This is a genomic window from Streptosporangium sp. NPDC000509 (genome assembly GCF_042898365.1).
GTDB lineage: Bacteria > Actinomycetota > Actinomycetes > Streptosporangiales > Streptosporangiaceae > Streptosporangium.
On sequence record NZ_JBIAYX010000009.1, the window covers coordinates 17,194 to 187,622 of the forward strand.

Genomic DNA, 170,429 nt, shown 5'->3' on the forward strand with positions numbered 1-170,429 from the left:
TGCCGGACTGGCAGCCCAGGACCGTGAGGGTGCTGCCGCCACCGCCGCCGCCGTGGCCGCCGCCGGGGGTCTCCAGGGACTGCAGGTCGAGAAGGATCATCGAAGTTGCTCCGTTTCTACGGGTTCTACGGGTTGTGTGGAACGGGGGATGCCTAGTGGCAGAGCAGGAGGCTCAGGTTGCTGGGCTTGCCGGACTGGCAGCCCAGGACCGTGAGGGTGCTGCCGCCACCGCCGCCGCCGTGGCCGCCGCCGGGGGTCTCCAGGGACTGCAGGTCGAGAAGGACCATGGGATTGCCTCACTTCTGCTGGGAACCGAACCGATATCGGGAAAACCGGGATGCCTAGTGGCAGAGGGCGACGCTCAGGTTGCTGGGCTTGCCGGACTGGCAGCCCAGGACCGTGAGGGTGCTGCCGCCGCCACCGCCACCACCGCCGGTGGGGGCTTCCAGGGACTGCAGGTCGAGAAGGACCATGTCGTTACACCTCCTTCGATGTCGATGTGTCGTGGGGGCCAAACCGTCCGGCGGGTCCGTGCGCGGACACCCCTGACGGGGTGCTCGTGTCGCCGGGCGGCTCGATGAAGGGGAGGAACACCGGCCGGTCGTGCAGCACGGCGCTCATCGCGAACAGGACTCCGGCCGTGCCGGTCGCGAAGTCCATGGAGAGCCTGAGCAGTTGGTTACCGGGGAAGGCGAGTCCGCCGCCGTGGGGCAGCGCGTGCCAGGCCAGCCCGCGAAGCTGCTCGGCCATGTCGGTGTGGTCGGTGAGGGAGGCGTTCGGCTCGGAGCACAGACCCCAGCCGAGGGCGCCGAGCATGCCGCTCCGGCCGGTGAACAGGCCGGACTGCACGAAGTAGCGTCCCCGGGTGACACGCCGGCAGCCGTCGAGCGCGGCGCGCAGGTCCTCGTCCTCCCGGTGGGCGAGGTAACGGGCGAGGACGATGCCGATGCCCACCGACCCCTCGTCCAGGTAGGGCAGCGTGCGCCAGCCCTGGTCGACCTGGAGGGTTCCGTCCTCACCGGTGACGCAGCGCCGCAGGTCCTGCCGGAGCGCCACGGCGGCCCTGTCGAGCAGCGACGCGTCGCCGGTGTGCTCGTAGGCGTGCAGGAAGAGAAGAGCGGGCCCGGAGGAGCCGTACATCAGCCCGGCCCGGGGGTGGACGCCGCCGCTGACCTGGGGTACGTCCTCGGGCCCGCCCAGCCTGTCGGAGCAGATGCCGGTGATCTGCAGGGCCACCTCGGTGAAGGTCCGCTCGCCGGTGGTCCGGCCCAGGTGGAGAAGGTTCAGGCCCATGCCGGCCAGGCCGCTGAACAGCCCGAGCTCCAGCGCCTCCCATTTCTGGCGCAGGCACAGGTCGGCGGTGTCGATCGCGTCCTGGCGGTGCCCGAGCAGGTCGAGGACGTAGGCCACACCGTGCAGGCCGTCGTAGAACCCGATCCCCGTCCCCGGGGCCGGGGCGAGCGCCTTCGCGCGCAGCCAGTCCTCGTGCTCGGGACGGCGCTCGGCTCCGGTGCTCGCCAGCGCGTAGAGCACGCCGGCCGCGCCGTACGCGAGGTTGACGCCGCCGCCGGGCTGGAACTGGGCGACGTCACCGGGGAAGAGCCGGTCCTCGCGCTCGGGGGTGGCGCTCGCCAGGATGGCCCGGGTCATCGCCTCCTTGAGCCGGGGCCAGCTGTCGCGTCCCGGTTTCGGGTAGGGCGTGGCCGCAGCGGGTTCGGGGCCCGCGACGGTGAGGACCGCCTCGTCGAGCATCTCGCGCGGCACGGGGAAGGTCTCGCCGATGAGCCTGGCCAGCTCGGTCACCTTGGCGCGGTCGAGCGGCAGCATGATCGTGAGCTGGGGGGCGAAGAGCCCGAGGCAGAGGCAGGAGAGGGCGTACAGGTCGACGTCGACGCCCTGCCGGTCGGCCGGGGCGCCGTACGCGGGGTGGGCGAGCGCCGCGCGGCCGCGGTCCTCGGTGAGGGTCGCCACCTCGTAGTCGATCAGGGTCAGGCGGCCGTCCTCGGTCACGAGGATGTTGTTCGGGTGCAGGTCGCCGAAGACCACCCCGCGCTCGTGCAGGGACTCGACCGCCCGGCGCACCTTGGGAAGTATGTCGAGCACCCAGGCGGTGTACTCGGCGATGGCCGCCTCGTCGCAGGTCGCCCTGGTGAGCGGGTATTTGTGCACGAGCTGGCGCTGGAGCGGGTTGCCGTCGACGAACTCCTCGACCAGGAAGTGGTGCCCGCCCAGGGTGAAGTAGTCGATCAGTGTGGGCACCGCGTCCAGTCCGGACAGGCGCTCCAGCATGTCGCGCTCGTGCGCCAGCCGCGCCACCGCGTCCCGGCCGGCGGCGTCCAGGCCGGCGTGCGGGCGGGCCTCCTTCAGTACGACCCGCTCCCCGGTGCGCAGGTCCTCTCCCAGGTAGACACCGCCACCGTTGGAGAACTGCATCACGCTCTCGACCCGGTACGGCAGCCCTTCGGTGGTGACCGCGTTGCGGGCCGCCAGGTGGGGTTCGAGGAAGGCGGGCAGCGTCACCCAGGACGGCACGCCGAAGGAGGGCTCCCGCACGTCGGGGACGAGCCGGCCCTCGCCGTCCTCGATGGCCAGCACCAGCTCGCCGTTGTCGGCCAGGCAGCGCCGTCCGGCGAAGCCGCCGTACCGTACGAAGAGCGGGCCCTGGCCGTAGCGGAGGTCGCTGAGGATGTAGGGCCCCTCGACGCCCGTGAGCAGCTCGTCGAGCTCCTTGAGGGTGAGCTCCAGCTGCGCCTCGTCCACCGGGTAGATCGTCACGAGCTTCCCGCTGGAGCCACGGGGGGCGGCCTTGGAGTTCAACATGGTCATGACCGGCAGGCTGCGGAGGAACTTGAACGCGATGCCGCGGGGGACGCAGTAGTCCCAGACCGCCTCTATGGCGCGGTCGGCGTCCTCGGCGCGAGCGGAGACGTGGATCTTCCAGCCCTGGGCGGGTGTGCGACCGTCGAGCGGCGCGTAGTGCATCCAGGTGTCGGTCGCCTGGTGCTGCCAGCCGTCCGGGACATCCCGGGTAGCGAGCGCGAAATCGGGGTGATCACCCCGGCGGCCGTCAAGCGTGTCGTAAAAAAGCGGGTCGGCCAGGCAATAAAGCTCATACTGGTCATCCACCACATTCTCCCCTGCTGTCTTCCAGAAGAGAGAATTACGGATAACCCGAGGAACCACTAGTTACAAACTAAACCAGTCGTATATGCGAAACTCACAGTGTCAACCATGACGATGTGCGCTACCTGCGCTTTCGTGGTAAACGTGAATATCATTCGGGAAAATTGGTGGGAACCTCGGCCATCAGAGTGAACCACCCGTCCGTGCCGCCGACCGCCCGAACCGTGCCGCCCAGCTCGCCCACGCGGTGACCCAGGTTGTCCACGCCGTTGCCGGTGGAGGCGGTCCCGAAGGCGCCTCCGGAGGGGGTCTCCTGCCGGGGAGCCCCGTCGTTGACGACGGTGAGGCGCAGCCGGCCGTCGTACTCGACCAGCTCGATCGCGCACCGCTTCACCCGGCTGTGCCGCAGCATGTTCGTCACGCCCTCGCGGACCACGGCGCCCAGCGCGGTGCTCATCACCTCGGGAAGCTCGTCCACGTCGACCCGGACCGAGCAGTAGGCCCCGAAGCCCTCCATCAGGGTCCTGGCCCGCGTGACCTCGCCGGAGAACGACAGCCGGCGGGCGGCCTCCGACACGTTCCGTACGGCGTGCGCGGCCTGCCGCACCGCCTGCAACACCTCTTCCAGCTCCTCGCGCAGGCGCGCGTCGCCGTTCGCCTTCCTGTGGGCCAGCTCTCCCTTGATGGACGCCAGCCAGAGCCAGTGCCCCACGATGTCGTGCATGTCGCGGGCGAATCTCTCGTACGCCCTGCTGAGTACCCGCTCCCGCTCGGCGTGGAGCCGTCTGATCCGCAGGGCGAGGACGAGTGTCACGCCCAGTGAGACCAGCAGGATGCCCGTTCCGACCGCTCCGACGAGGTAAGCGGGGTGGGGCATGGAACGCCTCTCGCAGGAGAAATGATATTCCCGCTAATAAACTCAAAAAAGTCGTTAAATGTCAATCAAGAGGCGTGGTTCCGCGACGTGAGGCGGCAGGCGAGGGCCACCAGGAAATCAGCATGAAATGCGGCGATATAGCCTGTCTAATGTTTCGTCGGCGAATCGTGATCGCCTTGCTTCCCGCGTGGGGACGGCGGGCGGGAGTATCGGGCGGGATCTCTCAGATGAGCCCGAGCGCCGAGGGCAGCAACAGGTACGCTCCGGCCACCAGGCACGCGCCCGCCACCACGAGGAACAGAAAGACCCAGAATCCGCCGGGCAGGAAGGTGAGCCTGGCGAGCTGGTCGGCGTCGGAGTCGGGCGCCTGGTGGCGACGCCGCTTGCGCTGGAGCTCCACGATCGGCCGGATGCCGCCCAGCAGCAGGAACCACACGGCCAGATAGGCCAGGACCGCGTCCATGTCGGGCGCCGCGTACCAGGTGAAGGCGAAGATCGCGCCTCCGGTGGCGAGCAGGCTCACCACGCCGAACAGGTTGCGGATCAGCAGCAGCATGCAGAACAGCAACCCGATCACTATCGTGATCAGCACCGCCACATAGCCCGAGGAGGTGAGCCACGCCCCGCCCAGTCCCAGCAGGGACGGGGTGACGTATCCGGCGGCGGCGGTCAGGATCATGCCGAACCCTCGGGGCTTTCCCCTGGTCAGGGTGACACCCGAAGTGTCGGAGTGCAGCCGGATGCCCTCCAGTTTGCGCCGGGTGAGCAGCGCCACCAGCGCGTGCCCGCCCTCGTGGGCGATGGTGATCAGCCCTCGCGACAGCTGCCACGAGGTGGACCACGACACCACGCCCAGCGCGGCCAGAGCGGACAGCAGCACAACCCACAGGGGCGGCCCGGAACGGGACGTGGTCAGGGTCACCCAGAGGTCGGACAACGCTCGTTTCTCCTTCGCGGCGTGAGAGTAAAGCGTCCCACGACTGCCGGTGTGCTGGGGATAAAGTCGGAACCGTGCCGAATATGATGCCGGAATTCGCGGCCGCGGGCGGTTGCGCCCGTCGGCGAGGACCGGGCCGGACCGGAGAGATCCCGCTCGGCGGCGGCCCCATCCGTACGCCCGTCGGCCTCACACGCCCGGCAGGCCTGGCGACGACCGGATCCGTGCGCTGTACTGGCAAAACGCGGACAATCTCCTTGGCTCCTCCGCGCACTACACTTCGGTCGGCAGGACATTGATGGTCGGGAGAAACTCGTGAACGATCGGAACGCCGAGCTCATCAAGACGTTCTACGAGGCATTCGCGCGCCGCGACGCCGACGCGATGGAGCTCTGCTACCACCCTGACGTCACCTTCGGTGACCCCGTCTTCCAGGACCTCGAAGGACGCGACAAGGTCATGGGCATGTGGCGGATGCTGCTGAGCCGCAGCCCCGACCTCGCCGTGACCGTACGCGACATCACCGCGCGCCCGTACGAGGGCACGGCGCACTGGACCGGTCGTTACACCTTCGGCGAGAGGGGCAGGAGGGTCGTCAACGAGGTCGACGCCCTCTTCCGCTTCGAGGACGGACTGATCGTCCGCCACCACGACGACTTCGACCTCAGGCGCTGGTCCAAGATGGCGATGGGCCGGCCGGTCGGAATCGTCCTCGGCTGGACCCCGATGCTGAGGGCGAAGATCCGTGCCACCGCGATGCGGTCGCTGCAGGAGTTCATGAGCGTCCGATGAGGAGAGACGTGTGACCGACCGGCGAATGCGAGGCCTGCGGAGCCTGATGCGCGGGCGTTCCGGCACCGGTCGGGAGTCTCCCGAGCGATCGATGGACCCCAGGTCCGCCGGCGAGGAGCGGCCGGCCCCGCCCCGTTCGCGCGTCATCGACAACGCGATCTACGTCAACGGTCATCGGGCGGCGACCCCCGAGTCGCTGCCCGAGGCGTTCGACCGCCTGAAGAACACCCCGGACAGCATGGCCTGGATCGGCTTCTACCGGCCGGAGGACGGCGTCATCCTCAACGTCGCCGAGGAGTTCGACCTGCACGAGCTGGCGGTCGAGGACGCCATCGTCGCCCACCAACGCCCCAAGGCCGACCGCTACGGCGACACCCTGTTCGTGGTGCTGCGCCCGGCCCGCTACCTCGACGAGGCCGAGGAGGTCGACTTCGGCGAGCTGCACGTCTTCGTCGGCAAGAACTTCGTGATCACCGTACGGCACAGTGAGGCTCCCGACCTGTCCCAGGTCCGCCGCCGCATGCAGCACGACCCCGAACTGCTCGGCCAGGGGCCGCAGGCGGTGCTCTACGCCATCCTCGACGCGGTCGTGGACGGCTACGCCCCCGTGGTCGCCGGCCTGCAGAACGACATCGACGAGATCGAGGTCCAGGTCTTCGGCAACGAACCCGGGGTCTCCCGCCGCATCTACGAGCTGTCGCGCGAGGTGATCGAGTTCCAGCGGGCCACCCAGCCGCTCCTGGGCATGATCGAGGGTTTCATCGCGGGCGCGGACAAGTACGGGGTGGACCAGGAACTGCAGAGATACCTGCGGGACGTGGCCGACCACGCGATCACCGTCGCCGAGCGGGTGAGCGGCTTCCGCCAGATGCTCCACGACATCCTCGTGGTCAACTCGACCATGGTGGCCCAGGCCCAGAACGAGCACATGACCAACCTCACCGAGGCGAGCAACGCCCAGAACGAGGAGGTCAAGCGGATCTCCGCGTGGGCCGCGATCCTGTTCGCCCCCACCCTCGTCGGCACCATCTACGGCATGAACTTCGACGTGATGCCCGAGATCCACTGGGCGTGGGGCTATCCCTTCGCGGTCATGCTCATGGCGGGCGTCTGCCTCACCCTCTATCTGGTGTTCAAACGCCGAGATTGGCTGTGAACCCGTCGTGAGCCCCGGGCCACCGGCCCGAGGCCCATCGGCGAGGCTCAGCCGAGCTTGGTCAGAATCAGGTCCAGCTTGCCGTCCATGGAGTCCATCCGGACCTCGAAGGCGTCCATCCGGCCTTCCATGGACTTCATCCGGCTTTCGAAGGACTCCATCCAGGCGTCCATCTTCACCTCAAGGTTGTCGACGATTTCGAAAAGCGAGGGCGGTCAGCCGAGCAGCTTGCGGGCGGCCGCCTCGATCTCGGCCTCCGACAGCAGCACGTGTCTCGCCGCCTCACCCAGGGGGATGAAGCTGTCCGAGGAGGTCACCCGGGCGATCCTGCCGGTGAAACCCGCGTCGAGCAGCTCGGCGACGATGCTCTCCGAGACGCCCCCGGTGCGGCGGGTCTCGTCGGCGATCAGCACCCGGCCGGTCAGCTCCGCGGCTCGCATCAGGTCCTCGACCGGGAGGGGGGAGAGCCAGCGCAGGTCCAGGACCCGGCAGCTGTGCCCCTCCGCGGTGAGCCTCACCGCGGCGCGCAGGCTCATCCGCAGCCCGTTGCCGAAGGTCACGATGGTCAGGTCGCGGCCGTCGCCGTAGCTGCGGGCGCGTCCGATCGGGATGTGCGTCTCCGCCCATCGCACCGGGGGGGCGTACGGGGCGAGCCAGCCGTTGTCACCCTCCTCGAACATGTCGCGGGTGTTGTACAGGGCGATGGGCTCAAGGAAGACGCAGACGCTGCCGTCGACGCGGGCGGCGGCGAGGCAGGTGCGCAGCATCGAGGCGGCGTCGTCGGGCCGGGCGGGGGAGGCCACGACCAGGCCGGGTATGTCGCGCAGGGCGGCGATGGAGTTGTCGTTGTGGAAGTGGCCGCCGAAGCCCTTCTGGTAGGCGTAGGAGGCGACGCGCACCACCATCGGGTTGCGAAAGGCTCCCTGGGAGAAGAACTGGAGCGTCGCGGCCTCGCCCCGGATCTGGTCCAGGGCGTTGTGCAGGTAGGCCAGATACTGGATCTCGGGCACCGGCAGCAGGCCGGAGACTCCCGAGCCGAGCGCGAGGCCGAGCACGGACTGCTCGTCGAGGAGGGTGTCGAACACCCGGCCGGGGCCGAAGCGCTTCTGCAGGCCGCGCGTGACGCCGTAGACGCCGCCCTTGCGTGCCACGTCCTCGCCGAAGACGAGCACGTCGGGGTGGGCGGCCAGGGAGTCGGCGAGGGTGCGGTTGACGGCCTGGGAGAAGGTCAGCGGGCCCTCCCGCTCGGGGAGCCTGCCGGCGAAGGCCCTCGACCTGACGTCGGTGGCCGCCACTTCGGTGCAGGCCGCGGCGACGGCCGCGGGGGTGCGCGGGGCGAGCGGCTCCACGATGTCGAAGGCGGAGATCAGCCGAGGGCGCCGAGAGCTCTCCATCGCCATCTTGAACAGGTGCTCGCGCGTCGTCTCGTACCGGAGCAGCAGTTCGTCGGGGGTGGTCAGGCCGGCCTCGACGAGCAGCCTGGCGGTCGCCACCAGCGGGTCGCGCGCCAGGTCGGCGTCGATCTCCCGCTTGGTCCGATACGACAGCTCCACGTCCGAGCCCGCGTGGCCCATCAGCCGGACGGTGCTCACGCGCAGCAGGGCGGGCGCGCGGTGCGTGCGGACGTGGTCGGTGGCGGCCAGCGCCATGTCGTGGACGTCGGCCAGGTCACAGCCGTCGGCCTCGAAATACCTCATCAACGGGTGGCGGGCGGCCTTGACCCAGCCGTCGGGGGTGCGCACGCTGATGCCCAGGCCGTTGTCCTCACAGACGAAGAGGATCGGCAGCGGCAGCTTCTGGTATGAGCCGTAGGCGGCCGTGTTGAGGCCCGACAGGGCGCTGGCGTGGTTCGTCGAGGCGTCGCCGAAACTGCAGATCACGATCGCGTCGCTCGGCCACGGCCCCGGCACGCCGAGCTGGCGGGCGCGCTCGATGGCGAAGGCCACACCCACCGCGCGGGGCAGGTGGCTGGCGATCGTGGAGGTCTGGGGGATCACCGCGAGGTCCGGGTGGCCGAAGACCTTGTGCCGCCCGCCCGCGATCGGCTCCTCGACCGAGGCGGTCAGGCCGAGCAGCACGTCGCGCAGCCCTTCCTCGGGCAGCCGTCCCGCCATCGCCGACCTGGTCAGGTAGAAGGCGCCCGACCGGTAGTGCAGGAGGGCCGGATCGGTGACGCGCGACGCGGCGGCGACCGCGGCGTTGCCCTCGTGCCCGGCCGAGCCGATCGTGTAGAACCCCTCGCCCTGCTCGCGCAGCCAGCGGGCGGTGACGTCCAGCAGCCTGCTGCCGAGCTGGAACTGAAACAGCTCGCGGCACCTGGCCCCGGTCAGGGTGGTGTCCTCCCGCACGGGCAGGCCGGGGTCGCGCGGTGTGCCGGGGGAAAGGGCACTCACGGCGTCGGTGAAATGGGTCTCAACAGTGTCGCGCGCCACAGCCCGATTATGTCCCCCATCGACGGACGCCGTCCCCAACCTTGACATCTTTGATGGCGACGAGATGGCGGACCGATCATGTTTAACCAGTATTCATGACGCATTGTCAGACGTGATTTTACGGCCCGTTCGACGAATGAACGGGAACGTCGGAGCCGGATACTTCACGCCGGTCCCCAGGGTGAGGCCTTGACGCCGGAACTCCGGCGCGACACTGCCGGCGCAGGGCCCTGACACGGGAATCCGACACCGGGCCTGCCGGGCAGGATGAGTCGGGTCAGAAGGGCGGAAGCCCCGAACAGGGTGAGCGCATTCGTTTCCGGCCTTGTGTTCCGATCCATGGGTATCTCGCGCCCCTGTTGCCACAAGCCGTTCCTCCTGCGGACTTCTCGCGGAGGGTCTCTTTGCCATCGGCGGATACTGCGGCTGCCAGCATCTTCGGAGTTCACGTCCATCGCATCAGTCACATGAGTGGAGACGCGCATGCTTGGAAAATTGATTCTCACCGGGGCGGTGGGGGCGGTCGTCATGCTGCCGGCCGCCGCCCACGCCGCCGGACCGTCTCCGGATACGGCGAGGTCCGTCACGGCGCTTTCCGGTGACACGCCGGTTTCCGGGATGCCGGCCGTTGGGAGCGCACCGGCGTACGGAAACCCGTCGGCGCCGCTGTCCGCACCGGTGTCCGCGCCGGCGCCCTCGGTCGCGACGCCGCCTCCGCCCGCGCCGGGAACCGCTCCGGTGCCCGCGGCCGCGGTGCCCGGGACTCCGCCTCCGCCCGACGCGTCGCTCACGCCCGGCACGACCCCGCCCGGCGTCGTCCCGCCCGGTTCCACTCCGCCTGGCACCACTCCGCCCGGTACGACCCCGCCTGGCACCACTCCGCCCGGTACGACCCCGCCCGGTTCCACTCCGCCTGGCACGACCCCGCCCGACACGACTCCGCCCGGCACCACCCCGCCGGTCGGCGTCGCGCCGCCCGTGACCGTCCCGCCGGTCCAGGTCGTATCGACGCCGGTGATCTTCGCCGCGCCGGGCACGCCGCTCGCGGTCACGTCGGCCGTCGCCGCATGGGCGGGAACGTTCTGTGCGCCGACCGGCGTCGTGGCCGTGACCGGCTCGTGTCTGTAACCGGCTCACGCCGGTGCTCGTGACCGTCCCGTGCCCGCACCTGTGATCGGCTCGCGCCGGTGACGGTCCCATGCCCGTGACCGTCCCGCGCGAGGGAGACGCGGGTGAGATGCGGACAAGACACGGCGACGTTACGGATGACCGTGCCGGTGACCGGCCGCCGTGCCACTCCGGCAGATTCGCGCGGCCGTGCGGCCCGCGCGAAACCCCTCCCGGCCCCGGCCGGTCTTCGATCGCCCTCCCGCCCCCGGGCGGGAGAAGGCATCTTTGCCGATGTGCGCCGCAAAACAGGAAGAGTCTTGTGGAAGGGTGCCCTTCTCGGCGGGCGGACTCGGAGAAGGATGGGAAGGAGTGACGCGGGAGAGGAGCCGCCATGCCGGTACGGGACGAGGGGCGACCGGTGGTCGTCGGATACGACGGTTCGGCGGAGAGCCGCCTGGCCCTGCGATGGGCCGTCGAGGACGCCCGCCTGAGATTTCTCCCGCTGCTCGTCTGCCACGCCTGGCAGTGGCCCTACCCCAGGCTCTCCCTCGCCCCCGAGACCACCGAGGTCGTACGGCGGATGGGCGGGCGCGTCCTGGAGAACGGGCTGATGACCGCGCGTGAGATGGCACCCAGGGCGTCCATACACGGGCGACTGGTGGAGGGGACCCCGGCCGCGGCCCTGGTGGGCCTGTCGAACGCCGCGGAGCTGATCGTGATCGGCCCGCGTGGCGTGCGGGATCCGGAGGAGCTGCGGATCGGCTCGACCGTCGAGGTCGCCGCGCACGCCCGCTGCCCGGTGGCCGTCGTCAGGAGACCGGGCCACCAGCGCGTCGGCCGTGTGGCGATCGCGGTGGAGGACGCGGCCGTCGACTCGCAGGAGCTGGCCGTCGCCTTCGAGGAGGCGAGGCTGCGCAGGGCGTCGCTGCTCATCATCTGCCTCTGTTCCGAGGACACCGGCGACCTCAGGTCGGCGGCCGTCCACTTCAACACCAGCGTCGCGGTGTGGGAGGAGAGATATCCCACGGTCGTGGTGGAGACGATGATCGAGACACGACCTCACGTCGAGGTGCTCCGCCACGCGGCCGACCGTTCGGACCTGCTGGTCGTCCCCGACCGGGAGCACCACGATCCGCTGGATCCCGCGATCGGCCCGGTCTGCCAGGTGATGCTGCGCGAGGCGCCGTGCACGGTCGTGGTGACCCCCTCGCAGGCGTGGAGTCCGTCCACCTGGGCGGAGCTGTCCGCCAGGGGTTAGCGGTCCTTAACCTTGGGAGGCGGCCAGCGCCGCGCGTGCCATACCGCGCAGCAACTCGGCCATCGCCGCGGGCGGCAGCTCGCCCGCGCTGTGCGGGGTGGAGTTGAGCAGTCCGAAGACGGCGTGGGTCGCGGCGCGCAGCCCGGCCTGGGAACGCGCGGGGTAGAGCTCGCTCAGCACGGTGACCCACTCCTCGACGTACAGCCGTTGCAGCCGACGGATCCGGCGGCGCGCGGGCTCGGGCACGTTACCGAGTTCCCTGTCGTGCACGGTGATCAGTGCGGGGTGGCTGAGCGCGAACTCGATCTGACAGCTGAGCAGGGCGTCCAGTGCCTGCTCCGCGTCGGCGGCCTCGGTCACGCGGCGCGCGCCCGAGGTGTGCAGGCGCTCGCTGACATCCAGCAGCATCTCCGCGAGCAGGGCGTCCTTGCCGCTGAAGTGGCGGTACAGGGCCGGGCCCGAGGTGCCGACCGCGCCGCCGATCTCCTCGATCGAGACGCCGTGGAAGCCGCGGGCGGCGAACAGCTCCGCCGCGGCGTCCAGGATCTCCGTGCGCCGGGAGCCACGGGTGCGTGCAGGGGACTGAGCAGTCGTCACCTCTCGCATGGTAGACGGTAACGTTAATAATGACTAACATCTGCGATGAAGTCGGGCATCGGTGCCCCGGCGATGGCAGCGCCGGGGAGGATCGGATGATCCGGGCGGAGCGGACGGGGAGGCTCGTATGAGTGGCTGGCCGGTGCTGCGGAGCGCCTGTGATCCGGGCGGTGAGGGCTTCAAACGCAACGCCGAGGTGAACGAGCGTCTGGTCGCCGACCTCAGGGAGCGCCTCGCCGTGGCGGGGCTGGGCGGCCCCGAGAAGTCGCGCGCCCGGCACGTCTCCCGGGGCAAGCTGCTGCCCCGCGACCGCGTCGACTCGCTGCTCGACCCCGGTTCACGCTTCCTGGAGCTCTCCCAGCTGGCCGCGGGAGGGATGTACGACGACGTGGCCCCCGCCGCCGGGATCATCACCGGGGTGGGCCGTGTCTCGGGGCGCGAGTGCGTGGTCGTCGCCAACGACGCCACCGTCAAGGGCGGCACCTACTATCCGATCACCGTCAAGAAGCATCTGCGGGCCCAGGAGGTCGCCCTCCACAACAACCTGCCGTGCGTCTATCTCGTCGACTCGGGAGGCGCGTTCCTCCCCGAACAGGACGAGGTCTTCCCCGACCGCGAGCACTTCGGCCGGATCTTCTACAACCAGGCGACCATGTCCGCGCGCGGCATCCCGCAGATCGCCGCGGTCCTCGGCTCCTGCACCGCGGGCGGCGCGTACGTCCCGGCGATGAGCGACGAGGCGGTGATCGTCCGCAACCAGGGCACGATCTTCCTCGGCGGCCCGCCGCTGGTGAAGGCCGCCACCGGCGAGGAGGTCACCGCGGAGGAGCTGGGCGGCGGCGACCTGCACGCCCGCGTCAGCGGCGTCACCGACCACCTCGCCGACGACGACCGCCACGCGCTGCGGATCGTCCGCGACATCGTCTCCACCCTCGCGCCGCGCACGCCCTCCCCCTGGGAGCGCGTGCCCTCCGAGGAGCCCGCGCACGACCCCCGCGACCTGTACGGCATCGTCCCCGCCGACACCCGCACCCCGTACGACGTCCGCGAGATCATCGCCAGGATCGTGGACGGCAGCAGGTTCGGCGAGTTCAAGGCCGAGTACGGCGCCACGCTCGTCACCGGGTTCGCCCGCATCCACGGCCACCCCGTCGGGATCGTCGCCAACAACGGCATCCTGTTCGGTGAGTCGGCGCTCAAGGGCGCCCACTTCATCGAGCTGTGCGACCGGCGCAACACCCCGCTGGTGTTCCTGCAGAACATCAGCGGCTTCATGGTCGGCAGGGCGTACGAGGCGGGGGGCATCGCCAAGCACGGCGCGAAGATGGTCACCGCCGTCGCCTGCGCCCGGGTGCCCAAGTTCACCGTGGTCGTCGGCGGCTCGTTCGGGGCCGGCAACTACGCGATGGCCGGGCGCGCCTACTCGCCCCGGTTCCTGTGGATGTGGCCGGGGGCGCGCATCTCGGTGATGGGCGGCGAGCAGGCCGCCAACGTCCTGTCCACCGTGGGCGACGCCGACCCCGACGCCATCCGCGCGCAGTACGAGGAGCAGGGCAACCCCTACTACTCCACCGCCCGCCTCTGGGACGACGGGGTCATCGATCCCCTCGACACCCGTACCGTCCTGGGCCTGGCCCTGTCGGCCTCGGCCAACGCCCCCCTCGAACCCGTCGGCTACGGCGTCTTCCGGATGTGACCGCCCCATGACCCACTCAGCCCACTCGACTCACCCGGGCCACCAGGCCTCCTCGGCGTACGCGTCGCCGTCGCGCGGGGGCCGGATGTTCGACACCGTCCTCGTCGCCAACCGCGGCGAGATCGCTCTGCGGATCACCCGCACCCTCCGGAGGCTGGGCATCCGCTCGGTCGCCGTCCACAGCGACGCCGACGCCGGGGCGCGGCACGTCCGCGAGGCCGACGTCGCGGTGCGGCTCGCCGGCGGTTACCTCGACACCGACGGCATCCTCGCCGCCGCCGCCGCGACCGGCGCCCAGGCGGTGCATCCCGGATACGGCTTCCTCGCCGAGAACGCGGACTTCGCCCGGCGCTGCGCGGAGGCCGGGCTCGTCTTCGTCGGCCCGCCGCCGGAGGCCGTGGAGGCGATGGGCGACAAGATCCGCGCCAAGGCCACCGTCTCGGCGGCCGGGGTGCCGGTCGTCCCCGGCGGCGCCGAGCCCGGCGACGACCTGGCCGAAGCGGCCGGGCGGGTCGGCTTCCCCGCGCTGATCAAGCCGTCGGCGGGCGGCGGAGGCAAGGGCATGGTGCTCGTGCGCTCCGCGGCGGAGCTGCCGGAGGCGCTGGCGTCCGCCCGCCGCACGGCCGCCGCCGCGTTCGGCGACGCGACCCTGCTGATCGAGCGGTTCGTGGAGAACCCCCGGCACATCGAGATCCAGGTGATGGCCGACGCCCACGGCGGCGTCATCCACCTGGGCGAACGTGAGTGCAGCCTTCAGCGCCGCCACCAGAAGATCGTCGAGGAGGCGCCGTCGCCACTCCTCGACGCCGAGACCAGGGCCGCGATGGGCGCGGCGGCGGTCGAGGCCGCCAGGTCCGTCGGCTACACCGGCGCGGGGACGGTCGAGTTCATCGTCCAGGGCGCCACCGGCGACTACTACTTCATGGAGATGAACACCCGCCTGCAGGTCGAGCACCCCGTCACCGAGCTGGTCACCGGCCTGGACCTCGTCGAACTCCAGCTCAGGGTCGCCGCCGGTGAGCCCCTCCCGCTCACCCAGGACGAGGTGCGCCTCGTCGGCCACGCCGTCGAGGCCCGCGTCTACGCCGAGGACCCCTCCCGGGGCTTCCTGCCGACCGGCGGCCGGGTCCTCGCGCTGCGCGAGCCACCGGGGGTGCGGGTCGACTCGGGACTGATGGCCGGGGGCCTGGTCGGCAGCGACTACGACCCGATGCTGTCGAAGGTCATCGCCTGGGGCAAGGACAGGACGGCCGCCCTGCGGCGGCTCGACGGCGCGCTCGCGGCGACGGCCGTACTCGGGGTGCCCACCAACATCGCCTTCCTGAGGGCCCTGCTCAGTCACCCCGCCGTCCTCGCCGGAGACCTCGACACCGGTCTGGTGGAGCGCCACCTCGACGAGCTCGTCTCCCGCGAGGACGTCCCCGCCGACGTCCTCGCCGCCGCCGCCCTGGTGCTGCACCGCGAGCACGCGCCCGCGGGCACGCCCGCCGACCCGTGGGACGTCCCCGACGGCTGGCGGCTGGGCGAGGCGGCCTGGACCGTCCACCGGCTGGAGAGCCGCGACGGGGTCTACGAGATCAGGGTCCGCGGCCTGCCCGCCTCGGGGGCCGAGGTCCGCATGCCCGGCGCGGAGGCCGTGCGGGCACGGCTCACCGAGGAGAGCGGCGGCGAGGACGGCGACCTGCTCGTCACTCTCGGCGAGACCGCGAGACGCTACGCCGTCGCCAGGGACGGCGACGTCGTCTGGCTCGGCCGCGACGGCGACGCCTGGGCGCTCACCCGCCACCACCTGGGAGACCCCGGCGACCGGGCCGGCGCGGGAGGCGCGGGTGACGGGCTGGTCCGCAGCCCGATGCCGGGCACCGTCCTGGTGGTGAAGGCGGGCGAGGGGGAGCGGGTCGCCGAGGGGCAGCCGCTGCTCATCGTGGAGGCGATGAAGATGGAGCACACCGTGACCGCGCCGATCGGCGGGGTCGTCGCCGAGCTGCGGGTCCGCGCGGGCCAGGCGGTCGCGATGGACGCCGTGCTCGCCGTGGTCCGCGAGGAGGAGTCGTGACGGTCTCCGCTCAGGTCGCGGAGGCCGTACGGGAACGCGGGAAGGTCGCGACGCGGACGACCAGATGGGCCGTGACCCACGACGACGGCGGAGTCACGGCCGGATGGGTCGCCGAGGCCGGGATTCCGGCCACGGGGACCGCGAGGCACGAACCGGTGAGGGGGGAATGATGCGCGAGCCACAGAGGGTCGAGGCCGCGGGGCTGCCGGAACGGGTCACGATCTACGAGGTCGGGCCGCGCGACGGGCTGCAGAACGAGGCCGCGGTGATTCCCGTCGAGGTCAAGGCCGAGTTCATCGCCCGGCTCGCCGCCGCCGGGCACCGCGTGATCGAGGCCACCAGCTTCGTCCATCCCAAGTGGGTGCCCCAGCTCGCCGACGCCTCGGAGCTGCTGGCGGGCATGAAACGGGTTCCCGGCGTGCGCTACCCGGTGCTCGTCCCCAACGAGCGCGGCCTCGACCGCGCGCTCGAACACGGCGTCGAGGAAATCGCGATCTTCGCCAGCGCCACCGAGACGTTCGCGGGCAGGAACCTCAACCGGACGCTGGAGTCGCAGTTCGCGATGTTCGAGCCGGTCGTCGCGCGGGCGCTGGGGCACGGCCTGAAGGTGAGGGCGTACGTCTCGATGTGCTTCGGCGACCCGTGGGAGGGGCCGACGCCCGTCGCCCAGGTCGTCTCCGTCGGGCGCAGGCTCCTCGACCTGGGCTGCTTCGAGCTGTCGCTCGGCGACACCATCGGTGTCGGCACCCCCGGCCACGTCGCCGCGCTGATCGAGGCGTTCGGCGGCCCGGACCGGCTCGCGGTGCACTTCCACGACACCTACGGTCAGGCCCTCGCCAACACCCTCACCGCACTGCGTGAGGGCGTGACCGTCGTCGACGCCTCCACCGGAGGCATCGGCGGCTGCCCGTACGCCGAGAGCGCCACCGGCAACCTCGCCACCGAGGACCTGGTCTGGATGCTGCACGGTCTCGGCGTCGAGACCGGGCTCGACCTCGCCGCGCTGGTGGAGACCAGCACCTGGCTCGCCGCGAGGCTCGGCCGCCCCAGCCCGTCGCGGGTCGTCCAGGCCCTGGGCGAGCACCCGTCCCGCACCACCGCAGAGAACGTCGAGGAGTGACCATGCCCAAGCTGACCGAGGAGTACGAGGAGCTTCGCAAGACCGTCGAGGCGTTCGCCCGCGACGTGGTGGCCCCGGTGATCGGGGACCTCTACGAGCGTGAGCAGTTCCCCTACGACATCGTGCGGCAGATGGGCGCGATGGGCCTGTTCGGGCTGCCGATCCCCGAGGAGCACGGCGGCATGGGCGGCGACTACTTCGCGCTCTGCCTGGCCCTGGAGGAACTGGCCAGGGTGGACTCCAGCGTGTCGATCACCGTCGAGGCCGCGGTGTCGCTGGGCGCGATGCCGATCTACCGGTTCGGCACGCCCGAGCAGCGCGCCCGGTGGCTGCCCCGGCTGGCCTCGGGCGAGATGCTCGGCGCCTTCGGCCTCACCGAGCCCGGCGGCGGCTCCGACGTGCCCGGCGGCATGCGGACCACCGCGGTGCTCGACGGCGACGAGTGGGTGATCAACGGTACGAAGGCGTTCATCACCAACTCCGGCACCGACATCACCGGCGTGATCGGCGTGGCCGCGATCACCGGCGAGCGGGCCGGAGGGAAGAAGGAGATCTCCACGATCCTGGTGCCGTCCGGCACACCGGGCCTCACCGTCTCGAAGAAGTACTCCAAGGTGGGCTGGAACTGCTCCGACACCCGTGAGCTCTCCTTCGAAAACTGCCGGGTCCCCGCGGGCAACCTGCTCGGCGAGCGCGGACGCGGCTACGCGCAGTTCCTGCAGACGCTCGACGAGGGCCGCGTCGCGATCGCCGCCCTGTCCACCGGCCTGGCCCAGGGCTGCGTGGACGAGTCGCTGCGCTACGTCCGCGAACGCGAGGCGTTCGGTCACCCCATCGGCCACTACCAGGCGATCCAGTTCAAGATCGCCGACATGGAGGTCCGCACCCACACCGCCCGCCTCGCCTACCACCACGCGGCCGAGAAGATGCTCGCGGGCGAGCCGTTCAAGAAGGAGGCCGCGATCGCCAAGCTCGTCGCCGGCGACGCCGCCATGGACAACGCCCGCGACGCCACCCAGATCTTCGGCGGCTACGGGTTCATGAACGAGTACCCGGTCGGTCGTTTCTACCGCGACGCCAAGATCCTGGAGATCGGCGAGGGCACCAGCGAGGTCCAGCGGATGCTGATCGCACGGGAGATGGGGCTCTCTGGCCTCTGACCCCGTCGGCGCCGCACGGGCCCACGGGGGAGACCGCGATCGCACCCGGCGACGTGACGCGGGGTGGCCGGGGCGCGGACGCCGGGGCCCGTACCGGACGCGGGTCTTGTGGCCCCGCACCGAACGTCGACCGGAAGAGCCTCGGCGGGGAACGGCCCTCGCCGGGGAAAGCCCGGCCGGAAGAGCAGGAGGCACCCCGTTGCCGGGTCCACCGGTTTCACCGATGCGGGGGACCGGGCCGGCGCCTCGCGGATTTCGCCGGTGCGGGGGACCGGCCGGCGCGCTTTACGGAAGTTTGACGAGGCGGCCCGGCGTGGCTCGGGACCCCGTCGGGCACGCTGCGGGTACAGCGGTTGCGAAGTGCCGGTGAACATCACTGCGAAGTGATGGGAGAACCACATGCTGACAGGGTTGCCCGCACTGGGATCAGGGCTGGGACATCGCGTGGAGCTGGCCGAGGAGATCGAGGCGCACGCCGATCGGATCGACTGGCTGGAAGTGATCACCGAGCGCTTTCTGTTCGCCCCGGCCGACGAGCGTGAGTGGTTGAAAGGGCTGACCGGCCGGTTCCCGGTCGTGCCGCACGGGCTGGAGCTGTCCATCGGCTCGGAGCGGGAGCCGGACGCGGCGTACGTGGAGGAGCTGGCCGCGCTGGTGGCCGACGTCGACGCGCCGTGGTTCAGCGACCACCTGTCCTTCACCCGCACCGGCAGCGTCGACGTGGGGCTGCTGGTGCCGCTGCCGAGGACGAGGGAGGTCGCCCGGCGGCTGGGACGCAGGGCGGGGCGGGTGCAGGAGGCGGTGGGCCGGCCGTTCCTGCTGGAGAACATCACCTACTACGTGGACATGGCGACCCCGTTGACCGAGGCGCAGTTCATCACCGAGGTGATGGAGCACTGCGAGTGCGGCCTGCTGCTGGATCTGGCCAACCTCGACATCAACGCGCGCAACCACGGCTTCGACCCGCTGGAGTTCCTCGACGCCATCCCGGTCGAACGGGTCGTCCAGGTGCATCTGGCCGGAGGCGTCGACGGGGACGTCGACGAGGACGGGGAGCGGCTGTCCCTCGACAGCCACGGTGCCGCGATCCCGGCCCGGGTGTGGGGGCTGCTGGCGGAGCTGGTGTCCCGTACGCACCTCAACGCCACCCTGGTCGAACGCGACCAGAACTTCCCCGACGACTTCGGTGACCTGCTCGCCGAGATCGACCGCGCGCGAACCGTCCTGCGCTCCCGCTCCGCCGACGGTCCGTCGGCCGGACGGATCGCCGACGAACCGTCCGGCCGACGGATCGCCGGCGGGGCGGCACAACCGGCGGGAGGCACCTGATGGGCGTGCAGGACGCGCTCGCGGCGATGCTGACCCGCGAGGGTGAGTCCGCGCTGCTGCGCGAGGACCCCGAGAGGCTGCGGCTCCGGTACGGGCTGAGCGAGGCCGAGCTGGCCATGCTGGCCGGTGCCGCGGCTGGCGGTTACCGGGTGACGCGCGCCGGCGTGCTGGGCAAGCTGCGGTCGGCGATCGCCACCTGCCTGCCCGAGACGGTCGCCGAACTCACCGGCGGTCACCGCGCCCTGTGGGAGGAGTTCGCCCGAGGTGTCGTACGCCGCCCGCAGCCGGCGGAGCGGCCGTTCGGTATCTGGGAGTCCGAACGGCTCACGGCCTGGCTCGCGGTCCACGCGACACCGCGGCTGGCCGCCTACGCCCGTTACGAGCTGGCGCGCGCCACGCTGGTCCACGACCGCGACGCGGCGCTGGCCGCCCGCGAGGCCGCCACCATGGCGGAACCCGGCGGCCGGACCGTGACCGGGGCGCTGCGGCTGTCGGCCGCCGTCCGGATCGGGACGTACACCCATGACGTCACCGCCGGGCCGCCGATCGGTGAGCTGCCCGCCGCGACGACGCGGGTGCTGTTGCAGCGCCGATGGCGGGCGCCCCTCCTGCGGGCCTACCGGATCGGAGACGGCACCGCCACGCTGCTCGCCCGCTGCGACGGCACCCGCGACGCCGTCCAGGTGATCGCCGCGGTGGGCGGCGACCGCGCCCGAGCCGCGGAAACGCTCACCCAGCTGGTAGTGGCCGGTCTGGTGTGGCCGCGACCCTGACTCCACACGCGTCGCCCGGCGGGAGGATCCTTGTCGACTCTCGCGAGATCGCGACGGGGCGTCACCGCGAGGTGGAAGGCGGTGCCGGTCGTGACCGGCAGGGCTGGACGAGACGCGCGTGCGGACCCCGTTCCGCCGATACCGGCCCCCGCCCCGGCATCCGGGGCGCGACCTCCCACGGGCGGTCGCCATCGATCCTCCGCGTCCGGCCACCCGGTGTGCCGGATCGCGGAGAAGCCGGCCCGGCATCGGGCCGTCATCCCGCCCTGCCCCGGCAGGCGTCGGCGAACGGAGGAACATCGTGAACGATGACACCACTCGCGAGAACAGGGGACCCGAGTTCGTGTTCGAGGCCGTCACCGGTCCCGACGGCCCGGAGACCACGGGCCGCTCATGCTGCGGCGGTGGTCGCTGCGGCCACGACGACCCCGATGTGTGAGCCGGCCGTCTGAGACGGCCGGACGGGAGGCAAGGGGTGGGTATGGGCCTCTCGTGGCCTTTTTCTCCCTTGCCTCCCGTCGCATGGTTACCGGTTACGGAGGTCTCGCCGATGGGTGTCCCGGCCGCGCGAGCATCGGCTACGGCGATCCCGAGGAAAGACGTCCCGGTCTCATGAGGGTCCTGGGCCAGAAAAGGGGGTCAGTGCGAGGGGATCGTCGCGGTGAAGCCGTGCCCCGCGAAGGTGCCGGAGACGGCGGTGTCGTCCTCGGCGCGGAAGGGCTTCCATGACAGGTCCAGCGCGCGGGATCCGCCGCCGCCACCGGTGACGGTGAGCCGGGCCGTGGCGTCGCCGCCGCTCAGGCGGACCTCGCCGTTCACGGTGAGGTCGCCGACGAAGCGGACGTCTCGCAGATCGACGGTGGCGGCCTTGTCGTCGAACGTCAGCGCGCCGCCGCGCAGGCCCGCCTGCGTGGCCGGCGCCCAGGGCGGGGTCCTGAGCGGGTCGCGCCTGGCGGTGGCGTCGGCGACGGTGGCGAAGGCGGCGGCGAGGACCCGGCGGTCCCGCGCGGGCAGGTCGGTGCCGCGTGCCTGGGGCACCCGCGCCACGGTCTCGGGGAAGGAGCCGACGGCGCGGTAGTTCGCGTCGTCACAGCGAGGTTTGTCGTCGAAGGCGTCCGGATCGGTGAGGAAGGCGCGCATCGCGTCGCGGACACACTCGTTCACCAGGGCGCCGGTGGTGAGGTTGTGGCCGGCGAAGCGTACCCGGGAGAAGGTGGAGCCGGGGAAGCGCCGGGTCACCGCGGCGGCCTCCGCCGGGGTGGTGGAGTCGAAGTCACCTCCCAGGGCGAGGGTCGGTACCCGAGGGTGTTTCGCGCCCGGCGGCACGGGCGGGCTGACGCGAGGGGCCGGCCGGTCGGCGCAGACGTCCTGCATGCCGAGGATCGAACTCGCCGGAGGCGGTGCGGCCAGGTCGGTGACGGCGAACGGCCGGAACGGGCGCTCCCTGTCGTAGTAGCGGTTCAGCCGGCGTCGCCGCTCGTCGGCCGGGGCGGTGCGCTCGAACGGGAAGGCGGTGTCGGCGCACACGTAGGAGAGCAGGCCCGCCAGTTCCGGCGCGCGCAGCGGCTGGCGCGGTGCCTCGTCGATCATTCGTGTGAGGCGGCGCAGCGGGAGCCGGTCGCCGTTCAGGTAGGCGGCGACGGCCGCGCTCGCCTCGCGGCCGACCATCGGCAGGTAGAGACTGTGCGTCAGGTTCATGAGGGACGAGAGCCGCAGCTGCGGATCGGGGTGGGCGCGCAGGTGCCGTACCAGCCCGGAGAGGAGGCCGGAGGGATCACCCGGCAGGCGGCGGCAGGCGCGTGAGGGGTCACAGGCCACGTCGAGCAGGTCGGCGCGGGAGCGGATCGGCGTGGTCACGTAACCGTCCTCGCCCGTGAGCACGATGCTGTCGAGCAGCACCCCGGAGAGGCCGTCCGGATGGCGGGTGGCGTAGGCCTGGGCGAACACGGTGCCGTACGAGATGCCGTAGAACGTCACCTTCGGCACCCCCAGGGCTTCGCGGACGGCGTTCATGTCGGTGACGGCCTGGTCGGCGGTGAAGAACCGGGCGCGAGGACCCAGGTGCGCGACGCAGGCGCTCACGGTCTCCCGGCGCTCCAGGTCCAGCCCCGGGCAGAGCAGCGGGCTGGACTTCCCCAGCCCACGCGGCTCCACCACCAGGAGGTCGTGCCGGTCGAGCACCGGTCCCAGCGCCTCGGTCAGGGACGGCACCGCGGGGAGCGCCGGCAACGGCCCGCCCGGATTGGCCAGTACGGTCCCGGCCGAGGGACGGCCGGCGTTCTTCCTGGGCAGCCAGGCGAACGCCACCGTGATCCGCTCCGACGCGGGATCATTCCAGTCGAGGGGCACCGTCATCTCTCCGTCGCAGCGGGTCTTCGCGGCGGCACACGGATGTCGGAACCCGCCCGCGTCCTTCGTCTCTCCTGCCGCCTCCGCGGTCCCGGTCCGCGTGATCGTCTGGGATGTGTCGTGGTCGCGGGCGGCGGCGCTCCGGGTGGTGAGCGGCGAGACGAGAAGCGCCCCGCAGGTTGCCGCGCCGACGAGCACCGCCGCGACCCGGCGTGTGATGGATCGTTGGTCCGCGTTCATGCTTTCCAGACTCGTCCGCGATCGGCCCCCTTTCCTCGGCACGGGGAACGGTTTCCCGCCTGGGAGCCGGGCACCGGCCGCTCTCCTCTTTTGGGAGTACGGTCCCGGAAGGGAGAACGGCAGGAAGGGCTCAGCCGGTGGTGCCCGGGGTGACGAACCCCGCCTCGTAGGCGACGACCACGGCCTGGGCGCGGTCGCGGACGCCGAGTTTGGCGAACAGGCTGGTCACATGGTTCTTCACGGTGGAGGTCGCGACGTCGAGGGTTTCGGCGATCTCCAGGTTCGATCGCCCGCGCGCGATGAGGACGAGCACCTCCCGCTCGCGGTCGGTCAGCCCGGCGAGCTCGGGCGGCATCGTCGCGGGCCGGGGCCGTACGGCCCTGACGAAGGTGCCGATCAGCCGGGTCAGCAGCCGTGGCGCGACGACCGAGTCGCCGCGGTGCACCACCCGCACGCCCTCCAGGAGCTCCTCGGGGGAGATGTCCTTGGGCAGGAAGCCCGAGGCTCCGGCGCGCAGAGCCTCGACGACGTACTCGTCCAGGTCGAAGGTGCTCAGCGCGAGCACGCGCACGCCGGGCAGCTCGGCGGTGATCCGTCCGGTGGCGGTGACGCCGTCGGCCTCCGGCATGTGCAGGTCCATCAGCACCACGTCGGGGAGCAGGTCGCGGGCGAGGGCGAGCGCCTCCTCGCCGTCGCCGGCCTCACCCACCACGGAGAGGTCGTCCTGGGCGTTCAGGATCATCTGAAAGCCGGAGCGCACCAGCGCGTGGTCGTCGACGACCAGCACTCTGATCATGTCCCTTCCTCCCGCGCGGCCGGTTCGTGGCCCGGCTCCGGTCGTCCGGTGGTTCCCAGAACCGGGAGGGGCAGCCGGGCGTGGACCCGAAAGCCCCCGCCCGGCAGGGGACCCGTCTCCAGCCGCCCACCGCAGAGTGCCACACGCTCGGCCATGCCGCCCAACCCGAAACCCTCGCCGGGGTGGTTTTCGTGCCTCTTTCCGGCAGGGGGCACCCCGGGCCCGTCGTCGACGACCTCCACCTCGACCGCGGTGGGCCCGTACTCGACCCTCACCCTCACCGGGACGTTTCCCGCGTGCTTGCGCGCGTTGGTCAGGGACTCCTGGACGATCCGGTAGACGGCGTGGTCGACCGCCGCGGGCAGCCGCCCCGGGGTGCCGGTCACCTCCAGAAAGGCGGGCTGATCCGCCTCGCGGGCCCGGCCGACCAGCGAGGAAACCCTCCCCGAGAGGCCGGTTTCCTCGCCGGTGAAGGACGGGCTCTCGACGGGGGCCGGGTCGTCCGCCCGGTCGGCGCGCAGCACGTGCAGCAACTGCCGCATCTCCGCCATCGCCTCTCGCCCGGCGCGCTCGGCGCTGAGCAGGGCGGCCTCGGCCCCGGCGGGATCGCGGGCCATGGTCGTGCGCGCCGCCCCCATGAGGACCTGCATCGCGCTGATGTTGTGGGCGACCACGTCGTGCAGCTCGCGGGAGATGTGACGGCGCTCCGCCCGCACGATCTCCTCGGCGAGTTCGGCCTGCCTCCTGCGGATGGCCTCCGCGCGCAGCCGCGCCAGCCTGCCCAACCCGACGAGCAGCAGCGGGACGAAGATCCCTATGGAACCGGAGTCCTGACGTTCGGCTCCGGTGGCGAGCTGGACGGCCGTCGACACCGACGGGTAGAACAGCCCCACCGCGACGGCCGCGACCCAGGCGCGCCGGGCCTCGCCGTACCTGCCCGCCGTGTACAGGGCCAGCATCGCCTGCAGGCCGTACCCCTTCCAGCCCGTCGACACGACGATCACGCAGTCACAGGCCACGGCGACGGCGACGGCGGTGACCGGCCTGCTGCGCCGCCACAGCAGCGCCGCCGACGAGACCGTGAAGAACGCGAACGCCAGGATGGAGAACTCCCGCGTGGTGAACCTGTCCTGCAGGACGGCGAGGGTGACGTACACCGCCCACACGCCCAGCGCGAGGAGCACGTCGGCGACCCGCGAACGGCTCGTTCCCGGCCATCGTGTTCGGAGCCAGGAAAGCCCGCGCACGAACCACGCCCTCGCCTGCGTTCGCGCCCCCGTGAGAGTGCCTCGCGCGTTGTCGAGGGCGCCCCGCATTCCGGAGGAAACCTTCATCGTCGAGGTCGTTCGCGGCACCGCCGGGCGCGGATCCCGCCCGCGGGGCTCATCCGGCCGGTGAGGCTCACCGGGGGGCCTGCGGGGGAGGGGCGAATCCGGTGCGCGACCGATCGGGGGCGTTGTAAGGGAGGGTCTCGGGTGCTCGGGGCATAGGAGACCAGGGTTCCAGACCACAGGCCTGCAGACCACGTCGTTTGGTGTGGCTCATCCCTTTCGAAGGATTCCGTGAAGATCGTGCGGCGGCGGAACGCGCGCTCGGCGCCTGCGGCGCCGTCGATCGTCGCTGTCTCGCCGATCAGCCGGGCGGTGCCGGGTGGTGAAACTTTCAACGGATGTCAGGAGTGTTCGCACAGGTCAGCGCGCAAGGAAGTGAGGCGCCGACGGCGGGGACTACAGCGGAAGAGGCGTGCCACCTATGGTGGGAGCGCTCCCATGCCTCCTTCGAAGGAGCCGATCCATGCCAAGAAGATCAATCCTGGCCACGCTCTGCGCGGCCTTGGTGATCGCGTCAGGTGCGGCGATCGCCGGCGCCTCCGGCGCGTCCGCCGCCGATTCCCCGTTCTACGTCGATCCGGACACCGGTGCCGCCAAGTGGGTCGCGGCCAATCCCGGCGACTCCAAGGCGCAGGTGATCCGGACCCGGATCGCCTCCGTGCCGCAGGCCCGGTGGTTCACCACCACCAACACCTCCACCGTGCGCGGCCAGGTGTCGTCGTTCGTCGGAGCGGCGGCGTCGGCGGGCAAGATCCCCATCCTCGTCGTCTACAACATCCCCAACCGGGACTGCAGCGGCGCCAGCACGGGTGGCGCGCCCAACCACACGGCCTACCGTCAGTGGGTCGACGAGGTGGCCGCGGGTCTGCAGGGACGCCCGGCGACGATCATCCTGGAGCCGGACGTGCTCCCGATCATGACCAGCTGCATGAACTCCTCCCAGCAGCAGGAGACGAACGCCTCCATGGCGTACGCGGGCAAGAAGCTGAAGGCGGGCTCGTCCTCGGCGAAGGTCTACTTCGACATCGGGCACTCGGGGTGGCTGTCAGCGTCGGAGGCCGCCAACCGTCTGAGGGCCGCGGACGTGGCGAACAGCGCGGACGGCATCTCCCTGAACGTCTCCAACTACCGGTGGACCTCCACCGAGGTCTCCTACGCCAAGAACATCATCTCCGCCACCGGGATCTCCAGGCTCCGCGCGGTGATCGACACCAGCCGCAACGGCAACGGCCCGCAGGGCAGCGAGTGGTGTGACCCGCCGGGGCGGGCGATCGGCACGCCGAGCACCAACGCCACCGGCGACTCGATGATCGACGCCTTCCTGTGGATCAAGCTGCCGGGTGAGGCCGACGGCTGCATCGCCGCGGCCGGGCAGTTCGTCCCGCAGCGCGCCTACGACCTGGCCATGGCCGCTCCGCCCGGCCCGGATCCCACACCGACCCCCACGGTGACGCCGACGCCCACGCCGACCCCCACTCCGGGTGGCGGCAAGGCCTGCACGGCCAGCTACCAGCTGATCGGTTCCTGGCAGGGCGGGTTCCAGGCCGAGGTGATCGTGCGGAACTCGGGCGGCACGGCCCTCACGGGCTGGACGGTGAACTGGTCCTTCCCCAACAACCAGAGCATCACCCAGCTCTGGAACGGACAGCACACCCAGAGCGGCGCGAGCGTCTCGGTGCGGAACGTGTCCCACAACGGCAACCTCTCCGCGGGTGCCACGGCGAACTTCGGGTTCACCGGCAACTGGTCAGGAAGTAACGGCACGCCCTCCTCGGTCAGCTGCACCGCCGCCTGACCCGGTGGTGCGGCCGTGATCCGGACGGCTCGCGCGGTATGCCCCCCGCGCGAGCCGTACCGGATTCTTCCGCCTTCCCTCCGACCGCGTAGCCGAAAGGGAGAACCGGTCTCATGGGTCCGTTCCGCGCCTTACCCTGGGATTTTGCCCGGCCGGAGCGGGCCCGCAGGGGCCGCCCGCATGGCCGCGGCGGCCTTCGTCATGATCTGTCGCATGCTCTCGACCTCCTCGGGAGTGAGCTGGTCGATCAGGAAGGCGCGCACGACGGCCACGTGCCCCGGCGCGGTCCGCTTGAGGCAACGCTTGCCCTCCTCGGTGAGCACGGCGAGCACGCCCCGCTCGTCGGAGGGGCAGGCCTCCCTGGTGACGAGCCCTCTCCGCTCCAGCTGGCCGATCTGATAGGTGAGGCCGCTCTTCGAAACGATCAACCGGTTGGCCAGCTCGGTCATCCGCATCCGCCCGCCGGGGTCCTGGGAGAGTTTCGCCAGGATCTCGTACTGGGCGTGGGTCAGATCGGCATCGACTTTCAACTGATCCTCGACGCGTCGCTCCAGGAGGTGTGTCGCGGCCACATAAGCCATCCATGCGGCCATCTCGCTCTCATTGAGCCATTTCACGTCGCTCACCGGAACATTCTACTGCTTGTTCAAATTTGAACTAACCGCTATGGTTTGTACAAATTCGAATGACAGGAGGAGTCAGAATGCTTGACCAGCTAAGACCGTATGTCCTGTTGCTGGCGAGGATCGCTCTCGGCGTAATCTTCGTATTCCACGGCTCACAGAAGTTCCTGAGCTCGGGGCTGGCCCAGACCACCGCGGCCTTCGACGCCATGGGGATCCCCCTCGCGGTCGTCTCCGCACCGGCGGTCGCCATCATCGAGGTCGTGGGCGGTATCGCGCTCATCCTGGGCGCGGCCCTGCCCGTGTTCGGCTTCCTGCTCACGCTCGTCATGCTCGGTGCCCTCGTCTTCGTTCACCTCTCCAACGGCTTCTCGGTGAGCGAGGGCGGCTACGAGTACGTGCTGGCCCTCGCCGCGGGCACCATGGTCATCGCCCTCAGCGGCGGCGGAGCCCTCGCCGTCGACGCCCTCTGGCAGCGCCGCCGCCAGCCGGCCACCGTCTGACCCTGTAAGAACCTGTAGGACCCTGTAGGACACCGTCGGACCCTGTCCGACACCGCCGTCACCATCCGACCGGCCGTCGTACGGAGCCGGCTCCTGGAGTGGTCACCGCTCCGGGTGGTTCGGCCGGTCGCCGGAATTACGGATGCCGGGTCTTTCCCCAGCGGGAGGGCCCGGCCGACCGGAACCAACGACATCGAACATCGCGAGGTCCCGATCCCGGACAATGGGCATAGCTGTTCTCGACAGCGCTCAAGAGTTGGGGGTCGGTGTGCGTCTGATCCAGAGAATCGGCAGGGATTTCAAGGCCCGGCAGCATATCGACGCGTACGCTCTCACCGTCGTCCTCTTCGGTTTCGCCTTTCTCTCGATATTCGCCGACAAGCTGGAAGATGACCTCAGATGGGCGGCCCTGTTCTCCGGGGTCGGGCTGCTCCTCTACCGGCTCACCCTCACCGACGAGCCCGCGGAATCGCGCACCGACCTTCTGCACGACCGTTCCGTGTACGACAGGGTGCCGCTCTCCGCGCTGCTCGCCCAGGCCCGTGACGTGCGCGTGTTCGCGCCCTCCGCGGTCAACCTGCTGTCGGCGCAGAGCTGTGAGCTGATACGCAACACGGTCCTCGCCAGGGAGCGGGGAAGCGCCAGGATCGTCATTCTCGACCCCACGGAGAAGGCGGCGGTCCGGCAGACCGCGAAACAGCTGGACGATTCGGTCGAGTTTCCCGTCCAGCGGCTTCCCGCCGCGCTGGAGAGCACGATGGAACGCCTACGGTTGATGAGCGGCTGGAAAACGGCGGGCCGGTTCGAATACCGCCTTCTTTCCTACAACCCGGGATTCAGTCTCGTCCTTGTCGACCCGGAAACCCCCGGGGGGCGTGTCATCGTGGAGATTCACGGTTTCCACAACGCGTCCATCTCCTCGCGCATGCACCTCGAGCTGACCCGTGGCCGCGACGAACGCTGGTACACCTACTGGGTGAGCCAGTTCGACCACATGTGGGAGGCGGCGAGAGCGGACGACGTCACGCCGTCCTCCGCAGAAGCTCCTCGGCCTGCGCCCGCAGATGCCCGGGAAGCCCGGGAGTGACCGCGCCGAGCGCCCGCGAGGCGAACTCCTCCGACAGGGTGGGCCGCCCCAGCAGGGCGTGGACACGTGCGGCCCGCACCAGCAGGGGGCCGCTGTCGGAGTCGTCGGCGAGGGCGTCGAGGATCTCCTGCTGGGCGGCGTCGAACCGCTGCTCCAGGGCGAGGGCGAGCGCCCTGGCGGCGATCGTGCCGGGCCGCTGGTGCCTGCGTACCCGATCCAGGTCGCGCAGGGCCTCCACCGGCTTTCCGAGGTCGGCCAGGATCTCACCGCGCAGCGCGAGTGCCTCGGCGGGGGGCTCGTCCGCGAGCGCCACGGCCCCGTTGAGCAGGGCGAGGGCGGCGCGCGGCTGTCCCAGATGCCACAGGGCCTGCCCGAGCGCCAGATGCGCCGGCAGGTCGTTGGGAACCCAGGAGAGGGCGGCGCGCAGCCGCTCGACGGCGCTGTCGTAGTGTCCCAGCGCCAGCCAGAGCCGCCCTTCCCCGGTCAGCGCGGAGGCCACGCCGTTGAATCGCTGCAGCGTCGCGAACAGGTCGGCCGCCTCCTCGAACCGGCTGCGTGCGCTCTCCGTCTCACCTTCCGCCGACGCCACCTCTCCCAGGATCAGCAGGGCCTCGGCACGCACCCACGTCTCGCCGCTTCCCGAGGCGCGGACCGCCTCCTCCGCGAGCCCGCGGGCCGTCTCCCAGCTCTCCCTGGCCAGTGCGAGCCGCGCGTCGCCGAGATAGGACGCCGGGGGCCGCGACTGGCGCACCGACCCGATCAGACGGTCGTGCTGCAGCTCGTACCAGCGGATCCCCAGCCGGTGCTCGCCGCGCAGGATGTGGGAGTCCTCCAGGGCCTTGGCGACGGCGTTCGGCATGCCGGCCGTCTCGTGGAGTCCTTCGTAGACGGTGTTGCGCGTCCCGTGCTCGGTGACGAAGGTCCTGCGCAGCCAGGAGCGGATCTCGCTCGACGTGACACCGGATCCGGCCGAGACACGCGCGAGCATCCGATCGCAGAATCCGGTGAGGAACCGGTCGACGTTCACGTGCAGGTTCACGTGGTCCACGCTGATCTCCCTGAGCCCGGAGGGCAGCGACTCCCACAGCGCGGAGCAGACGACCTGCAACTGGACCGGTTCGATCGTGTTCAGTGTCAGCGTGGTCGTCTGCCCCTCGTCGTTGGAGATCGGGACGGTGCGCAGGTCGTCGACGAGCCGTTCCGCGGCCCCGGGGGCGAAGAACCTGCCGGTGCGCTCAACCGGCCTCGTGGTGGCGTCGAGCGCCGCGGCGCGCGTGAGCGGCGGCAGCTGGAACCGCGCCCGCGAACCTCGGCCCAGCGGGCGCTCGTGCGGCAGGACGGAGGCCAGATACTCCTCGCGCAGGGAAAGCAGCAGGTGGAGGCCGTCGTGATCCTCCACCGCCCGCGCCAGCTGGCGCAGGAGCTCGTTGCGGTCCTCCTCGCGGTCGAGCGGGCCGCCGAACAGCTCCTCGGCCTGGTCGAGGGCGACCAGGACGGGCACCGGGTCGCCGTATCTGTCGGTGCGTTCCGGGCGTTCGGCCAGGAAGTCCGAGATCGTGAGCCCCGCCAGCGCGGGCAGTGGCCGGTCGGGGGCCCAGGCCGACAGAAGCGCCAGCACATAGGGATTGCCGGGCATCTTCGGACGCAGCGAGGCGATGCCGTGGGGTGACACGCGGGCGATGGGCAGCACGTCGGCGCGCTCGGGCTCCACGCGGGGCAGGACACCCGCCTGCAGAAGGGACGTCTTGCCGACCCCGGAGGCCCCGAACAGCACGGTGAGGCCGGTGGCCTGCCAGATGGTGGCGATGTCGCGGGCCTCGCGTTCCCGTCCGAAGAACAGGGCGTGCTCGCTCCGGTCGTAGGGACGCAGCCCCACGTAGGGCCGGATGGTTCCGTCGCCGGCGCGTGTCGCGGTCGTCATGACGTCCGTCCCATTCTCCGCCGGAGCTCCGCGCAGAACTCCGAGGCGGTCCCCAGGAAGATCGAGATGTTCCAGCGGTCGAGATAGTGGGTGATGTAGCGCCTGGCCTTGCTTTCCGCGCTCTCGGTGCTCTTCGCGCTCCCGGCGCTCCCGGCGCTCCCGGCGCTCCCGGTGCCGCCAGTGGGGCGGCTCACCTCGGGCATGAGCTGCACGCTCACGTGCCGCCGCTTGTTGCTGCGAGGTGTGTTGCGCACCAGGCCGTGGAACAGCACCCGAAACGTCCAGTCCTGCAGGCTGTAGCCCACGAAGAGCAGCGGCCGGGTGGTCATCGCCCGCAGTATCGGGATCGGCAGCGGATGCCGCCCGTCGGTCGCGACGGCGTCCACCATGTTGACGAGGTACGTCAGGTAGTCGGCCTCGGTCAGCACCAGCGACGCGGGCTCCGCCCAGCTCCCGTGGAGGTGGTAGACGATGGGCCGCTCCACCGTCGGCTCCGGCAGGAGAGGGGCCGCGCCGGGGTCGGTGTCCCACCAGGGGGAGACGGCGACATGGGGATCCTTGCCCTCCGCCCGCAACGCCTCGGCCAGGAAGTCGTCGTAGTTCGTGGTGAGGAACGTCGTGAGCGGGAAACCGGCGAGCAGCCGGTGAGGCTCGCCGGGATCAGTCACCGGAGGCCGGCCGTGCGAGCGCAGGTGGCCGCAGACCGTCTCCTTGAGGTCGACCGGATCGCGCACCACGGCCTCGCCGTACTGCATCACACGGGCCAGGTCGCCCGCGTCGGAGAACGGATAGCCGTAGCGGAGGGCGTACTGGTTGCTGAGAGCGGCGCCGGTGGGCAGGGTGCCTGCACAGGCCCCCGCTCCGAGAAAAGGGGCACAGTCACCCCTGCCGAGCTGGTCGATCAAACGTTCCCAGTCGGTGTCGTCCACGGCTCCACCATGTTTGTCGACAAAGAGCGTGAGTATCGCACTCCAATGTCGCACATCGCCGGGGTGTCACAAAGGTTTTGATATGAACGAATCAAATCCGGCCACCGGGCCGGTGTCCTCGTCTTCGACTATTTCCCGCAGCGCGAGTCCAAGAGCGGAATCGTCGATCCCATCAAGATCGGCCAGGTTCATCCCTGTGAGGTCGATCAGGCCTTTGTGGTAATCGGTGTCGGCTATGACGGTTTCGTCGCTCATGCGGTCTCCCTCGCACCCCCGCGTTTCCGGCTCTTCGTGTGTCCCCGCCCTGGCCCATCGTTACACTCTTCCGGTGGTCGGACGAGTGCCTCCGAAGATAATTTGGAAGACGGGCCGGTATGGTTTACGGATAACAATCCTTTTTAAGGTGTGACAGTTATCTCCTTTTGGGACATAGCCATAAGACTCTGACCTCTTTGTTTATGCGCGTGTGAGGGGCGGGCGTCTAGGCTGATCCCAAATCGGGTGAGTGGAGGCGGTCGCGTGCCCATTTCACAGTCGTCGGGGTCTTCCCGGACAACGGGACGCCAGCCCCAGATCTGGGGCAAGGTCCCCCAGCAGAACAAGAACTTCACCGGCAGGGAAGATCTTCTCGACAAGCTGCACACCGGGGTCACCGCCGAGGTCACCGCGGTGGTTCCGCACGCCCTCCACGGGTTCGGCGGCGTCGGCAAGACCCACGTCGCGATCGAGTACGCCTACCGCTTCCGGCACGAGTACGACCTGGTCTGGTGGATTCCCGCGGACCAGCCGATGCTGGTGCGCTCCTCGCTGGCCGCGCTCGCCCCGCACCTGGGAGTCCCCTCCTCCTCCTCGATGGGCGTGGAGGACGCCTCGGCGGCCGTGCTGGACGCGCTGCGCCGCGGTGAGCCCTACTCCCGCTGGCTGCTCGTCTTCGACAACGCCGAGCAGCCGGAGGACATCAACGAGATCATCCCGCGCGGTCCAGGGCATGTCCTGATCACCTCACGCAACCACGCCTGGCAGAGCGTGGTCGACACCCTGCCCGTCGACGTCTTCACCCGGGCCGAGAGCATCGAGTTCCTCAGCAAGCGGGTGCCCAGCTCGACCAGCCTCGACGACAGGAACCGGCTGGCCGAGGAGCTCGGCGACCTGCCGCTCGCCCTGGAGCAGGCCGGGGCCCTGCAGACGGAGACCGGGATGTCCGTCGAGCAGTATCTCCGGCTGCTGCGGGAGCAGACGGCCCAGCTGCTCGGGGCCAACAAGGCGCCCGATTACCCGCTGTCCATGACCGCGGCGTGGTCGCTGTCGGTGTCGCAGCTCAAGGCGAAACTGCCCGAGGCCGTGCAACTCCTGCGCTGCTGCGCCTTCTTCGGACCGGATCCGATCCCTCGCGACGTCTTCGGAGTGCTCACCGAGGAGTTCGCTCCGGGGTCGCGTCTCGGCGCGATCCTCGCCGACCCGATCCTGCTGAGCAAGGCCATCAGGGAGCTGGGGCGTTACGCCCTCGTCCGGATCGACTCCGAGAACCGGACCATCCAGGTGCACCGGCTGATCCAGGCACTCCTGCGCAACGAGCTGAGCGACGAGGAGCAGGCGTCCTTCCTCCATGAGGTGCACCTGCTGCTGGCGGCGGCGGTGCCGGGCCTCCCCGACAACAACGTCCTGTGGCCACGCTACGCCGAGCTGCTCACCCACGTGACCCCCGCGGCGGTCGAGGTCAGCCAGGATCCCCGCGTTCGCGCCTTCGCCCTGGACGTCGTGCGCTACCTCTACTCGTCGGGGGGCTACCAGTCGGCGAGAAACCTTGTCGGGCGCCTGATCGAGAGGTGGCGGGCCGACAGCGGGGACGAGGACCAGCACGTGCTCTCCGCGCAGCGGCACTTCGGGATCATCCTGCGCGAGCTCGGCGACTACCGGGCCTCCTTCGAGCTCAACCGCGAGACCCTGGCGCACATGCGGGAGGTCCTCGGACCCGACCACGAGGAGACCCTGCTGATCACCAACAGCCACGGCGGCGACCTGAGGATGCGGGGTGACTTCGCGGCCGCCCTGGCGCACGACGAGGAGTCACTGCGTCAGCACCGGACGCTGTTCGGCCAGAAACACCGCCGGACGCTGCGGACCATGAACAACCTCGCGCTCGACTACATGCTGCTCGGCGACTACCAGAAGGCGAGCGAGCTGCAGCAGACCGCCTACACGTTGCAGCGCTCCGGCGATTCCAAGTCGAGCCAGCAGTCCATCCTCACCTCATGGAACGGCCTGGCCCGCATCGTGCGGCTCAGGGGCGAATACTCGGAGGCCTGCGACATCGGCGAGGACGCCTACGACTTCAGCGTCCAGGAGCTCGGGGCCGACCACCCCAGGACCCTGCGCGCGGCCAAGGACCTGTCCATCGCCAAGCGCAGGGCGGGGCTGATCGACGAGGCGTTCGAGATCGCCCAGCGGACGTTCGAGCTGGAGGAGCGCATCTTCGGCCGCGACCACCCCGACACGCTCGCGGCCGCCCTGTGCCTGGCCAACGCGCAGCGCACCAGGGGTGAGGTCGACGAGGCGCTGGGACTGCTGCGCGATACGGCGGCCCGTTATCCCAGGCGCTACGGGGACGAGCACCCCTTCACCTTCGGCTGCAACATGAACCTCGCGCTACTGCTGCGGGTCAACGGAGACATCGAGGAGGCGACCGAGCTCGACCTGAGATCTCTGGAGGGCTTCGACCGCACGCTGGGACGTGAGCACCACTACTCGCTCACCTGCGCGATCAACCTCGCCAGTGACCTCGCCGCCGGTGGAGAGGTCTCCCCGGCCGGGCGACTGGGTGAAGAGACCCTGGCCCAGTTGCGGGAGCTTTTGGGCATCGACCACCCGCTCACCCTCGCCTGTGCGAACAACCTGGTCATCGACCTGCGGACGCGGGGGGCCTCGGCGGAGGCGGAGACACTGCGGGCCGACACCTTCGAGCGCTATCGGCGGGTGCTGGGTGAGGAGCACCCCGACACGACGGTGGCGCTGCGGGGGGAGCGGCTCGACTTCGACTTCGATCCGCCCGCGCTGTGACCGGCATGCCCGCGCTGTGACCGGCGCGTCCGGGCGGCCGCGCCGCATTTCCCGTGCGCCGGACGTCATATCGTGGCCGATCCGCTCCGGCCGCTAGCCGTTGCGTTCGAGCCAGCGCGCGTAGTGGTCGTCGGAGCGTTCACGGCTCATGGCTCGTGCGCGGGCCGGCACGCTCTCCCTCGACCAGTCGTCGAGGCGCCGCGCCATCCCGGCCGTGAAGTTCTCACCGGCGGGGGTGAGCCGCCCGCTGCCGAGGAGGGTGGCGGTGACGAGGTGCGAGGCCTCGCGCCACTGGAAGAACTCCGCGTTCGCGCGCAGGGCCGCCGTCCCCGACTCCCATTCGCGCTGGCGCATCCAGAAGCCCGCCACCCCCAGGAAGGCGTACGCGCCCTGGAGAAGTCCCGGCACGGGGCGGGGATCCTCGCGCCAGGGAGCGTAGTAGCGGGAGCCGTCGTCGGGCAGGGTGAGGGGAACGAGGTCGAGCAGGGCCGAGAGCTTCGCGTGCTGCGTCTCGTGCGTCAACGTGACCGCGAGCCAGGACGCGTCCGGCGGCGTCGACAGGGCCACGCACCCGAAGGTCTCCCGTGAGGACGAGCTCGACTGGCCCCTGGCGGGCGCGACGAGCGGCGTGAGGACCGTGATCGCCGTGGCCACCTCCTCGGCCACGGTCCGGTGGTGACGCACCAGCAGATCCCATGCCTCGTGCAGCGTCGACTGCCACCGCTCGGTCTCGGCCTCGGTGAGACGCCCGCCGATGTTGCCCGTCCCCGGCATCCGGTAAGGGTCGAGGTCGTCGATGACCAGGCGGAGGGAGATGCCGTCCGCCTCGCTGAACAGCGAACGCAGCCCTCGCCAGCCCGGGGCGTCCTGGCGGGGGTCGCCGGGAATCCTGACGATGATCCCGTCCGCGGTGATCTCGGTGTCGTCCGGGCCGCACTCGACCGTGGCCACCGAGACGGTCGGCGACAGGATCGCCTGCCCCAGTGACGGCAGCGTGACCACCCCCTCCACCGCCGGTACGTCGATCTCGCAGGCGGTGCCGGAACGGATCGCCGCCGCGGCGGCGAGGGCCGCGAGTTGTCCCGGAGCCGCGTCGCGGTCGCCGGCGTCGAGCAACTTGACCGTACGGCGCGCCCAGGCGCCCACCGACGGGTGGCGCAGGACCGCATTGACGACGGCGGGGTAGCGGCGCTGGACGGTGGCGAGCAGGTCGTAGGCGCGGCGGGTGGCGGCGGCGTCGGGATGGCCGCTCGCCCGCGCGGTTTCCAGCACCCCGCGTACGAGCAGGATGTGCTTGCTGTGCTGTGCGGCGGACAGTTCGGCGACCGCGGTGGTGCCCCCACCGCCGGTGGCGAGTTCTGAGAACGTGCCGGCCGCGATCCGGTGCTCACGCAGGTTCATCGTGCCCTTTCTCTGCCGTTTCGATCGGGCCGGCAGATCGGCTTCGACCGTTCCCTTGATGTGCCCGATGAGGCGGAGGAGGTCGGGGGAGTAAACGGAGGGGTTGGCGAAACCGTGGCCGGAGCGGTAGCGGTGGGCGTAGTGGCCTCCTCCGCAGACGCGGGAGACCGGGCACGCCCGGCAGGTCGGGGAGAGGGCCAGTTCGCCGATCTGGCGGGCGGCGATCGAGGGCAGGAGCAGGACGTCGTCGAAGGAGTCGCGCGCCACGTGCAGACCGGTTTCCGGTGCTCCCCGGTAGGCCGACTTCAGGGCGTCCGACTGCTCGATGCCGCCGTCGGTCTCCACGACGACCATCGCGACGGGGGACAGGCCCATCTGCTCGCTCGACGACGAGCGGCCGAGCAGTCCGCGAATGATCTCGTTGAACGTCCTGACCCAGGTGGGGCGCCGCGGCGCGGCGTACCAGCGGTCGAAGATCGGGATCAGCCAGTCGGCGTACGGTGTCGCCTCGGTGTCCGGGGTCCGGCCGGGAGGTGGCGCGGACCAGTTGCCGTGCGGGAGCAGGAAGTCGACGGCCGGTGGGTCGAAGGCGAGGAGCGCCTCGTAGGCCCCGATCGGGTCGTTCCTGAGGTCGACGGTGCACAGCAGGCCGCTGAAGAGGTGCCTGAAGGCGGGCGAGCCCAGCAGTCCGAGGGCGCGCAGCACGTCGGCGTGGCTTCCCCGGCCGTCGGCGCGGCGGCGGCCCCGGTCGTGCATGGTCTCGTCGCCGTCGAGGCTGACCCCGACCCGGACGCCCAACTCGTCGAAGAGGCGGAGGTGGCGGAGGTCGAGCAGGGTGCCGTTGGTCTGCAGGCCGACGGTGGTCCTGGTGGCGGGGCCGACCGCGGAGCGGACCAGCGTGACGAACTCGCGGATCGCCTCACGGCCGGCGAGCAGGGGCTCGCCCCCGTGCAGGATGAGCTCAATGTGGGCCAGGTTGTGGCGGTGGGCGTGCTGGGCGATTCTCTCGGCCGTGGCGGTGAAGATCTCCCGTGACATTTGTTTCGGTCGCGTCTGCCAGGAGGAGTCGGCCATTTCGTACATGTAGCAATATTTGCAGGCGAGATCGCACCTGCTGTGGATCTTCAGGATGAACTGCCGGAACGGAGTCGGCCGCCAGCCATCGGCCATCAGCCCTCCGATATCGAGAGTCGACGGCCACTCGCGCATCGCTGATCAGCCCCCTGCCGAGACCACGTTATGTGACGCCCGAAAGATGTTTCCACGATAGATGATGCTCGGCCGCCGTTCCAGATTGAAGGAAAAACCAGTGATCATGTCGATGAAGGGGTAGGAATGCGCGGGGCTGAAAACTTGACTATTGGGGCAAAGTCATGCCAGATAGGGAATGGCGCAAGAGAGGTGTGCCACGTTTGCCGGAGAAACCCGACCCCATAATCCCCCTGCCTCGAAGCGTGTTCCCCGCGACGCTCGATGTCGGGGGATTGCTGGACTCGGGGTGGCGGCCGGCGGCTTTCCGGCAGTTCATCCTGAAGATCCACAGCAGGTGCGACCTCGCCTGCCGCCATTGCTACATCTACGAGATGGCCGACCAGTCGTGGAAGGCCCAGCCGCGGCGCATGTCGAAGGCGATCGTCGACTGTACGGCGAGACGCGTCGCCGAGCACGCGCTCGCCCACGAATTGGCCGAGGTCGAGGTCATCCTGCACGGGGGAGAGCCCTTGCTGGCCGGGCCCGATCTCATCTCCTACGCCGTGCGCACCATCAGGGGGGCCGCCGCCGACGTCGGGACCCGCGTCCGCGTCGGCGTGCAGACCAACGGGCTGCGCCTGGACGAGGCCTACCTGAGGCTCTTCGAGAGCCTGGAGATCCGCGTCGGGGTGAGCATGGACGGCTACGCCGAGGGCCACGACCGGCACAGGCGCTACGCGGACGGCCGGGGCAGCCACGCGATCGTCGCGGACGCGCTCCGCAGGCTGACCGAGGGTCCGTTCCACCACCTGTTCAGCGGCCTGCTGTGCACCGTCGACGTCCGTAACGACCCGCTGGCGACCTACGAGGCGCTCCTCGCCTTCGACCCACCGGCCGTCGACTTCCTGCTCCCGCACGGCAACTGGTCCGCCCCGCCGCCGTACCGCCTCCCGGACGACGAGGTGACACCGTACGCCGACTGGCTGATCCCGATCTTCGACCGCTGGTACGGCTCGGCCGCCGACCAGACGGAGATCCGGCTGTTCCGCGAGATCCTGCGCCTGCTGACGGGAGGCGCCTCGCGCAGCGAGACGGTGGGGCTCTCACCCGCCAGGATGGCCGTGGTGGAGACCGACGGCAGCATCGAGCAGTCGGACATCCTGAAGTCCAGCTACCACGGAGCGGCCGCGACCCGGCTGCATCTGCTCCGCGACTCCTTCGACGACGCGCTCAGGCATCCGGCCATGGCCGCCCGGCAGATCGGCGAGCTCGCGCTCGCCCCCGCCTGCCTGGCCTGCGACCTGCGTTCGGTCTGCGGCGGAGGGCTGTACGCGCACAGATACAGCGAGTCCACCGGTTTCAAGGGCCCCTCGGTCTACTGTCCCGACCTCTACCGGTTGATCACCCACATCCGTACAGGTTTCGCGAGAGACGTCGCCCGGCTGAAGGGAAGTCGATGAGGCTCGGTGCGCAGGGAGTGTCCGACACGACGGTTCTCGCGCTGGCGGCCGGTGAGGGCGGAGCCGACGCCGTGGCCGAGCTGAGCGCGTTCCAGCGCCTCAAGAACAGGATGTTGATTCGCGGGGTCGTGACAGAGGCGCGCTCGGCGAGCCACCCCGGCGCCGCCCTGGCGGCACGCGCCTACGGCCTCCTGGCGGATCTGGAGGTGGAGGCGGGCGAGGAGGTCGAGCGCGTGCTGCGCTACCCGGCGGTGGGGGCGTGGGCGTGGCGGACCTACCGGTCCTTGCGGAGCGGGAACGGCACGTCCGACGATCCCGCGCAGCTGGGCGCGCCGGCCGTGGTGGCCGCGGTGCGGGCCCGGATCGCCTGCCGGGTCCGGCTGCCCGTCCGTGACGGCGCGATCATGCTGCCGTCACTGGGGCGTCTCACCCTCCCCGAGGGGGCGGAGGAGACGGTCGACATCACGGTGAGACCGGACGCCGACGGCGCCGAACTCGAGGCCGCAGGCCTGACGGTCCGCGTCCGTCCCCGCGGCGACCGGCCCGGCTGGCAGGCGCTTCGCGGGCTGCGGGTGACCCCGGGATTCGAGCCGGTCGTCGACGACCTCGACCCGTACCGGTGGTCCGCGAAGGAGGTCGCGGAGCCGCGGCTGGATCCCGGGCGGCTTCGCGCGTGGGGGACGCACCTGGACGACGCCTGGCGGGTCCTCGCCGCGCACCACGCGACCGTGGCCGAGGAGGTGAGGCTCACCGTGTCGGTGCTCACCCCCGTCAAGGCCCCGAAACGGGGGCAGAACAGCGCCACCTCGCGCGAGACGTTCGGGACCGTCGCCATGTCCGACCCGTGGCACGGCGTGGGGCTCGCGGCCACGTTCGCCCACGAGATCCAGCACGCGAAGCTCACCGCGCTGACCGAGGCGATCCCGCTCACCCTGCCGGACGACGGCTCCCGCCACTACGCGCCCTGGCGGGACGATCCGCGCCCCGTCTACGGCCTGCTGCAGGGCTCGTACGCCTATCTCGGGGTGGCGGAGTTCTGGCGCAGGCAGCACCGTTTCGAGCGGGACGCCGAGGCGTTCCGGGCACGCGTGGAACTCGCCCGCTGGAGGCGGGCCGCCTACGCGGTCACCGGCACGCTGCTGGCGAGCGGGGGCCTGAACGAGCGCGGGGAGGAGTTCGTGGCGCGCATGAGGAAGACGCTGGAGGAGTGCGCCGCGGAACCGGTCGACTCCGCCGCGGAGAGCCAGGCCCGGCGCGAGGCGGAGCGGCACCTCGACGCCTGGAGGAGGCGCAACCCCGGGTTCCGGGCGAACGGGTGGCCCCACACCGGCCCCTGACCGGGAGACCGCGGCGGAAAACAGGCGTTCCGGCCAAAGTGCGGGGTCAAAGGCGTTCCACCGGAGCGGGACGGATCGGCGGTCAGATCGGCGGGGGGTCGAAGTCGCAGTCGATGCGACGGCCCTCGCTCGCGAGGAGGGCGTCGGGATGGCCGGTCTCCAGCGGGCGTTCGTAGCGTCGCATCGTGTCGTCGTACAGGATCTCGGCCCGCTCCTTCTCGCCCGCGGCCCTCAGGTCGAGGGCGAGGTTGTTGGCGCAGGACAGGCTCAGGAAGTGGTTCTCGCCGAAGAGCCCTCGCAGCCGGGCGAGCGTCTCCTCGCCGAGCTCGCACGCCCGGGTGGTCTCCCCCAGGGCCGCGAGATCGGTCTGGAGGCTGATGGCGCACGTCAGCGGATAGTGGTGCTCCCGGCCGACCTTGGCGATCAGGCCCTCCCTCACCCTCTCGTTCAGACGCCTCGCCGTCGCGACGTCACCGCGCAACCGATGCAGGATCGCCAGGTTGCCGGCGCAGGCGAGGCTGTAGGGGTGCTCCTCGCCGAACACCCTGGGATAGAGGGCGACCGTCCTTTCCGCCGTCGCGAACGCCTCGTCGAGGTCGCCGGTCGTCCGCAGCGCGTTGGAGAGGTTGATCGCCGCGGCCATCGTGTCGGGATGCTCGTCCCCGAAGAGCCGCTGAAGGCGGGTGTGCGTGTCACGCGCGAGCTCCAGCGCCTCGGTCACCTCTCCCGAGCGTCGCTTGGCGATGGACAGGTCCTTCGCCGTCAGCAGCGTGGCGTGATGGTCGAGCGTCAGCTCCTGGACGCCGTAGGCGTAGGCCTCCTCGCCCAGGTCGCACGCCTCGGTGTAGTCGCCGCAGAGCCGCACGGCCCTGGCCAGGCCGTTCCACGACAGCAGCAGGACGGTCCTGCCGATGCCCTCCCCCGCGTCGCTCATCTCCAGATAGGTCTCCTGGTGCAGACGCCGCGCCTCGGTGTAGTCACTGGTGAGGGCGTAGTCGAGGGCCAGGTTGTTGAGCACGCGCAGGGTGGACGGATGGCCGGGGCCACGGCCGGCGGAGTGCGCGGCCAGGGACTCCTCGTCCAGCTTCCTGGCGGCGATGAAGTCGCCGCGCGCCCGCAGGGACGCCCCGTAGCCGTTGGTCGTCAGGAGCGTCTCGTTGTGGTCGTGGCCGAGGACCTCGCGCATGTCGTCGAGGGTCCGGCGGTCGATCTCGTACGCCGCGGAGTACTGGCCGAGCCCGCGCAGCACGTTGCCCAGGTGCTTGTACGCGACGAGCACGTCCGGGTGCCTCGCCCCGCTGACCTCGGTCCACCTCTTGACGAAGCTCTCCAGGAAGGAACGGGCCGACTGGTAGTTGCCCGACACGAAGAGGTAACGGGTGATGTTGAGGGCGAACCGTCTGACGGCCGGATCGGTGCACTCCTCCAGGCCTGAGGGGGTGACGTGGGCGACCAGCTCCTCGAAGCGGCGCCACCTGGCGCTCTCGTCGGGATCGTTGGGGGCGCTGCCGGCCAGCAGCACGTGCACCTCGTGCCGGATGTCGGCCTGGTCCTTCTCCGACAGGTCGTCGCGCAGGAGCGCCTGGATCAGCCGGTGCACCTGGATGGTGCGGGTGGTGGGCTCGATCCTGGCCAGTGCGAAGCGTCTCAGCTCGCTCAGCGCCGTGGCGAGCAGGATCGGGTCGGACAGGATTCCGCCGAGCCGGGGTGCGACGGCCTTGTTTCCCCTGCGGAAGACGTCGCGGGGGATGGGCTCGGGGCCGAAGAAGGCGCAGGACCGCAGGAGCGTGATCGCCTCGGGGAGGCGGTCCTCCAGCAGCGACACCGACACCTTCCACGCCGCCGTCATCGAGAGCGGATATCCCGGTGCCCTGTTGGCCCCCAGCAGCCTTCTCGCCTGCTCGTTGAGCTGCTCCAGGTATTCGTCGACCGACATGCCGGTCTCGTACTGCAGCGCGCCGGCCTGCTCCAGGGCGAGGGGAAGGTCGCCGAGCTGCTCGGCGAGCCGCGAGGCGTCGTCGTCGGGGACCTCCCGGCGCAGGCGCTTCCTCAGGAACGCCATGCTCTCCTCGCGGGTGAAGACATCGACCTGGAGGGTCTCGAAGTGGTCCTCCCACTTGGGGTTGCGTGAGGTGATCAGGACATGTCCCGGCCCGCGCGGGATGAACTCCTGAACCTGCCCCGGCTCCTCGGCGTTGTCGAAGATCAGCAGCCAGCGGCGGTAGGGGGTGCCGCTCTGCAGCGTCCTGCGCACCGCCTCGGCGGCCTCCTCGACGCCGGTGGCCGACGCCGGCGGCAGGCCCAGGTAGGGCGCCATCGCCGCCAGTGCGGACGGCACCAGCACGCGCTGGTCGGAGGGGATCCACCAGACGAGGTCGTAGTGCGAGCGGTAGCGGTGGGCGTACTCGATGGCCAGGTGGGTCTTGCCGACACCACCCCACCCCTGCAGCGCCTGGGGTTGGGGGACGACGGCGGTGACGGTGCTGATGCCCTGGCGGAGCTTGAGGAGCATGTCGTCGCGCCCGGTGAAGTTTCTGTTGCGGGGTGGGACCTTCTCCCAGATCTCGGGCTGCCGCTCGGGCACCGTGTTCGCCGCGTGTGAAAGCTCCACCACCTCGGGCCACCGCCTTTTTCTAGCCAAAGGGATCGTACGGTCATCCTAAAGGTTGATTCGAAGAGTGGGGTATTACAGAATCACATTGAGAAAAAACCCGGCCCCGGAAATTTTCGGGAGTGGTATCGCACCCCCTTTTGGGGCGTCCTGAAAACCGGTGCCGGGTCGGTCCGGAGGCGACGCGACGTCATAGGGAGCACGCATGCGCGATGACGATTCAAGGCCGGGAGGTCTCATCGACCTTGAGGGCCTCTCCCTGGAGAAGCTCACGGAGGTCGACGAGGCCTGGCTGCGCAGGATGCTGGAGCCGTTGCTGCTGGAGAAGGCGGAGCCCGCGGCGGGATTCACGAGTTCGATCTGAGGAATCACCTTGCCGTTTCATGCGGGTTGCGGCAGAAAGGTGATCGTGAATCATTCGCCCACTCCGGCCGCCTCGGTGACACAGGGGGTGCCTTACCGTGCGGGGGGGATTGACCATGCCAATAGAGTCGTACGGCATCGAGTCCATGACCTGATTGGACCTGCCGTCCGTGAGGTGGTGCCCTGCGTGCACGACATGGGGGAGGCCGAGTGGGAGCGCCTGCTCGACCAGCTGAACAGCGGAGACTGCACGCCCTTCCTGGGGTCGGGGGCGTGCGTGGGCACCCTGCCGACGGGGACGGCGCTGAGCCGCGACATGGCGCGCCGATGGGACTATCCCTTCGCCGACGACCACGATCTCCCCAGGGTGACGCAGTTCGCGGTGATGAGATATGGGGATTCGGTATATGTGAAGAGGCGGATCTGCGACGAACTCGATGCCGGGGGAGCTCCCGACTTCCTCGACCCGCTTGAGCCGCACGCCCTGCTGGCGAGTTTCCCTCTTCCGGTGTACTTGACGACGAACTACGACGACTTCATCCTGCGCTCGCTCGAAGCGGTGGGAAAAAGGCCGAATGTGGCAATTTGCCCATGGAACAAAGGGCTTGCCTACGCGGAAGATCTGTTCAGCAGCGAGGCAGGCTGGAACCCCAGGCCTGAGGCTCCGCTCATCTATCATCTGCACGGCAACCTGCAGGATCCGGCGTCGATCGTGCTGGCCGAGGACGACTATCTGGAGTTTCTCACCAACCTCGCGGTGGACGGCGTCGCGGGTGGGCAGCGAATGCTGCCCACCTCCATTCTCGCGGCGCTGACCAGGAGACCTCTGCTGTTCATCGGTTACAGCCTGCAGGACTGGACGTTTCGCGTGCTTTTCCACGGGCTGTTGAAAGCCGTTCCCGGCATCAACCGCCGCAGGCACGTGAGCGTCCAGCTCGCCCCCTCGCTCGCCAGCACGAAGGCGGACGTGCTGGAGGTCCAGCGCCAGCTGGCCAGATACTACGAAGACTGGCGGATCTCCATCTTCTGGGGGACGGCGGAGGAGTTCTGCCGTGAGCTGCGCCGGCGGATGGGACCGGTGCCGTGACCTCCGAGGTGACCCCCGATCGCGACCGGTCCGACGCGACCGGCCAGCCGTACGTCGGCCTGCGGGCCTTCCGCCGAGAGGACCGCTCCAAGTTCTTCGGCCGAGACAGGGAGGCTCGCGAGGTCTCCGACCTGTGGCAGGCCGGGCGCCTGACCGTGCTGTACGGGCCGTCCGGCGTGGGTAAGACCTCGCTGATCCAGGCCGGAGTGCTCCCGCTGCTGGACGCGGGCAGGACCGACGTCCTGCCGATAGGACGGGTCTCGCACGGCTCGCCCTTCCCCTCCGCCGCGCTCTCACGCCACAACCCGCACGTGTTCGCGCTGCTGTCGTCGTGGTCCCCGTTGGAGACGCCCACCCGGCTGGCGGGGCTGACGATCCGCGAGTTCCTGGGCCGGCGCCCGCCCCGTCAGGATCCGTACGGCGATCCGGTGCTCACCCTGGCCGCGATCGACCAGGCCGAGGAGCTCTTCGGCGGCTTCGCCCACCGCCAGCCGTACCGGGAGTGGTTCATCGGCCAGCTCGTCGAGGCGTTGGACGACGACCCGAACCTGCGCCTGCTCGTCTCGATCCGGGAGGACCACCTCGCCGCGATCCTGCCCCACGAGCCGAAACTGGCGGGCATGGCCAGAAGCCGCTTCTCACTGACCGCCCTCGACACGGCCGCCGCGGTCCGGGCGACCGAGGGGCCGCTCGAGGGGACGGGCCGCTCGTTCGCCCCCGGCGCGGCGCGGGGGCTGGTGGACGACCTGCGCATGATCAGGGTCGGCAGGGCGCTCGGCGAGGAGGTCGTCGCCGACGCCAAGGTGGTCGAGCCCGTCCAGCTGCAGGTCGTGTGCTCGGCCATGTGGCGCTCCCTGCCCGAGGAGGTGCGGGTCATCTCCTCCGACCACGTCCGCAGGTTCGCCAACGCCGACCGCTCGCTCACCGACTTCTCCGAGCGGATGATCTCCGAGGTGGCCCGTGACCACTTCGGGGGCGACGTCGCGGAGCTCAGGAGCTGGCTGCGCCGCTGTTTCATCACCGAGCTCGGCACCCGCGAGGTCGTCTACCAGGGGGAGACCGTCACCGCCGGCATGCCGAACGCGCTGGTCAGGGCGCTGGTCGACCGCCACATCCTGCGTGAGGACATCAAGGCCGGCACGCGGTGGTGCGAGCTCTCGCACGAGCGTCTCATCCAGCCCATCCTCCAGAACGACCATCTCGTCGTGCGGGCCGAGAGCGGGTCGTTCCCCGACGACTACCTGCGCGCCGCCGAACTCTCGTTCCGCGACGGGGAGTTCGCGCTGGCCGCGAAGCAGGCGGAGGAGGCCCTGGAGCGCTGCGGTGACAACACCAGGTCGCGGGCGGAGATCGAGTCCTTCCTCGGTAACGTCGCGCACCGGCGCGAGGACTTCGAGAAGGCCGTCTCCCACTACCGCACCGCCGCGGTCCTCTTCGAGTCGCTGGGGGCGACCTCGGCGGTCGGCGGCCTTCTCGCCGGGATCGGCAGGCTGCGACTGGCCCAGGGACGCCCTTCGGCCGCGGTGCGGGAGCTGTACTCGGCGATACGCCGCCTGCCCGATGACATGAACATCCAGACCGAGCTCGCCTGGGCGCTCTGGTACGACGGTCATCCCGACGCGGCGCGTGACGTCCTCGACGACGTGCTGGGCAGGGAGGGGAACCTCGCCGAGGCGTTGCGCGCCCGCGGTGAGATCCTCGTCGGCCTCGGCCGGCCCGAGGCCGCGCTACGCGATCTCGACAGGGTCCGGCCGCTGCAGTGGCCCTCCACCCGGGCCGCCCACGCTCTCGCGCTGGCCGTCCTGGGACGTTTTTCCGAGGCGGAACGGGAGGTCAGGGCGGTGCCGGCCGAGGCGGGAGATCATGGTCCGGCGCTGTTGTACGCCGCCCGCGTCTACGCCCTGACCGGTGACGCCGCGTCGGCGGCCGATCTGGCCCGGCGGGCGAGGGAGGCGAGAGCGCCCAGTCTGCCTGCGCATCTCGCGGCCGAAGCGGATCGGCTGCTCGCCACGTCGTGAGCGCCCGGGCGGCCACGTGGGCACCGGTCGCCCTCACCTTCCTGGTCGTCCCCGCGAGACCGAGCCGGGCGTGGAGGCGCAGCAGTGACGTGAACGTCACCCCCATGGCGACGGCGAACATCAGGACGGTCAGGATGACGGCCGCCCTGCGGACGCCGAACCCGGCGACCAGGATCCCACCGAGGGGGGCGGCGACGCACACGGCACCGTGCGCGACGAGCCGATGCACGCTCATCACCCGCCCCAGCTTGCCCTTGTCGACGGTGCCGACCTCGAAGGTTCTGATGGCCACGTTGCTGAGCGCCCCGGTGCAGCCGGTCAGCAGTATCGCGAGCCCGAAGAAGAGCGGCCTCTCCCCGTACGCCGCGACGAAGAGCGCCAGCACCCATATCCACAGCTGGGCGAAGAGCGTGAAGTTCCTCGGTTCGAGCCTGAGATAGGGGGCGAGGGTCGATCCCGCCACACCGCCCAGGCCTCCGGCGGCGAGGACCAGGCCGACCTGGTGCGAGGGCAGGTTCGCCGACCCCGCGATGAAGATCATGATGAGCGCGTTCACCATCAGGTTGGTGACCGTGGTCACGGCCATCGCCCTGCGGAGGAAGCGGTGCCTGGACAGTTCCCGGAAACCATCGGATATCTCCCTCAGCAGGTGCCGTCCCGCCAGGCTTCGCACCCCGTCGGCTATCTCGCGGAGCACCCGCAGCCGGGGCCGACCTGTCCTGTGCTCCGTCCTGCCGCCGGCCACGCTCAGGGGAGAGAGGAGGGCGAGGAAGAACAGCGCCGCGTTCACCGCGAAGGACATCGCGTACATGACCCCGAAGAGCCACCCCCCGAGCGGCCTGCCCGCCAGCACCGCGATATGCGAGATCGTCTCGCTCCTCGCCATCACGAGGGAGACCTGGTCCTTCGGGACGAGGGACGAGATCAGCGCCGTCTCCGCCAGCGAGTAGAGCACCCACAGCGTGCCCTCGAGGAAGGCGGCCGCCAGGAGGTGTGTCAGGGAGGGGCGGTCCAGGACGAGCGCGAGGAACACGGTGAAGACGATCAGTCCTCGCAGGGTCTCGGTGAGGAGCATGAGCGAGCGCGGGTTCACCCGGTCCGCCAGGACGCCCGCCGGAATGTAGAAGACCAGAATCGGGAAGGTCAGCGCGAAACTGGTCCAGCCCGCCTGCACCGGGGAACCGGTCAGGGTCAATGCCAGGAGGGGATAGGCGACACTCACGGCTCGTGACCCCACGGTCGAGAATGTCATCCCCAGCCAGACGCGGGCGAATTTTCTCATCGGCTAGTTCGAAGTCGCTCTCTGATCCCGGGCGCCCCAGCACGACCTGGTCGCCCGCCGTCCCCGTCCGCGTTCTAGGGAACACCTCACAAGGCAATGGAGGGAGAGAGCTATACGGACTCCCGCTGTTAGAGAAACGATGACAATTTCTTGACAAAAAGTCATAGAAAACAACACCAATGAGAGCCCGTTCGTCAAAACGGGTCACAGTGGTGTTGCCAAGTCACTTGAGTCCCAAAAGCATAGCGCCGAAGAAGAGCGGCCGGGAAAGACCGTCAGGTTCCGCGCCCTGACGATGATGTCTGGGAGTGGCCTGTTCGGGAGTGGTCGAGGAAAGCCTGACCCACCTCCCCAGGGCCCTTTTCCTCAAGTCCGGGGCAGGGGAGGCGCGGGATTCAGGCGGGCAGCTGGGCGTCCAGGCGGTAGCCGTCGACGGTGACGTAGACCTGGTCGCCGGGACGGGCGTTCAGACGCATCAGGACGGGCTGCAGCGAGTCGAAGACGGGGTGGTCCCGCCAGACCAGGACCACCGCGTTGTCGCCGGGGCCGGTGACCGACAGCAGCGTGCCGGGACGCATGCCCAGCCGGGTGGCGTATCCCTCGGGCACGGCCACCGGGCCGCCCCGCAGGTGGTCGCTGGTCACCTCGATGCGCTGCCAGCGGCCCGGGTCGGACGACGGGCTCGCGGGCGAGTGCAGCGGGGCCCGCTGGCTGGTGATCAGGTGCGGTCTGGAGTTTCCGCCCGCCAGGGCCGACAGGGTGGCCAGGGCCGCGCGGGGGTCGATGGCGCCGGCGTTCACCTGCGGGATCGGCTGCCCGCCGCGGTGGTGGTGGCCGTTGGCCCCCGGGGTGCGGCGTGGCAGCTGCCTGACCTCCTCGGAGGAACCCTCCTGAAGGGCCGCCTCCTGCGCGGTGCTCGCGGCGGCGAGGGCGTCCAGCCAGGGCTGGGCCGAGTGGGCGCGGATGCCGAGCTGGTGCTCCATGAGCCTGAGCGAGTCGCTGTCGATCGGCTTGTTCGACAGGAGCTGGCGGGTCCGCTCGCGCAGGCCGCCCAGATCGCCCACGACGAGCCAGTCGTCCTGGAGCCGCCGGTCCGGCATGAGCGTGACGAGCACCCTCCACAGCGGGGTCCGCAGGGTCGGAACCTCGATCGGGTGCGCGGGGTCGGCGCCGATGAGCTGGTCCTTGGTGGCGGCGGCGCCGAGCCACTCGGTCAGCCCGAACATGTGCCCGGTGAGCGGGGCGGACTCCGGGGAGCGCAGCCAGAGCAGGATGCGTTCCTCGGCGGCGCGCTGGGCCGCCGAGAGCGCGTCACGGTCGGCGTTCAGCTTGTGCGCGAGCGCGCGCAGGCTGATCGGCTCGACCGCGAAGAGCCGTTCCACGGCGACCGCGCGCTCCAGCGGGCTCCAGTCGCGGAACATGTTGTCGACCAGGCGCACCAGCGGATAGTCGTTGAGGTTGACCGGGGGCGCGGGGGCGGCCGGTTCGGGGACCGCCGGTTCTGTGGCCGCGGGCTCGGGGACCGGCACCTGGGGTGCCGACGGCGCCGACGGCTGAGCCGGAATCCGCGGCGCGGGTGTCTGCGCCGGGTCCTGGTCGTGCTCCTGGAGCGGAACCTGGGCGTGGACGGCGGCCGGCGCGGACGGCGCGGTCTGCTCGGCGAGCCCGGGGACGTGGCTGAGCACCTCGCGGAAGACGGCGGTGACCACGATCTCCGGGGAAGGCGTCGCGGGCGCGCTCAGGTCTCCCGCGGTCAGGCGGCGCAGGCGGCTCCAGCCGCCCAGGCCGGCGATGGCCGAGCGCGCGGGCTCCGGCCAGTCGGGCAGGGTGGGATCGACCGTGTGCACGTGCAGCGCGGGCAGCACGTCGCTCAACGGCAGATGATCCCAGCGTGACAGCGAGAGCCGGGCCAGCCTGTCGCAAACCCAGTCGAGCCCCGCGGCGCCGAGGGCCTTTGGCAGGGTGACCGACGACCACCAGCCGGCGGGCAGCCGGGGGTCGGCGAGGGCTTCGGCGACCTGCTGGGGACGGCTCCAGCGCAGGGCCGGGACCAGATCACTCAGGCAGATCGATGACTCGGCATCCATCGGCGGACCGTAACCTCCCCAAAGTGACGCGTGTGGCTAATGGTGCAGCTTACGCCGCAAGCTATCAATTGGCATTAAGAGGGTAAAGCTCCCTGGTACCCAAATCAGACGGTAGGACACGTGGACGGCCACCCAGAACCGTCACGGCCTCCGCCCCGGCACGGCGTCCCGCGTCCAGCGCGACCTCGTCGGCGGCCCCGCTCAGCAGGGCCGTCAGCAGTCCGGCGGCGAACGCGTCCCCCGCTCCAATGGAGTCAACCACCTCGGTGGTGAGCGCGGGAACCCGGGCGGCCAACTTTCCTTCCCTGGCCATCAGCGCGCCGCGGGATCCCAGTTTCACCGCCGCGGCCCCGTAGCGCAGGCTCAGACTCTCGGCCGCCCCCTCGGGGGTCGTCTCGCCGGTGAGCAGCAGCGCCTCGTCCAGGTTGGGAATGACCAGCTGGGCCGGGAGGGTCTCCCGGACGAACCGCTCGACGCCGAACGAGCGCAGGAAACCGGTCGAGGCCGGGTCCACGCTGATCGAGACCCCGCGCAGGGACGCCTCGGCCATCGCCAGCCGGGAAAGTTGGAGCCCAGGTTCGGCGAACAGTGTGTATCCGGACAGATGGAGATGACCCACACCGTCGAGCAGGGTCTCGTCCCAGTCGCCCGTGCCGATGTGCCCGCCCGCGCCCCGGTTGGTGAGCATGGAACGCTCCCCGGTCACGTCCACCATGGCGATCACCACCGCGGTGGGCCGGTCGGGGTCGACCCGCAGGTGCGGCCGCACCCCGAACCGCCGCAGCTCGGCGGCGTGCCAGTCGGCGGTGTCGAAGCCGGCCCGGGTCAGGATCCGCGCGTCGGCGCCCAGCCAGGCGGCCCAGGACGCCGTGTTGGCGCCGGAGCCGCCGGGACGCAGCACGATGTCGGCGGCGGTGTCCGTCCCGACGGCCAGACCGCTCCTGGCGGACCCGCCGTGAAGCGCGACGACGTCGGTCACCACGTCGCCGATGATCAGCAGACCCGTTCCGGCCACGGTGCCCTCAGTCTCCCCGGCTCCAGGAGGCCGCGATCTGCCCGGCGACACGCGCGTTGCCCCGTACCGCGGCCAGGTTCGCCTCCAGCGAGGCGCCGTCGGTGCCGCGCACCAGGTAGCCCAAAAGGAACGGGGTGATGGCCTGACCGGTGATCCGCCGCTCCTCCGCCTCGGCGAGGGCGCCGGCGAGGACGCGGTCGTGCAGCTCGGGGTCGAGCTGCTCGGTCAGCGGCACCGGGTTGGCGACGATGAGCGCGGTCTCCGGGCCGCCGAGCGCGTCCTGGGCCCGCATGATGCCCGCCGCCTCGTCGGGGGTCTCGATGCGCCAGTCGATCGGCTCGCCGGAGGAGTGCAGGTAGAAGCCGGGGAACTCGTCGGTGCGGAACCCCGCGATCGTGACGCCGCGCGTCTCCAGCCGCTGCAGGGTGGCCGGAACGTCCAGGATCGACTTCACCCCCGCGCAGACCACGGTGATGCGGGTCCGGCTCAGCATGTCGAGGTCGGCCGACTCGTCCTGGCTCTCGGTCCAGCCGCGGTGCACGCCGCCGAGGCCGCCGGTGGCGAAGACCCGGATACCCGCCCTGGCGGCGAGGAACGAGGTGGCGGAGACCGTCGTCGCCCCGCTCGCCCCGAGCGCGACGGCGGTGGGCAGGTCGCGAAAGCCCAGCTTGCGAAGCCCCGGTTCGCCGGCGACGCGCTCCAGCTCGCTCTTGTCGAGGCCGATGCGCGCCACGCCGTCCAGCACCGCGATCGTCGCGGGCACCGCCCCGGTCTCCCGGACGATCCGCTCCAGCTCCACCGCGACCTCGAGGTTGCGGGGCTGGGGCAGGCCGTGAGAGATGATCGTGGACTCCAGTGCCACGATCGGGGCACCCCGCTCCAGCGCTTCGGCCACCTCGTCCGAGGGGCGGAGCACACCGGAGAGGGACTGTCGGGTGGTACGCATGAGCTGGTTCTGTCTCCTTGTCCGAGGTCGTAATCATTGCTTGCTTTTGGAACGGTGTAAACGACACCGTCTTCCCCAAAAAGAGCACGTTACGGCGGTTGCGGGGAGACGTCCACTTAAAGATCAGCCAATGACCAGCACCCCGAACAGTGAGATCCCGCCGATGATGACCGTGGCGATCCCGCCCAGGAGCAGCGATCGCCCGCCCCGCGCGAGCTTTCTCAGATCCACACCGGTACCCAGGGCGAAGAGCGCGGCGGCGAGCAGCACCGCCGTGAGGCCGGGAACCACCTCGATGATCTCGGGCGGCACCGCGCCCAGGCTCCGCGCCGCCACGGCCGCGACGAACCCGGCGACGAACAGCGGAACCACCGGCGGGCGCCGCAGCGTGCCGTCGGTGCTCCCGGCACTCCCGGTGCTCCTGGAGTTCTCGTCGTCTGCGGCGCTCTCCGCGTTCCAAGGGCCCCCGGTCTTGGAGCGGTCCGTCGCGCCACCGCGCGTCGCGGCACGGCGCAGGGAGACGGAGGTCAGCCCGACGATCGGGGCGAGCAGGACGACCCGGGCCAGCTTGACGGCGACCGCGCTCACCAGGACACCCGCTCCGGCCGCCGCGCCGATGGCCACCACCTGCGCGACCTCGTGCACCGAGGCCCCCGCCCACAGTCCCAGCTGCCGCGACGTCAGTCCCAGCGCCCCCGCGAGCAGGGGCAGCACGACGATCGAGGCGCTGCCGTACAGGACGGCCACGCCGACCGCGGCCGCCACGTCGTCGTCGTCACTGTCGGCGACCTCGTGCATCGCGGCCACCGCCGCCGCCCCGCAGACGGACACGCCGGTCGCGATCAGCAGGGACCTGCGCGGGCTGACCCCGAGGCGGCCGCCGATCCACCGCGTCGCGGCGAACGTGACGCCCGTCGCCGCGGCGACCACCGCGAGCGCCCGCCAGCCGAGCGCCAGCAGCTCCGGCAACGCGATCTGCAGGCCGAGCAGCACGATCGCCAGGCGGAGCACCCGGCGGGAGACGAACGCGAGCCCGGGGACGAGCGACCGGCGCAGGCCGCCGAGGTTGGTGAGCGCGACCCCGAGGAACACCGCGATCACGGCGGCGCTCATCCCGGGAACGACCCCGGTCGCGGCCGTCGCCAGGACCACCGCGACGATCGTGGCCCCGAGCCCCGGCGCGAGCCTCCCGAACGCCCCGAGGGTTCCGGGCCGCGCGCCCGGCGTCGATGTCGGTGCCACGGCCGAGCCCGGTGCCGGGCGTACGGGCGTCGGCGGGGACTGCGTGGCGGAGCCGACAGGACCGGGGGAGTGCGAGACGGGCATGCCCCGAGTGTCGGTGTGACGCCGGGAGGCCGGTAGCCGTCACCTCTGTGGCAGGTCATAGCCTGGCGCTATGAGTGAGCTGCCCGACCTCGAATCCCTGCGCCTGCTCGTCGACGTGGAACGCCTGGGCAGTCTCGGCCAGGCCGCCCGGGCCGCGGGCATCGCGCAGCCGTCGGTGAGCAAGCGCATCTCCCTGCTGGAACGCCGTCTCGGGCTGCCCCTGCTGGAACGCACCCCGCGCGGATCCACCCTCACCCCGCAGGGCGTGATGGTCTCGGCCTGGGCCGCGCAGGTGCTGGCCGCGGCGGAGGAGCTCATGCGGGGGGCGGAGGCGGTACGGCACGGCCGGGCCGCGCACCTGCACATCGCCGCCAGCATGACGGTGGCCGAATACCTGCTGCCGCGCTGGCTGGGCGAGCTCCAGGATCGCGAGCCCCGGGTCCAGGTCGGCCTGGACGTGCAGAACTCGGCCGAGGTGGCGAGGCTGATCGGAGGGGAGATCGAGCTCGGGTTCGTGGAGGGGCCATCGGTCCCGGCAGGGCTGGTGTCGCGGGTGGTGGCCACCGACAGGCTCGTGGTGGTGGTCGCGCCGGGGCATCCGTGGGCGCGTCGTCGCACCCCGCTGCTCGCCGCGGAGCTGGCCGCCACCCCGCTCGTCGTCCGCGAGCGGGGGTCGGGCACCCGCGAGACGCTGGACCTCGCGCTCACCGGCCACACGGTCGCCCCCCCGAGGCTGGAACTCGGCTCCAACACCGCGGTCAAGGGCGCCGCCCGTGAGGGCGCCGCCCCGGCCGTGCTCAGCGGCTACGCGGTGGAGGCCGAACTGGCCACCGGCCGCCTGGTCGAGGTGCCCACGAAGGACATCGACCTCACGCGCCGCCTGCGGGCGGTGTGGCGCCACGGCCGCGTCCTCACCGGCCCCGCCGCCACCCTTCTCGACATCACCCTCTCCGCCGCCCGCGAGCGGCGATGACCCCGGACCGACTCCCTCACCTCATCCCATCCACCTCATCCATCACCGATCGGGAGGTCTCGTGCTCCGCTCTCGCTACGAAGCCGTGATCGTCGGAGGCGGCCACAACGGCCTGGTCGCCGCCACCTACCTCGCCCGCGCCGGACGACGCGTCCTCGTCCTGGAACGCCTCGGTCACGTCGGCGGCCTCGCCGTCTCGGCGCAGGCGTTCCCCGGGGTCGACGCGAGGCTCTCGCGCTACTCCTACCTGGTCAGCCTGCTGCCCTCGAAGATCGTCACCGACCTGGGGCTCAAGATCGAGTTGCGTCGGCGCAGGTACGCCTCGTACACGCCGGTGGGCGACACCGGGCTGCTCGTCGACAACGGCGACGCCGCGCGGACGGCCGCCTCCTTCGCCCGGGTCACCGGAGGCACCGGTGAGCTGGAGGCGTGGCGGCGCTTCTACGGGATGACCGCCGAGGTGGCCCGGCGGATCGCGCCGACGCTGCTGGAACCCCTCGCCGACCGTGCGGCGACGCGGAACCTCGTCGGTGAGGAGGCCTGGCGCGACCTGTTCGAACGCCCGATCGGCGAGGTGGTGGACGAGCGGTTCGCCGACGACACCGTACGCGGCGTGGTCCTCACCGACGCCCTCATCGGCACCTTCGCCGACCCCGTGGGCCCGGACCTGCTCGCCAACCGCTGCCTCCTCTACCACGTGATCGGCGACGGCACCGGCGACTGGAACGTCCCCGTCGGCGGCATGGGCGCGGTCTCCGGCGCGCTCGCCGACGCCGCCCGCGCCGCGGGGGCGGAGATCCTGACCGGCGCCGAGGTCCTCGCGGTCGACCCCTCCGGTGAGGTCTCCTTCCGCGACGCCCTCGGGGAGCACACGGTGACGGGCGAGCGGATCCTGGCCAACGTGCCGCCCGCCGTGCTCGCCCGGCTGCTCGGGGACGCCGAGCCCGCCACCCCCGAGGGGGCACAGCTCAAGGTCAACATGGTGCTCTCGCGGCTGCCGCGGCTGAGGGACACCGGCGTGGATCCCGCGGCCGCGTTCAGCGGCACGTTCCACATCAACGAGGGCCGCGACCGGCTCGCCCGCGCCTACCAGGAGGCGTCGGCGGGACGGATCCCCTCGCTGCCCCCGGCCGAGGTCTACTGCCACTCGCTGACCGACCCCTCCATCCTCGGCCCGGAGCTGCGCCGGACCGGAGCCCACACGATGACGCTGTTCGGCCTGCACATGCCGGCCAGGCTGTTCCGGGAGGACCCGGCGGGGGCGCGCGAGGCGGCGCTGCGCGCCACGCTCGCCTCGATGAACGAGGTGCTCGCCGAACCCGTCGAGGACTGCCTGCTGCGCGCCCCCGACGGCAGCCCCTGCCTGGAGGCCAAGACCCCGGTCGACCTGGAGAACGAGGCGGGCCTGCCCGGCGGTCACATCTTCCACCGCGACCTGTCCTGGCCGTACGGGGAACCGGGGCGCTGGGGCGTGGAGACCGCCTTCGAGCGCGTCCTGCTCTGCGGCGCGGGCGCCAGGCGCGGCGGCGGCGTCAGCGGCATCCCCGGCCACAACGCCGCGATGGCGGCGATGGCGCCGCTCACCTGAGGCGTTCATCCCGCTCTCATGGTGTGCGTCTACCGTGGAGGTCATGGCTGAGGGGGAGGCGGCGCGGGTGCTGGTCGTGGACGACGAGCCCGCGCTCAGGGAGGCGCTGCAGAGCAGCCTGGAGTTCGAGGGCTACCGGGTCGGCGTCGCCCCGGACGGCCAGGCGGCGCTGGAGGCGATCGACCGGGAGCCGTACGAGCTGGTCCTGCTCGACGTCATGATGCCCAGGATGGACGGGCTGACCGCCTGCCGCAGGCTCAGGGCGGCGGGCAACCACCTGCCGGTGCTCATGCTCACCGCCCGCGACGCCGTGGGCGACCGGGTGTCCGGCCTGGACGCGGGGGCCGACGACTACCTGGTCAAGCCGTTCGAGCTGGACGAGCTGCTGGCCCGCGTCCGTGCGCTGCTGCGGCGCGGCGCCCTGAGCACCCCCACGGCCCGGGACGACGGGGTCCTCACCTTCGGCGACCTGCGGATGGACACCGCGGGGCGCGAGGTCACCCGCGCGGGCGAGCCGCTGGAGCTGACCCGCACCGAGTACCTGCTGCTGGAACTGTTCATGATCCACCCCCGCCAGGTGCTCACCCGGGAGCAGATCCTCGGCGAGGTGTGGGGCTTCGACTTCGAGCCGTCCTCCAACTCCCTCGACGTCTACGTCATGTACCTGCGCCGCAAGACCGAGATCGGCGGGCGCCTCCGGCTGATCCACACCGTCCGGGGCGTCGGATACGTGCTGCGGACCTCCGCGTGAACGGGCGCCGCTCCCTGCGCTCCCGGCTCACCCTGCTGGTGGCGGCGGCCGTGGCGCTCGCGATCGCGGTGTGCGCGGTGCTGTGCTGGTTCGTGGTGAAGGCCGAGCTGCTGCGGCAGGTGGAGCGCTCGCTGGAGGGACGGCCGCAGGGCATCGAGTGGATCGCTCCCTACTGCCACGAAGGGCCGCGAGGGGCGGGCGTTCCGGGAGGCCCCGACCATCCCGGAAAGGTCCCCGGTGGCCCCGATCACCCCGGAGAGGCCCCCGGTCGCAGGCCGCTGCCCCGCCTCGCGCCCATCCAGCTCCTCTACGCCGACGGCGAGAGGTGCGTGGCCGGTTCCACCCCCGTCAAGGTCACCCCGGCGGACCTGGCCCTGACCCACGGCCCCCCGGGCCGGCAGGTGTTCAGGAACGGCGTCACCGACGACGGCGAGGAGGTCCGGGTGCTGACGAGGAACGTCCGCCCGGGGGTCGCGGTCATGGAGTCCCGATCCCTGGAGGAGGTCCGCACCACCCTCGCCACGCTCGCCGGGATCCTCGCGGGAGTCACCGCGCTCGGCGTGCTCGGCGCGGCCTCCGCAGGGCTGCTCGTCTCCCGTACGGCGCTGCGCCCCGTCGGCCGCCTCACCGAGGCCGTCGAGTACGTCGCCAGGACCGAGGACCTCGACACCAGGATCCCGGTCGAGGGCAACGACGAGATCGCCAGACTGGGGGTCTCCTTCAACGCGATGACCACCGCGCTGGCCGGGTCCCGCGAGCGCCAGCGGCGGCTGATCGCCGACGCGGGCCACGAGCTGCGCACCCCGCTCACCAGCCTGCGCACCAACATCGACCTGCTGCTGCGCAGCGAGAACGCCGGACGCCCCCTCGACGCCGCTCCCAAACGCAGGCTGCTGACCAATCTCAAGGCCCAGTTCGAGGAGATGTCCACGCTCGTCGGGGACCTGCTGCAGCTCTCACGGTCGGAGGACGAGCACGAACCGCACGTCGAGGTCGCCTTCCACGACGCCGTCGAGGCGGCCGTACGCAGGGCGCGGCTGCGCGCCCCCGACACCTCGATCGAGGTGGAGCTGAGCCCCTGGTACCTGCTGGGCGACCAGGCGGCCCTGGAGCGGGCCGTGGTGAACCTGCTGGACAACGCGGTGAAGTTCTCCGCCGACCGGGCCGAACCCGTGCAGGTGCGGCTCGGCGACGGCGAGCTGACCGTGCGGGATCACGGCCCCGGCATCCCGGAGGAGGAGCTGCCGTACGTGTTCGACCGGTTCTGGCGGTCCTCCTCGGCCCGCAGCATGCCCGGCTCGGGGCTCGGGCTGGCCATCGTGGCCAAGGCCGTGCGCGACGCCGGGGGAGAGGTGGACCTGGAGAACGCCGCCGGGGGCGGCATCCTCGCCCGCGTCCGCCTGCCCGGCTCTCCCACCCGCTCTCCCGCCTCGGGAGCGTGAGCGGCCGTCTCCCGCGGTACCCGTGGACGTCTCCGGCGGTCCGTCATCTGTGTGAGCGGCCGTTTCCGCTGGAACCCGTGGTGCTCCGAGGTTCCGTCACCGTGGGCGGGTGAGCGGTCGTCTCCGGTCGATCCCGCCGGGTGTCCCGGCTCGGGTACGTGGGCCGCCCGCCCGCCGGTGGAACCGGTCGCGGGGTTTCTCACCAGGTGTTAATGGTCGCCCCAGGGGCGCTCAAGATCACAACATGACCCTGAGGGCATGAGAAACCCGACGCCGACCCGGCCATGACCGTGGACCGGCTCAAGGAACTCGTCTCCTCGGGGCAGCTCAGGTACGTGATGACCGGGGGCGGCGACAGGGGCGGGCCGGACAGGGGCGACTCCCGGGTGACCGAGTGGGTGCGGGCCAACTGCGCCGCCGTCGAGGCGTCGGAGTACGGAGGCTCCACCGGCCGATCCCTCTACCGCTGTGACTGAGTCCGGCGGTGACGTTTCCGGGCTTCATCGGGCCTCTCTTTCGGCACGGCTGAGAGTCGGTGGTGACGTTCCAGGACTCCACCGGGCACCTCTGCCGCTGCGGCCGAGTCCGGCGGTGACGTTCCGGGAGTCCGCCGAGCGGTTTCTCCACCGCTGAGGCCGAGCTCACCGCGACGGCGACGACCACCGGGGACGTCCCACCCCTCCGGCGGTCGTCGCTGTATTCGGTCACCGTCTTCTTCGCCCGTACGGTGACCGAATACAGCCGATGAGACAGGCGTGCAGGTATTGACTGATCCGCTGATCAGGAGTAGTGAGCGGTGGTCCGAGCTGCTGTAGTCTTGCGCCGTGCATAGCGGAGGAGGGGCGCGCAGCAGCCGCGCCGACCAGGCCGACCAGCGTCGAGCGGAGCTCCTTGAAGCCGCCAGGCGAGTCGTGCTGGAGCGCGGGCTGGCCAGCACCCGTGTCGCCGACATCGCCAAGGCGACGAACGTGAGCGGCGGGCTGATCCACTACCACTTCGCCACCAAGGACGATCTCATCACCGAGATGCTCCGCAGCACCAGCGACTCCGAGGTCCAGCGGCTGAAGGAGATCGTCGCCGGTTCCGGCACCGCGCTCCAGCGTCTCGACCGCGTCCTGCGCTTCTACATCCCCGCCTCCCGTTCCGACCAGAGCTGGATCCTCTGGGTCGACGCCTGGGCCGTCGGGGTGCGCGAGGAGCACGTCCGCGCGATCCTGCTGGAGCTTGAGGGCGCCTGGATCGAGATCCTCGGCCAGGTGATCTCCGACGGCGTCGCCTCGGGCGAGTTCACCTGCGACGATCCGCTGGGCTCGGCCGAGCGGATCGACGGCATGCTCGACGGCCTCGTGGTCCGATACACCCTGCACGCCGGCAACATGTCGCGGAGCCGGATGCTGCACCACGCCCGGGTCGCCGCCGCCCGCGAGGTCGGCCGCGACCTCGCCGACTTCCCCGACGTGCCGGCCGAGAGCTGACGGCCGCAGGCGCCCCTTCCGTGAGCCGGCGGGCCCGGAGGTTCGGCCGGTCCTGGTGAGCATGACTTCGACACGCACCTGGGCGACGGCGCGGACCGCCTGTTCCTCAGCCCTCGATCAGGGTGGGAAGGTGAGCCGGAGCGCGGCCGGCGCGAGCGGGTCTCAGATCCGTTTGGCGCCGATCTTCTTCAGCCACTGGTCGCAGTTCCCGCACGCGGAGCGTGCCTGCCACTTCCCGCCGGTCGCGTTCCAGGTCTGGGCGTGGAAGTAGAGCATGTCCTTGGGAATCTTGGCCATCTCGGTGATACCGGTGCTGTTGAGGTACGCGTTCATCGCGGCGACCTCTCCGCATGCGGTGATCGGCCAATCCTCGACCTGGCTCACGCCGGTCAGGACCTTCGCCATGAGCGGATGCTTCGTGGAGAGGGAGTATTCTCCGCTCGTCCCCGACCAGGTCTTGCCCGTCCCGGCATGGCTGACGACGGCGATCACCGTGCCCGCCTTTCTGCCCGCGCCCGCACCGTACTTCCTGGTCAGGCGCTGCGCCTCTTCCAGCGCTTTGGAGGCGAGTGAGTCCTTGTCCTTCCTCTCCTTCTCCTGAGCCTTCAGCGTCTCCATCCGGGTCGTATGGGCGACGAAGGTCCCCCAAGCGCCCGTGTCGTTCTCCTCCAGCCACGCGATGAACTCCTCGCGAGCCGTGCTCTCGGCCTTGTCGTAGTAGGCGATGGCGTACGTCAGGCTTGACAGCTTTTTGTCGATGGCCTCGAAAGGGGCTTGTTTGCTGGCCAAGTCGGGCACGTGGGTCTTGATGTAGGTCTGCAGGTCGGTTCGAACGGCACTGGCCCACTCCGAGAAGTCCGTCTCCGGCACCTGGTCGGCGAAGGTGGGTGTGCTCGTCTGCTCGGACATCGGAGTCCTCTCCGTCGGTGTGAGCTGGATGACGGACCGCCTCGATCGCCCCCGACAGGCGTCACGCGCCGGCAGGGCCGCCGGGATCGGCGGCCTGCTTCCCCACGAGTGTCCGAGCAGGCGATGAACGACCGATTGCCGTCCGATTGGCGGCACCGGGATTCGCGGTCGGACGGGTCGAGGCGGCATGGACAGGCATGGACAGGACTGAGTGGCGGACCCGCGTGCGCCCACGCGCGAGGGCGGTTTCGCGGCACCCGGCGTACGGGAAACCGGCCCGGTGCCGGGGCGCTCAGATCCGGGGGGTGGGCATGGCGGCGAGGAGGAAGGCGAGCCGGGCCGCGGCGTCGTCGATGTCGTCGCTGGTGCCGAGCCGATATCCCCACGAGGTGATGAAGCCGCCGTCCTGGGCGCAGGTCACGGTCTCTGCCAGGGTGTTGCTGAAACGGTTGCGGACGTAGACGTACGCGGGGTCGCCGAACGAGATCCGCTGCACGGAAAGGTCGCCGTGCAGCCGTATGGCGGCAATGAATCTCTCAAGACAAGACAGCGTGTCCAGCATCGTGAGTCACCTCCGTCTGGACAGAGAATTGCACGATCTTGGGATGCTAATCAAGCAATTGCAGGGTTTAGTCCTTTAATTGTCCGGATAAATCGCTGAGTACTCGGACGATCACCGACCTGGCGCCCTCGCCAAAGGCCGCGACCTCGCGGAGTTCCTCGAAAGCCCGCGTGTAGAAGGCGACGTCCTCCGGGTCGCGCAGAAGCAGGTCTCTCGTCCTGGTCGGCACCGTCACATGGTCCTCGTCGTACACCCAGAAACCGTTGAGCGGCGCCGAGGGCAGGGGCGTCTCGAAGGGGATCACCCCGAACTCCACGTTCGGCAGCGCGGTCACCGCGAGTAATCGGTCGAGCTGCCCGCGCATCACGTTCAGCGGGGCCAGTCGGTAGCGCAGCGCCGCCTCCGGGATGACGAACCTGAAGCGTTTGCTCTGGTCGTAGAGGACGTCCTGACGCTGCATGCGCACCCGGATGGCCGCGTCGATCTCCTCGGGCTCCCGGTAGAGGCGCTTGATCCGCGTGAAGATGCTCCGGGCGTACTCGGTGGTCTGCAGCAGCCCGATGATCACGCCGGGCTCGAAGGCCCGCAGCAGGGTCGTCCGCGCCTCCACGTCGCGGATGTCCTCCTGGAGCGTGACCAGCGCGCCGCGGTGCCGCTGCCGCCAGGAGTCCTGACGGTCCAGCAGGCCCGCGGCCTGCTCCAACAGCGCCTGGACGACCTCGGGGGAGGCGTCCACCGCCCGCGCCCACCGGGTGACGTCGTCCTCGGTGACGGTCTGGCGGGCGTTCTCGATCCTGGAGACCTTGGACGCCTGCCACCTCAGCCGCTCGGCCAGGTCCTTGCCCGACAGATGTGCGGTCTCTCGCAGGTGCCGCAGTCGCATGCCGAGCTCGGTCCTGGCCTGCTGGAACCCGCTCACCCGATCTCCTCGGCCGTTCCTGCGGGCCGTGTGCCGCGGCTGTGGTCCGCCCGTCGTTCCCGCGTGCTCACGTCGCCTCCCCATGGTGCGGAACGACGCTAGCCCCGAGCATGTGGATCAAACCATAGAGCACTCCTAATCGTGACCAATATTTACAGAAAGTACTCGGCGGGCGATCTCTACGAGAAGCTCACGGGGTACCTCGACGGCGGTTTCGCCGTCCAGGACGTGGCGCAGGTCGGCCATCGCCTCGGCGTCGGTCACCCGGAGACCCTGCACCACGATGGTCCCGCGATCGGTTTCGTAGAGGGAGGGACAGGCCCCCGCCTCAGAGGTGGAGCCAAGAAACCGGAGGCGCATGTTTGAGTCCTTCCCCGAATCACACTCGTGGAGCAATTGCGTGCAATCCTAGATTTCGGAAGGTTGCATGAAGGTTTCAAAGCCGGACGGCGCGTATTCCGCCTATTTCGGCGCACGGCAGCTGAACATCTCCCCGTATGTGACATGAATCTGCGGACGCGGGCGAACCGGTTCAACGGGGTGGCGTGGAGCACGACCCCGGCTGCCGGACCCCTGCCCGCGCGGGCGCCCTCAGGACGATGCCGAGCCTGCGGCAGGCCGTCACCGCGTACTCCCCGGCCCGGCGTGATGGAAGGCCGCCGTGGCGGGGTGAGCGGATCAGAGAAGGCGCCGGGGGATGTCGGCGAACCCGGCGCGGAGTTCTTCCCCGAGGGCCTTGGCCTGGGCGTCGAGACGAGGACTCGCGGCCACACCCCGGCCGAGCAGGCCGTGCACGACGAAGTTGAGGGCGAGCAGGTTGGGCAGCTCGAAGCGCTCGACCCGCAGGCCGGCGGTGAACGGCAGGAGCTCCGCCAGGCGGTCGACCGTGAGGTGGGCCTCCAGCCACTCGAACCGCTCCGGCGTGGCGACCCAGACCCCCAGGTTGGCGTTGCCGCCCTTGTCACCCGAGCGGGCGCCCACGATCGTTCCCAGCGCGACCCGGGCGGTCTCACCGTCGCAGGATTCGGCGTCGACGCGCTCGCCTCCGTGCCGTCCGAGGTCGGCGTCGTCCAACGAGCCCGCCGCCTCACCTCCACCGCCGCTCGCGGCCGGCGAGGCCGTCACCTCCGAGGATCCGGGCACACCGGGCTTCTCGTCCGTGCCGGGTACGTACGTGCCGGACGCCTCGCCCGCGCCTGACGCGTCGTCCGTACCGGGCACGGCCGGAAGCTCGCGGCCGTCGAGCCAGACGCGGGCCCGCACCGTCTCCGCCGGGACGAGCGTGGGCCAGTAGACCCCGTACGGCGAGGCGTCACCGGGAGGGGTGAGGCCGTAGAAGCCCGGATAGCTCGCCAGGCCGGTCTCGACCACGGCCGAGGAGAAGGCACGCCCGGCCTTCCGCCGGTCGGCGTCCATCACGGTGACGCGCAGCAGGGCGGTCCCGGCGAGCGGGGTGAGCTCCACGTGGACCTGGTCGAACGACTCCCTCGGCACCCGCGACCAGATGGCCTCCTCGGCCAGCCGGGCCTTGGCCTCGATGTCCAGGCCGGTCAGCACGAGCGTCATGGTGTTGCGGTAGCCCGCCAGGTAGTTGACGGCGACCTTGAGCGAGTCGGGAGGCGCCTCGCCGCGCACCCCGAAGACGCGGACCCGGTCGGGGCCCTCCTGCTCCAGCCGGATCGTGTCGAAGCGCGCGACCACGTCGGGACCGAGGTAGCGGGGTGAGGCGATCTCGTACAGCAGTTGCGCGGTGACCGTGCCCACCGAGACCAGCCCGCCGGTCCCCGGGTGCTTGGTGACCACGCTGGAGCCGTCGGCCTCCAGCTCCACCAGCGGGAACCCGCAGTGCGCCAGGTCGGGCACCTCGCCGAAGAACGCGTAGTTGCCGCCGGTCGCCTGGCAGCCGCACTCGATGACGTGCCCGGCGACCACCGAACCGGCGAGCGCGTCGAAGTCGTCCGGACCCCACCCGTACCGCCAGATCCCCGGCCCGGTGACCAGGGCGGCGTCCGTGACGCGGCCGGTCACCACCACGTCCGCCCCGGCCGACAGGGCCGCGGCGATCGGGCGACCCCCCAGGTAGGCGTTGGCGGTCAGGGCGGGGGCGGGCAGCGGCTCACCGGTGTCGGCGTTGGGCGCGCCGCCCAGGTCACGGCCGGTCAGGTCGTCGCCGGTGACGTGGGCGACCCGCACCGGCAGCCCGAGGCGTCCGGCCAGCTCGCCCACGGCCTCGGCGCACCCGGCCGGATCCAGCCCGCCCGCGTTGGAGACGATTTTGACGCCCCGCTCCAGACACGTCCCGAGCACCTCCTCCAGCTGCCGCAGGAAGGTCGACGCGTAGCCGGGACGGCCCTTCGACCGGTTCCCCGCGAGGATCAGCATGGTCAGCTCGGCGAGCCAGTCGCCGGTGAGCACGTCGATCGGGCCGCCCTCCACCATCTCCCTGGCGGCGGAAAGCCGGTCACCGTAGAAGCCGGAGCAGTTGGCGACGCGCAACATCAGCTCGACTCCGGCGCGGGAATCCACGACGCGGGCCGCTTCTCCATGAAGGCGGCGATCCCCTCCTGCCCCTCCGCAGAGGTGAAACGCTTCGCGGACAGCTCGGCCATCTGGCGCATGCCCTCCTCGACGCTCAGCTCGGGCACGGTCCGCACCAGCTGCTTGGTGAGGGCGAGCGCCTCGGGGCCGCCACGCAGCAGCATGCCGGTGTAGTGGGCGACCGTCGCGTCCAGCTCCTCCTCGGGCACGGCGCGGGTGAGCAGCCCGATCTCCGCGGCGCGGGTGGCGTCGAACGTCTCGCCGGTGAGCAGGTACTCGGCGGCGGCGCGCGGGTCGAGCCGCCGCAGCACGGTCACCGAGATCATCGCGGGCACCACGCCGAGCCGCACCTCGCTGAACGCGAACGACGCCGAGTCGGGGGCGATCGCGAAGTCGCAGGCCGCCACCAGGCCGAGCCCTCCGGCCCGAGCCGTACCGTTCAGCCGGCAGACGACCGGCTTCGGGCTCTCCCAGATCAGGCTCATGATCTCCGGGAACGATGCGGTCACCGGCGCCTCGTGCGCGTCCCCCGGCGCGACCCGCTGCTCCTTCAGGTCGGCGCCCGCGCAGAACACGGGACCGGTCCCGGTGAGCACGATCACCCGGACACTCTCTTCGGCGAGCGCCCAGTTGAGCCGGTCCTCCAGGTCGCCGAGCAGCCGCACCGACAACGCGTTGCGGTTGCGGGGGGAGTCGAGGGTGATCGTCGCCACCCCGCCGGACACCTCTTTGTGCACCAGGCGTTCCACCGGCCAGCCGCCGTCGGTCCTCATTTCGGTCCTTTCCTCCAAGACCTTCTCCCGTTCCCCGGGACTCCACGGAGCCTGCCGGAGAGCCGGAAGGTCACGTCCGCTCCTCGATGACGGCCAGCACCGCCCCCGCCTCGACCTGGCGGCCGGGCGCCACGTTCACCGCCGCCACCGTACCCGGCGCGGGCGCGGCGATCCGATGCTCCATCTTCATCGCCTCGAGCACCACGACCACCCGCCCCGCCCCGACGGTCTCGCCGACCTCGACGTCGACCCGCAGCACCGTACCCGGCATGGGCGCCACCAGGGAGCCGGGCAGCACGTGTTCCACCGGTTCCGGCAGGCGGGCCAGCGGGGTGAGCCGTACGGAACCGAGGGGGGAGTCCACGTGCGTCACGTCGTCGTAGCGGGCGACGGCGAATCGGTGCCGCACGCCCGAGGTCTCCAGCACCACGAGCGAGGGCGTCGCGCCGATCAGGACCGTATCGGGAAACCCGTCGGCGCGCAGGCCGTCCCTGGTGATCCGGTAGGAGATCTCCGCCTCCGCGAAGGAGGTGCGCTGCGGCTGCGACACCACGTTGCGCCACCCGCTCGGCAGCCCGGCCTGCACGGTCGCCGTCGCCCGGTTCGCCGCCGCCCCCGCGAGCGCGGCGGCGAGGGCGGACGGGCGCACGACCCCGTGGGCGTCTCGGCCGGACCCGGTGAGCCCGTGCTCCTCCAGGAATCCGGTGTGGGTCTCTCCGGCGAGAAAGGCCGGATGACGCAGGACCTCGACCAGCAGGTCCCGGTTGGTGACCGGACCGTGGATCCTCGCGCCCGCCAGCGCGGTGGCGAGCCTGCGCACGGCGTCGGTGCGGCTCGCACCGTAGGAGACGATTTTGGCGAGCATCGGGTCATAGTGGACGCCGATCTCCGAGCCGTCCTCGACCCCGGAGTCCAGTCGCAGGCCGTGGCGCCCACCCGGCGGGGACGCGAAGCGGGAGTCCACTCCGAAGACCTCGAAGCGGTGCAGGACGCCGCTCTGCGGAAGCCAGTCGCGGGCCGGGTCCTCGGCGTAGAGACGCACCTCGACGGCGTGCCCGGACGGCTCGGGCGGCGACGCGGGGAGCCGGGCGCCCTCGGCGATCCGCAACTGCCACTCGACGAGGTCGACGCCGTACACGCACTCGGTCACCGGGTGCTCCACCTGCAGGCGGGTGTTCATCTCCAGGAAGGCGACCGTTTCCTCCCTGACGAGGAACTCGACGGTCCCGGCGCCGACGTACCCGATGGCCCGCGCGGCGGTGACCGCCGCGTCGAGGAGCCGCGCCCGCATCGCGGGGGAGAGTGCCGGGGACGGAGTCTCCTCGACCACCTTCTGATGCCGCCGCTGGATCGAGCACTCCCGCTCGCCCAGCGCCCACACCGTCCCGTGCCCGTCGGCCAGGATCTGCACCTCGATGTGCCGGGCGCCCTCCAGCAGGGGCTCGACGAACACCGTGCCGTCCCCGAACGCCGACGCGGCCTCCCCGCGCGCCGACTCGACCGCCTCCGGCAGGTCCTCGGCGCGTCGCACGACGCGCATCCCGCGCCCGCCGCCACCGGCCGACGCCTTCACCAGCAGGGGGAAGGCCCCTTCGGAGATCGGTCCACCCATCCGGGAGAACATGGCCTCCACGTCGTCTGTGGAGTGACCGGGTCCCGCGACGAAGCCCGTCAGCACCGGGACCCCCGCCTGGGCCATCAGCGCCTTGGCCTCGATCTTGGAGCCCATCGCGGCGACGGCCTCGGCCGGAGGACCGACCCAGGTGAGCCCGGCCTCGGTCACGGCCCGCGCGAAGGCGGCGTTCTCCGACAGGAAGCCGTAGCCGGGGTGGACCGCGTCGGCCCCCGCCAGGCGGGCCGCCTCGACGATCCTCTCCACCGCGAGGTAGGTGTCGGCGGGCCTGACACCGGCGAGCCGTACGGCATGGTCGGCCTCGGCCACGTGCGGCGCGTCCGCGTCGGCGTCGGAGAAGACCGCGACGGTCTCGACACCGAGGTCGCGGCAGGTGCGGAAGACGCGGCGGGCGATCTCACCGCGGTTGGCGACGAGCAGGCGGCGGATCGGCGCGGCGCCGGTCATGGGCGTGGTCACGGTCACATCCGGAACATGGGCGTGGTCATGGGCGTGGTCACGGTCACATCCGGAACATGGGCGTGGTCATGGGCGTGGTCACGGTCACATCCGGAACATGGGCGTGGTCATGGGCATGGGCGTGGTCACGATCACATCCGGAAGACGCCGAAGCCCGAGGGCCGCGGGGCGGTGGTGTTGCCGGCCGCCGCGCCGTGGAAGGCGGCGTCGCCGGTGTCGCCGACGGCGGCGTTGCCGATGGCGGACAGGCACAGGCCGAGGACCGTCCGGGTGTCGCGGGGGTCGATCACGCCGTCGTCGTAGAGGCGGCCCGACAGGAAGAACGGCAGTGACTCGGCCTCGATCTGCGCCTCGACCAGCTGTCGCATCGCCGCGTCGCCCTCCTCGTCGTAGACCTGCCCTCGCGCCTGCGCGGCGGCCCGGCCGACGATGGACAGCACCCCGGCGAGCTGGGCGGGACCCATCACGGCCGACTTGGCACTGGGCCAGGCGAACAGGAAGCGGGGATCGTAGGCCCTGCCGCACATCCCGTAGTTGCCCGCGCCGTAGGAGGCGCCCATCACGATCGTGATGTGCGGGACGGACGAGTTGGACACCGCGTTGATCATCATCGCGCCGTGCTTGATGATGCCGCCCTGCTCGTAGTCCTTGCCGACCATGTAGCCGGTGGTGTTCTGCAGGAAGACCAGCGGGACGCGGACCTGGTTGGCGAGCTGGATGAACTGCGCCGCCTTCTGCGCCTCCTCGCTGAACAGCACGCCGCGGGCGTTGGCCAGGATCCCGATCGGATGGCCGTGCAGGCGGGCCCACCCGGTCACCAGGCTCCCGCCGTACAGGGGCTTGAACTCGTCGAACTCGCTGCCGTCCACCACCCGCGCGATCACCTCGCGCGGGTCGAACGGGATCTTCAGGTCCTCCGGCACGATGCCCAGCAGTTCGTCCTCGTCGTACAGCGGGTCACGCACGACGCCGGGGGAGCGGCCGGGCCGACGCCGGTTCAGGCTTCTGACGATTCGCCGTCCGATCCGCAACGCGTCGTGCTCGTCGGCGGCGAGGTAGTCGGCCAGGCCGCTGACGCGGGCGTGCATCTCGGCGCCGCCCAGCGACTCGTCGTCGGACTCCTCCCCGGTGGCCATCTTGACCAGCGGCGGCCCGCCGAGGAAGACCTTCGCGCCCTCCTTGACCATGACCACGTGGTCGCTCATCCCCGGCACGTACGCCCCACCGGCCGTGGAGTTGCCGAAGACCAGGGCGATCGTGGGAATCCCGGCCGCCGATAGGCGGGTCAGGTCGCGGAAGATCCGGCCACCGGGGATGAAGATCTCCTTCTGGGTCGGCAGGTCGGCGCCGCCGGACTCCACCAGGTTGATCAGCGGCAGCCGGTTCTCGAAGGCGATGTCGGCCGCCCTGAGCGTCTTGCGCAGCGTCCACGGGTTGGACGAGCCGCCCCGCACGGTCGGGTCGTTGGCGACGATCACGCACTCGACGCCCTCGACCACCCCGATCCCGGTGACCACACTCGCCCCCACCGGGAAGTCGCTGCCCCAGGCCGCGAGCGGTGAGAGCTCCAGGAACGCCGAGTCGGGGTCGACGAGCAGCTCGATCCGCTCCCTGGCGAGGAGCTTGCCTCGCGCGCGGTGCCGGTCGACGTACTTTCCGCCGCCGCCCGCCACGGCCTTGGCATGCTCGGCGTCGAGTTCCGCCAGCTTGGCGAGCATCGCCTCGCGCCGCGCCCGGTAGTCGTCACCCGTGGTGTCCAGGCGGCTCATGACTCCGCTCCCTCGCTTGACACGGACGTCATATCCGCGCCCCTGATCACGCCAAGTAAGGTAGCCCACAACCGGTGCCCCCGCCAGGGACGGTGTTCACGCCCGAAGGGCGTTACGCCCGGTAGTTCTTGCCCGGGGGCATACCGGGGATCGGCTTGGCGATGAGGGCGACGGGGATGAAGAAGCAGATCTGGCCGATCGCGAGGATGAGCGTCCAGAGCGCCTTGTCGTCGTAGTGGGCCGACGCTCTGGCGTACAACTCGTCGGGGACGCGCTCCCCGGACGGGTTCGGGGTGAGGACGGCCTCCACGAGTTCCAGCGCGACCCGTTCGGCGTCGGTGAAGTAGAGGGCGTCCCGCCATGACGCCACGGCGGTGATGCGCTCCTCCGTTTCACCGGCCTTGCGGAGATTGTCGGTTTGCCGGATCGCGTGGTAGGTGCTGCCGACGATCTGCCCGGCGCGGAGCTGTACCAGGCCGACGGTGATCTGCGGAATCGCGCCGTTCTGGACGGCCTTGATCATGGCTCCGGCGATCGACATCACCTCGGGGAAGAACTGGGAGGGATCGGGCAGACGCGACCTGAGGTCGTCCTGCTCGGTACTCCTGGGGGTGGACGTCACGATGTCTTCCTCTCGATGTCAGCGGTGTTTCCGAAGCTCACGCCCCGGCGGTGGGCCGTCCTCGACCCCGTGGAGGACGGCCCGCCTTCCGAGGTGAGACTTCCGACGGTGACCCGCGTCCCGGGTTGGGATGCGGAGTTCTTCAGCGTTCTTCAGCGTTCTTCAGCGTTCTTCAGCGGTCTCCCGCGTGCTGGACGGTGTCCGGGAACTCCGACGACACAACCGCCGAGAATGTGAGGCGACGCGACCGGCCTCACAGTTCGGCGCGCTGTCTCGTCGATCCGGTGAGCGCAGCCACACCAGCAACCACACCGAGGGAGCCGACGACGCCATGACCGTCCCGCCCGAGCCAGGAGACGACCGGACCGACCCGAGCCTGAGCGCGGTCACGAGCGAGCGGCGTCAGCTGATCAATCTCGCCTACCGGCTCCTCGGTTCCCTGGCCGACGCCGAGGACGTCGTGCAGGAGACCTACGCCCGCTGGTACGCCATGTCGCGGCGACAGCGGGAGGCCATCGAGTCGCCCGGCGCCTGGCTGACGACGGTCGCCGGCCGCGTCTGCCTCGACCTGCTCGGTTCGGCACGTGCCCGGCGGGAGCGCTACGTGGGCGAATGGATCCCCGAGCCGCTGCCGGACCGTACGGAGCTGCTCGGCGGGCGACCGGGCGGCACCGTGACTGATCTGACCGACCCCGCCGATCGGGTCACTCTCGACGAGTCGGTCAACATGGCCTTCCTCGTCGTGCTCGAATCGATGACCCCGGCCGAGCGCGTCGCGTTCGTCCTGCACGACGTCTTCCGCTACTCCTTCGCCGAGGTGGCCGAGATCGTCGGCCGTACCCCGGCGGCCTGCCGCCAGCTGGCATCCTCGGCCCGCCGCCGTATCCGCGCCTCACAGGTCCCCGCGACCCCGGCGGCCCGGCGCGCCGACGTCGTCAGGGACTTCAAGCGGGCGTGGGAGGCCAAGGACATCGACGCTCTCATCGGACTTCTCGACCCCAAGGTGACGATGGTCTCCGACGGGGGCGGCGTCGTCAGCGCCCTGCTCCGCCCGATCGAGGGCGGCGAGCAGATCGCGCGCTACGCGATGGCGATCGCCGACCTGGCGCCCGGGATGACGATCCTGGAGCGAACGGTCAACGGTCAGCCCGGTCTGGTCGCTCAGCGGGACGGCGTCACCGAGGCGGTGATGGCGTTCGAGGTCGCGGGTGATCGGGTCACCCGGATCTGGGCCGTACGCAACCCCGAGAAGCTCCGGCCCTGGACGACGGCATAGAAGGCACGCCGTCGTCGCCGTCTTCCTCCGCCCCGCAGCCGTCAAGGAGTCATCCGTGTTCTTGCGTGTCGTGATCGCTCTGCAAACCCTGGTCGTCTTCACCGCGCCGATCACCGCGGGCCTGTTGCTGTCCTCGCCCGGCGGACGGGCGCTGCACAGCGCTTCGGCGTACAGCGTGTTCACCGTGGCGGTGGTGCACCTGGCCACCGCGATCCTGCTGTGGCGTCCGGGCGGCGGCTCACCCAAGCCCATCCTGTACGCGGCCGTGTTCCTGGGACTCACGCTGGCGCAGGTGGCGCTGGGCATCGCGGGGATGACGACCCTGCACCTCCCGTTGGGGGTGCTGCTGTTCGGGATGAGCGTCCTTCACCTCAGCCGCATCCTGACCGGCCAACGCACTCCGGTATAGCTGATTCGGCCACTCTCCAATGCCCCCAGCTGGAGAAATGGCAAATCACGACAATTCGCACGGTGTTGTGAAGTTTCCTTCCCTCTTGTCCGGTTTGCTGCTTTCTAATACTGTTCGCCGTGAATTCATCCTTTCCTGGCCGGGGCTCTCCCCAGAGTCACCCCCCGTCCCCTGTCTGGAGTTGAAATGCGGTTTCGCACGACGACGTGCAGAAAATCCCCCTATGGGAAGGTGCTAGGTGTAGCGGTCCTCGTATCGGCCGTGCTCGCCCTGACACCGACCTCCTCGGCGCAAGCCGGTCCAGTCGGCGACAAGTGCAGCACCGACCCCACCGCCCACGCGGCCGACGTGCCGAGTCCCGAGCAGTTCTTCGGCTTTCCGCTGGGCCAGGGACAACCCAGGATCCTCACGACAGAAGAGATCAACAATTACCTGAAGGCCGTGGGAAGCGCCTCCAAGCGCGTGGTCACGGGAACGATGGCGCACAGCGTCTCCGGCCAGGAACTGCCCTATGCCATCGTGTCGGACCAGCACCACATGGTTCCCGGCCAGCTGAAGAAGATCGCCGATCAGGTCGGTTCGCTGCGTGACCCGCGCTCGCTGAAGGCCGACAAGGCGGCGCGGATCGCCAAGGACTCTCCCGCCATCGTCTGGATCGCGGGCAACGTGCACGGCGGCGAGAAGAGCGGCGCGGACGCCGCGCTCAGGACCCTGTACGAACTCGCGAGCGGCCTGTCCTGCGACGTCGCCAAGCGCAACGACAACCTCGTCACCATCATCGTGCCGACCCAGAACCCGGACGGCCGCGACGCGAACCGCCGCCAGAACGAGTACGGCTTCGACCTGAACCGGGACTGGTTCGCCCGCACCCAGCCGGAGACCGACGGCAAGATCGAAATGCTGCGGAAATATCCGCCGCAGGTCTTCGTCGACGCGCACGAGATGGGTGGCAGGCAGTACTTCTTCCCGCCCAACGCCGACCCGATCCACCACGAGATCGCCGACCAGCCGGTGAACTGGATCAACCGCATCGGAGCGGCGAACGGCGAGGGCTTCGGCTACAACGGCGCCTGCCGCCCCGGCGTCACCACCGAGTGCTACTTCAACTACTCGACGTACGACCTGTTCTACATGGGCTACGGCGACACCGTGCCGGCCGCGGGCTTCGGCGCCGCCGGCATGACGTACGAGAAGGGCAGCGCCTCGGCCGTGCAGGACCGGGTGCAGCAGCAGTTCAACACCCAGTGGGCGACGATCGGCTGGGCCTCCGACAACAAGCGCGAGGTCCTCGACGGCTACTACTCGATATGGCGGACCGCGATCGCCGAAGGGGCCGCCGGCACCCTTCAGCCGAACGAGGTCGTCCAGCCGACCAACACGGTCCAGTTCCCGGTGCCCGACATCAAGATCCGTTCGTACTTCCTGCTGCCCGACCGGCAGATCGGCGACGTGCGTCGGCTGGTCGAGCGGCTGCGCGACATGGACGTCGAGGTCTACCGGCTGAAGAACCCGGTCAAGGTACCCAGCGCCCAGATCCTCGGCGGCCGGAGTGCCGCCAACCTCACGGTTCCCAAGGGCGCCTACTGGATCCCGATGAACCAGCCGCAGAAGCACTGGATCCAGGCGCTCATCGGCGAGAACCCCTACGCCCCGTTCCCGTACTTCTACGACGTCTCCTCGTGGAGCAACCCGCTGCTGATGGGGGTCGACACGATCTACACCGGGGACGAGCTGTCACCCAAGGCGGACCTGGTCAAGGACATCGAGGGCGGGATCGCGTCCTCGGCTCCGCCGAAGGGCTCCTACTCCTACCCGCTGGACTCGGCCGCGGCCTCCGAGCTCACCTTCAAGCTGCTCGCCTCGGGCGTGCCGCTCTCGCGTGACCTGACGAGCGGTGTGGTCAGCCTGCCCGCGGGCGCGCTCACCCCGAACACGCTGGACAAGCTCGCCAAGTCGCTCGGCGTCACCGTCACGGGCGGTTCGGCGGCGCCCTCCGGCAGCCCGCTGCGCACTCCGGACGTCGGCCTGTTCGCCGGAACCGGCATCAGCACGACCTCCGGGTCGTACGGCGAGGCCCGCTACGTGCTCGGCAACCGCTGGGGCCTGGACCTCAAGCCGGTGACCACGGCCGACATCAACGACAACACCCCGGCCTTCACCGAGCGGACCGTCGTGCTCGTTCCCGACGGGAGCAACTCCACGGGCGGTCTGACCGCCACGGGCCAGGCCAACCTCAAGCAGTGGGTGGCCGCGGGCGGCACCTACATCGGACTGCGCAACGAGGGCACCCGGGTCGCCCGTGCCGCAGGTCTGACCTCCACGACCGAGAAGCCCAAGCCGACCGGCTACCAGGTCATCGGATCGCACTTCCGGGTGGACGTGGCGAACGACAACCCGGTGGCGCTCGGCCGTCCCCTGGAGGATTTCCAGTTCAACAACGGTGACCCCATCCTGAACCCGAGCACCACCGGCAGGAACGTCCTCACCTACCCGTCCGACGGCAGGTTCTGGTCCAACGGCTACACGGTGGGGGCCGACGCGCTCAAGGGCACGGCCGCCATCGTCGACGAGCCGACCGGCGCCGGACGCGCCGTCCTCTTCGCCTACAACCCGCTGTTCAGGGCGTACAACGAGAACGGTATCCACCTCGTCGCGAACGCCCTGCTGTACCAGGGGGGAACGCCCGCCGCCCAGCAGCGGACCCTGAGTGCGGAGCCCTCGCGCAGCGCCGCGGAGCAGGCGGAGGAACTGCCCAACCTGGGCGGGGAGTGGCGGCCGATCACCATCGAGGTGGCCGACGCCGACCTCGCGCGGGCACAGGCGGTCATCGAGAAGTACACCGACACGGCACAGACGGCGTCCGCCGCGGGCTCGACGTACATCACGATCCCCAACCCCGACGGTCTGACGGCCGACGAGCACCCGTACGTCCGCGACCTGATCCGTGATCTGGACGGCGCGGGCATTCCGCTCCGCTCCGTCGTCGCCTGATCCCGGTATCCGTCTCATAGAGCACAGCGGGCCCGGCCGGATTCGTCCGGCCGGGCCCGCCGTCGTGCGTCCGTGTAAGTAAGGAAGGCCGACGCGCCAAGATGTCTGCCCGATGGGGCGCATGTTCCACCGGAGCAGGGGAAGCGGCAGACGCATGGATGAGAAAGACGAAGCGTCGAAGGCCGCCACCGGACTCTCCATGGGCATCGCCGTCGGCGTCGCCATCGGCGCCGCCCTGGGAGTCGCGCTCGGCAACCTGGCCATGGGCATGGGTATCGGTATCGCCGTCGGCGCCGGTTTGGGAGTGGCCTTCACGACCGGCAAGAAGAACAACAACAAGGGATGAACGACCAGCGCGTACGCCACGTGAGGGAAACCACGGCCCCTCGGACTGGCTGACGCCTGAGATGACAGGTCGCGCGGCGGCCCGGTCTTGGCAGAGAGACGGCGCCGCCGACGCGGGTCGGCTGTAGCGGCCTCTCGCCGTGGCCGACGCCAAGTACAAGGCCGAGAAACCCAAGGACTCCCCGGGAGGCCGACCTCTACCAGATGCTCGCCTACTGCACGGCGCTCAACCTCCCGGAAGGCCACCTCATCTACGCCAAGGGCAATGCCCCGCACGTGGCCCACTGTGTCCGGCACGCCCGCATCACCATCCACCAGCACGCCCTCGACCTCGACCAGCCACCGGCCGGGCTACTCACCGAAGTGAAAGCCCTGGCCCGGCGACTGGTCACGGTCATGCCCGTATAGCCGGTGCCCGTCAGCCGAACTCGCCGTTCCTGATTCCGCTGATGAAGGCGGTCCACTCCGAGGTGGTGAAGATCAGGCTCGGTTTGTCGGGGGTCTTCGAATCACGTACCGCGACGATGCCGGGAAGGTTGCGGGCGACTTCCACGCAGTTGTTGTTGTCGCCTTGGCTGAGGGTGCTCTTGTGCCATTCGGCGCCAGATAGATCCATCGGTGCCTCACAACCGGTCGATTAGGCTGATTGTCGCTATGCCGGTACAGCGGGCCTGTTAGGCGAAGTCGCCGTTCCTGACACCGCTGATGAACGCAGACCACTCGCCCGAGGTGAACTTCAGGACGGGGCCGCTAGGGTCTTTGGAGTCCCGTACGGCCTGGCCCCCGCCCGGGAGCGCCGCGACCTCGATACAGTTCTGCCCCTCTGCCGAGCTGAGGGAAGATTTGCGCCAGGTGAGATCGGACTGGGTAAGCTCCATGAGTTTCATCCCTACTTGAGGTTTTTGGCCAGATTTTCAATGTATGTCACCGATGCGTCCGCGCTTAGTGCTGACGCGCGGAGGTAGCCGTAGCTTTTCCGATAGTGGGACACATCCTCCGGCTTCTCCAGAAAGAGATCACCGGCCGCGCCGACCTCCACGTAGATGATGCTCGGGTCCTCGGATGCTTGGTAGTCAAGGATCGTGAAACCACCGGTCATCGAGGTATGCGCACCAACCGCGTCCTGGAGCACTTGGATACCGACATTCCGACGTTCGGCCATCCGGCACAGTTTGTGGAGCTGGTCGCGCATCACAGCGATACCGCCGACCTGTTTGCGGAGCGCGGCCTCGTCGATCACCGCCCAGAAGGTTGGCGGGTCTTCACGATCTAGGATTCGCTGACGGGCCAGGCGCGCCTCGGTCAGGCGCTCGGTGTCGCAAGTCTTCATCACCTGCCCGCCCTTGAAGATCGCTGTAGCGTAATCCGCGGTCTGGAGCAGGCCGGGGATCAGCATCGCCTCGAAGGTTTGGATCTCCGTGGCTTCCCATTCCAGGCCGACAAGTGCCCCACCGAGGATGTCCTTGAACTCCTCCTCCCACCAGCCACGTCGACGGCTCTCCCGCGCGAGAGAGATCATGGCTTGCCGTTTTGCTTCGTCCGTAACGCCATAGATGTCGAGTAGATCCATAACGTCGTTGATGGTTGGGCGGCGCCACTCGTCCCGTTCGATTCGGGTCACTTTGCTGGGTTGCCAACCAAGCTTCCGTGCGGCCTCTTTGGAATCGAGCCCAGCTGCCTCGCGGAATTGGCGTAAAGCGTTGGATAGACGCCTTCGCCTAACTGTTGGACTGTATGCCACGTTTCGTCTTCTCCTTTGTGTGTTTCGCGGCAATTCGTACATAGCGCGCACATGGGTATTGCTGTTTTTGGGTATTGCCACGCTAGGGTATTCAAGGCCATCATGATGGTAGTCGCTGCCGCTACGGAGAGTTGATGTTATGGCACTAAAAGTTAGCTAGATGGGCCGACTTGGGAGCTTTTGGGTTAGCCCAGCAGGTGAGTGAGTGGCCGGAGCCAGGCGTCAAAGGGTTTGCTTTCGCTGCATATGTCGCAGATTGGCGTGCTCGCATCTGCTCAATGAGTGATCGGTAAGCAGCAATACCGATACGAGTATTGGCGTCCTCGGGCGTGGTGACGCAACCACCAGCCCGAGGACTGGATCAAGAAATCGGAGTCCCCTGATCTATGAAGAACCCTAACGCTGTTCCTCCGCGTCCCATAAGGGGCGACAACAAAACGCGGGAGGCATGCTGGGATCTGCCCGCCGATCCCGAAGCGGTCGGTAAGGCGCGTGGCCTCGTGCGGGAGGTCCTCGCCGCCTGGGAGATGTCCTCCGTGGAGGAGAACGTGACCATGGTGGTGTCCGAGCTGGTGAGCAACGCGATCCTGCACGGCAAGGCGCCGATCACCCTCGCCCTGTACCGGTACGGGCGGGTCGTGCGTGGGGAGGTCACCGACCACAGCGCTGTGTGGCCGAACCCGGTCCCGGCCGGTCCGGAGGAGGAGCACGGTCGCGGGCTGGCGATCGTCACGGCCTACGCCGACCGGTGGGGCGTCGTACCGGCGTCGGGGGGCAGGCCGGCGGACGGCAAGACCGTCTGGTTCGTCTGCGCGGAGTGGAGGTCTCGGTGAGTGGTCCGCTGCCCATCGTGGATCTGTCGGACGGGGTGCGCCTGTGTGCGGGGTGCGGCACCCACATCGTCACGCTGGCCGCCGCGGTACGCCTGATCTGGGCCGACGTCACCGACGACGTGATCCCGGCCGAGGCCGTCGAGCAGATCACCGCGCCGGTCGCCGACATCTGGGTCGACGTGCTGTGCAACCCGTCCTGCCCGCCGGGCGAACCCCGAGCTGCACCGTGACTGACCTGTCGTCCCTGTAACGGCAACACCACCCAATGGCGTTCTGTCACCGCGACCTCAGCGGCCCACACCGCGGCTACAAGGCGGCGTGGGCCGGTCCCCTCTGGCAAACGTCGATATCGGCGAACGGCTACGCCCAACGGCGAAGGGCGTCGACCGTCGTTTCCGGTGAGGTGTTGAAGCAGAACCGGATCCCGGGTGTCGTCTCCACCAGCACGTTGATCAGCCGTTCGAACAGAGGGGTGTGCTCGGGTGCCATCCGTACACCTGCTCCGATCATGACCAGATCGAAGGCGCCCTCGGACAGCCGTTCACGGACCGTCCTCTCCGCCGCGTCCGGATCGGTGCCGATCAGGCACGGCACCGCATCGAAACCCGCCGCCCGCAGAGCCGCGTCCCCCTGTTCGATGCGTGCGGTGAGCGTCGCCTCGTCGAGTCCGGGATACCGGGTGTAGTCGATCACGTTCGGATGTAGCCCGATCGTCAGGATCGTCGCCATCTCGCTCCTACCAGGGGACGGGGCCGTTGCGGTCGAAGAAGCCTCCGGTGGGCCCGTCAGGGGCCAACGTGGCCAACTTGATGATCGCATCGGCCCCCTCCTCGACGGTGTGGACACCGGTGTGATGGTTCATGTCGGTGGCGGGGTTGCCCGGATCGGCGGCGTTGACCTTGAACTCGGGCAGCGCTCGGGCGTACTGGGACACGATCATGTTGAGCGCCGCCTTCGACGAGGCGTAGTCCAGGGCGAGGAAGCCGGACTCGGGGCGGGTGGGATCGCCGGCGTGTGTCAGCGAGGCGAGACCGCTGGACACCATGACGACCCGAGGTCGTTCCGACCTGCGCAGCAACGGCAGGAACGCGTGGGTGACCCGTACCTGGCCGAACACGTTGACCTCGTACAACTCCCGTAGCGCGTCGGCGCGCATCTCGGCCGGGTCCAGCAACGGGCCACCGACCCCGGCGTTGTTGACCAGCACATCCAGATGACCCACGCGCCCTGCGACGGTTTTCACGGCCGTCGCCACGGACTCGTCCGAGGTCACGTCGAGTTCGACGAACTCGACGTCGAGCCCTTCGGCCGCCAGCGTGTCCGCGGCGCGCATGCCGCGTTCCCGGTCCCGGGCACTCAGCAGGACCAGCCATCCGCTCCCGGCGAGGCGGCGCGCGATCTCCCGGCCCAGCCCCTTGTTCGCTCCGGTGACCAACGCCACCGTCTTCATGTCTGTCATGAGGGCGATCGTCGAGGCACGCGTCCGGGCACGCCAGGGCCGCCGGGGCATGGGACCGGCGGTACCACCCGGCCCTCGCGGTCCGTGCGGCATCATCGAGGAGTGGACCGCGCCGAACTCGCCGAAGTACTCCGCACAGCCCGAGCCCGTGTGCGACCGCAGGACGTCGGGCTGCCGTCGGGAACGCGCCGTCAGGTGCCGGGCCTGCGCCGGGAGGAAGTGGCCCTGCTCGCGAACCTGAGCGTCGATTACGTGGTCCGCCTTGAGCAGGGGCGCGGGCCACGGCCTTCGAGGCAGGTCGTCACCGCGCTGGCCCAGGCCCTGCGGCTCGACGACGACGACCGCGACCTGGTGTTCCGGCTCGCCGGTCATGAGCCGCCTCAGACCGGACGCGTCGCGACGGTCATACGACCGAGTGTGTTCCGGCTGCTGGACCGCATGGCGGACCTGCCCGTGATGGTGCTGTCGGCCAAGGGAGACGTGCTGGCCTGGAACCCCCTCGCGGCGGCGCTTCAGGGCGACATGTCCGCGTGGCCGCAGCGGCGAAGGAACCTTATCTGGCAACGTTTTCTCGGCAGTAGTCGCTGCCAGGTCGCCGCGGGCCCCGGCGAGGACGACGCGGCCGCCCGTGCCTCGGTCGGCACGCTGCGTGCCGCCCAGGCCCGGTATCCCAATGACCCCGAACTGGCGCGAATGATCGCAGAGCTGCGTCGTGGCAGCCCGCGGTTCGACGAGCTGTGGCGGGAGGGACGGTCCTCCTCCTGGCGTACCGCGACCAAGAGCATCGCCCACCCCTTGCTGGGGACCGTCACGCTCGACTGTGACACTCTCCTGCTTCCTGACAGCGACCAGACCGTGCTCGTGTACTCGGCCGAGCCGGGAACCCCCGAGGCCACGGCGCTCGACCTGCTGCGGGTGACCGGACTGCAGCATTTCTGAGGCGTGGCCCTGTCGTATGTCGGCCGAGGTGCGCGCCGTGGCAGGGGATAGGGCTTCTCCCGAAGCGGGCGACCTACCCGCACACCCCGGGCAGGGTTTGACCTGGCCTTCGGGATCGAAGTCTCCCGGGGACTCCTCGGATGTGGCCCCGGCGCGATCTCGTACCTCGGCGGGGCGCACCGTTACCGCCGTCAGTGCCCCGAGCGTGTCGGCGACCACGAACCGTTTTACCGATGATGCTGATGGAGTGTTACGTGAATTTGCCGAGTTTCCGTCTCGTGATGGCGCTGACCCTGTCCATCTCCATGACCTTTGGCTGTGGCGCTCGGCAATCTCCGGCCGGGGGAAATGGGCAGACAACCGGAACGACATACCGCATAGACACATCGGTGCTTCGGACGATGACTGTCGACTACGACCACAAGAGTTCACCCGAGGAACTGGTTAAGTCCAGGGATCATGAAGCCATCGTCATCGGAAGTGTCGAGGGGTTCGAACAGGGGCGAGACATATATGACATCGATGATGACCCCTATCCGGACAAGCGTGTGGTCATGCACGTTCGCGTCGACTCCACCATAAAGGACAACGGGATTGTCAATGGCGGTCGCGTCTATGTCGATCTGGACCAGGGGGGTCTATATCACGATGGAACACCCAGTAAATCTCTTGATGATTTCCGAAAGGCCGTACCTGCCGGTGTGAGGGTGATGCTCTTCCTCTTCTCGGATCGGCGAACGGCCTTACGGATCGAAGGGGCCGAGAACGGTCTGCCGAGCGGTGCCGTTCTGGTGGCCCCGGACCCCCAGGGGATGGTTTTCGACGACGGCTCGAAGCTCGTGGGTGGACAGGAAGACCTGGAAGGCGAGTGGAAGGCGATGGGGAGCATCGACGAAGTCGCCCTCAGGGTGAAGAAGGCGCTGGGCGTCGAATGACCTGATGACCCACAGGCGGAGTCCGGATTACAGAGGGAGACCACAGTTGCCGCTGAGGGCAACGTGTTCGGCTACGTCACCGGTGGCAAGGGGATGGTGTAGAGGGCTCTCTTCTCGCTCAGCCATTGGTGGTCGATGAACCGGTCGCTCATGCGTCCGGTGAGGAAGAGGTAGGTCTCCAGGCAGACCCGTCCGTGGTGTTCGGGTTCGACGATCCAGGATCCGGAGCGCACGACTTCGGGGGACTCGGGGCAGCCGACTTCCCGGAGGTAGGGCTCGACCATGGAGCCGGGTTCGGCGATGACCTCTCCGTACCAGCGTTGGGTCGCCCAGCCGGTCGTGGTGCCGTCGCCGTAGAGGAGGTCGTAGATGTAGGCGTTCATGGTGCGGATCTGGAGGAAACGCAGGCCCGCGTCCGTCAGACGGGTGGTCACCGGGGGTGGGCCGCTGATGGTGAGGGCGTGGGTCCAGCCGTCGGAGTGGGGGCCGAGCCAGGCGCGTTCGGTGAAGGCCATCGGCCGGTAGCAGGTCATGGCGGTGGCGAGGTCGCAGTCCTGGCGGGAGGTGAGATCCGCGCCGAGCAGGGCGGCCACCGCGTCGGTGTTGCCCGATTCGATCCAGGTGCCGGTGAACCCGCGGGCCATTCCCGCGTCGCGCAGGAGTTCCCATTGGTCATTCACGGGGCCATGCTCCGTCCGGGATGCGGCAGAGCAGGCCCGGTGTGGTGAACCAGGTGTCGTCGATGAATCTGCCGGTCGTGTATGCCAGTGCGGCGAGGTAGAAGTTCATCTCCTGGGCGATGTCGGAGGAACCGACGAGACCTGCTCCCTCCTGCCGTGGGCGGTCCCAGTGATCCGCGGGGATGTCCTCCCACTTACCCCCGTTGACATAGACCGGCTCGCTGACCTCGCCGTCGTCGTGGGACAGATGGTAGGCCCGGCCGCCCGGCTGTGGGAGCGCGTCGAGAGCCCACCACATGGACGATCCGGACACGGTGAACATCTTGATCCAGTTGAGGCTCTGCTCGGACACCCACACGAGGTCCTCTCCCGAGTAGGGGAGATACCACCGGCGCGCCTGGTTCAGGTCGCAGGCGAGTGTCTCCTCCGCTCGCAGCGCGGTGACCGCCGCGAGGTAGTCGGGTGCCTCGACCCACGAGCACTCGAACCTGTCCGCCAGACCTCGCTCCTCGAAATACGACCACTGGTCAAGTTTTTCGCGGCTTGTCATGAGGCTCCCGTGTGATGTATCGGATAACTGAGGTGGCCGCCGCCCGGACCGGGCGGCCACCAACTATGCCAGATATTTACGGAACAATCTCATGCCGAAACCTGTCGCCGGGAAGCATCTGCGCATCGCCGTAGAACGCCTTTTTCCTGTCGCCGTGGGCCTTGTTGTGGTGTCTCGACATGGCCCGGATGGAGACGTGTCCGTTCGCATCCGCAGTGCCCTGCTTCGTCGAGGTGAAGAGGGCTCGTCGTAAGTTTCCGCCGTCACGCAGTAGCGGGAACATCCCCTTGTTCGTTGCCCGATTCTGTGCGTCCTTGATGTGGTCAATGACCTCACCAAAATTAGTGTTCCGGGATTCCTTGTTGGACATGTCGCGGTCGGTCGTGCAGTTTCTGGCGGGGCTGTCACGCGTTGCGGTAGGCAGAGGTGATCTCTCGGTGGTTCGTCAGCAGCAGCCGGTGCTCGCCGCGGCGCCGACCGGCTGGCCCGGGGTCTGTTTCGCGGCCGGGCCGCAGACGCACGGGGCCGTGGGGTCCTGGTCGGTGGTCGCGGACTTGCCCAGGACGTCGGCGTCGGCCTTGACCACGTACACCTCCCATGGCTCGGCGCCGGGGCCGGTCACCCACACCTTGTCCTGCAGGGCGTAGCAGCAGGAGGTGTCGTTCTCTTCGAAGGTGGCGAGTCCGGCGTCCTTCAGTCGCCGGGTGGCCGCCTCCACCTGGGCGGTGTCGGTGACCTCGACGCCCAGGTGGTCCAGGCGGGTGTCGTGGCCTTCCTCGCCTTCCAGGAGCACCAGCTTCAGCGGCGGCTCGGCGATGGCGAAGTTGGCGTAACCGGGGCGGCGCTTGGCGGGCTCCACGCCGAACAGCTTGGAGTAGAAGGCGATCGAGCCCTCCAGGTCGGCGACGCGCAGGGCGAGCTGGACACGGGACATGGTGGTCCTCCAGGAGGTTCCGGCGGGTGGTGGCGGTCACCACCCGCACCGCTGTTTCGATGGATATCTATTCAGCGGACGTCGCCAGCTTGCGATACTGCTTAGAGATCTGTCAACTTAGAGCTATGTCGAAACAAGTGTTGCCGATCGTGGACTTGGCCGGGGCCGACGAGGCCGGGCAGGCGTGCTGCGCGCCGCTGGCGTGCGAGCCGCTGAACGTGGCCGAGGCCGAGGAGTTGGCACCGTTGTTCAAGGCGATCGCCGACCCGGTGCGGCTGCGCCTGCTGTCGCTGATCGCCTGCCACGAGGGCGGCGAGGCGTGCGTATGCGACCTGACCGGTGCCTTCGAGCTGACCGGACCGACCATCAGCCACCACCTGAAGGTGCTACGCCAGGCCGGGCTGATCGACTGTGAGCGGCGCGGCACCTGGGTCTACTACTGGGTCAACCCAGGCGTGCTGGCGCGGCTGTCGGCGATCCTGGGACCGCGTCTGCCGGCGATGGCGTGAGCGGCGCCGCGCAGGCGCCGTCCGCCCCGGCAGGGGCCGAAGCGGTGTCGCCGGGGCGGTTGTCGACGCTGGACCGGTGGTTGCCGGCCTGGATCGCCGCCGCGATGGCCGCCGGGTTGGTGGCGGGCCGAACGGTCCCCGGCCTGGGCGCCGCTCTGGAGGTCGTGCAGGTCGACGGCATCTCGCTGCCGATCGCGCTGGGCCTGCTGGTGATGATGTATCCGGTGCTGGCCAAGGTCCGCTACGACCGACTGGAGACGGTGACCGGCGACCGGCGGCTGCTGGCCACCTCGCTGGTGCTGAACTGGGTGGTCGGCCCCGCGCTGATGTTCGCCCTGGCCTGGCTCTTCCTGCCCGACCTGCCCGCCTACCGCACCGGCCTGATCATCGTCGGGCTGGCCCGGTGTATCGCCATGGTCGTCATCTGGAACGACCTGGCCTGTGGGGACCGGGAGGCCGCCGCCGTTCTGGTCGCGATCAACAGCGCCTTCCAGGTGATCGCTTTCGCAGGGCTCGGCTGGTTCTACCTGGTCGCGCTACCGGGCCGGCTCGGCCTGCCTGCCGCCGCGCTGGACGTGTCCACCTGGGACATCGCCCGCTCCGTGCTCATCTTCCTCGGAATCCCACTGGCGGCCGGATACCTCACCCGCCGTCTGGGGGAGAAGACCAAGGGCCGTACCTGGTACGAGACCCGTTTCCTGCCGAAGATCGGTCCGGTGGCGCTGTGGGGGCTGCTGTTCACCATCGTGATCCTGTTCGCCCTGCAAGGCGACGCGATCACCTCCAAACCGCTCGACGTCGCACGGATCGCGCTGCCGCTGCTGGTCTACTTCGCGCTCATGTGGGTCGGTGCCTTCGCCCTGGGCCACCTGGTCGGTCTGGGATATGCGCGCACCGCGACGCTGGCGTTCACCGCGGCGGGCAACAACTTCGAACTCGCCATCGCGGTCGCGATCGCCACCTTCGGCGTCACCTCCGGCCAGGCCCTGGCCGGGGTGGTCGGCCCGCTGATCGAGGTGCCCGTCCTGCTCGCGCTGGTCTACCTTTCCCTGGCCCTGCGCCACCGCTTCGCCCGTGTCTAAGGAGCCTTCATGTCCACCGTCCCCGAGGTTTTGTTCGTCTGCGTGCACAACGCCGGACGCTCCCAGATGGCCGCCGCCCTGCTGGAGCACCACGCCGCAGGAGGTGTCACCGTCCACTCGGCCGGATCCGCCCCCGCCGACTCCATCAACCCAGCCGTCATCACGGTCATGGAAGAACTCGGCCTGGACCTGACCCGCGCGTTCCCCAAACCGCTCACCGGCGAGGCCGTCCAAGCCGCCGACGTGGTCGTCACCATGGGCTGCGGCGACGCCTGCCCGATCTTTCCTGGCAAACGCTACCTGGACTGGCAGCTGGCCGACCCGGCGGGCCAGGGCATCGAGCAGGTACGCCTCATCCGCGACGAGATCGATGCCAGGGTCCGCGCACTGCTGGCCGAACTGGTCCCCGCCGCAGGCCCGGCATGACCACCACAGCGGGGCCGCGCGTCACGGCCATGACCGCGAGGCATGGTGCGCAGGTGCTGGACATCTACCGGCTTGGCATCGACGAGGGCCAGGCGACCTTCGAAACCACCGTCCCGACCTGGGAACACTTCGTGGCGGCCAAGCTGCCCGCCCACAGTCACGTCGCTGTCGACAGCGACGATGACGGGGACGGTGAACGGGTGCTGGGCTGGGTCGCGGCGACGGCGGTCTCCGATCGGTGCGCCTATGTCGGAGTGGTGGAGCACTCGGTCTACGTCCACCCCGCGGCCCGAGGCCGAGGTGTCGGCTCCGCGCTGCTCGCGGCGCTGATCGCCTCCACCGAGGCCGCCGGAATCTGGACGATCCAATCCGGCGTCTTTCCCGAGAACACCGCGAGCCTCGCCCTGCACGCACGTGCCGGATTCCGGGTTATCGGCACCCGCGAGCGGATCGGACGCCACCACGGCGTTTGGCGTGACGTCGTGCTGATCGAGCGCCGCAGCCCGGTCGTCTCCTGACATCGTCCTCAAGCGAGGTCACCGCGCATGTGCGGGTCGGTGAGCAACCTCTTTTGAACGCGTTCAGCGTGCCGCGCTAGGCTGGCCTCACACGTTCTGGGGAGTCCGAATGAAAATAGTGATACCCGGAGGAAGCGGTCAGGTAGGCGCGATCCTGGATCGCGCGATGACCGCCGCAGGACATGACGTCGTGGTGCTAACCAGGCGGCCGGTGCGGGAGCACGACGTGCACTGGGACGGGGAGACCCTGGGGCCCTGGGTACAGGAGATCGACGGAAGCGACGTCGTGGTCAACCTGGCGGGGCGTAGCGTCGACTGCCGCTACACCGCCGCCAACCTCAGGGCGATGATGGACTCGCGCGTGCACTCCACCCGGGTCGTGGGCGAGGCGATCGCCGCCGCCGCGCGGCCTCCCCGAGTCTGGTTGCAGATGAGCACCGCCACCGTCTACGCGCACCGCTTCGACGTGCCCAACGACGAGGCGACAGGCGTGATCGGCGGCAGCGAACCCGGTGTCCCGGACTACTGGGCCTACAGCGTCGAGATCGCGAAAGCGTGGGAGCGGGAGCAGGAACGGGCAGAAACCCCGCACACGCGCAAGGTCGCCCTGCGTACCGCGATGGTGATGAGTCCCGATCGCGGCGGCGTCCTCGACGTCCTGCTGCGGATGACGCGGCTCGGGCTCGGCGGCCCGATCGCGGGCGGCGCGCAGTACATGTCCTGGATCCACGACCGCGACTTCGTCCGCGCCGTCGAGTTTCTGGCCGAGAGGGACGACCTCACCGGGCCGGTGAACCTCGCCGCTCCTGAGCCGCTGCCGCAGCGCGCGTTCATGCGCGCGTTGCGCGCGGCATGGGGAATCCGGGTCGGTCTGCCCGCGACGAGGTGGATGGCCGGACTCGGCGCGTTCGTGCTGCGCTCGGACACCGAACTCCTGCTGAAGAGCCGCCGGGTCGTCCCCGGCCGTCTGCTCGAAGCGGGTTTCACCTTCGACCACGCCCGGTGGCTGGAGGCGGCCGAAGACCTCGTACGGCGCGTGCGCAAAGGGGCCCGCGTCCCCGTGTGAGCCTTCCGGGGAGGCGGGCGCCCTCGGCGCTCCAAGGGTCAGGCGCGCCGCCAGCGCCAGTACGGGTCGCTGTTCTTGTACAGGCATCGGTACTTGCGGTTGGTGACCTTGGCGTAGCCGTACTTCCCGCGTGCGGCTTTCGGGCAGAAGGCGCCGGGGGTGATGCACCGCCAGACCTGCTTGTCCTGCCGGTACTGGCAGGCGGCGTGAGCGCCCACGGAAACGGCGGGGGCCTGGGCGCCGAGGGTCGCCGCCGAGGCGGGCAGGGCTACGGCGGCCGGTGCGATCAGGGCGCTGCCGACCAGGGCCGCCGACACGAGGAGGTTCTTGAGCAAGGGGAGGCTCCGAGGGGAGGGAATATGTGCTCTTCCTATGACTCCCAGCAGACCCGGCTGGTTTGCCGGGGATGTGGTGAGAATCCGGCTTTTTCCAGCGCGCTCATTCCCAGGCCGCCGCCCTGTTGGCTGGATGCCGAGGCGAGGCGATTCCTGCTAAAAATCAGATAGTCTGATTTCATGAAGGTGATGACTGCCACTGAGGCGTCTCGGAGCTTCGCGGTCGTTCTGGACGAGGCTGAGCGGGGGGAGACGATCGTGGTCACTCGCGGAGGTAAACGGATCGCGGTAATCGGTCCCGCGCCCGCGGCGCCGGGGCGTATGGTCAAAGCCTTCCTGGCCAGGGCCGCGGAGACGCTGGACGCCGACTTCGAGGCCGATGTCGCGATGGCCAGGGAGGCGGTCGACGACGAGATGAGGAGCACGTGGCCCGACGCCTGATCCTGGACACCGGCGTACTGATCGCGGCGGAGCGGGGCAAGGCCGCCGTGGACGCGGTGATCGGGGATGCCGACGATGTGGCGATCGCCGCGATCACCGTGGCCGAGCTGCTCGTCGGTGTGGAGCTGGCGGATGCGGCACGCCGTCCTGGGCGACAGGCATTCGTGGACGAGGTTCTGGCGTTGATACCGGTCGAGGAGTACACGGTGGACGTTGCCAAAGTGCACGCTCGCCTCCTGGCCGATGTGCGCCGCTCAGGGAAGGCGCGGGGAGCGTACGATCTGCTGATCGCCGCGACGGCGGCCGCCACCGCGAGAACCGTGATCACGATGGATTCGTCCGCCGGGTTCGACGACCTGCCCGGAGTCCATGCGCAGGTCGTTCCCCGCTGAACGCCACGATGCCCGGTTTCCATTGCTCCCGGGCGAAGTGTATGTGCGAGGTGACGGAAACGACCGGAGCCGGCCGGATCGGATGAAACGGAAGCCGGGGGAGCATGCGGGATCTCCCGTGCTCAGCCGCAGTGGCTCCAGCCGCTCTTCCAGGACCGTGATCCGTACGAACCGCCCCAGATCACGCACTTCTTCACGGCGGGGAGCCGTACGGGACCCGCGTAGGCGGTGAATTTACCGGGGTCGCTCGCTGCGGAGCCGCCCTTCACCTGGAGGATCGCGTTCATCGTGACCTTGGCGGAGGTGACGTATCGGGCCATCGTGACGACGCAGTTCTTGCCCTGGGCGGTGTTGTAGAGGAGATAGACGGTCGCCGCGTTGCCCAGCGCCCTGGAGTTGATCACCTTGTAGCCGCCGCCGCAGACACCGGTGGCCGTGTGGGGGTTGGGCCTCTGCGGTGGCTCGGTGGTGGGTTTCGCCGTCGGTTTCGCCGTGGGTGTCGGGGACGGCGAGGGCTTGGAGGGGGCGCTCGGCTGCGGCGAGGCCGTCGGTCCCGGAGTCTGTGAGGGGGACCTATCGGGTTTCGCCGTCGGCTTCTCCGCGGCGGGGATCGGATCCTCGTCCGGCCGGGGGGAGGGCCGCGCGGTGCGCCGGGACGGAGAGGACGTGATCGCGGGGACCGTCTCGGTTCTCTCCTCCGCCTCGGAAACCCTTTCCGAGGGCTGGGAGGACTCCTTCGGAACCTCGGGGACGAGCGTCGGATCGGGCTCCGGCTCCGTGACCTCCGACGCGGTGGGGGTCGCCGCCGGCCGCGTCGCCGCGGCCTTCCCGTTGTCCTGGAGGAGCACCGCGGCCCCTGCGGTCGCGCCGAGCGCGGCCACGACCGCCACTCCGGCGAGCAGGAGCCCCGCGGGCCGGGTCCTCTTCCTTTCGCCGGGATCCGGGCTGTTCGGTCCTGCCCCGCCCTGCCCCTGTCCGCTCTGCCATGGTCCGGCCGGTCCGGCCTGCTGGTTCGGTCCGGCCTGGTTCGGCGGGCCGTACCCGCCCCGTACGTCCTGTCGCGGGGACGTCGAGGGCGTGAGACCGGGAGCGGAACCCGGATTGGCCGTGGGGGCGGGAGCGACGCCGGGGTTGGTTGGGGGCGTGGCGCCGGGTGCGGGGCCGAGATGGGGGAGGGCGGCCGGGTGCGGGACGGGGCCGGTGGGGGCCGCGCCCATCAGGTGGCTGACGAGCTGTTCGGCGGTGGGGCGCGAGGCGGGGTCCTTGGACAGGCAGGCCGCGACCAGGTCGCGCAGTGGTCCCTCCAGCGTGCCCAGTTCCGGCTGCGCGTTCAGGATCCGGTTGATCACGATCGCGATGGAGTCCTGGCCGAACGCGGGGCTGCCGGTCGCGGCGAAGACCATCGTGACGCCCCAGGCGAACACGTCGGCCGCGGGTGTCACCTCGCCGGGGCCGAGCTGCTCGGGCGCGAGGTAGGAGGGGGTCCCCATCGCGACCCCGGTCGCCGTCATCCCCGGCGCGTCCAGTGCCCTGGCGATGCCGAAGTCGATCACCACCGGGCCCTCGGGCCCCATCAGCACGTTGGCGGGCTTGAAGTCGCGGTGCAGGATGCCCGCGCGGTGGATCGCCGACAGCGCGGTGGCCGTACTGACGGCGAGACGTTCCAGGGACGCGCCGCGCCGGGGACCCTCCCGGTCGACCAGCAGGCGCAGGGACGGGCCTGGGACGTACTCGCTCACGATGTACGGGCGGCTGCCGGCGAGGTCGGCGTGGAGCACGGCGGCGGTGCAGAACCTGGCGACCCGCTGCGCGACCGACACCTCGCGCAGGAAGCGGGCCCTGGCCTCGGGGTCGCCGACCAGCCCGTGGTGCAGGAGCTTGACGGCGACCTGCTCGCCCTCGGGCCCCCGCCCGAGGTAGACGACTCCCTGGCCGCCCTCGCCGAGCCGTCCGATCAGCTCGAACGGGCCCAGTCGCGGTGGATCCCCCTCGATGAGCGGCGCCGTCACGATGTCCCCCGAACACGATGTCCCCGAACAAAACCCAAAAAAGGTTTAGATGGGGCAGAACGCTACCAGCGTGAACGGTGACGGAGATCCCCTCGGGGGTGGAGGCCCGGGTTGCTCCGGGATCCCATGACGCCGTGCCTCGGAGCTCTCGCGCCGCGACGACCGGGGAGGCGGGGAATCCGGGGCAGGCCCCCTCAAAGGCCCGCTCAGATCGCCTTGCCCGGGTTGAGGATGCCGAGCGGGTCGAAGACCTGCTTGATCCCGTGGTGGATCTCCTCGGTGACCGGGCCGGTCTCCAGCGCGAGCCAGCGCCGCTTGAGCAGTCCGACGCCGTGCTCGCCGGTGAGGGTGCCCCCCATCTCCAGGGTCTCCCTGAAGAGCTCGTCGGCCGCCGCCCACACCTGCGGCGGCGGCTCGGTCAGGGCGTGGTCGAAGATGAAGACCGGGTGCAGGTTGCCGTCGCCCGCGTGCGCGACCGTGGTGATCAGCACGTCGTGCTTGACGGCGATCGCCTCGATCTTCTCGATCATGTACGGCAGCGAGGAACGCGGCACGCACACGTCCTCCACCAGGCACTTGCCCAGCCGTTCCTTCGCCTGGTAGGCCATCCGCCGGACCCCGATCAGCTCCTCGGCCTCCTGCGCCGACGACGACACCGCGACGAAGGCCGCTCCGTTGGCGGTGCAGAGCTCGGCCATCCGCTCGGAGACGACGGGCCCGTCGGCCGCGTCCGACTGCGCGATCAGCATCGCCCTGGTCGACTCCTCAAGCCCGATGTGCCGCCAGTCGTCGATGGCCTTGAGCGTGTTGCGGTCGAGCATCTCCATCAGCGACGGCTGGCATCCGGCCGCGATGATCGCCGAGACGGCGGCGGCGGCGTCCCTGAGCGAGGTGAACTCGGCCGCGATCGTCGCCGGGTAGACCGAAGGTGCCCTGCGCAGCCGTACCGTCGCCGCGGTGATGACCCCGAGGGTGCCCTCGGAGCCGACGAACAGCCCGGTCAGGTCGTACCCGGTCACGCCCTTCACGGTGCGCCTGCCGGTGTTGATCACCCGTCCGTCGGCGAGCACGACCTCCAGGCCCATCGCCGAGTCGCGGGTCACGCCGTACTTCACGCACCGCAGCCCGCCCGCGTTGGTGGCGAGGTTGCCGCCGATGGTGGAGATCTCGTACGAGGAGGGGTCGGGGGCGTACATCAGCCCGTGCTCGCGGGCGGCCCGGTCCAGGTCGGCGGTGATGACGCCCGGCTCGACCACGGCCATCTCGTCGGCGGGGGAGAGCTCCCTGATCGCCGCCATCCTGTGCAGCGCGAGGACGACGCATCCCTCGACGGCGGTCGCCCCGCCCGCCAGCCCGGTCCCGGCGCCCCTGGGGACGACGGGCACCCGGTGCTCGGTGGCCCATCTCATCACGGCGACCACGTCGTCCCTGGTGTGGGCGAGCACCACGGCGAGCGGTTTGCCCGGCTCCAGGAAGGTCCGGTCACGCGCGTAGGAGTCGGTCACGTCGGGATCGGTCAGCACCTTCTCCGGTGCGAGCGCGGCGGCGAGTGCGGAGATAGCAGTCACATATTGGACTTTACGGCCTATGCCAACGTGCCTTCTCCGGACAAAACGCGTTTTATTGCAGTTTCGCAACATCATTTGGTCTCTTGACTCTTCCTTTACTTTCTCGTCTAACGTCCCCGTTCGGCGCGCTCATACGGCGCGCCGGTGGTGGACGCGTCCGGTGAACCCGGGCGGCAGGAAGGGGACACGTTGTCCGGCAGAGTCAGGAGCGGGAGCGCTCGCAGGCGCCTTCTCGCGATAGTCCCCGTGCTCGGCCTGGCCGTCACGGGATTGGCCGTGAGCGGTGCGTCGGCCGAGAGCGACACCTCGGTCGCACGGTACGAGCCGACCGCGGCCGACTACTACATCAACTACGCGCCTCCGCGGGACGAGCCGGAGGTCAAGGACCCCGCCGTTCCTTCGGCCAAGGCGCGCAAGGCCGGTCCCTCCAAGAAGATCGCCGAGAAGTACTCGCAGGGCAACCCGGTGGCCGCGCGGGTGCTGGCCGCCCGCGAGGCGCAGGCGATCAGGACGGGGATCAACCCCGCCGACTTCATCTTCAAGAAGTCGAAGACCGTCAAGACGGCCAAGCTCCTCACGCTGCTGGTGGAGTTCGACGACAAGGCCAACGACGACTTCTCCGGCTTCTCACGCCCGGCCGACGTGAACAGCGAGGACCCGGCCGAGTGCGTCACCGAGCCGCCGGGCACGCTGCTCAACGGCCCGCTGCACAACAAGATCCCCAACCCGGCCACCCTGCCGCACAAGGACAACAACAGTTTCTGGGTGCCCGACTTCAGCTCCGACCACTTCAACAAGATGCTCTACACCAAGCAGGGCATCACCCAGCGCGTCCGCACCGACCTGACCGACCCCCGCGACGGCCGCAAGGGCATCGACATCTCCGGCTACACCATGAAGAACATGTACGAGGAGATGTCCAAGGGCGCCTACACGGTCACCGGCCAGGCCAGCCCGTGGATCAAGGTCCCGCACTCCGAGGCCTACTACGGCGCGCGCGCCTGCGGCCAGCCGGTGCAGGACATGAGCGGCCACCCGGACAACCCGCGCGGGGCCGGCCAGCTCGCCATCGACGCGGTCAACACCCTCGCCGCCTCCGACCCGAACTTCCCCTGGGCCGACTACGACCTCGAGGACGTCGGCGACGCCGACGGCGACGGGAACTTCGCCGAGCCCGACGGCGTGATCGACCACCTGGTCCTCGTCCACGCGGGCAAGGACAAGTCCTCCGACGGCGGCGCCGAGGGCACCTACGCGATCTGGGCGCACTCCAGCGCGGTGGCCGGCGGCTACCAGGTGCCCGGCCAGAACGTGAAGATCTCCAACTACATCGTGCAGCCCGAGGACTCCGGCGTCGGCGTCTTCGCCCACGAGTACGGCCACGACCTGGGTCTTCCCGACCTCTACGACACCAGCGGCCAGGCCTCCTCGGCCGTCGACTTCTGGGACCTGATGTCCAGCGGCTCGCACAGCGGCCCGATCTTCCAGTCGATGCCCACCCACATGAGCCTCTGGGGCAAGTGGGTCCTCGGCTGGGCCAACCCCAAGGTCTTCGACCCGGGCGACCGCGCCGGCCTGGTGACGATCGGCCAGGCCTCGCGCACACCCAAGCTCACCCAGGACGGCGTCAGGGTGAACCTGACCAGCCCTCCGGTCACGATGGTCGAGCCGCACAGCGGCACCAAGACGTTCTGGTCCAACTTCGACCAGGAGTGGGCGAACGTCAAGATCGGCCGTGACGTCCAGGTGCCCGCGGGAAGCGACCTGAAGTTCTGGATGTGGAACAACTACGAGATCGAGGAGGACTGGGACTTCGGCTTCGTCGAGGTCTCCACGGACGGCGGCACGACCTGGGCCCAGCAGAAGGTCTACACCGAGGGCGGCGCCCTGGTCTCCACCGGCGACGACTACCCCGACCCCAACGGCAACCTGGCCGCTTTCGGCAACAAGAAGTACGGCCTCGGCGGCGACACCGGCGGCTGGCGGCACGACTACGTCGACCTCACCCCGTTCGCCGGCACGACCGTCAAGCTGCGCCTGACGTACAACACCGACGCCGCCTACACCCCGCGCGGCTGGCACGTCGACGACTTCGCGCTCACCAACGGCGCCCAGACCGTCTGGAGCGACGACCTGGAGAGCGGCGCCGCCGGCTGGACGGCGAACGGCGGCACCTTCAACGGCACCACCGGCAAGGGCTGGGTCGTCAACGACGGCAAGCGCGAGGTCTCCCGGTTCTACCTGGCCGAGTGGCGCAACCTCGACGGGTTCGACAAGGGCCTGCAGTACACCTACGCCACCAACTACTCCCGTGAGGGCTCCTGGAAGGTGGAGAAGGTCAAGTACAACGCCCCCGGCCTGCTCGTGTGGTTCCGCGACTCCAACTACACCAACAACTCGGTGGCGAACAACCTCGACCTGGCGCCGAGCATCGGCTCCAAGGGCAGCCTGCTCCTCGTCGACTCCCACTTCGACCCGCTGCGGCGGACCGGAGCGGCGGCCGCGAAGGACACCACCACGCTCAAGAACATGAGCGGCCGCGTGCAGAGCTCGAACGCCGCCTTCTCCTTCGCCAAGACCTACCCCTTCACCGAGTGCTTCGAGGGCCCGGGTGAGCCCTTCAGCGAGTACTGCACCAAGGTGGCCGCGCAGAAGGGGGTCTCCGAGTTCACCGACGCGAAGACCTGGTACCCCGGGTTCGAGGCGCGCGGCACCAGCCTGTTCTACCGCGACTTCGACGCCTCCACGGTCGTCCCGTCCAAGGGTGACCAGCCCTACAGCACCCGGATCGTCAACGCCGACGGCACCCCGGCCACCGAGCTGTACGGGACCGACATGGGCAACGGCCACGTCCTCGGCTCGGGCAACCCCGGTGACGAGGGCAGGGCGCTGGGCGTGAAGCTCAAGCTGATCACCCCGCTCCCCGGCGACCTCGGCGCGATCGTGCAGGTCACCCCGCCCAAGGAGTAGGGGGCACCGGCCAGGAAGGTAAACGGGATCCCACAAACGGTAGGGCCCCGCCGTCACCGACGGCGGGGCCCTACCATTTGAACGGGCGACCATCCGATCGGACAGGGGCAGCGTGGGAGAGCTTCGAAGCAAGGCCGAGCACACCGAGGCCATCCGGACCAAGGGCAGGGTCTGCGTGGTCGTCAACACGCGCTCGCGCCGAGGCCGGCGCCACTACGCCGCCGTGGTCCGCGCGCTGCGGGCCGAGGGGTTCGGCTCGATCCGTTTCCTGCCGGTGGTCGACCCCAAGCGCCTGCGCGCCACCCTGGAGGAGGCCCTCGCCTCCGAGCCCGACCTGCTCGTCGTGGGAGGCGGCGACGGCACGCTCAGCGCCGCCGTCAAGCACGTCGCCCACCGCGACGTCGCCCTGGGCGTGCTGCCCCTGGGCACGACCAACAACTTCGTCCGAAGCCTGGGCGTCCCCCTCGACCTCGCCGGAGCGATCCGGGTGCTGCGCACGGGGAAGGTCGCCGACATCGACCTGGGCGTGGCCGGAGACCGCGAGTTCGCCAACCTGGCCAGTTTCGGGGTCTCCGTGGAGGTGGCGGGCAAGGTCAGGCACGGGGTGAAGCGTCTTCTCGGCCGTGCCGCCTACCCGCTCACGGCCCTCACGATCCTGCCGGGCCACCGGCCGTTCCGTGCCTTCCTCACCGTGGACGGGCGCCGCCACGAGCTGCTCACCCACCAGCTCAACATCGCCAACGGCCGCTTCCACGGCGGCTGGCAGGTCGCCAGGGACATCAGCATCGACAACGGGCTCCTGGTCGCGTACCAGCTCGGCTCGGGCAAGCGCCTGCGTCTGCTGCTGGAGACCATGGTCCGCGCCGGCAGCGGCCGCTGGCGCAGCCTGGCGGGAGGCCCCTTCGTCGTGGGGCGCGAGATGCACCTGGAGACCGACCCGCCGATGGCCGCCGACGTCGACGGCGAGGTCCGCCTGATGACCCCGATCACGATCCGCACCATCCCCAACGGCCTGCGGGTGATGGTCCCCGACGACTTCGTCGACTCCTGAGCCCGGTGCGGTCCCGGTGCGGCCCGGTGCCGGCGGCGATTGGAACCGGCGTCACCGGGTAGTCGGAGGTCTCCGACAGATGGAGGGCACCATGGCATCGCTGATCGACCGGGTCCGACGCTACCTGAGCACCCCGCAGGGACGGCGGAACATGGAGAAGGCCAAGACCATGGCCCGCGACCCGCGCAACCAGCAGAGGTTGCGCGGGCTCCTCGACCGGTTCCGCGGCGGCCCCACCCGCCGCCGCTGACCTTCGCTCGCGCCGGGGTCAGGTCTGGATGAAGGTGGGCGGCTGATTCGCTTTCAGGACCTTTTCCCGGTGATGCGCCGTAGTCCCGTCCTGAGCCTGCCGAGCAGGCTCTCCGGTGCGGGCGGGCTCTCGGGGCGCTCGTCCTCGGGCCGCGCGGGAGCCTGAGGGCGGGCCTGGGCAGGGAGGGCTTCCTGTTCGAGCCCTTCCGGTCGCCCGTTGCTCGCCGCGCCGTTGTCCGAAGAGTCCGGGCCTGAGGAGTCCGGGCCTTGAGGTGCCGGGCTCTGCGGGAGGCCGCCGTGCGGGGGCTCGGCGCGCTGCGCCCGGACGTCCTGAGGGCGGGTGTCCTGAGAGGGGGCGTTCTGCGGCGGGACGCCGTGGGGGAGGGCGTCCGATCCGGCGGGATCCGGTGGTACGGCGAGCTGCTGCGGGGAGGGGATCCGGCCGGTGGGCTCCGGCGGGCGGGGTCGTCGGGCCCGCCGCAGGTCGGCGAGGGCCTCGGCGGCGCTGGGACGCTTGTGCGTCGCGTGGTCGCGCATGCGCCGCAGCAGGTCCATCACCTCCACGGACGCCTCGCCGGAGGCGGCGGCGGGCTCGGCGTCGGGGGTGATCGGCGGGAGCCTCCCGGTCAGCAGCTGGAAGGCGATCACCCCGGCCGCGTACACGTCGGAGGCGGCCGTCACCCGCACGGGCATGGCCTGGCACTCGGGAGCGGCGTAGTGGGTGTCGAGGACGTTGGGCAGCTCGTTGGCCACGGTGTGGGCGCGGGGGCCCGGCTTGGCGTAGTCGAACCCGGTGAGCATGGCCCGGCCCTCCTCCGTCACCAGCACGCACGCGGGGCTGAGCGCCCGGTGGATCACGTTGTTGGCGTGGACGTGGGCCAGGCCGCGAAGCATGTCCTCCACCACGTCCAGCCGGGCGGCGGTGGAGAGTGTGGGCGGGGAGGCGGTGAGGTGCAGGTGCAGCGCCTGGCCGTGCACGTCGTCGAGGACGAGCACGAACCGGCTCTCGTCGTCGATGGCGAAGAAGTCGCGGGCGCGCACCACGCACGGGTGCGGCGGAATCCTGGTGAGGGCCTGGTAGGCGTTGGTGATCAGCCGTCGCTCCGCCGCCCTCGGCTCCTCCTGTGCCAGCGGATCCGCCCGGTAGACGCGCAGCAGGACCGTCTCGCTGCCGGGAACCGTCGCGTTGATCGCGCGGTACTCGGTGACCCGGTTGTCGCCGCCCAGCTGCTCCTCCACCTCCCAGCTGCCGAAGCGCGGCGGCGCCGTGGAGCGCCGCACGCTCCCGTTGAGCGCCTCGATGATCGCGGTGCCGTACGGCGCGGTGTCGGTGGTGTGGCCGCGCCTGACGCGGGAGACGTCGCTCAGCGTGTCGATCAGCCCGGCGAGGTCGGTGACGTGCCGCGAGTCGCGGCCCGCGGGGTCGACCAGTTCGGCGTCGGGGCCGGTGAGCACCACGAGGCTGTCGACGTAGACCCGGTCCAGCTCGCGGCGCTCCTGGGTGAGCAGGCCCTTCAGGGCGCGCCCGTTGCCGCGCAGCTTGGCGACGGGGGAGCCGAACGCCTCACGCCGCAGCGGGAACCAGCGGGTCCCGGCGACCTCGATCCGGCCGCGGGTGCCCTTGACGTCGATGACGCAGAGCGAGTGGCCGGTCAGGACGATCGCGTCCACCTCGAAGATGTCGTCTCCGCGGGGCACCTCGATGTTGTGCAGCAGCAGCCAGTCGTCCGGGGCGTTGTCTCGCAGGTGTGCGATGACCCGTCGCTCGGCGTCGTTGACCGGGCTTCCGCCGCCGACGATCTGTGCCATCTCTAGCGTGCCGCCTTCCTGCTCGTGTTCATCGTGCCCCGCACTATCCCAAGAGGCTCATCTTTGCCCGTACCTCTACTTTTCCACCACTCGGACACGCGGGCCTCCCTATGATCATGACGCATCCCGGGGGTGAGAGCGATCGAGGTGTCCACCCGCACCGGACGCGTGGGTGGCGGTGCCGCTCCGCCGGGGCGTCCGGCCTCGCCGGCCGGGGGTGGCCGGGGTTTCCTGGCGGACCGCCGTGCTCCCGGATCCCCGGACCGGGTCGTCATGATCGCCGCCGTGTCCGCCCGGGCCGCGGGTGTCCCGGCTCGACATCAAAAACGGATCAAATGCGGGCCATGGAGTGGTTCGCCATGGGATACGGCACGGTGACGCCCCCGAGCCCTCTGTGATCATCGCAGCCAGACCCATGTTTGCCGGGGGAGAGGAGGGTAGACGTCCCCTTGCTGTGAGGGAGGAGGCAGGCCATGACCAACACCAAGGAGTCACTGCCGACGTCCGAGCTGATCCGGCAGATGTCGGAGCAGGTCTCGCGTCTCGTCAGGGACGAACTGCGCCTGGCCAAAGCGGAGTTGACGGAGAAGGGCAGGCACGCCGGGGTCGGCGTGGGGCTGTTCGGTGGAGCGGGGATCGTCGCCCTCTTCGGGGCCGCGTCCCTGGTCGCCGCGGTGATCCTGCTGCTCGCGCAGGTCATGCCCCCGTGGGCGGCGGCCGCGCTGGTGGGCGGGGTGCTGCTGGTCGTGGCCGGCGCCCTCGGGTTCTTCGGCAAGCGCCAGGTCGCCGAGGCCGCTCCCCCGACCCCCGTACGGACCATCGAGAGCGTCAAGGACGACATCGCCGCGGTGAAAGAGAGGGCGCACCGATGACCGAGACAGACCCGGGCGGGAACCGGTTCGAGCCGGACGCCGGAACCACCGGATCCCGCAGGAAGGGCGTCGACGAGCCGATCACACCGGACGAGAGCGGATCGCTGAACATCCCGCCGAACCAGCCCGAGGGCATGTCGCGCGAGGGTCTCGGCGCTTCGGGGTCCGGGGGCGACGGCACGTCCCGGCTCCGGGAGGGCGCGGCACCCGTCGCCGTCCCGGAGGCGACGACGACCACCCCGTACGCCGACACCGGGGGTGGCGTGGCGGGAGCGACGGGAGCGACGGGAGCGACGGGAGCGACAGAGATCGGCAAGACCGTCGGGGACGACGGGAACGACACGGAAACATTGCGGCGGGACATTGAGGACGCCCGCCGCGAACTGGGCGACACAGTGGAGGCACTGGTGCACAAGACCGACGTCAAGGGCCGTATTCAGGAGACCGCCGCCCAGGTGGGCGACGACCTGCGCAAGGTGGGGGCGGCGACCGCCAGCACGGCCACCGAGATGGTGGAGCGGGTGAAGGTGGCCGCTCCCGAGATGGTCGGCCGGGTGAAGGAGGCGGCCCCCGAGGTCGTCGGCCGGGTGAAGGAGGCGACTCCCGCCGAGATCAAGGACGCGGCGGGCAGGGTCACGACCGAGGCGAGCAAGCGTCCCGTCGTGACGGTCGCGGCCTTCGCCGCGCTCGTCCTGGTCGTCCTGCGTATCCTGCGGCGGGGCAAGAGGAAGTAGATGCCCGGTAGCACGGAAGGGGCCGCCCTCGGCGATTCGCGAGGGCGGCCCGCCCATGTCCCCCGAACCGTCCCCCGAACCCCCGCCGAACTGCCGCGTGGCGCATGGTGGGGGGTCCTCAAACGGACCGTCGGGGAGTTCCGTCGCGACGGTCTGCCCGACTGGGCCGCCGCCCTCACCTACTACGCGGTGCTGTCGATCTTCCCCGGCCTGATCGTGCTGGTGTCCGTGCTCGGGCTGGTCGGCCAGGACGTGATCTCCACGATCCTGTCCCAGGTCGCCGCCCTCGCCCCCGGCGACGTCACGAGGCTGGTGGAGGACCAGGTCGAGCAGGTGCGCGGCAGCGGCAGCGCGAGGGGTTTCCTCGCGGTCGCCGGTCTGCTGGTGGCGCTCTGGTCGGCCTCGGGTTACATCGCGGCCTTCGTCAGGGCCGGAAACGCGATCTACGACATCAGGGAGGGGCGTCCCCTGTGGAAGCTCACCCCGCTGCGGATCGGGCTCACCCTGGTGTTCGTCGTCCTGATGGCCGCCGCGGCGGTGGCCGTCACCTTCACCGGAAGGCTCGCCGAGCTGGCGGGCGATGCCCTGGGAGTCGGGCAGACCGCGGTCACCGTCTGGGGGTACGCCAAGTGGCCGGTCCTGGTGCTGATCGCCGCGGGTCTGGTGATGCTGCTCTACTGGGCCGCGCCCAACGTCCGCCAGCCGGGCTTTCGCTGGATCAGCCCCGGCGGGCTGCTCGCGGTGCTGCTGTGGGTCGTCGTCTCCGCGGGGTTCGCGACCTACGTCGCGAACTTCGGCTCCTATGACAAGACCTACGGCGCGCTCGGTGCCGTCGTGGTGTTCCTGGTCTGGCTGTGGTTGTCCAACATGGCCGTCCTGCTGGGCGCGGAGTTCGACGCCGAACTCATGCGGGAGCGTCGGATCGCCGCGGGTCACCCGCCGGAGAGCGAGCCGTACGCCGAGCCGAGGGACGAGGCGGAGGGGGAGAACGTCACCCTTCCCGGTCCGGGTGAACGCTGACCCCGGCCTCCTGCCACGCCGCGCTCCGGACGCGACGAGGGCCCTTTCGGCCCCCGGGACGCGGCGTGGCCGCCGGGTCCTTCGACCCCCGGGAGGCGGCGTGGCCGCCGGGTCCGCGGAGATCGGACCGATACCTGTGCGCACAAGCGAGCCAAACTCATGTCTGCCGGGGTAATCTGACCGTTTCCGGGTGGGCGGCGGACCCCCTCCTCTCCGCCCACCCGGAGCTTGCCGCCGCCGGACGTCCTGTCAGGTCCAGGATGCCGGGCCGGAAGGCGAACTATTCTGATCTCGGGCACGCGGAGGGCCGCCGCCCTTCCGCGACCACCGTTTCACCACGACCGTCACGACGACGCAGGCCCCTGAGGAGACGAGTTGAACGCCGTACTGACCGGTGTGCACCACCTCAAGATCTGGGTGAGTGACCTGGAGCGGAGCCGTTCCTGGTACGAGAAGGTCCTGGGGCTGGAACACCACACCAGCTTCCAGGACGAGGACGGCGTGATCAGGGGTATGAGCTTCACGGTCCCCGGTGCGGCCTTCCAGATCGCGCTGCGCGAGAATCCCTCCCTGGCCAAGGCGCTCTTCGACGCCGACCCCTTCGCGCTCCAGGTCACCCTTGAGGGGCTTGAGGCCTGGGTCGCCCGTCTGGACGGGCTCGGCGTCCCGCACAGCCCGATCATCAAGGCGTCCGCCGGCCACGCGCTGGGCTTCGTCGACCCCGACGGCGTCCAGATTCGCCTGTACGCCCCCGACGAGCGGGTCCACGCCGCCCAGGTGGGCGCGGAAGGCGTCTACCGGCCGGATCAGGCCGCCGACTTCACCCCCGACCCGGGGCGGGAGCGGGACTGAGAGGCGCCTCACCGCCCGCGCGCCTCACCGCCTGCGAGGACAGGTCTCCGTCCCCGGCGGGCAGAATTTAATCTACATCGTAAAGGCGACGGCCGTGATCTCCATGAACGAGGCGCGGGCGTGACCGGACGTATAAGGTCCGGAGCGTGGAACCCCTCGTCGCCGTGTTGGTGGTCGCCGCGCTGATCGGCGTACCCGCCCTGGTGCTGTGGCGGGTGCTGCGCGGCCGCAGGGAGCTGGGCAGCAGCCCCGCCGAGCGGGCCACGTTCGAGACCCTGCACACCGCGTCCCTGGCCGCGCCGCCGTTGCGGGCGGGGCTGACCGAGGCGGGGGCGCAGAAGGCGTCCCGCTACCTTCGGGAGCTGCTGGGCTCCCCGGCGCTGGCGGTCACCGACGAGGAGCGGCTGCTGGTCTACGACGGCGAGGGCGACCACCACGCCCGCGAGGCGTTCGCCCACGCCGCCAAGACGCTTTCCGGAGGCCGGACCCGCGTCCTGGGCCCCGAGGTCGTCTCGTGCGACCTGCCCGAGTGCCCGATCAGATTCGCCGTGGTGGTGCCGCTCACCACCGACGGCAGGGTGGTGGGCTCGCTCGCCGCGTACGGCGGGCACGCCTCGGCGGGGCTGGTCAGGGCCGCCCACGAGGTCGCGAACTGGGTCGACTCGCAGCTGGAGCTGGCCGAGCTCGACCGGTCGAGAACGCGCCTGATGGAGGCCGAGGTCCGGGCGCTGCGCGCGCAGATCTCCCCGCACTTCATCTACAACTCGCTGACGACGATCGCCAGCTTCGTCCGTACCGACCCCAACCGCTCCCGCGAGCTGCTGCTGGAGTTCGCCGACTTCACCCGCTACTCCTTCCGCAGGCACGGGGAGTTCACCACGCTGGCCGAGGAGCTGCGTTCCATCGACCGCTACCTCACCCTGGAACGGGCCCGCTTCGGCGACCAGCTGCAGGTGACGTTGCGCATCGCCCCCGAGGTGCTCGCGGTCGCGGTGCCGTTCCTGTGCCTGCAGCCCCTGGTGGAGAACGCGGTCCAGCACGGCCTGGAGAGCAAGCCCGGGATCGGGCGCATCTCGATCGTCGCCGAGGACGCCGGGGCCGAGTGCCGGATCAGCGTGGAGGACGACGGCGTGGGCATGGAGCCCGACCGTCTGCGCCGCATCCTCGCCGGTGCCGCCGACGAGCGTTCGGGGGCCGGGGGAGTGGGGCTGGTCAACGTGGACGAGCGGTTGCGCCAGGTCTACGGTGACGAGTACGGCCTGGTGGTGGAGACGGCGAAGGGGGCGGGGACGAAGGTCAGCGTCCGCCTGCCCAAGTACCATCCCGGTGTCTCCGTCCGGTGAGCCCGCCTCCGGTCCGGATCTTCCCCTCATCCCGCGAAGTTGACAGGCGATGTCTGATTCATCACCCTCTAGAAATTCCCTCGCGAACGACCCGGAGGAGTGAGCGTGACCGGCCTGCGTGTCCTTGCGGTGGACGACGAGCTTCCCGCGTTGGAGGACCTGGCCTACCTTCTTCGGGACGATCCCCGTATCGGAGAGGTCTCCCTGGCCAGGGACGGGGCCGCCGCGCTGCGCGTCCTGGACCGGGCGATCGCCGACGGGAGGCCGATCGACGCGGTCTTCCTCGACATCCGGATGCGCGGCCTGGACGGGGTGGTGCTCGGCCGTCTGCTGTCGCAGTTCGCCAACCCGCCCCGGGTGGTCTTCGTGACGGCCTACGAGGAGCACGCGGTCGACGCCTTCGAGATCAAGGCCGAGGACTACCTGCTCAAGCCGGTGCGGCCGGAGCGGCTGGCCGAGGCGATCCGCAGGGTGTTCGTCTCCGCGGAGCTGCCGGAGATCGAGGGCTCCGGCCGTGCCGACCCCGACACCATCCCGGTGGAGCTCGGCGGCGTCACCAGGTTCGTGGCCAGCACCGAGGTCCGCTACGTGGAGGCCCAGGGCGACTACGCCCGGCTGCACACCGCGGGTGGCAGCCATCTCGTGCGGATCTCGCTGGCGACGCTGGAGGAGCGCTGGTCCTCGGCGGGGTTCGTACGGGTGCACCGCAGTCACCTGGTCGCGGTCAAGCACATCGACGAGCTGCACATCGACTCGGGACGCTGCGTGGTCCGCATCGGCGAGACCGAGATTCCGGTCAGCCGCCGCCACACCCGCGAGCTGCGCGACCTGCTGGTCCGCAGGGCGCGCAAGGGCAGGCAGGAGTGAGCGGCGACGCCGGGCCCGAGGAGGCGGAGCCGCGTCGGCGGAACGCCGACCGGTCGCGCGGGGAGGCCGAGCGTCCGCGTAAGGACGAGCGTCCGCGCAGGGACGGCGAGCGCTCCCGCAAGGAGGAGCGTCCGCGGCGCGAGGTGGTGACCAGCCCTCGCACGACGGCTCCCCGCCACCCCAGTTACCCGGTCACCCGCGAGATCGACGAGCAGACCCGTCTGGGCGAGGTCTACATGCGCTCGCTGATCCGTACCCAGTTCCGTCTGGCCCTGTTCGTCTGCACGGTGCTGGGGTGCGTGGTGGTGGGCCTGCCGGTGGTGTTCCTGCTGGTGCCGGAGCTGGGCGCGCTGCGCGTGCTGGGGGTCCCGCTGCCCTGGGCGGTGCTGGGCGGCCTGATCTACCCGGCGTTCGTGATCGGGGCCTGGCTGTATGTCCGGCAGGCGGAGCGGAACGAGCGCCACTTCGCCGAGCTGGTGGACAGGGCCCGTTGAGTACCGCGTACGGGGTGACGGCCGTCGTGCTGGTGGTGCTGGCGGCCGTGCTGATCGGCGCGTTCGGGCTCAGGCTGTCGCGGACCACCTCCGACTTCTACGTCGCCTCCCGCACGGTCTCCCCGCTGTGGAACGCCTCCGCCATCGGCGGGGAGTATCTGTCGGCGGCGAGTTTCCTGGGCATCGCGGGGCTGATCCTCACCTTCGGCGCCGACATGCTGTGGCTGCCGGTCGGCTGGACGGGCGGCTACCTGGTGCTGCTCGTGCTGGTCTCCGCGCCGTTGCGCCGCTCGGGCGCGTACACGCTTCCCGACTTCGCCGAGGCGCGGCTGGAGTCGATGGCGGTGCGGAGGATGGCCGGGGTGCTGGTCGTGCTGATCGGCTGGCTGTATCTGATGCCGCAGTTCCAGAGCGCGGGCCTGGTTCTGCGGGCCATCACCGGAGCGCCCGAGTGGGCGGGGGGCCTGCTGGTGGCGGCCGTGGTCGCGGTGAACGTCATGTCGGGCGGCATGCGGTCGATCACGTTCGTGCAGGCCTTCCAGTACTGGCTGAAGCTCACCGCTCTCGCCGTGCCGCTGGTGTTCCTGCTGCTGGCGTGGCGTGACGGCGGCGCGCCGGGGCTGAGCGCGGCGGACGCGGCCTCGTGGGCGCTGCCGCTGTCGGCGGGCAGGGAGTACGGCCTCTACTCGACCTATTCGCTGATCCTGGCGACCTTTTTGGGCACCATGGGGCTTCCGCACGTGCTGGTCCGCTTCTACACCAACCCCGACGGCCGGGCGGCGCGGCGGACGACGCTGGTGGTCCTGTCGCTGCTCGGCGCCTTCTACATGCTGCCGGCGGTCTACGGCGCGCTGGGCCGGATCTACGTCCCGGAGTTGGAGGGCAGTGACACGGTGGTCCTGTCGTTGCCCGGGCGGCTGGTCGGCGGTGTGGCCGGGGACCTGCTGACGGCGCTGGTGACGGCCGGGGCGTTCGCGGCGTTCCTGTCGACCTCCTCGGGGCTCACGGTCTCGGTCGCCGGGGTGATCGGGCAGGACATCCTCAAGGGAGGGGTGCGGTCGTTCCGGGCGGCGGCGGTGCTGGCCGTGATCGTTCCGCTGGTTCTGGCGGTCTTCGCCCGCTCGCTGCCGGTCGCCGACGTCGTCGGCCTGGCGTTCGCGGTGGCGGCCTCCTCCTTCTGCCCGCTGCTGGTGCTGGGCATCTGGTGGCGGCGGCTGACTCCCGCGGGTGCGATGGCGGGGCTGCTCGCCGGTGGCGGTCTCGCCTGCGGTGCGGTCCTGCTGACGATCGGCGGGGGGCCGTACACCGGCCTGGTCGGTGCCCTGCTGGCGCAGCCCGCCGCGTGGACGGTGCCGATCGCCTTTCTCGTCATGGTGGTGGTCTCGCTGCTGACGCCCGGGCGTATCCCGCCGAACGTGGCCCGCACGATGGTGCGCCTGCACACCCCGGAGATCCTCAACCTGGACCGGGGGGACTGGCGGCCACGGTCCTCTTGACGGCTCCGAGGAGCTGTGACGGAATGACGGTTATGAACCGACATATCGGTCGTTCTAACTAGTTTTGGTATGTGCCGGCTCCGGTGACGAGGCGGTCGCCGAGGTCGGCGACGCCACTGCCGTGCTACCCGGGAACCGGGCCGGACGCCGGTCGGCCACGGGGCTCTCCGTGAGCGGGACGGTGCACCGGTTCACCGCGCGGCACCGGTCCACCGTGCTCTCCGGGAACGGGACGGTCCGCCGGTCAGCGGTGATACCGGAGGTCCTGCGCCGGCCTCGGTTCCGGCTCGTCTATTTCGGGATGGCCGTCAGTCTGCTGGGCGACGCCTCGCTGCTGCTGGTGCCCGCCATCCTGGCCAAGAGTCTCACCGGCTCCGACGCCGCCGCGGGTCTGACCCTGTTCTTCTTCACCGTCCCCCTGTGCTTCTCGCCCTGCTTCGGATACCTCATCGACCGGGTCGACCGCAGGAAACTTCTCGTCGTCACCTGCCTGCTGTCGGGAATCTCGCTCACCCCGCTGATCGCGGTCACCGGGCAGGGCACGGTCTGGCTGGTCTACCCGGTGTCCGCGGCGATGGGCTGCTCGTACGCGGTGATCTTCTCCGCGCTCGGCGGGCTGATCAAGGCCATCCTGCCCGAGCACCTGCTCGCCGAGGCGAACGGCGCCCTGCAGACCACCCGGCAGGGGTTGCGCCTGTTCGGGCCGCTGCTGGGGGTGGGTGTCTACACCGGCTTCGGGATCGGCGCGCTCGTGCTGTTCGACATGATCACTTTCCTCGTCGCCGCGGGGGTCTTCGCGATGCTCCCCGCGCCGAGACCTCTCTCACCCGTCTCGCCGGCACCGCCGGGGCGCTGGCGCGAGGAGTTCTGGGCCGGGGCCCGCCACCTGCGCGCCGACCCGCCGTTGCGTCGCGCGGCCCTGGCGCTCTGCCTGATGTTCGCACTGGCCGGGGCGACCGAGTCGCTGATCTTCGCGGTCATCGAGCACGGCCTGGCCAGGTCGCCGGAGTTCACCGCCTTCACCTCGACCGCGATGGGCCTGGGGGCGGTCGCCGGGGGGCTGCGGAGCTCCACGGTGATCGCGCGCCGGGGCGAGCTGTTCGCGATCGGCGCGGGTATCGGCCTGTACGGCATGGCGGTCATCTGCTGGACGGTGCCCTCGGAGGCGGTCGTGCTGGTGGCCATGATGGTCGCGGGCGCCGGGCTGACCCTGGAGGGGGTGGCCAGGACGACCCTGGTGCAGCGCCGCAGCCCGGGCCACCTCGTCGGCCGGGTCTCCACCGCCTTCGAGTCCCTCATCGGGTTCGCCCAGCTGTCGTCCCTGCTCGCCGGCGCCGTGCTGGTGTCGCTCGTCGACTATCGCGTTCTGCTTGCGGTGGTGGGCCTGACGGTCTGCGGCGCGGGGGCGTACGCCCTGCGGGCGAGACGGTGGTGAGGACGGCCTCCCCGGGGACCGTTCGTCGCGCGATACAGACCTTTCACCGCAAGCCCCACCCAACTGAACGCGACTCGGCGGCGCCTCGGCGAAGAGATCGCATGCGGGTCTCCTCTGGGGGTAGCGTCCAGCCCTACGTTGTCCGTGATCCAGATCACATTTTGGGAGGTCCCGTGACCGCCAGGCAACATGATTCATCGGTCTACGAAGAAATTCAGGCCAACGACCAGTTCCAGGAGTTGAAGAGGCGTTTCCGGGCCTGGGCGTTCCCGATGACCGCGGCGTTCCTCGCGTGGTACCTGCTGTACGTCGTCCTGTCGGGCTGGGCGCGCGACTTCATGGGCGCGAAGGTCTTTGGCAACATCAACGTGGCGCTGATCTTCGGTCTGCTCCAGTTCGTGTCGACGTTCGGCATCGCCTGGGCCTACTCCCGTTTCGCCGAGAAGAAGCTCGATCCGCTGGCCGACGACATCCGCCACGGAGTCGAGGGGAAGACCGAATGAGCCACCAGACCCTCTCCACCATCCTGTTCCTGCTCTTCGTCGCGGGAACGCTGGGCATCACCTTCTGGGCGAGCCGCAACACCAAGGACGCCACCGACTACTACGCCGGTGGCCGCTCCTTCAGTGGCGTGCAGAACGGTCTCGCCATCGGCGGCGACTACATGTCGGCCGCGAGCTTCCTGGGTATCGCCGGAATCATCGCCCTGTCGGGCTACGACGGCTTCCTGTACTCGATCGGCTTCCTGGTCGCCTGGCTGGTGGCGCTGCTGCTCGTCGCCGAGCTGATGCGCAACTCCGGCAAGTTCACCATGGCCGACGTGCTGGCCTTCCGGATGAGCCCTCGCCCGGTCCGCACCGCGGCCGGCGTCTCCACCATCACGGTGTCGATCTTCTACCTGCTCGCCCAGATGGTCGGCGCCGGCGCGCTGGTCGGCCTGCTGCTCGGCGTCACCTCGCCGACGGGCAAGGCGCTCACGATCGTCGGCGTCGGCGTTCTGATGATCGTCTACGTGGTCGTCGGCGGGATGAAGGGCACCACCTGGGTGCAGATCGTCAAGGCCGTGCTGCTCATGGGCGGCGCGACCCTGGTCACCCTGCTGGTGCTCGGCCACTACGGCTTCAACCTCTCGGGCCTGCTCGGCGAGGCCGCCACCCAGAGCGGCAAGGGCGCGGCCTTCCTGGAGCCGGGCCTGAAGTACGGCACCGAGGCGCAGGGGCTCGCCGGCAAGATCGACCTGATCAGCCTGGGCCTCGCGCTGGTCCTCGGCACCGCCGGTCTGCCGCACATCCTGATCCGCTTCTACACGGTTCCCACCGCCAAGGAGGCCCGTAAGTCGGTCCTGTGGGGCATCGGCATCATCGGCACCTTCTACCTCCTCACCCTCGTGCTCGGCTTCGGCGCGGCGGCCCTGGTCGGCGGCGAGGCGATCGTGGCGCAGGACAAGGCGGGTAACACGGCGGCCCCGATGCTCGCCGAGGCGGTGGGCCAGGCGATCTTCGGCGAGGTGGGAGGCACCATCCTGCTGGCCGTCATCGCGGCGGTCGCCTTCGCCACGATCCTCGCGGTCGTCGCCGGCCTGACGCTGGCGTCGAGCTCCTCCTTCGCCCACGACCTGTACGCGCACGTGTTCAAGCGCGGCAACGTCACCGACAAGGAGGAGGTCCTGGTCGCCAGGATCTCGGCCTTCGTCATCGGCGCGGTCTCCATCGGGCTCGGCATCCTCGCGCAGGGGCAGAACGTGGCCTTCCTGGTCGCGCTCGCCTTCGCCGTGGCGGCCTCGGGCAACCTGCCCGCGATCCTCTACAGCCTGTTCTGGAAGCGCTTCAACACCGCGGGCGCGGTCTCGGCCATCTACGGCGGCCTGGCCTCCGCGCTGATCCTGGTGATCTTCTCGCCGGTCGTCTCCGGCAGCGCCACCGCGCTGTTCCCCGACGCGAACTTCGCCTGGTTCCCGCTGAGCAACCCGGGCATCGTCTCGATCCCGATCGGCTTCCTCGCCGGGTTCATCGGCGCTCGCCTCAGCAAGGAGTACAACTCGGACAAGTACGCGGAGATCGAGGTCCGTTCGCTCACCGGCATCGGTGCCGAGAAGGCCAGCTCGCACTAGGACACCCCGTACCGACCCCCCGTACGGCTCGTACGGAAGTGCGGGGAACCCGGGGCCCGGCCGCTTCGCGGCCGGGCCCTTTCTCATGTGTCCCCGGCGGGCCACGGGACGCCCCGTGGCCCGCCGGACGCCCCCACCGGAAGCCCTGCACGCCTTCCGGTGGGACCCCGCCCCTACCGGGACCGTCGTGCTCCTGCCGGGAGGCTCCTCAGCGGGAGGCCTCGTCCAGCAGGGTCAGCTCCTCCTGCGACAGCGTCATGTCGGCGACGGCGAGCAGCGGCCGCAGCTGCTCGATGTTACGAGCGCTGGCGATCGGCGCGGCCACCGTGGGCTGGGCGGCCAGCCAGGCGAGCGCGACGGTGGCCGGGACGGCGTCGTGGGCGGCGGCGATCTTGTCCAGGGCGTCGAGCACCCGCGGGCCGCGCTCGGTCTCCAGATACTTTGCCGCCCCGCCCGCGCGCGGGCTGTCCACCGTGACCCCGGGCCGGTACTTGCCGGTCAGGAAGCCGCGGGCCAGGCCGTAGTAGGGGGTGCTGGTCAGCCCTGCCTCGGCCACCACGTCGCGCAGCGCGCCCTCGTAGTCGCGCTCCAGCAGGTTGTAGTGCTGCTGCAGCACCCCGTACCGGGCCAGACCGGCCTCCTCGGAGATCGCGAGCGCCTGCGCGAGCCGCTCGGCGCTGTAGTTCGAGGCGCCGATGTTGCGCACCTTGCCCTCGGTGACCAGCTCGTCGAACGCGCCGAGGGTCTCCTCCAGAGGAGTGTCCGCGTCGTCGATGTGGGCCCAGTACAGGTCGATGTAGTCCGTACGCAGCCGCCGGAGCGAGTCCTCGGCCGCCGCGCGGATGTTGGCCGCCGACAGCCCCGGACGGCTGCTCTGGGGCCACCCCACCTTGGTCGCCACCACGATCCGGTCGCGGTTGCGGCGAGAGGCCATCCACTCGCCGATCACGGTTTCCGACTCCCCGCCGACGTGCCCGGGGACCCACACGGAGTAGGAGTCCGCGGTGTCGATGAGGTTTCCGCCCGCCTCGGCGTAGGCGTCCAGGACGGCGAAGGAGTCGTCCCGGTCGGCGGTCCAGCCGAAGACGTTGCCGCCGAGGCAGAGAGGAAACAGGTTCAGCTCAGAAAAGCTCATGGGCCAACTCTATTTCTTGACCGATCACGTGGGCACGGGGCCTGGGCACTCGCGCGCCGCGCTCACGCGGGCACCATCTCCCTGACCGGCTCCCCGGCCGGCTCCCCGACCGGCAGGGACCGCTCCGGCCGGTCGATCCGCCCGGCCGGCGCGGGCGGATCGATCTGCGCGATCAGCTCGTCCATCGCCTCCCGCAGGTGGCCCATGAGCCGCCACACGTCGGCCACCCGGTCAGGGCAGGACAGGATGCCGAAGTCGAGCGAGCCGTCGTAGGAGAAGCAGGTGATGTTGACCCCGCCGCTCACGTCGGTCAGCACCGACATGGGGTGGTAGGCGAGCACCCTGGCGCCGCACAGGTACAGCGGAAGCTGCGGGCCCGGCACGTTGGAGACGATCAGGTTGATCGGCGGCAGCACGATCGAGGCCAGCCGGAACACCGCGGAGGTCGCCAGCGCGGTGACGGCCGAGGGCAGCAGCGACGACAGCTCGCCCAGCCAGGCCGTGGGGGCGCCGGCGAAGCGCCGCTTGGCGGCGAGCATGGTGCCCGCCATGACGCGCAGGCGCTCGCGGGGGCAGGCCAGGTCGGTCGGGATCGGGGTGACCATGACGGAGATCTGGTTGCCGACCGCCTGCCGCGCGCTCGCGGTGCGGACCGCGACCGGGACCGCGGCGATCAGCGGCCGGTCGGGCAGCGCGTCGCGCTCGTGCAGCCACGCGCGCAGCGCGGAGGCGCACAGCGTCATGACCACGTCGTTGACGCTGGCTCCCGCGCTCCTGGCCACCCGCTTGACGTCCGCGAGCGGGATCGACCCGTAGGAGAAGCGCCGCTCGGGGCCGATCGGGCCGTTGAACGGGGTGCGCGGCGCGGTCAGCATGGGCGCCTCGGACGGCTCCGACGTCCTCCCCGCGATCCTCCTGGTGGCGGCGGCCACCTGGCGGGCGCCGGGCAGGGCCGAGGTGAGCGGCATCGTGTCGAGCTCGGTCGCCATCCGGCCCAGCGAGTACAGCGCCCTGGCGGGCTGGAGCACCGTCCTGGCCACGGCCCCGGCGAGCATGCCGGCCAGGCCGGGGGCGGTGGTCCGCGGGCCGGGCGCCGGCGGCTCGACGGCACGGGGCTCGGGGGTCAGGTCCAGCAGCGCCGCGAGCAGCTCGGCCCCCGACACCCCGTCGATGGCGCAGTGGTGGACCTTGGCGTACAGGGCGACCCGGCCGCCGGTCAGGCCGTGGATGAGGTGCATCTCCCACAGCGGGCGGGTCCGGTCGAGATGCCGCTCGTGGATCCTGGCCACCGTCTCGGCGAGCTGGGCCTCGTCACCGGGACCCGCGAGGGTCACCTCGTGGATGTGGCCGTCGACGTCGAAGTCGGGGTCTTCCGTCCAGTACGGCCGGTCGAGGCCGAACGGCACGGTGGCCAGGCGCAGCCTCAGCGCCGGCGCCAGGTGCAGCCGCTCGCGGAGCAGCCCGATCAGGCACTCGCGGGTGAGGGCTCCAAGCCTGGAGCAGGCGGGGTCGAGGATGGCCAGTCCTGCGACGTGGGCCGCCGTGGTCGCCGATTCGGCATGAAGGAACTGCGCGTCGAGCGCGGTCAGCTGGCGCATCGGTCGGGCCTCCTGGCGGAAAATGGGAGAACACGCGTTGCCATCATCACCTCGGCACGTTTCCCTCTCGTTTCCTCCGTAGGACCTCCGGCGTCTTTCGGACGTCTCCTCGACGAGGCACGGAGACCCACCGATCGTCGCTCTGTGTAACCTTCCCATTTCACATGGTAGGCACGCCTTCCGGGCGGGGTGGTCTCAGCGATCTTTTCCGAAGGCGATACTCGCTCGTGGGTGTTCGGCGTCGCCCCTTGCCTTTATTTCCTACCGTTGAAATAGGTAATGCGTGAAGGATGACACATTTCGCACACACCGGCCGTCGTCTCAGCGACCGAGGAATGCGAGCAGCCGCTCCAGGGGCCAGGTGTTGATCACGTCGTCGGTGGTGAGCCACCCGCGCTGGGCGACGCCGATGCCGAACCGCTGGTTGCCCAGGTGCGGAACCGCGTGGGCGTCACTGTCGACGGAGAACTTCACGCCGTGGTGGCGCGCCAGCCGCACCAGGTCGGCGGGGAGGTCGGAACGGTCGGGGAAGGAGTCGATCTCCATCGCGGTGCCGGTGCGGGCCGCGGCGCGGAACACCTCGTCCCAGTCGGCGTCCACCGGCGGGCGGATGCCGATCCTGCGGGTGGTCGGGTGGCCGATGATGTTCACCCCCGGGTTCTCGCAGGCGGCGACGAAGCGCCGGGTCATCTCCGCACGCGACTGGTTGAAGTGCGAGTGGACACTGGCCACGCACACGTCGAAGCCCTCCAGCACCTCGGCCGGCCAGTCGACCGAGCCGTCGGGCGCGATGTTCAGCTCGCTGCCGTGCAGCAGCCGCGTCTTCGGATACTTCTTCTGCAGCTCGCGCAGCCGCTCGCGCTGCTGAAGGGCCTTTTCCAGCTTCATCCGGTGCATCGCCAGGTCGGGCGCGTGGTCGGTCACCGCGTAGTAGGAGTAACCGCGGGCCGCGGCGGCGGCGACCATGTCCTCCAGGGAGGCGATCCCGTCGGTCAGGTCGGTGTGGGTGTGCAGGTCGCCCCTGAGATCCTCGACGGTGACCAGCCTGGGCAGCTCATGCCTGAGCGCGGCGGCGATCTCGCCGTTGTCCTCGCGCAGGGTCGGCGGGATCCACTCCATGCCGAGCGCCCCGAAGACCTCCTCCTCGGAGGCGGCCGCGATCACCCGGTCGCCGTCGAACAGGCCGTACTCCGACAGCTTCCAGCCCTTCTTCACGACGATCTCCCGCAGGTGCACGGTGTGCTCCTTGGAACCCGTGAAGTACATCATCGCGGCGCCCCACGACTCGGCGGGGATGAGGCGCAGGTCGACCTGGACGCCCTGGGCGGTGCGGATCGAGGTCTTCTTCTCGCCCGAGGCGACGACCTCCGCGACGTAGGGCTGCGCCTTGAAGTCGTCCATCAGGGACTCGGGGCCGACCGCGAGGATGTCGACGTCGCCGACGGTGTCCTTCATCCGGCGCAGCGACCCGGCGTAGGCGATCCGCTCGGCGCCCGGCAGCGAGGCGATGACCCGCTCGGCCAGGTCCATCGCCGTCCCGGTGTGCATCCTGGCACTGTGCTCGGCGAGGTGCTCGACGCCCTTGAGGAGGTTTTCCACGGTCTTGGCGCCGAAGCCCTTCACGCCGTCGAGGCGCCCCTCCCCGATGGCCTTCACCAGTGCCTCGGGGGAGTCGATGCCCAGCTCCTGGAAGAGGAAGACGGCCTTCTTCGGCCCGAGCGAGGCCACCCGGGTCAGCCGCCTGACCCCCTGGGGGACCTTCTCCCGCAGGTCGTCGAGCTGCCGGAAGCCGCCTCGCTCCAGGTATTCCTCGACCTTCTTCGCGATCGCCTCGCCCACCCCCGGGACGCTCCGCACGGGCACGGCCCTGATGTCGTCGGGAAACCCCGCGATCGCCTTGGCGGCCTTCTGGTAACTGCGGACCCGGAACGCGTCGCCGCCGTTCATCGCGAACAGCTCGGCGTATTCCTCCAGGGCGGCGGCGACGTCATCGTTAGCTCGTGCCATGGGTCCAGCCTAGAAGATCGCACCGACATTTCCCGTCGGGGGCGCCGGGAGAACCGGGCGGCGCGCGCCGCCGCGCCGCCCGGCGGTTCGTGCCTCCCGGTGCCCCCTGGTGTCCCCCGGTGTTTCCCGGGGTGCCGTGATCCCTCAGTCCCGGCCGTGCGGCGATACGAGGCCGTCTCGTCCGTTACGGGGATCGGTGTTCTCCCACGGGCGCGTCACCGCACGACGACGGTGGTCAGGGAGCGCGGGGCGAGGGTGAGGCTCCTGGAAGGCCGCAGCCCTGCCAGCGGGGTGGCGGCGAGAGAGTGCTCACCGTCGGTCAGATAGGCGGTGGCGCGGCCGGGCCGGGTGGTGATCTCGGTGGTGACGGGGGCGGTGGAGGTGTTGAGGATCTCGACGACCTCTGAGCCCTCGGCGCCCCCGGCGTTGCGGAAGGCGGTGACCTTCAGCGCCGGGTCGGTCGCGGCGACGGAGAGCCGGACCGCGCCGGGGCGGACGAAGCGGCTGTAGGCGGCCAGTGCCCACAGGCGCTTGGAGACGCGGTAGGTCGCGGTGGCCTCGTCGATCTGGATCAGTCCCCGGGTGGTGCCGCGCGAGGCGCCGAACCAGAAGACGTAGCCGCTCACCCCGCCCAGGGTGAGCGAGTCGTGGATCTGCCGGGCGACCGCGAAGCCGTCGTAGCCGCTGCCGTCGTCCCACGCCTCGTTCCAGGTGGTCCCGTCGGGCGACCACTCCGACATCCACACGGGCCGGTCGGTGGGCAGCGGGCCGTCCACCGGGCTGACGTAGGGGTGCCCGGCGTGCGTGGCGACCCACCGCCGCGCGACGGGGTCGGCCTCGACGGCGGCGGTGTACTCGCGCTGCCGGGCCCAGCCGGCGGCGTCGCAGCAGACCACCTTGAGCCCGGTGCGGGCCGCGACCGGGCCGAGCACCTTGACGAACTCGGCGGCCTCGGCGGGGGTGAACCGCATCGAGGCGTACGAGACGGTGAGGTCGGGCTCGTTGGTGAACCCGAGGTCGGTGATCCTGATGCCCTCCCTGGCGTAGAACTTCGTGTACTGGACCAGGTAGTTCGCGTACGCCTGCCGCCATTCGGGCAGCAGTTTCCCGCCGTCGCTGTCGGAGCCGTTGTCCTTCATGTAGCCGGGGGCGCTCCAGGCGTCGGCGTAGAAGCGGCTCACGCCGTAGCGCCTCGCCTCCTTGGCCAGCCAGACCTGGCCGCCGTCGTCGCCGTCCCAGACATACCTCGGGGGTGCGGACGGCCCGCCGGGATCCTCGGGCTGGATGGAGGTCATCAGGTCGTACGGGCTGCCCGCCGGGGAGGAGCCGATGCCCAGACGCAGGATGCTGAGCCCCGCGCCCTTCTCGGGACTGAGCCACAGATCGAGGATCTCCCGCTGCTTGGCGACGGGAAGCGCGCGGACCAGCTCGTTGCGCCGGAACGCCTGTGAGAAGCCGAAGCCGTCGATCCGCTGCAGAACGCCGTGGTGGTCCACCCGGACGTGAGAGACGTTTTCCATGGTGGATGGGCTGATTCCGGGGAGGGGGAGGGTGAGGATCGGTGCCAGCAGTGCCCTGTGGCGTCGAGACATGCGGAAACCCGCTTTCCGAAACTTTCCCAAGATTACCGAGATGTTTCGTGGCAAGTAACGTAAATGTTTCAAGGGCGGCCGTCAACAGCCGGTCAGGGCACGGTGGGGGAGGAGAGCGGCGAGGTCCGGCAGGGCCCGCGGCCGGAACGCGGCGCCGTGGGGTGGCGGCGGGGGTGAGGGCGCACCGGGCCGGGCGCGGGCGGGGGAGGCCGATCGCGGCGGAGGTGGGGCGAGGTCAGCCGGCCGGCGGGGCGGTGCTCTCGCGGACGAGAAGGTCGGTGGCCAGCTCCACCCGCCGGGGCTCGTGCCCGCCTCGGTCGAGCGCGAGCACCATCCGGGTGGCGAGCTCCGCCATCTCCTGGAGCGGCTGGCGCACGGTGGTCAGCGGCGGCCACGCGGAACGTGCCAACGGCAGGTCGTCGAAGCCCACCACGGACAGGTTGTCGGGGACCCGCAGGCCACGCTGCCTGGCCGCCTCGAAGACGCCGAACGCCTGCATGTCGCTGCCGGCGAAGATCGCGGTGGGCGGCTCGTCCAGGGCCAGCAGGTCGTGGCCGTGGTCGCGGCCGGAACCGACCAGGAAGTCGCCGTACCTGATCAGCCGCGTGTCCACCGCGATCCCCGCGGTCTCCAGCGCCGCCCGGTAGCCGTCGACGCGGGCCCTGCTGCACAGCATGGTGGCCGGGCCGCCGATCATCCCGATCCTGCGGTGGCCCAGTTCCAGGAGGTGGCGGGTCGCGGCCAGGCCGCCGTTCCAGTTGGTGGCGCCGACCGAGGCGACCCCGGGCGGCGGCTCGCCCTCCGGATCCACCACCACGAACGGGATGGACCTGGCGGCCAGCTGGCCGTGCTGGTCGACGCTGATGCGGGAGCCGACCAGGATGGCCCCATCGGTGCGCCGGGCGGCGATCCGCTCCACCCAGTCCCTGCCCGGTCCGGCGTGGCTGTGCAGGACCGAGACGACCACCCCGGCGTCGACCTCGCGGGCCGCGGTCTCCACACCGCGCACCAGCTCCATCGCCCACGGGCTCTCGATCTCGGTGAAGACCAGGTCGACCAGGCCGACCGGGACGTCACCCTGACCGGTCCTGCGCTGGTAGCCGTGCTTGTGCAGCAGGCGCTCGATCCGCTGCCTGGTCTCGGTCGCGACCTCGGGCCGTCCGTTGATCACTTTCGAGACCGTGGGTGCGGAGACCCCGGCCTCCTCGGCGATGAGGGCGATCGTCACGCGCGGCTTGGTTGGCATGTGGCGAATACTAACTGAAACCTTTCGGAGACCCTCCGGTGGAGGTGGTCGTTGCTGTTCGGGATCACTACCGCCGGGCTATTGACGTGTAACCGCGAATTTACCTATTCTCCGGATCACGAAATATTCGGGGAAAATATGAAATCTTTCACCTTACCTCCCGAAAGGGGATCTCCATGTTGAGTCGGCGAGGCATGGTGGCTCTTGCGGTGTCCGCACTGCTTCTCGGAGCCTGCAGTACGACCGGAGACGGCAACGGAGCCCAATCTGGCGCGAGCGCCGGCTCGGACAAGGTCACCTTCGAGTTCTGGAACTTCGCGACGGCGGAACCCCTCAAGGGTTTCTGGGCCGATCGCATCAAGGAGTACCAGGCGGCCCACCCGAACGTCACGATCAAGAACGTCGCGATCGAGAACGACTCCTACAAGCCCAAGCTCGCCACGCTCACCCAGTCGGGCAAGGCGCCCGACCTCTACTCCACCTGGGGCGGCGGCGTCCTGAAGCAGCACATCGAGGCGGGCCTGGTGAAGGACCTGTCCGCGGAGGCCGGCGACGTCATCGGCGGCTTCACCCCGGCGTCACTGTCCGCCTACCAGTTCGACGGCAAGACCTACGGGCTGCCCGTCGACATCGGCATGGTCGGCTTCTGGTACAACAAGGCGCTGTTCAAGAAGGCCGGCATCACCACCCCGCCCGCCACCTGGACCGAGTTCCTGGACGCGGTCAAGAAGCTGAAGGACTCCGGCACCGCCCCGATCGCGCTCGCGGGCAAGGCCAAGTGGCCGGGCCACTACTACTGGGCCTACCTGGCCATGCGGATAGCCGGACTGGACGCGCTCAAGCAGGCCGGCACCACCAACGACTTCACCGGCCCCGACTTCGTCACCGCCGGGCAGCGGCTCAAGGAACTCGTCGACCTCCAGCCGTTCCAGAAGGGCTTCCTGGGCGCCGACTACTCCACCCCCGACGGCCAGGCCGCCAGCGTGAGCAACGGCAAGGCCGCGATGGAGCTGATGGGCCAGTGGGCCCCGTCCGTGCAGAACGACTCGGGCAAGGGCCTCGGCGACGACCTCGGCTTCTTCACCTTCCCCGCGGTGGAGGGCGGCAAGGGATCGGCGGGCGACGCCTTCGGCGGCGGCGGCGGTATGGCCGTGGGCGTGAACGCCCCGCCCGCCGCGCTGGACTTCCTGAAGTTCTCGCTCACGGCGGAGAACCACAGCAAGGCCGTGAAGGCCGGCGGAGTCCTGCCCGTGCTCAAGGAGGGCGAGGAGGCGGCCGTCACCGACCCCCACATCAAGACGGTCTCCGAGACGCTGGCGGCGGCGAGCGGCTTCCAGCTCTACCTCGACCAGGAGTACCCGCCGGCCGTCGGCCAGGAGGTCAACGACGCCGTGGCCGAGCTGATCGGAGGCACCAAGACGCCTGAGGAGGTCGTCAAGGTCATCACCGAGACGGCCAAGGCGGAGTCGGAGTAACCGCCCGGATGAAGACGATGACAGGGCCGGACGCACGTCCGGCCCCTCACGCGGAAAAACCCGCCGCCCGGCGGGGGGCCGACGGCCCCCGCCGGGGGCGCGGCTGGCTCACCGCGATCCTGTTCGTGCTCCCCGCCCTCGTCCTGTTCGTCCTGCTGGTGCTGACGCCGATCCTGGTGGCCGGCTACACCAGCCTCTACAAGTGGAACGGCATCGGCCCGCCGAGCAACTTCATCGGCCTGGACAACTTCACCCGGCTGTTCCAGAGCGACATCTTCATCGGCGACCTGCGCAACGGCGCCATCCTGATCGTGCTGGGCCTGGGAGTGCAGCTACCGCTCTCGCTGGGCCTGGCGGTGATGCTGAACCAGCGAATCCGCGGGCGCGCCTTCTACCGGCTGCTGTTCTTCGCGCCCTACATGCTCTCCGAGGCGATCACCGGCGTGCTGTTCTCGCTGATCCTGTCACCCGAGGCGGGCCTGGCCAACCAGCTGCTCACCTCCTGGGGGCTGGAGCCGTGGTCCTGGCTGTCCGAACCGGACACCGTGATGTTCTCGCTCTTCCTGGTGATCACCTGGAAGTACTTCGGATTCCACATGATCATCTATCTGGCCGGGCTGCAGGGCATCCCCAAGGAGCTGGGCGAGGCGGCCAGGATCGACGGCGCGGGCGGCTGGCAGGTGTTCCGCCACGTCACCCTGCCGCTGCTCGGCCCCACCGTCCGGGTCAGCGTGTTCCTGTCCGTCATCGGCACGATCCAGCTCTTCGACCTGGTCTGGATCCTCACCGAAGGCGGCCCCTCGCACGCCTCGGAGACCATGGCCGTCACCATGTTCGAGTACGGCTTCAAACGCACCCAGATCGGCTACTCCAGCGCGATCAGCGTCGTCATGTTCCTGATCAGCCTCGTCTTCGCCCTCGGCTACCAGCGGTTCGTCCTGCGCCGAGACCTGGAAGGGGCGAGCACCACCATGGGAGACCGCCGATGATCGCCCGGCTCAGGACGTACCCGACGCACGTGATCATCTGGGTCGCGGCCGTCTTCGTCGTCGTCCCCTTCCTGTACGGTCTGCTCGGCGGCTTCAAGTCCTCCAGCCAGCTCTCCGGCAACCCACTGGGCCTGCCCTCCCCGTGGGTCACCGAGAACTACACCGACGTGATCGGTTCCGGCGTGTTCTGGCGCCAGCTCCTCAACAGCCTGTTCATCGCGGTCACGACCACCGTGCTGGTGGTCGGCCTGTCGGCGATGGCCGCCTTCGCCTTCGCCAGGTTCGCCTTCCGAGGCAGGGAGTTCCTGTTCACGCTGTTCGCCATCGGGCTGATGTTCCCCTTCGCGGTGGCGATCCTGCCGCTGTTCGTCCTGCTGCGCACGTTCGGCCTGCTGGACAACCCTCTCGGGGTGATCCTGCCGCAGGCCGCGTTCGGGCTTCCGCTGACCGTCATCATCCTGCGGACGTTCTTCCGATCCATCCCCAAGGAGGTCGAGGAGGCCGCCGTCATCGACGGCTGCAGTCCTTTCGGCTTCTTCTGGAGAGTGCTGCTGCCGATAGCCAGGCCCGCCCTCGCCACCGTCTCGGTGCTGGCGATCGTGGCGAGCTGGAACAACTTCTTCCTGCCGCTGGTGGTCCTCAACGATCCGAACCTGTGGACCCTCCCGCTCGGTGTCCAGGAGTTCCGAGGACAATACATGTCCGACATCGCGAGGATCCTCGCCTACGTCATGGTCTCCATGGTTCCGGCGCTCGCCTTCTACGCCGTCGCCGAGCGTCAGTTGATCAGCGGCCTCACCGCGGGCGCCACCAAGGGCTGACCCGAATCCCATCGTGTAGAGAGTGAGACACCATGACCCTGAGTGTCGCCGGATCCCGTCTCGTCGATTCGGCCGGCACCCCGGTACGGCTGCGTGGAGTGGGCCTCGGGGGCTGGTTGAACATGGAGAACTTCATCACCGGCTACCCGGCCAACGAGTCCGCGATGCGCGAGGCCGTGCGGGAGGTGCTGGGGGAGGAGCGGGCCGAGTTGTTCTTCGACCGCCTGCTCACCTCGTTCTTCGGCGCGGACGACGCCGCGCTGCTGGCCGGCCTCGGCGTCAACTGCGTCCGCATCCCGATCAACTACCGTCACCTGGAGTCCGACGACCGCCCCTTCGAGATCGTCGAGCACGGCTTCCGCCATCTGGACAGGGTGATCGGCCTGCTCGCCGAGCACGGCATCCGCAGCGTCATCGACCTGCACGCCCTGCCCGGGGCGCAGAACCAGCACTGGCACTCCGACAACCCCACCCACATCGCCGCGTTCTGGCAGCACCGGCACTTCCAGGACCGTGCCGTCCACCTGTGGGAGGTCGTGGCCGACCGCTACCGGGACAACCCCTGGGTGGCCGGATACAACCCGATCAACGAGCCGGGCGACTCCAGCGGGCGGGTCGTCGGACCCTTCTACGACCGCCTGGTCAAGGCCGTCCGCGCCGTCGACCCCAAGCACGTGCTGTTCCTGGACGGCAACACCTACTCCACCGACTTCTCGATCTTCCGCGAGGTGTACGAGAACACGGTCTTCGTCTGCCACGACTACGCCCTGGCCGGTTTCGCGCACGGAGGCCCCTACCCGGGCCACACCCGTGGCGAGTGGGTGGACCGGGACCAGCTGGAGCGCTCTTTCGAGCGGCGGACGATCTTCCAGCGGGAGACCGGCACCCCCATCTGGGTGGGCGAGTTCGGCCCCGTCTACACCGGCACCCCGGAGATCGACCGGCAGCGCTACCAGATCCTGCGCGACCAGCTGGAGATCTTCGATTCCTACGAGGCCGGCTGGTCGCTGTGGACCTACAAGGACGTCGGGCTGCAGGGCCTGGTCAGCGCGGGTGAGCCGTACATGAGCCGCTTCGGTGCCTTCATCGCGAAGAAGGGACGGCTGGGCGCCGACCGGTGGGGCTCGACGATGGAGGAGTCGGCGAGCGAGCTCGCCCCCCTGCATCGGCTGATGGAGACCGAGTTCCCCACCTGGAATCCCTACCCGTGGGGCGCCCGCTACCAGATCGACGACCTGATCCGGCACATCCTCATCGCCCAGGCGCTGCTGCCCGAATACGCCGACCTGCTGCGCGGCTGCTCCGACGAGGAACTCACCGCCCTGGCCGACTCCTTCGCGCTGGAGCGGTGCGTCCGGCGGCAGCCGCTGCTGGACCTGCTCGCCGAGAACCTGCGCGGTGAAGCCCCTGGCGACGACGCCTGACTACCCCGCGGGGGTGCGACATCCCCGCGTGGTGGGGAGGTGGGTCAGGCGGGTGTCCGGCCGGTGCCGTTGAGCGCGTCGTTCAGTGCCGCCACCTGGTGTCGCATGAAGGCGCGTGAGACGGCGGCCTTGCTCTGGATCACGTCGAAGCTGTGGTAGGCGCCGGGCACCACGTGCAGCGTGCAGGGGACGCCGGCCTGCCGCAGCCGTTCGGCGTAGGCGACGTTCTCGTCGTGGAACAGATCGTTGGTGCCGACGCCGATCCAGGCGGGCGGAAGTCCCGCGAGGTCCTCGTAGCGGGCCGGCGCGGCCAGCGGAGGCACGTCGCCGGTGGCCGCGGGGCCGAGGTAGGCGTGCCAGCCGAAGCGGTTGTTCTCCTGGCTCCAGATGCGGAGCCCGCGCCGGTCGACGTCGGTCCGCGCCGTGGTCCGGTCGTCGATCATCGGGTAGGACAGCATCTGCAACACCGGCTTCACCTCGGCGCGCTCCCTGGCGAGCAGCGCCAGCGCGGCGGCGAGCCCGCCGCCGGCGCTCTCGCCGGCGATCGCGATGCGCGCCGGGTCGACGTCGGGTTGTCCGGCCAGCCAGCGCAGCGCCGTGTGGCAGTCGTGCAGCGGTGTCGGGAACGGGTGCTCCGGCGCCCGCCGGTATTCCACCGACGCCGCGACGACCTCCAGCCGCTCGGCGACGTGGCGGCACATGGAGTCTCCCATCGCGGCGGTGCCCGAGACGTATCCGCCGCCGTGGATCCACAGCAGAGCCGGTGCGGGGTTCCTGGCCGACGCCGGCCGGAAGACGCGCACGGAGACGTCGGCGTCGACGCGCACGATCGTCCCCTTCGAGGGGGGCCTGCTCCCGCTGAGCCCTTCCAGCCTGCGGACCAGGCCGAGGGTACGCGGACTGACCACCGAGCGCGGCAGGAACCGCGCCATGCGCAGGTCGGGATTGAAGAGGGGCCCTGACATCGCTGACATCGCTGTCGCCTCCTTCTCTGGCGGGTCGTACCTGGACGGCGCCCGCCGACCGAGTTCGGCCACCCGGTGCCGGGAATGCCGCCCACGATAAAGTGGAATGTCTGGCGAATTAGGTAGATATCCGGCTGCCTGCCAGGCGGATGGAGACGAGCGCCTCACCCCGGCCGCCGGGGGAGGGCTCCTAATCCTCCTCGGTGAACACGATCTCGCGGCGCCTGCGGATCGCCGGCAGGACGGTGACGACGAGCGCCGCCGCGGCCAGGGCGAGGAGCGTCGCGGAGATCGGCCGGGTGAGGAAGACCGACGCGTCGCCGCGGGAGATGATGAGCGCCCGCCGCAGGTTCTCCTCGAGCAGCGGGCCGAGGACGAAGCCGAGCAGCAGTGGCGCGGGCTCGCAGCCACACTTGATCAGAAGGTAGCCCAGGATCCCGAAGAACACGATCGCGTAGACGTCGTAGGCGTTGAACGCCAGGGAGTACGTGCCGATCGCGGCGAACAGGATGATCATCGGGAAGAGCACCTGGTACGGGATGCGCAGCATGCGCACCCAGAGGCCGATCAGCGGCAGGTTCAGCAGCACGAGCAGCACGTTGCCGATCCACATCGACGCGATCAGGCCCCAGAACAGCGCCGGCTCGTCGGTGATGACGTTCGGGCCGGGGGTGATGCCGTGGACGATGAACGCGCCGACCATCAGCGCCATCACCGGGTGGGCGGGCAGGCCCAGGGTGAGCAGCGGGATGAACGACGTCTGCGCCGCGGCGTTGTTCGCCGACTCGGGGCCGGCGACGCCCTCGATCGCGCCGTGCCCGAACTCCTGCCCCCGCCTTGAGATCCGCTTCTCGACGGCGTACGAGGTGAACGAGGCCAACACGTGGCCACCGCCGGGCAGGACGCCGAGCGCGGAGCCGAGAGCGGTGCCGCGCAGGATCGGGCCGACGATCCGGCGCCGGTCCTCGCGGGTCGGCCAGAGGTTCCTCACCCTGTCGGCGATCGCCGCGGTAGTCCGTTCGTTCTCCAGGTTGCGCAGGATCTCGGCGACCCCGAACACCCCGACGGCGACCGACACGAAGTCGATGCCGCCGTACAGCTCGCGCCGGTCGAACACGAACCGGGGCGTGCCGGTGTAGATGTCCTGGCCGACCGTGCCGAACAGGACACCGAGCCCGATCATCGCCAGTGCCTTGAGCGCCGCGCCGCGCGCCAGCGCGATCGACACGATCAGGCCGAGCAGCACCAGCGAGAAGTACTCCGCGGGGCCGAACGTCAACGCGACGCGGGCGAGCGGCGGGGCCGCGACGGCGAGTACGACGGTGGCGACCGTGCCCGCGAAGAAGGATCCGATCGCGGCGGTGGCCAGCGCCGCGCCGGCCCGGCCCTGCCGGGCCATCTCGTGCCCGTCCAGCGCGGTGACCGCCGCCGACGACTCGCCGGGCAGGTTGATCAGGATGGCGGTCGTCGAGCCGCCGTACTGCGCGCCGTAGTAGATGCCCGCCAGCATGATCAACGCCGTCACCGGCTCGAAGCCGAACGTGATCGGCAGCAGCATCGCCACCGTCGCCGTCGGCCCGATGCCGGGCAGTACGCCGACCGCCGTCCCGAGCAGCACCCCGACGAAGCAGTAGAGGACGTTCTGCAGGAGCAGGGCGGTGGAGAGGCCCAGCGCGAGGTTGTCGAGAAGTTCCATGCCTCAATCCGGATGCCGCGTCAGAACCCCAGCCACGGGCCCCACAGCGGGATCCGCAGCTGAAGTCCGACGACGAAGATGAGCGTGGCGGCCGCGGTGAGCCCGGCGGCCACGGCGACGGCGGTGAGCGGCCGTACGCGCGAGTCGGCCAGCGCGGTGAGCAGGGCGGTCGCCGCCGACGCCGGTACGAATCCAAGGCCCCGGGCGGTGAGGCCGAAGAACACGAGCGCGAGCGTGATGACGGCGGCCGCACGCCAGGGGACCGGCCCGAACGAGATCATCTCGCCGGCGACGAGCCCTTTGACGACGATCGCCAGGCCCAGGACCGTCACGATCGCGCCGGCCAGCAGCGGGAAGGCGCCGGGGCCCATCCGCAGCGGGGTGCCCGGCTCGTGGCCGAGCGATCCCGCCACGAACGCGCCACCGATCAGCACGAAGACTCCTCCGGCGAGGATGTCGGGGAGGGATCTGCGGCGCTCCACCTCAGGAGGCCTTGACGCCGGCGTCGGCGATGACCTTGGCCCAGGTGCCGAGTTGCTCTTCGAGTTTGGCCCGTAGCGCCTGCGGGGTCGCGTCCTCGGCCGGGACCGGTACGGTGCCGAGCTTGGCCATCTGCTCGACGACTCCCTGGTCGGCCAGTGCCGTCTTCAGCGCCTCGGACAGTTTCCGAACGGCGTCCTGCGGGGTGCCGGCCGGGACGTAGAGGCCGTGCCATACGCTGACCTGGAGTGCGGGCAGCCCGGCCTCGGCCGTGGTGGGCAGCTCCGGCAGGCTCTTCACCCGCTCCGGCGTGGTGACCGCGTACGCCTTCACCTCACCGGCAGAGATCTGGCCGCTGGTGTTGGTCGTCTGGTCGCACATGAAGTCGACCTGGCCGCCGACGAGGTCGGTCAGCGCGGGGCCGGTGCCCTGGTAGGGAACCTCCTGGAGCTTGACGCCCGCGGCGGTCTGGAAGAGCAGGCCGCACAGGTGGGAGGCGGCGCCGATGCCCGCGTTGGCCAGCGTGACCTCGCCGGCGTTCGCCTTCACATGGGTGACGAGGTCCTGGAGCGTCGCGGGCGCGAAGTCCTTGCGGGCGACGACCGTCATCGGCACCTCGGTGACGAGCCCGACCATCTCGAAGTCCTCAAGCGGCCGGTAACCCAGGTTCTGGTAGAGGGCGGGCGCCGTCGACATGCCGATGTGGTGCATGAGCACCGTGTAGCCGTCGGGGGCGGCCCGCGCGACCTCGCCGGCGCCGACCGTGCCGCCCGCGCCCTCGACGTTCTGGACGACGATCTTGGCGCCGAGCTTGGCGGCCATCGGTTCGGCGATCATGCGGGTGACGGTGTCGGTCGGGCCGCCCGCGCTGAACGGTACGACGAACGTGATGTTCTGGTCCGGGTAGCCACCGGCGGCGGTGCCTCCGCCGGTGGCGCCCCCGTTACCCGAGCAGGCGGCGACAAGTGAGACGACGCCGATCGTGGCGATCAGCCGTGCGATGGCCCGATGTCTGCCGGTCGTTCTCATGTCGAGGCCTCCTCGTTGGCGCACGCGCATCTGCCGGTATACGCGCGGCCTCAGTCTCGACCGACGAGGGCGCGAATAGTGTCAGAGAAATCCCAAGAATGCGATGGATGTCAGAGAAATCCAAAAAAGTGAAGGGATGACCAAAAGCCGATCCTCACCGTAAAATCCGCCGGTATGCGGATCACCATCATTGAGGATGACGACCGCGTGGCGCGGGGTCTGGTCACCGTCCTGGCCCAGGCGGGCTTCGAGGTCCACCGCATCGCCACCGCCGCGGAGGCCGTACGCGCGGCCCCTTCCGATGTGGTTCTCGTCGACCTGGGCCTGCCCGACGGCGACGGGCTCGACGTGATCCGCAGGCTGCGCGACCGCCCGGAGACCGCGGTCATCGCCGTGACGGCACGATCGGAGGAGCACGAGCGGGTCCGCGGCCTGCGCGCCGGCGCCGACGACTACATCGTGAAGCCGTTCGGCATACCGGAGCTGCTGGCCAGGATCGACGCCGTCCTGCGGCGCACCCGGGTGGCCCGTGCGCTGAGCCACCCCGACGAGCCGCTCGTCCTCGGCCCGATGCGGATCGCCGCCGGCACCCGCGAGGTCACCGTCGGCGGCACGCCCGTGACGCTGACCCGCAAGGAGTTCGAGCTGCTCCTGCTGCTGGCCCGGCGGGCTCCGAACGTGGTGAGCCGCGACGTCATCCTCGACCAGATCTGGGGTGCGACCTGGGAGTCCTCCAGCCGCACCCTGGACACCCACATCGCGGCGCTGCGGCACAAGATCGGGCCGGCCGTGCTCATCCGCACGATCCACGGGGTCGGCTATCGGCTCCTGGCCGACCAGCCGGAGCTGATCGGCTGACGCGCCGTGCACCGTCGCCTGCTCGTCGTCCTCGTCCCCCTCGCGGTGCTGCTCGTCGCGGCGCTCGGGGTGCCGCTCGGCGTCACCGTGGCCGAGCGGGAGATGCAGGAGACCTACGTCGATCGGCTCAACGACGTCGGCCGGTTCGCCTCGCTCGCCGACACCGCGTTGACGACCGGGCGGACCGAGGCGCTCCAACAGGAGCTGGCGCGCTACCACGAGCTGTACGACATCCCGGCCGCGGTGATCGACACCTCGGGTACGGTGCTGCTCGGGCCGGCCGCCGCGTACCGGCGGGCGGCGCGGGCCGAGCGGGCGCTGCCCAGGATCGTGACCGCGGCGCTGGCCGGGGCGAGGTCCGAGCCCTCCGGGGAGTGGGCGCCGTGGGACGGCTCCGCGCTCGTGGTCGCGGAGCCGGTGGGCAGGGACAGCGAGGTCGTCGGAGCCGTCGTGACGATCTCCGGCCTGTCGAAGACGCGCCATCGCATCCTCGTGCGATGGGCCTGGCTCGCGGGGCTCGGGCTGCTTCCGCTGGTCGCGCTGGTGGCCGTCGCCTGGCCGGTCTCGGCGTGGGTGCTGCGCCCGGTGCGGGAACTGGACGCGGCGAGCTCGCGGATCTCACGGGGCGACCTCACCATCCGGGCGGACGCCGAGGCCGGTCCGGTCGAGCTGCGGCGGCTGGCGGAGTCGTTCAACACCATGATGGACGCGGTCGAGAACGCCGTGCAGCGGCAGCGGGCGTTCGTGTCCGACGCCTCACACCAGTTGCGCAATCCGCTCACCAGCCTCCGGCTCGCCGTGGAGAGCCTGGAGCCGCACCTGCGCGAGGCCGGCGGCGGGCGGCAGGTCTACGACGTCGCCGTCGACGAGTTGAAGGCGATGCAGCGGATGCTGAACTCGCTGCAGGCCAGCGCGCGGATGGAGAGCATACGCACCGCGTCGCCGGTGGATCTCGACGCGGTGCTGGCGACCCGGGTGGACCGGTGGCAGGCGCTGACGGCGACGGCGGGGCAGAGGCTGGCGGTCGACGTGCCGTCGGGGCTGCGGCTGCTGGAGCCGACGGGCGGGCTGGGCAGCATCCTGGACGAGCTGATCAGCAACGCGTTGCGGTTGTCGGGCGCGCGGGTGGTGGAGGTGCGGGCCGGATTCGTCCCCGGAGGTACGGGCGCCGGGGACGTGGTCACGATCACCGTCCGTGACGACGGCGAGGGGATCGACGCCTCCGAACGGGTCCAGGCGCTGGGCAGGTTCTGGCGGTCACCGCGGCACCAGAACGTGCCGGGGACCGGCCTGGGGCTGGCGATCTGCGCCGACCTGGTCGGGGCGGCCGGGGGCGAGCTGCGGCTGGAGGACGGGTTGCCGCGTCCGGACGGGTCCGGGTACGGATTCGCCGCGGTGGTCGTGCTGCCGGCCGTCTCGGGGCGGGAGCCGCCGCCTGAGGACCGGGCTCCTTCGCGCGTCTGAGGCTCCGGTTCCCTCGTGCGTCCGGGGTCGCGCGTCTGAGAATCCGGTTCCGTCGCGCGTTCGAGGTCGTGCGCTTGAGGCTCCGGTTCCGTCGCGGGCCCGCGCCGTCCGGGGTCAGCGCTTGCGGTCGCGGAACCAGGCGGCGGCTCCCGGATGGAGCGGGATCGACGCGGTGGAGATCCCGGTACGCACGTTGATCTGCCACGCCTCCGGAACGGCCTCGGCGTCGTCGCGGCTGGCGGAGATGATCGTGCCGGTGTGCGTGAAGATCGTGTCGGTGATGGCCTGGACCAGGCCGTCGGGCAGGTCGTCGCGTACGAGGAGCACGTTCGGCACGGCGACGGTGCGGGTGGCCGGGACGCCGGTGTAGGCGGTCGCGGGGATCGTGGCCGGAGCGTAGGGGCCGGGAAACGCGGCGAAGAGCGCGTCGGCCTGCGCGTCCAGGGGGATCAGCCGGATCGGGTGGCGTCGCGCCAGCTCCGTGACGGCGGGTGTCGGGACGCCGGTCAGGGAGAACATCGCGTCGATCTCGCCGTCGCGCAGCGCCGCCGCCGACTCGGCCTGGCTGAGGTAGCGGCCGTCGGTCCTCATCCGGCCGAGCTCCAGAACCCGCAGCGACGTGAACTCGGTGCCCGATTCGTGAGCGCCGAGGGACACACGCCTGCCGTGGAGATCCCGGAACTCTCCGATCTCGGAACCGGCCATGACCACGAGATGCAGGTGGCTGTCGTAGAGCCGGCATATCGCCGAGAGCCCCGCGGGCGCGCTGCCGTCGGTCGTGATCAGCGCGTCCAGACTCGTCAGCCCGAGGTGCACCTCGCCGGCCCGCAGCATCCGGATGTTGTCGGCCGACGCCCGGCTCGGCACGGTGACCAGGGTGACGCCCGGCACCCGCTCGGAGACGTGTTCGGCGAGCGCGCCGCCGATGCGCCGGTACACCGCCCCGGCCGGTCCGGTGGCGAGGCGCAGGTGGACCGTGTCGGCCTCGGGCTGCCGGGAGCAGCCGGCGAGCAGCCCTCCGGCGGCCAGGAGCACCGCCCTCCGGCTGAACCGCGGCTCCGGATTCAGCGGCATGGGGAGATGATACGGACGGCGGCCCCGGTTTGTGGATCTTTCGCTCCGGTCAACCGGAGAGGGAGGTTCTCAGCGGGCCGAAGGCTTCGGGAGGCCCCGGGAGGTCACGGTCCGCGGATCTCTTCCCTTGGCCAACGGCTGGCCTTTCGCTCTTGTTATCGCCAACAATTAGAGTCGCCCGCCTTTGCGGTGATCCACGAGTTTGGCGATCTCGCGCCGGAGGCCGGTGCGGGTCGCGCATGAGTCGCACATGAGTCGCAGTATGAGTCGCACATGAGGAGACCTTCGTGCTGTCCGCGCACCTCACCCTCGACCCCGCGTTCAGGGTGGCCCCCGTCCACCGGCGCACCTTCGGGACGTTCGTCGAACACCTCGGCCGATGCGTCTACACCGGCATCTACGAACCCGGCCACCCCACCGCCGACGAGGAGGGCTTCCGGGGAGACGTGCTGGAGCTCACCCGCGAGCTGGGCGCGACCACGGCCCGCTACCCCGGCGGGAACTTCGTGTCCGGATACCGCTGGGAGGACGGCGTCGGTCCCAGGAGCGAACGGCCCCGGCGGCTCGACCTGGCCTGGCACAGCACGGAGACCAACGAGTTCGGCCTGGACGAGTTCGTCGCCTGGACGCGCAAGGCCGAGCTGGAGCCGATGATGGCCGTCAACCTCGGCACCCGGGGAGTCGCCGAGGCGCTGGACCTGCTGGAGTACTGCAACATCGAGTCCGGGACCCACCTGTCGGACCTGCGCGTCGCCCACGGCGCCAAAAGGCCGCACGACATCCGGATGTGGTGCCTGGGCAACGAGATGGACGGCCCGTGGCAGATCGGCCACATGGGCGCCCGCGAGTACGGGCGGCTGGCCGCCGGGACCGCCCGCGCCATGCGCATGATCGATCCGGCCCTGGAACTCGTCGCCTGCGGGAGCTCGGGTTCGGGCATGCCCACCTTCGGCGCGTGGGAGTCCACCGTGCTGGAGGAGACCTACGACCTGGTGGACTTCATCTCCTGCCACGCCTACTACGAGGAGCACGACGGCGACCTGGCGAGCTTCCTCGCCTCGGCGGCCGACATGGACCACTTCATCGACGCGGTGGTGGCGACGGCCGACAGCGTGGGCGCCCGGCTCAGAAGCAAGAAGAAGATCAACATCTCGTTCGACGAGTGGAACGTCTGGTACCTGTCCCGCTTCCAGAACGCAGAACCGCCGCGCGACTGGCCGGTCGCCCCGCCGCTGCTCGAAGACCACTACCACCTGGCCGACGCGGTGACCTTCGGCGGGTTGCTGATCTCGCTGCTGCGCCACAGCGACAGGGTGACGTCCGCCTGCCTGGCCCAGCTGGTCAACGTGATCGCCCCCATCATGACCGAACCGGGCGGCAGGGCCTGGAGGCAGACCACCTTCCACCCCTTCGCCCAGGCCTCCCGGTACGCGGCGGGTCAGGTGCTGCGGGTCGAGCCCGCCTCTCCCACCCACGAGACCGCGAGGTTCGGAGAGGTCGCCGCCCTCGACGCCGTCGCCACCCACGACGAGGAGAGCGGCGCCATCACGCTGTTCGCCGTCAACCGCTCGACCGACCGGCCGCTCACCCTCACCGCCGACCTGCGCGCCCTCGGCCCGGTGCGGCTGGCCGGGGCCACGGTGCTGTCCGGTCCCGACCCCTACGCCCGCAACACCGCCGACGCCCCGGACACGGTGGCCCCCCGTACGAACACCGAGGCCCGCCTGGACGCCGGGACCCTGGAGGTCACGCTGCCCGCCGTCTCGTGGAACGTGATCCGTCTCCTTCGCGCCTGAACCGTCCGTCCCCTTGCCGTCCGCTCACCGACGGCAAGGGGACGGCAAGGGGACGGACGGCAGGGTGCGGCTACTTGCTGAACCCTGCCGTCAGGCCGCTGAGCAGCTGGCGGCGGCCGACCACGTACAGGATCAGGATGGGCAGCGTGGTCAGCACGACCGAGGCGAGCACGGCCGGCACGTTCACGCTGTACTGCCCCTGGAAGGTCCACAGCGCGAGCGGAAGCGTGCGCTTGTCGGGGCTCTGGGTGAGGATGAGCGGCAGCAGGAACCCGTTCCAGACCGTCAGCGCGTTGTAGATCGTCACCGTCACGACGGCCGGCATGGTGAGCGGGAGGGCGAGTCGCCAGAGCGTCGCCATCTCGCTCGCGCCGTCCAGCCGCATCGACTCGAACAGCTCCTTGGGCACGTCACGGATGAAGTTCGACAGGACCAGCACCGAGAGCGGGATCGCGAAGGCGATCGACGGCAGGATCAGCGCCGTCAGCGAGTCGTAGAGCTGCAGCCGGATGATGATCAGGTAGATCGGGATGATGGTCGCCTGCAACGGGATGGCCAGGCCCATGAGGAAGAGCGAGTTCACCCTGCGCAGGAAACCGAAGATGGTGCTGCCCCGGACGATCGCGTACGCCGCCATGAACGCGACCGCGACCGCGGGGACGACCGCGCCGATGGTCACGATGAGGCTATTGACGAAGTACAGCGGGAAGTCGGACTCGACGACCATCCGGTAGTTGTCGAGGGTCGGCTCGGTGGGCGGCGCCAGCGGGTTGCTGGCGTAGTAGCTGCTCTGGGCCTTGAAGCTGGTGATGACGATCCAGTAGATCGGCACGATCACGACCGCGAGCCACAGCCAGCCCGCGATCCCGCCCAGCCAGTTGGGGCGCTCACCGAGTGCCCGCGACTGCTTCCCGTTGCGTGCCGGCGGCCGGCGCCGGTGTCCCGCCCCGAGCGTCTCGGTCCGCTTGAGCCCCGTGGGGGTCGTCAAGCTCATGGTTCTAGGCCCCTTCCATCTGGCTGGCGTTGGCGTCGCGGCCGCCGAGCCTGCGCAGGAACAACGCCAGGGCGAGGCCCACGAGGACGAGGATGACGGCGATGGCACTGGCCGGCCCCATCAGGTTGGCCTGGAACCCGCGCTTGTACATGTCCAGGGCGAGCACCCGGGTGGCGTCGCCGGGACCGCCCGCGGTCAGCACGAAGATCAGGTCGAAGAAGGTCAGGGATCCGACGACCATGAGGGTGGAGGACGTGATGATCGTGTACTTGAGCTGCGGCAGCGTGATGCTGAAGAACTTGCGGGTGCGGCCCGCGCCGTCTATCTCGGCGGCCTCGTACATGGAACGCGGGATCTGCCGCACGCCGCCCTGGTAGAGCAGCGAGTGGAAGGGGATGAACTGCCACGACACCACGAAGATCACAACACTGAAGGCGAGGACGGGGTCGCCGAGCCAGTCCTGTACGAGCAGGTCGATGCCCAGCCCGGCGCCGAGCCCGAAGTTCGGGTCGAGCAGCGCCTTGTAGGCGATCGCGATGGCGGCCGAGCTCAGCAGCAGCGGGATGAAGTACAGCACGGCCAGCAGTGCGCGGTAGCGCTGCCGTCCGGCCAGGAACACCCCGAGCAGGATGCTGGCCGGCGTCTGGACCGCCCAGGAGGCGACCATCACCAGCAACGTCACCCACAGGGCGTGCGGGAGACCGGGGTCGCTGAGCACGGCCCGCCAGCTCGTGAGCCCGGACATCTGGATGTCGCCGACCTGGTCCCAGGTGCTGAAGCTGAGGAACAGGACCCCGAGCAGCGGGATCACCCCGAAGGCGGTGAAGATCAGCAGGGCCGGTACGGCCAGCCACGGAAGGACGGCGCTGTGGTTCCTTCGCGTGGCGGCCGACGGCCTCCCTCTTCTGGCGGGGGAGGTTAGCGTGCTCAACTGCCGATGACCGCGTTCAGGTTGGAGGCGAACTCCTCAGGCGTGATCGACAGCTGGAACAGCTTGGCGATGTTGTCCAGGAGCACCTCGGCCGCGGTGGGGCTGAGCGCCTGGTCCCAGGACTGGGCGAAGGCATTGGCGTTGCTGGCGATGCCGTAGACGAACTTCAGGAACTCCTCGTCCTTGGAACCGGCGAACGCGCTGTCGGCGCCGTTGACGATCGGCACCGCGCCCGTGCCCGCCCACTCCTTGACGTCCTCGTCGTTCAGCACGGCGGTGGCGAAGAACTTCTTGGCGATCTCCTTCTGCTCGGGAGTCGCCTTGGAGGAGATCGACAGGTACTGGCCGGGGTTGCCGACGGTGTTGCCGGGGTCGCCCTTGCCGCCCTCGACCGGCGGGAAGTTCATGTAGCCGAGGTGGCCGCCGGAGACGAAGTCGCCGCCGTCGGCGGACATGCTGCCGTACGTCCAGCCGCCGTGCAGCATCATCGCGGCCTTGCCGGTGTACAGCAGGGCCTGGTCGGCGTTGGAGTCGGCCGTGATGGAGGAGAAGCCCTTGATGAACCCGTTCGCCTTGATGAGCTCCTGCATCTTGGTCAGGGCCTCGATGGCGGCGGGGTGGGACCAGGCGTCCTTCTCGCCGTCGAACACGGCCTGGAACACCTCGGGGCCGCCGATGCGGTCGAAGAGGAACTCCAGCCACATCATGTTCGTCCAGCGCGACTGGCCGCCGAGGGAGAACGGGGCGATGCCCGCGGCGTTGAACTTGGGGACGAGGGCCATGATGTCGCCCCACGACTTCGGCGGCTCCACGCCGACCTTCTCGAACACCTTCTTGTTGTAGAACAGGATGATCGGCTGCATCGTCTCGGCCGGCATCGCGTAGATCTTGCCGTCGATGGTGGCCGCGCCGAAGGAGGAGGAGAAGAGCCGGTCCTTCACGGCCTTGTTCTCCTCGAACCAGGGGGTGAGGTCCTCAACCTGGTTGGCCTGCACGTACGTGCGCAGGGTTCCGCCGCCCCAGCCCCAGATGATGGTGGGGGCCTGGCCGGCTCCGATCGCCGTCTTGATCTTCGTCTTGTAGGCGTCGTTCTGCATGGCCGTGAAGTCGATCTGACCGTCGGGGTTGGCCTTGTTGAACCGCTCCACGGCCCTGGTGCGCACGCCCTCCTGCGGCTGGTTCGACAGGAACCAGTAGGTGGCCTTGCTCGCGGCGTTCCCGCCGCTGCCGCCGGTCCCGGTCCCTCCGGCAGGGGTGGGGCCGGAAGTGCCGCAGGCCGCCAGTGTGGCTCCCAGAGGCAGGCCCATGGAAAGGGCGAGGAAGGTGCGGCGAGATGGTGTCGTTGACTCCACGCTGATCTCCGTATGTCGAATGCCGAGGCTGGGCGAGGCTCCGTGTGAAAAATCGGTGGCGGCCGTAGGTCGTGGATCAGCACCCCCGCTGTCAGGCATCCGCTCTTGCGCCCGACATGTCGAAACATTTCCGAAACAGACCGCGTGGCACGTCAATTTAGATTTCAGATAGTTGCGTGTCAAGAGGTCATCGCATGTCGGGATGAGCTTGGTATGTGCGGTATGTAAGGTACTCTCATCTGGACTTTTCCTGGTCGTATCGTTTGCGGCAGGATTCGGGTAGAGCTTTCGTAGCACACCGAAAAGTTTCGAATGGGTTGCGGTGCGGGTTTTTCTTGAGGAGAGCAGATGACGGCGCTAGATGGGACCCCCACGACGGGCCGGAGCCTCCGTCCGTGGCAGGACCCGGCACTTCCCGTGGCCGACCGGGTCGACGCCCTTCTTGCGGAGATGACCCTGGAGGAGAAGGTCGGCCAGCTCGGCAGCCGGTGGCCGGGCAACGTCATGGGGGCTGAGCAGGGCGGAGAGCCCCAGGAGAGTCAGGAGAGTCAGGAGGGCACGGCGAACGTCGCCCCGATGCAGGACGTCTTCGCGGCTTCGGGAAGCGTGCCCTTCGAGGAGACGATCCGCCACGGGCTCGGTCATCTGACGCGGGTGTTCGGCAGTGCTCCGGTGACCGCGGCGGAGGGCGCCGCGGAGGTGGTGCGTCTGCAGTCCGAGGTGGTGAAGCACTCCCGGCTCGGCATCCCGGCGCTCGTCCACGAGGAGTGTCTGACTGGTTTCACTACTTATGGCGCGACCGTTTACCCCGCTGCCATCGCCTGGGGGGCGACGTTCGACCCGGACCTCGTGGAGCGGATGGCCACCGCCATCGGATGGGACATGCGCGCCGTGGGCGTCCACCAGGGCCTGTCACCGGTGTTGGACGTGGTGCGCGACTACCGCTGGGGCCGGGTCGAGGAGACGATGGGCGAGGATCCGTACCTCGTCTCGATGCTCGGCGCGGCCTACGTGCGCGGCCTGGAGAACGCCGGGATCATCGCCACCCTCAAGCACTTCGCCGGCTACTCCGCCTCCCGGGCGGCCCGCAACCACGGCCCGGTGTCGATGGGGCGGCGTGAGCTGATGGACATCGTCCTGCCGCCTTTCGAGACCGCTCTCGTCGAGGGGGGCGCTCGTTCGGTGATGAACTCCTACTCCGACGTGGACGGTGTCCCCGCGGCGGCCGACTCGTGGCTGCTGAACGACCTGCTGCGCGACGAGTGGGGCTTCACCGGGACGGTGGTCTCGGACTACTGGGCGATCCCGTTCCTCGCGACGATGCACCAGGTCGCCGCGGACACCGACGAGGCCGGGGTGCAGGCGCTGAGCGCGGGCATCGACGTCGAACTTCCCGACACGCTCGGCTTCGGCCGGCACCTCGTCGAACGGGTGCGGCGGGGCGAACTGCCGGAGTCCCTGATCGACCGGGCCGCCCGGCGCCTGCTCACCCAGAAGGTGACGCTCGGACTGCTGGATCCGGACTGGACCCCGGAGAGGTCGGTCGCCCAGGCGGCGGACGTGGACCTCGACTCGCCGGACAACCGGGCACTCGCCAGGGAGCTGGCCGAACGGTCGATCGTGCTGCTCGACGCGGGCACCGCGCTGCCGCTGCTCGGCGAGGGACGTCCTGAGCCGCGCCGGGTGGCCGTGGTCGGCCCCTGTGCCGACGACCCGCGCACCTTCATGGGCTGCTACGCCTTCCCCAACCACGTGCTGCCCCGCCACCCGGAACTCGGGCTCGGCGTGGACGCGCCCAGCCTGCTCGACGCGCTGCGGGCCGAGTTGCCCGGCGCCGAGCTGATCCACGAGCAGGGCTGCGAGGTGCGGGGCGAGGACCGCTCCGGCTTCGCCGCCGCGACCCGGGCGGCCCGCGAGGCCGACGTGTGCGTGGCCGTCGTCGGCGACCTGGCGGGGATGTTCGGGCTCGGTACGTCGGGCGAGGGCTGCGACGCCGAGGACCTGCGGCTGCCCGGTGCGCAGGAGGACCTGCTGGCCGAGCTCGCCGCCACCGGCACGCCGGTCGTGGTGGTCGTCGTCTCGGGCCGCCCGTACGCACTGGGCGAGGTGTCGAAGACGGCCGCCGCGCTCGTCCAGGCGTTCATGCCCGGCGAGGAGGGCGGAGCGGCCATCGCCGGAGTCCTGTCCGGCCGGGTGCAGCCCAGCGGGAAGCTGCCGGTGCAGATCCCGCACGGCCCCGGCGGGCAGCCCGGCACCTACCTGCAGCCGCCGCTGGGCGCCAACAGCCAGGGCATCAGCAACCTCGACCCGACCCCGCTGTTCCCGTTCGGGCACGGCGCCTCGTACACCACCTTCGCGATCGACTCCCTGAGGATCAGCGACGCCGAGGTGCCCACCGACGGGGAGTTCACCGTGTCGGTGCGGGTGCGCAACACCGGGAACCGGGCAGGCGAAGAGGTCGTGCAGCTCTTCCTGCACGACGTGATCGCCCAGGTCACCCGGCCGGTGCTGCAGCTCACCGGATTCACCAGGGTCAGGCTGGAACCCGGCGCGAGCGCGACGGCGACCTTCACCGTGTCCGCCGACAGGACCGCGTTCACCGGGCGCGACCTGCGGCGCGTCGTGGAGCCGGGGGATCTTGAGGTGTTCGTGGGCGCGTCGGCGTCCGACCTGCCCTGCCGGGGCCGCGTGACCTTGACCGGTCCGCCGCGTCACGTCGGCGTGGACCGGCGACTGGTCACCCGGGTGGACGTGGAACCGGCTCCGGGCGCTTCCGCCGCACAGCAAGGGAGAACAGATGCCGGCAAGTCCTAGGAGGGCCACGCTGGCCACGGTCGCGGCCTCGGCGGGGGTGTCGGTCGCGACCGTGTCCAAGGTGCTCAACGGCCGAGGTGACGTCTCCCCGGTGACCCGCTCCCTCGTGGAGTCGTTGCTGGAGGAGCACGACTACGTCTCGCTGTCGCAGCGCCGCCGGGGCGACGCGGCCGTGCCGGCCACGCTCGAGGTGGAGCTCAACGCCGACCTCAACCCGTACTCGACCGAGATCGTCCAGGGCGCGGTGCGTGCCGAGGCCGACGCGGCGATCGTGGTGAGCATCCGCACGAACGCCGACCGCGCCGGGACCTGGGCGCGCGGCCTCGCCGCGGCCGGGCGGCGGGCCGTGATCGCCATCACCAGCGAGCTGACCGCCGAGCAGCTCGGCGCCCTGTCCCGGGCCCGGTTGCCGCTGGTCGTGATCGACCCGCTGAACATGCCGCAAACCAGGGGGGTCGTCAGCGTCGGCTCGACGAACTTCGCCGGGGGACTGGTCGCGACACAGCACCTGCTCGCGCTCGGGCACCGGCGTATCGCCTACCTCGGCGGCCCGGCCACCGCCGCCTGCAACCAGGCCCGTCTCCACGGCTACCGCGCGGCGATGGAGGCCGCGGGCGCCCCGGTCCCCCCGAGTCACGTACGGGAGGGGCCCTTCCACTACCAGGAGGGGGTGAGGGGCGGCGCGGCCCTGTTCGACCTGCCCGAGGTCCCCACCGCCGTCTTCACCGGCTGCGACGAGATCGCGCTCGGCGTGCTGGAGGCGGCCAGGGCGCGAGGGCTGCGCGTGCCCGAGGACCTCAGCGTTGTCGGCTTCGACGACACCCAGGTCGCCAAGATGGCCTCGCCCCCGTTGACTACCGTGCGCCAGCCGCTGCGGGAGATGGGCGGGGTCGCCGTGCGCACGGCCCTGCGCCTGGCGGCCGGCGAGCGGGTCGACTCCCACCACGTCGAACTCGCCACCGAACTGGTGGTGCGCGGCTCCACCACCGCACCCGGCAGGGACTGAGCGCCTCAGCTCTTCGAAGGGCTGGGGACGATCGACTTCTCGACGTGGAGGAGCATCTCCAGGTGCTCCCGCACGACGCGATCGGTGAGGGTGGCGAGCTTCTTCACCGCGGGGGCGGAGCCGTCGTCGATCTCCCTCTTCACGAGGGCGACCCCCTCGCGGTGGTTGGCGATCTCCATGCTGATCCAGGCCCTGTCGAACTCCGTCCCGCTCAGCGCCGTCACCTCCTTGAGACGCCGGCGCTGCACCTCGCTGGGCTCGCCGGGGAGCTTGACGCCCAGCCGGTCGGCCACCTGCCGTATGGTCCTGTCGAGTTTCGTGTGGTCGGTGACCAGCTTCGCCCCCAGCACGCGCACGGCATCTCCGGCCTCCCGGTCGTTCCGGTCGTCGGTCTTCCCGGTGACGGCGAGGCCCGCCTCGATCTCGAACAGGCTGCCCTGGTGCGCCTGGACGAGGAATTCCCGGTCCTGCCGGTTGGGTGGCGGGAGAGCGGAGGCGGCGTCGGCCGTGCCGCTCGTCGCCGCCATGGCGATGGCCAGCGTGATGATCGCCTTTCGAGTCATCGGGTCCTCCGTCGATCAATTCACGGTCAGAACTGGCACCCTTCCTTCTCTCATATACGGATATATGGGTTTATATGACGCTATAAGCAGTAAATCTTATGGAAAGTGCACATATGGTGCCGTTGGTAGAACGAGCCGATTCTGCCGTGCCCGCATGACCTGGCGACGGATGTCCGGTCCGGCGCCCATAAAACGCGCAGAACCCCACCCAGGTGACACGGGCCGTGGCTAAATGTGATGAGATTTAACCTGTTCGCGTGATCCGTCCGCTCGAGACTCGTTCGAGGGGGACACCACGACCGTCATGACCTGCCGGACAGCGGCCGGACAGTGGGAGGTGGGCGTCATCGGTATCGTCTCGCCCGGGTTCTTCGGCCGCCGTCGCGCCGGCAACCCGGACCTGCCGCCGGGGCAGTACCTCACGGAGGACTTCCCCGTCCTGTCGGCCGGACCCACGCCCCTGGTCTCCACCGACGACTGGAGCCTCGGCGTCACCACCGAGACCGGCGAGGTCGTCCGCTGGAACTGGGCGGAGCTCAACGCACTGCCCGTGGAGCGGTTCACCGTCGACCTGCACTGCGTCACCAAGTGGTCCAAACTCGGCACCACCTGGGAGGGCGTGTCACTCGACACCCTCCTCGACGGCGTGGAGACCTCCGCGGAATACGCGCTGGCGACCTCCTACGGCGGCTACACCACCAACCTCCCGCTGGAGGACCTCCTCGACGGCCGGGCCTGGATCGCCGTCCGCTACGAGGGCGAGCCCATCACCCCCGAGCACGGCGGGCCCGCCCGGCTCCTCGTGCCGCACCTCTACCTCTGGAAGAGCGCCAAGTGGGTGCGCGGCATCCGGCTCCTCGACGAGGACCAGCCGGGATTCTGGGAGGGCGTCGGCTACCACAACTACGGAGACCCATGGCGCGAGCAACGGTACTGGGGCGACTGACCTGGAGGGTCGCCACGGTCACCGCCGTGCGCGACGAGACCTCCGGAGCACGCACGATCACCCTGGACGTTCCCGGCTGGCCCGGCCACCTCGCCGGCCAGCACGTCGACGTACGGCTCACCGCCCCCGACGGCTACTCCACCCAGCGTTCCTACTCCATCGCCTCCGCCGCGGACGGGGAACGCGTGGAACTCACCGTCGAGCCGCTGCCCGACGGTGAGGTCTCCCCCTACCTCGCCCAGGTCCTCTCGCCCGGTGACCCGCTGGAGATACGCGGCCCGATCGGCGGCTGGTTCGTCTGGCGTCCGGAGGCGTCCGAGCCGGTGCAACTGGTCGCGGGCGGCTCGGGGGTCGTCCCGCTCATGGCGATGATCCGCGCCCGCGCCTCGGCCGGGGTCGGCACACCGTTCCGGCTGCTGTACTCCACGCGCGGGCCCGGCTCCGTGCTCTACCGTGCCGAGCTGGAGCGCCACAGCGCCGACGGCTCCGGCCTGGACGTCACCTACGCCTACACGCGCGAGGTGCCCGACGGCTGGGCACGCCCGCCCGCGCGGGTCGACGCCGCCCTGCTCGCCGAGGCCGTCTGGCCCGTCGAACGGAAACCGGCCGTCTTCGTGTGCGGTCCCACCGGATTCGTCGAGACCGTCGCGGGCCTGCTCGTCTCGGCCGGGCACGACCCCCGCCTGATCCGCACGGAACGCTTCGGCCCCAGTGGAGGACCATCATGAGCCAGGACCACCTCGACGGGAACGCGGCGGGCGGAGCACTGCGCGACGTGTTCGCCGTCGACCTGACCGCCGCCACCGGCCGGTGCTCCGGCTGCGCGCGAAGCCTCACGCTGGCCGAGGCCCTCCTCTACACCCACGCTCCGGGTCTGGTGGCCCGCTGCCCCGGGTGCGAGGAGGTCGTCTTCCGGCTGGTGAGGGCACCGGGGCGGGCATGGCTGGACATGCGCGGCATGACGTGCGTCCAGTTCGAGCTGCCCGCCGACTCCTGACACTCCTGCGAGACGTCAGAGCCTGACGGCCCGGGGGCGGTACGGCTCGGCGAGGAAGGCGAGTTCCTTCTCGGTGAGGGACAGGTCCACCGCGGCGACCGCGTCGTCCACATGCCCGGCCTTGGTCGCGCCCACGATCGGGGCCGAGATGCCCGGCTGGTGCAGCAGCCAGGACAGCGCCACCCGCGCGGGAGCGACCTCGCGTTCCCCTGCCAGCTGGGCGACCCGGTCGAGGATCAGACGGTCGTTGTCGGCGTCGTCGTAGAGGGCCTCGATCCGGGGGTCGCTACCCGCCCGGGTGGTGACCTCCTCGGATCCGGCGCGGGCCAGCAGACCTCGGGCCAGCGGGCTCCACGGGATCAGGCCGATGCCCTGGTCGAGGCAGAGCGGGTTCATCTCCCGCTCCTCCTCCCGGTAAAGGAGATTTTGATGATTTTGCATCGACACGAATTTTGTCCAGCCGTGGATCTCGGCGGTGTGCTGTGCCTTCGCGAACTGCCAGGCGTACATGCTGGAGGCGCCGATGTAGCGGGCCTTGCCCGCGCGGACCACGTCGTGCAGGGCCTCCATGGTCTCCTCGATCGGCGTGTCGGGGTCCCAGCGGTGGATCTGGTACAGGTCCACGTAGTCGGTGCCCAGGCGGCGCAGTGAGGCGTCGATCGAGGAGAGGATGTGCTTGCGCGACAGGCCGCCGTCGTTGACGCCGTCGCTCATCGGCAGGCACACCTTGGTGGCGAGCACGTAGTCGTCCCTGCCGGGGAAGATCCTGGCGAGCAGGCGGCCGGTGACCTCCTCGCTGGCGCCGAACGAGTAGACGTCGGCGGTGTCGAAGAACGTCACTCCCGCCTCGGCGGCCCGGCGCACGATCGGCTCGGCCGCGGCCTCGTCGAGAACCCACTCACCCCATTTGGCGGGGTCGCCGTAGCTCATCATGCCGAGGCAGATCCTCGACACCTTCAAACCGGTGGACCCCAGGCGCACGTATTCCATGTAAAACCTCCCGATCTTCAAGAGCCTGAGCCCACCCTACGACCGCAGCCTCCGAGCGGTTCGGCCCACCCGCCGCCGTTCCCCGCGGATGGGCGCGCAAGATCCGAGGCAACGGTTTTCCCGCCCCGTTCTCTCCTGGGCTCAAAGGTCAGGACAGGTGGCGGGACCACCATTCCAAAACGGCCTCGAAGCGCTGCAGGCGGTGCCTCGGGCGGCCACTGCGCGTGAGCTCGTGGCCCTCGCCGGGAAAGAGCAGGAACTCGGCGGGGACACCGTTGCGGCGCAGCGCGACGAACATCCGCTGCGCCTGCTCCACCGGGCAGCGCAGATCGTCCTCGGAGTGGACCACGGCGAACGGCAGGGTGATCCGGTCGGCCCGGTAGAGCGGGCTCATCGCGCGCTGCGCCGCAGGATCGGGGCCGCAGTAGGCGTCGGCGAAGAACCAGCCGATGTCGGAGGAACCGGTGAAGGAGTCCCAGGCGTTGACCGCGCGCTCACTCCAGGCGGCCCTGAACCGGCTCCCATGGTGGGCGGCGAGATGGCTCGTCATGAAGCCGCCGTAGGAGCCGCCCATCACGCCCACCCGCTCCGCGTCGCACTCGGGAGTGGCCAGCGCCGCGTCCAGCAGGGCGAGCACGTCGTCGGCGTCCACGGTGCCCAGCGCGCCGACCACCGATCGGCCGTGCGCCTGGCCGTACCCGCAGGAGCCGCGCGGATTGGGCAGGACCACCGCGTACCCGGCGCCCGCGTAGATCTGGGTCTCGTCCAGGAACGCCCACCCGTGCTGGTAAAAAGGGCCGCCGTGCACGTTCAGCAGGACCGGGTGCGGCCCGTCGCCCTCGGGCAGGGCGAGCCAGCCGTGCACCGGGTGGCCGTCGGCGGAGACGGCGGTGATCTCACGCAGCGGCCTGATCCCGGTGAGGGCGCCGGAGAAGTCGGTCAGCGCCCCGTCGGGGGTGACCACCTCGCCGGGGCTCGCGGGCGTGGACACCACCGCGACGACCCTCTCCCCGCAGACGGTGAACGCCTTCACGCTCGCCCGCTCGCCCAGGACCACGACGAGCTCCTCCAGCGGTGCGTCGAGGGCGCCGGAGGGCACCAGGCGCAGTTCGACCGCGCCGCGCGTCCGCACCGCGACCAGGACGCCGTCCTTTCCGGGTGCGGGAGGCAGCGAGTCGCAGTCCACCGACTCCTCCTCGGTCAGCCGGGTCCCGGCCGCCGCCCCGCCGCTCTCGCCGGCGCCGCCGATCCGCAGCGGGGCGCGGTACAGGCCCGTATTGCGGGCCACCGCGTCGATGCCCGAGAACGCCGTACCGAGATAGAGCACCTCCCCGCCCGGCAGGGCGACGGGATGCTCGGCGGAGCCGTCGCTGCGCACCGCGAGGATCGGGGCGCCCCCACCGGAGGGGACCGCGTACACGTCCGTGTGCAGGCTCTCGCCGTCGAGGTCGCGGGGAGCCGAGACCAGCACGTGCTCGCCGTCCGTGGTCCAGCCGGGGGAATCCACGTCGTAGGGACCCTCGGTCAGCCGTACCGGTCGCGGGACGTCGGCGAGGGCGTTCACCACGAACAGGCTCTGTGGCCGGTCGAAGGTGAAGCCGGCCCCGTCGGTCCGGTAGCGCAGCCCGGTGATTCGGCGAGGTGCCTCGGCCGCGGCGCTCACCCCCTCCTGGGTGCCGTACCGGCCGGGCTCGGCGACCCGGGCGACGAACGCGATCCTGCGGGAGTCCGGCGCCCAGACCGGGACGCCCGCGCCCAGGGGCAGATCGGTGATCGGCCGGGCCTCGCCGCCGCCGGTGGGCATCACGTACAGCTGCGGGCGGCTCCCTTCGGTGGCGTCGGAGCGCAGGAAGGCGACCCAGGCGCCGTCGGGGGAGATGCGCGGCGCGCTGTCGCGCTCGCCGAAGGTGAACCTGACGGGTGGGCCGTCGGCGGGCACCCGCCACAGACTTCCCGGGTAGGCGTCGGCCTCCGGGTCGGGGGTGGCCAGGTCGACAAGGAGGAGATCACCGTGGAGCGTGACACTCCCGGGAACGGTGAGCTGGGCGAGGTCTTCAGGGCGCATAACCAGTAAAGCTATCCAAGGTGCGCTTTGGCGGGCGCGCTCTCGGGCGGCTTTCCGCCCGTGCCGGAGGGTTCGCCGGGATCCCTCCCCTCCTCAGCGCGGGGACGGCAGGATCATCGTGACGCCGGGAACGGAGCCGATCGAGGCGAGCGCCGCTCCGGCCTCCTCCAGGCCGATGGAGCGGGTGAGGAGGGCGTCCGGGCTCAGGGCGCCGTCGGCGACGGCCGCCAGCATCGCCGGGTAGGCGTGGGCGGCCATGCCGTGGCTGCCGAGGAGTTCGAGCTCGTAGCCGATCACCCGGCCCATCGGGAGCGGGGTGAGCCCCGGCAGCAGGCCGATCTGCACGTGGCGTCCACGGCGGCGCAGGCTCTCGATCGAGGCCACGCACGTCCCGGGACTGCCGAGCGCGTCGATGGAGACGTGGGCGCCGCCCGAGGTCAGCTCCCTGATCCGCGCGGGGACGTCGGCCTCGGGTGCTTCGGCCCCGACGCAGGCGACGGCGCCGAAGCGCCGGGCCAGCTCCAGGGCTCCCGGCGAGACGTCCACGGCGATCACCCGGGCTCCGGCCGCGGCGGCGATCATGACGGCGGAGAGCCCCACGCCGCCGCAGCCGTGCACGACCACCCACTCGTCCGGCCGTACCCGGCCCACGGCGGTCACGGCGCGGTAGGAGGTGGCGAAGCGGCAGCCCAGGCTCGCGGCGGTGGTGAAGGCCATCTCCTCGGGGAGCCGTACGAGGTTCACGTCCGCGTGATCGACGGCCACGTACTCGGCGAAGGAGCCCCAGCGGGTGAACCCCGGCTGGGTCTGGTGTTCGCAGACCTGCTGGTCACCGGCGAGGCAGGCAGGGCAGGAGCCACAGGCGCAGACGAAGGGGACGGTCACCCGGTCGCCCGGCCGCCACGAGGTGACGCCGGCGTCCACCGCCTCGACGACCCCGGCGAACTCGTGCCCCGGCACGTGGGGGAGGACCCGGATGTCGGGGTCGTGGCCCTGCCAGCCGTGCCAGTCGCTCCGGCAGAGCCCGGTGGCCTCCACGCGGATCACCGCTCCACCGGGCGGAGGTTCGGGGGCGGGCACCTCCCGGACCTCTGGATCGGCCCCGAAGGCGTCGAAAAGCACCGCTCGCACCCGCCCACACTCCTCTGCCCCGGTCCGTGGTCTCCGGCGCTTTCCGCCGGTGGGCCCACCTGACCGGTGAGCCTATTCGGTCGGTGAGCGGGTCCGGTCGGCCGGTCCTGTTCGGCGGTCTGCCGGCTCGGCCTGTCCGGTTCGGTCAGACCGGCCGGATGGTGGGGCCGGCCGCTCCGGACGGTCGGCAGGTCCGGTCGGCCGAAGGCCCGGCCAGGTCAGGAGACGTTTCCGGGGGGCGTTTCCAGGGGGGTGGGACCTCCCGATACGCCGTGTCCGCGGCCGGTCGTGAGGTGTCCTGATTAGAAGGTGCACTCTGGGAGAGAGGGAGGGTCACAAGGGTCAACTGATCGGACGGTGTGATGGGGCAGCAAGTCGACAAGGACCGCTACTCCGAGGCGGAGTTCCTCCGTTTCAGGGGAAAGCTGGCGGAGCAGCTCGACACCCTTCGCGAGGTGCTCGCAAGACCGGGTTTCGGCACCGGTCCCGCGACCATCGGGGCCGAGCTGGAGATGTTTCTCATAACGCCCGAGGGGAGGCCGCTTCCCCGTAACCACGAGGTGCGGGCCGCCGCGGACGACGACCGGCTCACGCTGGAGCTGGGCAGGTTCAACCTGGAGGCCAACCTGACTCCGCTGCCGATCGCCGGACGGCCGTTCACCGCCCTGGTGAGCGAGATGCGGGAGATCATGACCGTGGTGGACGCGGCGGCCGCGGCGCAGGGCGGGCAGGCCGTGGTGATCGGGATCCTGCCCTCGTTGAGCGAGTTCGACTTCACCCACGAGGCGCTGAGCGGCGATGGCCGCTACCGGGCGCTGGCCAGGGGCATGCGGCGGCTGCGCACGGAGCCGTTCCGGGTGCGCATCGAGGGCGTCGAACTGCTGGAACTGGAGGTCGAGGGGGTGATCCTGGAGAGTGCCAACACCTCCTGGCAGGTTCATCTCCGCACACCCCCCGCCGACTTCTCCCGCGTCTACAACGCCGCCCAGCTGGCCATCGGCCCGGTCCTCGCGGTCAGCGGGAACTCGCCCTCCTTCCTGGGCAGGAGGTTGTGGGAGGAGACGAGGATCGCGCTGTTCGAGGAGGCCGCGGACGACCGGGACGTGGAGCGGCTCGACCGCAGGGACCGGCGGGTGGGGTTCGGTTCCGGCTGGGTGCGAAGCGTCGAGGAGATGTTCGAGACGTGCGTCCGCGACTACGAGCCGGTGCTGCCGATGACCTTCGCGCCGGAGGAGGTGCCCGTCGGCGGCGTCCCCGGACTGGCCGAGCTCCGGCTCCACCAGGGCACCGTGTGGCAGTGGAACCGGCCGGTCTACGACCCCGGTGACGGCGGCCACCTGCGGGTGGAGATGCGTGCCCTGCCCGCCGGGCCGAGCGCGCCCGACATGGCGGCCAACAGCGCCTTCCTGCTCGGGCTCACCGCCGCCCTGGCGGTCCAGCCGGTGGAGGACTTCCCCTTCGCCGGGGCCTACCGCAACTTCTACCGCGCCGCGATCCACGGTCTGGACGCGCCGCTGAGCTGGCCGGGCCTGGACGAGGAGATCCCCGCCGAACGGCTCGCCCTTGAGCTGCTGCCGGTCGCCGAGGCCGGGCTCGACAGGATGGGGGTGGACCCGGACGAGGCCCGGTGGGCGCTGGACATCGTGCGGGAACGCGTCGCCCGCCGCCGTACCGGTGCGATCTGGCAGCGGGAGGCGCTGGTTCGCGAGGGCGGCGACCAGGCCGCGGCGGCGCGCGTGGTGAGCCGGTACCGGGAGCTGTCGCTGGGCGGGGAGCCCGTCCACACCTGGCCTTTCTAACTGCAAAGGGATTTGAGTACCGGCATACTCATGAACTCCGCATCTTGATCCGCCGATCCTGGCGGAACCGGACAGGAAGAGACCCCCTCATGAGTCAGATGAAGGTCGTATCGACCGAACCGTTCGGGCTGAAGCGGGACGGAGGCGGCCTCACGGCCGGAATCAAGATTCTGGAGAAGGACCTCAAGCGGGCATCACTCGACACCGTCCTGGCCAAGGCCAACCGGGTCACGGTCAGGAAGGGGTCGGCCGGCACCGGGGCGTTCGGCACGATGAAGCCGAAACCGGTTGACTGGTACACCTTCGACGCCGGGGACAACGCCACCAAGGAGTGGTATCCCCAGGGCCTGACCTGCGCCTCCGACGCCGGGCTCGCCGGGAGCGCGTTCGTGGTGAGCTGGTACCACACGCCGTCGTCGGGGGCGGAGCGGGGCGTACGCCTGACCTTCGTGAATCCCGCGACGCTCCGCTACCGGCACGTCCTGCTGGTGCGGGTCGGGGCCGACGGAGGCATCACACCGATCAACATTCACGCCGGTGGCGTCGCCTGGTACGGCAACCTGTTGTATGTCGCCGACACCACCCGGGGCCTGCGGGTCTTCGACACCCGGCAGATCTTCGAGATCAACGGGAGCGGTACGGAGACCATCGGAAGGAAGGCCGGCGTGTACGACGCGTTCGGCTACCGGTACGTGATGCCGCAGACCGACGCCTGGACCACCACCAGCGGCAGCGTCCGCTTCTCCTTCGCCGCCGTCGACCGCAGCACCGATCCCGATGTGCTGATCTCCGGCGAGTACGTCGACACCGCGGGCACGGTCGGACGGGTCGCCCGCTGGCCGCTGAGCGCGGAGGGGACGTTGAACGCCCCGGCGGGGGGCGTCGTCCAGGCGATGGACGCCTACGCGCTGCCGGGGGACAAGATCCAGGGCGCGCTCTCCTACGAGGGCGTCTGGTATCTCAGCCAGGCAGCGGGGTCCACCAGGAACGGCACCCTGATCGTGGTCGGCGACACGGTGCGTAAGCGGCCCTATCCGGTGGGGCCGGAGGATCTGACCTGTGTCCGGGGCAAGAGGACGCTGTGGAGCGTGAGCGAGTTCGTGGGCCGTCGCGTGGTGTACGGCGTGCCGCTCTGAGGAGCCACTTCGATGACCGTTGCGCCCGGGGACGGCGAGCACCGGCGCCACCGCGAGTCGCCCGCGCTGCCGGTCGCTTCGACGGCACCGGCGTGCCCGGGGTTGCTGTGAGGGCGTGGTGCTCGACGTTCCCGAGGCCGCTGGAGGCGGTCGTACGGTGTGCCGCTCCGAGACCGTGGGCCCTTTCAGTGGGGGGAGCCGCCGAGCAGGCGGAGATCGCCGCCCAGGGAGACGGAGACGGCGGTGGTCGCGATCGCGGTGAGCGCCTGGGCGACCAGCGTGACGGGCATGGAGGGCATGGCCTCGCCCAGGACCTGTTCCGGGCTGAACGGCACGTGCACGAAGCCTCCGCGAACCGCCGGCCGCTCGGTGGTGATCATGTGCATGAGGCCGTAGAAGAGGTGGTTGCACAGGCACGTCCCGGCGCTCTGTGAGACGCTCGCCGGGACTCCGACGGCCCGCGCCGCGGCCACGCACGCCTTCACCGGCAGGGTGGAGAAGTAGGCGGCGGGGCCACCGGGCACCACCGGCTCGTCGATCGGCCGACGACCCGTGCCGTCGGGGACGCAGGCGTCGTCGAGGTTGACGGCCACCCGCTCCACCGTCACGTCGGGTCGCCCTCCGGCCTGTCCGACGCACACGACCACCGCTGGATCGTGCTCCACCATCGCCGCGCGCAGGTGCTCCAGCGACCCGCCGAACGCGCAGGGGAGCAGCGCGGTCCGCACTCCGGGGACGAGCCCGATCGCCTCCCACGACGGGTTCGCGGCGCCGTCGAGCGGTTCCAGCCCGGCGAGCAGGACGCCCTTCATCGGTGCTCCGAGAACGCGGGGTCCGAGAACGCGGGGTCCGACGTCGTGAGATCCGAGTCCGCGAGATCTGAGGCCGTGGAGTTCGAGGCCGTGGGGTCCGAGGTGGGGGAGCCCGTGGACGGAGAAGCTGTGGGAGGGGAACTCGCGGGTCCGGAGTTCGAGGGCTTCGAGGGCAGGGCGCAGGCGGGGGTGCCGCCCGGCAGGCGGTGACGGTTGGCGGCGACGAGCCGGTAGACCCCCCGGGCCACCCACCGGAACGGCGGGATCCGCAGCACGAACCCCAGCGGGCTCCACGGGAGACCGGCGGCGATCAGCAGCCTGGCCACCGCCTGCGCTTCGCCGTACACCCGGCCGCCCTCGACCCAGAGCACCTCGCGCTCGGCCCGCTCGCGCGTGACACCCAGCGCCCGGAGATCCGCGAACTGCCACGGGACGACCCGGGCGCGCACCCCGATGCGGCGCTTGGCGAACCGGACGCTCGTCGTGCAGAAACCGCAGTCGCCGTCGAAGACCAGTACAGGTTCTTCCGTCATGCACCTGACATTACCCAGGAGGACCCGATCAAGGCCCGGCGACCAGGGTGACCGCGACCGGACGGTGGTCGGAGTGCGGCACATCGGGGTTGGCCTGGTCTTTTCCGGTGAACCCCGGGGTGACGAGCACGTGGTCGATCTGCTGCGCGGGCCCGCTCCGGGACGGGATGGTGTTGAACGGCCTGACCGGGGCGAAGGGGTCGGTGAGGCCGGCGTCGGTCAGCACCCGCCAGGCCGGATCGCCGGGCTGGAGGTTGAGGTCACCGGCCACGATCACCGGGGTGTCGTCCCTCGCGGCGTTCCTGACGATCTCCCCGAGCTGCTCGACCTGGTCGAGTTCGCGCCAGCCCGGCGGAGGCTGCAAATGGGTGCCGATCACGGTGACGTCCTCGCCCTGCCACCGCAGTCCGACCTCCAGCGCCTGCGCGCCGGTCGGGCCGCCCTGGACGAGCACGTGGTTCTTGATCGAGGTGATCGGCAGCGTGGTGAGCAGGGCGTCGCCCCACACCTCGTCGGTCGCCGGGGCCCAGATGTAGTGCATGTCCAGCCGTTCGGCGATCAGCCGTACCCCGTCGTGGCCGCCGTTGAGCAGCCAGCCCCGGTCGGCCTCGCTCAGCACCACCACGTGCGGTCTCAGCTCCCTGAGCGCGTCGGCCTGCTGTTCCAGCGAGAGCCTGCCGGACTCGCCGTAGCCCATCCTGATGTTGTACGCCGCGATCCGCAGTCCGTCCTCGGGGCCCTTCCAGCCGGGGTGGGCACCCTGCCACAGGGGAACGGCCGCCACCAGCGCGACCGCGGCGACGGAGGCCGCCGCGAACCGCCGGTCGTAGGAGCGGCGCGGCAGGCCCGCGCTTCCCGTCACGCCGCCGAGCGCGACGACGAGCGCCGCGCAGATCGGCACCCACGCGTTGGGCAGGTAGAGGTCGTAGGCGGCGTAGTAGCCGAAGACGAACACGACGAACAGCAGCATGCCCCCGGCCGTCGCCAGGCCCCGCCGGGCCGGCCGATCCCGGCCGAAGGTCGTCGCGGCGTGCGCGAGGCAGGCCCCCAGCGCGACCTGCCCGACGATCTGCGCGACGATCGTCCAGCCGGGCGCCACCCCGTGAACGCCGTCCACGGTGGCCCTGCCGAATGTGAACGCCACCGCCGAGGCCACCAGGGCGACCGCGGGCAGCAGCGGGCGGCGCAGCACCGGCAGCGCGGCGGGCGCCGCCGACACCACCGCGAACGCCGCCACGATCACGGCCGCGGCCTGCTGCGCGGAGACGGTCGCCGCCTGGGCGTGCGCGGTGTTGCCGGTGTAGAGGCCCCAGAGCAGCAGGGCGGGGCCGAGCGTCAGCCAGGCTCGGGGAGCCCCGGAGTACTCCTCGTCCGGGGGTTCGGCCCGGACCGTGAACGCGCAGAAGAGCAGGAGCTCCACCACCAGCAGCAGCCACGGGACCGCTCCAGGCCGCCACATCAGGTCGATGCCGTCGAGCGCCGCGTGGATCACCGTGGAGGCGGCCAGGCCGGTGATCACCCCACCCATCACGGGCCGGGCGTCGATGCCGCTCATCGCGATCGCCACCAGCCAGACCAGCCCGGCGAGCAGGCCGAGACCGGCCACGTACAGCTGCGGCCCCCCGCCGTCGGTGAGCTGGAGTGCGAGCCGGGACAGGAGCAGCAGGCCCGCGGCGCCGAGGGCGATCAGCGGAGGGCGGACGAATCTGGCGAGCGGTACGGTCAGGAAGGCCAGGACGAACCAGGAGACGGCGAACAGGCCCATCATCTCCGCCGGGGTGCTTCCCGCCCGGCCGAAGAGTGTGATCAGCGATGGCAGGAAGACCCGGAGCACGTCGACGAGCACGACCACGCCGAGGGTCACGTCCAGGCGGATCCGCATGCTACCTCCCAAGAACGCGAGCTATCCTCGCCTTCTTCGCCGCCCATGACAAGGGCGAGACCTGCCCGAAGCGTCGCCCCCGTGGGGGAGACGACCTCGCCGGAGCCGGAGCCCCTCAGCGAGCCGGGGGCTCCTGTGACGATTCTCCGGGCGAATCCGGGTCCGCGGCAGGAGAGGAGGAGAGGTCGAGGTGGCGGAACGCCTCGTGCGCGGAGCGGACACTGTCGCGCAACGCCTGTTCCAGCTGATCGGCGTCCTCGGTGAGCCTCCCGATCTCCGGTACGGCGAAGGCGTCGGCGCCGGACTCCGCGAGCAGTTCCTCGTAGCGGGGAAGCCGCGCGCGAAGCGCCTCGATCTGGTCATGGGCGCGCAGCGCCCGCTCGGCGTCGGCCACGTGGCTGGCGTAGCGTTCCAGGGCCTCGACCCGCGCGAGTACGGCGGCCTCGCTCGCGGCCAGCGCCCGCTCCAGCGGCGCCATGGCGGCGGCCACCTCCGGAGTGCTCCCGCCGTACACGAACTCCTGGTGCTCGTTGCGCAGTGAGGAGAGCTTGTTCAGCAGCCGGGCGATCTCCCACTCCTGAGTGGGGAGCATCACCGAGTTGCGCACGCCGTCGAGCATGCCCGCCGCGTTGACGCGTGAGCGCAGGATGTAGTCGATCGCCTGCTGGGTCCGGTCGAGCAACTGTCCGGCGGCGTAGTCGAAGTCCTCGGCCGGGAGCAGGTAGCGGCCCTCGTACCAGCGGGCCTCGCGGTAGAGCTCCTGCTCGACCGTCTCGGGCTCCGCGGGCTCGCGGGCGGCCAGCAGGCCGACGAAGACCACGAAGACGAGCAGCGAGAGCATGAAGAACAGCAGCTGCCCGACGTCGGCGAGGAACATCAGGCACACCAGGAAGAGCGCCGCCACCCCTCCGCCGGCGTTCAGGAAGCGTCCGGTCAGGCGGGAGTTGGGCGGCGAGGGCTCGGGGGTCCAACCGGCGCGGATGCGCGACAACATCGACGCGTGCCGGCGGAACAGGTCGGCGGTCCGGGGGGGAACTTCAGGATCGACCACCACTGACCGCACAGGCTCGTCCCTCCGTTCGATCACATTTCACGTCAGCCGAGATGGCGGAAAGCCTCGTGTGCCGAGCGTACGCTCTCGCGGAGTGCTCGCTGAAGCATGTCGGCGTCACCGCTGAGATGCCTGATCTCCGGCCCGGAGAATCTGGCCGCGCCCGTCTCGGCGACGAGCTGCTCGTACTCGGGCAGATGCGCCCGCAGGACCTCGATCTGCCCCTGGGCGCGCAGCGCCCGCTCGGCGTCGGCCACGTGGCCGGCGTAGCGTTCCAGGGCCTCGACCCGCGCGAGTACCGCGGCCTCGCTCGCGGCCAGCGCCCGCTCCAGCGGCGCCATGGCCGCGAGCACCTCGGGGCTCCTGCCGCCCTTGGCGAGGTGGCGGTGCTTGGCCCGCAGTGAGGAGAGCTTGTTCAGCAGCCGGGCGATCTCCCACTCCTCGGCGGGGAGCATCACCGAGTTGCGCACGCTGTCGAGCATGCCCATCGCGTTGACCCGCGAGCGCAGGATGTGGTCGATCGCCCTCTGGACCCGGCCGAGCTGGTGTCTGGCGTCGTAGTCGAAGTCCTCCAGGATCAGGAAGCGCCCGTGCCATTGCCGCGAGTGCGCGTACAGGAGCCGCTCGACGGAGTCGACGGGGGAGGGCTTCCTGGCGAGGTAGACCACCCCGAGGATGAAGAGATAAAAGATGATCAGCGGGATGAGCAGGACGACGGCCTGGGGGATCGGAGCGCCGGCGAAGACGAGGCCGCCCCCCACGACAGCGACCGACCCGCCGAAGAAGCCCATGAGCGCTCCCGGAACCCTGGGGGCGTCCACGTCCCTGGGCGGGCGTTTGGTGCGGAGGCGATAAAGCAACGGGCCGTTCTGGCGGAAGAGGTCGGCGACCTCCCCGGGCACCTCAGGATCGACCACCACGCGCTGCACAGGCGCCCCCTTTGCCGTGTTTCAAAAGCATAGCGATTAACCATGTTTCAGGTCATGCCTCTTACATGGTGCTCCCTATCATCAAGTATCGCGTGCCGAAAAGAAGATCGGGATGATTGTCCGGGGATCGCCCCAGGTGGGAAGGGGATCCTCCCGGGCCGACCAGGGGCTGAGGAGGATCCGTCCCGGTAGACGGGCCGGTGGAAGCCTTGAGGCGGTCGCGGCCGTCGAGAGCCGGCCCGGGAGGCGGATCGCCTCGTGTCCTACGGTTCGCTTCGTGCCCGGGATATCCGCAGCTCACGGTCCCTTTCGGACAGATCGCTTCGTGTCCTACGGTTCGGTGAGGAGGTAGAGCAGCGCGGCCATGCTGGTGCCGCACGTGACGTCGCCCCTGCCGACCATGTCGCGGACGTCGGCGAGTGGCACCCACTCGACGCGCTCGGCCTCCCACGGGTCGGCCGGCGGGCCGATGTGGACGGCGCCGTCGGCGCGGAAGATGTGGTGGACCGAGTCGGAAAGCCCGTTGCTCGGCTGGACGCGCAGCAGCGGGCGCAGCGGTCCGGGGCGCCATCCGGTCTCCTCCTCGAACTCGCGTGCGGCGGCCGTCGCCGGCTCCTCGCCGTCCTCGATCCCGCCGATGGGAATCTCCCAGCCCCACGAATCAGGGATGAAGCGATGCCGCCAGATCAGCAGCACCCGCCGCCGATCGTCGGTGACGACGGCTCCGGCCCCCGGCGCGGTACGGATCAGCCGGTAGTCCAGGCGCCTGCCGTCGGGAAGCTCCACGTCCGCGACCCGGACATCGAGCCACCGATCGGTGTAGAGAGGTTCTTCTGAGTGGACCTGCCAGCGCATGCGATGTGCTCCCAGCGTGTTACCTGATCTCGTCCACGCTACCGAGGGTGGGGCCCCGGACGTTCGGCGTTTCTCCCGGACGCCGTCAGCCGATCCTCTCGCCGTACACATGGTCGACCGTCATGACCATGAGCACCCGGCGGTCGGAGACCATCACCGCCCGGTACTCGTCCCAGTCCGGGTGCTCTCCGGCGGCGAGGCGGTAGTAGCGCACCAGTGCCTCGACCTCGGGACCGTGCGGGTCGTTTCCCGGCCCGGTGAGTGTCGCCGTGCCCTCGGCGGTGGCCCATGCCAGACCGTCGGGGGCGGTCACCTCCAGTGTGGCGCGCGGGTCTCGCCGCAGGTTCGCCGTCTTGGCGCGCCCCTCGGTCATCGAGACGTAGACGACCTCGGCCTCCGGGTCGTAGAAGGGCATGACGGGGGAGAGTTGGGGGCGGCCGTCGGACTTGATCGTCGCGAGGACACCGAGGCGGCTTTCCGTGAGCAGTGCGCGCGGATCGAATGGTGTGGCGGTCATGCTCAGGGCCAAGGCACGACCGGATGCCGATTATTCCCCCGCGATGCGGGGCCGAGAGGGCGGGGGCGCTTCGCCGGGGGCGAGGACACGGGGCGCTTCGCCGAGATCGAAGACCTCCCATCAGTACGACACATCTGAACGTTTCATGCGGGCTGGTCGGCGCAGGTGACCGCGCGGCAGGCATCGTCCCAGGTAGAGGCGGAAAACGGCTCACCATGCCCGGAACGGCGGTGTGCTATTTGTGAAATAAGTAGGCTTAAAGTCTTGACGGGGATAAGCGCCCGGAACGTAATGGGTAGTGAGGTCCCAGGGGTGATCCTTCCGGTGCCTCCGCGGCTGGATCACATGAGCGGGATGTGGGGACGCTTCGCGCCCTCCACGTCGTGATCGGCCATGTCGACATTCACCACCTCGCCGCACCATGCCTTCTTTCGTGGTGTCACCGGTGAGGCGCACCCTCCTGGGAGAAGCACGTGACCGATCGAACGAGCCCTGCGGCCGAGGCCCGCCTTGGCCCGGCGTGGTCGTCCCCATCGGTGTCGTGATGGCCAGGAGACCGCCTCCGCCGCTCCGCCGATCGCGGTCACCGTGCCACGGAACGGCATGATCCGGACGGTCCCCGACCTGGATCCGCGCAGTCGGCCGTCGCCGTACATCTCCTCGTTCGGCGACGGTCTCCACCTCGGGAGGGCGTCACCCACCTGAGGCGGAGGGCGTGACCTGACCCACACCCCCCACCCCCCGAAGGAACCACCGTGCAACCATCTTCGCCTGCTACGGCGCGCAGACCGGTCCTGACCGGTATCGTCGCCGGGTTGCTGGCCGCGGCGTTCACCCTCGTCGCCCCCGTCACCTCCACCCTCGCGGCCACCTCGGCCCTGCACGCGTCATCGTCCGGCGTCAACGGAGCGGGTTCGTCGTACCAGGCGCTCGCGCTGAACATCCCGGCATCCGACTACCAGCAGATCTCACTCGCGTCGGGCGGCAACGAGATCGGCGAGGCGATGTCACTGGCCGTGTTGCCGAACCGGTCGGTCCTCCACACGGCCCGCGACGGCACGCTGCGCGTGACCGACGTCAACGGCAACACGAAGGTGTCCGCCAGGCTCAACGTCTACACCCATGACGAGGAGGGCCTGCAGGGGGTCGGAGTCGATCCGAACTTCGCCACGAACCGCTACGTCTGGCTGTACTACTCACCCCGGCTGAGCACGCCGAACGGCGACGCCCCGGCTACCGGCACCCAGGCGCAGTTCGACCAGTGGAAGGGCGAGTTCTACCTGTCCCGTTTCACCCTCAAATCGGATGAAACGCTCGACATGGCCAGCGAGAAGGTGGTCCTGCGGGTCGCCAACGACCGCGGTCAGTGCTGTCACGCGGGCGGTGACATCGACTTCGACGCGCAGGGCAACCTGTACCTGACCACCGGCGACGACACCAACCCCTTCGAGTCGAGCGGCTACTCCCCGCTGGACGAGCGGACCAACCGCAACCCGCAGTACGACGCCCAGCGCTCGGCCGGCAACACCAACGACCTGCGCGGCAAGCTGCTGCGGATCAAGCCGCAGGCGGACGGCACCTACACGATCCCCAGCGGCAACCTGTTCGCGCCCGGGACGTCGGGGACGCGGCCGGAGATCTACGCGATGGGCCTGCGCAACCCGTTCCGGATGAGCGTCGACAAGGCGACCGGCGTCGTCTACCTGGGCGACTACGGGCCGGACGCGGGGTCGACCAACTCCAACCGGGGGCCGAGCGGTCAGGTGGAGTTCAACCGCATCACCTCCGCCGGCAACTACGGCTGGCCGTACTGCACGGGCAGCAACACCACCACCGAGACCTACAACGAGTGGAACTTCGCCTCCAACAGCACCGGCCCGAAGTACAACTGCTCGGGAGGCCCGACCAACAACTCCTTCCGCAACACCGGACTGACCACGCTGCCCCCGGCCAAGCCGGCGTGGATCAAGTACGCCGGTGACTCCGGCTCGCCGCCGGAGTTCGGCAGCGGTTCGGAGTCGCCGATGGGCGGTCCGGTCTACCGGTACGACGCGAACCTGAACTCAAGCGTCAAGTTCCCCCAGTCGCTCAACGGACGGTTCTTCGCCGGTGAGTACGGCCGTCGCTGGATCAAGGCCATCGAGGTGAAGAGCGACGGCGGTTACGGCGAGATCTCCTCGTTCCCCTGGTCGGGGACGCAGGTGATGGACATGGCCTTCGGCCCCGACGGAGCGCTGTACGTGCTGGACTACGGCACGGGAAACAACAACCAGGCGCTCTACCGGATCGAGTACATCGGCCAGGCGGCCAACCGCAACCCGATCGCGAGGGCCTCGGCCGACAAGACCTCGGGAGCGGCTCCGCTGACGGTGAACTTCTCCTCGTCGGGCAGTTCCGACCCCGAGGGCGGCGCGCTGACGTACTCGTGGAACTTCGGCGACGGCACCACCTCCACCGCCGCCAACCCGACCAAGACCTACACCACCAACGGCTCGTACACCGCCACGCTCACCGTGCGCGACCCGCAGGGGCTGACCGGAGGCGCGAGTGTCAGTGTGACCGTCGGCAACACCGCCCCGTCCGTCACGCTCACGTCGCCGGGCGACGGTCAGTTGTTCTCCTTCGGCGACACGGTGCCGTTCCAGGTCAGCGTGAGCGACCCGGAGGACGGCACGATCGACTGCTCGAAGGTGACGGTCACCTACTCGCTCGGCCATGACAGCCACGCTCACCAGATCACCTCCAGGAACGGCTGCAGCGGCTCCATCGCGGTGCCGGTCGACGGTGAGCACGACTCCGCGGCGAACATCTTCGGTGTCTTCGTGGCCTCCTACACCGACGGGGGCGGCCTGACCGCCACCAGCAGCCGGACGCTGCAGCCACGGTACCGGCAGGCCGAGCACTTCGGCGCCCAGCAGGGCGTGCAGACGGCGGACCACGCCAGCGCCGATGGCGGCAGGACCGCCGGCTTCGTCGACGACGGCGACTGGATCTCCTTCCAGCCGTACAACCTGAGCAACGTCACGAGCTTCACCGCGCGGGTGTCCTCGGCGGGCGCGGGCGGCCGGATCGAGGTACGGGCGGGCTCGGCCACGGGCACGCTGCTGGGATCGGTGAACGTCACGAGCACCGGTAGCTGGGAGACCTTCGCCAACGTCTCGGCGAACATCAGCGGCGGGCCGAGCGGCGCCACGACGCTGTACCTCGTCTTCCGCGGCGCGACCGGTCAGGGCTACCTGTTCGACCTGGACTCCTTCACCTTCGGCACCGGCACGACGCCCAACCCGACGCCGACGCCCTCGCCGACGCCTTCCGGTGACACGAGCGCGTTGCGTGGGGTGGCGTCGAACCGGTGCCTGGACGTCAGCGGTGCCTCGCAGACCAACGGTGCGGCGGTGAACATCTGGGACTGCAACGGCCAGGCCAACCAGCGGTGGACCTCGACCAGTTCGAACGAGTTGCGGGTGTACGGCAACAAGTGCCTGGACGTGAACGGGGCCGGGACCGCGAACGGCACGGCGGTGATCATCTGGGACTGCAACGGTCAGAACAACCAGAAGTGGCGTTTCAACTCGGACGGCACGATCACCGGGATCGGCAGCGGCAAGTGCCTGGACGTGTCCAACTCCGGCACGGCCAACGGCACCAGGGTGCACATCTGGACCTGCCAGGGCAGCACCAACCAGAGATGGAACCGCGTCTGAGGCGGTCCGCCTCGTACGCGCTCCCGACCCCCCACGAGCACCTCATCGATGTGGCGCCCGGCGCGGCCCGGCTCATCGCCGAAAAGGCCTCGCCGGGCGCCACGATGGAAGGACGACCATGCTTCGACATCTGATATCCGCCGCGGGCGGCGACCGGAGGACACCCGTGCTGCGACGCCTCTCGGCCGCCGCGGTGGCGCTCACCGCCGCCGCCGCCACGATGATGGTCCCCGCAGTCCCCGCCCAGGCCGCCGCCTTCAAGGTGCTGGTCTTCTCCAAGACGGCCGGGTTCCGGCACGACGCGATCCCCGTCGGCATCCAGGCCATCCGCGACCTGGGGGCTTCCAACGACTTCACCGTGGACGCGACCGAGGACTCCAACGCCTTCAGCGGGTCCAACCTCGCCCAGTACAAGGCGGTGGTGTTCCTCAACACCACCGGTGACGTGCTGAACGACACCCAGCAGAACGCCTTCCAGTCGTACGTGGACGGCGGCGGCGGATATGTGGGAGTGCATTCGGCCGCCGACACCGAGTACAACTGGCCGTACTACGGGCAGCTGGTGGGTGCCTGGTTCAACAGCCATCCGGCGATCCAGCAGGCGACGGTGCGGAACGAGGACCGGGCGCACGCCGCGACCGCCCATCTGGGGACGACATGGTCCCGGTCCGACGAGTGGTACAGCTATCGGAGCAACCCCCGTCCGAACGTGCGGGTCCTGCAGAACCTGGACGAGAGCAGCTACAGCGGCGGTGGCATGGGTGACCACCCGATCACCTGGTGCCGTCCCCAGGCCTCCGGCCGCTCGTTCTACACCGGGCTGGGGCACACCCAGGCGTCGTACTCGGACTCGAACTTCCGCACGCTGCTGCTGGGCGGAATCCGGTACGCGGCCAAGGCGGTCAACGCCGACTGCCGCCCGGAGACCGGCTACACGGCGTTGTACAACGGGTCGACGACGGGCTGGTCGCAGGCCGGTCCGGGGTCGTTCGCGAACAGCAACGCCACGCTGACCTCCCAGGGTGGCATGGGCATGCTGTGGTACAGCGCCAAGGAGTTCGGCTCCTACTCGCTCAAGCTCGACTGGAGACTGACCGGCGACTCCAACTCGGGGGTGATCGTCGGGTTCCCGGCCACCAGTGACCCGAACGCGGCGCTCAACACCGGACACGAGGTGCAGATCGACGCGACCGACAGCGCTGACAAGACGACGGGTGCGATCTACGGCTTCAAGGCGGCGGACATCGCCGCACGTGACGCGGCGCTGAACCCGCCGGGTCAGTGGAACACCTACGAGTTGCTGGTGGAGGGTGAGCGGCTGCAGGTGTTCCTGAACGGCGCGAAGATCAACGACTTCACCAACACCGACCCGGTCCGCTCGCTCCAGCAGGGCTACATCGGCATCCAGAACCACGGGTCCGGCGACGTGGCGGCGTTCCGCAACATCCGCATCAAGGAACTGACCACCCCGAACCCGACCCCGACGCCAACTCCGACCCCGACGCCCTCGCCGACGCCCACCGCGAACACGAGCGCGTTGCGTGGGGTGGCGTCGAACCGGTGCCTGGACGTCAGCGGTGCCTCGCAGAGCAACGGTGCGGCGGTGAACATCTGGGACTGCAACGGCCAGGCCAACCAGCGGTGGACCTCGACCAGTTCGAACGAGTTGCGGGTGTACGGCAACAAGTGCCTGGACGTGAACGGGGCCGGGACCGCGAACGGCACGGCGGTGATCATCTGGGACTGCAACGGTCAGAACAACCAGAAGTGGCGTTTCAACTCGGACGGCACGATCACCGGGATCGGCAGCGGCAAGTGCCTGGACGTGTCCAACTCCGGCACGGCCAACGGCACCAGGGTGCACATCTGGACCTGCCAGGGCAGCACCAACCAGAGATGGAACCGGGTATGACCGTGATGTGACGTGACTCCGGAGCCGGTCCGCCCTCGGCGGGCCGGCTCCAGGGGCGTCCCCGCCGGACGAGGGCGGCCGGATTCCGGCGGGCTACACGAAGCAGAAGGCCGCCAACGCCCCTGAGATGGGATTTTGGCGGCCATTCGACGTGATCGACCCATGGATTCCATGGGAGTGGTGGACGATACAGGGATTGAACCTGTGACCTCTTCCGTGTCAGGGAAGCGCTCTCCCGCTGAGCTAATCGTCCTCGGGTGAATCAGAGCGGAAGACGGGATTCGAACCCGCGACCCTCACCTTGGCAAGGTGATGCTCTACCACTGAGCCACTTCCGCGTATTCGCTCCGGGTTTCCCCTCGGCGCTCGCACCACTTTACCGGATCCCGGAGGGTCCGATGGTCGTGCGTTGAGGTGGAGACGGGATTTGAACCCGTGTAGACGGCTTTGCAGGCCGTTGCCTCGCCTCTCGGCCACTCCACCGGTCAGGCCCCTGGAGGCCCGCCGGAGCGGAAGACGGGATTCGAACCCGCGACCCTCACCTTGGCAAGGTGATGCTCTACCACTGAGCCACTTCCGCGTGATCCCCGGGAAACGGCTCCGGGGCACGTGAAAACTCTAGCGCCTCCGCAGGGCGGATGTGCGCAACGAGCCGGATCATCGGAGAGCCTCATCCGGTGACCGATCGGACGTCGGAGGCCCGGACGAACATGATCCGGTGCCCGAACTGGATCTGCCGGTAGCGGGCGTCGCCCGTGACGACGCGGTGTTCCGACGGGTCGAAGGAGGCCGCCCTGAGGTACGAGCCCCGTGTCGCCGGGCCGGAGCTGTAGGCCTGCCCGGCCGGTATCGAGTACTGCAGCGGGGTCAGGTCCTGTGTGGGAACGCCCCTCGGGTAGGCGGGTTTCATCGGATAGGCCCTGCCGTACACCTTGACCGGGGAACGGCCCGGCCTGGGCGTCACCAGGGGGCCGGACGCGCGCACGGAGGTGGGGGCCGTGGCCGGGTCGTGGAACCACGCCTTCTGGCCGAGGTACCAGATCGCGGTCCAGTCGCCTTTGCGCTCGGCGAGCGCGTACCGCTGGCCGGTGGAGGCGCGGGCGGCGTGGTCGTAGACGCTGTACGTGGAGTCGCCGGTGGGGTGCTTGCCGATGTCCTTGACCAGCGGCGCGGTGGCGGAGGGGCGCGTGCGCAGCCAGACCGAGGCGGCGCCCAGGTCACGGCACCCCCCGCCGCAGCCGGTGAACCCCGGTCTGTTGGTGCCGTAGTCGGGCCTGATCAGCACCGAGCGTGCGGCGTCGCCGCCCGAGGCGCGCAGCGGCCTGCCGAGCAACTCGAAGTAGTGGGCCCAGTCCCAGTAGGGGCCGGGGTCCTCGTGCATGCCTGCCACGGTCTCCGGGGTGGTGCCCGGCACGTTGTCGTGTCCCAGGATGTGGGCCCGGTCGAGGGGGATGTCGTACTTGGCCGCGAGGTGGCGGACCAGCCTGGCCGAGGCGAGGTACATCGCCTCGGTGTACCAGGCGCCGCCCTTGGCCAGGTAGCCCTCGTGCTCCAGGCCGATGGAACGGGAGTTGACGTACCAGTTTCCGGCGTGCCAGCCGATGTCCCTGGCCCGCAGGTGCTGGGCGATGTGGCCGTCGGCGGAGCGGATGGTGAAGTGCCAGCTCAGGTAGGTGGGGTCTTTGGCCAGGCGGGTCATCGCGTCGTAGCTCGTCTCCCCGTCGTGGATCACGATGTAGTCGATCTCCCGAGGGCCGTCGGAGCGGTCGTGATTGCCGTACCCGCCGCCGGGGAGCCGTTCGTAGGCGGCGGGGAGCCACTCGCAGGAGACGCTCTTCGGGCAGTCGGGCCCCGGAGCGGGCATCATGGCGATCTTCTTGGCGGGGATGGGCGTCGGGGCGGCGGCCTGAGTGGGGGTGGGGGTGGGCGGCTCGGCGGGTGGCTCGGCGGGTGGCTCGGTGGGTGGCTCGGAGGGCGAGGCGCGCCGTTCCAGGGGGAGCGGCGCTCGCGGATCGGACGGTCCCGAGGGCTTCGCCGGGGCGGGCCGCGCGAAGGCCGCGAGGAACGCGGGAGACGACGCGGGAGACGCGGGAGACACGGAAGGCGGCGTGGAGGGCGCGGGAGGCGCAAAAGGTGTAGAAGGCGCAGGGGGCGAGAGGGACGTGGGCAGGTCGGGTATGGCGGGGAGGACCACCCGCTCGCCGTCGTCGGTCACCCGGGCGGCACCGGCCCTGATCGTCGCGTAGACCTCGTCGGCGAAGGAGAACGCGGCATCCTCGTCCGCCGCGCCCCTCTCCCGGGTGCCGGGGTATCGGGCGACGGCCTCGTACCAGCCGGCCGGGTCGTCGCGAGGGCTCCCGCCGGTACGGCGCCGGTAGTCGGCGAGCAGTGCGGCGCCGCCCATGATGTTGGCGGAGGCGTCCTCGCGCAGCCGATCGGGGGACAGGCCGGTCAGCTCGGAGGCCCGCCGCAGGGTGTCTCGCGGCCGGTCCTTCGCGACGGAAGGAACGGCGATCGCGCGAGGCCGGGTCTCGTCGCCGCGTGGGTCCTCCCCGGCGCCGTGGGGCCGTCCGGGTGCGGCCCGGCCGTCGACCAGGTGCATCGGGCCGTACCCCGCGGCGACGCTGGGCCGCCCGCCGTGGCCCTCCCAGCGGGATTCCAGGTAGGAGACCGCGAGCAGCACACTCTCCGGCACCCCGTACGTCCGTGCGGCCTCGGTGAATGCGGCCTGCCTGCCGGACCGCGCCCTCGTTCCCGTCGTCGTCGTGCCGGGCGGTGTGGCGGTCCCGGAGAGGGCCGGGGACGTCCGGGGGTGCGCCGACCGGTCCCCGGGACGTGCCGCCTGCGCGGGGGCGACCGAGGCGAGGACGGCGAGAGCGGTGACGACGGTGATCCCTGGCAGGCGGCGCATGGAGGTTCCTCCCCCTCTGATGACTACCTAGAGTTATAAGGGATTACCGACTGTCGTGCATTGCGGTGGGGTTGTGATGTCGAAGAGATTCTCTGCCCGAAATCGGGCAGGAAACTTGGTGTGTTCTCTCTCGGATGCGTATGGTCCTGATCTGTGTCCACGGCACGGAATCCGCATGAGGATCTGATCACCCACCTGACCCGGACGAGCGCGCTCGGTCCCGGCGAGGCGGCGCGGGTCGTCGCGGACGTGCTGGCCTACTTCTCCGAGCCCGTCGACGAGTTCGTCCGGCGGCGCCACACGGAGCTCAGGGCCAGGGGATTGGTCAACGACGAGATCTTCCCCAGGGTGGCCGCCGAGCTGGCGGTACGCCGTGTCGCGGCACCCGGGCTCTCCCTGCGACAGCTTCGCCGGATCGTCTACGGGTAGCAGACGACGGCACCTCGATCGTTTACCGATGTTCATGGATAAGGAGCGGTTACATGTGCGGAATCGTGGCCTATGTAGGGCCTAAGGACGCGGCGCCCATCCTGCTGGAGGGCCTGCAGCGTCTTGAGTACCGGGGTTACGACTCGGCCGGTGTGGTGGTCTCCAACAAGGGCCTCAAGATGCGCAAGGTGAAGGGCCGGGTGGCCGACCTGGCGGCGGTCGTGCCCGCGCGGTTCAAGGGCGGCCTGGGCATCGGTCACACCCGCTGGGCCACCCACGGCGCGCCCAGCGACGTCAACGCCCATCCGCACCTGTCCACCGACGAGCGCATCGCCGTCGTGCACAACGGCATCATCGAGAACGCCGACGAGCTGCGCGCCAAGCTGGAGGCCGACGGTGCGATCTTCCTGTCGGAGACCGACACCGAGGTGCTGTCGCACCTGATCGCCCGTACGGTCAAGGAGGCCGACTCGCTGGAGGAGGCCGTGCGGACCGCGCTCAAGCGGGTCGTCGGCACGTACGGGATCGCGGTGATCGACTCCGAGCGTCCCGGCGAGGTGGTCGTGGCGCGCAACGGCAGCCCCATCGTGCTGGGCATCGGCGAGAAGGAGATGTTCGCCGCCTCCGACGTGGCCGCGCTGGTCCGCTACACGCGCCAGGTGGTGCACCTGGAGGACGGCGAGATCGCCGTGCTGCGGGCCGACGGGTTCAACACCTTCGCCAGCGACGCGCGGGAGACGGCGAAGGAGACGCTGACCGTCGACTGGGAGGCCGGGCACTACGACACCGGCGGCTACGAGCACTACCTGCTCAAGGAGATCTCCGAGCAGCCCGACACGGTGGCCAGGACGCTGCGCGGGCGGCTGGACGACCGCTTCCACATCGCCCACCTGGGCGGTCTCAACATGGACGCGCGGGAGAGCCGCTCGTTCCGCCGAGTGAAGATCATCGGCTGCGGTTCCGCGTACTACTCGGGCCAGATCGGCGCGCAGCTCATCGAGGAACTGGCGCGCATCCCCGCCGACGCGGAGCCGGCGAGCGAGTTCCGCTACCGCAACCCGGTGGTGGAGGCCGACACCCTCTACGTGGCGATCAGCCAGTCCGGCGAGACCTACGACACCCTCGCCGCCGTGCAGGAGCTCAAGCGCAAGGGCGGCCGGGTGCTCGGCATCGTCAACACGGTGGGCAGCGCGATCGCCCGCGAGTGCGACGGCGGCGTCTACCTGCACGCGGGCCCCGAGGTCTCGGTGGCGAGCACCAAGGCGTTCACCTCGACCGCCGTGGCCTTCGCGCTGCTCGCGCTGCACCTGGGCCGGGTGCGCGACCTGTCTCCCGCCGACGGCCGCAGGATCTGCGACGGCCTGCGCAGGCTGCCGGACCAGATCAAGGAGATCCTGGCGCTGGAGCCGCAGATCAAGGAGCTGGCGGGCAAGTACGCCGAGTCGCCGAGCATGATGTTCGTGGGCCGGGTGAGGGGCTATCCGGTGGCCCGCGAGGGCGCGCAGAAGCTCAAGGAGATCTCGTACGTGCACGCCGAGGCCTATCCGGCGAGCGAGCTGAAGCACGGGCCGTTGGCGCTGATCGGCCCGGACATGCCGACGGTGGCGATCGTTCCCGACGACGAGCTGCTGGACAAGAACCTCACCACGCTGGGTGAGATCCGCGCCCGGGGCGGCCGGGTGCTCATGGTGGGCCACCGCGACGCCGACCCCAAGCTCGCCGACGACTGCGTCGTGGTGCCCAAGAACGAGACCGAGCTGGACCCGATCCTGCTCTCGATCCCGCTGCAGCTCTTCGCCTACCACGCGGCGGTGGCCCTGGGCCGCGACGTCGACAAGCCCAGGAACCTGGCCAAGAGCGTCACGGTGGAGTGAGCCCCGCGCCCTTTCCCTCCCCCCCCGTCTCGTCACAGATGGTGATGGAGTACTAACCTTTGGTATAGGGGGTTCTTGGGGGAAGGGGCGCTTATGCGCCGTAGGGGGTTTTTCGCGCTGGCGGCGGGGGTGCTGCTCGCCGCGGGGTGCGGCGCGAACGACGCCGGCTCGGTGGTGAAGCGCCTGCTCGTCCTCGAACCGACCATCGACGGCCACGGCTGGGACAGGATCGCGGGCAGGCTGGCGACCGTCGCGGTCCAGGCGGGACTGGCGCGTACCGCGATGGCCGTCGAGCGGGGCGGCGCCCTGGGCTCCGCCCCTCGCGACGCGTTCGGCGCCTTCGGTGCCTTCGGCGGCCCCTTCGCGCGAGAGGGCAGGCTGCTCGTCACCGCGATGCCGATGGTGGCGGCCGCGGAGATCGCCAACACCGTCGCCGTGGTGAACGCCGCCACCCCCATCGCCCGCCTGGTCGGCGACTGGGCGGTCCTGGTCGTCCCCGCCGACTCCCGCCTGCTGACCTTCGAGGACTTCGCCGCGGGGTTGCGCCGGAACCCGGCGGGGCTCGCGGTCGGCGGCCGGTCGGAAGGGGGCTCCGAGCACGTGCTCTACGGCATGATCGGCAAGTGCCTCGGGGTGGACACCCGGCTGCTGGAGTATGCCGGATACCTCACCCCCGAGGACGCCGTGGAGGCGCTCCAGGTGGGCCAGGTGGCGGCCCTGCTGGGATCGGCGCGTGCCCTGCGCTCCGAGATCGCCGCGGGCCGTATGCGGCCCCTGGCGGTCTCCTCCGGCGACCGGATCGACGGGATCGACGCGCCGACGCTCAGGGAGGTCGACGTCCGGCTGGAGTACAGCGACTGGTGCGGCCTGCTGGGGCCCAAGGACATGAGCCCGGAGGACAGGGACGCCGCGATCGCCCTGTGCGACAGGCTCGACGCCGCGCCACGCTGGCGCTCCCTGTGCGCGGCCCACGGCTGGAGCCGGGTCTACCTCAGCGGCGACGACTTTCGCCAGTGGCTCGCCACCGAGACGGCCCGCGCCCGCGGTGTGCTTCACGAGCTCGGACTGCTGAAGTCCTCCGACACAACTTGTTGGGGTAGTTGCGTCAGGCGCCCCTAGATGTAGGATCCTGCTCGTTGCTGGTTCGCCCCGCGGGGGGCGAGGCAAGAGGGAACCCGGTGAGATTCCGGGACTGCCCCGCAGCGGTGAACGGGAACGAAAGCCGTCATTGAGCACTGGGTGATCCATACCTGGGAAGCGACGGCCGGTAGGCATGCGCGTTGCGCCCGTGAGTCCGAAGACCTGCCGGTGACGTGAATGTCCAGGGCCTCGTGGGAGGGCCCGCGGAACGAGGCGATCCGGCGTGCCCGGGATCGCTCGCGGACGCGTGCCATCCGGCGGAGCCTGGGGCGAGTCCGATCGAGCGAGGGGCACCAGGTGACACAGGCATTGGCGGAGACCGCGACGGGGAGCACGGCGGCGACCGCGACGGGCGACAGCGGCGTCGAAGGCGCGGTGGTGGCCGCGACGGGCCATGGCGGCACGGGAAACACCGGGAACGCGCAGAGCGCCGCGGTGGCCGCGACGGGCGACGACGGCGCCGGGAGCGTCGGGAGCGCCACGGACGCCCGCAGGCTGGCCATCGACGAGGCCGCCGCCCGGGTGATCACCGATCCCGAGAACTCCAGGGTCGCCGCCGCGATGCTGGCCGAGCTGATCGCCGACGAGGCCGCCGAGCACGGCGTCCGCGCCTTCTCCGAGTCCGTCACCGCGACCCACGAGGCGGGGCTGGTCGCCGACGGGCTCGCGAGGTTCGTGTCCGCCCACGCCGCGGTCCTGGACGCGCTGGTCGATCCGGAGGCGGACGCCAGGTTCGAGTACTTCGGGCTGCGCACCGTCTACGACCGCTACCTGCTGCGCCACCCGAGGACCCGCAAGGTCCTTGAGCGCCCGCAGCACTTCTTCCTGCGGGTGGCCTGCGGCCTGGCCGAGACCGTCGAGGAGGCCGCCGAGCTGTACGCGCTCATGGCCACCCTGTCCTACCTGCCCAGTTCGCCCACGCTGTTCAACTCGGGCTCGCGCAGGCCCCAGCTCTCCTCGTGCTTCCTGCTCGACTCGCCCCGCGACGAGCTGGAGTCCATCTACGAGCGCTACGGGCAGGTCGCGCGGCTGTCGAAGTACGCGGGGGGCATCGGGATCGCCTGGACCAGGGTCCGCTCGCGGGGCTCGCTGATCCGGGGCACCAACGGACACTCCAACGGCATCGTGCCCTGGCTGCGCACGCTCGACGCCAGCGTCGCCGCGGTGAACCAGGGAGGCCGCCGCAAGGGCGCGGCCTGCGTCTACCTGGAGCCCTGGCACGCCGACGTCGAGGAGTTCCTGGAACTGCGCGACAACACCGGCGAGGAGGCCCGTCGCACGCACAACCTGAACCTGGCCAACTGGATCCCCGACGAGTTCATGCGCCGGGTCGAGGCCGACGGCCTCTGGTCGCTGTTCGACCCCAAGGAGGTCCCGCACCTCACCGACCTGTACGGCGCCGCGTTCGACGACGCCTACCGGGCCGCCGAGGCCGAGGGCCGCTTCACCCGGCGGATTCCCGCCCGCACCCTGTACGGGCGGATGATGCGCACGCTCGCCCAGACCGGCAACGGCTGGATGACCTTCAAGGACGCGGCGAACCGTACCTCCAACCAGACGGCGAGGCCCGAGAACGTCATCCACCTGTCGAACCTCTGCACCGAGATCCTGGAGGTCACCGGCGACGCCGAGACCGCCGTCTGCAACCTCGGCTCGATCAACCTCGCCGCCCACCTGTCAGGGGACATCGAGGACGGGATCGACTGGGCGCGGCTGCGCGCGACGGTCCGTACCGCGGTGCGGTTCCTCGACCGGACCATCGACCTGGGTTTCTATCCGACTCCCGAGGCGGAGGCGGCCAACCGGCGGTGGCGTCCGATCGGGCTCGGCCTGATGGGCCTGGCCGACGTGCTGTTCGCGCTGCGGCTGCCGTTCGACTCGCCGCGCGCGCTGGAGCTGTCCACCCGGATCTCCGAGGAGATCGCGCTCGCCGCCTACCGGACCTCCTCGGACCTGGCCGTCGAGCGTGGCCGCCATTCCTCGTACGAGGAGACCAGGGCCGCCGCCGGGGTGCTGCACCCCGACCACTACGGGGCCGCGACGTCGGCCGCGTGGACGGAGCTCAGGGGGCGGATCGCGGAGACCGGCCTGCGCAACTCGCTGATGATCGCGATCGCGCCGACGGCCACGATCGCCTCCATCGCCGGCTGCTACGAGTGCATCGAGCCGCAGGTCTCCAACGTCTTCAAGCGCGAGACCCTCTCGGGGGAGTTCCTCCAGGTCAACCGCTATCTCGTCCGTGACCTCCAGGCCCGCGGCCTGTGGACGGCGCCGATCCGCGACGCGATCAAGCGCGCCGACGGCTCGGTCCAGGACATCCCCGAGATCCCCGCCGACCTGCGGCTGCTCTACCGGACCGCCTGGGAGCTGCCGCAGAAGGCGCTGATCGACCTGGCCGCCGCGCGCACCCCGTACATCGACCAGTCGCAGTCGCTGAACCTCTTCATGGCCACGCCGACCATCGGCAAGCTCTCCTCGATGTACGCCTACGCGTGGAAGTCGGGCCTGAAGACCACCTACTACCTGCGCTCGCGCCCGGCCACCCGGATCGCGCAGGCCACCGTGGCGGCCCCGGCGGAACGGGCCGCGGCCGAGCCCGGGGCGGTGTCCGAAGTCGTGTCCGAGGCCGTCGCCTGCTCCCTGGAGAACCCCGAGTACTGCGACGCCTGCCAGTAGCCGTCCGGTCCGTCGACACCCCTCAGCAGTCCTCAGCAGCCTTCAGAAAGGCGATTCTTCCGATGTTGCTCGACCCCGGCATGGATCTCACCCTGCGGCCGATGCGCTACCCGGAGTTCTACGAGCGCTACCGGGCCGCGATCCGCAACACCTGGACGGTCGAGGAGGTGGACCTCACCTCCGACCTGGCGGACCTGGCGAGGATGACGCCCGAGGAGCGTCACCTGATCAACCGTCTCGTGGCCTTCTTCGCCACCGGCGACTCGATCGTGGCCAACAACCTCGTCCTCAACCTCTACCAGCACCTCAACGCCCCCGAGGCGCGCCTGTATCTCAGCAGGCAGCTGTTCGAGGAGGCGGTGCACGTCCAGTTCTACCTCACCCTGCTGGACACCTACCTGCCCGATCCCGACGAGCGGGTCAAGGCGTTCGCCGCGGTCGAGCACATCCCCTCGATCCGCGACAAGGCGGAGTTCTGCTTCCGCTGGATCGACTCGCTCGGCGGGCTGACCCGGCTGGAGACGAGGGAGGACCGGCGGGCGTTCCTGCTCAACCTGATCTGCTTCGCGGCGTGCATCGAGGGGCTGTTCTTCTACGGGGCCTTCGCCTACGTCTACTGGTTCCGCTCCCGGGGCCTGCTCGGTGGCCTGGCCACCGGGACGAACTGGGTCTTCCGCGACGAGTCCATGCACATGGAGTTCGCCTTCGGCGTCGTGGAGACCGTACGGGCCGAGGAGCCCGACCTGTTCGACGACAAGCTCGTCGAACAGGTCACCCGGATGATCGAGGAGGCGGTCGCGGCGGAGCTGGCCTTCGCGGCCGACCTGTGCGGTGACGGCCTGCTGGGGATGGGCGTGGACCAGATGCGCCGCTATCTGGAGTACGTGGCCGACCAGCGCCTGGTCAGGCTCAGGATGCCCGTCAGGTACGGCACGGCCAACCCGTTCGCGTTCATGGAGTTGCAGGACGTGCAGGAGCTGGCCAACTTCTTCGAACGCCGGGTTTCCGCCTACCAGGTAGCCGTCGAAGGGAATGTCACGTTCGACGAGTCCTTCTGATTAGCTGTGGTCCGGCAAGAGAACGACGAGGCAGAAAGACGTCGAGGGGGACGCCTCACGTGTCCAGCTGGATCATCATGATCGTTTCCATCCTCGCCGCCGTCGTGGCGGTGGAGGTGGTGCGACGGGTGTTGCGCTCGCGGCTGATCGGCGAGAAGTGGGTTCTCGCCGGTCCGCTCGTGCACCGCTGCGCCTGGCCGGGATTCGCCACGGCCGCCGTGGCGACGGCCCACACCATCTACGAACCTGAGATGGTGGAGGGCGCGCTCAGCCAGGTGATCGACCGCGCTCTCAGCCTGGCGATGATCGGGTGTGCCACCTGGCTGGTCATCCAGGCCGCCTACGCGGTCACCGACGTGGTGCTGGAACGCCTGATCGCCGTCGAGGGCGAGGCCAACCGCAGGGCCCGCCGCATCCGCACCCAGATCACCCTGGTCCGCAGGGTCGCCTCCGCGGTGATCATCGTGCTCGCTCTGGGCGCGATGCTCTTCACCTTCCCGCAGGTGCGGGCGCTGGGAGCCGGACTTCTCGCCTCGGCCGGTATCGCCGGGGTCGTCGTCGGCATCGCCGCCCAGTCGACCCTGGGAAACATGCTCGCCGGGCTCCAGCTGGCCTTCAGCGACGCGCTCCGCCTGGACGACGTCGTGGTGGTGAAGGGGGAGTGGGGCCGCATCGAGGAGCTCAGCCTGACCTACGTGGTACTGCGGCTGTGGGACGAGCGACGGCTCGTCCTGCCGGTCTCCTACTTCACGGCGAACCCGTTCGAGAACTGGACCCGGCACAGCAGCCGGGTGATCGGTCACGTGATGATCCGGGTCGACTGGTCGGTGCCGGTGGACGAGTTGCGCGCCGAGCTCTACCGGGCCCTGCGCGAGCACCCGCTCTGGGACCAGAAGGACTGGACCCTGCAGGTCACCGACACCCTTCCCAACGGGCTGCTTGAGCTGCGCGCGCTGATGAGCGCCGCCGACTCCGCCAGCGCCTGGGATCTCAAGTGCGACATGCGCGAGCACATGGTGGCCTTCGTCCGCGACAGGTATCCCGAGGCGCTGCCCCGCTTCCGGGTCGAGACCCCACCCCCGTCCGCGACCGTTCCCGGGACGCTCACCGGCCTGATGGGCGCGGGGCTCATGTCACGCGGCCTGGGCGGGGACGCCGGCGAGCGGGACGGCTTCGCCCAGCGGGGCGGAGACCAGCCGGATCCGGTCTGAGACGACAGGCAGACCGGAACATCCCGTTTGTTCTTTTTCGGGGAGCTTCATCGGGACCGCTGGCCCCCGCGGCGCAGCCGGCCCCCGCTCCGGCGGCCGGCTCGCGGACGAAGGTCACCACGTGCGCCCGCACGTCGTGGGGGGGGGGGCGGGGGGCGGGCCCCAGCCGGGGGACCGCGGGGTGAGCTGTGAGGGGTGTGGGGGGGCGCCCGAGCAACACCGTAATTGGGGGTTAAGA

The 170,429-nt window shown here is 70.2% G+C and carries 148 protein-coding genes, 4 tRNA genes, 1 pseudogene and 1 riboswitch; of the genes and pseudogenes, 79 read left to right on the top strand and 74 right to left on the bottom strand.

The genetic code is table 11. The annotated features are described in order from the left end of the window. From ACFY3D_RS17530 to ACFY3D_RS17555, 6 genes are all read right to left on the bottom strand, one after another. Window positions 1-100: SapB/AmfS family lanthipeptide (locus ACFY3D_RS17530; protein WP_389980966.1), on the bottom strand; the 100-nt coding region annotated here is incomplete at its 3' end. A gap of 52 nt (window positions 101-152) precedes the next feature. Beyond that, window positions 153-287: a SapB/AmfS family lanthipeptide gene (locus tag ACFY3D_RS17535; RefSeq protein WP_389980515.1), complete on the bottom strand. Its 135-nt coding sequence runs from the start codon at window positions 285-287 to the stop codon at window positions 153-155. A gap of 54 nt (window positions 288-341) precedes the next feature. Continuing rightward, entirely contained in the window at window positions 342-473 is a 132-nt protein-coding gene (locus ACFY3D_RS17540; protein ID WP_350944086.1) for a SapB/AmfS family lanthipeptide, read from the bottom strand. 4 nt (window positions 474-477) lie between these two features. After that, entirely contained in the window at window positions 478-3,126 is a 2,649-nt protein-coding gene (gene lanKC, locus ACFY3D_RS17545; RefSeq protein ID WP_389980518.1) for a class III lanthionine synthetase LanKC, read from the bottom strand. A 148-nt stretch (window positions 3,127-3,274) separates the two neighbouring features. Continuing rightward, window positions 3,275-4,000 (bottom strand): sensor histidine kinase, encoded by a 726-nt coding sequence (locus ACFY3D_RS17550; RefSeq protein WP_389980520.1) that lies wholly within the window; start codon window positions 3,998-4,000, stop codon window positions 3,275-3,277. Between the two features lie 223 nt (window positions 4,001-4,223). Beyond that, the gene (locus ACFY3D_RS17555) at window positions 4,224-4,937 is read right to left on the bottom strand and encodes a M50 family metallopeptidase (RefSeq protein WP_350944080.1); all 714 of its coding nucleotides are present in this window, start codon (window positions 4,935-4,937) and stop codon (window positions 4,224-4,226) included. A gap of 315 nt (window positions 4,938-5,252) precedes the next feature. On the opposite strand from ACFY3D_RS17555, the gene ACFY3D_RS17560 reads away from it, so the two are divergent. Beyond that, the gene (locus tag ACFY3D_RS17560) at window positions 5,253-5,729 is read left to right on the top strand and encodes a nuclear transport factor 2 family protein (protein WP_389980522.1); all 477 of its coding nucleotides are present in this window, start codon (window positions 5,253-5,255) and stop codon (window positions 5,727-5,729) included. Between the two features lie 10 nt (window positions 5,730-5,739). Next, a complete protein-coding gene (locus ACFY3D_RS17565; RefSeq protein ID WP_362900674.1) occupies window positions 5,740-6,885 on the top strand; it encodes a magnesium and cobalt transport protein CorA in 1,146 nt (381 codons plus the stop codon). A gap of 47 nt (window positions 6,886-6,932) precedes the next feature. Here ACFY3D_RS17565 and ACFY3D_RS17570 read toward each other — a convergent pair whose 3' ends face one another. Further along, the gene (locus tag ACFY3D_RS17570) at window positions 6,933-7,058 is read right to left on the bottom strand and encodes a hypothetical protein (RefSeq protein ID WP_389980524.1); all 126 of its coding nucleotides are present in this window, start codon (window positions 7,056-7,058) and stop codon (window positions 6,933-6,935) included. Between the two features lie 42 nt (window positions 7,059-7,100). Continuing rightward, complete coding sequence (locus tag ACFY3D_RS17575; RefSeq protein WP_389980526.1) at window positions 7,101-9,317, bottom strand: thiamine pyrophosphate-dependent enzyme; 2,217 nt, start codon at window positions 9,315-9,317, stop codon at window positions 7,101-7,103. Window positions 9,318-9,800: 483 nt separating this feature from the next. On the opposite strand from ACFY3D_RS17575, the gene ACFY3D_RS17580 reads away from it, so the two are divergent. Both ACFY3D_RS17580 and ACFY3D_RS17585 read left to right on the top strand, forming a co-directional pair. Continuing rightward, entirely contained in the window at window positions 9,801-10,445 is a 645-nt protein-coding gene (locus ACFY3D_RS17580) for a hypothetical protein (protein WP_389980528.1), read from the top strand. Between the two features lie 373 nt (window positions 10,446-10,818). Beyond that, complete coding sequence (locus tag ACFY3D_RS17585; protein ID WP_389980530.1) at window positions 10,819-11,685, top strand: universal stress protein; 867 nt, start codon at window positions 10,819-10,821, stop codon at window positions 11,683-11,685. A gap of 6 nt (window positions 11,686-11,691) precedes the next feature. Here ACFY3D_RS17585 and ACFY3D_RS17590 read toward each other — a convergent pair whose 3' ends face one another. Further along, window positions 11,692-12,291, bottom strand: a complete 600-nt coding sequence (locus ACFY3D_RS17590; RefSeq protein ID WP_389980532.1) for a TetR/AcrR family transcriptional regulator — start codon at window positions 12,289-12,291, stop codon at window positions 11,692-11,694. 118 nt (window positions 12,292-12,409) lie between these two features. Between ACFY3D_RS17590 and ACFY3D_RS17595 the strand changes: the two genes are divergently transcribed. The 8 genes from ACFY3D_RS17595 (at window position 12,410) to ACFY3D_RS17630 (ending at window position 20,855) form a co-directional block, all read left to right on the top strand. Then, window positions 12,410-13,978, top strand: coding sequence for a carboxyl transferase domain-containing protein (locus tag ACFY3D_RS17595; protein ID WP_350944066.1), 1,569 nt, complete (start codon window positions 12,410-12,412; stop codon window positions 13,976-13,978). An 85-nt stretch (window positions 13,979-14,063) separates the two neighbouring features. Beyond that, window positions 14,064-16,034 (top strand): acetyl/propionyl/methylcrotonyl-CoA carboxylase subunit alpha, encoded by a 1,971-nt coding sequence (locus tag ACFY3D_RS17600; protein WP_389980968.1) that lies wholly within the window; start codon window positions 14,064-14,066, stop codon window positions 16,032-16,034. Continuing rightward, on the top strand, window positions 16,031-16,204 hold the full coding sequence (locus ACFY3D_RS17605; RefSeq protein WP_389980534.1) for a hypothetical protein: 174 nt from the start codon (window positions 16,031-16,033) through the stop codon (window positions 16,202-16,204). Before ACFY3D_RS17600 ends, ACFY3D_RS17605 begins: the two co-directional genes overlap by 4 nt. After that, window positions 16,201-17,154: a hydroxymethylglutaryl-CoA lyase gene (locus ACFY3D_RS17610; RefSeq protein ID WP_389980536.1), complete on the top strand. Its 954-nt coding sequence runs from the start codon at window positions 16,201-16,203 to the stop codon at window positions 17,152-17,154. Before ACFY3D_RS17605 ends, ACFY3D_RS17610 begins: the two co-directional genes overlap by 4 nt. A gap of 2 nt (window positions 17,155-17,156) precedes the next feature. Then, complete coding sequence (locus ACFY3D_RS17615; protein WP_389980538.1) at window positions 17,157-18,314, top strand: acyl-CoA dehydrogenase family protein; 1,158 nt, start codon at window positions 17,157-17,159, stop codon at window positions 18,312-18,314. 399 nt (window positions 18,315-18,713) lie between these two features. After that, window positions 18,714-19,643 (top strand): DUF692 domain-containing protein, encoded by a 930-nt coding sequence (locus ACFY3D_RS17620; RefSeq protein WP_389980540.1) that lies wholly within the window; start codon window positions 18,714-18,716, stop codon window positions 19,641-19,643. Next, the gene (locus tag ACFY3D_RS17625; protein ID WP_389980542.1) at window positions 19,643-20,416 is read left to right on the top strand and encodes a hypothetical protein; all 774 of its coding nucleotides are present in this window, start codon (window positions 19,643-19,645) and stop codon (window positions 20,414-20,416) included. The genes ACFY3D_RS17620 and ACFY3D_RS17625 overlap by 1 nt, the downstream gene beginning before the upstream one ends. Before the next feature lie 301 nt (window positions 20,417-20,717). Further along, the gene (locus ACFY3D_RS17630) at window positions 20,718-20,855 is read left to right on the top strand and encodes a hypothetical protein (protein ID WP_389980544.1); all 138 of its coding nucleotides are present in this window, start codon (window positions 20,718-20,720) and stop codon (window positions 20,853-20,855) included. A gap of 200 nt (window positions 20,856-21,055) precedes the next feature. Here the strand turns inward: ACFY3D_RS17630 and ACFY3D_RS17635 are convergent, their stop codons facing one another. The 3 genes from ACFY3D_RS17635 to ACFY3D_RS17645 form a co-directional block, all read right to left on the bottom strand. Then, window positions 21,056-23,005 carry an alpha/beta fold hydrolase gene (locus tag ACFY3D_RS17635; RefSeq protein ID WP_389980546.1) on the bottom strand — a complete coding sequence of 650 codons (1,950 nt, stop codon included), beginning with the start codon at window positions 23,003-23,005 and terminating at the stop codon, window positions 21,056-21,058. A gap of 130 nt (window positions 23,006-23,135) precedes the next feature. After that, window positions 23,136-23,801, bottom strand: coding sequence for a response regulator (locus ACFY3D_RS17640; protein ID WP_389980548.1), 666 nt, complete (start codon window positions 23,799-23,801; stop codon window positions 23,136-23,138). Beyond that, entirely contained in the window at window positions 23,798-25,135 is a 1,338-nt protein-coding gene (locus tag ACFY3D_RS17645; RefSeq protein WP_389980550.1) for a sensor histidine kinase, read from the bottom strand. The genes ACFY3D_RS17640 and ACFY3D_RS17645 overlap by 4 nt, the downstream gene beginning before the upstream one ends. Before the next feature lie 460 nt (window positions 25,136-25,595). On the opposite strand from ACFY3D_RS17645, the gene ACFY3D_RS17650 reads away from it, so the two are divergent. Beyond that, entirely contained in the window at window positions 25,596-26,927 is a 1,332-nt protein-coding gene (locus ACFY3D_RS17650) for a glycoside hydrolase family 6 protein (RefSeq protein WP_389980552.1), read from the top strand. 131 nt (window positions 26,928-27,058) lie between these two features. Here the strand turns inward: ACFY3D_RS17650 and ACFY3D_RS17655 are convergent, their stop codons facing one another. Then, window positions 27,059-27,553, bottom strand: coding sequence for a MarR family transcriptional regulator (locus ACFY3D_RS17655; RefSeq protein ID WP_362512081.1), 495 nt, complete (start codon window positions 27,551-27,553; stop codon window positions 27,059-27,061). A gap of 77 nt (window positions 27,554-27,630) precedes the next feature. Between ACFY3D_RS17655 and ACFY3D_RS17660 the strand changes: the two genes are divergently transcribed. Continuing rightward, the gene (locus ACFY3D_RS17660; protein WP_350944042.1) at window positions 27,631-28,053 is read left to right on the top strand and encodes a DoxX family protein; all 423 of its coding nucleotides are present in this window, start codon (window positions 27,631-27,633) and stop codon (window positions 28,051-28,053) included. Window positions 28,054-28,321: 268 nt separating this feature from the next. Next, on the top strand, window positions 28,322-29,140 hold the full coding sequence (locus tag ACFY3D_RS17665) for a hypothetical protein (protein WP_389980555.1): 819 nt from the start codon (window positions 28,322-28,324) through the stop codon (window positions 29,138-29,140). Here the strand turns inward: ACFY3D_RS17665 and ACFY3D_RS17670 are convergent. The 3 genes from ACFY3D_RS17670 to fxsA form a co-directional block, all read right to left on the bottom strand. Next, window positions 29,076-31,061, bottom strand: coding sequence for a tetratricopeptide repeat protein (locus ACFY3D_RS17670; protein WP_389980557.1), 1,986 nt, complete (start codon window positions 31,059-31,061; stop codon window positions 29,076-29,078). The two genes, ACFY3D_RS17665 and ACFY3D_RS17670, sit on opposite strands and share 65 nt — an antisense overlap. Beyond that, entirely contained in the window at window positions 31,058-31,990 is a 933-nt protein-coding gene (locus tag ACFY3D_RS17675) for an SIR2 family protein (protein ID WP_389980559.1), read from the bottom strand. Before ACFY3D_RS17675 ends, ACFY3D_RS17670 begins: the two co-directional genes overlap by 4 nt. Before the next feature lie 66 nt (window positions 31,991-32,056). Continuing rightward, window positions 32,057-32,245, bottom strand: a complete 189-nt coding sequence (gene fxsA, locus ACFY3D_RS17680) for an FxSxx-COOH cyclophane-containing RiPP peptide (RefSeq protein WP_389772703.1) — start codon at window positions 32,243-32,245, stop codon at window positions 32,057-32,059. Between the two features lie 264 nt (window positions 32,246-32,509). On the opposite strand from fxsA, the gene fxsT (ACFY3D_RS17685) reads away from it, so the two are divergent. After that, window positions 32,510-35,047 carry an FxSxx-COOH system tetratricopeptide repeat protein gene (gene fxsT, locus ACFY3D_RS17685; protein ID WP_389980561.1) on the top strand — a complete coding sequence of 846 codons (2,538 nt, stop codon included), beginning with the start codon at window positions 32,510-32,512 and terminating at the stop codon, window positions 35,045-35,047. Between the two features lie 93 nt (window positions 35,048-35,140). On the opposite strand, the gene ACFY3D_RS17690 is transcribed toward fxsT (ACFY3D_RS17685), so the two are convergent. Continuing rightward, the gene (locus ACFY3D_RS17690; protein ID WP_389980563.1) at window positions 35,141-37,618 is read right to left on the bottom strand and encodes an FxsB family cyclophane-forming radical SAM/SPASM peptide maturase; all 2,478 of its coding nucleotides are present in this window, start codon (window positions 37,616-37,618) and stop codon (window positions 35,141-35,143) included. Between the two features lie 284 nt (window positions 37,619-37,902). Here ACFY3D_RS17690 and ACFY3D_RS17695 point away from each other — a divergent pair, with 284 nt between their 5' ends. Both ACFY3D_RS17695 and ACFY3D_RS17700 read left to right on the top strand, forming a co-directional pair. Further along, the gene (locus ACFY3D_RS17695; protein ID WP_389980565.1) at window positions 37,903-39,099 is read left to right on the top strand and encodes an FxsB family cyclophane-forming radical SAM/SPASM peptide maturase; all 1,197 of its coding nucleotides are present in this window, start codon (window positions 37,903-37,905) and stop codon (window positions 39,097-39,099) included. Next, entirely contained in the window at window positions 39,096-40,436 is a 1,341-nt protein-coding gene (locus tag ACFY3D_RS17700; RefSeq protein WP_389980567.1) for an HEXXH motif domain-containing protein, read from the top strand. The genes ACFY3D_RS17695 and ACFY3D_RS17700 overlap by 4 nt, the downstream gene beginning before the upstream one ends. 82 nt (window positions 40,437-40,518) lie before the next feature. On the opposite strand, the gene fxsT (ACFY3D_RS17705) is transcribed toward ACFY3D_RS17700, so the two are convergent. Next, complete coding sequence (gene fxsT, locus ACFY3D_RS17705) at window positions 40,519-43,047, bottom strand: FxSxx-COOH system tetratricopeptide repeat protein (protein WP_389980569.1); 2,529 nt, start codon at window positions 43,045-43,047, stop codon at window positions 40,519-40,521. Window positions 43,048-43,252: 205 nt separating this feature from the next. Between fxsT (ACFY3D_RS17705) and ACFY3D_RS17710 the strand changes: the two genes are divergently transcribed. The 3 genes from ACFY3D_RS17710 (at window position 43,253) to ACFY3D_RS17720 (ending at window position 46,515) form a co-directional block, all read left to right on the top strand. Beyond that, window positions 43,253-43,411: a hypothetical protein gene (locus tag ACFY3D_RS17710; protein ID WP_362900728.1), complete on the top strand. Its 159-nt coding sequence runs from the start codon at window positions 43,253-43,255 to the stop codon at window positions 43,409-43,411. 195 nt (window positions 43,412-43,606) lie between these two features. Continuing rightward, on the top strand, window positions 43,607-44,497 hold the full coding sequence (locus ACFY3D_RS17715) for an SIR2 family protein (RefSeq protein ID WP_350944250.1): 891 nt from the start codon (window positions 43,607-43,609) through the stop codon (window positions 44,495-44,497). Beyond that, a complete protein-coding gene (locus ACFY3D_RS17720; RefSeq protein ID WP_389980571.1) occupies window positions 44,494-46,515 on the top strand; it encodes a tetratricopeptide repeat protein in 2,022 nt (673 codons plus the stop codon). Before ACFY3D_RS17715 ends, ACFY3D_RS17720 begins: the two co-directional genes overlap by 4 nt. A 94-nt stretch (window positions 46,516-46,609) precedes the next feature. Here the strand turns inward: ACFY3D_RS17720 and ACFY3D_RS17725 are convergent. The 5 genes and pseudogenes from ACFY3D_RS17725 to ACFY3D_RS17745 form a co-directional block, all read right to left on the bottom strand. Continuing rightward, a pseudogene (locus ACFY3D_RS17725) lies at window positions 46,610-47,797 on the bottom strand (MFS transporter); the annotation flags it as partial. Window positions 47,798-48,192: 395 nt separating this feature from the next. After that, window positions 48,193-49,884, bottom strand: a complete 1,692-nt coding sequence (locus ACFY3D_RS17730; protein WP_389980573.1) for a hypothetical protein — start codon at window positions 49,882-49,884, stop codon at window positions 48,193-48,195. Window positions 49,885-49,948: 64 nt separating this feature from the next. Then, the gene (locus tag ACFY3D_RS17735) at window positions 49,949-50,899 is read right to left on the bottom strand and encodes a sugar kinase (RefSeq protein ID WP_350944021.1); all 951 of its coding nucleotides are present in this window, start codon (window positions 50,897-50,899) and stop codon (window positions 49,949-49,951) included. 7 nt (window positions 50,900-50,906) lie between these two features. Beyond that, on the bottom strand, window positions 50,907-51,845 hold the full coding sequence (locus ACFY3D_RS17740) for a pseudouridine-5'-phosphate glycosidase (protein ID WP_389980575.1): 939 nt from the start codon (window positions 51,843-51,845) through the stop codon (window positions 50,907-50,909). Window positions 51,846-51,968: 123 nt separating this feature from the next. Next, a complete protein-coding gene (locus tag ACFY3D_RS17745) occupies window positions 51,969-53,171 on the bottom strand; it encodes a YeiH family protein (protein WP_389980577.1) in 1,203 nt (400 codons plus the stop codon). Window positions 53,172-53,241: 70 nt separating this feature from the next. Here ACFY3D_RS17745 and ACFY3D_RS17750 point away from each other — a divergent pair, with 70 nt between their 5' ends. The 6 genes from ACFY3D_RS17750 (at window position 53,242) to ACFY3D_RS17775 (ending at window position 59,400) form a co-directional block, all read left to right on the top strand. Next, window positions 53,242-54,144 carry a LysR family transcriptional regulator gene (locus tag ACFY3D_RS17750; RefSeq protein WP_389980579.1) on the top strand — a complete coding sequence of 301 codons (903 nt, stop codon included), beginning with the start codon at window positions 53,242-53,244 and terminating at the stop codon, window positions 54,142-54,144. A 61-nt stretch (window positions 54,145-54,205) separates the two neighbouring features. Further along, window positions 54,206-55,732, top strand: coding sequence for a phytoene desaturase family protein (locus ACFY3D_RS17755; RefSeq protein ID WP_389980581.1), 1,527 nt, complete (start codon window positions 54,206-54,208; stop codon window positions 55,730-55,732). Between the two features lie 43 nt (window positions 55,733-55,775). After that, on the top strand, window positions 55,776-56,483 hold the full coding sequence (locus tag ACFY3D_RS17760) for a response regulator transcription factor (RefSeq protein WP_389980583.1): 708 nt from the start codon (window positions 55,776-55,778) through the stop codon (window positions 56,481-56,483). Further along, a complete protein-coding gene (locus ACFY3D_RS17765) occupies window positions 56,480-57,925 on the top strand; it encodes a sensor histidine kinase (RefSeq protein WP_389980585.1) in 1,446 nt (481 codons plus the stop codon). The genes ACFY3D_RS17760 and ACFY3D_RS17765 overlap by 4 nt, the downstream gene beginning before the upstream one ends. Before the next feature lie 284 nt (window positions 57,926-58,209). Further along, window positions 58,210-58,401, top strand: coding sequence for a hypothetical protein (locus ACFY3D_RS17770; RefSeq protein WP_389980587.1), 192 nt, complete (start codon window positions 58,210-58,212; stop codon window positions 58,399-58,401). A gap of 348 nt (window positions 58,402-58,749) precedes the next feature. Next, window positions 58,750-59,400, top strand: a complete 651-nt coding sequence (locus ACFY3D_RS17775) for a TetR/AcrR family transcriptional regulator (protein ID WP_389980589.1) — start codon at window positions 58,750-58,752, stop codon at window positions 59,398-59,400. Window positions 59,401-59,562: 162 nt separating this feature from the next. Here ACFY3D_RS17775 and ACFY3D_RS17780 read toward each other — a convergent pair whose 3' ends face one another. The 9 genes from ACFY3D_RS17780 to ACFY3D_RS17820 form a co-directional block, all read right to left on the bottom strand. Further along, entirely contained in the window at window positions 59,563-60,309 is a 747-nt protein-coding gene (locus ACFY3D_RS17780; RefSeq protein WP_389980591.1) for a hypothetical protein, read from the bottom strand. Window positions 60,310-60,601: 292 nt separating this feature from the next. Next, entirely contained in the window at window positions 60,602-60,871 is a 270-nt protein-coding gene (locus ACFY3D_RS17785) for a hypothetical protein (RefSeq protein ID WP_350944005.1), read from the bottom strand. A gap of 67 nt (window positions 60,872-60,938) precedes the next feature. After that, complete coding sequence (locus ACFY3D_RS17790) at window positions 60,939-61,790, bottom strand: helix-turn-helix domain-containing protein (protein ID WP_389980593.1); 852 nt, start codon at window positions 61,788-61,790, stop codon at window positions 60,939-60,941. Between the two features lie 135 nt (window positions 61,791-61,925). Beyond that, window positions 61,926-62,054 carry a hypothetical protein gene (locus ACFY3D_RS17795; RefSeq protein ID WP_362900752.1) on the bottom strand — a complete coding sequence of 43 codons (129 nt, stop codon included), beginning with the start codon at window positions 62,052-62,054 and terminating at the stop codon, window positions 61,926-61,928. Between the two features lie 414 nt (window positions 62,055-62,468). Continuing rightward, on the bottom strand, window positions 62,469-64,316 hold the full coding sequence (locus tag ACFY3D_RS17800) for an acyclic terpene utilization AtuA family protein (RefSeq protein ID WP_389980595.1): 1,848 nt from the start codon (window positions 64,314-64,316) through the stop codon (window positions 62,469-62,471). Further along, window positions 64,289-65,101: an enoyl-CoA hydratase-related protein gene (locus ACFY3D_RS17805; protein ID WP_389980597.1), complete on the bottom strand. Its 813-nt coding sequence runs from the start codon at window positions 65,099-65,101 to the stop codon at window positions 64,289-64,291. The genes ACFY3D_RS17800 and ACFY3D_RS17805 overlap by 28 nt, the downstream gene beginning before the upstream one ends. 70 nt (window positions 65,102-65,171) lie before the next feature. Beyond that, window positions 65,172-67,181, bottom strand: a complete 2,010-nt coding sequence (locus ACFY3D_RS17810) for an acetyl/propionyl/methylcrotonyl-CoA carboxylase subunit alpha (protein ID WP_389980970.1) — start codon at window positions 67,179-67,181, stop codon at window positions 65,172-65,174. Between the two features lie 143 nt (window positions 67,182-67,324). Next, complete coding sequence (locus ACFY3D_RS17815) at window positions 67,325-68,962, bottom strand: acyl-CoA carboxylase subunit beta (RefSeq protein WP_389980599.1); 1,638 nt, start codon at window positions 68,960-68,962, stop codon at window positions 67,325-67,327. 112 nt (window positions 68,963-69,074) lie between these two features. Beyond that, the gene (locus ACFY3D_RS17820) at window positions 69,075-69,584 is read right to left on the bottom strand and encodes a carboxymuconolactone decarboxylase family protein (RefSeq protein WP_389980601.1); all 510 of its coding nucleotides are present in this window, start codon (window positions 69,582-69,584) and stop codon (window positions 69,075-69,077) included. A 331-nt stretch (window positions 69,585-69,915) separates the two neighbouring features. Between ACFY3D_RS17820 and sigJ the strand changes: the two genes are divergently transcribed. The 5 genes from sigJ (at window position 69,916) to ACFY3D_RS17845 (ending at window position 75,013) form a co-directional block, all read left to right on the top strand. Continuing rightward, complete coding sequence (gene sigJ, locus ACFY3D_RS17825) at window positions 69,916-70,860, top strand: RNA polymerase sigma factor SigJ (protein WP_389980603.1); 945 nt, start codon at window positions 69,916-69,918, stop codon at window positions 70,858-70,860. A gap of 55 nt (window positions 70,861-70,915) precedes the next feature. Next, window positions 70,916-71,269, top strand: coding sequence for a hypothetical protein (locus tag ACFY3D_RS17830; RefSeq protein ID WP_389980605.1), 354 nt, complete (start codon window positions 70,916-70,918; stop codon window positions 71,267-71,269). A 231-nt stretch (window positions 71,270-71,500) separates the two neighbouring features. Next, the gene (locus tag ACFY3D_RS17835) at window positions 71,501-74,260 is read left to right on the top strand and encodes a M14 family zinc carboxypeptidase (protein ID WP_389980607.1); all 2,760 of its coding nucleotides are present in this window, start codon (window positions 71,501-71,503) and stop codon (window positions 74,258-74,260) included. A 154-nt stretch (window positions 74,261-74,414) separates the two neighbouring features. Next, a complete protein-coding gene (locus tag ACFY3D_RS17840) occupies window positions 74,415-74,606 on the top strand; it encodes a hypothetical protein (RefSeq protein WP_362512176.1) in 192 nt (63 codons plus the stop codon). A 203-nt stretch (window positions 74,607-74,809) separates the two neighbouring features. Beyond that, the gene (locus tag ACFY3D_RS17845) at window positions 74,810-75,013 is read left to right on the top strand and encodes a hypothetical protein (RefSeq protein ID WP_389980608.1); all 204 of its coding nucleotides are present in this window, start codon (window positions 74,810-74,812) and stop codon (window positions 75,011-75,013) included. Between the two features lie 10 nt (window positions 75,014-75,023). Here the strand turns inward: ACFY3D_RS17845 and ACFY3D_RS17850 are convergent, their stop codons facing one another. From ACFY3D_RS17850 to ACFY3D_RS17860, 3 genes are read right to left on the bottom strand one after another with little or no spacing between them, the layout of a single operon-like run. After that, the gene (locus ACFY3D_RS17850; RefSeq protein ID WP_389980610.1) at window positions 75,024-75,221 is read right to left on the bottom strand and encodes a DUF397 domain-containing protein; all 198 of its coding nucleotides are present in this window, start codon (window positions 75,219-75,221) and stop codon (window positions 75,024-75,026) included. Window positions 75,222-75,279: 58 nt separating this feature from the next. Beyond that, on the bottom strand, window positions 75,280-75,492 hold the full coding sequence (locus tag ACFY3D_RS17855; protein ID WP_389980612.1) for a DUF397 domain-containing protein: 213 nt from the start codon (window positions 75,490-75,492) through the stop codon (window positions 75,280-75,282). Between the two features lie 2 nt (window positions 75,493-75,494). After that, on the bottom strand, window positions 75,495-76,388 hold the full coding sequence (locus ACFY3D_RS17860) for a helix-turn-helix domain-containing protein (protein ID WP_389980972.1): 894 nt from the start codon (window positions 76,386-76,388) through the stop codon (window positions 75,495-75,497). A 344-nt stretch (window positions 76,389-76,732) separates the two neighbouring features. Between ACFY3D_RS17860 and ACFY3D_RS17865 the strand changes: the two genes are divergently transcribed. Together ACFY3D_RS17865 and ACFY3D_RS17870 are read left to right on the top strand one after the other, a co-directional pair. Then, window positions 76,733-77,179, top strand: a complete 447-nt coding sequence (locus ACFY3D_RS17865; protein ID WP_389980614.1) for an ATP-binding protein — start codon at window positions 76,733-76,735, stop codon at window positions 77,177-77,179. Next, window positions 77,176-77,409, top strand: coding sequence for a hypothetical protein (locus ACFY3D_RS17870; RefSeq protein ID WP_389980616.1), 234 nt, complete (start codon window positions 77,176-77,178; stop codon window positions 77,407-77,409). Before ACFY3D_RS17865 ends, ACFY3D_RS17870 begins: the two co-directional genes overlap by 4 nt. A gap of 130 nt (window positions 77,410-77,539) precedes the next feature. Here ACFY3D_RS17870 and ACFY3D_RS17875 read toward each other — a convergent pair whose 3' ends face one another. Then, entirely contained in the window at window positions 77,540-77,908 is a 369-nt protein-coding gene (locus ACFY3D_RS17875) for a hypothetical protein (protein ID WP_389980618.1), read from the bottom strand. Window positions 77,909-77,915: 7 nt separating this feature from the next. After that, the gene (locus ACFY3D_RS17880; protein ID WP_389980620.1) at window positions 77,916-78,638 is read right to left on the bottom strand and encodes an SDR family oxidoreductase; all 723 of its coding nucleotides are present in this window, start codon (window positions 78,636-78,638) and stop codon (window positions 77,916-77,918) included. Window positions 78,639-78,740: 102 nt separating this feature from the next. Here ACFY3D_RS17880 and ACFY3D_RS17885 point away from each other — a divergent pair, with 102 nt between their 5' ends. Both ACFY3D_RS17885 and ACFY3D_RS17890 read left to right on the top strand, forming a co-directional pair. Continuing rightward, window positions 78,741-79,577 (top strand): helix-turn-helix transcriptional regulator, encoded by an 837-nt coding sequence (locus ACFY3D_RS17885; RefSeq protein WP_389980622.1) that lies wholly within the window; start codon window positions 78,741-78,743, stop codon window positions 79,575-79,577. A gap of 233 nt (window positions 79,578-79,810) precedes the next feature. Continuing rightward, window positions 79,811-80,512 (top strand): hypothetical protein, encoded by a 702-nt coding sequence (locus ACFY3D_RS17890; protein ID WP_389980624.1) that lies wholly within the window; start codon window positions 79,811-79,813, stop codon window positions 80,510-80,512. A 71-nt stretch (window positions 80,513-80,583) separates the two neighbouring features. On the opposite strand, the gene ACFY3D_RS17895 is transcribed toward ACFY3D_RS17890, so the two are convergent. The 4 genes from ACFY3D_RS17895 to ACFY3D_RS17910 all read right to left on the bottom strand — a co-directional run bounded on the left by ACFY3D_RS17895 (window position 80,584) and on the right by ACFY3D_RS17910 (window position 82,676). Further along, a complete protein-coding gene (locus ACFY3D_RS17895; RefSeq protein WP_389980626.1) occupies window positions 80,584-81,192 on the bottom strand; it encodes a hypothetical protein in 609 nt (202 codons plus the stop codon). After that, window positions 81,185-81,742, bottom strand: coding sequence for a hypothetical protein (locus ACFY3D_RS17900; RefSeq protein WP_389980628.1), 558 nt, complete (start codon window positions 81,740-81,742; stop codon window positions 81,185-81,187). Before ACFY3D_RS17900 ends, ACFY3D_RS17895 begins: the two co-directional genes overlap by 8 nt. A gap of 76 nt (window positions 81,743-81,818) precedes the next feature. After that, window positions 81,819-82,112: a hypothetical protein gene (locus tag ACFY3D_RS17905; protein WP_389980630.1), complete on the bottom strand. Its 294-nt coding sequence runs from the start codon at window positions 82,110-82,112 to the stop codon at window positions 81,819-81,821. 75 nt (window positions 82,113-82,187) lie between these two features. After that, complete coding sequence (locus tag ACFY3D_RS17910) at window positions 82,188-82,676, bottom strand: ArsI/CadI family heavy metal resistance metalloenzyme (protein WP_389980632.1); 489 nt, start codon at window positions 82,674-82,676, stop codon at window positions 82,188-82,190. Window positions 82,677-82,801: 125 nt separating this feature from the next. Between ACFY3D_RS17910 and ACFY3D_RS17915 the strand changes: the two genes are divergently transcribed. From ACFY3D_RS17915 to ACFY3D_RS17935, 5 genes are all read left to right on the top strand, one after another. Further along, entirely contained in the window at window positions 82,802-83,185 is a 384-nt protein-coding gene (locus ACFY3D_RS17915) for a metalloregulator ArsR/SmtB family transcription factor (RefSeq protein ID WP_389980634.1), read from the top strand. Next, a complete protein-coding gene (gene arsB / locus ACFY3D_RS17920; RefSeq protein ID WP_389980636.1) occupies window positions 83,182-84,267 on the top strand; it encodes an ACR3 family arsenite efflux transporter in 1,086 nt (361 codons plus the stop codon). The genes ACFY3D_RS17915 and arsB overlap by 4 nt, the downstream gene beginning before the upstream one ends. Before the next feature lie 9 nt (window positions 84,268-84,276). Beyond that, the gene (locus tag ACFY3D_RS17925) at window positions 84,277-84,693 is read left to right on the top strand and encodes an arsenate reductase ArsC (protein WP_389980638.1); all 417 of its coding nucleotides are present in this window, start codon (window positions 84,277-84,279) and stop codon (window positions 84,691-84,693) included. Window positions 84,694-84,722: 29 nt separating this feature from the next. Further along, window positions 84,723-85,211: a GNAT family N-acetyltransferase gene (locus tag ACFY3D_RS17930; RefSeq protein WP_389980640.1), complete on the top strand. Its 489-nt coding sequence runs from the start codon at window positions 84,723-84,725 to the stop codon at window positions 85,209-85,211. A gap of 109 nt (window positions 85,212-85,320) precedes the next feature. Further along, a complete protein-coding gene (locus ACFY3D_RS17935; protein ID WP_389980642.1) occupies window positions 85,321-86,277 on the top strand; it encodes a TIGR01777 family oxidoreductase in 957 nt (318 codons plus the stop codon). Between the two features lie 38 nt (window positions 86,278-86,315). On the opposite strand, the gene ACFY3D_RS17940 is transcribed toward ACFY3D_RS17935, so the two are convergent. After that, window positions 86,316-86,612 carry a hypothetical protein gene (locus ACFY3D_RS17940; protein ID WP_389980643.1) on the bottom strand — a complete coding sequence of 99 codons (297 nt, stop codon included), beginning with the start codon at window positions 86,610-86,612 and terminating at the stop codon, window positions 86,316-86,318. 189 nt (window positions 86,613-86,801) lie between these two features. On the opposite strand from ACFY3D_RS17940, the gene ACFY3D_RS17945 reads away from it, so the two are divergent. Further along, entirely contained in the window at window positions 86,802-87,053 is a 252-nt protein-coding gene (locus tag ACFY3D_RS17945; RefSeq protein WP_389980645.1) for a type II toxin-antitoxin system Phd/YefM family antitoxin, read from the top strand. After that, on the top strand, window positions 87,038-87,445 hold the full coding sequence (locus tag ACFY3D_RS17950) for a PIN domain-containing protein (RefSeq protein ID WP_389980647.1): 408 nt from the start codon (window positions 87,038-87,040) through the stop codon (window positions 87,443-87,445). The genes ACFY3D_RS17945 and ACFY3D_RS17950 overlap by 16 nt, the downstream gene beginning before the upstream one ends. Before the next feature lie 122 nt (window positions 87,446-87,567). Here ACFY3D_RS17950 and ACFY3D_RS17955 read toward each other — a convergent pair whose 3' ends face one another. Together ACFY3D_RS17955 and ACFY3D_RS17960 are read right to left on the bottom strand one after the other, a co-directional pair. Beyond that, window positions 87,568-89,454: a protein kinase gene (locus tag ACFY3D_RS17955; RefSeq protein ID WP_389980649.1), complete on the bottom strand. Its 1,887-nt coding sequence runs from the start codon at window positions 89,452-89,454 to the stop codon at window positions 87,568-87,570. A gap of 206 nt (window positions 89,455-89,660) precedes the next feature. Further along, window positions 89,661-91,022 (bottom strand): FAD-binding oxidoreductase, encoded by a 1,362-nt coding sequence (locus tag ACFY3D_RS17960; RefSeq protein ID WP_389980651.1) that lies wholly within the window; start codon window positions 91,020-91,022, stop codon window positions 89,661-89,663. Window positions 91,023-91,298: 276 nt separating this feature from the next. On the opposite strand from ACFY3D_RS17960, the gene ACFY3D_RS17965 reads away from it, so the two are divergent. The 3 genes from ACFY3D_RS17965 (at window position 91,299) to ACFY3D_RS17975 (ending at window position 95,293) form a co-directional block, all read left to right on the top strand. After that, window positions 91,299-93,992, top strand: a complete 2,694-nt coding sequence (locus tag ACFY3D_RS17965) for an immune inhibitor A domain-containing protein (RefSeq protein ID WP_389980653.1) — start codon at window positions 91,299-91,301, stop codon at window positions 93,990-93,992. A gap of 112 nt (window positions 93,993-94,104) precedes the next feature. Beyond that, a complete protein-coding gene (locus ACFY3D_RS17970; RefSeq protein ID WP_389980655.1) occupies window positions 94,105-95,043 on the top strand; it encodes a diacylglycerol/lipid kinase family protein in 939 nt (312 codons plus the stop codon). 91 nt (window positions 95,044-95,134) lie between these two features. After that, window positions 95,135-95,293 carry a hypothetical protein gene (locus ACFY3D_RS17975; protein ID WP_350943952.1) on the top strand — a complete coding sequence of 53 codons (159 nt, stop codon included), beginning with the start codon at window positions 95,135-95,137 and terminating at the stop codon, window positions 95,291-95,293. 53 nt (window positions 95,294-95,346) lie between these two features. Here the strand turns inward: ACFY3D_RS17975 and ACFY3D_RS17980 are convergent, their stop codons facing one another. Then, window positions 95,347-97,101 carry an NERD domain-containing protein gene (locus ACFY3D_RS17980; protein WP_389980657.1) on the bottom strand — a complete coding sequence of 585 codons (1,755 nt, stop codon included), beginning with the start codon at window positions 97,099-97,101 and terminating at the stop codon, window positions 95,347-95,349. Window positions 97,102-97,574: 473 nt separating this feature from the next. Here ACFY3D_RS17980 and ACFY3D_RS17985 point away from each other — a divergent pair, with 473 nt between their 5' ends. From ACFY3D_RS17985 to ACFY3D_RS18035, 11 genes are all read left to right on the top strand, one after another. Next, complete coding sequence (locus ACFY3D_RS17985) at window positions 97,575-97,973, top strand: phage holin family protein (RefSeq protein ID WP_389980659.1); 399 nt, start codon at window positions 97,575-97,577, stop codon at window positions 97,971-97,973. Then, the gene (locus ACFY3D_RS17990; protein WP_389980661.1) at window positions 97,970-98,707 is read left to right on the top strand and encodes a DUF3618 domain-containing protein; all 738 of its coding nucleotides are present in this window, start codon (window positions 97,970-97,972) and stop codon (window positions 98,705-98,707) included. Before ACFY3D_RS17985 ends, ACFY3D_RS17990 begins: the two co-directional genes overlap by 4 nt. Further along, entirely contained in the window at window positions 98,708-99,727 is a 1,020-nt protein-coding gene (locus ACFY3D_RS17995) for a YihY/virulence factor BrkB family protein (RefSeq protein ID WP_389980663.1), read from the top strand. Between the two features lie 375 nt (window positions 99,728-100,102). Further along, on the top strand, window positions 100,103-100,579 hold the full coding sequence (locus tag ACFY3D_RS18000) for a VOC family protein (RefSeq protein ID WP_389980664.1): 477 nt from the start codon (window positions 100,103-100,105) through the stop codon (window positions 100,577-100,579). 146 nt (window positions 100,580-100,725) lie between these two features. After that, complete coding sequence (locus ACFY3D_RS18005) at window positions 100,726-101,922, top strand: histidine kinase (protein ID WP_350943946.1); 1,197 nt, start codon at window positions 100,726-100,728, stop codon at window positions 101,920-101,922. Window positions 101,923-102,027: 105 nt separating this feature from the next. Continuing rightward, on the top strand, window positions 102,028-102,789 hold the full coding sequence (locus tag ACFY3D_RS18010) for a LytTR family DNA-binding domain-containing protein (RefSeq protein WP_362900823.1): 762 nt from the start codon (window positions 102,028-102,030) through the stop codon (window positions 102,787-102,789). After that, window positions 102,786-103,283, top strand: a complete 498-nt coding sequence (locus ACFY3D_RS18015; protein ID WP_389980666.1) for a hypothetical protein — start codon at window positions 102,786-102,788, stop codon at window positions 103,281-103,283. The genes ACFY3D_RS18010 and ACFY3D_RS18015 overlap by 4 nt, the downstream gene beginning before the upstream one ends. Next, a complete protein-coding gene (locus ACFY3D_RS18020) occupies window positions 103,280-104,779 on the top strand; it encodes a cation acetate symporter (RefSeq protein ID WP_350943941.1) in 1,500 nt (499 codons plus the stop codon). The genes ACFY3D_RS18015 and ACFY3D_RS18020 overlap by 4 nt, the downstream gene beginning before the upstream one ends. A gap of 169 nt (window positions 104,780-104,948) precedes the next feature. Continuing rightward, entirely contained in the window at window positions 104,949-106,214 is a 1,266-nt protein-coding gene (locus tag ACFY3D_RS18025) for an MFS transporter (protein ID WP_389980668.1), read from the top strand. 173 nt (window positions 106,215-106,387) lie between these two features. Further along, window positions 106,388-106,717: a DUF485 domain-containing protein gene (locus tag ACFY3D_RS18030; protein ID WP_389980670.1), complete on the top strand. Its 330-nt coding sequence runs from the start codon at window positions 106,388-106,390 to the stop codon at window positions 106,715-106,717. Beyond that, window positions 106,714-108,324, top strand: coding sequence for a cation acetate symporter (locus ACFY3D_RS18035; protein WP_350943938.1), 1,611 nt, complete (start codon window positions 106,714-106,716; stop codon window positions 108,322-108,324). The genes ACFY3D_RS18030 and ACFY3D_RS18035 overlap by 4 nt, the downstream gene beginning before the upstream one ends. Before the next feature lie 208 nt (window positions 108,325-108,532). On the opposite strand, the gene ACFY3D_RS18040 is transcribed toward ACFY3D_RS18035, so the two are convergent. The 5 genes from ACFY3D_RS18040 to ACFY3D_RS18060 all read right to left on the bottom strand — a co-directional run bounded on the left by ACFY3D_RS18040 (window position 108,533) and on the right by ACFY3D_RS18060 (window position 115,902). After that, window positions 108,533-109,459, bottom strand: coding sequence for an aldo/keto reductase (locus ACFY3D_RS18040; protein WP_350943937.1), 927 nt, complete (start codon window positions 109,457-109,459; stop codon window positions 108,533-108,535). Between the two features lie 62 nt (window positions 109,460-109,521). Further along, a complete protein-coding gene (locus tag ACFY3D_RS18045; protein ID WP_389980672.1) occupies window positions 109,522-111,057 on the bottom strand; it encodes a wax ester/triacylglycerol synthase family O-acyltransferase in 1,536 nt (511 codons plus the stop codon). A gap of 321 nt (window positions 111,058-111,378) precedes the next feature. Then, entirely contained in the window at window positions 111,379-113,064 is a 1,686-nt protein-coding gene (polX, locus tag ACFY3D_RS18050; RefSeq protein ID WP_389980674.1) for a DNA polymerase/3'-5' exonuclease PolX, read from the bottom strand. Between the two features lie 215 nt (window positions 113,065-113,279). Continuing rightward, window positions 113,280-114,584, bottom strand: a complete 1,305-nt coding sequence (locus tag ACFY3D_RS18055; RefSeq protein WP_389980676.1) for a glycoside hydrolase — start codon at window positions 114,582-114,584, stop codon at window positions 113,280-113,282. Window positions 114,585-114,891: 307 nt separating this feature from the next. Beyond that, window positions 114,892-115,902, bottom strand: a complete 1,011-nt coding sequence (locus ACFY3D_RS18060; RefSeq protein ID WP_389980678.1) for a LacI family DNA-binding transcriptional regulator — start codon at window positions 115,900-115,902, stop codon at window positions 114,892-114,894. Window positions 115,903-116,078: 176 nt separating this feature from the next. Between ACFY3D_RS18060 and ACFY3D_RS18065 the strand changes: the two genes are divergently transcribed. Genes ACFY3D_RS18065 through ACFY3D_RS18080 form a run of 4 tightly spaced genes read left to right on the top strand, consistent with a single transcriptional unit; the run spans window position 116,079 to window position 120,611 of the window. Next, window positions 116,079-117,377, top strand: a complete 1,299-nt coding sequence (locus tag ACFY3D_RS18065) for an extracellular solute-binding protein (RefSeq protein ID WP_389980680.1) — start codon at window positions 116,079-116,081, stop codon at window positions 117,375-117,377. Between the two features lie 8 nt (window positions 117,378-117,385). Beyond that, window positions 117,386-118,366: a carbohydrate ABC transporter permease gene (locus tag ACFY3D_RS18070; RefSeq protein ID WP_389980682.1), complete on the top strand. Its 981-nt coding sequence runs from the start codon at window positions 117,386-117,388 to the stop codon at window positions 118,364-118,366. Continuing rightward, entirely contained in the window at window positions 118,363-119,187 is an 825-nt protein-coding gene (locus tag ACFY3D_RS18075; RefSeq protein ID WP_389980684.1) for a carbohydrate ABC transporter permease, read from the top strand. The genes ACFY3D_RS18070 and ACFY3D_RS18075 overlap by 4 nt, the downstream gene beginning before the upstream one ends. Before the next feature lie 32 nt (window positions 119,188-119,219). Then, window positions 119,220-120,611, top strand: a complete 1,392-nt coding sequence (locus ACFY3D_RS18080) for a glycoside hydrolase family 5 protein (protein WP_389980686.1) — start codon at window positions 119,220-119,222, stop codon at window positions 120,609-120,611. Window positions 120,612-120,655: 44 nt separating this feature from the next. Here ACFY3D_RS18080 and ACFY3D_RS18085 read toward each other — a convergent pair whose 3' ends face one another. The 4 genes from ACFY3D_RS18085 to ACFY3D_RS18100 all read right to left on the bottom strand — a co-directional run bounded on the left by ACFY3D_RS18085 (window position 120,656) and on the right by ACFY3D_RS18100 (window position 124,781). Beyond that, window positions 120,656-121,585, bottom strand: a complete 930-nt coding sequence (locus ACFY3D_RS18085; RefSeq protein WP_362897153.1) for an alpha/beta hydrolase — start codon at window positions 121,583-121,585, stop codon at window positions 120,656-120,658. Window positions 121,586-121,766: 181 nt separating this feature from the next. Then, the gene (locus tag ACFY3D_RS18090) at window positions 121,767-123,272 is read right to left on the bottom strand and encodes a tripartite tricarboxylate transporter permease (RefSeq protein WP_389980688.1); all 1,506 of its coding nucleotides are present in this window, start codon (window positions 123,270-123,272) and stop codon (window positions 121,767-121,769) included. Window positions 123,273-123,292: 20 nt separating this feature from the next. Next, the gene (locus tag ACFY3D_RS18095; protein WP_389980690.1) at window positions 123,293-123,754 is read right to left on the bottom strand and encodes a tripartite tricarboxylate transporter TctB family protein; all 462 of its coding nucleotides are present in this window, start codon (window positions 123,752-123,754) and stop codon (window positions 123,293-123,295) included. A 1-nt stretch (window position 123,755) separates the two neighbouring features. Beyond that, window positions 123,756-124,781, bottom strand: a complete 1,026-nt coding sequence (locus ACFY3D_RS18100) for a tripartite tricarboxylate transporter substrate-binding protein (RefSeq protein WP_350943917.1) — start codon at window positions 124,779-124,781, stop codon at window positions 123,756-123,758. Between the two features lie 174 nt (window positions 124,782-124,955). Here ACFY3D_RS18100 and ACFY3D_RS18105 point away from each other — a divergent pair, with 174 nt between their 5' ends. Both ACFY3D_RS18105 and ACFY3D_RS18110 read left to right on the top strand, forming a co-directional pair. Next, window positions 124,956-125,639 (top strand): response regulator transcription factor, encoded by a 684-nt coding sequence (locus ACFY3D_RS18105; protein WP_389980692.1) that lies wholly within the window; start codon window positions 124,956-124,958, stop codon window positions 125,637-125,639. A 6-nt stretch (window positions 125,640-125,645) separates the two neighbouring features. Continuing rightward, window positions 125,646-127,103 carry an ATP-binding protein gene (locus tag ACFY3D_RS18110; protein WP_389980694.1) on the top strand — a complete coding sequence of 486 codons (1,458 nt, stop codon included), beginning with the start codon at window positions 125,646-125,648 and terminating at the stop codon, window positions 127,101-127,103. Between the two features lie 114 nt (window positions 127,104-127,217). On the opposite strand, the gene ACFY3D_RS18115 is transcribed toward ACFY3D_RS18110, so the two are convergent. After that, the gene (locus tag ACFY3D_RS18115; RefSeq protein ID WP_389980696.1) at window positions 127,218-128,177 is read right to left on the bottom strand and encodes a TAXI family TRAP transporter solute-binding subunit; all 960 of its coding nucleotides are present in this window, start codon (window positions 128,175-128,177) and stop codon (window positions 127,218-127,220) included. 287 nt (window positions 128,178-128,464) lie between these two features. On the opposite strand from ACFY3D_RS18115, the gene ACFY3D_RS18120 reads away from it, so the two are divergent. Continuing rightward, on the top strand, window positions 128,465-129,973 hold the full coding sequence (locus ACFY3D_RS18120) for an alpha-N-arabinofuranosidase (protein WP_389980698.1): 1,509 nt from the start codon (window positions 128,465-128,467) through the stop codon (window positions 129,971-129,973). A gap of 70 nt (window positions 129,974-130,043) precedes the next feature. Here ACFY3D_RS18120 and ACFY3D_RS18125 read toward each other — a convergent pair whose 3' ends face one another. From ACFY3D_RS18125 to ACFY3D_RS18135, 3 genes are read right to left on the bottom strand one after another with little or no spacing between them, the layout of a single operon-like run. Then, on the bottom strand, window positions 130,044-130,967 hold the full coding sequence (locus ACFY3D_RS18125; RefSeq protein ID WP_389980700.1) for a carbohydrate ABC transporter permease: 924 nt from the start codon (window positions 130,965-130,967) through the stop codon (window positions 130,044-130,046). Window positions 130,968-130,971: 4 nt separating this feature from the next. Next, a complete protein-coding gene (locus ACFY3D_RS18130) occupies window positions 130,972-131,898 on the bottom strand; it encodes a sugar ABC transporter permease (RefSeq protein WP_362897145.1) in 927 nt (308 codons plus the stop codon). Next, the gene (locus ACFY3D_RS18135; RefSeq protein ID WP_389980702.1) at window positions 131,895-133,250 is read right to left on the bottom strand and encodes an extracellular solute-binding protein; all 1,356 of its coding nucleotides are present in this window, start codon (window positions 133,248-133,250) and stop codon (window positions 131,895-131,897) included. Before ACFY3D_RS18135 ends, ACFY3D_RS18130 begins: the two co-directional genes overlap by 4 nt. Before the next feature lie 348 nt (window positions 133,251-133,598). Between ACFY3D_RS18135 and ACFY3D_RS18140 the strand changes: the two genes are divergently transcribed. Then, window positions 133,599-136,064 carry a glycoside hydrolase family 3 N-terminal domain-containing protein gene (locus ACFY3D_RS18140; protein ID WP_389980704.1) on the top strand — a complete coding sequence of 822 codons (2,466 nt, stop codon included), beginning with the start codon at window positions 133,599-133,601 and terminating at the stop codon, window positions 136,062-136,064. Beyond that, complete coding sequence (locus tag ACFY3D_RS18145; RefSeq protein ID WP_389980706.1) at window positions 136,048-137,070, top strand: LacI family DNA-binding transcriptional regulator; 1,023 nt, start codon at window positions 136,048-136,050, stop codon at window positions 137,068-137,070. Before ACFY3D_RS18140 ends, ACFY3D_RS18145 begins: the two co-directional genes overlap by 17 nt. A gap of 5 nt (window positions 137,071-137,075) precedes the next feature. Here ACFY3D_RS18145 and ACFY3D_RS18150 read toward each other — a convergent pair whose 3' ends face one another. Next, window positions 137,076-137,633, bottom strand: a complete 558-nt coding sequence (locus ACFY3D_RS18150; protein ID WP_389980708.1) for a DUF4142 domain-containing protein — start codon at window positions 137,631-137,633, stop codon at window positions 137,076-137,078. 346 nt (window positions 137,634-137,979) lie between these two features. Here ACFY3D_RS18150 and ACFY3D_RS18155 point away from each other — a divergent pair, with 346 nt between their 5' ends. Genes ACFY3D_RS18155 through ACFY3D_RS18165 form a run of 3 tightly spaced genes read left to right on the top strand, consistent with a single transcriptional unit; the run spans window position 137,980 to window position 139,576 of the window. Then, window positions 137,980-138,579 (top strand): sulfite oxidase-like oxidoreductase, encoded by a 600-nt coding sequence (locus tag ACFY3D_RS18155; protein WP_362922221.1) that lies wholly within the window; start codon window positions 137,980-137,982, stop codon window positions 138,577-138,579. Then, the gene (locus ACFY3D_RS18160) at window positions 138,549-139,307 is read left to right on the top strand and encodes a ferredoxin reductase (RefSeq protein ID WP_389980710.1); all 759 of its coding nucleotides are present in this window, start codon (window positions 138,549-138,551) and stop codon (window positions 139,305-139,307) included. Before ACFY3D_RS18155 ends, ACFY3D_RS18160 begins: the two co-directional genes overlap by 31 nt. After that, window positions 139,304-139,576 carry a DUF6510 family protein gene (locus ACFY3D_RS18165; RefSeq protein WP_350943902.1) on the top strand — a complete coding sequence of 91 codons (273 nt, stop codon included), beginning with the start codon at window positions 139,304-139,306 and terminating at the stop codon, window positions 139,574-139,576. Before ACFY3D_RS18160 ends, ACFY3D_RS18165 begins: the two co-directional genes overlap by 4 nt. Before the next feature lie 15 nt (window positions 139,577-139,591). On the opposite strand, the gene ACFY3D_RS18170 is transcribed toward ACFY3D_RS18165, so the two are convergent. The 3 genes from ACFY3D_RS18170 to ACFY3D_RS18180 all read right to left on the bottom strand — a co-directional run bounded on the left by ACFY3D_RS18170 (window position 139,592) and on the right by ACFY3D_RS18180 (window position 143,762). Beyond that, a complete protein-coding gene (locus ACFY3D_RS18170) occupies window positions 139,592-140,566 on the bottom strand; it encodes an aldo/keto reductase (protein ID WP_389980712.1) in 975 nt (324 codons plus the stop codon). A 148-nt stretch (window positions 140,567-140,714) separates the two neighbouring features. Continuing rightward, window positions 140,715-142,631 (bottom strand): S9 family peptidase, encoded by a 1,917-nt coding sequence (locus ACFY3D_RS18175; protein ID WP_389980714.1) that lies wholly within the window; start codon window positions 142,629-142,631, stop codon window positions 140,715-140,717. A gap of 93 nt (window positions 142,632-142,724) precedes the next feature. Next, window positions 142,725-143,762: an alcohol dehydrogenase catalytic domain-containing protein gene (locus tag ACFY3D_RS18180; RefSeq protein WP_389980716.1), complete on the bottom strand. Its 1,038-nt coding sequence runs from the start codon at window positions 143,760-143,762 to the stop codon at window positions 142,725-142,727. A 362-nt stretch (window positions 143,763-144,124) separates the two neighbouring features. Here ACFY3D_RS18180 and ACFY3D_RS18185 point away from each other — a divergent pair, with 362 nt between their 5' ends. Together ACFY3D_RS18185 and ACFY3D_RS18190 are read left to right on the top strand one after the other, a co-directional pair. Next, a complete protein-coding gene (locus ACFY3D_RS18185; RefSeq protein WP_389980718.1) occupies window positions 144,125-145,561 on the top strand; it encodes a glutamate--cysteine ligase in 1,437 nt (478 codons plus the stop codon). Window positions 145,562-145,659: 98 nt separating this feature from the next. Then, a complete protein-coding gene (locus ACFY3D_RS18190) occupies window positions 145,660-146,697 on the top strand; it encodes a hypothetical protein (protein ID WP_389980720.1) in 1,038 nt (345 codons plus the stop codon). Window positions 146,698-146,882: 185 nt separating this feature from the next. Here the strand turns inward: ACFY3D_RS18190 and pcp are convergent, their stop codons facing one another. From pcp to ACFY3D_RS18225, 7 genes are all read right to left on the bottom strand, one after another. Next, a complete protein-coding gene (gene pcp / locus ACFY3D_RS18195; RefSeq protein ID WP_389980722.1) occupies window positions 146,883-147,509 on the bottom strand; it encodes a pyroglutamyl-peptidase I in 627 nt (208 codons plus the stop codon). After that, the gene (locus ACFY3D_RS18200) at window positions 147,506-148,042 is read right to left on the bottom strand and encodes a DCC1-like thiol-disulfide oxidoreductase family protein (RefSeq protein WP_389980724.1); all 537 of its coding nucleotides are present in this window, start codon (window positions 148,040-148,042) and stop codon (window positions 147,506-147,508) included. Before ACFY3D_RS18200 ends, pcp begins: the two co-directional genes overlap by 4 nt. A gap of 28 nt (window positions 148,043-148,070) precedes the next feature. After that, window positions 148,071-149,924, bottom strand: a complete 1,854-nt coding sequence (locus tag ACFY3D_RS18205) for an endonuclease/exonuclease/phosphatase family protein (RefSeq protein ID WP_389980726.1) — start codon at window positions 149,922-149,924, stop codon at window positions 148,071-148,073. 115 nt (window positions 149,925-150,039) lie between these two features. Next, window positions 150,040-150,987, bottom strand: a complete 948-nt coding sequence (locus ACFY3D_RS18210; protein WP_389980728.1) for a hypothetical protein — start codon at window positions 150,985-150,987, stop codon at window positions 150,040-150,042. Window positions 150,988-151,019: 32 nt separating this feature from the next. Further along, complete coding sequence (locus ACFY3D_RS18215; RefSeq protein WP_389980730.1) at window positions 151,020-151,904, bottom strand: hypothetical protein; 885 nt, start codon at window positions 151,902-151,904, stop codon at window positions 151,020-151,022. Between the two features lie 330 nt (window positions 151,905-152,234). Then, window positions 152,235-152,759: an NUDIX hydrolase gene (locus tag ACFY3D_RS18220; RefSeq protein WP_389980732.1), complete on the bottom strand. Its 525-nt coding sequence runs from the start codon at window positions 152,757-152,759 to the stop codon at window positions 152,235-152,237. Window positions 152,760-152,844: 85 nt separating this feature from the next. Further along, on the bottom strand, window positions 152,845-153,276 hold the full coding sequence (locus ACFY3D_RS18225) for a PPOX class F420-dependent oxidoreductase (protein WP_389980734.1): 432 nt from the start codon (window positions 153,274-153,276) through the stop codon (window positions 152,845-152,847). 755 nt (window positions 153,277-154,031) lie between these two features. Between ACFY3D_RS18225 and ACFY3D_RS18230 the strand changes: the two genes are divergently transcribed. Continuing rightward, the gene (locus ACFY3D_RS18230; RefSeq protein ID WP_389980736.1) at window positions 154,032-156,980 is read left to right on the top strand and encodes a lectin; all 2,949 of its coding nucleotides are present in this window, start codon (window positions 154,032-154,034) and stop codon (window positions 156,978-156,980) included. A 118-nt stretch (window positions 156,981-157,098) separates the two neighbouring features. After that, window positions 157,099-158,892 carry a lectin gene (locus tag ACFY3D_RS18235; RefSeq protein ID WP_389980738.1) on the top strand — a complete coding sequence of 598 codons (1,794 nt, stop codon included), beginning with the start codon at window positions 157,099-157,101 and terminating at the stop codon, window positions 158,890-158,892. 178 nt (window positions 158,893-159,070) lie between these two features. Here the strand turns inward: ACFY3D_RS18235 and ACFY3D_RS18240 are convergent. The 5 genes from ACFY3D_RS18240 to ACFY3D_RS18260 form a co-directional block, all read right to left on the bottom strand. After that, window positions 159,071-159,145 (bottom strand) — tRNA-Val (locus ACFY3D_RS18240). Between the two features lie 13 nt (window positions 159,146-159,158). After that, window positions 159,159-159,230, bottom strand: a tRNA-Gly gene (locus tag ACFY3D_RS18245). A gap of 74 nt (window positions 159,231-159,304) precedes the next feature. Beyond that, window positions 159,305-159,375, bottom strand: a tRNA-Cys gene (locus ACFY3D_RS18250). 25 nt (window positions 159,376-159,400) lie between these two features. Further along, window positions 159,401-159,472, bottom strand: a tRNA-Gly gene (locus ACFY3D_RS18255). A 90-nt stretch (window positions 159,473-159,562) separates the two neighbouring features. Further along, window positions 159,563-161,803: an N-acetylmuramoyl-L-alanine amidase gene (locus tag ACFY3D_RS18260; protein ID WP_389980740.1), complete on the bottom strand. Its 2,241-nt coding sequence runs from the start codon at window positions 161,801-161,803 to the stop codon at window positions 159,563-159,565. 153 nt (window positions 161,804-161,956) lie between these two features. On the opposite strand from ACFY3D_RS18260, the gene ACFY3D_RS18265 reads away from it, so the two are divergent. The 6 genes from ACFY3D_RS18265 to ACFY3D_RS18290 all read left to right on the top strand — a co-directional run bounded on the left by ACFY3D_RS18265 (window position 161,957) and on the right by ACFY3D_RS18290 (window position 170,191). Beyond that, the gene (locus tag ACFY3D_RS18265) at window positions 161,957-162,232 is read left to right on the top strand and encodes a hypothetical protein (protein WP_389980742.1); all 276 of its coding nucleotides are present in this window, start codon (window positions 161,957-161,959) and stop codon (window positions 162,230-162,232) included. A gap of 53 nt (window positions 162,233-162,285) precedes the next feature. Further along, window positions 162,286-164,106: a glutamine--fructose-6-phosphate transaminase (isomerizing) gene (gene glmS, locus ACFY3D_RS18270; protein ID WP_389980744.1), complete on the top strand. Its 1,821-nt coding sequence runs from the start codon at window positions 162,286-162,288 to the stop codon at window positions 164,104-164,106. Window positions 164,107-164,199: 93 nt separating this feature from the next. Then, entirely contained in the window at window positions 164,200-165,225 is a 1,026-nt protein-coding gene (locus ACFY3D_RS18275; protein WP_389980746.1) for a tripartite tricarboxylate transporter substrate-binding protein, read from the top strand. Window positions 165,226-165,229: 4 nt separating this feature from the next. Further along, window positions 165,230-165,431: riboswitch (cobalamin riboswitch) on the top strand. Window positions 165,432-165,543: 112 nt separating this feature from the next. Next, entirely contained in the window at window positions 165,544-167,922 is a 2,379-nt protein-coding gene (locus ACFY3D_RS18280; RefSeq protein ID WP_389980748.1) for a ribonucleoside-diphosphate reductase subunit alpha, read from the top strand. A 62-nt stretch (window positions 167,923-167,984) separates the two neighbouring features. Then, window positions 167,985-168,980 (top strand): ribonucleotide-diphosphate reductase subunit beta, encoded by a 996-nt coding sequence (locus ACFY3D_RS18285; protein ID WP_389980750.1) that lies wholly within the window; start codon window positions 167,985-167,987, stop codon window positions 168,978-168,980. Between the two features lie 77 nt (window positions 168,981-169,057). Next, window positions 169,058-170,191, top strand: coding sequence for a mechanosensitive ion channel family protein (locus ACFY3D_RS18290; protein WP_389980752.1), 1,134 nt, complete (start codon window positions 169,058-169,060; stop codon window positions 170,189-170,191). Window positions 170,192-170,429 lie beyond the last annotated feature (238 nt).

What these genes read in the sequence shown, in the direction of transcription:
- ACFY3D_RS17745 (WP_389980577.1), bottom strand. Translation starts at nt 53,171, where the DNA reads ATGCCCGTCTCGCACTCCCCCGGTCCTGTCGGCTCCGCCACGCAGTCC.
- ACFY3D_RS18115 (WP_389980696.1), bottom strand. Translation starts at nt 128,177, where the DNA reads ATGCCGCTGAATCCGGAGCCGCGGTTCAGCCGGAGGGCGGTGCTCCTG.
- ACFY3D_RS18190 (WP_389980720.1), top strand. Translation starts at nt 145,660, where the DNA reads ATGAAGGTCGTATCGACCGAACCGTTCGGGCTGAAGCGGGACGGAGGC.
- ACFY3D_RS17985 (WP_389980659.1), top strand. Translation starts at nt 97,575, where the DNA reads ATGACCAACACCAAGGAGTCACTGCCGACGTCCGAGCTGATCCGGCAG.
- ACFY3D_RS17730 (WP_389980573.1), bottom strand. Translation starts at nt 49,884, where the DNA reads ATGGATGCCGAGTCATCGATCTGCCTGAGTGATCTGGTCCCGGCCCTG.
- ACFY3D_RS17840 (WP_362512176.1), top strand. Translation starts at nt 74,415, where the DNA reads ATGGATGAGAAAGACGAAGCGTCGAAGGCCGCCACCGGACTCTCCATG.
- ACFY3D_RS17535 (WP_389980515.1), bottom strand. Translation starts at nt 287, where the DNA reads ATGGTCCTTCTCGACCTGCAGTCCCTGGAGACCCCCGGCGGCGGCCAC.
- ACFY3D_RS18290 (WP_389980752.1), top strand. Translation starts at nt 169,058, where the DNA reads ATGATCGTTTCCATCCTCGCCGCCGTCGTGGCGGTGGAGGTGGTGCGA.
- ACFY3D_RS17945 (WP_389980645.1), top strand. Translation starts at nt 86,802, where the DNA reads ATGACTGCCACTGAGGCGTCTCGGAGCTTCGCGGTCGTTCTGGACGAG.
- ACFY3D_RS18045 (WP_389980672.1), bottom strand. Translation starts at nt 111,057, where the DNA reads ATGCGCCAGCTGACCGCGCTCGACGCGCAGTTCCTTCATGCCGAATCG.
- ACFY3D_RS18080 (WP_389980686.1), top strand. Translation starts at nt 119,220, where the DNA reads ATGACCCTGAGTGTCGCCGGATCCCGTCTCGTCGATTCGGCCGGCACC.
- ACFY3D_RS18165 (WP_350943902.1), top strand. Translation starts at nt 139,304, where the DNA reads ATGAGCCAGGACCACCTCGACGGGAACGCGGCGGGCGGAGCACTGCGC.
- ACFY3D_RS17645 (WP_389980550.1), bottom strand. Translation starts at nt 25,135, where the DNA reads ATGAAGGTTTCCTCCGGAATGCGGGGCGCCCTCGACAACGCGCGAGGC.
- ACFY3D_RS17620 (WP_389980540.1), top strand. Translation starts at nt 18,714, where the DNA reads ATGCTGACAGGGTTGCCCGCACTGGGATCAGGGCTGGGACATCGCGTG.
- ACFY3D_RS18275 (WP_389980746.1), top strand. Translation starts at nt 164,200, where the DNA reads ATGCGCCGTAGGGGGTTTTTCGCGCTGGCGGCGGGGGTGCTGCTCGCC.
- pcp (WP_389980722.1), bottom strand. Translation starts at nt 147,509, where the DNA reads ATGAAGGGCGTCCTGCTCGCCGGGCTGGAACCGCTCGACGGCGCCGCG.
- ACFY3D_RS18140 (WP_389980704.1), top strand. Translation starts at nt 133,599, where the DNA reads ATGACGGCGCTAGATGGGACCCCCACGACGGGCCGGAGCCTCCGTCCG.
- ACFY3D_RS18125 (WP_389980700.1), bottom strand. Translation starts at nt 130,967, where the DNA reads ATGAGCTTGACGACCCCCACGGGGCTCAAGCGGACCGAGACGCTCGGG.
- ACFY3D_RS17660 (WP_350944042.1), top strand. Translation starts at nt 27,631, where the DNA reads ATGCTTGACCAGCTAAGACCGTATGTCCTGTTGCTGGCGAGGATCGCT.
- ACFY3D_RS18065 (WP_389980680.1), top strand. Translation starts at nt 116,079, where the DNA reads ATGTTGAGTCGGCGAGGCATGGTGGCTCTTGCGGTGTCCGCACTGCTT.
- ACFY3D_RS17700 (WP_389980567.1), top strand. Translation starts at nt 39,096, where the DNA reads ATGAGGCTCGGTGCGCAGGGAGTGTCCGACACGACGGTTCTCGCGCTG.
- ACFY3D_RS17930 (WP_389980640.1), top strand. Translation starts at nt 84,723, where the DNA reads ATGACCGCGAGGCATGGTGCGCAGGTGCTGGACATCTACCGGCTTGGC.
- ACFY3D_RS17540 (WP_350944086.1), bottom strand. Translation starts at nt 473, where the DNA reads ATGGTCCTTCTCGACCTGCAGTCCCTGGAAGCCCCCACCGGCGGTGGT.
- ACFY3D_RS17880 (WP_389980620.1), bottom strand. Translation starts at nt 78,638, where the DNA reads ATGACAGACATGAAGACGGTGGCGTTGGTCACCGGAGCGAACAAGGGG.
- ACFY3D_RS17615 (WP_389980538.1), top strand. Translation starts at nt 17,157, where the DNA reads ATGCCCAAGCTGACCGAGGAGTACGAGGAGCTTCGCAAGACCGTCGAG.
- ACFY3D_RS17865 (WP_389980614.1), top strand. Translation starts at nt 76,733, where the DNA reads ATGAAGAACCCTAACGCTGTTCCTCCGCGTCCCATAAGGGGCGACAAC.
- ACFY3D_RS18090 (WP_389980688.1), bottom strand. Translation starts at nt 123,272, where the DNA reads ATGGAACTTCTCGACAACCTCGCGCTGGGCCTCTCCACCGCCCTGCTC.
- ACFY3D_RS17785 (WP_350944005.1), bottom strand. Translation starts at nt 60,871, where the DNA reads ATGCTGGACACGCTGTCTTGTCTTGAGAGATTCATTGCCGCCATACGG.
- ACFY3D_RS17595 (WP_350944066.1), top strand. Translation starts at nt 12,410, where the DNA reads ATGAGTGGCTGGCCGGTGCTGCGGAGCGCCTGTGATCCGGGCGGTGAG.
- ACFY3D_RS18200 (WP_389980724.1), bottom strand. Translation starts at nt 148,042, where the DNA reads ATGACGGAAGAACCTGTACTGGTCTTCGACGGCGACTGCGGTTTCTGC.
- ACFY3D_RS18055 (WP_389980676.1), bottom strand. Translation starts at nt 114,584, where the DNA reads ATGGAAAACGTCTCTCACGTCCGGGTGGACCACCACGGCGTTCTGCAG.
- ACFY3D_RS17715 (WP_350944250.1), top strand. Translation starts at nt 43,607, where the DNA reads ATGGGGGAGGCCGAGTGGGAGCGCCTGCTCGACCAGCTGAACAGCGGA.
- ACFY3D_RS17740 (WP_389980575.1), bottom strand. Translation starts at nt 51,845, where the DNA reads ATGCGTACCACCCGACAGTCCCTCTCCGGTGTGCTCCGCCCCTCGGAC.
- ACFY3D_RS17890 (WP_389980624.1), top strand. Translation starts at nt 79,811, where the DNA reads ATGATGCTGATGGAGTGTTACGTGAATTTGCCGAGTTTCCGTCTCGTG.
- ACFY3D_RS17585 (WP_389980530.1), top strand. Translation starts at nt 10,819, where the DNA reads ATGCCGGTACGGGACGAGGGGCGACCGGTGGTCGTCGGATACGACGGT.
- ACFY3D_RS17670 (WP_389980557.1), bottom strand. Translation starts at nt 31,061, where the DNA reads ATGACGACCGCGACACGCGCCGGCGACGGAACCATCCGGCCCTACGTG.
- ACFY3D_RS18220 (WP_389980732.1), bottom strand. Translation starts at nt 152,759, where the DNA reads ATGCGCTGGCAGGTCCACTCAGAAGAACCTCTCTACACCGATCGGTGG.
- ACFY3D_RS18260 (WP_389980740.1), bottom strand. Translation starts at nt 161,803, where the DNA reads ATGCGCCGCCTGCCAGGGATCACCGTCGTCACCGCTCTCGCCGTCCTC.
- ACFY3D_RS18170 (WP_389980712.1), bottom strand. Translation starts at nt 140,566, where the DNA reads ATGGAATACGTGCGCCTGGGGTCCACCGGTTTGAAGGTGTCGAGGATC.
- ACFY3D_RS17900 (WP_389980628.1), bottom strand. Translation starts at nt 81,742, where the DNA reads ATGACAAGCCGCGAAAAACTTGACCAGTGGTCGTATTTCGAGGAGCGA.
- ACFY3D_RS17590 (WP_389980532.1), bottom strand. Translation starts at nt 12,291, where the DNA reads ATGCGAGAGGTGACGACTGCTCAGTCCCCTGCACGCACCCGTGGCTCC.
- ACFY3D_RS17860 (WP_389980972.1), bottom strand. Translation starts at nt 76,388, where the DNA reads ATGTACGAATTGCCGCGAAACACACAAAGGAGAAGACGAAACGTGGCA.
- ACFY3D_RS18235 (WP_389980738.1), top strand. Translation starts at nt 157,099, where the DNA reads ATGCTTCGACATCTGATATCCGCCGCGGGCGGCGACCGGAGGACACCC.
- ACFY3D_RS17805 (WP_389980597.1), bottom strand. Translation starts at nt 65,101, where the DNA reads ATGAGGACCGACGGCGGCTGGCCGGTGGAACGCCTGGTGCACAAAGAG.
- ACFY3D_RS18160 (WP_389980710.1), top strand. Translation starts at nt 138,549, where the DNA reads ATGGCGCGAGCAACGGTACTGGGGCGACTGACCTGGAGGGTCGCCACG.
- polX (WP_389980674.1), bottom strand. Translation starts at nt 113,064, where the DNA reads ATGGCACGAGCTAACGATGACGTCGCCGCCGCCCTGGAGGAATACGCC.
- ACFY3D_RS18225 (WP_389980734.1), bottom strand. Translation starts at nt 153,276, where the DNA reads ATGACCGCCACACCATTCGATCCGCGCGCACTGCTCACGGAAAGCCGC.
- fxsA (WP_389772703.1), bottom strand. Translation starts at nt 32,245, where the DNA reads ATGAGCGACGAAACCGTCATAGCCGACACCGATTACCACAAAGGCCTG.
- ACFY3D_RS18085 (WP_362897153.1), bottom strand. Translation starts at nt 121,585, where the DNA reads ATGTCAGCGATGTCAGGGCCCCTCTTCAATCCCGACCTGCGCATGGCG.
- ACFY3D_RS17770 (WP_389980587.1), top strand. Translation starts at nt 58,210, where the DNA reads ATGACCGTGGACCGGCTCAAGGAACTCGTCTCCTCGGGGCAGCTCAGG.
- ACFY3D_RS17710 (WP_362900728.1), top strand. Translation starts at nt 43,253, where the DNA reads ATGCGCGATGACGATTCAAGGCCGGGAGGTCTCATCGACCTTGAGGGC.
- ACFY3D_RS18070 (WP_389980682.1), top strand. Translation starts at nt 117,386, where the DNA reads ATGAAGACGATGACAGGGCCGGACGCACGTCCGGCCCCTCACGCGGAA.
- ACFY3D_RS17580 (WP_389980528.1), top strand. Translation starts at nt 9,801, where the DNA reads ATGCTTGGAAAATTGATTCTCACCGGGGCGGTGGGGGCGGTCGTCATG.
- ACFY3D_RS17855 (WP_389980612.1), bottom strand. Translation starts at nt 75,492, where the DNA reads ATGAAACTCATGGAGCTTACCCAGTCCGATCTCACCTGGCGCAAATCT.
- ACFY3D_RS17650 (WP_389980552.1), top strand. Translation starts at nt 25,596, where the DNA reads ATGCCAAGAAGATCAATCCTGGCCACGCTCTGCGCGGCCTTGGTGATC.
- ACFY3D_RS17810 (WP_389980970.1), bottom strand. Translation starts at nt 67,181, where the DNA reads ATGACCGGCGCCGCGCCGATCCGCCGCCTGCTCGTCGCCAACCGCGGT.
- ACFY3D_RS17815 (WP_389980599.1), bottom strand. Translation starts at nt 68,962, where the DNA reads ATGAGCCGCCTGGACACCACGGGTGACGACTACCGGGCGCGGCGCGAG.
- sigJ (WP_389980603.1), top strand. Translation starts at nt 69,916, where the DNA reads ATGACCGTCCCGCCCGAGCCAGGAGACGACCGGACCGACCCGAGCCTG.
- ACFY3D_RS17690 (WP_389980563.1), bottom strand. Translation starts at nt 37,618, where the DNA reads ATGGCCGATGGCTGGCGGCCGACTCCGTTCCGGCAGTTCATCCTGAAG.
- ACFY3D_RS17610 (WP_389980536.1), top strand. Translation starts at nt 16,201, where the DNA reads ATGATGCGCGAGCCACAGAGGGTCGAGGCCGCGGGGCTGCCGGAACGG.
- ACFY3D_RS17905 (WP_389980630.1), bottom strand. Translation starts at nt 82,112, where the DNA reads ATGTCCAACAAGGAATCCCGGAACACTAATTTTGGTGAGGTCATTGAC.
- ACFY3D_RS18185 (WP_389980718.1), top strand. Translation starts at nt 144,125, where the DNA reads ATGGGGCAGCAAGTCGACAAGGACCGCTACTCCGAGGCGGAGTTCCTC.
- ACFY3D_RS17845 (WP_389980608.1), top strand. Translation starts at nt 74,810, where the DNA reads ATGCTCGCCTACTGCACGGCGCTCAACCTCCCGGAAGGCCACCTCATC.
- ACFY3D_RS17995 (WP_389980663.1), top strand. Translation starts at nt 98,708, where the DNA reads ATGCCCGGTAGCACGGAAGGGGCCGCCCTCGGCGATTCGCGAGGGCGG.
- ACFY3D_RS17850 (WP_389980610.1), bottom strand. Translation starts at nt 75,221, where the DNA reads ATGGATCTATCTGGCGCCGAATGGCACAAGAGCACCCTCAGCCAAGGC.
- ACFY3D_RS17990 (WP_389980661.1), top strand. Translation starts at nt 97,970, where the DNA reads ATGACCGAGACAGACCCGGGCGGGAACCGGTTCGAGCCGGACGCCGGA.
- ACFY3D_RS17640 (WP_389980548.1), bottom strand. Translation starts at nt 23,801, where the DNA reads ATGATCAGAGTGCTGGTCGTCGACGACCACGCGCTGGTGCGCTCCGGC.
- ACFY3D_RS17600 (WP_389980968.1), top strand. Translation starts at nt 14,064, where the DNA reads ATGTTCGACACCGTCCTCGTCGCCAACCGCGGCGAGATCGCTCTGCGG.
- ACFY3D_RS17915 (WP_389980634.1), top strand. Translation starts at nt 82,802, where the DNA reads ATGTCGAAACAAGTGTTGCCGATCGTGGACTTGGCCGGGGCCGACGAG.
- glmS (WP_389980744.1), top strand. Translation starts at nt 162,286, where the DNA reads ATGTGCGGAATCGTGGCCTATGTAGGGCCTAAGGACGCGGCGCCCATC.
- ACFY3D_RS18100 (WP_350943917.1), bottom strand. Translation starts at nt 124,781, where the DNA reads ATGAGAACGACCGGCAGACATCGGGCCATCGCACGGCTGATCGCCACG.
- ACFY3D_RS18105 (WP_389980692.1), top strand. Translation starts at nt 124,956, where the DNA reads ATGCGGATCACCATCATTGAGGATGACGACCGCGTGGCGCGGGGTCTG.
- ACFY3D_RS17910 (WP_389980632.1), bottom strand. Translation starts at nt 82,676, where the DNA reads ATGTCCCGTGTCCAGCTCGCCCTGCGCGTCGCCGACCTGGAGGGCTCG.
- ACFY3D_RS18175 (WP_389980714.1), bottom strand. Translation starts at nt 142,631, where the DNA reads ATGCGCCCTGAAGACCTCGCCCAGCTCACCGTTCCCGGGAGTGTCACG.
- ACFY3D_RS17935 (WP_389980642.1), top strand. Translation starts at nt 85,321, where the DNA reads ATGAAAATAGTGATACCCGGAGGAAGCGGTCAGGTAGGCGCGATCCTG.
- ACFY3D_RS17975 (WP_350943952.1), top strand. Translation starts at nt 95,135, where the DNA reads ATGGCATCGCTGATCGACCGGGTCCGACGCTACCTGAGCACCCCGCAG.
- ACFY3D_RS17570 (WP_389980524.1), bottom strand. Translation starts at nt 7,058, where the DNA reads ATGGACGCCTGGATGGAGTCCTTCGAAAGCCGGATGAAGTCCATGGAA.
- ACFY3D_RS17750 (WP_389980579.1), top strand. Translation starts at nt 53,242, where the DNA reads ATGAGTGAGCTGCCCGACCTCGAATCCCTGCGCCTGCTCGTCGACGTG.
- ACFY3D_RS17550 (WP_389980520.1), bottom strand. Translation starts at nt 4,000, where the DNA reads ATGCCCCACCCCGCTTACCTCGTCGGAGCGGTCGGAACGGGCATCCTG.
- ACFY3D_RS18075 (WP_389980684.1), top strand. Translation starts at nt 118,363, where the DNA reads ATGATCGCCCGGCTCAGGACGTACCCGACGCACGTGATCATCTGGGTC.
- ACFY3D_RS18060 (WP_389980678.1), bottom strand. Translation starts at nt 115,902, where the DNA reads ATGCCAACCAAGCCGCGCGTGACGATCGCCCTCATCGCCGAGGAGGCC.
- ACFY3D_RS17780 (WP_389980591.1), bottom strand. Translation starts at nt 60,309, where the DNA reads ATGTCCGAGCAGACGAGCACACCCACCTTCGCCGACCAGGTGCCGGAG.
- ACFY3D_RS18285 (WP_389980750.1), top strand. Translation starts at nt 167,985, where the DNA reads ATGTTGCTCGACCCCGGCATGGATCTCACCCTGCGGCCGATGCGCTAC.
- ACFY3D_RS17625 (WP_389980542.1), top strand. Translation starts at nt 19,643, where the DNA reads ATGGGCGTGCAGGACGCGCTCGCGGCGATGCTGACCCGCGAGGGTGAG.
- ACFY3D_RS17925 (WP_389980638.1), top strand. Translation starts at nt 84,277, where the DNA reads ATGTCCACCGTCCCCGAGGTTTTGTTCGTCTGCGTGCACAACGCCGGA.
- ACFY3D_RS17875 (WP_389980618.1), bottom strand. Translation starts at nt 77,908, where the DNA reads ATGGCGACGATCCTGACGATCGGGCTACATCCGAACGTGATCGACTAC.
- ACFY3D_RS18035 (WP_350943938.1), top strand. Translation starts at nt 106,714, where the DNA reads ATGAGCCACCAGACCCTCTCCACCATCCTGTTCCTGCTCTTCGTCGCG.
- ACFY3D_RS18150 (WP_389980708.1), bottom strand. Translation starts at nt 137,633, where the DNA reads ATGACTCGAAAGGCGATCATCACGCTGGCCATCGCCATGGCGGCGACG.
- ACFY3D_RS17635 (WP_389980546.1), bottom strand. Translation starts at nt 23,005, where the DNA reads ATGAACGCGGACCAACGATCCATCACACGCCGGGTCGCGGCGGTGCTC.
- ACFY3D_RS18145 (WP_389980706.1), top strand. Translation starts at nt 136,048, where the DNA reads ATGCCGGCAAGTCCTAGGAGGGCCACGCTGGCCACGGTCGCGGCCTCG.
- ACFY3D_RS18205 (WP_389980726.1), bottom strand. Translation starts at nt 149,924, where the DNA reads ATGCGGATCCGCCTGGACGTGACCCTCGGCGTGGTCGTGCTCGTCGAC.
- ACFY3D_RS17980 (WP_389980657.1), bottom strand. Translation starts at nt 97,101, where the DNA reads ATGGCACAGATCGTCGGCGGCGGAAGCCCGGTCAACGACGCCGAGCGA.
- ACFY3D_RS17760 (WP_389980583.1), top strand. Translation starts at nt 55,776, where the DNA reads ATGGCTGAGGGGGAGGCGGCGCGGGTGCTGGTCGTGGACGACGAGCCC.
- ACFY3D_RS18040 (WP_350943937.1), bottom strand. Translation starts at nt 109,459, where the DNA reads ATGAGCTTTTCTGAGCTGAACCTGTTTCCTCTCTGCCTCGGCGGCAAC.